General features: G+C 74.1%; 198 protein-coding genes, 5 tRNA genes and 3 pseudogenes (1 of these 206 running past the window's edge). 117 read left to right on the top strand and 89 right to left on the bottom strand.

Annotated elements, in window-relative coordinates:
* The 7 genes from clpB to pyrE form a co-directional block, all read left to right on the top strand.
* Positions 1-2,564, top strand: partial view of an ATP-dependent chaperone ClpB gene (gene clpB / locus ACZ3J7_RS09100; protein ID WP_465618384.1) — the 3' portion only. 40 nt of this gene lie to the left of the window's left edge; only the last 2,564 of its 2,604 coding nucleotides appear in the window; its start codon lies off the left edge, out of view; the stop codon is at positions 2,562-2,564.
* Positions 2,565-2,848: 284 nt separating this feature from the next.
* Positions 2,849-3,391, top strand: coding sequence for a type III secretion system chaperone family protein (locus tag ACZ3J7_RS09095; protein WP_465618382.1), 543 nt, complete (start codon positions 2,849-2,851; stop codon positions 3,389-3,391).
* Positions 3,392-3,528: 137 nt separating this feature from the next.
* A complete protein-coding gene (locus ACZ3J7_RS09090; protein ID WP_465618380.1) occupies positions 3,529-4,698 on the top strand; it encodes a pyridoxal phosphate-dependent aminotransferase in 1,170 nt (389 codons plus the stop codon).
* Between the two features lie 754 nt (positions 4,699-5,452).
* Positions 5,453-6,100, top strand: a complete 648-nt coding sequence (locus ACZ3J7_RS09085; RefSeq protein ID WP_465618378.1) for a DUF2617 family protein — start codon at positions 5,453-5,455, stop codon at positions 6,098-6,100.
* 79 nt (positions 6,101-6,179) lie between these two features.
* Positions 6,180-7,898, top strand: a complete 1,719-nt coding sequence (locus ACZ3J7_RS09080; protein WP_465618376.1) for a spermine/spermidine synthase domain-containing protein — start codon at positions 6,180-6,182, stop codon at positions 7,896-7,898.
* Positions 7,899-8,047: 149 nt separating this feature from the next.
* Entirely contained in the window at positions 8,048-8,923 is an 876-nt protein-coding gene (locus ACZ3J7_RS09075; RefSeq protein WP_465618375.1) for a CoxG family protein, read from the top strand.
* A gap of 34 nt (positions 8,924-8,957) precedes the next feature.
* The gene (pyrE, locus tag ACZ3J7_RS09070) at positions 8,958-9,494 is read left to right on the top strand and encodes an orotate phosphoribosyltransferase (RefSeq protein ID WP_465618373.1); all 537 of its coding nucleotides are present in this window, start codon (positions 8,958-8,960) and stop codon (positions 9,492-9,494) included.
* 112 nt (positions 9,495-9,606) lie between these two features.
* On the opposite strand, the gene ACZ3J7_RS09065 is transcribed toward pyrE, so the two are convergent.
* Complete coding sequence (locus tag ACZ3J7_RS09065) at positions 9,607-10,329, bottom strand: DedA family protein (protein ID WP_465618371.1); 723 nt, start codon at positions 10,327-10,329, stop codon at positions 9,607-9,609.
* 268 nt (positions 10,330-10,597) lie between these two features.
* On the opposite strand from ACZ3J7_RS09065, the gene fbaA reads away from it, so the two are divergent.
* The 4 genes from fbaA (at position 10,598) to ACZ3J7_RS09045 (ending at position 14,132) form a co-directional block, all read left to right on the top strand.
* Positions 10,598-11,620 (top strand): class II fructose-bisphosphate aldolase, encoded by a 1,023-nt coding sequence (gene fbaA / locus ACZ3J7_RS09060; RefSeq protein WP_465618369.1) that lies wholly within the window; start codon positions 10,598-10,600, stop codon positions 11,618-11,620.
* 125 nt (positions 11,621-11,745) lie between these two features.
* Positions 11,746-12,159: a DUF3151 domain-containing protein gene (locus ACZ3J7_RS09055; RefSeq protein WP_465618367.1), complete on the top strand. Its 414-nt coding sequence runs from the start codon at positions 11,746-11,748 to the stop codon at positions 12,157-12,159.
* A 119-nt stretch (positions 12,160-12,278) separates the two neighbouring features.
* A complete protein-coding gene (locus tag ACZ3J7_RS09050) occupies positions 12,279-13,145 on the top strand; it encodes a nucleic acid/nucleotide deaminase domain-containing protein (protein WP_465618365.1) in 867 nt (288 codons plus the stop codon).
* Positions 13,146-13,280: 135 nt separating this feature from the next.
* Positions 13,281-14,132 carry a DUF3152 domain-containing protein gene (locus ACZ3J7_RS09045; protein ID WP_465618363.1) on the top strand — a complete coding sequence of 284 codons (852 nt, stop codon included), beginning with the start codon at positions 13,281-13,283 and terminating at the stop codon, positions 14,130-14,132.
* Between the two features lie 31 nt (positions 14,133-14,163).
* Here the strand turns inward: ACZ3J7_RS09045 and ACZ3J7_RS09040 are convergent, their stop codons facing one another.
* The 4 genes from ACZ3J7_RS09040 to purS all read right to left on the bottom strand — a co-directional run bounded on the left by ACZ3J7_RS09040 (position 14,164) and on the right by purS (position 18,237).
* Entirely contained in the window at positions 14,164-14,976 is an 813-nt protein-coding gene (locus ACZ3J7_RS09040) for a maleylpyruvate isomerase family mycothiol-dependent enzyme (RefSeq protein ID WP_465618361.1), read from the bottom strand.
* A gap of 77 nt (positions 14,977-15,053) precedes the next feature.
* Positions 15,054-17,309: a phosphoribosylformylglycinamidine synthase subunit PurL gene (gene purL / locus ACZ3J7_RS09035; RefSeq protein ID WP_465618359.1), complete on the bottom strand. Its 2,256-nt coding sequence runs from the start codon at positions 17,307-17,309 to the stop codon at positions 15,054-15,056.
* Positions 17,309-17,986, bottom strand: a complete 678-nt coding sequence (gene purQ, locus ACZ3J7_RS09030) for a phosphoribosylformylglycinamidine synthase subunit PurQ (RefSeq protein WP_465618357.1) — start codon at positions 17,984-17,986, stop codon at positions 17,309-17,311. The genes purL and purQ overlap by 1 nt, the downstream gene beginning before the upstream one ends.
* Entirely contained in the window at positions 17,983-18,237 is a 255-nt protein-coding gene (gene purS, locus ACZ3J7_RS09025; RefSeq protein ID WP_176189184.1) for a phosphoribosylformylglycinamidine synthase subunit PurS, read from the bottom strand. Before purS ends, purQ begins: the two co-directional genes overlap by 4 nt.
* A 444-nt stretch (positions 18,238-18,681) precedes the next feature.
* On the opposite strand from purS, the gene ACZ3J7_RS09020 reads away from it, so the two are divergent.
* The 7 genes from ACZ3J7_RS09020 (at position 18,682) to ACZ3J7_RS08990 (ending at position 23,229) form a co-directional block, all read left to right on the top strand.
* A complete protein-coding gene (locus ACZ3J7_RS09020; protein WP_014136949.1) occupies positions 18,682-18,999 on the top strand; it encodes a histone-like nucleoid-structuring protein Lsr2 in 318 nt (105 codons plus the stop codon).
* 154 nt (positions 19,000-19,153) lie between these two features.
* A tRNA-Gly gene (locus tag ACZ3J7_RS09015) sits at positions 19,154-19,226 on the top strand.
* 44 nt (positions 19,227-19,270) lie between these two features.
* Positions 19,271-19,346 (top strand) — tRNA-Gly (locus ACZ3J7_RS09010).
* A 154-nt stretch (positions 19,347-19,500) separates the two neighbouring features.
* Entirely contained in the window at positions 19,501-20,520 is a 1,020-nt protein-coding gene (locus ACZ3J7_RS09005) for an ABC transporter ATP-binding protein (RefSeq protein WP_465618354.1), read from the top strand.
* Positions 20,517-21,335 carry an ABC transporter permease gene (locus tag ACZ3J7_RS09000; protein ID WP_465618353.1) on the top strand — a complete coding sequence of 273 codons (819 nt, stop codon included), beginning with the start codon at positions 20,517-20,519 and terminating at the stop codon, positions 21,333-21,335. Before ACZ3J7_RS09005 ends, ACZ3J7_RS09000 begins: the two co-directional genes overlap by 4 nt.
* 38 nt (positions 21,336-21,373) lie before the next feature.
* Positions 21,374-22,615, top strand: coding sequence for a sensor histidine kinase (locus tag ACZ3J7_RS08995; protein ID WP_465618351.1), 1,242 nt, complete (start codon positions 21,374-21,376; stop codon positions 22,613-22,615).
* Complete coding sequence (locus ACZ3J7_RS08990; RefSeq protein WP_465618349.1) at positions 22,615-23,229, top strand: response regulator; 615 nt, start codon at positions 22,615-22,617, stop codon at positions 23,227-23,229. Before ACZ3J7_RS08995 ends, ACZ3J7_RS08990 begins: the two co-directional genes overlap by 1 nt.
* Before the next feature lie 33 nt (positions 23,230-23,262).
* Here the strand turns inward: ACZ3J7_RS08990 and ACZ3J7_RS08985 are convergent, their stop codons facing one another.
* From ACZ3J7_RS08985 to purD, 4 genes are all read right to left on the bottom strand, one after another.
* Positions 23,263-24,162, bottom strand: coding sequence for a phosphoribosylaminoimidazolesuccinocarboxamide synthase (locus ACZ3J7_RS08985; protein ID WP_465618347.1), 900 nt, complete (start codon positions 24,160-24,162; stop codon positions 23,263-23,265).
* 58 nt (positions 24,163-24,220) lie between these two features.
* Positions 24,221-25,762, bottom strand: a complete 1,542-nt coding sequence (locus ACZ3J7_RS08980; protein ID WP_465618345.1) for a N,N-dimethylformamidase beta subunit family domain-containing protein — start codon at positions 25,760-25,762, stop codon at positions 24,221-24,223.
* Positions 25,763-25,925: 163 nt separating this feature from the next.
* On the bottom strand, positions 25,926-27,416 hold the full coding sequence (locus tag ACZ3J7_RS08975) for a hypothetical protein (protein WP_465618343.1): 1,491 nt from the start codon (positions 27,414-27,416) through the stop codon (positions 25,926-25,928).
* Between the two features lie 451 nt (positions 27,417-27,867).
* Positions 27,868-29,112, bottom strand: a complete 1,245-nt coding sequence (gene purD, locus ACZ3J7_RS08970) for a phosphoribosylamine--glycine ligase (protein WP_465618341.1) — start codon at positions 29,110-29,112, stop codon at positions 27,868-27,870.
* A gap of 484 nt (positions 29,113-29,596) precedes the next feature.
* Here purD and ACZ3J7_RS08965 point away from each other — a divergent pair, with 484 nt between their 5' ends.
* Positions 29,597-30,382: an SLATT domain-containing protein gene (locus tag ACZ3J7_RS08965; RefSeq protein ID WP_465618339.1), complete on the top strand. Its 786-nt coding sequence runs from the start codon at positions 29,597-29,599 to the stop codon at positions 30,380-30,382.
* A 91-nt stretch (positions 30,383-30,473) separates the two neighbouring features.
* Here ACZ3J7_RS08965 and ACZ3J7_RS08960 read toward each other — a convergent pair whose 3' ends face one another.
* The 3 genes from ACZ3J7_RS08960 to ACZ3J7_RS08950 form a co-directional block, all read right to left on the bottom strand.
* A complete protein-coding gene (locus tag ACZ3J7_RS08960; protein ID WP_465618338.1) occupies positions 30,474-31,121 on the bottom strand; it encodes a hypothetical protein in 648 nt (215 codons plus the stop codon).
* Between the two features lie 45 nt (positions 31,122-31,166).
* Positions 31,167-32,093, bottom strand: coding sequence for a GntR family transcriptional regulator (locus ACZ3J7_RS08955; RefSeq protein ID WP_465618336.1), 927 nt, complete (start codon positions 32,091-32,093; stop codon positions 31,167-31,169).
* Positions 32,094-32,274: 181 nt separating this feature from the next.
* Positions 32,275-33,072 (bottom strand): carbon-nitrogen family hydrolase, encoded by a 798-nt coding sequence (locus tag ACZ3J7_RS08950; RefSeq protein WP_465618335.1) that lies wholly within the window; start codon positions 33,070-33,072, stop codon positions 32,275-32,277.
* 158 nt (positions 33,073-33,230) lie between these two features.
* On the opposite strand from ACZ3J7_RS08950, the gene ACZ3J7_RS08945 reads away from it, so the two are divergent.
* Positions 33,231-34,058, top strand: a complete 828-nt coding sequence (locus tag ACZ3J7_RS08945; RefSeq protein WP_465618333.1) for a maleylpyruvate isomerase family mycothiol-dependent enzyme — start codon at positions 33,231-33,233, stop codon at positions 34,056-34,058.
* Positions 34,059-34,062: 4 nt separating this feature from the next.
* Here ACZ3J7_RS08945 and ACZ3J7_RS08940 read toward each other — a convergent pair whose 3' ends face one another.
* Together ACZ3J7_RS08940 and ACZ3J7_RS08935 are read right to left on the bottom strand one after the other, a co-directional pair.
* Positions 34,063-35,403 (bottom strand): MFS transporter, encoded by a 1,341-nt coding sequence (locus ACZ3J7_RS08940; RefSeq protein WP_465618331.1) that lies wholly within the window; start codon positions 35,401-35,403, stop codon positions 34,063-34,065.
* A gap of 65 nt (positions 35,404-35,468) precedes the next feature.
* Positions 35,469-36,692, bottom strand: a complete 1,224-nt coding sequence (locus ACZ3J7_RS08935; protein WP_465618329.1) for a M64 family metallopeptidase — start codon at positions 36,690-36,692, stop codon at positions 35,469-35,471.
* Positions 36,693-36,954: 262 nt separating this feature from the next.
* Between ACZ3J7_RS08935 and ACZ3J7_RS08930 the strand changes: the two genes are divergently transcribed.
* Positions 36,955-37,218, top strand: coding sequence for a helix-turn-helix domain-containing protein (locus ACZ3J7_RS08930; RefSeq protein ID WP_465618327.1), 264 nt, complete (start codon positions 36,955-36,957; stop codon positions 37,216-37,218).
* A 108-nt stretch (positions 37,219-37,326) separates the two neighbouring features.
* Here the strand turns inward: ACZ3J7_RS08930 and ACZ3J7_RS08925 are convergent, their stop codons facing one another.
* Genes ACZ3J7_RS08925 through pdhA (ACZ3J7_RS08915) form a run of 3 tightly spaced genes read right to left on the bottom strand, consistent with a single transcriptional unit; the run spans position 37,327 to position 40,899 of the window.
* Positions 37,327-38,760, bottom strand: coding sequence for a dihydrolipoamide acetyltransferase family protein (locus tag ACZ3J7_RS08925; protein ID WP_465618325.1), 1,434 nt, complete (start codon positions 38,758-38,760; stop codon positions 37,327-37,329).
* 13 nt (positions 38,761-38,773) lie between these two features.
* Positions 38,774-39,748, bottom strand: a complete 975-nt coding sequence (locus tag ACZ3J7_RS08920; protein WP_465618323.1) for an alpha-ketoacid dehydrogenase subunit beta — start codon at positions 39,746-39,748, stop codon at positions 38,774-38,776.
* On the bottom strand, positions 39,748-40,899 hold the full coding sequence (pdhA, locus tag ACZ3J7_RS08915) for a pyruvate dehydrogenase (acetyl-transferring) E1 component subunit alpha (protein WP_465618321.1): 1,152 nt from the start codon (positions 40,897-40,899) through the stop codon (positions 39,748-39,750). Before pdhA (ACZ3J7_RS08915) ends, ACZ3J7_RS08920 begins: the two co-directional genes overlap by 1 nt.
* A gap of 312 nt (positions 40,900-41,211) precedes the next feature.
* Here pdhA (ACZ3J7_RS08915) and ACZ3J7_RS08910 point away from each other — a divergent pair, with 312 nt between their 5' ends.
* Positions 41,212-41,871, top strand: a complete 660-nt coding sequence (locus ACZ3J7_RS08910) for a response regulator (protein ID WP_465618319.1) — start codon at positions 41,212-41,214, stop codon at positions 41,869-41,871.
* 58 nt (positions 41,872-41,929) lie between these two features.
* Positions 41,930-43,015, top strand: a complete 1,086-nt coding sequence (locus tag ACZ3J7_RS08905) for a phosphotransferase enzyme family protein (protein WP_465618317.1) — start codon at positions 41,930-41,932, stop codon at positions 43,013-43,015.
* 27 nt (positions 43,016-43,042) lie between these two features.
* Here the strand turns inward: ACZ3J7_RS08905 and ACZ3J7_RS08900 are convergent, their stop codons facing one another.
* The 5 genes from ACZ3J7_RS08900 to ACZ3J7_RS08880 all read right to left on the bottom strand — a co-directional run bounded on the left by ACZ3J7_RS08900 (position 43,043) and on the right by ACZ3J7_RS08880 (position 49,242).
* Entirely contained in the window at positions 43,043-44,758 is a 1,716-nt protein-coding gene (locus tag ACZ3J7_RS08900) for a protein kinase domain-containing protein (RefSeq protein WP_465618316.1), read from the bottom strand.
* 215 nt (positions 44,759-44,973) lie between these two features.
* Entirely contained in the window at positions 44,974-46,290 is a 1,317-nt protein-coding gene (locus ACZ3J7_RS08895; protein WP_465618314.1) for a protein kinase domain-containing protein, read from the bottom strand.
* Positions 46,291-46,393: 103 nt separating this feature from the next.
* Positions 46,394-47,011, bottom strand: coding sequence for a bacterial proteasome activator family protein (locus ACZ3J7_RS08890; protein ID WP_465618313.1), 618 nt, complete (start codon positions 47,009-47,011; stop codon positions 46,394-46,396).
* Between the two features lie 76 nt (positions 47,012-47,087).
* On the bottom strand, positions 47,088-48,155 hold the full coding sequence (locus tag ACZ3J7_RS08885; RefSeq protein WP_465618311.1) for a hypothetical protein: 1,068 nt from the start codon (positions 48,153-48,155) through the stop codon (positions 47,088-47,090).
* 103 nt (positions 48,156-48,258) lie between these two features.
* Positions 48,259-49,242 carry an NAD(P)H-quinone oxidoreductase gene (locus tag ACZ3J7_RS08880; protein ID WP_465618309.1) on the bottom strand — a complete coding sequence of 328 codons (984 nt, stop codon included), beginning with the start codon at positions 49,240-49,242 and terminating at the stop codon, positions 48,259-48,261.
* Between the two features lie 200 nt (positions 49,243-49,442).
* Between ACZ3J7_RS08880 and ACZ3J7_RS08875 the strand changes: the two genes are divergently transcribed.
* Positions 49,443-50,501, top strand: coding sequence for a potassium channel family protein (locus ACZ3J7_RS08875; protein WP_465618733.1), 1,059 nt, complete (start codon positions 49,443-49,445; stop codon positions 50,499-50,501).
* Positions 50,502-50,563: 62 nt separating this feature from the next.
* Here the strand turns inward: ACZ3J7_RS08875 and ACZ3J7_RS08870 are convergent, their stop codons facing one another.
* The 4 genes and pseudogenes from ACZ3J7_RS08870 to ACZ3J7_RS08855 form a co-directional block, all read right to left on the bottom strand.
* On the bottom strand, positions 50,564-51,793 hold the full coding sequence (locus ACZ3J7_RS08870) for a molybdopterin molybdotransferase MoeA (RefSeq protein WP_465618307.1): 1,230 nt from the start codon (positions 51,791-51,793) through the stop codon (positions 50,564-50,566).
* Positions 51,790-52,080 (bottom strand): annotated as a pseudogene (locus tag ACZ3J7_RS08865) (DUF6457 domain-containing protein); the annotation flags it as partial. The pseudogene ACZ3J7_RS08865 and the gene ACZ3J7_RS08870, both read right to left, overlap by 4 nt.
* Positions 52,081-52,208: 128 nt before the next feature.
* A pseudogene (gene mobA, locus ACZ3J7_RS08860) lies at positions 52,209-52,784 on the bottom strand (molybdenum cofactor guanylyltransferase); the annotation flags it as partial.
* A 10-nt stretch (positions 52,785-52,794) separates the two neighbouring features.
* Positions 52,795-53,721 carry an MBL fold metallo-hydrolase gene (locus tag ACZ3J7_RS08855; protein WP_465618305.1) on the bottom strand — a complete coding sequence of 309 codons (927 nt, stop codon included), beginning with the start codon at positions 53,719-53,721 and terminating at the stop codon, positions 52,795-52,797.
* Positions 53,722-53,922: 201 nt separating this feature from the next.
* Here ACZ3J7_RS08855 and manA point away from each other — a divergent pair, with 201 nt between their 5' ends.
* Positions 53,923-55,134, top strand: a complete 1,212-nt coding sequence (gene manA / locus ACZ3J7_RS08850; protein ID WP_465618303.1) for a mannose-6-phosphate isomerase, class I — start codon at positions 53,923-53,925, stop codon at positions 55,132-55,134.
* On the opposite strand, the gene ACZ3J7_RS08845 is transcribed toward manA, so the two are convergent.
* Positions 55,131-55,682, bottom strand: coding sequence for an HD domain-containing protein (locus ACZ3J7_RS08845; RefSeq protein WP_465618301.1), 552 nt, complete (start codon positions 55,680-55,682; stop codon positions 55,131-55,133). The two genes, manA and ACZ3J7_RS08845, sit on opposite strands and share 4 nt — an antisense overlap.
* 115 nt (positions 55,683-55,797) lie before the next feature.
* On the opposite strand from ACZ3J7_RS08845, the gene ACZ3J7_RS08840 reads away from it, so the two are divergent.
* Positions 55,798-57,012, top strand: coding sequence for a GNAT family N-acetyltransferase (locus ACZ3J7_RS08840; protein WP_465618731.1), 1,215 nt, complete (start codon positions 55,798-55,800; stop codon positions 57,010-57,012).
* Between the two features lie 46 nt (positions 57,013-57,058).
* Here the strand turns inward: ACZ3J7_RS08840 and dnaB are convergent, their stop codons facing one another.
* Complete coding sequence (gene dnaB, locus ACZ3J7_RS08835; RefSeq protein WP_465618729.1) at positions 57,059-58,594, bottom strand: replicative DNA helicase; 1,536 nt, start codon at positions 58,592-58,594, stop codon at positions 57,059-57,061.
* Positions 58,595-59,148: 554 nt separating this feature from the next.
* Between dnaB and ACZ3J7_RS08830 the strand changes: the two genes are divergently transcribed.
* Positions 59,149-60,510, top strand: coding sequence for an MATE family efflux transporter (locus tag ACZ3J7_RS08830; protein WP_465618299.1), 1,362 nt, complete (start codon positions 59,149-59,151; stop codon positions 60,508-60,510).
* Positions 60,511-60,583: 73 nt separating this feature from the next.
* Here the strand turns inward: ACZ3J7_RS08830 and rplI are convergent, their stop codons facing one another.
* From rplI to rpsF, 4 genes are all read right to left on the bottom strand, one after another.
* Positions 60,584-61,030, bottom strand: a complete 447-nt coding sequence (gene rplI / locus ACZ3J7_RS08825) for a 50S ribosomal protein L9 (RefSeq protein WP_014136989.1) — start codon at positions 61,028-61,030, stop codon at positions 60,584-60,586.
* A gap of 17 nt (positions 61,031-61,047) precedes the next feature.
* Positions 61,048-61,284 carry a 30S ribosomal protein S18 gene (rpsR, locus tag ACZ3J7_RS08820; RefSeq protein ID WP_030457605.1) on the bottom strand — a complete coding sequence of 79 codons (237 nt, stop codon included), beginning with the start codon at positions 61,282-61,284 and terminating at the stop codon, positions 61,048-61,050.
* Positions 61,285-61,350: 66 nt separating this feature from the next.
* The gene (locus ACZ3J7_RS08815; RefSeq protein WP_465618297.1) at positions 61,351-61,950 is read right to left on the bottom strand and encodes a single-stranded DNA-binding protein; all 600 of its coding nucleotides are present in this window, start codon (positions 61,948-61,950) and stop codon (positions 61,351-61,353) included.
* Between the two features lie 101 nt (positions 61,951-62,051).
* On the bottom strand, positions 62,052-62,342 hold the full coding sequence (gene rpsF, locus ACZ3J7_RS08810; RefSeq protein ID WP_465618295.1) for a 30S ribosomal protein S6: 291 nt from the start codon (positions 62,340-62,342) through the stop codon (positions 62,052-62,054).
* Positions 62,343-62,575: 233 nt separating this feature from the next.
* Between rpsF and ACZ3J7_RS08805 the strand changes: the two genes are divergently transcribed.
* The 3 genes from ACZ3J7_RS08805 to ACZ3J7_RS08795 all read left to right on the top strand — a co-directional run bounded on the left by ACZ3J7_RS08805 (position 62,576) and on the right by ACZ3J7_RS08795 (position 65,267).
* Positions 62,576-62,893 carry a hypothetical protein gene (locus ACZ3J7_RS08805; RefSeq protein ID WP_465618293.1) on the top strand — a complete coding sequence of 106 codons (318 nt, stop codon included), beginning with the start codon at positions 62,576-62,578 and terminating at the stop codon, positions 62,891-62,893.
* A gap of 189 nt (positions 62,894-63,082) precedes the next feature.
* Positions 63,083-64,201 (top strand): lipid II:glycine glycyltransferase FemX, encoded by a 1,119-nt coding sequence (locus ACZ3J7_RS08800; protein WP_465618291.1) that lies wholly within the window; start codon positions 63,083-63,085, stop codon positions 64,199-64,201.
* 34 nt (positions 64,202-64,235) lie between these two features.
* The gene (locus ACZ3J7_RS08795; protein ID WP_465618289.1) at positions 64,236-65,267 is read left to right on the top strand and encodes an alanine racemase; all 1,032 of its coding nucleotides are present in this window, start codon (positions 64,236-64,238) and stop codon (positions 65,265-65,267) included.
* Positions 65,268-65,371: 104 nt separating this feature from the next.
* On the opposite strand, the gene ACZ3J7_RS08790 is transcribed toward ACZ3J7_RS08795, so the two are convergent.
* Together ACZ3J7_RS08790 and ACZ3J7_RS08785 are read right to left on the bottom strand one after the other, a co-directional pair.
* Entirely contained in the window at positions 65,372-66,937 is a 1,566-nt protein-coding gene (locus ACZ3J7_RS08790) for a glycosyltransferase family 87 protein (RefSeq protein WP_465618287.1), read from the bottom strand.
* A gap of 94 nt (positions 66,938-67,031) precedes the next feature.
* Positions 67,032-69,758 carry a transglycosylase domain-containing protein gene (locus tag ACZ3J7_RS08785; RefSeq protein ID WP_465618285.1) on the bottom strand — a complete coding sequence of 909 codons (2,727 nt, stop codon included), beginning with the start codon at positions 69,756-69,758 and terminating at the stop codon, positions 67,032-67,034.
* A gap of 296 nt (positions 69,759-70,054) precedes the next feature.
* Between ACZ3J7_RS08785 and ACZ3J7_RS08780 the strand changes: the two genes are divergently transcribed.
* The gene (locus ACZ3J7_RS08780; RefSeq protein ID WP_465618284.1) at positions 70,055-70,720 is read left to right on the top strand and encodes a PadR family transcriptional regulator; all 666 of its coding nucleotides are present in this window, start codon (positions 70,055-70,057) and stop codon (positions 70,718-70,720) included.
* 144 nt (positions 70,721-70,864) lie between these two features.
* Complete coding sequence (locus tag ACZ3J7_RS08775; protein ID WP_111555409.1) at positions 70,865-71,947, top strand: inositol-3-phosphate synthase; 1,083 nt, start codon at positions 70,865-70,867, stop codon at positions 71,945-71,947.
* A gap of 158 nt (positions 71,948-72,105) precedes the next feature.
* Here the strand turns inward: ACZ3J7_RS08775 and ACZ3J7_RS08770 are convergent, their stop codons facing one another.
* Complete coding sequence (locus ACZ3J7_RS08770) at positions 72,106-72,876, bottom strand: peptidoglycan-binding domain-containing protein (RefSeq protein WP_465618283.1); 771 nt, start codon at positions 72,874-72,876, stop codon at positions 72,106-72,108.
* A 164-nt stretch (positions 72,877-73,040) separates the two neighbouring features.
* Between ACZ3J7_RS08770 and ACZ3J7_RS08765 the strand changes: the two genes are divergently transcribed.
* Positions 73,041-74,342 carry an MFS transporter gene (locus ACZ3J7_RS08765; RefSeq protein ID WP_465618282.1) on the top strand — a complete coding sequence of 434 codons (1,302 nt, stop codon included), beginning with the start codon at positions 73,041-73,043 and terminating at the stop codon, positions 74,340-74,342.
* 65 nt (positions 74,343-74,407) lie between these two features.
* Entirely contained in the window at positions 74,408-75,109 is a 702-nt protein-coding gene (locus tag ACZ3J7_RS08760; RefSeq protein ID WP_465618280.1) for an LppU/SCO3897 family protein, read from the top strand.
* A gap of 16 nt (positions 75,110-75,125) precedes the next feature.
* Here the strand turns inward: ACZ3J7_RS08760 and ACZ3J7_RS08755 are convergent, their stop codons facing one another.
* Complete coding sequence (locus ACZ3J7_RS08755) at positions 75,126-76,532, bottom strand: CCA tRNA nucleotidyltransferase (RefSeq protein ID WP_465618727.1); 1,407 nt, start codon at positions 76,530-76,532, stop codon at positions 75,126-75,128.
* 311 nt (positions 76,533-76,843) lie between these two features.
* Between ACZ3J7_RS08755 and ACZ3J7_RS08750 the strand changes: the two genes are divergently transcribed.
* The 7 genes from ACZ3J7_RS08750 (at position 76,844) to trxA (ending at position 87,616) form a co-directional block, all read left to right on the top strand.
* Positions 76,844-79,177 carry a DUF6049 family protein gene (locus ACZ3J7_RS08750; protein WP_465618278.1) on the top strand — a complete coding sequence of 778 codons (2,334 nt, stop codon included), beginning with the start codon at positions 76,844-76,846 and terminating at the stop codon, positions 79,175-79,177.
* 49 nt (positions 79,178-79,226) lie between these two features.
* Positions 79,227-81,635, top strand: coding sequence for a murein biosynthesis integral membrane protein MurJ (murJ, locus tag ACZ3J7_RS08745; protein WP_465618276.1), 2,409 nt, complete (start codon positions 79,227-79,229; stop codon positions 81,633-81,635).
* A 288-nt stretch (positions 81,636-81,923) separates the two neighbouring features.
* Complete coding sequence (locus ACZ3J7_RS08740; RefSeq protein WP_465618274.1) at positions 81,924-84,101, top strand: protein kinase family protein; 2,178 nt, start codon at positions 81,924-81,926, stop codon at positions 84,099-84,101.
* 98 nt (positions 84,102-84,199) lie between these two features.
* On the top strand, positions 84,200-85,027 hold the full coding sequence (gene sigM, locus ACZ3J7_RS08735) for an RNA polymerase sigma factor SigM (protein ID WP_465618272.1): 828 nt from the start codon (positions 84,200-84,202) through the stop codon (positions 85,025-85,027).
* On the top strand, positions 85,024-86,001 hold the full coding sequence (locus ACZ3J7_RS08730) for an anti-sigma factor family protein (RefSeq protein WP_465618270.1): 978 nt from the start codon (positions 85,024-85,026) through the stop codon (positions 85,999-86,001). Before sigM ends, ACZ3J7_RS08730 begins: the two co-directional genes overlap by 4 nt.
* A 154-nt stretch (positions 86,002-86,155) precedes the next feature.
* Positions 86,156-87,124, top strand: coding sequence for a thioredoxin-disulfide reductase (gene trxB / locus ACZ3J7_RS08725; protein WP_465618268.1), 969 nt, complete (start codon positions 86,156-86,158; stop codon positions 87,122-87,124).
* Positions 87,125-87,289: 165 nt separating this feature from the next.
* On the top strand, positions 87,290-87,616 hold the full coding sequence (gene trxA / locus ACZ3J7_RS08720; RefSeq protein WP_033254162.1) for a thioredoxin: 327 nt from the start codon (positions 87,290-87,292) through the stop codon (positions 87,614-87,616).
* 221 nt (positions 87,617-87,837) lie between these two features.
* Here trxA and ACZ3J7_RS08715 read toward each other — a convergent pair whose 3' ends face one another.
* The 9 genes from ACZ3J7_RS08715 to rpmH all read right to left on the bottom strand — a co-directional run bounded on the left by ACZ3J7_RS08715 (position 87,838) and on the right by rpmH (position 94,497).
* On the bottom strand, positions 87,838-88,455 hold the full coding sequence (locus ACZ3J7_RS08715; RefSeq protein WP_465618266.1) for a GNAT family N-acetyltransferase: 618 nt from the start codon (positions 88,453-88,455) through the stop codon (positions 87,838-87,840).
* A gap of 134 nt (positions 88,456-88,589) precedes the next feature.
* Entirely contained in the window at positions 88,590-89,663 is a 1,074-nt protein-coding gene (locus ACZ3J7_RS08710; RefSeq protein WP_465618264.1) for a ParB/RepB/Spo0J family partition protein, read from the bottom strand.
* Positions 89,660-90,724 (bottom strand): ParA family protein, encoded by a 1,065-nt coding sequence (locus tag ACZ3J7_RS08705; RefSeq protein WP_465618725.1) that lies wholly within the window; start codon positions 90,722-90,724, stop codon positions 89,660-89,662. Before ACZ3J7_RS08705 ends, ACZ3J7_RS08710 begins: the two co-directional genes overlap by 4 nt.
* 192 nt (positions 90,725-90,916) lie before the next feature.
* The gene (gene rsmG / locus ACZ3J7_RS08700; RefSeq protein WP_465618262.1) at positions 90,917-91,699 is read right to left on the bottom strand and encodes a 16S rRNA (guanine(527)-N(7))-methyltransferase RsmG; all 783 of its coding nucleotides are present in this window, start codon (positions 91,697-91,699) and stop codon (positions 90,917-90,919) included.
* Positions 91,700-91,841: 142 nt separating this feature from the next.
* A complete protein-coding gene (locus ACZ3J7_RS08695) occupies positions 91,842-92,363 on the bottom strand; it encodes a Jag family protein (RefSeq protein ID WP_465618260.1) in 522 nt (173 codons plus the stop codon).
* Between the two features lie 52 nt (positions 92,364-92,415).
* Complete coding sequence (yidC, locus tag ACZ3J7_RS08690; RefSeq protein ID WP_465618258.1) at positions 92,416-93,597, bottom strand: membrane protein insertase YidC; 1,182 nt, start codon at positions 93,595-93,597, stop codon at positions 92,416-92,418.
* 3 nt (positions 93,598-93,600) lie between these two features.
* Positions 93,601-93,915 carry a membrane protein insertion efficiency factor YidD gene (gene yidD, locus ACZ3J7_RS08685; RefSeq protein WP_014137017.1) on the bottom strand — a complete coding sequence of 105 codons (315 nt, stop codon included), beginning with the start codon at positions 93,913-93,915 and terminating at the stop codon, positions 93,601-93,603.
* Positions 93,912-94,340 carry a ribonuclease P protein component gene (rnpA, locus tag ACZ3J7_RS08680; protein WP_465618256.1) on the bottom strand — a complete coding sequence of 143 codons (429 nt, stop codon included), beginning with the start codon at positions 94,338-94,340 and terminating at the stop codon, positions 93,912-93,914. Before rnpA ends, yidD begins: the two co-directional genes overlap by 4 nt.
* A gap of 19 nt (positions 94,341-94,359) precedes the next feature.
* The gene (rpmH, locus tag ACZ3J7_RS08675) at positions 94,360-94,497 is read right to left on the bottom strand and encodes a 50S ribosomal protein L34 (RefSeq protein ID WP_014137019.1); all 138 of its coding nucleotides are present in this window, start codon (positions 94,495-94,497) and stop codon (positions 94,360-94,362) included.
* Between the two features lie 429 nt (positions 94,498-94,926).
* Between rpmH and dnaA the strand changes: the two genes are divergently transcribed.
* The 14 genes from dnaA to ACZ3J7_RS08605 all read left to right on the top strand — a co-directional run bounded on the left by dnaA (position 94,927) and on the right by ACZ3J7_RS08605 (position 111,465).
* Complete coding sequence (gene dnaA, locus ACZ3J7_RS08670) at positions 94,927-96,801, top strand: chromosomal replication initiator protein DnaA (RefSeq protein WP_465618254.1); 1,875 nt, start codon at positions 94,927-94,929, stop codon at positions 96,799-96,801.
* 1,262 nt (positions 96,802-98,063) lie between these two features.
* Positions 98,064-99,194: a DNA polymerase III subunit beta gene (gene dnaN / locus ACZ3J7_RS08665; protein ID WP_465618252.1), complete on the top strand. Its 1,131-nt coding sequence runs from the start codon at positions 98,064-98,066 to the stop codon at positions 99,192-99,194.
* Positions 99,195-99,337: 143 nt separating this feature from the next.
* Positions 99,338-100,213, top strand: a complete 876-nt coding sequence (gnd, locus tag ACZ3J7_RS08660) for a phosphogluconate dehydrogenase (NAD(+)-dependent, decarboxylating) (protein WP_465618250.1) — start codon at positions 99,338-99,340, stop codon at positions 100,211-100,213.
* Between the two features lie 36 nt (positions 100,214-100,249).
* Positions 100,250-101,386 (top strand): DNA replication/repair protein RecF, encoded by a 1,137-nt coding sequence (gene recF / locus ACZ3J7_RS08655; RefSeq protein WP_465618248.1) that lies wholly within the window; start codon positions 100,250-100,252, stop codon positions 101,384-101,386.
* 67 nt (positions 101,387-101,453) lie between these two features.
* Positions 101,454-101,966: a DciA family protein gene (locus tag ACZ3J7_RS08650; protein WP_014137024.1), complete on the top strand. Its 513-nt coding sequence runs from the start codon at positions 101,454-101,456 to the stop codon at positions 101,964-101,966.
* A 274-nt stretch (positions 101,967-102,240) separates the two neighbouring features.
* Positions 102,241-104,232 (top strand): DNA topoisomerase (ATP-hydrolyzing) subunit B, encoded by a 1,992-nt coding sequence (gyrB, locus tag ACZ3J7_RS08645; protein WP_465618246.1) that lies wholly within the window; start codon positions 102,241-102,243, stop codon positions 104,230-104,232.
* A gap of 38 nt (positions 104,233-104,270) precedes the next feature.
* The gene (gene gyrA / locus ACZ3J7_RS08640; protein ID WP_465618244.1) at positions 104,271-106,880 is read left to right on the top strand and encodes a DNA gyrase subunit A; all 2,610 of its coding nucleotides are present in this window, start codon (positions 104,271-104,273) and stop codon (positions 106,878-106,880) included.
* Between the two features lie 147 nt (positions 106,881-107,027).
* Positions 107,028-107,687 carry a DUF3566 domain-containing protein gene (locus tag ACZ3J7_RS08635; RefSeq protein ID WP_465618242.1) on the top strand — a complete coding sequence of 220 codons (660 nt, stop codon included), beginning with the start codon at positions 107,028-107,030 and terminating at the stop codon, positions 107,685-107,687.
* A gap of 231 nt (positions 107,688-107,918) precedes the next feature.
* Complete coding sequence (locus ACZ3J7_RS08630; RefSeq protein ID WP_465618240.1) at positions 107,919-109,298, top strand: class I SAM-dependent methyltransferase; 1,380 nt, start codon at positions 107,919-107,921, stop codon at positions 109,296-109,298.
* A 16-nt stretch (positions 109,299-109,314) separates the two neighbouring features.
* A tRNA-Ile gene (locus ACZ3J7_RS08625) sits at positions 109,315-109,388 on the top strand.
* Positions 109,389-109,670: 282 nt separating this feature from the next.
* Positions 109,671-110,594 carry a hypothetical protein gene (locus ACZ3J7_RS08620; protein WP_465618238.1) on the top strand — a complete coding sequence of 308 codons (924 nt, stop codon included), beginning with the start codon at positions 109,671-109,673 and terminating at the stop codon, positions 110,592-110,594.
* 70 nt (positions 110,595-110,664) lie between these two features.
* Positions 110,665-111,102: a DUF6191 domain-containing protein gene (locus tag ACZ3J7_RS08615; protein WP_465618236.1), complete on the top strand. Its 438-nt coding sequence runs from the start codon at positions 110,665-110,667 to the stop codon at positions 111,100-111,102.
* 52 nt (positions 111,103-111,154) lie between these two features.
* Positions 111,155-111,283, top strand: coding sequence for a DLW-39 family protein (locus ACZ3J7_RS08610; protein ID WP_014137031.1), 129 nt, complete (start codon positions 111,155-111,157; stop codon positions 111,281-111,283).
* Between the two features lie 109 nt (positions 111,284-111,392).
* Positions 111,393-111,465 (top strand) — tRNA-Ala (locus ACZ3J7_RS08605).
* Positions 111,466-111,545: 80 nt separating this feature from the next.
* On the opposite strand, the gene ACZ3J7_RS08600 is transcribed toward ACZ3J7_RS08605, so the two are convergent.
* Positions 111,546-112,463, bottom strand: a complete 918-nt coding sequence (locus ACZ3J7_RS08600) for a DUF5324 family protein (protein ID WP_465618234.1) — start codon at positions 112,461-112,463, stop codon at positions 111,546-111,548.
* Between the two features lie 166 nt (positions 112,464-112,629).
* On the opposite strand from ACZ3J7_RS08600, the gene ACZ3J7_RS08595 reads away from it, so the two are divergent.
* Positions 112,630-113,157, top strand: a complete 528-nt coding sequence (locus ACZ3J7_RS08595; RefSeq protein ID WP_465618232.1) for a peptidylprolyl isomerase — start codon at positions 112,630-112,632, stop codon at positions 113,155-113,157.
* A gap of 171 nt (positions 113,158-113,328) precedes the next feature.
* Positions 113,329-114,246 carry a rhomboid family intramembrane serine protease gene (locus ACZ3J7_RS08590; RefSeq protein ID WP_465618230.1) on the top strand — a complete coding sequence of 306 codons (918 nt, stop codon included), beginning with the start codon at positions 113,329-113,331 and terminating at the stop codon, positions 114,244-114,246.
* Between the two features lie 256 nt (positions 114,247-114,502).
* On the opposite strand, the gene crgA is transcribed toward ACZ3J7_RS08590, so the two are convergent.
* Positions 114,503-114,757, bottom strand: coding sequence for a cell division protein CrgA (gene crgA, locus ACZ3J7_RS08585; RefSeq protein ID WP_465618228.1), 255 nt, complete (start codon positions 114,755-114,757; stop codon positions 114,503-114,505).
* A gap of 154 nt (positions 114,758-114,911) precedes the next feature.
* Between crgA and ACZ3J7_RS08580 the strand changes: the two genes are divergently transcribed.
* The 5 genes from ACZ3J7_RS08580 to ACZ3J7_RS08560 all read left to right on the top strand — a co-directional run bounded on the left by ACZ3J7_RS08580 (position 114,912) and on the right by ACZ3J7_RS08560 (position 118,442).
* Entirely contained in the window at positions 114,912-115,682 is a 771-nt protein-coding gene (locus tag ACZ3J7_RS08580) for a DUF881 domain-containing protein (protein WP_465618226.1), read from the top strand.
* Positions 115,683-115,842: 160 nt separating this feature from the next.
* Entirely contained in the window at positions 115,843-116,013 is a 171-nt protein-coding gene (locus tag ACZ3J7_RS08575; protein ID WP_400948723.1) for a hypothetical protein, read from the top strand.
* Positions 116,014-116,071: 58 nt separating this feature from the next.
* Entirely contained in the window at positions 116,072-116,734 is a 663-nt protein-coding gene (locus ACZ3J7_RS08570; protein ID WP_465618224.1) for an aminodeoxychorismate/anthranilate synthase component II, read from the top strand.
* 13 nt (positions 116,735-116,747) lie between these two features.
* On the top strand, positions 116,748-117,677 hold the full coding sequence (locus ACZ3J7_RS08565; RefSeq protein WP_465618222.1) for a class E sortase: 930 nt from the start codon (positions 116,748-116,750) through the stop codon (positions 117,675-117,677).
* A gap of 27 nt (positions 117,678-117,704) precedes the next feature.
* Positions 117,705-118,442: a class E sortase gene (locus ACZ3J7_RS08560; RefSeq protein WP_465618220.1), complete on the top strand. Its 738-nt coding sequence runs from the start codon at positions 117,705-117,707 to the stop codon at positions 118,440-118,442.
* A 79-nt stretch (positions 118,443-118,521) separates the two neighbouring features.
* Here the strand turns inward: ACZ3J7_RS08560 and pknB are convergent, their stop codons facing one another.
* The 6 genes from pknB to ACZ3J7_RS08530 all read right to left on the bottom strand — a co-directional run bounded on the left by pknB (position 118,522) and on the right by ACZ3J7_RS08530 (position 126,820).
* Complete coding sequence (gene pknB, locus ACZ3J7_RS08555; protein ID WP_465618218.1) at positions 118,522-120,573, bottom strand: Stk1 family PASTA domain-containing Ser/Thr kinase; 2,052 nt, start codon at positions 120,571-120,573, stop codon at positions 118,522-118,524.
* A gap of 280 nt (positions 120,574-120,853) precedes the next feature.
* A complete protein-coding gene (locus ACZ3J7_RS08550) occupies positions 120,854-122,311 on the bottom strand; it encodes a peptidoglycan D,D-transpeptidase FtsI family protein (RefSeq protein ID WP_465618216.1) in 1,458 nt (485 codons plus the stop codon).
* Positions 122,308-123,822: an FtsW/RodA/SpoVE family cell cycle protein gene (locus ACZ3J7_RS08545; RefSeq protein WP_465618214.1), complete on the bottom strand. Its 1,515-nt coding sequence runs from the start codon at positions 123,820-123,822 to the stop codon at positions 122,308-122,310. Before ACZ3J7_RS08545 ends, ACZ3J7_RS08550 begins: the two co-directional genes overlap by 4 nt.
* A gap of 34 nt (positions 123,823-123,856) precedes the next feature.
* Entirely contained in the window at positions 123,857-125,365 is a 1,509-nt protein-coding gene (locus ACZ3J7_RS08540) for a PP2C family protein-serine/threonine phosphatase (RefSeq protein ID WP_465618212.1), read from the bottom strand.
* A gap of 45 nt (positions 125,366-125,410) precedes the next feature.
* Entirely contained in the window at positions 125,411-125,932 is a 522-nt protein-coding gene (locus tag ACZ3J7_RS08535) for an FHA domain-containing protein FhaB/FipA (protein ID WP_465618210.1), read from the bottom strand.
* Positions 125,933-125,944: 12 nt separating this feature from the next.
* Complete coding sequence (locus ACZ3J7_RS08530; protein WP_465618208.1) at positions 125,945-126,820, bottom strand: FhaA domain-containing protein; 876 nt, start codon at positions 126,818-126,820, stop codon at positions 125,945-125,947.
* A gap of 352 nt (positions 126,821-127,172) precedes the next feature.
* On the opposite strand from ACZ3J7_RS08530, the gene ACZ3J7_RS08525 reads away from it, so the two are divergent.
* A tRNA-Leu gene (locus ACZ3J7_RS08525) sits at positions 127,173-127,256 on the top strand.
* A gap of 95 nt (positions 127,257-127,351) precedes the next feature.
* Here ACZ3J7_RS08525 and ACZ3J7_RS08520 read toward each other — a convergent pair.
* Complete coding sequence (locus ACZ3J7_RS08520) at positions 127,352-128,527, bottom strand: sensor histidine kinase (protein WP_465618206.1); 1,176 nt, start codon at positions 128,525-128,527, stop codon at positions 127,352-127,354.
* Positions 128,524-129,192 carry a response regulator gene (locus ACZ3J7_RS08515; protein ID WP_465618204.1) on the bottom strand — a complete coding sequence of 223 codons (669 nt, stop codon included), beginning with the start codon at positions 129,190-129,192 and terminating at the stop codon, positions 128,524-128,526. The genes ACZ3J7_RS08520 and ACZ3J7_RS08515 overlap by 4 nt, the downstream gene beginning before the upstream one ends.
* A 216-nt stretch (positions 129,193-129,408) precedes the next feature.
* Here ACZ3J7_RS08515 and ACZ3J7_RS08510 point away from each other — a divergent pair, with 216 nt between their 5' ends.
* A complete protein-coding gene (locus tag ACZ3J7_RS08510; protein WP_465618202.1) occupies positions 129,409-131,151 on the top strand; it encodes a phosphatidylglycerol lysyltransferase domain-containing protein in 1,743 nt (580 codons plus the stop codon).
* A gap of 313 nt (positions 131,152-131,464) precedes the next feature.
* Complete coding sequence (locus tag ACZ3J7_RS08505) at positions 131,465-132,124, top strand: hypothetical protein (RefSeq protein ID WP_465618200.1); 660 nt, start codon at positions 131,465-131,467, stop codon at positions 132,122-132,124.
* Positions 132,125-132,140: 16 nt separating this feature from the next.
* Here ACZ3J7_RS08505 and ACZ3J7_RS08500 read toward each other — a convergent pair whose 3' ends face one another.
* Positions 132,141-134,780, bottom strand: a complete 2,640-nt coding sequence (locus tag ACZ3J7_RS08500; RefSeq protein WP_465618198.1) for an ATP-binding SpoIIE family protein phosphatase — start codon at positions 134,778-134,780, stop codon at positions 132,141-132,143.
* Positions 134,781-134,995: 215 nt separating this feature from the next.
* On the opposite strand from ACZ3J7_RS08500, the gene ACZ3J7_RS08495 reads away from it, so the two are divergent.
* The 5 genes from ACZ3J7_RS08495 to ACZ3J7_RS08475 all read left to right on the top strand — a co-directional run bounded on the left by ACZ3J7_RS08495 (position 134,996) and on the right by ACZ3J7_RS08475 (position 140,701).
* Positions 134,996-136,117 carry a rhodanese-like domain-containing protein gene (locus ACZ3J7_RS08495; RefSeq protein WP_465618196.1) on the top strand — a complete coding sequence of 374 codons (1,122 nt, stop codon included), beginning with the start codon at positions 134,996-134,998 and terminating at the stop codon, positions 136,115-136,117.
* 63 nt (positions 136,118-136,180) lie between these two features.
* The gene (locus tag ACZ3J7_RS08490; RefSeq protein ID WP_465618194.1) at positions 136,181-136,807 is read left to right on the top strand and encodes a DUF5819 family protein; all 627 of its coding nucleotides are present in this window, start codon (positions 136,181-136,183) and stop codon (positions 136,805-136,807) included.
* Positions 136,804-137,865, top strand: a complete 1,062-nt coding sequence (locus ACZ3J7_RS08485) for an HTTM domain-containing protein (RefSeq protein WP_465618193.1) — start codon at positions 136,804-136,806, stop codon at positions 137,863-137,865. Before ACZ3J7_RS08490 ends, ACZ3J7_RS08485 begins: the two co-directional genes overlap by 4 nt.
* Before the next feature lie 38 nt (positions 137,866-137,903).
* On the top strand, positions 137,904-140,048 hold the full coding sequence (locus ACZ3J7_RS08480) for an FUSC family protein (RefSeq protein WP_465618191.1): 2,145 nt from the start codon (positions 137,904-137,906) through the stop codon (positions 140,046-140,048).
* Positions 140,045-140,701: a TrmH family RNA methyltransferase gene (locus ACZ3J7_RS08475; protein WP_465618189.1), complete on the top strand. Its 657-nt coding sequence runs from the start codon at positions 140,045-140,047 to the stop codon at positions 140,699-140,701. Before ACZ3J7_RS08480 ends, ACZ3J7_RS08475 begins: the two co-directional genes overlap by 4 nt.
* 18 nt (positions 140,702-140,719) lie before the next feature.
* On the opposite strand, the gene ACZ3J7_RS08470 is transcribed toward ACZ3J7_RS08475, so the two are convergent.
* The 4 genes from ACZ3J7_RS08470 to ACZ3J7_RS08455 all read right to left on the bottom strand — a co-directional run bounded on the left by ACZ3J7_RS08470 (position 140,720) and on the right by ACZ3J7_RS08455 (position 147,499).
* The gene (locus ACZ3J7_RS08470) at positions 140,720-142,084 is read right to left on the bottom strand and encodes a peptidoglycan-binding protein (RefSeq protein WP_465618187.1); all 1,365 of its coding nucleotides are present in this window, start codon (positions 142,082-142,084) and stop codon (positions 140,720-140,722) included.
* A 293-nt stretch (positions 142,085-142,377) separates the two neighbouring features.
* Entirely contained in the window at positions 142,378-143,433 is a 1,056-nt protein-coding gene (locus ACZ3J7_RS08465) for an XRE family transcriptional regulator (protein WP_465618185.1), read from the bottom strand.
* A gap of 248 nt (positions 143,434-143,681) precedes the next feature.
* Positions 143,682-145,847, bottom strand: a complete 2,166-nt coding sequence (locus ACZ3J7_RS08460; RefSeq protein WP_465618183.1) for a protease pro-enzyme activation domain-containing protein — start codon at positions 145,845-145,847, stop codon at positions 143,682-143,684.
* Positions 145,848-146,023: 176 nt separating this feature from the next.
* Entirely contained in the window at positions 146,024-147,499 is a 1,476-nt protein-coding gene (locus ACZ3J7_RS08455; RefSeq protein ID WP_465618181.1) for an FAD-dependent monooxygenase, read from the bottom strand.
* A gap of 129 nt (positions 147,500-147,628) precedes the next feature.
* Here ACZ3J7_RS08455 and ACZ3J7_RS08450 point away from each other — a divergent pair, with 129 nt between their 5' ends.
* Complete coding sequence (locus ACZ3J7_RS08450; RefSeq protein ID WP_465618179.1) at positions 147,629-148,864, top strand: glycosyltransferase; 1,236 nt, start codon at positions 147,629-147,631, stop codon at positions 148,862-148,864.
* A gap of 72 nt (positions 148,865-148,936) precedes the next feature.
* On the opposite strand, the gene paaN is transcribed toward ACZ3J7_RS08450, so the two are convergent.
* The 3 genes from paaN to ACZ3J7_RS08435 form a co-directional block, all read right to left on the bottom strand.
* Positions 148,937-150,631, bottom strand: coding sequence for a phenylacetic acid degradation protein PaaN (gene paaN, locus ACZ3J7_RS08445; protein ID WP_465618177.1), 1,695 nt, complete (start codon positions 150,629-150,631; stop codon positions 148,937-148,939).
* Positions 150,632-150,730: 99 nt separating this feature from the next.
* Positions 150,731-151,480: a hypothetical protein gene (locus ACZ3J7_RS08440; protein ID WP_465618175.1), complete on the bottom strand. Its 750-nt coding sequence runs from the start codon at positions 151,478-151,480 to the stop codon at positions 150,731-150,733.
* 107 nt (positions 151,481-151,587) lie between these two features.
* On the bottom strand, positions 151,588-152,853 hold the full coding sequence (locus ACZ3J7_RS08435; RefSeq protein ID WP_465618173.1) for a glycosyltransferase family 39 protein: 1,266 nt from the start codon (positions 152,851-152,853) through the stop codon (positions 151,588-151,590).
* Positions 152,854-153,001: 148 nt separating this feature from the next.
* Between ACZ3J7_RS08435 and ACZ3J7_RS08430 the strand changes: the two genes are divergently transcribed.
* The 3 genes from ACZ3J7_RS08430 to ACZ3J7_RS08420 are packed head-to-tail and all read left to right on the top strand — an operon-like array spanning position 153,002 to position 155,183.
* Positions 153,002-154,024: a glycosyltransferase family 2 protein gene (locus ACZ3J7_RS08430; protein ID WP_465618171.1), complete on the top strand. Its 1,023-nt coding sequence runs from the start codon at positions 153,002-153,004 to the stop codon at positions 154,022-154,024.
* Positions 154,025-154,071: 47 nt separating this feature from the next.
* Entirely contained in the window at positions 154,072-154,656 is a 585-nt protein-coding gene (locus ACZ3J7_RS08425; protein ID WP_465618169.1) for a TetR/AcrR family transcriptional regulator, read from the top strand.
* Positions 154,653-155,183 carry a hypothetical protein gene (locus ACZ3J7_RS08420; RefSeq protein WP_465618167.1) on the top strand — a complete coding sequence of 177 codons (531 nt, stop codon included), beginning with the start codon at positions 154,653-154,655 and terminating at the stop codon, positions 155,181-155,183. The genes ACZ3J7_RS08425 and ACZ3J7_RS08420 overlap by 4 nt, the downstream gene beginning before the upstream one ends.
* Before the next feature lie 12 nt (positions 155,184-155,195).
* Here ACZ3J7_RS08420 and ACZ3J7_RS08415 read toward each other — a convergent pair whose 3' ends face one another.
* Complete coding sequence (locus ACZ3J7_RS08415) at positions 155,196-155,663, bottom strand: Lrp/AsnC family transcriptional regulator (protein ID WP_465618165.1); 468 nt, start codon at positions 155,661-155,663, stop codon at positions 155,196-155,198.
* Between the two features lie 147 nt (positions 155,664-155,810).
* Between ACZ3J7_RS08415 and pdhA (ACZ3J7_RS08410) the strand changes: the two genes are divergently transcribed.
* From pdhA (ACZ3J7_RS08410) to ACZ3J7_RS08395, 4 genes are all read left to right on the top strand, one after another.
* Positions 155,811-156,965: a pyruvate dehydrogenase (acetyl-transferring) E1 component subunit alpha gene (gene pdhA / locus ACZ3J7_RS08410; RefSeq protein ID WP_465618163.1), complete on the top strand. Its 1,155-nt coding sequence runs from the start codon at positions 155,811-155,813 to the stop codon at positions 156,963-156,965.
* Positions 156,966-157,006: 41 nt separating this feature from the next.
* Positions 157,007-157,969, top strand: coding sequence for an alpha-ketoacid dehydrogenase subunit beta (locus ACZ3J7_RS08405; protein WP_465618723.1), 963 nt, complete (start codon positions 157,007-157,009; stop codon positions 157,967-157,969).
* 5 nt (positions 157,970-157,974) lie between these two features.
* The gene (locus tag ACZ3J7_RS08400; RefSeq protein WP_465618721.1) at positions 157,975-159,282 is read left to right on the top strand and encodes a dihydrolipoamide acetyltransferase family protein; all 1,308 of its coding nucleotides are present in this window, start codon (positions 157,975-157,977) and stop codon (positions 159,280-159,282) included.
* 194 nt (positions 159,283-159,476) lie between these two features.
* Positions 159,477-161,099, top strand: a complete 1,623-nt coding sequence (locus ACZ3J7_RS08395) for a globin domain-containing protein (protein WP_465618161.1) — start codon at positions 159,477-159,479, stop codon at positions 161,097-161,099.
* Between the two features lie 7 nt (positions 161,100-161,106).
* Here the strand turns inward: ACZ3J7_RS08395 and ACZ3J7_RS08390 are convergent, their stop codons facing one another.
* The gene (locus tag ACZ3J7_RS08390) at positions 161,107-161,634 is read right to left on the bottom strand and encodes an NUDIX domain-containing protein (protein WP_465618159.1); all 528 of its coding nucleotides are present in this window, start codon (positions 161,632-161,634) and stop codon (positions 161,107-161,109) included.
* Positions 161,635-161,997: 363 nt separating this feature from the next.
* Between ACZ3J7_RS08390 and ACZ3J7_RS08385 the strand changes: the two genes are divergently transcribed.
* Positions 161,998-162,834, top strand: coding sequence for an IclR family transcriptional regulator (locus ACZ3J7_RS08385; RefSeq protein ID WP_465618157.1), 837 nt, complete (start codon positions 161,998-162,000; stop codon positions 162,832-162,834).
* Positions 162,835-163,094: 260 nt separating this feature from the next.
* Entirely contained in the window at positions 163,095-163,523 is a 429-nt protein-coding gene (locus ACZ3J7_RS08380) for an SsgA family sporulation/cell division regulator (protein WP_465618155.1), read from the top strand.
* 76 nt (positions 163,524-163,599) lie between these two features.
* On the opposite strand, the gene ACZ3J7_RS08375 is transcribed toward ACZ3J7_RS08380, so the two are convergent.
* On the bottom strand, positions 163,600-163,974 hold the full coding sequence (locus tag ACZ3J7_RS08375) for a phage holin family protein (protein WP_465618153.1): 375 nt from the start codon (positions 163,972-163,974) through the stop codon (positions 163,600-163,602).
* 117 nt (positions 163,975-164,091) lie between these two features.
* Between ACZ3J7_RS08375 and ACZ3J7_RS08370 the strand changes: the two genes are divergently transcribed.
* From ACZ3J7_RS08370 to ACZ3J7_RS08360, 3 genes are all read left to right on the top strand, one after another.
* On the top strand, positions 164,092-164,409 hold the full coding sequence (locus ACZ3J7_RS08370; RefSeq protein WP_465618151.1) for a cupin domain-containing protein: 318 nt from the start codon (positions 164,092-164,094) through the stop codon (positions 164,407-164,409).
* Positions 164,410-164,455: 46 nt separating this feature from the next.
* Complete coding sequence (tenA, locus tag ACZ3J7_RS08365) at positions 164,456-165,112, top strand: thiaminase II (RefSeq protein ID WP_465618149.1); 657 nt, start codon at positions 164,456-164,458, stop codon at positions 165,110-165,112.
* Between the two features lie 188 nt (positions 165,113-165,300).
* Positions 165,301-165,501, top strand: coding sequence for a hypothetical protein (locus ACZ3J7_RS08360; RefSeq protein ID WP_465618147.1), 201 nt, complete (start codon positions 165,301-165,303; stop codon positions 165,499-165,501).
* Here ACZ3J7_RS08360 and ACZ3J7_RS08355 read toward each other — a convergent pair.
* From ACZ3J7_RS08355 to ACZ3J7_RS08325, 7 genes are all read right to left on the bottom strand, one after another.
* Positions 165,479-166,390, bottom strand: coding sequence for an NAD-dependent epimerase/dehydratase family protein (locus ACZ3J7_RS08355; protein ID WP_465618145.1), 912 nt, complete (start codon positions 166,388-166,390; stop codon positions 165,479-165,481). The two genes, ACZ3J7_RS08360 and ACZ3J7_RS08355, sit on opposite strands and share 23 nt — an antisense overlap.
* A gap of 45 nt (positions 166,391-166,435) precedes the next feature.
* The gene (locus ACZ3J7_RS08350; protein ID WP_465618143.1) at positions 166,436-167,488 is read right to left on the bottom strand and encodes a cytochrome P450; all 1,053 of its coding nucleotides are present in this window, start codon (positions 167,486-167,488) and stop codon (positions 166,436-166,438) included.
* A gap of 25 nt (positions 167,489-167,513) precedes the next feature.
* The gene (locus ACZ3J7_RS08345) at positions 167,514-168,989 is read right to left on the bottom strand and encodes an AMP-binding protein (protein WP_465618141.1); all 1,476 of its coding nucleotides are present in this window, start codon (positions 168,987-168,989) and stop codon (positions 167,514-167,516) included.
* A gap of 51 nt (positions 168,990-169,040) precedes the next feature.
* The gene (locus ACZ3J7_RS08340; RefSeq protein ID WP_465618139.1) at positions 169,041-169,781 is read right to left on the bottom strand and encodes a glycosyltransferase; all 741 of its coding nucleotides are present in this window, start codon (positions 169,779-169,781) and stop codon (positions 169,041-169,043) included.
* A complete protein-coding gene (locus ACZ3J7_RS08335; RefSeq protein WP_465618137.1) occupies positions 169,778-170,785 on the bottom strand; it encodes a 3-oxoacyl-ACP synthase III family protein in 1,008 nt (335 codons plus the stop codon). The genes ACZ3J7_RS08340 and ACZ3J7_RS08335 overlap by 4 nt, the downstream gene beginning before the upstream one ends.
* A 131-nt stretch (positions 170,786-170,916) precedes the next feature.
* Positions 170,917-172,416 (bottom strand): SPFH domain-containing protein, encoded by a 1,500-nt coding sequence (locus tag ACZ3J7_RS08330; RefSeq protein ID WP_465618136.1) that lies wholly within the window; start codon positions 172,414-172,416, stop codon positions 170,917-170,919.
* Positions 172,417-172,613: 197 nt separating this feature from the next.
* Positions 172,614-172,814, bottom strand: coding sequence for a hypothetical protein (locus tag ACZ3J7_RS08325; RefSeq protein ID WP_465618134.1), 201 nt, complete (start codon positions 172,812-172,814; stop codon positions 172,614-172,616).
* A gap of 241 nt (positions 172,815-173,055) precedes the next feature.
* Between ACZ3J7_RS08325 and thiC the strand changes: the two genes are divergently transcribed.
* From thiC to ACZ3J7_RS08310, 3 genes are all read left to right on the top strand, one after another.
* Complete coding sequence (thiC, locus tag ACZ3J7_RS08320; protein ID WP_465618132.1) at positions 173,056-174,846, top strand: phosphomethylpyrimidine synthase ThiC; 1,791 nt, start codon at positions 173,056-173,058, stop codon at positions 174,844-174,846.
* Between the two features lie 188 nt (positions 174,847-175,034).
* Complete coding sequence (locus tag ACZ3J7_RS08315; protein WP_465618130.1) at positions 175,035-175,529, top strand: hypothetical protein; 495 nt, start codon at positions 175,035-175,037, stop codon at positions 175,527-175,529.
* A 116-nt stretch (positions 175,530-175,645) separates the two neighbouring features.
* Entirely contained in the window at positions 175,646-176,191 is a 546-nt protein-coding gene (locus tag ACZ3J7_RS08310) for a hypothetical protein (RefSeq protein WP_465618128.1), read from the top strand.
* A gap of 22 nt (positions 176,192-176,213) precedes the next feature.
* Here ACZ3J7_RS08310 and ACZ3J7_RS08305 read toward each other — a convergent pair whose 3' ends face one another.
* Complete coding sequence (locus ACZ3J7_RS08305; protein WP_465618126.1) at positions 176,214-177,101, bottom strand: SecDF P1 head subdomain-containing protein; 888 nt, start codon at positions 177,099-177,101, stop codon at positions 176,214-176,216.
* A gap of 213 nt (positions 177,102-177,314) precedes the next feature.
* On the opposite strand from ACZ3J7_RS08305, the gene ACZ3J7_RS08300 reads away from it, so the two are divergent.
* Together ACZ3J7_RS08300 and ACZ3J7_RS08295 are read left to right on the top strand one after the other, a co-directional pair.
* Complete coding sequence (locus ACZ3J7_RS08300) at positions 177,315-178,067, top strand: DUF6585 family protein (RefSeq protein WP_465618124.1); 753 nt, start codon at positions 177,315-177,317, stop codon at positions 178,065-178,067.
* Between the two features lie 167 nt (positions 178,068-178,234).
* The gene (locus ACZ3J7_RS08295) at positions 178,235-178,660 is read left to right on the top strand and encodes an LppU/SCO3897 family protein (protein ID WP_465618123.1); all 426 of its coding nucleotides are present in this window, start codon (positions 178,235-178,237) and stop codon (positions 178,658-178,660) included.
* Positions 178,661-178,877: 217 nt separating this feature from the next.
* On the opposite strand, the gene ACZ3J7_RS08290 is transcribed toward ACZ3J7_RS08295, so the two are convergent.
* Together ACZ3J7_RS08290 and ACZ3J7_RS08285 are read right to left on the bottom strand one after the other, a co-directional pair.
* The gene (locus tag ACZ3J7_RS08290) at positions 178,878-179,084 is read right to left on the bottom strand and encodes a hypothetical protein (protein WP_465618121.1); all 207 of its coding nucleotides are present in this window, start codon (positions 179,082-179,084) and stop codon (positions 178,878-178,880) included.
* On the bottom strand, positions 179,081-179,605 hold the full coding sequence (locus ACZ3J7_RS08285) for a carboxymuconolactone decarboxylase family protein (protein WP_465618119.1): 525 nt from the start codon (positions 179,603-179,605) through the stop codon (positions 179,081-179,083). Before ACZ3J7_RS08285 ends, ACZ3J7_RS08290 begins: the two co-directional genes overlap by 4 nt.
* Before the next feature lie 96 nt (positions 179,606-179,701).
* On the opposite strand from ACZ3J7_RS08285, the gene ACZ3J7_RS08280 reads away from it, so the two are divergent.
* Positions 179,702-180,253, top strand: a complete 552-nt coding sequence (locus ACZ3J7_RS08280) for a TetR/AcrR family transcriptional regulator (protein WP_465618117.1) — start codon at positions 179,702-179,704, stop codon at positions 180,251-180,253.
* Between the two features lie 148 nt (positions 180,254-180,401).
* Complete coding sequence (locus ACZ3J7_RS08275; protein ID WP_465618115.1) at positions 180,402-181,661, top strand: M20 metallopeptidase family protein; 1,260 nt, start codon at positions 180,402-180,404, stop codon at positions 181,659-181,661.
* 69 nt (positions 181,662-181,730) lie between these two features.
* Here ACZ3J7_RS08275 and ACZ3J7_RS08270 read toward each other — a convergent pair whose 3' ends face one another.
* On the bottom strand, positions 181,731-182,726 hold the full coding sequence (locus tag ACZ3J7_RS08270; protein WP_465618113.1) for an Lrp/AsnC family transcriptional regulator: 996 nt from the start codon (positions 182,724-182,726) through the stop codon (positions 181,731-181,733).
* 121 nt (positions 182,727-182,847) lie between these two features.
* Here ACZ3J7_RS08270 and ACZ3J7_RS08265 point away from each other — a divergent pair, with 121 nt between their 5' ends.
* Positions 182,848-184,266 (top strand): MFS transporter, encoded by a 1,419-nt coding sequence (locus ACZ3J7_RS08265; protein ID WP_465618111.1) that lies wholly within the window; start codon positions 182,848-182,850, stop codon positions 184,264-184,266.
* Between the two features lie 19 nt (positions 184,267-184,285).
* Here ACZ3J7_RS08265 and ACZ3J7_RS08260 read toward each other — a convergent pair whose 3' ends face one another.
* The 3 genes from ACZ3J7_RS08260 to ACZ3J7_RS08250 form a co-directional block, all read right to left on the bottom strand.
* Positions 184,286-185,152: a hypothetical protein gene (locus ACZ3J7_RS08260; RefSeq protein WP_465618109.1), complete on the bottom strand. Its 867-nt coding sequence runs from the start codon at positions 185,150-185,152 to the stop codon at positions 184,286-184,288.
* 163 nt (positions 185,153-185,315) lie between these two features.
* Complete coding sequence (locus tag ACZ3J7_RS08255) at positions 185,316-186,464, bottom strand: metallophosphoesterase (RefSeq protein ID WP_465618107.1); 1,149 nt, start codon at positions 186,462-186,464, stop codon at positions 185,316-185,318.
* Positions 186,465-186,632: 168 nt separating this feature from the next.
* On the bottom strand, positions 186,633-187,790 hold the full coding sequence (locus tag ACZ3J7_RS08250; RefSeq protein WP_465618106.1) for a LacI family DNA-binding transcriptional regulator: 1,158 nt from the start codon (positions 187,788-187,790) through the stop codon (positions 186,633-186,635).
* 287 nt (positions 187,791-188,077) lie between these two features.
* On the opposite strand from ACZ3J7_RS08250, the gene hisC reads away from it, so the two are divergent.
* The 13 genes from hisC to ACZ3J7_RS08185 all read left to right on the top strand — a co-directional run bounded on the left by hisC (position 188,078) and on the right by ACZ3J7_RS08185 (position 206,266).
* A complete protein-coding gene (hisC, locus tag ACZ3J7_RS08245; protein WP_465618104.1) occupies positions 188,078-189,154 on the top strand; it encodes a histidinol-phosphate transaminase in 1,077 nt (358 codons plus the stop codon).
* A 101-nt stretch (positions 189,155-189,255) separates the two neighbouring features.
* Positions 189,256-190,548, top strand: coding sequence for a TrpB-like pyridoxal phosphate-dependent enzyme (locus ACZ3J7_RS08240; RefSeq protein WP_465618102.1), 1,293 nt, complete (start codon positions 189,256-189,258; stop codon positions 190,546-190,548).
* Positions 190,549-190,756: 208 nt separating this feature from the next.
* Positions 190,757-192,127, top strand: coding sequence for an efflux RND transporter periplasmic adaptor subunit (locus ACZ3J7_RS08235; RefSeq protein WP_465618100.1), 1,371 nt, complete (start codon positions 190,757-190,759; stop codon positions 192,125-192,127).
* Positions 192,127-192,906, top strand: coding sequence for an ABC transporter ATP-binding protein (locus ACZ3J7_RS08230; RefSeq protein WP_465618098.1), 780 nt, complete (start codon positions 192,127-192,129; stop codon positions 192,904-192,906). The genes ACZ3J7_RS08235 and ACZ3J7_RS08230 overlap by 1 nt, the downstream gene beginning before the upstream one ends.
* Positions 192,903-194,105, top strand: coding sequence for an ABC transporter permease (locus ACZ3J7_RS08225; protein WP_465618096.1), 1,203 nt, complete (start codon positions 192,903-192,905; stop codon positions 194,103-194,105). The genes ACZ3J7_RS08230 and ACZ3J7_RS08225 overlap by 4 nt, the downstream gene beginning before the upstream one ends.
* Positions 194,106-194,117: 12 nt before the next feature.
* Entirely contained in the window at positions 194,118-194,753 is a 636-nt protein-coding gene (locus ACZ3J7_RS08220; RefSeq protein WP_465618094.1) for a hypothetical protein, read from the top strand.
* Positions 194,754-194,930: 177 nt separating this feature from the next.
* Positions 194,931-195,692 (top strand): response regulator transcription factor, encoded by a 762-nt coding sequence (locus tag ACZ3J7_RS08215; RefSeq protein WP_465618092.1) that lies wholly within the window; start codon positions 194,931-194,933, stop codon positions 195,690-195,692.
* Position 195,693: 1 nt separating this feature from the next.
* Positions 195,694-197,157: a sensor histidine kinase gene (locus ACZ3J7_RS08210; protein WP_465618090.1), complete on the top strand. Its 1,464-nt coding sequence runs from the start codon at positions 195,694-195,696 to the stop codon at positions 197,155-197,157.
* A 264-nt stretch (positions 197,158-197,421) separates the two neighbouring features.
* Positions 197,422-198,963, top strand: coding sequence for a cytochrome ubiquinol oxidase subunit I (locus ACZ3J7_RS08205; RefSeq protein WP_465618088.1), 1,542 nt, complete (start codon positions 197,422-197,424; stop codon positions 198,961-198,963).
* A gap of 11 nt (positions 198,964-198,974) precedes the next feature.
* Positions 198,975-199,982 carry a cytochrome d ubiquinol oxidase subunit II gene (cydB, locus tag ACZ3J7_RS08200; RefSeq protein WP_465618086.1) on the top strand — a complete coding sequence of 336 codons (1,008 nt, stop codon included), beginning with the start codon at positions 198,975-198,977 and terminating at the stop codon, positions 199,980-199,982.
* 35 nt (positions 199,983-200,017) lie between these two features.
* Positions 200,018-203,461: a thiol reductant ABC exporter subunit CydD gene (gene cydD, locus ACZ3J7_RS08195; protein WP_465618719.1), complete on the top strand. Its 3,444-nt coding sequence runs from the start codon at positions 200,018-200,020 to the stop codon at positions 203,459-203,461.
* 57 nt (positions 203,462-203,518) lie between these two features.
* Entirely contained in the window at positions 203,519-205,303 is a 1,785-nt protein-coding gene (locus tag ACZ3J7_RS08190) for a sensor histidine kinase (protein ID WP_465618084.1), read from the top strand.
* Between the two features lie 81 nt (positions 205,304-205,384).
* A complete protein-coding gene (locus ACZ3J7_RS08185) occupies positions 205,385-206,266 on the top strand; it encodes a DUF72 domain-containing protein (RefSeq protein ID WP_465618082.1) in 882 nt (293 codons plus the stop codon).
* On the opposite strand, the gene ACZ3J7_RS08180 is transcribed toward ACZ3J7_RS08185, so the two are convergent.
* The 5 genes from ACZ3J7_RS08180 to ACZ3J7_RS08160 all read right to left on the bottom strand — a co-directional run bounded on the left by ACZ3J7_RS08180 (position 206,244) and on the right by ACZ3J7_RS08160 (position 210,861).
* Positions 206,244-207,059 carry an HAD family hydrolase gene (locus ACZ3J7_RS08180; protein ID WP_465618080.1) on the bottom strand — a complete coding sequence of 272 codons (816 nt, stop codon included), beginning with the start codon at positions 207,057-207,059 and terminating at the stop codon, positions 206,244-206,246. The genes ACZ3J7_RS08185 and ACZ3J7_RS08180 overlap by 23 nt on opposite strands.
* 115 nt (positions 207,060-207,174) lie before the next feature.
* Positions 207,175-208,101, bottom strand: a complete 927-nt coding sequence (locus ACZ3J7_RS08175) for a hypothetical protein (RefSeq protein WP_465618078.1) — start codon at positions 208,099-208,101, stop codon at positions 207,175-207,177.
* 98 nt (positions 208,102-208,199) lie between these two features.
* Positions 208,200-208,670, bottom strand: coding sequence for a hypothetical protein (locus ACZ3J7_RS08170; protein ID WP_465618076.1), 471 nt, complete (start codon positions 208,668-208,670; stop codon positions 208,200-208,202).
* 73 nt (positions 208,671-208,743) lie between these two features.
* The gene (locus ACZ3J7_RS08165; protein ID WP_465618074.1) at positions 208,744-209,811 is read right to left on the bottom strand and encodes a ParB-like protein; all 1,068 of its coding nucleotides are present in this window, start codon (positions 209,809-209,811) and stop codon (positions 208,744-208,746) included.
* A gap of 162 nt (positions 209,812-209,973) precedes the next feature.
* Entirely contained in the window at positions 209,974-210,861 is an 888-nt protein-coding gene (locus ACZ3J7_RS08160) for an LLM class flavin-dependent oxidoreductase (RefSeq protein ID WP_465618072.1), read from the bottom strand.
* 85 nt (positions 210,862-210,946) lie between these two features.
* Here ACZ3J7_RS08160 and ACZ3J7_RS08155 point away from each other — a divergent pair, with 85 nt between their 5' ends.
* From ACZ3J7_RS08155 to ACZ3J7_RS08145, 3 genes are all read left to right on the top strand, one after another.
* The gene (locus ACZ3J7_RS08155) at positions 210,947-212,125 is read left to right on the top strand and encodes a hypothetical protein (protein WP_465618070.1); all 1,179 of its coding nucleotides are present in this window, start codon (positions 210,947-210,949) and stop codon (positions 212,123-212,125) included.
* 94 nt (positions 212,126-212,219) lie between these two features.
* Positions 212,220-212,501 carry a hypothetical protein gene (locus ACZ3J7_RS08150; RefSeq protein ID WP_465618068.1) on the top strand — a complete coding sequence of 94 codons (282 nt, stop codon included), beginning with the start codon at positions 212,220-212,222 and terminating at the stop codon, positions 212,499-212,501.
* The gene (locus ACZ3J7_RS08145; protein ID WP_465618066.1) at positions 212,498-212,890 is read left to right on the top strand and encodes a type II toxin-antitoxin system VapC family toxin; all 393 of its coding nucleotides are present in this window, start codon (positions 212,498-212,500) and stop codon (positions 212,888-212,890) included. Before ACZ3J7_RS08150 ends, ACZ3J7_RS08145 begins: the two co-directional genes overlap by 4 nt.
* Before the next feature lie 38 nt (positions 212,891-212,928).
* Here ACZ3J7_RS08145 and ACZ3J7_RS08140 read toward each other — a convergent pair.
* Positions 212,929-213,171: pseudogene (locus ACZ3J7_RS08140) on the bottom strand (LLM class flavin-dependent oxidoreductase); the annotation flags it as partial.
* Positions 213,172-213,232: 61 nt separating this feature from the next.
* Between ACZ3J7_RS08140 and ACZ3J7_RS08135 the strand changes: the two are divergent.
* Positions 213,233-213,391 carry a hypothetical protein gene (locus ACZ3J7_RS08135; protein WP_465618064.1) on the top strand — a complete coding sequence of 53 codons (159 nt, stop codon included), beginning with the start codon at positions 213,233-213,235 and terminating at the stop codon, positions 213,389-213,391.
* Positions 213,392-213,469: 78 nt separating this feature from the next.
* On the opposite strand, the gene ACZ3J7_RS08130 is transcribed toward ACZ3J7_RS08135, so the two are convergent.
* The 3 genes from ACZ3J7_RS08130 to ACZ3J7_RS08120 are packed head-to-tail and all read right to left on the bottom strand — an operon-like array spanning position 213,470 to position 218,480.
* On the bottom strand, positions 213,470-213,910 hold the full coding sequence (locus ACZ3J7_RS08130) for an SUKH-3 domain-containing protein (RefSeq protein WP_465618062.1): 441 nt from the start codon (positions 213,908-213,910) through the stop codon (positions 213,470-213,472).
* A 5-nt stretch (positions 213,911-213,915) separates the two neighbouring features.
* Positions 213,916-217,761 (bottom strand): DUF6531 domain-containing protein, encoded by a 3,846-nt coding sequence (locus tag ACZ3J7_RS08125; RefSeq protein WP_465618060.1) that lies wholly within the window; start codon positions 217,759-217,761, stop codon positions 213,916-213,918.
* Positions 217,758-218,480 carry a WXG100-like domain-containing protein gene (locus ACZ3J7_RS08120; protein WP_465618058.1) on the bottom strand — a complete coding sequence of 241 codons (723 nt, stop codon included), beginning with the start codon at positions 218,478-218,480 and terminating at the stop codon, positions 217,758-217,760. The genes ACZ3J7_RS08125 and ACZ3J7_RS08120 overlap by 4 nt, the downstream gene beginning before the upstream one ends.
* A gap of 478 nt (positions 218,481-218,958) precedes the next feature.
* Between ACZ3J7_RS08120 and ACZ3J7_RS08115 the strand changes: the two genes are divergently transcribed.
* The 9 genes from ACZ3J7_RS08115 (at position 218,959) to ACZ3J7_RS08075 (ending at position 227,855) form a co-directional block, all read left to right on the top strand.
* On the top strand, positions 218,959-220,239 hold the full coding sequence (locus ACZ3J7_RS08115; protein WP_465618056.1) for a hypothetical protein: 1,281 nt from the start codon (positions 218,959-218,961) through the stop codon (positions 220,237-220,239).
* Positions 220,240-220,440: 201 nt separating this feature from the next.
* Complete coding sequence (locus ACZ3J7_RS08110; protein WP_465618054.1) at positions 220,441-221,370, top strand: hypothetical protein; 930 nt, start codon at positions 220,441-220,443, stop codon at positions 221,368-221,370.
* A gap of 34 nt (positions 221,371-221,404) precedes the next feature.
* Positions 221,405-222,331: a hypothetical protein gene (locus ACZ3J7_RS08105; protein WP_465618052.1), complete on the top strand. Its 927-nt coding sequence runs from the start codon at positions 221,405-221,407 to the stop codon at positions 222,329-222,331.
* Positions 222,328-223,158, top strand: a complete 831-nt coding sequence (locus ACZ3J7_RS08100; RefSeq protein ID WP_465618051.1) for a hypothetical protein — start codon at positions 222,328-222,330, stop codon at positions 223,156-223,158. Before ACZ3J7_RS08105 ends, ACZ3J7_RS08100 begins: the two co-directional genes overlap by 4 nt.
* Positions 223,155-224,150 carry a hypothetical protein gene (locus ACZ3J7_RS08095; RefSeq protein ID WP_465618049.1) on the top strand — a complete coding sequence of 332 codons (996 nt, stop codon included), beginning with the start codon at positions 223,155-223,157 and terminating at the stop codon, positions 224,148-224,150. Before ACZ3J7_RS08100 ends, ACZ3J7_RS08095 begins: the two co-directional genes overlap by 4 nt.
* Before the next feature lie 147 nt (positions 224,151-224,297).
* Complete coding sequence (locus tag ACZ3J7_RS08090; RefSeq protein ID WP_465618047.1) at positions 224,298-225,308, top strand: ABC transporter ATP-binding protein; 1,011 nt, start codon at positions 224,298-224,300, stop codon at positions 225,306-225,308.
* Positions 225,305-226,201 (top strand): ABC transporter permease, encoded by an 897-nt coding sequence (locus ACZ3J7_RS08085; RefSeq protein WP_465618045.1) that lies wholly within the window; start codon positions 225,305-225,307, stop codon positions 226,199-226,201. The genes ACZ3J7_RS08090 and ACZ3J7_RS08085 overlap by 4 nt, the downstream gene beginning before the upstream one ends.
* Positions 226,202-226,210: 9 nt before the next feature.
* Positions 226,211-227,128 carry an ABC transporter ATP-binding protein gene (locus tag ACZ3J7_RS08080; RefSeq protein WP_465618043.1) on the top strand — a complete coding sequence of 306 codons (918 nt, stop codon included), beginning with the start codon at positions 226,211-226,213 and terminating at the stop codon, positions 227,126-227,128.
* 10 nt (positions 227,129-227,138) lie between these two features.
* On the top strand, positions 227,139-227,855 hold the full coding sequence (locus ACZ3J7_RS08075) for an ABC transporter permease subunit (RefSeq protein WP_465618041.1): 717 nt from the start codon (positions 227,139-227,141) through the stop codon (positions 227,853-227,855).
* Positions 227,856-228,008: the final 153 nt, after the last annotated feature.

The following is a 228,008-nucleotide window of genomic DNA, read 5'->3' as shown; positions in this document are numbered from 1 at the left end:
TGTCCTCCGCCATCCGGCAGGCCAGCGCCGCGGGGAACCCGGACGTCAAGCCGGTGCACATCCTGCTGGCCCTGCTCGACCAGCCGGACGGCCTGGCCCGCCCGCTGCTGGAGGCCGTCGGGGCGGACGCCGCGCGCGTCACCGCCGAGGCCCGCCGACAGGCCGCCGCCCAGCCCGCCGCCCAGGGTTCCACCGTCGCCGCGCCCAACCTCGCCCGGGACACCCTCGCGGTGCTGGAGGAGGCCGGCAAGCGCGCCGCCGACCTGGACGACCAGTACGTCTCCACCGAGCACCTGCTGGTCGGCCTGGCCGCCGAGGGCGGCCCGGTCGCCGACCTGCTGAAGCAGCACGGCGCCACCGCCAAGGCGCTGCTCGCCGCGTTCAAGGAGGTCCGCGGCAGCGGCCGGGTCACCTCGCCGGACCCGGAGGGCACCTACAAGGCGCTGGAGAAGTACGGCTCCGACCTGACCCAGGCCGCGCGGGACGGCAAGCTCGACCCGGTGATCGGCCGCGACCAGGAGATCCGCCGGGTGGTGCAGGTGCTGTCCCGGCGCACCAAGAACAACCCGGTGCTGATCGGCGAGCCCGGCGTCGGCAAGACCGCCGTGGTCGAGGGCCTGGCCCAGCGGATCGTCGCGGGCGACGTGCCGGAGTCGCTGCGCGGCAAGCGCCTGGTCGCGCTCGACCTGGCGGCGATGGTCGCGGGCGCGAAGTTCCGCGGCGAGTTCGAGGAGCGGCTGAAGGCCGTCCTGAACGACATCAAGGCCTCCGACGGCCAGGTGGTCACCTTCATCGACGAGCTGCACACCATGGTGGGCGCGGGCGCCGGCGGCGACTCCGCGATGGACGCGGGCAACATGCTCAAGCCGATGCTGGCCCGCGGCGAGCTGCGCATGGTCGGCGCCACCACGCTGGACGAGTACCGCGAGCGGATCGAGAAGGACCCGGCCCTGGAGCGCCGCTTCCAGCAGGTGATGGTCGGCGAGCCCTCCGTCGAGGACACCATCGCGATCCTGCGCGGCCTCAAGGGCCGCTACGAGGCGCACCACAAGGTGGAGATCACCGACGCCGCCCTGGTCGCCGCCGCCACGCTGTCCAACCGGTACATCACCTCCCGCTTCCTGCCCGACAAGGCGATCGACCTGGTCGACGAGTCCGCCTCCCGGCTCCGGATGGAGATCGACTCCTCCCCGGTCGAGATCGACGAGCTGCAGCGCTCCGTCGACCGGCTGCGGATGGAGGAGCTGGCGCTGGAGAAGGAGTCCGACCCGGCCTCGGTCGAGCGGCTCGGCAGGCTCCGCCGCGACCTCGCCGACAAGCAGGAGCAGCTGAGCACCCTCAACGCCCGCTGGGAGCAGGAGAAGAAGTCGCTCAACCGGGTCGGCGAGCTCAAGGAGCGCCTGGACGACCTGCGCGGCGCCCTGGACCGCGCCCAGCGCGACGGCGACTTCGAGCGCGCCTCCAAGCTGATGTACGCCGAGATCCCGGCCGCCGAGCGCGAGCTCACCGAGGCGCAGGACCGCGCGGCGGACGAGCCGGGCACCACCATGGTCAAGGAGCAGGTCGGCCCGGACGACGTCGCCGACGTGGTCGCGTCCTGGACGGGCATCCCGGCCGGCCGGCTGCTGGAGGGCGAGAGCGCCAAGCTGCTGCGGATGGAGGAGGAGCTCGGCAAGCGCCTGATCGGCCAGCACGAGGCCGTCCGCGCGGTCTCCGACGCGGTCCGCCGCACCCGCTCCGGCATCGCCGACCCGGACCGTCCGACCGGCTCGTTCCTCTTCCTCGGCCCGACCGGCGTCGGCAAGACCGAACTGGCCAAGGCCCTGGCGGACTTCCTCTTCGACGACGAGCGCGCCATGGTCCGGATCGACATGAGCGAGTACGGCGAGAAGCACTCGGTCTCCCGCCTGGTCGGCGCCCCGCCCGGGTACGTCGGCTACGAGGAGGGCGGCCAGCTCACCGAGGCGGTCCGCCGCCGCCCGTACAGCGTCGTCCTGCTGGACGAGGTGGAGAAGGCCCACCCCGAGGTGTTCGACGTGCTGCTCCAGGTGCTGGACGACGGCCGCCTCACCGACGGCCAGGGCCGCACGGTCGACTTCCGCAACGCGATCCTGATCCTCACCTCCAACCTGGGCTCCCAGTACCTGGTGAACCCGGCCACGCCGGAGGAGCGGAAGAAGGAGCTGGTGCTGGAGACCGTCCGGCAGTCCTTCAAGCCGGAGTTCCTGAACCGGCTCGACGACATCGTGGTCTTCGAGCCGCTCGGCACCGAGGAGCTCAGCCGGATCGTCGACCTCCAGGTCGCCGCGCTCTCCCGCCGCCTGCGCGAGCGCCGGCTCACCCTGGACGTCACCCCGGCCGCCCGGGACTGGCTCTCGCTCACCGGCTACGACCCGGCGTACGGCGCCCGTCCGCTGCGCCGGCTGGTGCAGTCCGCGATCGGCGACCAGCTCGCCAAGCAGATCCTCTCCGGCCGGGTGCACGACGGCGAGACGGTGGTGGTCGACCACGAGGTCGGCTCCGACCGGCTGACCGTCGAGCCGCGCACCTCGCTGGAGAAGTGACGCCCCCGGGGGCGGGCGGGACCGGCCGGTCCGGCTCCGCCCGCCCCCGGGTCCGCAACTCCCGCACCCCGCTCGCCTGCTGAGCCGCCGTCCGGCGGAGCGCCGCCCGGAGCCGCCCCGACCGCCCCGGCGGAGGCCGCCCGGAGCGCCCCGGCGGGACTTGCCCGGACACGGTCACGAGCCGGGGTGCACCCTGTGCCACGAGCGCCGGATGAGGCAGGATGGTGCCAGGAGAGGCGGCCCCCCATCGGCAGCCGACCGTGCACCGTGAAAGGGACATCCCCGTGAGCATCGACCCGTCGTCCATCCCGTCCTTCGGCCTGCCGCAGCCGCCGCAGGGGGGCGCTCCGGCCGGTCCGCCGCCGGTGATCGTCCCGAACCAGGACCTGGTCGCCCAGCTGCTCGACCAGATGCAGCTCAAGCACGTGGTGGACGAAGAGGGCGACCTCACCGCTCCCTGGGAGAACTTCCGCGTCTACTACATGTTCCGCGGTGACCAGAAGGAGCTGTTCGCGGTCCGGGCGTTCTACGACCGTCCGTTCACCTCGGAGCAGAAGCCCGAGGTGCTCGCCATGATCGACGAGTGGAACCGCGAGACCCTGTGGCCCAAGGTCTACACCCACACCCACGACGGCGTGATCCGGCTGATCGGTGAGTCGCAGATGATCGTCGGCGGCGGCGTCAACCCGGAGTTCTTCGTCGGCACCACCGCCAACTGGACCGAGGCCGCGGTCGGCTTCGAGCGCTGGATGGCCGAGCGCCTGGACGGCCCCGCCGAGCAGGCCGACGGTGAGTCCGCCGAGCAGGGCCCGGCCGACGAGGCCTGAGCCCCCGCCGCTCCCCGGACGGGCCCGTCCCCCGCGCACGCGGGCGGCGGGCCCGTCCCGCTCCCCCGGCCCGGCTCTTGGCGTCCGCCGCCGCAGCCTGGAGGATGGCCCCGACGACGAACCGCGAGGAGCCACCGATGAGCACGAGGCCGCTGCTGAACCGCAGCCTGGCGGGCATGGGAACGACCGTCTTCGCGGAGATGTCCGCCCTGGCCACCGCCACCGGCGCGATCAACCTCGGACAGGGCTTCCCCGACACCGACGGGCCGGAGTCGGTCCGCGAGGCCGCGGTGCGGGCGCTGCGCGAAGGCCTCGGCAACCAGTACCCGCCGGGGCCCGGCGTCCCCGAACTGCGCGCCGCGATCGCCGAGCACCAGCAGCGCTTCTACGGCCTGACGGTCGACCCCGACACCGAGGTGCTGGTCACCGCCGGCGCCACCGAGGCGATCGCCGCCGCCCTGCTGGCCCTGCTGGAGCCCGGCGACGAGGTGATCGCCTTCGAGCCGTTCTACGACTCGTACGCCGCCTGCATCGCCATGGCCGGCGCCAAGCGCGTCCCGCTCACCCTGCGCGCGCCCGGCTTCCGGCCCGACCTGGACGAACTGCGCTCCCTGGTCACCCCGCGCACCCGGCTGCTGCTGGTCAACACCCCGCACAACCCGACCGGCACCGTCCTCACCCCCGAGGAGCTCGCCGCGATCGCCGAACTCGCCGTCGAACACGACCTGCTGGTCGTCACCGACGAGGTCTACGAACACCTGGTCTTCACCGGCGCCCACCACCCGCTGGCCGCCCTGCCGGGCATGCGCGAGCGCACGGTGTCGATCTCCTCGGCCGGCAAGACCTTCTCCTTCACCGGCTGGAAGGTCGGCTGGGTCACCGCCTCCCCCGCCCTGGTGGCCGCCGTCCGCACCGCCAAGCAGTACCTCACCTACGTCTCGGCCGGCCCCTTCCAGTACGCCGTCGCCGAGGCCCTGCGGCTGCCCGACGCCTACTACGCCGACTTCCGCGCCGACCTGCACCGCAAGCGCGACCTGCTCGCCCGGGGGCTCGCCGAGGCCGGGTTCCAGGTCTTCGAGCCGCAGGGCACGTACTTCATCACCACCGACATCACCCCGCTCGGCGAGAAGGACGGCGTCGAGTTCTGCCGCACCCTGCCCGAGCGCTGCGGGGTGGTCGCCATCCCCAACGCCGTCTTCTACGACGACACCGAGGCCGGCCGCAGCCAGGTCCGGTTCGCCTTCTGCAAGCGGGTCGAACTCCTGGAGGAGGCCGCCGCCCGGCTGCGCACCCTGCGCCCGGTGTGACCCGGCCCGGCCCCGCGCCGGGTCACACCGCGCGCGGGCGCGGTGGAACCTGCGGAGCCGCTCGTTCTCCGGCCGTCCCGGCACCTGCCGGAAGCTCCACCGCGGCGGCGGCCGCGGTCATCTCGGCCGCCATCACGACGAGTTAGGGCGATCACCGCGCCCTCGGCCACCAGCACGCCCTCGGCGGCCACCCCCAGGGCGTCGGTGTCGTCGTGCGACTCCCGCAGCTCGTCCTCGTCCACGTCCGGCCGGTTCAGCCCCATCAGGTCCATGAGCCAGACCAGTTCGGACGGCAGTTCGAGCGACACGTCGCCCCCGGAGTTGGGCACCCCCGTGATGCCCACCGTTCAGGACGCTTCACCGACCGTGACGGTTCCGGACTGACGGACGGACTGACGGACGGACGGACAGAGGGGCGGGACGGGCGGGCCGGGCGCGGGGGCACGGGTGGTGCACCACCGGCGTGCACGGCGCGCGGCACCCGCGCACGGTCGTGCGGCGGGCGGAGTGCAACCCGGGACCGATCACACCCAGTCGGACACAGGCCTCAGAACGGTGAATGAGTGCCAAACATGGGTAAATCCCCGACGGACCCGGAGAATCCGTGCTTCTCTGCTGCTGAATCTCCAGCCGGAATCCCTCCTTCCACGGTCGGCCGCGCCCCGGATCGGACAGTCTCGAACAGCCTCACGGATGATGGGGCGGACTCCGGTCGCAGCGGGGGCGCGCACGGAGCTGAAACGCGGAGCCGAGCATGCTCACCACCCTGCAGACCTCCTACACGGACACCCGCGCCGGCGACCTGGCCTGGCAGCTGGGCGGCGAACCGCTGCCCGCGCTGGCCGTCCGCGACCTCAGACTCGACGAGCCCTCCGGTGCCCCGGACGGCCTCCGCGGCACCCTCCAGCTGCGGCTGCTGGGCGCCTCGCACCAAGTGGTGCTGGCGGCCGGCCCGGGCGACTGCCTGGAGACGGTGGCCTGCCTGCCCGGCCGCCGCACCCCGCTGCCCGCCCGGGTCGCGGAGCAGGTGGCCGGCTGGGAGTACGAGTTCGCCGCCCGGATCGAGGAACTGCCGCCGCACGTGTTCGCGGCCCGCGCCCAGGAGCTGCTGGCCCTGGTCGAGGGCCACCCGCGGGCGCTGGCGGGCGTCTTCCCGGGCGACCCGAGCGCCTTCACCGCGCTGGTCGCGCACTGCGAGGACCGCCGGGTGCACTGGCGGACCTGGCACGCCTACCCGCAGGAGGGCCGGCTGGTGTGCACCCGCTCCTCGCTCTCGCTGCCCGAGTTCGGGCGGACCGCCCCGGAGAGCACCCCGGAGACCGTCCCGGGGACTGCCCCGCAGACCGCCGTGGAGACCGCCCCGGAGGCCGCCCCGGCGGGACCGGCCCGGGCCGACTGGTGAGCGGGCGTCAACCCGGCCCACCGCCCTGTCCCCCGGATGGGTGCAGCCATTCACCCGGGCTCTCGCCTAGCGTTCATTCATGATCAACCCCCCGGTCGGACGGCCCGCGCAGCCGGGCCCGGACCGCGCCGCCGCACCACCGCCAGCACCCCCGCCCGCGGCCGCCCGCCGGCCCACCGCCCCCCGCGCCTCGGGCCCCGGCGGCGCGGTCCGGGCCGGCGGCGCCATACCGCTGGCCCTGGCCCCCCGGCCGGCCCGGGTGCTGGTCCTGCTGGCCGCGTTCGTCTGCGCGGCCTGCGGCCTGGTGTACGAACTCGAACTGGTCGCCCTCGGCAACCACCTGCTGGGCGAGTCGGTCGCCCAGACCTCCGTGGTGCTGTCCGTGATGGTGTTCGCGATGGGCGTCGGCTCGCTGCTCGCCAAGGGCCTCACCCGCCGCCCGGCCACCTCCTTCGCCCTGGTCGAGTACGCGCTGTCGCTGGTCGGCGGCCTGTCCGCGCTCGCCCTGTACTGCGGCTGGGCGTGGCTGCACCAGCCGCGCGCCACCCTGGTCGCGCTGATCGCCGCCACCGTGCTGATCGGCCTGCTGATCGGCGCGGAGATCCCGCTGCTGATGACGCTGATCCAGCGGATCCGGCAGGAGCACGCGGGCCGCGCCGTCGCCGACCTGTTCGCCGCCGACTACGTGGGCGCGCTGGTCGGCGGCCTGGCCTTCCCGTTCGTCCTGCTGCCCACCGTCGGCCAGACCGCCGGGGCGCTGCTGACCGGCGCGGTGAACGCGGTGGCGGGCTCCGTCGTGGTGCTCTGGCTGTTCCGCGCCGAGCCAGCCCCGCGCACCCGGCTGCTGCTGTGGACGGGCTGCGGCCTGGTGCTGGCCCTGCTCGCGCTGGCCGCCGCCTGCACCGGCGCGATCGAGCGCGCCGCCCGGCACGCCCTGTACGGCGGCCCGATCCGGTTCGCCGCCCAGAGCCGCTACCAGGAGATCGTGCTGGCCGGCGGCCCGGACCTGCGGGACGCGGACGCCGGCCGCCCGGCCGCGCCCCGGGTGCCGGTCCAGCGCGCCGCCCCGCCGCTGGAGCTGTACCTGGACGGCCGCCTCGCGGTCTGCGGCCCCGACGAGTACCGCGACCACGAGGCGCTGGTGCGCCCGGCGCTGGCCGCCGGGCCGAGCGGGCGGGTGCTGGTGCTGGGCGGCGACGGCCTGGCGCTGCGCGAGGTGCTGAGCGACCCGGCGGTGCGCGCGGTGCTGGTGGTGGAGCGCGACCCGGAGCTGCCCGCGCTGGCCCGCCGGGACGCCGCGTACGCCGCGCTCACCGGGCACGCCTTCGACGACCCGCGGGTGCGGCTGGTGCGCGCCGAGCCGATGGGCTGGCTGCGGGGGTCCGCCGAGCGCTTCGACGTGATCGTCTCGGACCTGGACGGCGCCGCCGGCGACGGCGCGTACCGCTCGCTGGAGTTCTACGGCCTGGCCGCCCGGCGGCTGGCCCCCCAGGGCCGGCTCGCGGTCCGCGGCGGCGCCCCGGACGGCGGACTGTGGACGGCCGCGGCCGGTCTGGAGGCCGTCGGCCTGGCCGCCGTCGCGTACCAGGGCGGCGGGCCCGCCGCCGAGGACTGCGGGCACCCCGGTCCGCCGTCCGCCTTCCTGCTGGCCGCCCGCACCGCCCCCGCCCTGGGCCTGGCGCCGGACGCCCCGGCCCCGCGCTCGCTGAGCGTGCCCGCGCTGCGGGCCGCCGAACGGCGGCTGGGCACCGCCCGCCCGTCCCCGCTGCCGCCCCCGCACACCCTGCTGGGCCCCTGAACCCGCCCCGCGCGCCCGGCAGTTCGGCCCGCCGGCCGGACCGCGCGGGCGGGCGGCGGCGGGGCGCGGTGCGTCCATTGGCAGGTTGGACACCTCCGCTTCGCGTGGAAGGCTCGGCACGGCGGCGGCCGGTCGGTAGGCTCGCCGGTATGGAGCATGAGGTTGTCGTCCCGGTACCCGCCGAGGTGGTCCGGGAGGCGCTGGTGGACCGCGAGCTGGTGGCCCGCTGCGTCCCCGGGCTGAGCGCGGTCGCGTCGGCGTCCGCGCCCGCCGACGCGGACAGCCGGCTCAGGGTCCGGATCGCCGGGTCCACCATCACCTTCGCCGGCCGGCTGACCGTGGACGGCTGGCGGGACGGCGCGCTCGTCCTGCGCCTGAGCGGGGAGGAGATCCGCGGCGCCGCGCCGGTCACCGCCGACCTGCGGATCACCCTGACCGAGCGCCCCGGCGAGACCGCCGTCCGCTTCGAGACCGGCCTGACCGCCGCCGGCCGGCTGGCCGGCTTCGAGGACGAGGCGCTGGAGAGCACCGGCCGCCGGCTGATCGACCGGGCGGTGGCCGCGCTGGTCGCCGAACTGTCCGAACCCGCCGACCACGAGGACGGCGACGGGGACGGCGAGGACGGCGCCACCGTGGTCTTCCTGGACGACCGCGAGCGCGGCCAGGACCTCGACGACGACCTCTCCGACCTGATCGCCTTCGACGACGCGGACGACCTGCCCGCCCCGCCCCCGGCCGGCCCCCGCCCGGAGCCCGGCTACGACCCGGAGGGCGCCCCGGTCCGGCGCAGCATCGTCGGCCGCTCCGCCGAGGAGGTCGACCACGCCCCGCCGCACGGCCGCTACGCCCCCGCGCCGCCGGCCCACAGCGCCCGGGCCCGGGCCGCGTCCCGCTGGGGCGGCGCCGAGCCCAGCCTGCTGCCCGTCCTGCCGGGCGAGCGCAACGCGCTGCCGTGGATGATCGGCGGCGGGGTCGCGCTGATCGGCGGCGCGGTGGTGCTGGTCCGGGCCCTGCGGCGGCGCTGAGCGGCCCGGCGGGCACCCACTAAGCTGGCTGTCCATGAGCAACGACCGCGACGCCCTGCTGGCGCAGATCAAGGACAAGGCCGTCGTGCACGGCAAGGTCACCCTCTCCTCCGGCCGCGAGGCCGACTACTACGTCGACCTGCGCCGGATCACGCTGGACGCCGAGGCGGCGCCGCTGGTCGGCAGGGTGATGCTGGACGCGGCCGCGGACCTGGAGTTCGACGCGGTGGGCGGCCTGACCCTGGGCGCCGACCCGGTGGCCGCGGCCATGCTGCACGCGGCGGCCGCCCGCGGCCGGAAGCTGGACGCGTTCGTGGTCCGCAAGGCGGGCAAGGCGCACGGCCTGCAGCGCCGGATCGAGGGCCCGGACGTGAAGGGCCGCCGGGTGCTGGCGGTGGAGGACACCTCGACCACCGGCGGCTCGGTGCTGACCGCGGTCGAGGCGCTGCGCGAGGCGGGCGCCGAGGTGGTCGGCGTCGCGGTGATCGTGGAGCGCGGCGCGGCCCCGGCGATCGCCGCGGCGGACCTGCCGTACGTCACCGCGTACACCCTGGACGACCTGGGCCTGTGAGCCCGGGGTGACCGTCCGCGTTCCACGTGGAACCGCGCGCGGGGCGCGGAACGGCGAGGGCCCCGACCACCTTCCGGTGGTCGGGGCCCTCGCCGTTCCGGGCGGTCCGGGATCAGCTCTTGCGGTGGCGGCCGCTGCCGACCGGCTCGCCGTCCTCGGCGGAGCCGCCCGCCGCCGCGGCCTTCTTCTTCTTCCGCTCGCGGACGACCTCGACGAAGATCGGCGAGACCGAGATCAGGATGATCAGGGCCATCGCGGGCAGCAGGTACTTGTCGATCACCGGCGCGAGCTGGTCACCGGTGAAGTAGCCGATCAGCAGCATGGTCTCGGTCCACAGGAAGGCCCCGACCACGTTCCAGACGAAGAAGGTCCTGGCGGGCATCTGCAGGGTGCCGGCGACCGGGTTCAGGAAGGTCCGCACGATCGGGATGAAGCGGGCCATCACGACGGCCTTGGCCGGACCGAACTTCTCGAAGTACTCCTCGGCCTTGGTGACGTACTCGGGCCGGAAGATCTTCGAGTTCGGCTTGTCGAACATCTTCGGGCCGACCTTCCGGCCGAGCACGTGCCCGAGTTGCGCCCCGACGATCGCGCACAGCGGTGCGCCGATCAGCAGGACGGCGATGTTCATCTGGGCGCCGGGGCCGAGGACCTTCTCGGCGGCGCTGGAGGCCGCGACACCGGCCAGGATCAGCAGGGAGTCACCGGGGAAGAAGAACCCGACCAGCAGGCCGGTCTCGGCGAAGATGATCGCCAGGATCCCGATGGCGCCGACGGAGGCGACGAGGGATTTGGCGTCGAGGACGTTGACGGCGAGCTGGAGGTGTTGTTCCACGGGCGCAGGATAGCCCGTACCGCTTTGCGAAGCCTTAACAGAGGCCCCCCGGTCGCCCTCCGGCGGGGTCGGCCGGAGGGGCGCCGTCCCAAGTGGCGGGCCGCTGGGTGTGTCCCGGGAGGGAGTCTGGGAGGATGGCGGAGGTGTCCGGCCCGCGGTCGAGCTGCCACCCTCATCGCTCGTACCGCATCGATGTCGTGAACCACAGGCGTATCGAGCCTTCGGACAGCGTCGTCCGATCGCCCCACACCGACAGGAGCGGATTCGCATGCCCATCGCAACTCCCGAGGCCTACAACGAGATGCTCGACCGGGCCAAGGCGGGCAAGTTCGCCTACCCGGCCATCAACGTCACCTCGACGCAGACCCTGCACGCCGCCCTGCGCGGCTTCGCCGAGGCCGAGAGCGACGGCATCATCCAGATCTCCACGGGTGGTGCGGAGTTCCTGGGTGGCCAGTACAACAAGGACATGGTGACCGGCGCGGTCGCGCTGGCCGAGTTCGCGCACATCGTCGCGGCCAAGTACGACATCACCGTGGCCCTGCACACCGACCACTGCCCGAAGGACAAGCTGGACGGCTACGTCCGCCCGCTGCTGGCGATCTCCGCCGAGCGCGTGGCCCGCGGCGAGAACCCGCTCTTCCAGTCGCACATGTGGGACGGCTCGGCCGAGACCCTGGCCGACAACCTGGCCATCGGCCAGGAGCTGCTGGCCCAGGCCGCCGCCGCCCGGATCATCCTCGAGGTCGAGATCACCCCGACCGGCGGCGAGGAGGACGGCGTCACCCACGAGATCAACGACGAGCTGTACACCACCGTCGCCGACGCGGTGCGCACCGCCGAGGCGCTCGGCCTGGGCGAGAAGGGCCGCTACCTGCTGGCCGCCTCGTTCGGCAACGTGCACGGCGTCTACAAGCCGGGCAACGTCGTGCTCCGCCCGGAGCTGCTCGCCGACCTGCAGGCCGAGATCGGCAAGCAGTACGGCAAGCAGGACCCGTTCGACTTCGTCTTCCACGGCGGCTCCGGCTCCACCGAGCAGGAGATCCTGACCGCGCTGGAGAACGGCGTCGTCAAGATGAACCTCGACACCGACACCCAGTACGCCTTCACCCGCCCCGTCGTGGACCACGTGTTCCGCAACTACGACGGCGTGCTGAAGGTCGACGGCGAGGTCGGCAAGAAGAACACCTACGACCCGCGCACCTGGGGCAAGCTGGCCGAGGCCGGCATGGCCCACCGCGTCACCGAGGCCGCGCAGCAGCTGCGCTCGGCCGGCAAGCGGATGAAGTAGGTCCCGCTCTCCCCCGGTGCCCCCGTCCCGCCCCGGGACGGGGGCACCGGCGCGTCCGGGCCCCGGGGGGCCGGTCCGGGGAGGGCCGGCCCGGAGCCGGGGCCGGAGGTGGTTGACTGGGGGCCATGAGCATTCACGAGAACCTGCTCGGCGGCCCGCCGCCGACCCACCTGCCGGCCGAGACCGGCCCGCTGGAGCTGCTGGCCTCTGGTGCCACCCCCGCCGAGGTCGCGGCCGCGCACCCGACCTCCTCGCTCGCCTGGGCCCAGCTGGCGGACGACGCCTTCGCGGCCGGCCGCACCGTCGAGTCCTACGCGTACGCCCGCACCGGCTACCACCGCGGGCTGGACGCGCTGCGCCGCAACGGCTGGAAGGGCCACGGGCCGGTGCCGTGGGAGCACGAGCCGAACCGCGGCTTCCTGCGGGCGCTGCACGCGCTGGGCCGGGCGGCCGGCGCGATCGGCGAGAAGGACGAGGCGGAGCGCTGCGCGCAGTTCCTGCGCGACTCCTCCCCGACCGCGGCCGACACCCTGAACTGACCCCGCGCGACCCGCGGACCGCACGCCGCCCGGCCCCGCGCCGGGCGGCGTTCCCGTGCCCGCTCCCGGACGGCCCGGGCCGGGCCCGGGCAGGTCCGGACCCCGCCTAGGCTTCCGGCATGACCGCAGAACTCTCCCGGCGCCTGCTCGACCGCTTCGGACCCGACGGCCTGCGCCGCCCCACGGCGGCGGAACTCGCCGCGACCGACCTCCCCGCCGGGGCGGCCGCCCTGCTGGCCGACTGCGGGCTCCCGCTCCGGGTCGGCCCGTACTTCGCCACCGGGGCCGGCGACGCCCCGGCGCTGGCCGACCACGCCGCCCGGCACGGCCTGCCCGCGCCGGGCGGCGGCGAGGGCCGCTGGGCCCGGCTGGGCACCGACCGGGGCGCCGAGCTGTGCGTGGACCCGGCCGGCCGGGTCTGGGCGGTGTACCTCGCCTACCGGGAGCCGTCCGTCCTGGTCAGCACCACCCTCGCGGCCTTCCTCGACTCGCTCGTCGAGCTCGACGACGCGCTGCGCGGCCTGGCCGCCGCCGAACTCCCGCAGGAGGTGTTCGGCCTGTTCGGCTCGGTCGAGAGCCGACTGCGCGGCACCGACCTGCGGGCCTTCGAGAGCGACGAGAACTGGTGGCCCCGGGTGCTGGAGGACGTCCGACACACCCGGGGCGTGCCCGGCTACGCCGCGTTCAAGTACCGCGACGGGCAGGGCGGGGAGCAGGTCCTCACCGCCGACGGCTCGCTCGCCCGGCACCCGGAGGAGGCGCTCTGGGCGCACCTGGCCGGGGCCGGCGTGCGGCCCGCCGACGTGCTGGAGGTCTACACCGAGCTGCAGGCCTGCTTCGCGCCCGGCCACTACTGCGGCGGGTGGATGGCCGCGACCTTCCCGCACGCCGAGTTCACCCACAGCTTCGACTACGGCGACACCGCCGCCGAACGGGAGGCGGGCGTCCGCGAACTCGCCGCCGCGCTCGCCGCCCGGCCGGACTGACCGGACTGACCGGACTGACCGGAGGCGGCCGATTCGGGGCCGACCCGGAACCATTCGGGGCCATACCGCGTATGTTCTCGGTGCGGCCCGTCTCCGGACGGGCCACCCGGACCGCCACGCCCCGAGGGAACCCCGATGCGCTCAGCCCGCAGGACGATCCGCCGCCGGCGCGCCCGCCGCCGGACGGCCTTCGCCGTGGGCGGCCTGGCAGCCCTCACCGTGCTGGGCACCGCCGGGTACGCCGCGCTGCACTCCGGCCCCCGGGGGTCCGCCGGGGACGGCGCCACCGTCCAGGCCCGGGCCGTCCCGCCGCTGGCCGACTCCGCCCCGCCCGCCGCGTCCCCGAGCCCGACGCCGTCGGGCGCGCCGGTGACGACCCCACCCCCGGCGCCGCCCGCCTCCAGCGCTCCGCCGGAGGTCGTGACCCGCGGCAGCGGCTCCTTCACCGTCGCCACCGCCGGCGGCAGCAGGACCGGCACCGGCACGACCCTGCGCCGTTACCGGGTCGAGGTGGAGGACGGCACCGGCATCGACCCGGCGGGCGCCGCGAAGATCGTCCAGGCCGTCCTCGCCGATCCGCGCAGTTGGAGCACCAACAAGCGCGACAGCTTCCAGCTGGTCTCCTCCGGCGGCTACGACTTCACCGTCAAGATCGCCTCGCCCGCCACCACCGACGCGATCTGCGCCACCGGCGGCCTGGACACCCGGGGCGAGGTGAACTGCGACGTCGGCAGCCAGGTCGTGGTCAACTCCAAGCGCTGGCTGACCGGTTCCCCCGAGTTCGACGGCCCGCTGGACGACTACCGGGCCCTGATCATCAACCACGAGGTCGGCCACCGCATCGGCCGCGGCCACGAGACCTGCCCCGGCCAGGGCAGGCCCGCGCCCGCGATGATGCAGCAGATCTACGGTCTCAAGGGCTGCACCGCCAACGCCTGGCCCTACGACGCCAAGGGCCACTACCTGGGCGGCCCGTCCGTCCCGTGACGGCTCCCGCCACGGGACGGACGGGGTCCGCTCAGCCCAGCACCGGCAGGTAACCGGACAGGTCGCTGCGCTCGCCGCTGGCGGTGAGCGCGACGTCCAGGGCGGCGGACCAGGCGAGGCGGCCGGTGGCGAGGCGGATCCAGGTCAGCGGGTCGGTCTCCACCACGTTGGGCGGGGTGCCCCGGGTGTGGCGGGGGCCCTCGACGGCCTGCACGACCGCGTACGGGGGGACCCGCAGTTCGACCGCGCCGCCGGGCACCTGGGTGGCGAAGGCGTCGGCGAGCAGCCGGGTCGCGGAGGCCAGCGCGAAGCGGTCGTGCGGGAAGTCGGAGCGGCCGAGCGCGGCGGCCAGGTCGTCGGCGTGCACCACGGTCTCGACCAGCCGGGTGACCAGGAAGTCCGCCAGCGCCATCGGGCCGAACCGCATCGGGATGACCCGGCCGGGCTCCTGCCCCGCCGGACTGTCCACGGCCTTCCACAACTCGCCGATCTGCCGGTCGAGTTCGCCGGACACCTGGGCGGCGTCCCCGGCGAACTGCTCGGCCACCAGCTCGACGGCAGTGGAGTTGATCGCGGCGGCCGCGGTGCGGGTCTTCGCAGCCCAGTGGAGCGGCGTGATCGGGGCCTGCGGCGGCAGCGGGTCGTGCAGGTGCAGCGGGACCCAGCTGGCCACCATGCCGAGGTGGGCGACGAGTTCGCGGACCCGCCAGTCGCCCAGCCGGGTGGGGAGGGCCAACTGCTCGTCGTCCAGCGCGCGGACGGTGGCGGAGATCGCGTCGAGCTGCCCGGCGAGCGCGGCGCGCACCTTCACCGGGTCGTAGGTTCGGGGCTTCGGGGTGGGCATGCCCGCAGCGTACAAAACCCGGCGGGGCGGGTGGTCCGGAAGCACCGAACCGCCCGCCCCGCCGGGTTGACGAGCCGTCAGGCGAGCAGCGCCTCGATGACGCCGGTGTGGGCGTCGCGCAGCTCGGCCAGGGTGACGGTGAACTGGCCCTGGACCTCCAGCGCCTCGCCGTCCACCACGCCGATCCGGGTGGCGGGCAGGCCGCGGGCGCCGCACATGTCGTTGAACCGGAGCTCCTCGCTGCGCGGCACGGCCACCACGGCCCGGCCGGCGGACTCGGAGAACAGGAACACGAACGGGTCGGTGTCCGCGGGGACGACCACCCGGGCGCCCTTGCCGCCCTTGAGGCAGCTCTCCACCAGGGCCTGCGCGAGGCCGCCGTCGGAGAGGTCGTGCGCGGCGTCGACCATGCCGTCGCGGGAGGCGGCGATCAGGATCTCGCCGAGCAGCCGCTCGCGCTCCAGGTCGACCTTGGGCGGCAGGCCGCCCAGGTGGCCGTGCACGACCTGCGTCCAGGCGGAGCCGCCCAGCTCGTCGGCGGTGTCGCCGAGCAGGTAGAGCAGCTGGCCCTCCTCGGCGAAGCCGACCGGGGTGCGCCGGGTGACGTCGTCGATGACGCCGAGCACCGCGACCACCGGGGTCGGGTGGATGGCGACGTCGCCGGTCTGGTTGTACAGCGAGACGTTGCCGCCGGTGACCGGGGTGCCGAGCACCTGGCAGGCGTCGGCCAGGCCGCGGGTGGCCTCGGCGAACTGCCACATCACGTCCGGGTCCTCGGGGGAGCCGAAGTTGAGGCAGTCGGAGACCGCGAGCGGCTTGGCGCCGCCGGCCGCGACGTTCCGGTAGGCCTCGGCCAGGGCCAGCTGGGCACCGGTGTACGGGTCCAGCTTGGCGTAGCGGCCGTTGCCGTCGGTGGCGACCGAGACGCCGAGGTTGGTCTCCTCGTCGATCCGGATCATGCCGGAGTCCTCGGGGGTGGCGAGCACCGTGTTGCCCAGCACGTAGCGGTCGTACTGGTCGGTGATCCACGCCTTGGAGGCCTGGTTCGGCGAGCCGGCGACCTTGAGCAGCGCGTCCTTCAGCTCGGCGCCGTTCGCCGGGCGGGCCAGCCGCTCGGCGGTCGGGGCGTCGGCCTGCAGGGCGTCCTGCCAGGACGGGCGGGCGTACGGGCGCTGGTAGGTCGGGCCCTCGTGGGCGACGGTGCGCGGCGGCACGTCGACGACCAGCTCACCGTGCCAGAAGATCTCCAGCCGCTCGCCGTCGGTCACCTCGCCGATGACGGTGGCGATGACGTCCCACTTCTCGCAGATCTCCAGGAAGCGGTCGACCTTGCCGGGCTCGACGATCGCGCACATGCGCTCCTGCGACTCGCTCATGAGGATCTCCTCGGGAGAGAGCGTGTGGTCGCGCAGCGGGACGGTGTCGAGCTCGATCCGCATGCCGCCGGTGCCGGCCGAGGCCAGCTCCGAGGTGGCGCAGGACAGGCCGGCTCCGCCGAGGTCCTGGATGCCCGCGACGAGGTCTTCCTTGAAGATCTCCAGGGTGCACTCGATGAGCAGCTTCTCCTGGAACGGGTCGCCGACCTGGACGGCGGGGCGCTTGGCCGGGCCGGTCGCGTCGAAGGTCTCCGAGGCGAGCACCGAGACGCCGCCGATGCCGTCGCCGCCGGTGCGGGCCCCGTACAGGATGACCTTGTTGCCGGGGCCGGACGCCTTCGCGAGGTGGATGTCCTCGTGCTTCATCACGCCCACGCAGAGCGCGTTGACCAGCGGGTTGCCCTGGTAGCAGGAGTCGAAGACGACCTCGCCGCCGATGTTCGGCAGGCCCAGGCAGTTGCCGTAGCCGCCGATGCCCGCGACGATCCCGGGCAGCACGCGCCGGGTGTCCGGGTGGTCGGCCGCGCCGAACCGCAGCGGGTCCATCACGGCGACCGGGCGGGCGCCCATCGCCAGGATGTCGCGCACGATGCCGCCGATGCCGGTGGCCGCGCCCTGGTAGGGCTCGATGTACGACGGGTGGTTGTGCGACTCGACCTTGAAGGTGACCGCGTAGCCCTGGCCGACGTCGACGACGCCGGCGTTCTCGCCGATGCCGACGAGCATGGCGTCGTTCTCCGGGGCCTTCTCGCCGAACTGCTTGAGGTGGACCTTGGAGCTCTTGTACGAGCAGTGCTCCGACCACATCACCGAGTACATCGCCAGCTCGGCGCCGGTCGGGCGGCGGCCCAGGATCTCCCGGATCCGGGCGTACTCGTCCTGCTTGAGGCCGAGTTCGGCCCAGGGCTGGGCGGCGTCCGGGGTCTGCTCGGCGTTCTTGACGGTGTCGAGGCTCATCAGGCGTTCACCAGCTGCTTCAGGACGGAAGTGAAGAAGCCCAGGCCCTCGGTGGTCGGGCCGGTGAGCGGCTCCACGGCGTGCTCCGGGTGCGGCATCAGGCCGACGACATTGCCGGCCGCGTTGGTGATGCCGGCGATGTCGCGGTACGAACCGTTCGGGTTGACGTCGAGGTAGCGGGCCACGATCCGGCCCTCCGCCTCCAGCTCGTCGAGGACGCGCTCGTCGGCGACGAACCGGCCCTCGCCGTTCTTCAGCGGAACGACGATTTCCTGGCCCGCCGAGTAATCCCGGGTCCAGGCGGTCCCGGCGTTCTCGATGCGGAGCTTCTGGTCGCGGCAGATGAAGTGCAGCGAGTCGTTCCGGGTGAGCGCGCCGGGCAGCAGGTGCGATTCGCACAGCACCTGGAAGCCGTTGCAGATACCGAGGACCGGCATTCCGAGCTTCGCCTGCTCGATGACGGTGTCCATCACCGGGGAGAAGCGGGAGATGGCGCCGCAGCGCAGATAGTCGCCGTAAGAGAATCCGCCGGGCAGGACGACGGCGTCGACCTGGTGGAGATCCTTGTCACGGTGCCAGAGGGCGACCGGCTCGGCGCCGGCCAGGCGGACCGCGCGCTGGGCGTCGCGGTCGTCGAGGGAACCGGGGAAAGTGACGACGCCGATACGGGTGGTCACTTCTCCTCCTCCTCGACGCGGACGGTGAAGTCCTCGATCACGGTGTTGGCGAGGAAGGTCTCGGCGGCCTCGCGGATGCGGGCGAGCGCGGCGTCGTCGACCGGCCCCTCCAGCTCCAGCTCGAAACGCTTGCCCTGGCGGACGTCGGCGATCCCGGCGAACCCGAGACGCGGCAGCGCGCGCTGCACCGCCTGGCCCTGGGGGTCGAGGATCTCCGGCTTGAGCATGACGTCGACTACGACGCGTGCCACTGGCACTCCCGGTGGTGATTGCGTGAAGGCGGGGGAACTCCAGACTACCCGGACCGTCGGGCCCCCTTGCGGGCCACCAGCGGTAACGCGCGTAGACCCACACCCCTTACGCCCCAAGGGCCGCAGGCCCCCGACGCACCGGCCGCGCATCCGATTTACCCGCTTTAATCCCGTCTCCGGCGGCGGCTATCCGGACCGTATCGGCCCGGGCTAACCGCCCCGGCTAACCCGCCCGGCCGGAAGCCCGTGAATATCCGGAAAAAAGGAATCCCCAACTCTACGATTTCACCGGCCCTCGGGTGCAGAATAGGGCGACCGGCAGCCGAACGCGCCGCATCTCGGCGCGGGCTCCCTGCCCGCCGGTGGATGCCGCGGTCCGGCCCAACGGACCGGCGGGGCATCCGAGGCCCCCGACGGCCGAATTGCCCGAGAGGATTGACACCCATGGCTCAGCGTGTAGTCGTCACGCTCTCCGACGATCTGGACGGCGGCACTGCCGCGGAAACCGTGCACTTCGGCGTGGACGGGAAGTCCTACGAGATCGACCTGTCCGCCGACAACGCGGAAAAGCTCCGGGAGGCCCTCGCCCCGTTCGTCGCCGCCGGCCGCCGGCAGAGCCGCAGCGGGAAGTCCTTCCGCCGCACCGCGCTCACCCCGGACCCGGCCGCCGTCCGCGCCTGGGCGCAGTCGAACGGGCACGAGCTGCCCGCCCGCGGCCGCATCCCCAAGCACGTCTACGAGGCGTTCGCCGAGAGCAACTGACCTCCCCCACGGGCCCGTTGCGGGTCCGACGCCCTTCCCCGGCACCACCGCCGGGGAAGGGTGGGGCGAGCAGGCCGATTGATGTTGTAGAGTATTTCTCGTCGCCGCAACCGGGGGAACAACCCGAGCGGGGCGGCCGGTGCCCAGGCACCGTGCGGACGTGGCTCAGTTGGTAGAGCATCACCTTGCCAAGGTGAGGGTCGCGAGTTCGAATCTCGTCGTCCGCTCGCAGTCAGCGTGAACAGACTGGTGCAGTACAACTCCATATCCTGCGGACGTGGCTCAGTTGGTAGAGCATCACCTTGCCAAGGTGAGGGTCGCGAGTTCGAATCTCGTCGTCCGCTCCAGTACCGAAGGCCCCCCTCCACCGAGGGGGGCCTTCGGCGTTGTCGCGCCCGGGCGCCGCCGATGACATTTGTCACCGCCGACCCGTGCGGACGCACCGGCGCGCGGTGCGGGAGCGCACTACCGGCGGGCCCGGGCCGCCGGGAGGCTGGAGGCATGACCGACACCAGCCGTCCCCGCCCCGCCGCCGTCGAGGCCCGCGGGCTGCACCGCCGCTACGGGCCGTCCGGCCGGGGCGGCTTCGAGGCCGTCCGCGGCCTGGACCTCGCCGTCGCCCCCGGCGAGCTGTTCGCCCTGCTCGGCACCAACGGCGCGGGCAAGACCTCCACCCTGGAGGTGCTGGAGGGCCTGGCCGCGCCGAGCGCCGGCGAGGTCCGGGTGCTCGGCCTGGACCCGCGCCGGGAGCGCGCCGCGCTGCGCCCGCGGATCGGCATCATGCTCCAGGAGGGCGGCTTCCCCGGCGAGCTGACCCTGGCCGAGACCGGCCGCTGCTGGGCCGGCCTGACCACCGGCGCCCGGGCGGTCGACGAGGCGCTCGACCTGGTCGGCCTGCTGCCCCGGCGCACGGTGCGGGTCAAGCAGCTGTCCGGCGGCGAGCGCCGCCGGCTCGACCTGGCGATGGCCCTGCTCGGCCGTCCCGAGGTGCTGTTCCTGGACGAGCCCTCCACCGGCCTGGACCCGGAGGCCCGGGCCTCGGTCTGGCGGCTGATCCGCGACCTGCGGGCGGCCGGCACCACCGTGGTGCTCACCACGCACTACCTGGAGGAGGCCGAGGAGCTGGCCGACCGGCTGGCGATCATGCACCACGGCCGGGTGGTCACCGGCGGCACGGTCGCCGAGGTGCTGGCCGCCCACCCCGCCCGGATCGGCTTCGAACTCCCCGAGCGGACCGGCCCGCACACCGGCCTCGACCTGCCCCCGCTCCCCGGCACCAGCATCGAGCTGGACGGCCGCCGGGTGCTGCTGCGCACCTCCGACCTGCAGGGCACGCTGACCGAACTGCTCGGCTGGGCCGCCCGCCACCGGGTCGAACTGGCCCGGCTGGACGCCCGCAGCGCCTCGCTGGAGGAGGCCTTCCTGGCCGTCGCCGCGTCCCCGACCGACCCGACCGGCCCGACCGCCTCCCCCTCCTCGCCCGTCTCCCCCGCCCCGTCGCAGATCGGACCCGCCGCATGAGCGCCGCCGCCGCCCCCGCCGCCCTGACCCCGCTCTCCCGGCTGCTGGCCCTGGGCCAGGCCGAGGCGGTGCTGCTGCGCCGCAACCGCACCGCGGTGTTCCTGGCCCTGGTGCTGCCGTTCCTCCTGGTCGGCTCGCTCCGCTCGATCCTGCGCTCCGCCGCCGAGCACACCCCCGGGCTGGACGTGAACGGCAACCTGGTCACCAGCTCGATGGGCATCGTCCTGCTGGTCGTCGTCTACACCAACCTGACCACCGCCTACACCGCCCGCCGCAACGAGCTGGTGCTGAAGCGGCTGCGCACCGGCGAGGCCGCGGACGCCGAGATCCTGCTCGGCACCGCGTTCCCGTCGATCGGCCTGGCGCTGCTCCAGTGCCTGCTGCTGGGCGTCGGCGGCTTCGCGCTGCTCGACCTGCGGGCGCCCGCGAACCCGCTGCTGGTGCTGGCCGGCCTGGCGCTGTCCGCGCTGCTGCTGACCGGTCTGGCCGCGCTGTCCAGCGCGATCACCAGGACCGTGGAGACGGCCGGCATCACCACCCTCCCGCTGATGCTGGCCGCCCAGTTCGGCTCCGGCCTGATGATCCCGCTGGAGTCGATGCCGGACACCGTGGCGGACGTCTGCCGCCTGCTGCCGACCACCCCCGCGCTCCAGCTGCTGCACATCGGCTGGCTCGGCACCGACGGCACCGGCCCGTCCGAGGGCTTCGCCGCGACCTGGGGCCACGCCTGGCTCCCGCTGCTGCTGGCCGCGGCCTGGGCGGGCGCGGCGGCCTGGGGCGCCCGCCGCTGGTTCCGCTGGGAGCCGCGCCGCTAGATTCGACCGACGACCGCCGAGGAACAGGGGACCGAACCGTGCGGGTCCGCAGACCACGACCGATCCACCGCTGGCGGGAGCTGTCCAAACCGCAGCGCACCGAGCTGTACATGCGCTGGTCGCTGTACACGGTGTCGCTGGTCCAGGTGTTCGCGGTGTACGCGCTGCTGGGCACCGCCCACCCGCAGCGCCGAATCCCGGCCTGGGAGCTGCGGGTCGGGGTGCCGGGCACGCTGCTCGCGGCGGCGCTGAACGTGGCGCTGGTCCGCACCGGCCTGCCCGCCTACCTGGGCCGGCGCCCGCACCCGCACGGCTGGGTCGCGGCGTCCGGCGCGGTGTCGGCGGGGCTGGCGCTGGCGGTGCTGCTGCTCGACGGGCGGCCGCTGGACGGGTCGACGGAGTCGGTGCCGGTGGCGACCGTGACGATGGTCTTCTGGCTGGCCACCGCGTCGCTGGCGCTGCCGACGAGGCAGTACCTGCTGGTGCTCGGCGCGGCGGTGGCGCTGCTCGCGGTGCCGCTGCTCGCGGTGGGCACGCCCTCCGGGTTCGTGGTCGGCCTGGTGCTCGGCTGCCTGGTCGGCTCGGCGATCGCCGGGGCGACCACCCGCTGCTCGGCGTGGACCGCGAAGGTGGTGTGGGAGCTGGACGCCGCCCGGGAGACCCAGGCCCGGCTCGCGGTCGCCGAGGAGCGGCTGCGGTTCTCCCGCGACCTGCACGACGTGCTGGGCCGCAACCTGGCCACCATCGCGCTGAAGAGCGAGCTGGCCGTCCAGCTGGCGCGCCGTCAGCGCCCCGAGGCGGTCGACCAGATGACCGAGGTGCAGCGGATCGCGCAGGACTCGCAGCGCGAGGTGCGCGAGGTGGTGCGCGGCTACCGGACCGTCGAGCTGCACACCGAACTGGCCGGCGCCGCCTCGGTGCTGCGCGCCGCGAAGGTCGACTGCCGCACCGAGCTGTCCGGCGCGGACGGCCTGCCCGCCGAGGCGCAGTCGGTGCTCGGCTGGGTGGTGCGGGAGGCCGCGACCAACGTGCTGCGGCACTCGGAGGCCGCGAACTGCCGCTTCCGGCTGCGGGTCTCGGGCGGCACCGCGCTGCTGGAGGTGGAGAACGACGGCGTGCCCGCCGTGCCGCCGCCGCGCGCGGAGGGCTCGGGCAACGGCCTGCGCGGCCTGGGCGAGCGGCTGGCCGCGCACGGCGGCACCCTGAGCACGGCCGGCGGCGGCCCCGGCCGCTTCCGACTGACCGCCGAACTTCCGTTCGACACGAGGGGACTGGCCTGATGACCGACCGGGTGCGGGTACTGCTCGCGGACGACGAGCACCTGATCCGCGGCGCCCTGGCGGCGCTGCTCGCGCTGGAGGACGACCTGGCGGTGGTCGCGGAGGCGGCGACCGGCCCGGAGGCGCTGGCGATGGCCGCCGCGCACCGTCCGGACGTCGCGGTGCTGGACCTGCAGATGCCGGGGCTGGACGGCCTGGAGGTGGCGGCCGAGCTGCGGCACCGGCTGCCGGAGTGCCGGGTGATGATCGTGACCGGGCACGGCCGGCCGGGCTACCTGAAGCGGGCCCTGGAGGTCGGGGTGCGCGGCTTCCTGCCGAAGACCGTCTCCGCCTCCGACCTGGCCGGGATCATCCGCACCGTCCGGGCCGGCGGCCGCTACGTGGACCCGGAGCTGGCCGCGGAGGCGATCAGCGCGGGCGACTCCCCGCTGACCCCGCGCGAGACGGACGTGCTGGAGCTGGCCGCGGACGGCTCCCCGATCGCCGAGATCGCCGAGCGGGCCGCGCTCTCGCCGGGCACGGTCCGCAACTACCTGTCCTCGGCGGCGGGCAAGCTGGGCGCGGAGAACCGGCACGCGGCGGTCCGGATCGCCCGCGAGCACGGCTGGCTGTGAGGCGGGCGCCCCGCAGCCGGCCGTGCGGGGGCGTCACTTCCAGGGGAGGCCGGTGAGCTTCTCGTACGCGTCGATGTAGCGCTGCCGGGTGTGCGCGACCACCTCGTCGGGCAGCTTCGGCGGCGGGTTCTCGCTCTTGCGGTCCCAGCCGGAGGCCGGCGAGGTCAGCCAGTCGCGGATGATCTGCTTGTCGAAGGACGGCTGGTCGTGGCCGGGCTCCCACGCGTCGGCCGGCCAGAAGCGCGAGGAGTCGGGGGTGAGCACCTCGTCGCCGATCACCAGCTCGCCGTCCAGCAGGCCGAACTCGAACTTGGTGTCGGCCAGGATCAGGCCGCGCTCGCGGGCGATGTCCCGGGCCCGGGAGTACACCGCGAGGGTGGTCTGGCGCAGCGTGGCGGCGAGTTCGGCGCCGATCCGGCGGGCGGTCTCCTCGTAGGGGACGTTCTCGTCGTGCTCGCCGACCTCGGCCTTGAGCGCCGGGGTGTAGATCGGGCCGGGCAGCTCGGAGCCGTTGTCCAGGCCCTCGGGCAGCGCGACGCCGCACACCGTGCGGGAGACCCGGTACTCCTCCAGGCCGGAGCCGGCCAGGTAGCCGCGGGCGACGCACTCCACCGGGATCATGTCGAGGCTGCGGCAGACCAGGGTGCGCCCGGCCCAGCCGGCGGGGGCGCCGGCGGGCAGCTCGGTGGAGACGACGTGGTTGGGGACGATGTCGGCGATCCGCTCGAACCACCACAGCGAGAGCTGGGTGAGGATCCGGCCCTTGTCCGGGATCTCGTTGGGCAGCACCCAGTCGTAGGCGGAGGTCCGGTCGCTGGCCACCATCACCAGGTTGCCGGCCGCGTCCCGGTACAGGTCGCGCACCTTGCCGGTGTGCAGGTGGACCAGGCCGGGCACCTGGACCGGCTCGGGCTTGGTGACGAATCCGCTCACGGTCAGTCAGTCCTCACAGCTGGGGGGCTCTGCGACCGAGTCTTTCACGCCCGCCGGGTCAGCCGCCGGAGCGCCCCTCCTTGCAGAGCCGGTCCAGCAGGTTGGCGGTGGCGCGCTGGATCCGCTCGTCGGTGTGGCCGGGCCGGTCCAGCGCGGGCGACCAGGCGAACGTCCCGGCGGCGAACACGTACGCGCCGCTGGGCGCCCGGTAGAGCGAGGTCTCCTGGTGGGTGGCCCGGCCGGCCGCGTCCCGGTACGGGGAGTGCGCGAGCAGCACCCGCTCGGTGTGCGCGGGCAGTTGGACCTTCGGGTAGTAGCGGTCGGCCTCGCCGGCGACCAGGCCGGGCAGCTCCTCGCCGTCCGCCAGGCCGGTCCCCTGCCACAGCCAGTGGCCGGTGTTGCGGGCCACCAGCGGCACCGGCGCGGGCACGCTGCCCGCGTACTGGACGCCCAGCAGGTGCTGCTCGGGCTCCCCGGCGTCCCGCCACAGCGCGGAGGACGCGCCCGGCACGCCGGCGGCGGGGTGGTCGGCGGCGACCCGCTGGCGCTTGCGGCAGTTCAGCAGCCGGGACGGCGCGCCGTCGGCGCCCGCCGACAGCTCGACCCGCCAGTACACGCTGTTCGCGGAGAGGAACACCAGCGAGGTGCCGCCGTCCCGGGCCCGCTCGGCGGCCCGCCGCATCGGCTCGGACCAGTACTCGTCGTGCCCGGGGAAGACCAGTGCCTTGTAGCGGGAGGCGTCCACCAGTCCGGCGTGCAGGTCGGTCGCGGTGGCGTAGCCCAGGTCGTAGCCGTAGCGCTCGGCCCAGCGGATGAAGTCGTAGGCGTGCCCGACGTGCAGCGGCAGCCCGGCCCCGGCGTGCGGCCGGTCGAAGGAGACCGTGACGGCCGCCTCGCCCTCCCCGACCAGGTGCCCGCCCCCGTCCCAGGCGTGGTAGAGGCTGGCGCCCAGCTGCCCGTCCTCGGGGAACAGGTTGTACGCCTGCCAGGTGACGTCCGGCAGCACCAGCAGCAGGTCGGCCGGGTCGAAGTCCCGCACGGTGAACGGGATGTGGCTGCGGTGGCCGCCGTCGGCGGTGGTCAGCACGGCGACGTACGCGCCCGGGCGCCAGTCGGTCGGGACCTGCAGCCGCCAGGACAGCCACCAGTGGTGGCAGGAGACGGTGCGGTCGGCGACCATCGGCGCGGGCTGGGCGAGGCCGGAGATCAGCGGGCTGGAGTACACCTGCCGGGCGCCGTCGCCGCCGTCGTGGCCGATCCGGTAGACGTCGACCTGGAACTCCTGCGGCGGCTCCACCGTCACCCGCAGGTCGACCGCGCCGCCCGGTCGGGCCACGCCGGGCGAGGCGAAGCCCTTGATCTGCCGGCGCACGTCGTCCGCGTTGCGCGGCCCGCTCACCGCCGGCCGCGGCCGGGCCGGGCCGTCCACCGGCCGCTGCCCGGGGGCGTCCACGCTCACGTACCAGGGGACGACGCCCTCGCCCTCCGCCAGGTAGTGGTCCGGGCTGCGCAGCCAGGGCAGCGGGCCCTGCCCGAACGGGTCGCTCACCCCGTGCGCCAACGTGCCGGACTCCCACCGGCGGTTGGACTCCGTCCCCACGCGCCCCTCCCCACCCCTTCGCACGCCCGCCGAGGGTTGGCAATTGCCACGCGGATGTGCGTGCCGAACAGCACACCACAGTTGGACGGCGAAGCGTCACCCCACCGTAGCAATTGCTACGAATGAAACCGGGTTCCCCGGGACGGTCCCGGACCGTCCCGGTTCAGCCCGAAAGGCGCACCGGGCGCTCGACCCTGATCCCGGCCCGTTCCAGCCAGGCCCGCAGCGGGCCGTCCTGCCCGTCCTCGACCGCCATCGCCACCGCGGGGGCCAGCTCGGCCCGGGGCGCGGCGGAGCAGAGCAGCACCGGGCCGTCCAGCCAGTCCAGTCCGGGGGTGGCGGTGCCGGCGTCCACCGCGGCGCAGCAGACCGTGGCGGTGAGGTGCTCGACCAGCAGGTCGCGGCCGCTGCGCACGGGTGGCAGCGGGGGCGCGACCCGGGCGGCGCGCGCCACCTGGCCGGCCAGTGCGGCGGACAGCCGCTCGGCCTCGCCGGCCGCCAGCCGGGCCAGCAGCTTGTCCAGCGCCGGGCCGGTGCCGGGGCGGTCGTCGCCGAGCGCGGCCTGCAGCGCGGCGGCCTGGGCGCGCCAGCCGCGGTCGACCACCAGGCGCGGGTAGTCCTCCCAGTCGAGCGGCTGCCAGCCGTCGGCGGGCTCCTCGTGCAGCAGTTCGGCGGCCAGCCGGGAGATCCGGGTGTCGGCCAGGCCGGGCTCCTCCAGCAGGTCGCAGGCGGGGCGGTCGTCGAGCCGGTTGCCGTAGCCGTCGGCGAGCCGGTCGCGGCGGGACAGCTCGGTCAGCGCGGAGACCACGCCCGCGTTCAGGTGGGCGGGGTGCAGGCCCAGCCGCCAGGCGGGCAGCGCGACCCGGGTGAGCAGCCGATCCCACCCCGCGTAGGCCAGGCCGACCTGGGCCTGAGCGGCGATCCGCGGCCCGTAGTCGACCGACCGGGCCCGCTCGGAGGCCCGGGCGGCGACGGCGTGCTCCAGCTCGGCGGAGTGCTCGCGGCAGGCGCCCAGCAGCCGCCGGTCGACCAGGTCGACCAGCGCGGCGGGGCCCCGGTGCCGGTCGCCGAGCGAGGCGTCCAGGGTGCGCAGCCAGCGGCGGGCGGCGGCGATGTCCGGGTCGGCTGCGCCGGCGGTGCCGGCCACCACGGGGGCCAGCAGGGCGCGCAGTTCGGCGGCCCGCATCCACCACAGGAACGGGGAGCCGATCACCAGCACCGAGCCGGGCGGCCCGGTCCGCCGGGCCGGGCCGGGCGGTTCCTCCAGCCAGCTGTCGCAGTCCGGGGTGAGTGCGATCGCGGCGGGCGCGGGGACGTCGAGCCGCTCGGCCAGCTCCTCGATCAGCCGGTACAGCTCGGGCGCGTCGGCCCGGGCCAGCGGCACCGCCGGGGTGGCGGGCGGGACGGCCCGGCGGTGCGCCCGGACCGCGAGCGCGGCCAGCGCCAGGGTCAGCGCGGCGACCGCGCAGACCGCCCAGCGGACGCCGTCCCAGAGCGGGGCGTCCGGCGCCCCGGGGGCGCCTATGTGCCCGGTGAACCGCCCGGCCAGCAGCACCACCGCGCAGGCGGCGGGCAGCGCGGCGGCGGCCACGGCCCGTCCGCGCAGACGCAGGACGGCCTGGGCTCGTGCGCGTGCGGTGTCCACTGCAGCCATCGCCGCGGCACCCCCTTCGCAGCCGACTCGACTCGATCGTTTCCGGTACGGGAAGCGGCGGATGCCGAACCCGGTGGTACGACTCGCGTGGCGCTCTCCCACGAGTCTCGACGCCGCGGTGCGGGCTGGTGTTCCGGAACTCCGGCGATTCCACCCGTCCTGGTGACACCGCGGCGGGGCGCGCCACCGCTCCCAGCATCCCCCCGGCGCGCCGGGGCGACGAGCCGCGTCCGCGCCCCGACCCCCGCTCCGGCGCGATGCAGCGCACCCTAAGGCCCGCGCTCGCGCCCCGTCAGCAGGATGCGCCGCCCATCACCCGAAGGACTGGTTTTCCGGCCACCGGGCTGACCGCCGCGACCTCGGGAAACGCCGCGGGGCGCTGCGTCCGGACGGGTCGGTCCGGGCACGGCGCCCCGCGGGAGCGTTCTGCTACTGGGCTGCGGCCGGGCCGCTACCGGGCGGCCTTCGCCGCGATGTCGGTGCGGTGCTGGCCGCCCTTGAAGGAGATCCGCGCGACGCCCGCGTAGGCCTTCTCCCGGGCCTCGGCGAGGTCCGCGCCGACGGCGGTGACGGACAGCACCCGGCCGCCCGCGGTCAGCACCCCGCCGTCCGGGCCGGCCTTGGTGCCCGCGTGCAGCACGAACGCGGTGCCGTCGGCCTCCGCCTCGGCCAGGCCCTCGATCGGGTCGCCGGTGCGCGGGTCCGCCGGGTAGCCCTCGGAGGCCATCACCACGGTGACCGCGGCCTCGTCGGACCAGCGCAGCGGCTCCAGCTCGCCGAGCGTGCCGTTCGCGGCGGCCAGCAGCACGCCGGCCAGCGGCGTGCGCAGCCGGGCCAGCACGACCTGGGTCTCCGGGTCGCCGAAGCGGGCGTTGAACTCGATCACCCGGGTGCCGCGCGAGGTCAGCGCCAGGCCCGCGTACAGCAGGCCGGAGAACGGGGTGCCGCGGTGGCGCAGCTCGTCCACGGTCGGCTGCAGGACGGTCTCCAGCACCTCGGCGACCAGGCCCTCGGGGGCCCAGGGCAGCGGCGAGTAGGCGCCCATGCCGCCGGTGTTGGGGCCCCGGTCGCCGTCCAGCGCGCGCTTGAAGTCCTGCGCGGGGACGAGCGGGAGCACCGTGGTGCCGTCGGTGATCGCGAACAGCGACACCTCGGGGCCGTCCAGGTACTCCTCGATGACCACGCGCTCGCAGGCCCCGGCGTGCTCCAGCGCGGCGGCGCGGTCCTCGGTGACCACGACGCCCTTGCCGGCCGCCAGGCCGTCGTCCTTCACCACGTACGGGGCGCCGAACGCGTCCAGCGCCTCGGCGGCCTCCCGCTCGGTGACGCAGACGTAGGAGCGCGCGGTGGGGACGCCGGCCGCGGCCATCACGTCCTTGGCGAAGGCCTTGGAGCCCTCCAGCTGCGCGGCCTCCCGGCCGGGGCCGAAGACCGGGATGCCGGCCGCCCGCAGCGGTTCGGCGACGCCGGCCACCAGCGGGGCCTCCGGGCCGACCACCACCAGGTCGGCACCCAGCTCCCGGGCCAGCGCGGTGACGGCGTCGCCGTCCAGCTGGTCGACCGGGTGCAGGGTGGCGACCCGCGCGATCCCGGCGTTGCCCGGGGCGCAGTGCAGCTCGGTAACGGCAGGGTCTTGGGACAGAGAGCGGCACAGGGCGTGTTCGCGGGCGCCGGTTCCGATGACGAGGACCTTCACGCCTGCCAACCCTAGTCGGTGGCCGGTTCCGCACCGTCGGCGGCTCCGGCGGAACCTCCGAACCACCGGGCCCGCCCGGCGGGCGGGATTCGTAGGAACGCACAGGAACTTCCCCGAACAGCCGTGCCGTCACACCGACGACCCGCGCGACCCTCGCTCGGACGGGTGAAATCCGGCCAGCCGCCGCAACCCTCCCACCTCGGCTTCCGGAGGTGAAATCACATAACGATCACTGCGGAAGCGCCCCCACGGTCAGCCATTTGGCGGTAAGAAGTGCTGTTGGACCCGGATCCGGCCGCACCGCCGGGCACGGCACCATGGGCGGCTGCGACCCGCCCGCGGCGCCACGGGTCCGCACCGCCGTGCCACGAACCGCCAGTTCCACGAACCGGCCGCCCGACCCCCCGGACGGCCGGGCTCCGTACCGATCAGTCCCGGTGCCCGCCGGGCCTCCGCAGTCACCCCGCCACAGGGAGCGCCACAGGTGAGCCAGCCGGAAATGCAGCCCGAGGAGAGCCCCTGGGGCAAGGAGGTCGCCGACGACGACCAGTCCGTCCCGGGCGCCGGCGGACGGACCCCGACCCGCCGCCGCGCCGACCTGAGCGCCCGTCAGTTCCCGCTCGGCGACTGGGGCGAGCCCGCCGAACGGCTGGAGGAGCTCTACCGCTGGTCGGAGGAGCGCGCCGTCGAGGCGATCGACTGGTACCGCCGGGACCGGGTCTGGAAGCGCCGCTGGGCCCGCCTGCTGCGGTTCTCCGCCGCGGTGTTCGGCGTCGGCGGCGTCACCGCCCCGCTGGCCTCGCTGACCGGCGAGCTCCCGCACGCGATGGAGTGGGGCTACACCGGCCTCGCGCTGACCGCCGCCTCGCTGCTCGCCGACCGCGCCTTCGGGCTCACCTCCGGCTGGATGCGCGACGTCTCCACCGCGCAGGCCCTGCAGCGCCGCCTGGAGGCCTTCCAGTTCGACTGGGCCTCCGAGTGCGTCCGCGAGGTCCTCGGCCCCACCGAGGGCACCGCGGGCGAGGCCGCCGAGCGCTGCCTGGGCGTGCTGCGCCGCTTCTGCGAGGACGTCTCCGACATGGTCCGCACCGAGACCTCGGAGTGGATGCTGGAGTTCCGGGCCGGCATGAGCCAGCTCCCCACCCAGGCCCCCGGCACCTGGGGCGGCCGCCACGAGGGCGGCTCCGGCGCCCAGGTCCGCGTCCTGCCCCCGCCCGGCACCCGGCCCACCATGCCGCGCCAGCGGCCCCCGGAGGGCCCGCTGCGCTGAGGGGCGGGCGGAGTCGGCTCCCGGCTCCGCCGCCGCGTCCCCGCACGGGGGCGCGCCCCGACGAGGGCGCTCCGACGTCCGCTCCGCTCCGTCAGGCGAAGACGACCATCGAGCCCTGGGTGACGCTGCGGGTCGCCGCCGTGTAGAGGCCGGACCAGGCGTGCCGCTCGCGCGCGTAGGGGTGGAAGTCGTCGATCGGCGGCCCGAAGGGCTGCTCCAGCTGGGTGGGCCCCAACGGCTTCGTGGGCGGCGGGGGGTTGAGCGGATCGATCCCCAACAGCGGTGCCACCGCCTGGAGTTCGCGCAGCAGCCCGTATGAGGACCCCAACGGGCCGCCCGCGGCCAGGAGTTCGTCACCAACCAGCGGGGTCTGGAAGTCCACCGGCAGGTACGCGCCCGCGTGGTCGAAGTGCCAGACCAGGTGCGACTGTTCGGCGGTGGACTCGAACATCTCCAGCAGCTGCTCGTAGTCGCCGCCGAGCGCGTCCACCGGCGTCACCTCGAACCCGGTGAGGCCCAACAGGTAGGCGCGGCGCAGGAAGTGCAGCGAGTCGTAGTCGAACGCGGCTATCGCCTCGACGTCCCCGGAGAAGCCCGGCACGTACGGGTGCACCGGGACGGGCGGCAGCCCGTGCTGGGCGAGCACCGCGTCGTAGCGGGCGAGGTCCTCGCGGAACGGGTTCTCGGGGCTGTGGGAGAGCACGTCCACGAGCGGGACGAGCCAGAGGTCGCAGGCCATGAGCCGGCTCGTCCTCTCTGCTGGCGGGGGCAACGGGCCCCAACCCTACCGGCCCGCGGCGGGCTCCCCGCTGCCCGGGCGGAACGGCCGGGCGAACCGCCCGGGGGGCACGAAGCGCGGCATCGGCACCCGGCCCAACCCGACGGCGGCGGGGGCCGGTTGGGGGGCGGGGCCGGCCGGCCGCACCACCGTCGGGGCGGCCGGGACGGCCGCCGGGGGCGCCGCCGCGGGCGCGGCCGGCTCGCGCAGCAGCCGGAGCACGGCCACCCCGTCCAGTGACTCGCCGAGCCGCCGGGCCAGCAGCTCGACGGTGAACAGGTTGTACTCGTTGACGACCCGGTGCGCCCCGGTCCGGTCCCGGGCCTCGATCCGGTCGACCAGTTCGCCGTGCCGGTCCCAGCAGACCCCGGCCAGCTCGGGGCCGGCGGCCCGCAGGTGCGGGGCGGCGAACATCCAGGACTGGATCCGCAGCCAGCCCAGGTAGTCGGCGATCCGGTCGTTGCACAGCACCCCGGCGGCCTCCTGCCAGAACCGCAGGTCGCAGCCGACCAGGACGTCCAGCTGCCCGGCCCGGGCGGCCCGGGCCGCGGCGTCGGCCCGGCGGCGCAGCGAGGGCAGCCGGGACCAGTCGTAGGCGAGCTCGCCGCGGGCGGACAGGTGGCGCAGCGCGTTGTCGGTGAGCAGGGTGCGGGCCTCGAAGATCTCCAGGAAGTCGGCCCAGGTGAACTCGGGGACGGTGAAGCCCCGGTGCGGTTCGGTGACCAGCAGGCCCTGGGCGGCGAGGTCGACCAGCGCCTCCCGGGCGGGGGTGGCGGAGACGCCGTAGATGTCGGCGATCTCCTTGACGGTGAAGTTCCGCCCGGCCGGGAGCCGGCCGGCCATCATCTCGTCGCGCAGGGCTTCGGCGATCTGTTCGCGGAGGCTGTTGCGCCGGATCAGGGCGCGCCCGCCCCCGCCTCCCGCAGCGGTCATGGCCGCCCCCTCTCCGTGCCGCGCCCTCGTGCGGCCGGAACCCGGCTCACAAAACGCGCACAGAGTACCCCGGAATGGTCAATCCGGACCAAGGGCACGGAGAATTCCGTGCCCTTGCCGTCTGGCCCCCGGGGTCGGGCGGGTCGGCCTCAGCGCCGCACGGCGCCAGCGCCGCACGGCCTCAGCGCTGCACGGGCGCGGGGATGCCGAGCAGCCGGTCCCGGTGCACCGGGAACTCGGCGCGGCTCTTCGCCACCTCGGCCGGGTCGAACTCCACGGTCAGCACCTGCTCGTCCGGCCCGGCCTCGGCCAGCACCCGGCCCCACGGGTCGACCACGACGCTGCGCCCGGCCTGCTCGACCCCGCCGTGGGTGCCCGCGGTGTTGCAGGCCAGCACGAAGGCCTGCTCCTCGACGGCCCGGGCGCGGGCCAGCAGGCTCCAGTGCTCGCCCCGGCGGGCCGGCCAGGCGGCTGGGACGACCAGCAGCTCGGCCCCGCCGTCCAGCAGCGCCCGGAACAGCTCGGGGAACCGCAGGTCGTAGCAGGTGGCCAGGCCCAGCACGGCGAAGCCCGCGTCCGCGGTGACGATCTCCTGGCCGGCGCCCATCGCGACGGCCTCGCCGCTGTCGAAGCCGAAGCGGTGGATCTTGCGGTAGGTGCGGACCAGCTCGCCGTCGGGCGCGAACAGCAGCGAGGTGTTGTAGATCGGGCCGTCCGGGTCCCGTTCGACGATCGACCCGGCGTGCAGCCAGCAGCCGACCGCCTTCGCGGCGGCCGCCATCGTCTCGGCGGTCGGTCCGTCCAGCGGTTCGGCGCCGGCCGACCAGGCGTCGTACGCGAAGCCGCCGACCGGCCACAGCTCCGGCAGCACCACCAGGTCGGCGCCCTCCTGGGCGCGGACCAGCGCCGCGGTGCGGGCCCGCCGCTCGGCGGGCGGTTCGGCGTCCGACACCGCGAGTTGGATCAATGAAGCGCGCACAGTACCACCGTCCACGGCAAGAGTCCTACGATCGTCACCCGAAAGCGCTGCCCTGCTCTCACCCGGCAGCGTAACGTGCCGTATGCGCGTCCGTGCGAGGTCTCGGCAGCCCGGGCGACGTGGGACGACGCAAGCCGACGGAGGGGCCGGAGATACCAGTGGCGGACAACCAGACCGTGCAGGCGTACACCGACGCGTGGACGCAGTCCATCGAGTCCATATCCGAGCTGCTCGCCCCGTTGCCGACCGACGCCTGGAACCGGGCCACCGAGTGCACCGGCTGGTCCGTGCGGGACGTCGTCTCGCACGTCATCGGCGTCGAGTCGGAGCTGCTCGGCGACCCGCGCCCGATCCACGCCCTCCCGCGCGACCTGCGGCACGTCACCAACGAGTTCACCCGGTACATGGAGCTGCCGGTCGACAAGCGCCGCTGCTGGACGCCGGTGGAGATCACCAGCGAGCTGGAGTACACGGTGATCCGCCGCTCCCGGGCGCTGCGCGCTGCCAAGCACGGCCCGGACGACCTGGTGCGCTTCCCCGCCGGCCCGCTGGCCCGGGACGTCCCGTACGCGACGCTGCTGCGGCTGCGCGCCTTCGACGTGTGGGTGCACGAGCAGGACCTGCGCCGCGCCCTCCAGGTGCCGGGCAACCTGGACTCCCCGGCGGCGGTGGTGACCAGGGACTGGCTGATCGGGACGCTGCCCAAGCAGGTCGCCAAGCACGCGGGCGCGCCGATCGGCTCCACGGTGGCCTTCGACGTCGCGGGCGCGCTGCCGTTCCAGCGCACCGTGCGGGTCGGCGCGGACGGCCTGGGCAGCGTGGACGAGTCGGTGGTGCTGGCCCCCGAGGTGCGGCTGTCGATGGACTGGCAGACCTTCGTCCGGCTGTGCTGCGGCCGGGTCCGTCCGGAGACCGCGCTGGTCAACGTGATCGGCGACCAGGAGCTGGGCGCCCGGGTGCTCACCCACCTGGTGAGCACCCCCTGAGCCGCTAGCGGGGGGCCAGCTTGCGGCGCAGCCGCAGGATCATCGTCGTCCCGAGCAGCAGCGGCAGCAGCTGGAAGCAGAACGCCACCCGGTAGGCGTGCGCGCCGTGGGTGCCGCCGCCCGGGTCGGCCAGCGCGTCCAGCAGCACGCCGACGCCCAGCAGGGTGATCATCGAGCCGATGAAGCCGCCCATGTTGGCGATCCCGGAGGCGGTGCCCATCCGCTCGGCCGGGTTGTACGCGCGGGCGTAGTCGAGGCCGATCAGCGAGGCCGGGCCGTTGCTGCCCATCACCAGCATCAGCACCACCAGCAGCCACAGCGGCGGGTGGCCGTGCGGCCAGGCCAGCACGGCCGTCCAGCAGAGCGCGGTGGCGCCGAGCACGGCGAAGGCGATCGGCAGCCGGGCGGCGGCGGTGCGCGAGACCAGCCGGCCGAACAGCAGGCCGAAGGCCATCCCGCTGAGCACCAGCAGGCTGAGCAGGCCGCCCGCCCCGGCGTGCGACATGCCCTGCCCCTCGACCAGGTAGGGCATGCCCCAGAGCAGGCCGAACGCGGACGCCGGGAACGCGGTGGTGAAGTGCACCCACATGCCGAGCCGGGTGCCGGGCTCGGACCAGGCGGCCCGGATCTGCTGCCCGACCGGCAGCCGGAGGCTCTCGTGCGCGACCTGCCCGGGCGCCCCGGGCGGGGCCTCCCGGAGCAGCCCCAGCACGGCGGCGAAGACCACGGCGCCGGCCAGCGCGATCGCGCCGAAGGTGGTGCTCCACCCGGCGCCGTGCAGCGCCTGCGCGAGCACCACGGTGGTGAACAGGTTGCCGCCGGTGCCGACCAGGCCGGTGAGCTGGGCGACGAACGGGTTGCGGGCGGCCGGGAACCAGCGGGCGGCGATCCGCAGCACGCTGATGAAGGTCATCGCGTCGCCGCAGCCGAGCACCGCGCGGGAGGCCAGCGCGGGCGCGAACGCGGTGGAGAAGGCGAACGCCAGCTGCCCGGCGCTCATCAGCGCCACGCCCAGCAGCAGCACCCGGCGCGGGCCGATCCGGTCGACCAGCAGCCCGACCGGGACCTGCATCGCGGCGTACACCAGGACCTGCAGGATCGAGAAGGTGGACAGCGCGGAGGCGCCGATGCCGAACCGGTCGGCGGCGTCCAGGCCGGCCACGCCGAGGCTGGTGCGGTGCACGACGGCGAGGACGTAGACGCTGACGCCGACCGACCAGGCGAACCAGGCGGCCCGGCCCCCCGGCGGGCGGAACGCGGCCGGGGCGTCGCGCGGGGCGTCGGCGCGGGGACGGGGGGCGGAGGCGGACAGGGACGGTGCGGTGCGGGCGGGGTCCACGCTCATAGTGGAACCAGGCTAGTCATCCCATGACCTGACCTTTGGGCCGGGGTCGTCCCGGACGTCCGCTTTCAGCCGGTCAGCGTCCAGCTCACCGTCCGGGTCATGTACTGGGCCCGGAACGCCTCGTCCCGCACCCAGTCGGTGGTGTCCTGGACGGTCGCGGTGACGGTGTGCCGGCCGCCCGGCTCCAGCGCGAGCTCCCCGGTGTCCAGCCAGGTGCCGTCCGCGCTGGCCGCCTCCACCGGCCGCCCGTCCAGCGCCCAGTCGATCCGCAGCTGCCGCGCCCCGGTCAGCGCCAGCGGCCGGACGTGCAGCTTCGGCCGCCCGGCCACCTCGCCGGGGGCCGGTTCGGGCGCGTCGGTCGGCTTCACCCGGCGGTACAGCTGCTCGACGATCGCCTCCCGGGAGGGCAGGTTGTACGTGCCGCCGAGGGTGCGCATCACCGAGTCCGCGGTCGGCCGGTACAGGCCGTTGGCGCTGCGGTACGCGCCGACCACGCCGCCGCCGTCCGGCGACTCGGCGCCCAGCCAGTGCCACCACTTGGTCCTCTCCCGCAGCATCTGCTCGGCGTCCAGCTCGGACAGGTTCGGGTAGTCCGGGTCGTTCGGGGCCGAGTCGTACTCGTCGCCGAGGGTGCCGACGGTGTGGCCGATCTCGTGCTGGATGATCCGCCCGGCGTCCGGGCTGCCGCCCGCCAGGGTGGTCACCCCGGTGCCGCCCGCCCCGCCGTACTCGGTGGAGTTGGCCAGCGCGATCAGGTACTGCGGGCCCTCGCCCTGGCCGGCCCAGCGGGCGGTGGCCTCCTCGTCCGCGCACAGCAGGCGGGCGGTGCCCTCGCACCAGAAGCGCATGCCGAGCGGGGTGGCGGTGGCCTTCCCGGCGTTCTCGGTCTCCGCGATCCCGGAGACCGGGGAGACCACGTCCACCCGCCGTATGTTGAAGAACCCCTGGTAGGTGCGGAACGGCTCGATCTCCAGCAGCGCCCGCCAGGCCCGGTCCGCCTGCTCCCGGAACAGCGGCTGCTGGGCGGCGGTGTAGCCGTCGCCGAGCAGCACCAGGGTGATCCGGTTGGTCGCGTCGCCGGTCAGCCGCAGGTCCACCGAGGGCGCGCCCGGGGCCCGCAGGTCGGGGCGGACGACCGGCGGCGCGGCCCGGTCCGGGTCGGGCGGCGGCCCTATCGCGGTCGAGGGCGCGGGCGAGGCGAGTTCCACCACGGCGGGCAGCACGGCGGCGGCCACCAGGAGCAGGGCGGCCGCGCAACGCATCACGGGGCCGGGAGCACCAGTCGGCATACGCGGGAGTCCTCCGCTGCGACGGCCGCCCGGCCTGACTGCGCGGGCGGCTTGGTCGCACACACGTACCCATCCCGGCCCCGGCCCCGGCCCGGACGGCGCGAAACTCCCTCGGGCGGCCCAATGCGCGACCCGCCCGCGACTCCCCGCCCGGGCCCGGCCGGAACCCCCAATTCCACGGCACCCCAGCGGAGTTGGTGACCCCCCGGGCCGGATACCCTGCCGGACGGGGAACAGCGGCACCACGAGGGGGAAACGACACATGGAGCACCGGCTCGAAACCGACCCGCGCACGGCCTTCGGACACGCCCTGCGCGCCCACCGGCGCGACGCCCGGCTGACCCAGCGGGAGCTCGCCGCCAAGGCCGGGCTCGGCATCCGCACCCTGTCCGACCTCGAACGCGGCACCGCCGCCCCGCGCCCCGCCACCGCCGCCCTGCTGGTCGCCGCCCTCGGCCTGGCCGACCCGGCCGCGGCGGGCTTCCACGCCCTCGCCCTGGCCGGCTGGCGCTCCGTCCGGGGCTAGGGCCTGTCTTCAAGCCCCCGCCGCAGGGCTGCGGTAGGGGTCGGGCCCCGGAAAAGCCGGCGGGCCCCGCTCCGGTGTCCGGAGCGGGGCCCGCCGGGCCGGGGCCGGTCAGCCCCAGGTGATCAGGCGCTTCGGGTACTCCAGGATCGCGGCGGTGTCCGCCAGCACCTTGGAGCCGAGCTCGCCGTCGACCAGCCGGTGGTCGAAGGACAGCGCCAGCGTGGTGACCTGCCGGGGCACCACCTTGCCCTTGTGCACCCAGGGCAGCTCCCGGACGGCGCCGAAGGCCAGGATGGCCGCCTCGCCCGGGTTCAGGATCGGGGTGCCGGTGTCGACGCCGAACACGCCGACGTTGGTGATGGTGATGCTGCCGCCCGCCATGTCGGCCGGCGAGGTCTTGCCCTGCCGCGCGGTCTCCACCAACTCGCCGAGCGCCACCGCCAGTTGCGAGAGCGTCCGGGAGCCCGCGTCCTTGATGTTCGGGACGATCAGGCCGCGCGGGGTGGCCGCGGCGATGCCGAGGTTGACCGCGCCCCGCAGGACGATCTCCTGGGCCGCCTCGTCCCAGCTGGCGTTGATCTCCGGGTGCCGCTTGACGGCGGTGAGCAGCGCCTTGGCGACCAGCAGCAGCGGGCTGACCCGCACCCCGGCGCCCAGTTCGCCGCTCTCCTTGAGCTTGCGCACCAGCTTCATCGTCCGGGTCACGTCGACCTGGACGAACTCGGTGACGTGCGGCGCGGTGAACGCGGAGGCCACCATCGCCTGCGCGGTCGCCTTGCGCACGCCCTTCACCGGCACCCGGACGTCACCGGCCGCGTTCGGCACCGGCAGCGCCACCGCGGCCGGCTCGGCCGCCGCCGCGGGGGCCGCGGGGGCCGCCACCGGCTCGACGACCGCCTCGGCGGCGGTGCTCGCCGCGGCGTGCACGTCCTCGCGGGTGATCACGCCGTCGGGGCCGGTCGGCACCACGGCGCGCAGGTCGATCCCGAGGTCCTTGGCGAGCTTGCGCACCGGCGGCTTGGCCAGTGGGCGCTCCCCCTCGACGACGGGCGCGGACGCCACGGGCGCCGGGGCGGGCGCGACGGGCGCCGGCGCGGGGGCCGCCACCGGGGCGGGGGCGGGGGCCGCCGCCGTCCCGTTGGTGCGCCGGGCGCGGCGCTGCACCGAGCCGGTGCGCGGACCGTAGCCGACCAGCACCTCGCGGCGCTCCGGCTCCGGTTCGGCCGCCGTCGCCGCCGGGGCGGGAGCGGCGGCAGCGGGCGCGGGCGCGGCCGCCGGGGCGGCGCCGGCGACGGCCACCGCGATGATCGAGGTGCCGACGTCGACGGTGGCGCCCGCCGGGAAGTGCAGCGCCTCGACCACGCCGGTGAACGGGATCGGCAGCTCGACGGCGGCCTTGGCGGTCTCCACCTCGCAGACCACCTGCCCGTCGGTGACGGTGTCGCCCGGCTGCACGTACCAGGTGAGGATCTCGGCCTCGGTGAGGCCCTCGCCCACGTCGGGCATCTTGAACTCGCGGAGCGAGTGAACGTCAGTGGTCATCTCGTCCCCCGGTTCAGAACGCCAGCGCGCGGTCGACGGCGTCGAGCACCCGGTCCAGGTCGGGGAGGTAGGTCTCCTCGACCCGCGACGGCGGGTAGGGCGCGTGGTAGCCGCCGACCCGCAGGATCGGCGCCTCCAGGTGGTAGAAGCAGCGCTCGGTGAGCCGGGCGGCGAGCTCGGCGCCGAGGCCCAGGAAGACCGGGGCCTCGTGGACGACGATGCCGCGGCCGGTGCGCTTGACGGACTCCTCCAGGGTGGCGAAGTCGATCGGCGACAGCGAGCGCAGGTCGACCACCTCCAGCCGGCGGCCGTCCTCCTCGGCGGCCTGCGCGGCCTCCTGGCAGACCTTGACCATCGGGCCGTAGGCGATCAGCGTGGCGTCGGTGCCGGGCCGGACGATCCGCGCCGCGTGCAGCGGCAGCATCGGGTCCTCGCCGACCTCGCCCTTGTCCCAGTAGCGGCGCTTGGGCTCCAGGAAGACCACCGGGTCGTCCGACTCGATGGACTGGCGCAGCATCCAGTGCGCGTCGTGCGCGCTGGACGGGGTGACCACCCGCAGGCCGGCGGTGTGCGCGAAGTACGCCTCGTGCGACTCGCTGTGGTGCTCGACCGCGCCGATGCCGCCGCCGTACGGGATGCGCACGGTGATCGGCATCTTGACGTGGCCGAGCGCGCGGGCGTGCATCTTGGCGAGCTGGGAGACGATCTGGTCGAAGGCCGGGTAGACGAAGCCGTCGAACTGGATCTCCACCACCGGGCGGTAGCCGCGCAGCGCGAGGCCGATCGCGGTGCCGACGATGCCGGACTCGGCGAGCGGGGTGTCGATCACCCGGTCGTCCCCGAAGTCCTTCTGCAGGCCGTCGGTGATCCGGAAGACGCCGCCGAGCTTGCCGATGTCCTCGCCCATCAGGACGGTCTTCGGGTCGCTCTCCAGCGACTTGCGCAGCGCCCCGTTGAGCGCCTTGGCGATGCTGAGCTGGCCTGCCATCAGTGGTGCTCCCCACCCTCGAAGGAGGCGGCGTACGCCTCGTACTCGGCGCGTTCCTCGTCCACCAGGGGGTGCGGCTCGCTGTACACGTGGTCGAAGATCAGGGTCGGGTCGGGGTCCGGCATCGAGCGGACGCCCTCGCGGACCCGCAGGCCCAGCGTCTCGCTCTCGGCCTCGACGGCGGCGAAGAACGCCTCGTCGACGAGGCCCTCCTTCTCCAGGTGGGCCTTCAGCCGCAGGATCGGGTCCTTGGCCTTCCAGGCCTCGGTCTCCTCGGACTGCCGGTAGCGGGTCGGGTCGTCGGAGGTGGTGTGCGCGCCCATCCGGTAGGTGAACGCCTCCACCAGGACCGGGCCCTGGCCGGTGCGGGCGTGGTCGAGCGCCCAGCGGGTGACCGCGAGGACGGCAAGCACGTCGTTGCCGTCGACCCGGACGCCGGGGAAGCCGAAGCCGGAGGCGCGGCGGTACAGCGGGATGCGGGTCTGCAGCGCGGTGGGCTCGGAGATCGCCCACTGGTTGTTCTGGCAGAAGAACACCACGGGCGAGTTGTAGACCGAGGCGAAGGTGAAGGCCTCGTTGACGTCGCCCTGGCTGGAGGCGCCGTCGCCGAAGTAGGCGATCACCGCGTCGTCCGCGCCGTCCTTGGTGATGCCCATCGCGTAGCCGGTGGCGTGCAGGGTCTGCGAGCCGATCACGATGGTGTAGAGGTGGAAGTTCTTCTCGTTCGGGTCCCAGCCGCCGTTGTTCACGCCGCGGAACATGCCGAGCAGGTTCAGCGGGTCGACGTCGCGGCACCAGGCCACGCCGTGCTCGCGGTAGGTGGGGAAGGCGTAGTCGCCGGCCCGCATCGCGCGGCCGGAGCCGACCTGGGCCGCCTCCTGGCCCAACAGCGAGGCCCACAGGCCCAGTTCGCCCTGGCGCTGGAGCGAGGTGGCTTCCGCGTCGAAGCGCCGGACCAGGACCAGGTCCCGGTACAGGGAGCGCAGCTCCTCCGGCGTCACGGTGAGCGGGAATTCCGGGTGCTCGACCCGCTCGCCCTCCGGGGTCAGCAGCTGCACGAGCTCCGGCTCGGCGCCGACGCCGGCCCGGGCGGGATCGGGGACGCCGGGTGCGGCCTTCTTGCGCGCCCTCGACGTGCTCTTGACGGTCACGTTCACTCCTCGGTCTGTCCGGCCCGCCCGGGGTCGCCGGTGGCCGGTCCGGATCGCCCCTCCGGCTCGTGCGCGTGGGTGTGCGCACCAGTGCGGCGGGCGGTGTTCCCTTTCCGACGGCGTCCCTCACGAGAACGTTACCCAGCGACGCCCCTTGGCGCCTTTGCGCTAGGACGTCCTAGTTGTTCTCCGGCGGGAAACCGACGGTGTGGCGCGGCTTGCCCGTTCCGGTCAGGACACCAGCGCACGGTATCCGGGCGGGGCCCGCTGCGAAAGGGGGTAACGGGACTCGATTTGTGCGAGGCTTTGCAAATGACTGATAACGGACATATCAGGGTCTTTCTCCTCGATGATCACGAAGTGGTCCGACGCGGCGTGCACGACCTGCTCTCCATGGAGGGCGACATCGAGGTGGTCGGCGAGGCCGGGACGGCCGCCGAGGCCCTGAACCGCATTCCGGCGGTCCACCCGGACGTGGCGGTGCTCGACGTCCGACTTCCCGACGGGAACGGCGTCGAGGTGTGCCGGGAGATCCGCTCGCAGGACCCGTCCGTGAAATGCCTGATGCTGACGTCCTTCTCGGACGACGAGGCGCTGTTCGACTCGATCATGGCGGGGGCCTCGGGATATGTCCTGAAAGCGATCCGCGGCACCGACCTGCTCTCCGCGGTGCGCGACGTCGCCGCCGGGAAGTCGCTGCTCGACCCGGTGGCCACCAGCCGGGTGCTGGCCCGGCTGCGCGACGGGGGCGAGAAGGAGGACGAGCGGATCGCGCAGTTGACGAAGCAGGAGCGCCGGATCCTCGATCTGATCGGCGAGGGGATGACCAACCGGCAGATCGGCAACGAGCTGCACCTGGCCGAGAAGACCGTGAAGAACTACGTCAGCAGCCTGCTCGCCAAGATGGGCATGGAGCGCCGCACCCAGGCCGCCGCCTACGTCGCCCGCCGGCAGGCCGACCAGCACCGCTGAGAGCAGATTCGCACACGCTGTGTCAAGGCCCCATCACGCCGAGTAATAGGCTCGGTGCGTGACGGACGGACAGACCCTCTCCCTCGCGCCGGCCCGCCCGGACGCCACCGCTCCCCCCGTCGGAACCCTCAGCCCCCCGGTCGCGCACGCCGCCGTGGCCGGGGTCCTGCGCGCCTACCGGATCCCGCCGCCCACCGCGGTCGAACCGGTCGCGGAGGGCCTCCTCAACCGGGGCTACCGGGTCTCCACGGACGACGGCGGGTACTTCCTCAAGTGCTACGTCGACCCGGCCACCGCCGACCGGGCCGCGGTCACCGCCCAGCACCGCGCCACCACCGCGCTGGCCGCCCGCGGCCTGCCGGTGGCCGCCCCGCTCCCGAACCGGGACGGCCGCACCGTCACCGCGCACGGCGGACGGCTGTTCGCGCTCTACCCGTGGGTGGCCGGAAACCACCGGCACGGCACCGCGCTCGACCCCGCCCGGTGCGGCGAACTCGGCGCCCTGCTGGGCACCTTGCACGGCGCGCTGGCCGAAGTCTGCCCGCCGCTGCGGCAGCCCGCCGGGGTGCTCAGCGCCGAGGTGGCGGAGACCGAGCGGATCGTCGCCGAACTCCGCGCGCTGGCCCGCGCGCACCGCCCCTACGACGCCTTCGACCGGCGGGCCGAGCAGCACCTCGCGCAGCGCCTCGACCTGCTCGCCGCCCACCGCCACCGCCGCCCCGGACCGGCGGACGCCCCGCCCACCGGCTGGACCCACGGCGACTTCCACGGCCTGAACGTGCTCTACCTCGGCGACACCGTCAGCGCCGTCCTCGACTGGGACAAGCTCGCCCCGCACCCGGTCGCCGAGGAGGCCGTCCGGGCCGCCACCCTGCTCTTCAACGACCGCGCCACCGGCGTCCTCGACCTGCCCCGGGTCCGCCACTGGGCCCGCGCCTACCGGGCCACCGGCGCCGCCGACGCCGAACAGGTCGCCCGCGCCGTCCACCGGGTCTGGTGGGAGCGGCTGAACGACCTGTGGATGCTGCAGTGGCGCTACCAGCGCCGCGACCACCGCGCCGACCCGCTGTTCCCGGCCGCGGCCGGCCAACTGGCCTGGTGGTGCCAGGAGTACGAGCAGGTCATGGACGCGTTCGCCAACTGACCCGCCCGCACCGGCCCGGCGCCCCGCCTACCGGTGCAGCGACAGGTCGCCGAGGGCCCCCGGCGTGCTGGCGGTCGGCTTCGGGGTGGTCGGCGGCGCGGCCGGGCTGCTGGCCGCCTCGCTGGGCTTCCCGCTCGCGGTGCCGCCGCCGCTGGCCGACGGCGACGGGCTGGTCGAGCGGGTGGCGCTGCTCGTGGCGGACGGCGACGGGCTGGTCGAGCGGGTCGGGGTGGCCGGCGGCGTGCTGGCCGGGGTCTCCGGCTGGTGGCTGGTGTTCTGGCTGCGGGTGGGCGTGGACGGAGTGGGCCGCTCGACCGGGGCGCTCCCGGTCGGCTGGGCGCTGGTGCTCTGCACCGGCGCCGTGGTCTGCTCGTCCTTCGGCGTGGGCTTGTCGTCGCCGGCGGTCAGCGCCAGCGCGACCCCGATGGTGGCGGCCAGCACCAGCGCGACCACGCCCAGCACCCAGCCCCACGGGTTGCGGCGGTGCGGCTTCCCGGGCTCCTCGCCGTCGTCCCCGCCACCACCGCCGCCGCCACCGCCCGGGCCCTGGTAGGGCTTCGCGGGCGTCTGGTAGGCCGAGGTGACCTGGTACGGCATCGCCTCGGTGGGCTCCGACCCGGCGACCGGGTTGACCGGCGCGGTGAGCGAGGCGGAGCCGGTCGACGGGGTGTGCTCCCAGGCCCCGGCCGCGGCGGCCGCCGCCAGGCCCGCGGCGCCCGCCGGGTAGCCCGCGCCGGCCGCGCCGTGCATCTGCCGCAGCGCGTGCTGCACGTGGGCGCGGAACTCGTCGGCGCTCTGGAACCGGTCGTCCGGGTTCTTCTCCAGCGCCCGCAGCACCAGCCCGTCCAGCGGCGGCGGCACCCGGTCGTTGGCCCGGGACGGCGGCACCGGCGCGTCCTGGACGTGCTGGTAGACCACCGACAGCGGCGTCTCGCCGGTGAACGGCGGCCGCAGCGCGAGCAGTTCGTACAGCATGCAGCCGGCCGCGTACAGGTCGGAGCGGTGGTCGACGGCCTTGCCGAGCGCCTGCTCCGGCGACAGGTACTGCGGGGTGCCCATCACCATGCCGGTCTGCGTCATGGTGGTGGCGCCGCCGGCCAGCGCCCGGGCGATGCCGAAGTCCATCACCTTGACCGCGCCGCCGGTGGTGATGATGACGTTGGCGGGCTTGATGTCCCGGTGCACGATGCCGTGCCGGTGGCTGTAGGCCAGCGCCTCCAGCACTCCGGCGGTGATGATCAGCGCCTGGTCGACCGGCGGCGCCTCCTCGTCCACCAGCAGCTCGCGCACGGTCCGGCCCTCGACCAGCTCCATCACGATGTACGGGGTGGACTCGCCGCCGTGCTGCTCCTCGCCGGTGTCGTAGACCGCGACGATCGAGTGGTGGTTGAGCGCCGCGACCGCGTGCGCCTCCCGGGTGAAGCGCAGCCGGGCGGTGTCGTCCTCGGCGAGCTCCGAGCGCAGCAGCTTGACGGCGACGGTCCGGCCCAGCCGGATGTCCTGGGCCGCGAACACCTCGGCCATCCCGCCGCGGCCCAGCCGGCGGGTCAGCCGGTAGCGGCCGTCACCGACGGTGGGGAACGGAACGGCACTGCCGCGTCCGGGAGTTCGGGGTCCGACCGACAGCACCTCGGTGGGGCCGGTGGCCTCCTCCGGACGGCCCGCGCCCTGCCCCGGCGCGTCCGTGCCCGGCACGTCCCGCCGCTGGTCCCCGTCGTCGTCCGGTCGTTCGCTCTGACCCATCGCTCCTCGCCCCGGGCACCCGCTCGGCGCGCGCTCGCCCTGTCGGTTACTTCCTCAGCACGCTACCGTCTCGCGCCCTCCGGCGTGGAACGAGAGGGCGCGCGCGGGGGTCGGTTCGACCGCTGCGGGCCCGGCGGGGGCCCGGCTTCCAGTAGCGTGTCGACCGGCTCTGCCCGCTCGGTCGGGCGGCGGCCCCGGCGCCGGGACCGCCCCGGTCAGCTGTTGCCGCCGCCCGCGGCGGCCACCGCGATCACCACGACGATGAACGCCAGCAGCAGCACGCCCGCGATCACGCAGATCACGATCGCCGCCGTCCCGCACCCGCCGCGGCCGCTCGCCGGGGCCGGCGGCGGGTACGGCATCGGGGCCTGCGCCGGGAACGGCGCCGGGGTCGGCGACTGGAACTGCTGCTGGAAGGCCGGCTGCGGGAACGGCGGCGGGGTCTGCGCGGCCGCCGGGAACGGCTGCGGGGTCTGCGCCGCGTACGGCGGCGGGGTCGACGGACCCGGCACCGGCTGGTACGGCTGCTGCACCGACGGCGGGCCCTGCGGACCGGGCACCGGCGGGAAGTTCGTCAGCGACGGCGCGGCGTGCACCGAGCGCGGGCCCTCGCCGATCACCAGCGGGGTGGACGCCTGCAGCGGCGTGTTGCCGCCGCCCCGCTCGCCCGCCAGGACCCGCTCCAGCTCCTCGCGCATCGCCTCCGCGGTCGGGAACCGGTGCGCCGGGTCCTTCCGCAGCGCCCGCTCCACCAGCGCGTCGATCCCGGGGGTGACCGCCCGGTTCAGCGTGGACGGCGCCGGCGGGGTCTCCTGCACGTGCTTGTACGCGATCGAGAACGCCGAGTCGCCGTCGAACGGCAGCTGCCCGCTGAGCAGTTCGAAGAGCATGCAGCCGACCGAGTACAGGTCGGAGCGGGCGTCCACGCTCTTGCCGAGCGCCTGCTCCGGCGACAGGTACTGCGGGGTGCCGACCACCATGCCGGTCTGCGTCATCGAGGTGACGCCGGACTGCAGGGCGCGCGCGATGCCGAAGTCCATCACCTTGACGACGCCCTTGGTGGACACCATCACGTTGGCCGGCTTGATGTCGCGGTGCACCAACCCCTGGTCGTGCGAGGCCTCCAGGGCGGCCAGCACCGAGGCGGTGATCTTCAGCGCCTGCTCGTTGGGCATCGCCCCGAGCGTGGTCACCTGCTCGTCCAGCACGTCCTTGAGCGAACGGCCCTCGACGAACTCCATCACGATGTACGGCGTGGTCGTCCCGTCCGGCGCGACGTCCTCACCGGAGTCGAACACCGAGACGATGTTGGTGTGCTGGAGCCGCGCCACCGCCTGCGCCTCGCGCCGGAACCGCTCCTTGAACGAGGCCTCCCGGCCCAGCTCGGTGTGGAGCGTCTTCACCGCGACCTGACGGTCGAGCACCGTGTCGTGGGCGAGGTGGACGGACGCCATGCCGCCCTGCCCGAGCAGCCGCTGCAGCACGTACCGGCCGTGCCCGAGCGAATGCCCCTCGGTGGTGCCCTCAGTCATGGTCCCAGCTCCCCCTCGGCGCGCGGTACTTCCGGACACCGGTCAGGGTAGCGGTTCGGGGCCGCGCCGAAGCGCGGCCCCGGCAAGGCCACCGTGGGTAGGGCTACAGGTACGGACCGGAGCGGATCCCGCGCCCCGGACCCTCCTCCGGATCGCCCTCCGCGCCGTGCAGACCGGGCGGCAGCGCCCGCCGCATCTGCTCCAACTGGGCCCGCGCCGCCATCTGCTGGGCGAACAGCGCGGTCTGGATGCCGTGGAACAGGCCCTCCAGCCAGCCCACCAACTGCGCCTGGGCGATCCGCAGTTCGGCCTCGGTCGGGATGCTGTCGTCGGCGAACGGCAGCGACAGCCGCTCCAGCTCCTCGACCAGCTCCGGGGCCAGGCCCATCTCCAGCTCCTTGATCGAGCTGGCGTGGATGTCCTTCAACCGGGCCCGGCTGGCCTCGTCGAGGGGCGCCGCCCGCACCTCCTCCAGCAGCTGCTTGATCATGCTGCCGATCCGCATCACCTTCGCCGGCTGCTCGACCATCTCGGTCACCGGCAGCTCGCGCGGCTCGTCGTCCTCGTCGCCCCGCCCCAGCCCGCCGGCCGGCGCGGTGCCCACCGCCATCCCGTCCGGCCCGACGATCAGCACCTTCGGGGACTCCTCCGGCCTGCCGCCCGACGCCTGTGACGCCTGGTAGGGCTCCTGCTGCGACCGCTCGTTCATCGGGTTGGTCATAGCTCCTTCATATGCTCCGTCCACCGGCGAGGTCAACGAAGCCGGCCTCCGGATCGTCCCGCTCCGGCCCCGTCCGCTAGCGCCTGCGCAGTTTCCAGCCGACCAAACCCAGGCCGACGCCCATCAGCCCCAGACCGACGCCCAGCGGGAGCTGCCGCGCCGACGGGTCGCCCCACAGCGGCGACGGCACCAGCGGCACCACCGGCACCGCCGGACCGGCCGCCAGCTCCCCGCCCGCGACCGCGCTCTCCCCCGCGACCGCACCCGCGTCCGTCCCCGCTTCCGTCCCCGAGTCCGTCCCGGGTCCGACCGCGTCACCGTCCCCGCCCGCTCCCCACCCCGGCGACACCGGCTCCGGCTCCGGCAGCGCCCGTTCCCCGCCCGTTCCACCCGTTCCGCCCGTCCCCCAGCCGCCCTCCGAGGGCCCGGGCTCGCGCGGCAGCGGCGGCACCACCGCCTGCTGGTGCCGTCCGTGCCCCCACCCGGGTGCCGCCGGCCCCTCCACCTCCGCGCCCCGGGACGGCGACGCCGAGGGCTCCGGGACCGGGGACGGAGTCGGGCCCGGCGTCCGGCCGGGTCCAGAGCTCGGGTCCGGGTCCGGGTCCGGGGACGGCGAAGGCGCGGGCGTGGGCGTGGGCGTGGGCGCGGCCGACGGGGTCGGCGAGGGCTCCGGGGCGGACGGCTCCGCCGAGGGCTCGACCGGTGCGGGAACCGTACGGGTGGCGGTGGCCGTGGCCGTGGCGCTCGTGCCGACCGTCGCAGGCGGCGTCAGGACGACGGTGGCCGCCGGGGCGGAGGGCACGGCCGTCCCGGATATCGCGCCGCCCGGCGGCAGCCCCGCTCCGGAGGCCTCCGCTCCCCCCGGCACCGCGGAGGCTCCCGGCGCTGCGGAGGCCCCCGCCACCGGTGGCCCGGCCACCGCGTGCCGGGCCGCGTCCAGCTGAGCCCGAGCCTGCTGCCGGGCGGCGTCCAGCTGCTCCTGGGCCTGCTGCCGGGCCCCGGCCGCCGGGTCGGCGGCCAGCCCGGGGGCGGCCAGCAGCAGCGGGAGCGCCACCCCGGTCAGCGCCGCCCAGCGGCGCAGCGCGGGCGGACGGGCGGCGGCCCGGGTCGGGACGGCGGGCACGGAGCGGCGGCGAGCGAGCATGGAAAGCAGGTCCTCCCGACGGCCGCCCGCAGCAGGCTGCGGACGGAGGCGGAACAGCTTGTGACCAGACTCACATACTCGGACACTCCGGGCATTTCGATGCTCAGCCGGTCGCCCCCGGCACCTCCAGCACGACCTTGCCGACCTGGGCGCCGGCCTCGACCACCCGGTGCGCCTCGGCGGCCTCGGCGATCGGCAGCACCCGGTCGACCACCGGCTTCACCACGCCCGCCTCGACCAGCGGCCAGACGTGCTCGCGGACGGCGGCCACGATCGCGGCCTTCTCGCCGAGCGGGCGGCCGCGCAGGTTGGTGGCGACCAGGGCGGCCCGCTTGGCGAGCAGGGTGGAGAGGTCGACCTCGGCCTTGACCCCGCCCTGCAGGCCGATCACCACCAGGCGGCCGTTGACCGCGAGGGCGTCGATGTTCCGCCGCAGGTACTTGGCGCCGATGATGTCGAGGATGACGTCGGCCCCGCCGAGCTCGGCGAGCTCCGCGACGAAGTCCTGCCGGTGGTAGTCGATCAGCAGGTCGGCGCCGAGCTCGGCGCAGCGGGCCAGCTTCTCGGGGCTGCCGGCGGTGACCGCGACCCGGGCGCCGACGGCCTTGGCCAGCTGGATCGCCATGGTGCCGATGCCGCTGGCGCCGCCGTGCAGCAGCACGGTCTCGCCGGGGCGCAGGTGGGCGACCTGGAACACGTTGGACCACACCGTGCAGGCCACCTCGGGCAGCGCCGCCGCCTGCTGCGGCGTCAACCCCTTGGGCACCGGCAGCAGTTGGCCCACCGGAACGGCCACCCGCTGGGCGTAGCCACCGCCCGCGAGCAGCGCGCACACCTCGTCGCCGACCGCCCAGCCGGCCACGCCGGGGCCGAGCGCGGTGATCCGGCCCGCGCACTCCAGGCCGGGGTAGGGCGGCGTGCCGGGCGGCGGGTCGTAGAAGCCCTGGCGCTGCAGCAAGTCGGCCCGGTTGACCGCGGTGGCGACGACCTCGACCAGCACCTCGCCGGCCGCCGGGACGGGATCGGGGACCTCGGCCCAGACCAGCCGCTCGGGGCCGCCGGGCTCGGGAATCGTGATGGCTCGCATGGCCGCCACGCTACGCCCCCGTCCTCCGTACGCCCCGCGCCCCTCGCCGTCAACGGACAGTCCGTCAGGACCGCCGGGGCCGTCCCGACAAGGTGGTGACACTCCGGCCCCGACGTCACCCGGCGGCGTCGGGACCCCGCATCCTTGTGCCTGTGCCGAAATCCAACCAGCCCGACGACCCGGGTGCCCGGCCGTCCCGTCTGAACCTCAACCGCTTCCGGGACACGGGCGCCGACACCACCGACCCCACCCGCCGGATCGCCCTCCCGTCCCGGCCCGGCCGGCCGCCGCTGCGCCAGGTGGCGCGCCGGCTGCTGCTGGCGCTGGGCGTGCTGGTGGCCACCACGCTGATCGTGTACGCGGACCACACCGGCTACCACGACAACGCCGACCCCTCGGTCAGCCTGCTCGACTCGGCGTACTACGCCACCGTCACCCTCTCCACCACCGGGTACGGCGACATCACCCCGGTGAGCGACACCGCGCGGCTGGTGAACATCTTCGTGATCACCCCGCTGCGCGTGCTCTTCCTGATCATCCTGGTCGGCACGACTCTCGAAGTGCTCACCGAACGCACCCGCCTGCAGTGGCGGATCGAACGCTGGAGGCACACCGTGCGGGACCACACCGTCGTCATCGGCTACGGCACCAAGGGCCGCAGCGCCGTCGACACCCTGCTCGGGCAGGGCGTCCCGAAGGACTCGATCGTGGTGGTCGACCCGCAGGCCAAGGCGATCGACCAGGCCACCCACGACGGGCTGGTCGGCGTGCTCGGCGACGCCACCCGGGCCGCGACCCTGGTCCGGGCCGAACTGCCGCGCGCCGCCCAGGTGGTGGTCGCCCCCGAGCGCGACGACACCGCCGCCCTGATCACCCTGACCGCCCGCCAGCTCAACAAGGGCGCCACCGTGGTCGCCGCCGTCCGCGAGGACGAGAACGCCCCGCTGCTGCGGCAGAGCGGCGCGGACGTGGTGGTCACCTCGTCCAGCTCGGCCGGCCGCCTGCTCGGCATGTCGATGCTCAGCCCCAACGCGGGCGCGGTGATGGAGGACCTGCTGACCTACGGCAACGGCCTGGACGTCACCGAGCGGCCGGTCACCAAGGCCGAGGCCGGTCTCAGCCCGCGCGAGCTGCCCGACCTGGTGGTCGCGGTGGTGCGCGGCCGCCGGGTCCTCAACTACACCGAACCGGAGGCGGCCACCCTGCAGCTCACCGACCGCCTGATCGTCATCAAGCCGGGCTCCCCGGTCACCCACTGATCCGGCCCGCCGGTTCCACGTGGAACACCCCGGAGGCCGGTGTTCCACGTGGAACGTCCCGGTCAGGGCGCGGGCAGCGCCAGCACCTCCGCCCGCTCCCCCGCCGCCAGGCCGCCGGGCGGCACGACCGCCAGGGCGTCGGCCCGGGCCAGGCCGCGCAGCATCGCCGGGCCGTCGTGCGGCAGCGGGGCCAGGCCGGCGGCGGTGCGGCGCACCGGGTGCAGGCGGGTGTCGGACGGGTGGCCGGGGAGCGCGGCGGCCAGCGGCTCGGCCGGTCCGGCGGACGGGACGGTCCGGCCGGACAGCGCGTGCAGCAGCGGGAGGGCCAGGGTGACCGTGCCCGCCACGGCCGCCAGCGGGTTGCCGGGCAGGCCCACCAGGTGGCGGCCGCCGGGGAGCGCCGCCAGCAGCATCGGGTGCCCCGGGCGCACCGCGACCCCGTCCACCAGCGGGTGGCCGCCGGTCGCCTCCAGCGCGGCGTGCAGGAAGTCCACCGGCCCGGCCGCGGTGCCGCCGGTGGTGAGCACCAGGTCGGCGGCCGAGTGCCGGATCGCGTCCCGCAGCAGCCCGAAGTCGTCCCGGACGTGGCGGCCGCCCAGCAGCTCCGCCCCCGCCGCGGCCAGCCAGGGCGGCAGCAGCGGGCCGAGCGCGTCCCGCACCCGGCCCGGACCCGGCAGCCCGGACGTCAGCAACTCGTCGCCCAGCACCAGCAGTTCCACGGTCGGACGGCGGTGCACGGCCAGCCGGTCGTGCCCGGCAGCGGCGGCCAGTCCGAGCACCGCGGGCGTCACCGGCAGTCCCGCGGGCAGCAGCTCCTCGCCCCGGCCGCACTCCTGGCCGCGCGGCCGGACGTCCTGCCCCGGCAGCACCGCGCCGCGCAACTCCGCGCCGCCGTCCGGGCGTTCGGTGCGGGTGCCGTGCTCGCGCCGGAGCACCCCGGTGGCGCCGGGCGGCAGCTGGGCGCCGGTGGCGATCTCCACCGCCGCGCCGTCCGCCAGCGGCGCGCCCGCCTGGCCCGCCAGCACCCGGCCGGCCAGCCGCCACGGGCCCGGCCCGGCCACCGCCCAGCCGTCCATCGCCGAGGTGTCGAAGGCCGGCAGGTCGGTGAGCGCCACCAGCGGCTCGGCCAGCGTCCGCCCGGCCGCCGCCGCCAGCTCCACCCACTCCACCGGCAGCGGGCGCCCGGCCGCCACCGCCGCCCGGCGGGCGGCCGGCCAGGGGGCGCCGCGCAGCGTGGCCGCCGCCGAGGTCACCCGGACGTCCCCGGTCCGCTCCGCCGCCACCCGGCTCACGTCCCCGCCCCGTCCCCGGCCCCGGCGGCCCACCGTTCGGCCAGCGCGGTCACCTCGGCGCTCGCCTCGGCCACCGCCGCCGCGCCGCCGCCGCGCCGGGCCGCCGCGTAGCCGACCAGGAACGCGGTGAGCGGCGCGGCCGGCCGCTCGACGCCGTGCGCGACCACCCGCGTCATGTCCAGCAGGCCGCGGACGTCCACCGTCAGGTCCAGGCCCAACTCGGCGGCGGCCGCGGTCATCCACTCGTCCAATGTGCGCTCCATGGGGCCATGCTGCCCGATCCGCGCGCCTTGACCCACTACCGCCGGGTGAGCGCACCGGGTCGTTTCCCTCACCGCCCCGCCCGTCCCCCGGAGAGCCGCCCGGAGCTGCTCGCCCAGAGAGCTCACCCGGGCGGCCCCGGGCGGCGCTCCGCCCGCTCGCGGGCCTCGGCCAGGTCGGTCCAGGTGTCGCAGTCGAAGGAGGCGTCCGCCGGGTCGGGCAGCCGGGCCAGCCGGAGCCCGGCGAGCAGCCCGCGCAGCGGGCGGCCGACCGGGTCGCCGAGGGCGGTGAGCGCGGTGCGCAGCGCGGCGCTGCGGTAGGCGGCGGCGAGCGGCTGGTCGCGGCCGTCCGCGTCGACCAGCAGGGCCCCGTCGCGGGCGGGGTCGTCGAGCGCGGCGAGCAGCCGCCGCACCGTCGCGGGGTCCAGGAAGGGCAGGTCGGCGGCGAGCAGCAGCACCCGGGGCGCGGTGACCCCGGGCAGCGCGGCGGCCACCGCCGCGACCGGGCCGCCGCCCGGCGGGTCCTCGCGCAGCCAGCGGACCCCGGCCCGCTCGGTGGGCCGCTCGGGGCCGACCACCAGCAGCCGCCGGGCGTCCGGGCAGGCCGCCAGGACCCGGTCCAGCAGCGGGCGCCCGCCGACCGTCAGGGCCGGCTTGTCGACCCCGCCCAGCCGGCGCCCCGCCCCGCCGGCCGCGACCACCACGTCGTACCCGTTCTCCGTCTCCGTCACCCCGGCAGTATCACCGGTCCCCGTCGACGGGCTCCTCCGCCACGGGCTCCTCGGCCGGCTCCTCGACGGGCTCCTCGGTGGGGATCTCCCGGCGGGCGACGTTCGCGGCGGCGCCGTGCTCCAGGATCGCCGGCAGGGTCAGGCCGCCGTAGCGCGCGTTGACCGCCGCGGCCAGCGCCTCCGCGTCCTCGGGGTGGTCGTGCAGCGCCTGGTCGAAGTCGCGCAGGTAGCCGGCGGTGAAGGCGAGCACCCGGTGCGCGTCGTCGTCCGCGCCGGGGGCGCGGTGCCCGGCGATCACCCGGTCGACGCCGAGGTCGGCGATCAGTCCCAGGTTGTGCGACCACTGGTCACGGGCGGCCGGGTCGGTGTCGGCCGTCCAGACGTGGGTGCCGTTGTACGCGAAGTCGCCCGCGATCACGGTGCGCACGCTCGGCAGGTGGACCAGGGTGGAACCGGCGGTGTCGCCCTGGCCGAGCTGCAGGACGCGCAGCAGCTGGCCGTCGATCACCAGCGGCTGCGGGAGCAGCGGCGCGGGCAGCAGCGGCTGGTCCGGGATGTCGTCGCCGTAGACCGGCTTCCACTGCGCGACCTTGGCGGCCGCGGTCCGGCGGATGCCCTCCACCACCGGGGGCGCGGCCAGCAGGCGCGCGGCCGGGAAGAGCCGCAGCACCTCCTCCGCGCCGAAGTAGTGGTCGGGGTGCTGGTGGCTGACCACGATGGCGAGCAGTTCGCGGCCCTTGCCGGCGATCCACTCGGCCAGTTCGCGCCCGGCGCTGCGGGTCAGCTGGGCGTCGACCAGGACCGCCGTGCGCTCGCCCATCACCAGGCTGGAGGTGGCGAAGAACGCGCTCTCCGGGCCGGTGAAGACCTCCACCTCCAGCGGGCGGTGGGCCGGTGCGGGGCCGTGGGCGCTCTCGTCGAACGGTGAAGCGGTCACGGCTGCTCCCCTGGTCGGTGGACGGCGGCGGGACCGAGGCGGTCCCGTACCGTCCAGCCTGGCCGGAAGGGCCCCGGGCCGCCGGGTGGGCACGCCCAGGAGGGTGATCACCGCCAGCCGCCGCCGGGCCGCGGACGTCGACTATTCTCGGTGGTCTCCGGGCACCGGGTACCTCCGCACACACCATTCCGGGAGCACTTGATGGACCGGCTCGACAACACCGTCCGCGACTACGCCTGGGGCTCGGCGACCGCCCTGCCCGAGCTGCTCGGACGGCCCGCCACCGGTGCCCCGCAGGCCGAGCTGTGGATGGGCGCCCACCCCGGCGCGCCGTCCCGGGTCGACCGCGGCGCCGGCCCGGTCGCGCTGGACGAGGTGATCGCCGCCGACCCGGTCGCCGAGCTGGGCGCCGGGTCCGTCGAACGGTTCGGGCCGACGCTGCCGTTCCTGCTCAAGGTGCTCGCCGCCGACGTGCCGCTCTCCCTGCAGGTGCACCCGACCCGCGCGCAGGCCCGGGCCGGGTTCGCCGCCGAGGAGGCCCGCGGCGTCCCGGTCGACGCGCCGCACCGCAACTACCGGGACGACAACCACAAGCCGGAGCTGATCTGCGCGCTCGGCGGCCTGGAGGGGCTGTGCGGGTTCCGGACGCCCGCCGACGCGGCCGACCTGATGGCCTCGCTCGGCGTGCCCGGACTGGAGCCGCTGATCGAGCTGCTGCGCACCAAGCCGGAGGCGGAGGGGCTGGCCGGGGCGCTCGCCGAGGCGCTCGCCCTGACCGGGCCCGCGGGCCGCGCCACCGTGGACGCCGTCGCCCGGGCCGTCACCGCCGGCGCCCCGGACGACCCGACCGGCGCGCTGGCCGGGTACGCCTTCGCCGCCGCCGAGTACCCCGGCGACCCCGGGCTGGTCGCCGGCCTGCTGCTCAACCACGTCCGGCTGGCCGACGGCGAGGCGCTGTACCTCGGCGCCGGCCTGCCGCACGCCTACCTGCGCGGCACCGGCGTCGAGATCATGGCCAACTCCGACAACGTGCTGCGCTGCGGCTTCACGCCCAAGCACGTGGACGTCCCCGAACTGCTGAAGGTGGTCGGCTTCCACGGCGGCCCCCCGCAGGTGCTCCGCCCCGCCCCCGGCCCGGACGGCGAACGGCGCTACCCGGTGCCGATCGACGAGTTCCGGCTCTCCCGCTACGAACTCACCGACCGCCCGGCCGCCCTGCCCGGCGACGCCCCGCAGATCCTGCTCTGCACCGCCGGCACGGCCCGCCTCGCCTCCGGCACCGAGGAGTTGACGCTCCGCCGGGGCGAGTCCGCGTTCCTCCCGGCCACCGGCACCGGGACGCTGCTCAGCGGCCCCGGCGCGACGGTCTTCCGCGGCACCGTCGCGCTCGACGGGCCCTCTCACAAGCCCTAGAGGGGGCAGGCCGCCTGGTAGGCCAGCCGGGCCGGGGCGGCGGCGCCGATCGCGGTCAGCTCCTCGTCCAGCGCCAGGAACCAGGACCAGCGCTCGCCGCCGCCCGCCCGGGTCAGCGCGTCCACCAGCAGGTCCTCCAGCTCCGGCACCCGCCGGTCCTTCCAGACCTTGTCGGCCAGGCTGACCAGCAGGTCCTCGGGCGAGGAGGCCGGGCCCCAGTCGGCGTGCCCGGCCGCGAACCGGGCCAGTCGGGGCGGCACCCCGGCGGCCAGCAGCAGCTCCCGCCCGGCCGGCTCGTGCGCCGAGCCCGGGCCGGACAGCTCCGAGCGGTGCCGGACCTTCCCGATGTCGTGGGTGGCCGCGCCGAACAGCACCTCGGCCCGGTCCACCGCCAGCTCCGGGCAGCGTCCGGCCGTCCAGTCCACCAGCCGGGCCGCCACGTCGTGCACCAGCCGCAGGTGCGCCACCAGCCGCGGCGGAGCCGCCAACTCGCCCAGCAGCACGAGCACTTCGTCCGGCAGCGGGCGCAACTCCAGGCCATCGTCCATGGCGGGCGACCCTACCCGACCGCACGGCTCCGCTTAATCACTTGACCGTGTCCGCGCGAGCCGGTTGCACTGTCCCGGACGACCGAGACGGCCACCCCGGAAGGCGACGGCAGTGATCGACATCAGGCCCACCAGCGAGCAGGACCACCAGCTCTTCGTCGAGACGATGCACGCCGCGTTCGCGCTGTTCGTCGACCCGACCGGCGAGGACGGCACCGGCGCCTGGTGGTCGGCGTTCGAGCCGGAGCGCGGCCTGCTCGCCCGCGACGGGGACGGCCGGGCGATCGGCACCGCCGGCGCGTACACCCTCGAACTCACCCTCCCCGGCGGGCGGATCGTCCCGGTCTCCGGCGTGACGGCCGTCGGCGTGCTGCCCTCGCACCGGCGGCGCGGCGTGCTCACCGCGATGATGCGCCGCCAACTCGCCGACCTGCGGGCCCGCGGCGAGGCGGTGTCCGTGCTGCTCGCCTCCGAGGCGCTGATCTACCGGCGCTTCGGCTACGGCCCCGCCACCTACACCCGCGCGCTGACCGTCCCCCGGCACAGGGCCGCGTTCGCCCCGCCCCGCTCCGGCGCCGCCGAACCCGCCGGAACGGTCGAACTGCTGCACCGGGACCAGGCCGTCGAGCTGCTGGAGCAGGTCTACGACCTCCACCGGCGCACCCGCCCCGGCGCCGTCTCCCGGCCGCACCGCTGGTGGGCCCGCGGCGCCGGCCAGCCCCCGATCGCCCCCAAGCCCCGCTACATCGCCCTGCACCGGGACGCCGACGGCACCCCTGACGGGTACGCCAGCTACGCGATCGAGGACGGGCGCAGCCTGGTCGTCGACGAGACCGTCGCCGCCACCGACGCCGCGTACACCGCGCTCGCCCGCCACCTGCTCGGCCACGACCTCGTCCAGCAGGTGGTGTTCCGGCACGTCCCGCCGGACCACCCGCTGCCCTGGCAGCTCGCCGACTACGGCGCCGCCGAGCCGGGCAAGCACACCGACTGGCTCTGGGCCCGGGTGCTGGACGTGCCCGCCGCGCTCACCGCCCGAGGCTGGAGCACCGACGGCGAACTCGTCCTCGACGTCGACGACCCCTTCCTCGGCGAACACCACCGCCACCTGCTGACCGCCCGCGGCGGCGAGGCCACCTGCGTCCCCACCGACCGCGCCCCCGACCTCTCCCTCGACATCAGCGACCTCGGCTCGATCCTCCTCGGCGGCACCGCCCCCAGCACCCTGGTCCGGGCCGGCCATCTGCGCGCCCACCACCCCGACGCGCCCGCCCGCGCCGACGCCCTGTTCCGCTCCGACCGCGAACCGCACTGCCTGCACTGGTTCTGACCCCCGCCCGCACCACCGAACCGACCCGACGCCGGATCGCCTGACGTCAGGTCACGTCCCGGGTCATGTCGACGAAGCGCGAGTAGTGGCCCTGGAAGGCGACGGTGATGGTCGCGGTCGGGCCGTTGCGGTGCTTGGCCACGATCAGGTCCGCCTCGCCGGCCCGCGGGGACTCCTTCTCGTAGGCGTCCTCGCGGTGCAGCAGGATCACCATGTCGGCGTCCTGCTCGATCGAGCCGGACTCGCGCAGGTCGGAGACCATCGGCTTCTTGTCGGTGCGCTGCTCGGGGCCTCGGTTCAGCTGGGAGAGCGCGATCACCGGGACCTCCAGCTCCTTCGCCAGCAGCTTGAGGTTGCGGGACATGTCCGAGACCTCCTGCTGCCGGCTCTCGGCCCGCCGCGACCCGCCGGACTGCATCAGCTGCAGGTAGTCGATGACCACCAGCCGCAGGTCGTTGCGCTGCTTGAGCCGCCGGCACTTGGCCCGGATCTCCATCATCGACAGGTTCGGCGAGTCGTCGATGTACAGCGGCGCCGCGCTGACGTCCGGCATCCGCCGCGCCACCCGCGTCCAGTCGTCGTCCGTCATGTTCCCCGACCGCATGTGGTGCAGCGCCACCCGCGCCTCCGCCGACAGCAGGCGCATGGCGATCTCGTTGCGGCCCATTTCGAGCGAGAAGATCACGCTCGGCAGGTTGTTGTGGATCGAGCAGGCCCGCGCGAAGTCCAGGGCGAGGGTCGACTTTCCCATGGCCGGGCGGGCCGCGATGACGATCATCTGGCCGGGGTGGAGGCCGTTGGTGAGCTGGTCGAAGTCGGCGAAGCCGGTGGGGACGCCGGACATCTGGCCGGAGCGGGAGCCGATGGCCTCGATCTCGTCGAGGGCGCCCTCCATGATGTCGGCGAGCGGGGCGTAGTCCTCGTTGGTGCGCTGTTCGGTGACGGCGTAGATCTCGGCCTGGGCGGCGTTGACGATGTCGTCGACGTCGCCCTCGGCGGCGTAGCCCATGCCGGCGATGCGGGTGCCGGCCTCGACCAGGCGGCGCAGGACGGCGCGCTCGTGGACGATCTCGGCGTAGTACTCGGCGTTGGCCGCGGTGGGGACGGAGTTGACCAGGGTGTGCAGGTAGGAGGCGCCGCCGACGCGGGCCAGCTCGCCGCGCTTGGTGAGCTCGCCGGCCACGGTGATCGGGTCGGCGGGCTCGCCGCGGGCGTAGAGGTCGAGGATCGCGCCGTGGATCAGCTCGTGGGCGGGGCGGTAGTAGTCGGCGGGCTTGAGCACCTCGACGACGTCCGCGATGGCGTCCTTGGAGAGCAGCATGCCGCCGAGCACGGACTGCTCGGCCGCCAGGTCCTGCGGGGGGACGCGCTCGAAGCCCTCGCCGCCGAAGCCGCCCTCGCGGTCGCCGTCCCGGTCGCGGCGCTCGCCCTTGCCGGGGAAGCGGTCGCCGCCCTTGCCGCCGTCGCGCCGCTGGAAGCCGCCCGAGCCGCCGGAGCCGCCCTCGCGGCCACCGTCACGACCGCCCTCCCGGCCACCGTCACGACCGCCGGCCGGGCTGTTCGCGCGGCGGGTGACCGGCAGGCGGTCGCCCGGGCCGTCGGGGAAGGCGTCCGGCGGGAAGGCGTCGTCGGACGGCTGCCAGTCGTCCTCCGGGGGCGGGGCGTCGTGGTCGTCGTACTGGGGGCCGGTCACGCGTGTTCCCCGTTCAGCGAGCGGTGCGAGTTGGTGCGGGCCTGGCCGGTGGCGTACCGTCTTCGGCGCCTGTCCTTCTTACGGTACCGAGCCGACACCACCCGCCCCGCGCGGGTCGGTCCCTGAACGGCCGCCGGATCCGGCCGGCACCCCGGCGCGCGGTGCCCGTGCGGCGGACGGGTTATCCACAGGGGGTGTGGATAACCGCTCACAGGCTGTGGAGAACCCGGCCCGAGCTGTGCACAACCCTGTGGATAACCATCCTATCCCCTCAATGTCAACCCGCTGACCTGGCACTACTCCCCACCCGGCCTGTGCATGAGAAATTCTTCACACGACCGGACCCGGCGCCGAAGAAGTGTTCGACGGCACAGTCGTCCACCATCTAAGTAAGTGTTGTAAAGCAGGTGCAGCCATTACCTGTGGATGAGTAGGCTGGGCCCATGCCCGTCAGTTCCCCCCTCGCCGCCGAGCAGCGCCGCGAACGCCGCGCCGACCGCCGCCGCCACGACCGGGAGATCCTCGCCCTGGCCGTCCCGGCCTTCGGCGCGCTGGTCGCCGAGCCGCTGTTCCTGATGGCCGACTCCGCGATCGTCGGCCACCTCGGCACCGCCCAGCTGGCCGGGCTGGGCGTCGCCTCCGCCGCGCTGACCACCGTCGTCGGGGTGTTCGCGTTCCTGGCGTACGCCACCACCGCGGCGGTGGCCCGCCGGATCGGGGCGGGCGACCGGCGGGCCGCCGTGCAGCAGGGCATCGACGGGATCTGGCTGGCGCTGCTGCTCTCGGCCGGCCTGGTGCTGCTCACCCTGCTGCTCGCCCCGCAGGCCGCCCGGCTGCTCGGCGCCTCCGCCACCGCCGCCCCGCACGCGGTGACCTACCTGCGGATCAGCGCGCTCGGGGTGCCCGCGATGCTGCTGGTGCTGGCCGCCACCGGCGTGCTGCGCGGCTTCCAGGACACCCGCACCCCGCTGCTGGTCGCGATCGGCGGGTTCGCCGCCAACCTGCTGCTCAACCTGGGCCTGGTGTACGGCGCGGGCCTCGGGGTGGCCGGCTCCGCCTGGGGCACCGTGATCGCGCAGAACGCGATGGCCGCGGTGTACGTCGCCGTGGTGGTCCGCGGCGCCCGCCGGGAGGGCGCGGGCCTGCGGCCGGACCGGGCGGGCATCCGCGCCTCGGCCCGGGCCGGCGGCCCGCTGCTGGTGCGCACGGTGAGCCTGCGCGCCGTGCTGCTGCTGGCCACCGCGGTGGCCGCGAACCTGGGCGACGCCGAGGTGGCGGCCCACCAGATCACCATGACCGTCTGGTCCTTCGTCGCCTTCGCGCTGGACGCGGTGGCGATCGCCGGCCAGGCCATCATCGGCCGCTACCTGGGCGCGGGCGACCTGCCCGGCACCCGGGCGGCGACCCGGCGGATGGTCGAGTGGGGCCTCGGCGCGGGCGTGCTGTTCGGGCTGCTGATGGTGCTGGGCCGGCCGCTGTACGTCCCGCTGTTCAGCTCCGACCCGGGCGTGCGGGCCCAGCTGTCCGCCGCGCTGCTGCTGGCCGCGCTGACCCAGCCGGTGGGCGGGCTGGTGTTCGTGCTGGACGGCGTGCTGATGGGCGCGGGCGACGGCCGCTTCCTGGCCTGGGCGATGCTGGCCACCCTGCTGGCGTTCGTCCCGGCGGCGCTGGCGGTGCCCGCGCTGGGCCTGGGCCTGGCCGGGCTGTGGTGGGCGATGAACCTGTTCATGCTGACCCGGGCGGCCTTCCTGGTCGGCCGGGTCCGCACCGGCCACTGGATGGTCACCGGCGCCGTCCGGGCCTGAACCGGGTGGGGAACGGCCGGAGGGCCGGACCCCGCGAACGGGATCCGGCCCTCCGACTGCGTGACGGCTGCGCTCAGGCGGCGACGACGTTGACGTCGAGGTTGGCCTGGACGTCGGCGTGCAGCTTGACCGAGACCTTGTGGCTGCCCACGGTCTTGATCGGCGAGGCGATCGCGACGGCGCGCTTGTCCACGGCCGGGCCGCTGGCGGCCTTGATGGCCTCCACGACGTCGGCCTGGGTCACCGAGCCGAACAGGCGGCCGGCGTCGCCGGAGCGGACGGCCAGCTTGACCTGCAGGCCCTCCAGCTTGGCCTTGACCTCGTTGGCGGCCTCGAGGGTCTGGATGGCGTGGATCTTCCGGGCGCGACGGATGGCGTCGACGTCCTTCTGACCGCCCTTGGTCCAGCGGATGGCGAAGCCGCGCGGGACCAGGAAGTTGCGGGCGTAGCCGTCCTTGACCTCGACGACCTCACCGGCGCTGCCGAGACCGGGGACCTCGTGAGTGAGGATGATCTTCATTCTTCGGTCACCCTCTCTTAGCGCGTGGTGGAGGTGTAGGGCAGCAGGGCCATCTCACGGCTGTTCTTCACGGCCGTGGCGACGTCACGCTGGTGCTGGGTGCAGTTGCCGGTGACCCGGCGGGCACGGATCTTGCCGCGGTCGGAGATGAACTTCCGCAGCAGGTTCGTGTCCTTGTAGTCCACGTACGTGGCCTTGTCCTTGCAGAAGACGCAAACCTTCTTCTTAGGCTTGCGAGCAGGCGGCTTCGCCATTGTGTGCTCCGTTAAGTACGAGATCTGTCAGCGTTCCCGGGCCCGTGGGGCCCGGCAAAGCACCGCTTAGAACGGGGGCTCTTCCGAGTAGCCGCCGCCGGAGTTCCCACCCCAGCCGCCGCCACCCTGGTTGGACGAGGGGGCGCTGGACGCCCACGGGTCGTCGGACGGGCCCTGGTTGCCGCCGCCGGAGTTTCCACCCCAGCTGCCGCCGCCCTGGTTGCCGCCGCCGCCGAAGCCGCCGCCACCCTGCTGGCCGCCGCCACCGCCGAAGCCGCCGCCACCGCCCGGACCACCGGTCCGGTTGGCGCGGGTGACCTTGGCGGTCGCCGAGCGCAGGCTCGGGCCGACCTCATCGACCTCGACCTCGAAGACCGTCCGCTTCTCGCCTTCCTTGGTCTCGTAAGACCGCTGGCGCAGTCGGCCCTGCACGATCACGCGCATGCCGCGCTGCAGCGATTCGGCGACGTTCTCCGCCGGCTGGCGCCAGACGTTGCACGTGAGGAAGAGGCTCTCGCCGTCCTTCCACTCGTTGGTCTGCCGGTCGAAGGTGCGCGGGGTGGACGCGATACGGAACTTGGCCACCGCGGCACCCGACGGGGTGAAGCGCAGCTCGGGGTCGTCGACGAGGTTGCCGACGAGGGTGATGACGGTCTCGCCTGCCATGTGGTGATGACCTCTCGGAAAGAAGTTCTGCGGTGCTCGTCAGCGGTGTTCCACGTGGAACACCGGACGCGAGCCCTCCGGCGCGGACGCCGGAAGTGGGCTCAGTGGGTGTCCGGGCGCAGGACCTTGGTCCGCAGAACCGACTCGCTCAGGCTGAACTGGCGGTCGAGCTCCTTGACGACCTCGGGCGTGGCCTTGAGGTCGATGACCGAGTAGATGCCCTCGGACTGCTTGTTGATCTCGTACGCCAGGCGACGACGGCCCCAGGTGTCGATCTTCTCAACCTTGCCGCCGCCGGTGCGGACGACGTTGAGGAAGCTCTCGATCAGGGGGGAGACAGCGCGCTCCTCGACCGAGGGGTCGAGGATGACCATCACCTCGTAGTGACGCATGTGTAACCCACCTCCTTTGGACTCAACGGCCACGGCGTTTCCGTGGCAGGAGGGTTGTGCGCGTCGGCACCGGTTCCGGGCATGAAGGCACGCCCCTACACCAGTGCAGAGGGGCCAGCCTACCGGGTGACCCGACCGGCGGACAAAACACTTGGCTGTCGCGGTTGTCACTCCGGCCGGATCGGTCGCAACCTGGACGGAACGAACGTTCCCTCCCCCAGGAGGTGGGTCCCATGGCACAGGCCGCACCCCGGCCGCAGCACCGGCCGAAGTTCACCCTCAACACCGACGGACACCCGCACCCGCGGGAGAACGCCCTGGTCGGCGTGACCGTCCTGCTCGGCACGATCGCCTTCGTCACCTCGTTCTTCCACAGCCTGCACATCCTGACCTCGTGGACCGGGCTGTTCGGCGTGCTCACCGGCCTGGCGGCGCTGTTCGTCTCGGTGACCACCGCCGAACGGTTCGCCGTCGTGATCGGCACCGGCGCCGCCGCGTTCGGCCTGATGCTCGGGGTGGCGCACGGCGGCCTGTTCGGGGGCGTGTGGTGACGCCCGCCGGGCGCGGGAGGGGGTGAACCCGCCCCGGCGCCCGCAACCTCCGATGCCCTCCCGGCGTAGTACCTGTACCAGCAGGTGCGGTCGGGGGGGCATCATCATGTCGGGTCGGTTCCCGGTCGAATCGGACCATTCGGGCGATAGGGTCACCATGGGTAGATCCGACGAGGAGGAGCACCGAGCATGAGCCTGCGGCTGCGGACCATCACGCGTGAGGAACACCTGGCCTTCGTCCAGGGCCGGCCCTCGGCCAGCCACATGCAGGTGCCCTCCTGGGCGGACGTGAAGGCGGAGTGGCGCGCCGAGAGCCTGGGCTGGTTCGAGCCGTCCGGCGAGCTGGTCGGCGCCGGCCTGGTGCTCTACCGCCAGCTGCCCAAGGTGAAGCGGTACCTGGCCTACCTGCCGGAGGGCCCGGTGATCGACTGGTTCGACCAGGACCTCGACCGCTGGATGAAGCCGATGCTGGCGCACCTGAAGGCGCAGGGGGCGTTCACGGTGAAGATGGGCCCGCCGGTGGTGGTCCGCCGCTGGGAGGCGGGCACCATCAAGGACGCGATCGCCGGCAAGCAGGCCAAGCGCCTGCGCGACGTCGACCCCGACTTCTGCGAGCCCCGCGCCCTGGAGACCGCCGAGCGGCTGCGCCGGGCCGGCTGGCTGCAGGGCGAGGACGGCGGCGCGGGCTTCGGCGACGTCCAGCCCCGGTACGTGTTCCAGGTGCCGCTGGGCGGCCGCTCGCTGGACGACGTGCAGCGCGGCTTCAACCAGCTGTGGCGGCGCAACATCAAGAAGGCCGAGAAGAGCGGCGTCGAGGTGGTCCAGGGCGGCTACGAGGACCTCGCGGTCTTCCACAAGCTGTACGTGGTCACCGCCGAGCGCGACCACTTCACCCCCCGGCCGCTGGCCTACTTCCAGCGGATGTGGAAGGCCCTCACCGCCGAGGACCCGAACCGGATGCGGCTCTACATCGCCTACCACGACGGCGAGCCGCTGGCCGCGACCACGATGCTGGTCGTCGGCGAGCACGTCTGGTACTCCTACGGCGCCTCCGCCAACCACAAGCGCGAGGTCAAGCCGTCCAACGCGGTCCAGTGGCGGATGATCCGCGACTCCTACGCGCTCGGCGCGAGCGTCTACGACCTGCGCGGGATCAGCGACACCCTGGACGAGGACGACCACCTCTTCGGGCTGATCCAGTTCAAGGTCGGCACCGGCGGCCAGGCCGCGGAGTACCTGGGCGAGTGGGATTTCCCGCTCAACAAGCTGCTGCACAAGGCGCTCGACCTCTACATGTCGCGCCGTTGAGCCACACCTGAGGAAGAGACACGGGGAGCACGCCATGACCTTGACGATGTACGTGGACACCGACCGCTGGCGGGCGCACCAGCGCGGGCTGCTGGCCGAGTTCGGCGGGCTGGTCCCGGTCGCCAAGGGCAACGGCTACGGCTTCGGCAACGGCCGGCTGGCCGCCGAGGCGGCCCGGCTGGGCGTCCCGGTGCTGGCGGTCGGCACCGCGGCCGAGGCGGAGGCGGTGGCCGGCGACTTCCCCGGCGACCTGCTGGTGCTCACCCCCTACCGGCCCGGCGAGCCCGGGGCCGAACTGCCCGCGGACCGGGTGGTGCGCACCGTCGCGCACGCCGAGGTGCTGGCCGCGCTGCCCGCGGGCAGCCGGGTGGTGGTCGAGTGCATGACCTCGATGCGCCGGCACGGCGTCACGCTCGGCGAGCTGTCCCGGCTGTCGGTGCGGCACCTGACCGTCGAGGGCTTCGCGCTGCACCTGCCGCTGGACCGGCCGGACGGGTCCGACCCGGTGGACGAGGTGGCCGCGCTGGTCCGGGCGATCGGCGAGGCCGGGCTGCCCACCGGCACCGTCTACCTCAGCCACCTGTCCGCCGAGGACGGGCTGCGGCTGGCCGAGCGCTTCCCCGACACGGAGTTCCGCTCCCGGATCGGCACCCGGCTCTGGCTCGGCGAGGTGGAGGCGCTGTCCTCCCGCGCCGGCGTCCTGGACGTCACCCCGGTGACCCGCGGCGAGCGCTACGGCTACCGGCAGCACAAGGCGCCCTCCGACGGCCACCTGCTGGTCGCCACCGGCGGCACCGCGCACGGCGTCGGTCTGGAGGCCCCCAAGTACGTGCACGGGGTGCTGACGCGCGCCAAGGGCCTGGCCCGGGCCGGGCTGGCCACCGTCAACCGGACGCTCTCGCCGTACTCCTGGCAGGGCAAGCAGCTGTGGTTCGCCGAGCCGCCGCACATGCAGGTGTCGATCCTGTTCCTGCCCGGCGAGCTCAAGCCGCCCGCGATCGGCGACGAGCTGTCGCTGACCGTCCGCCACACCACCACCCACTTCGACCGGGTGGTCGAGCGGTAGGACCACGCACGGCCCGGAGCCCGCACGACACGGAGCCCGCACGGCACGGAGCCCGCCCGCCGACGGTTCGGCGGGCGGGCTCCGGCGTTCGGCTCCCCGGGGGGCTACTTCGCGGGTTCGGGACCGGGCCCGGGGCCGGCGTCGGCCGGCTCCTTGTCCAGCCAGTCCACCGAGGGCGCGTAGGCCGCGTACGTCTCCTCCTCGCGCAGGCCGCGGGCGGAGCCGAGCACGAACCGGTCCGGCGCCCCGTCCAGCACGCCGCCGGACGGGTCGTCGCTGCCGTCCCAGCGGACCGGGTCGTACTCCGGGCGGAGGACGTCGCGGACCACCATGTAGCAGAGGTACAGGGTGCCGACCAGGTGCAGCGCGATCGCGAAGTGGTACCACTCCTGGTCGATGCCGTGGTGCTTGCCGTCGCCGTTGTAGGCCAGGTACGACCAGACGCCGAGGAAGTACAGCACCTCGCAGGCCTGCCAGATCAGGAAGTCCCGCCAGCGCGGCCGGGCCAGCGCCGCCAGCGGGATCAGCCACAGCACGTACTGCGGCGAGTAGACCTTGTTGGTCAGCACGAAGGCCGCCACCACCAGGAAGGCCAGCTGGGCGAAGCGCGGGCGGCGCGGGGCGCTGACCGCCAGCCAGCCGATCGCCAGGCAGCTGAGGACCAGCAGGACGGCGATCCAGGTGTTGAGGGTCTCCAGGTTCTTGTTCCGGACGGCCTGCATGAGGATCAGCCAGAACGAGCCGTAGTCCTCCTTGCGGGTCTGGCTGAAGCTGTAGAAGGTCAGCCAGCCCTTCCAGTTGGCCATCATGATCGGCAGGTTGACCACCAGCCAGGCGCCGGCCGCGCCGCCGAAGGCCTGGCCGAACTCCTTCCACTTGCCGGAGCGCAGGCAGAGCACCAGCAGCGGTCCGAGCAGCAGCGCCGGGTAGAGCTTCGCCGCGGTCGCCAGGCCGATGAACACACCGGCCCAGACCGGCTTGGAGCCTGACCAGTAGGCCATCGCGACGGCGGCCAGGGCCACCGCCAGCAGGTCCCAGTTGATGGTGGCGTTCAACGCCAGCGCCGGGGCCAGCGCGAACAGCAGCGCGTCCCACGGACGGCGGCGCTGGGCGCGGGAGGTGGCGACCACCGCGACCACCGCGCAGATCATCAGCATCCCGGCGTTGACCATCCAGAACCACTGCTCGCGGCTCATCAGGTCGCCGCTCTTGGTGGTCAGCCACGCCGCGACCTGCATGAACAGGCCGGTCAGCACCGGGTACTCCAGGTACTGCATGTCCGGCGAACCCTGCGGGATCGGGTCCAGGTACGGGTGCAGCCCGGTGGCGAAGCCGCGGCCCGAGAACAGGTGCGGGATGTCGCTGTAACAGGCCTTCGTGTACTGGGTGGTGGCGCCGTGGAACCAGCCGTCGTTGTAGCACGGCGCCTTCTGGACCAGCCCCAGCAGGTAGACCGCGATCACCGCCAGCGCGAGGAACTTGGCCGGCGTCCACCAGGACACCCCCAGCAGCGCCCGGCGGCCCGGCGGCCCGCCGAACAGCTCGCTGCCGGCCTCCGCGACCGGATCCTCGTCCGCGGGCACCACCACGGTGTTGGGCAGCGGACCGTCGGCCGGCGCGGGGCCGGGCGGCGCGGTCTCGTCACGAAGGCTGGAGGTCATGGCGCACATACTGCCGCACCCTTCCGCGCAATCGAAGAGGGGCACGGGATCGCCCTGGCGATCCGTGCCCCTCTGCGGTGTTTGCGTCGGCTTCCGGCGGCGGTTACCCGGTGGTATTGGTCGTGGTGGTGCCGCCGTTCCGGCCGCTGGTGGTGCCGCCGTTGGTGGTGCCGGTGGTGGTGCCACCGGTGGTGGTGCCGGCGTTGGCACCGCCGGCGGCGCCGCCGTTGGTACCGCTGCTCGGCGAGGAGGTCGGGTTGCAGAGCACCGGCAGGCAGGGCGACGACGACGAGGTCGGGGAGCCCGAGGGCTTCCCGGACGGCTTGCCGGTCGGGCCGGTCGGCTGCTCGGTCGGCACGGTCGGCTGCTCGGTCGGGACGGTCGGCTGCTCGGTCGGGACGACCGGTGCGGACTCGGTCGGCGAGGCCGACGGCGAGGCGGTGACCGGGGCGCCGGAGGAGTCGACCTCCTGGCCCCAGGGGGTCGCCGGGGTGAAGTTCTTCGGGTTGCCCGGGCCGACGATCTTCATGTAGCGGGTGAAGATCTCGGTCGGGAAGTCACCACCGTGGACCTCGTTCTTGCCGCCGGTGCCGTCCAGCGACTCCAGGCCGGTCTGCTTGGTCGCGTCCTCGCGCCACATGCTGACCGAGGTGGTCAGGGACGGCGTGTAACCGATCCACCAGGCCGACTTGCTCTTGTCGGTGGTGCCGGTCTTGCCGGCGACCGGGAAGCCCAGCTCGTTGGTCTTGTTGCCGGTGCCGTTCTTCGCCACGTTCTGCAGCACGTCGGTGATGTTGTCGGCCACCGCCGGGTCGAGCACCGTCTTCGGCGTCGGCTTGGCGAAGTTCGGCAGGTCCTTGCCGCGGAACTTGACCGAGGTCACCGAGTACGGGTCGGTCTGCTGGCCGTGCGCCGCGAACACCGAGTAGGCCGAGGCCATCCGGATCGCGCTGGGGGTCGAGGTGCCCAGCGGCAGGGTCAGCGTGCTGGCGCCCGCCAGGGTGTCGTCGTGCAGGCCCAGGCTCTGCGCCATCGCCCGGACCTTGTCACCGCCGACGTCCTGGCCGAGCTGCACGAACGGCACGTTGTACGACCACTGCATGGCCGTCCGCAGCGTCACGTAGCCCTTCTTGCCGGGATCGCTGTTGCGCTGGCGGTACGGCTGGCCGTTCTCCAGCGCCTTGCTGCCGTCGGCCCGGTAGATCTGCGCCATGTCGTCGGCCAGGTAGCGCGAGTCCGGGTTGATCTGGGCCGGCTTGCCGTCCTCGCCGTTCTTGGTGAGGACGCCGTCCTGCATCGCGGCGGCCAGCACGATCGGCTTGAAGGTCGAGCCGACCGGGACGCCCTTGGCGTCGGCGTTGTTGGTGTAGTGGTTGTTCTCGAAGCCCGGGCCGCCGTAGATGGCCACGATCGCCCCGTCGCCGGGCACCACCGAGGCCGCGCCGATCTGGACGTTCCGGTCCAGCTCCTTCTTCTCCGGGTCCAGCCGGGCCGCCTCGAAGTCGTCCACGGCCTTCTTCAGGGCGTCGACCTTGTCCTTCTGGAAGGTCGTGTGGATCTGGTAGCCGCCGCGGTCCAGCGCCGCCGCCGTGATCGACGGGTCCTTCAGGGTCACGTACTGCTTGGCGGTCTCGATCAGGTAGGAGACCTCGCCGGTGGTCTTGGTGACCTTCTGGGTCTGGATCGGCTCGGGGAAGTCCTTGCACTTGGCCCGGTCCTCGGCGGACAGCGCCTTGGTGGTGACCATCCGGTCCAGGATCCAGTTCCAGCGGCTGACCATCCGCTCGTGGTTGGCCGGGCTCAGGCTCGGGTCGTACAGGCCCGCGCCCTTCAGCAGACCGGCCAGCATGGCGCCCTGGCAGACGTCGATCTTGCTGGCGTCCACGCCGTAGTACGCCTGCGCGGCGGCCTGGATGCCGGTCGCGCCGCGGCCGAACCAGCTGGTGTTCAGGTAGCCCTCGAGGATCTGCTCCTTGGTCTTCTCCCCGTTGACCTTGAGGGTGATGAAGAACTCCTTGGCCTTCCGCGAGAGCGTCTGGTCCTGCGAGAGGTAGACGTTCTTCACGTACTGCTGGGTGATGGTCGAACCGCCCTGGGTCTCGCCGCCGGTCGCCATCTTGTAGACGGCGCGGGCGATGCCCTTCGGGTCGATGCCGGAGTCGGTGCGGAAGGTGTCGTTCTCCGCCGCTATGACCGCGTCCTGCGCCTGGCGGCTGATCTGCGAGAGCTCGACCAGCTGCTGGTTCTCGGTGCCGGTGCGGGCCATCTCGGTGCCGTCGGCCCAGTAGTAGACGTTGCTCTGGATCTGCAGCGGGGTCTTCTCGTTCGGCACCTGGACCACCGCGTAGGCGACGCCGACCGCGGCCACGCAGCCGCCGAAGAAGACCAGGAACAGGCTCAGCACCTGCTTCCAGGACGGCATCCAGCGCCGGAAGCCGTCCTTGCCGAACCTCGGGTAGTCGATGAAGCGCTTCTTGCCCGGCCGGCCGCCGCGCCCGGCGGCGCGGCCGTTCGACGGCCCGCCGCCGTCACCGCCCCCGTCGCCGCCGCCCCGGCGGGACTGCTTGCGCATCTCCGCCCGGGTCAGCCGGGGCTGCTCGGCGGTCTCGCGCGCGGCGCGCCGACCACCGGGGCCCGGGCCCTGGCCGGGCACCTGGCCGGGCCGACCGGCCCGGTTCAAGCCGGGGGTCCCGCCCGCCGGAGTGCCGCGGCCGTACTCGGGCGCACCCTCGACCGGGTTTCCGTACGCGTACGGCTGTCCGGGGGCTGGCCGCCGCGGCGGCTGCTGCTCGCCGCCGGGGTTCGCCGACCTGCGCCGGTGTTCGCTCATCTCTCCGCAGCTCCTCGGTCAGGGTGCACAGGCGAAAGAGTACGGCTCCCAGAAAGGCCCCTATTCCGGCATTGGAAGCCAACCAGGACGAACCGACCGCGATTCATTACACGCCCGTTGCCCAGAAGCCTTGTGATCGCAGTTACGCGTGCCCCTCTTGCTCCTTCCGTGACCCAGGGTTACTGTTGCCGATATATCGAGCCGATACATCGGCGCGACACATCGGTTCGGCATACACTGCCGGACCGGGGCCCGCACCCGGCGAGCAGGAACCCTCACGGAAGGAGGAAGGCGACATGAGCCGACGCTCAGGCGTCCTCGAATTCGCCGTCCTCGGCCTGCTCCACGACGCGCCCATGCACGGGTACGAGCTGCGCAAGCGGCTGAACGTGCTGCTGGGCTCGTTCCGGGCCTTCTCGTACGGAACGCTCTACCCCTGCCTGAAGAGCCTGGTCGCCCAGGGCTTCCTGGTGGAGGACAACCCGGACGTCGAGTACGTCCCGGCCACCGCCCTGAACGGCAAGCGGTCGAAGATCACCTACCGGCTCTCCCCGGAGGGCAAGCAGCGCTTCGAGGAGCTGCTCGCCGACTCCGGCCCGGAGGCCTGGGAGGACGAGCACTTCGGCGTCCGCTTCGCCTTCTTCGGCCAGACCGACCGGGCGGTCCGGATGCGCGTGCTGGAAGGCCGCCGCAGCCGGCTGGAGGAGCGGCTGGAGCGGATGCGCAGCTCCGTCGCCCGCACCCGCGAGCGCTTCGACGACTACACCCTCGAACTCCAGCGCCACGGCCTGGAGTCGGTGGAGCGCGAGGTCCGCTGGCTCAACGAGCTGATCGAGACCGAACGGGCCACCAGAACCGGACGCGGCACCGCGTCCCCGCACACTTCGGACGGCCGTGGTCCGGCCGCCGGGTCCTCCGACCCGCCCGGGCCACCGTACGACCGCCCGGGGCGCTCCTCCTAGCGGAGCGCTGCAGCACCGCGCCGGCCCCGCCGCCCGCGGCGAGGCGTGGGCGCCCCGCGCGCCCGACCAGACAGTCAGAACAGTTGTGGAACGAGGCCGCCGCGACAGCACGGCGGACCTCATGAGATTCAGGGAGCAACCGGAATGGGTTCGGTTCGCGTAGCCATCGTCGGCGTGGGCAACTGCGCCGCCTCGCTGGTGCAGGGTGTCGAGTACTACAAGGACGCCGACCCGGCCGGTAAGGTCCCCGGCCTGATGCACGTCCAGTTCGGCGACTACCACGTCAAGGACGTCGACTTCGTCGCCGCGTTCGACGTGGACGCCAAGAAGGTCGGCTTCGACCTGGCCGACGCCATCGGCAACAGCGAGAACAACACCATCAAGATCTGCGACGTGCCGCCGACCGGCGTCACCGTGCAGCGCGGCCACACCCTCGACGGCCTCGGCAAGTACTACCGCGAGACCATCGAGGAGTCCGACGAGGCTCCGGTCGACGTCGTGCAGATCCTCAAGGACCGCCAGGTCGACGTCCTGGTCTGCTACCTGCCGGTCGGCTCCGAGGACGCCGCCAAGTTCTACGCCCAGTGCGCCATCGACGCCAAGGTCGCCTTCGTGAACGCCCTCCCGGTGTTCATCGCCGGCACCAAGGAGTGGGCCGACAAGTTCACCGAGGCCGGTGTCCCGATCGTCGGCGACGACATCAAGTCGCAGGTCGGCGCCACCATCACGCACCGCGTGATGGCGAAGCTCTTCGAGGACCGCGGCGTCGTCCTCGAGCGCACCATGCAGCTGAACGTCGGCGGCAACATGGACTTCAAGAACATGCTGGAGCGCGAGCGCCTGGAGTCCAAGAAGATCTCCAAGACCCAGGCCGTCACCTCGCAGATCCGCGACCGCGAGCTGGGCGCCAAGAACGTCCACATCGGCCCGTCCGACTACGTCGCGTGGCTCGACGACCGCAAGTGGGCGTACGTCCGCCTTGAGGGCCGCGCGTTCGGCGACGTCCCGCTGAACCTGGAGTACAAGCTCGAGGTCTGGGACTCCCCGAACTCGGCCGGTGTCATCATCGACGCCGTGCGCGCCGCGAAGATCGCCAAGGACCGCGGCATCGGCGGCCCGATCCTCTCCGCGTCCTCGTACTTCATGAAGTCCCCGCCGGTGCAGTACTTCGACGACGAGGCCAAGGAGAACGTCGAGAAGTTCATCCGCGGCGAGGTCGAGCGCTGAGCGCAGCGAAGCCTGCTCGCTGTCGCAGCTGGGCGCTGAGCGCAGCGAAGCCTGCTCGCTGTCTCGGCCGAGCGCTGAGCACCGAGCGCTGACCGACTCGTGGTCAGGGCTCGTCCGGAGGGCCGTCCCGCTTCGCGCGGGGCGGCCCTCCGGCGCGTTCAGGACCAGGCGGCGTCCCAGGTGGCCGGGCCGACGACGCCGTCCGCGGCCAGTCGGTGGCGCTGCTGGAAGGCCCGGCAGACCTGGGCGGAAGCGGGTCCGTACCAGCCGTCGGCGGTGATCGACCAGCCGCGGTCCGCCATCCGCCGCTGCCACATCAGCACGTCGTCGCCGTGCAGCATCGGGGTGCGGACCCGCAGGTAGCGGCCGGGCCAGCGCGGCGGACCGGCGGCCGGGGTGGTGGCCTGCGCCGACGTCCGGGCGGCGGGCACGCCGCCGAGCGCGGGGTCGGCCGAGACGGTGCCCTCCGGGAAGGCCGGCACCCCGTAGCCGTACGGCGAGCCGGGGCCCCGACGCGGACGGGACTTGAGGTAGACGCCGTCTCCCTCGGCGGAGCCGGTGTCGTTGGTGTTGGCCTCCACGGTCCGGATGGTGTCGGCGTCGTAGGCGACGACCACGCCGGTGTGGGTGCCGCCGTCGGGGCCGAGGTAGAAGGGGCCGCCGAGGACCGGGTAGTCGGTCCAGCGGCCGTGGTCCCGCCACCAGGCGACCGCGGCGAGGCAGGAGGCGGTCATCGGCCAGAGGGCGTCCATCCCGGTGCGGTGGGCGGCCCAGGCCTCGAAGGTGGCGCACCAGGGCTGGCCGTCGGACCACTCCAGGCCCGGGGTCTCGGTGCTGTAGCGCTGGCGGTTGTTCCAGGTGCCGTCGGGGTCGCGACCTTCGTGGCGGCCGACCTGGCTGAGCAGAAGGGCGGTGAACTCGTCCCGCATGGGAGCCTCCCGTTGTCCGAGCTGGTTCTTCCCTCCCTGCGGGGTCAACGAGCCCGAAACGCCCGGGTCATCGGTGGTGCGGAAGCACGCGGGGGGCGTTCGTCCACCGGAATTCGGCGGTTGTTTCACGTGAAACGGGATCGACCGCGTGGCACCCTTGGCGGGTGATCACCGAACGCCCTCCTCGGGAGGCCTCCCTGTTCGGGCTGCTGCTCGGACTGCTGCGCGGCCCGGGGTTCCGGCGGCTGCTGACGGTCCGACTGCTCTCGCAGTTCTCGGACGGGGTGTTCCAGGCCTCGCTGGCCGCCTTCGCCCTGTTCTCGCCGGACAAGCAGTCCTCGCCCGGCGAGATCGCCGCCGCGCTGGCGGTGGTGACGCTGCCGTTCTCGGTGGTCGGCCCGTTCACCGGCGTGATGCTGGACCGCTGGCGGCGGCGGCAGGTGCTGCTGACGGGCAATCTGGTCCGCTGCGGGCTCTGCCTGCTGACCGCCCTGCTGCTGCTCGGCGGGGTGCCCCGGTGGGGGTTCTACGCGGCGGCGCTGCTGGTGATCGGGATCAACCGGTTCATCCTGTCCGGCCTGTCGGCCTCGCTGCCCCGGGTGGTGGAGCCCTCCGCGCTGGTCACCGCGAACGCGGTCTCGCCGACCCTGGGCACGGTCGCGGCGACGGCCGGCGGCTTCCTCGGCCTGGGGATGGGCCTGGTGGCGACCGGCTCGGCCGGGGGCGCGCTGACGGTGGGGCTCTCCGCGCTGCTGTACCTGGTCGCCGCGCTGGCCGTGCGGCCGATCGGGCCGGACGAGCTGGGCCCCGACCTCCCGCTCGAACTCCCGCCGCTGCGACAGGCGTTGGTGACCGCCTGGCGCGACCTGCGGGCCGGCCTGGGGCACCTGCTGCGGGAGTGCCGCCCGGCGGTGCGGGCGCTGGCCGCGGTGAGCCTGGCCCGGTTCTGCTACGGCGTGCTGACCGTGGTGGTGCTGATGCTGTGCCGCTACACCTTCAACCGGGCCGAGGACGTCGACAGCGGCCTGGCCACCCTGGGACTCGCGGTCGGGATGTCCGCGGTGGGCTTCTTCCTGGCCGCGGTGGTCAGCCCGTGGGCCACCCGCCGACTCGGCCTGCACGGCTGGATGACGTTCTGCCTGGCCGCCGCCGCGGTCTTCGTCCCGGCGCTCGGCCTGGCCTTCCGGACGGTCCCGACCATGGTGGCGGCGCTGCTGCTGGGCGTGGTCACCCAGGGCACCAAGATCTGCGCCGACACCCTGGTGCAGGAGTCGGTCGAGGACGAGTACCGCGGCCGGGTCTTCGCGATCTACGACGTCCTGATGAACGTCTCGTACGTCGCCGCGGCCGCCGCCACCGCGCTGGTGCTGCCGCTGGACGGCCGCTCGGCACCGGTGGTGCTGGCGCTGTCCGCGCTGTACGCGCTCGGTGCGCTGCTCTACTTCCGGGCCTCGCGCCGAGGTTGAGCCCGGGCGGCCGCTAGGGTACGTGGGCGCACGGCAGCGCGAAAGCCGCACAGGGGGAAGATCAGATGAGCACACCGCCGCCGCCCGGGCCCTACGGCCAGCCCGACCCGTACGGCCCGCCGGGCCAGCAGCCGCCACCGCCCTCCGGCTACGCTCAGCCGCCCGCGTACGGCCAGCCCCCGGCGTACGCCCAGCCGCCCGCGTACGGCCAGCCCCCGGCCTACGGCCAGCCGCCCGCGTACGGACAGCCCCCGGCGTACGGGCAGCCGCCCGCCGCCCCCGGCTACCCGCAGCCGGCCCCCGGCTACGACCAGCAGCCCGCCTGGGGCCAGCAGCCCCCGGCGTACGGCCAGCCGCCCGGGGGCGGGCAGGCGCCGGGCTGGGGGCAGGCGCCGCCGGTGGCGCCCGCGAAGACGGTCGGCACCGGCGCCCGGCTGCGCGGCGGGGCCATCGGCGTGGGCCTGATCGTGGTGGTGGTCGGCGGCCTGTGGGGGCTGGCCACGCTGTTCGGCGCCGGGGACAAGGGCCCGGTGGTCGGCGACTGCCTGACCGCCGGGCACAAGAAGGTGTCCTGCGGCGCCTCGGACGCCAACTGGAAGGTGGCCGGCCGCAAGACCGGCCTGATCAGCTCGTACAACTGCGCCCAGGAGTACCCGGGCAGCACGCCCTACGACGGCCAGTACCGGTCGAAGAAGCACACCACCCGGTACCGGCTGTGCCTGAGCCCGCTGAAGGGCGCGCCGACCCCGAGCACCAGCAAGCACTGAGGGGCCGGCCGGGCCCTCAGCCCTGCGGCGGCTGCTCCGCCCACCAGGCGCGGAGCGCCGCCACCGCGGCCTCGTGCTCCATCGGGCCGTGCTCCAGGCGCAGTTCGAGCAGGTGCTTGTAGGCCCGGCCGACCTCGGGGCCGGGGCGCAGGCCGAGCAGTTCCATGATCTGGTTGCCGTCCAGCGCGGGGCGGATCGCGTCCAGCTCCTCCTGCGCCTGGAGGGCGGTGATCCGCTCCTCCAGCGAGTCGTAGGTGCGGGCCAGCGCGGCGGCCTTGCGCTTGTTGCGGGTGGTGCAGTCGGAGCGGGTCAGCTTGTGCAGCCGGCTCAGCAGCGGGCCGGCGTCGGTGACGTAGCGGCGCACCGCCGAGTCGGTCCACTCGCCGCCGCCGTAGCCGTGGAAGCGCAGGTGCAGCTCGACCAGCCGGGAGACCTCGTTGACCAGCTCGTTGGAGTACTTGAGCTCGCGCATCCGCTTGCGGGTCATCTTGGCGCCGACCACCTCGTGGTGGTGGAAGGAGACCCGGCCGTCCGACTCGAAGCGGCGGGTGCGCGGCTTGCCGATGTCGTGCAGCAGCGCGGCCAGCCGCAGCACCAGGTCGGGGCCCTCGGTCTCCAGCGCGATCGCCTGCTCCAGCACCGTCAGCGAGTGCTCGTAGACGTCCTTGTGCCGGTGGTGCTCGTCGCTCTCCAGCCGCAGCGCGGGCAGTTCGGGCAGCACGTGGTCGGCCAGGCCGGTGTCCACCAGCAGCCGCAGGCCCTTGACCGGGTGCTCGGCGAGCAGCAGCTTGTTCAGTTCGGCCTGGACGCGCTCGGCGGAGACGATGCCGATCCGGTCGGCCATCGCGGTCATCGCGGCGACCACCTCGGGCGCCGGGTCGAAGTCCAGCTGGGCGGCGAACCGGGCGGCGCGCATCATCCGCAGCGGGTCGTCGGAGAAGGACTCCTCGGGCGTCGCGGGCGTGCGCAGCACCCGGGCCTCCAGGTCGTCCAGGCCGCGGTGCGGGTCGACGAAGCCGCGCCCGGGCAGGTCGACGGCCATCGCGTTGACGGTGAAGTCGCGGCGCACCAGGTCCTGCTCGATCGAGTCGCCGTAGCTCACCTCGGGCTTGCGCGAGCTGCGGTCGTACGCCTCGCTGCGGTACGTGGTGATCTCGATCAGGAACGAGCCCTCGGCCGTGTCCTTGCGGGCACCGACGGTACCGAACGCGATGCCCACGTCCCAGACCGCGTCCGCCCAGCCCTTGACCAGCTTGAGGATCTGCTGCGGGCGGGCGTCGGTGGTGAAGTCGAGGTCGTTGCCGAGCCGGCCGAGCAGGGCGTCCCGGACCGAACCGCCGACCAGCGACAGCCGGTGGCCGGCCTCCTGGAAGCGGCGGGCGATCTCGTCGGCGACCGGGGAGACCCGCAGCAGCTCCTGCAGGCCGAGGGTCTGCGCCTCGGTCAGCCCCGGCAGGGCGACCCGGTCGACGGAGCTGGAATGATTGGCGCTGGACGCATTGGCAGTGGACACGACTCACAAGGGTACGTGCCCCGCCTGCCCCACCGCCCGCCCGTTTCGCCCGCCCGCCCGTTCCACCCCCCGCTCCGCCCGGCAGCACCCGGCCCGCGACACCGCGGTCCGGGCGGCGTCGTTACCATGCCGGGTGGACGCTCCTGGTCGGAGGACCGCCGGTCGGGTCGGCCGCGGCGGTGCGTGGAGTGATCGAGACCAGCGGAACGGCGAGGGCGCGCGTGGACGAGCGGACCGGGCGGAGCGCGGCGGTGGCGGCGCGCCGCGGACGGCGGACGGGCCGACTGGCCAGGGCCGCGGCCTCCCTGCTGACGGGCGGACTGCTCGGGGCCGTGTGCGCCGCCCCCGCGGCCGCCTCGCCCGAACTGGCGCCGGCCGCGACGGCCGACTACCCGGCGGTGGTCCGGATCGACACCGTGACGCCGAAGACCGCGCACGAGAACGAGACCATCACGATCACCGGGCAGGTCACCAACTCCGGCGGCACGAAGCTCAAGTCGCCGACCGTGAAGGTCCGGCTGCCGCAGGCCAGGCCGATGCGCACCCGCAGCGAACTCGCCATGGCCGACTCCCGGACCACCCCGAGCACCCTGGACGGCACCGCGCTGGCCAGCCCCGTGCAGGACGTCGGCGACCTGGAGCCCGGGCAGAGCCACGAGTTCACCATCGCCCAGCTGCCGGTCTCCGCGCTGAAGGTCAAGGACACCGGCACCTACGAACTCGCGGTGGACGTCTGGGGCAGCACCGGCAACGAGCAGGCCCACCCGCTGGGCATCGGCCGGACGTACCTGCCCTACCAGGGCCGGGACAACGCCCAGCCGTCCCAGCTCGCCGTGGTCTGGCCGCTCACCCACGCGCCGGTGCTGGTCGCCCAGACCATGGCCGACACCGACCAGACGCCGGTGCTGCGCGACGACGGCCTGGCCGCCGAGCTGACCGGCGACGGGCGGCTCAACCAGCTGGTCGAGATCGGCTCCACGATGCACGGGCTGACCTGGGCGGTCGACCCGAACCTGCTGGACACCGTGTACGCGATGACCAAGCCGTACCGGGTGCAGAAGCCGGGCACCTCCGGCGACTCGGCGAGCGAGGAGAACACCGTCCCCGGCACCGGGCGGGACGCGGCGACGGCCTGGCTGGCGAAGCTGCGCACCGCGCTGACCAGCCCGGACGCCCAGGTGCTGTCGCTGCCGTACGCCGACCCGGACCTCACCTCGATCGCGCACAACGGCGCGGGGCTCGGCGGGATGGACACCGCGCTGCGCAAGGCGGTGACGGCCGGTCAGATCACCACCGAGGCCCGGCTCTCGGTCGACGCCTCCTCCGACGTGGCCTGGCCGTACCTGGGCCTGCTGGACCAGCGCACCGCCGCGGTGGCGGGCGCGGCGGGCGGGCGGATCCTGCTGGTCGACGGCAAGGTGCTGCCGGAGTCCGACAAGCTGTCGCACACCCCGAACGCGGCCCGGCCGATCGGCAACGGGCAGACCGCGGTGGTGTCGGACGCCGTGCTGGCCTCGCTCTTCCAGCGCGACCTGGCCTCGGAGAGCGACCGCACGCTGGCCGAGCAGCGCTTCCTGGGCGAGACGCTGACCATCGCCCACCAGGAGCCGGAGCACCCGGGCGGCCTGCTGGTGCTGCCGCCCCGCTCGCTGAGCGTCGGCACCGCGCGGGCGCTGCACGACTCGGTGCGGGACGCGGCGGCCGGCGGCTGGCTGGCGCCCGCGACGCTGCAGAAGGTCGTCGAGATGAAGGCGGACCCGGCCGCGAACACCGCCGTGCCCGAGTCGTACCCGAAGGAGGCGACCGGCAACGAGCTGTCCGCCGACGAGCTGGCCGCCACCATGCAGCTCCAGGACGGCGTGGACCAGCTGATGATGATCCTCACCGAGCCGGAGCGGGTGCGCGGCCCGTTCAGCGCGGCGATGGTGCGTTCGATGTCCACCGAGTGGCGCGACCAGCCGAAGGCCGGCACCGAGTACCGGCGCGGGGTGCGCACCTACCTGGACAACCTCAAGGCCGCGGTCCGGGTGCCGAAGAAGACCGTGGTGACGCTGCCCGGCGACAACGCGACGCTGCTGGTCAGCGTCCGCAACGGGCTGACCCAGTCGGTCGGCAACCTGGAGCTGAAGATCAGCTCCGCCCAGCCGAACCGGCTGCGGGTCGACTACCCGATCCAGCCGGTGGTGCTGGACGCGGCCACCAGCCGCACCTACCGGTTCCCGGCCGAGGCCCAGGTCAACGGTCCGGTCCAGGTCACCGCCCAGCTGTGGACGACCGGCCCGAACGCCCGGCCCTACGGCGAGGCGGTCGAGTTCACCGTCGACGTCACCTCGGTGGCCAGCGGCGTGACGTACGTGATCGCCGGCGGCACCGTGCTGATGATCCTCGCCGGGGTGCGGTTCTCCCTGCAGCGCAAGAAGCGCCGGGCGGCCGGCGAGGTCGACGAGGACCCGGAGCGGCTGGCCGGGGACGGTGCGGCGCCCTCCGACGCGGACCCGGCTGGCACCTCGGGTGACACGGATCGGGTCGCCGGTGATGAGAAGGTGGATCACTAGGCCCCACCACCCGGGCGCCCATCCCCCCTCTCTGACGTGGATTGGTGGCATGAACGAGCGGAGCGAGCGAGCAACCAAGGACCAGGGCGGCGGCCGGTCCCGAGACCGGGCGGGCGGCCCCCGCTCCGCCGCCCCCGCGGAGCCGGCCGCCGACTGGTACGTCGCCGACACCTACGCCAACGACCCGTACGCACCCGAGGCGTTCGGGAGCACGGATCCGTACGGCCCGATCGACCTGCCGGGCGCCGGACCGGACGAGACCGACACTCCGGAGGGCTCGGCCGCGGTGCCCGGCCAGCCGGAGGGCCCCGCCACCGAACCCACCCTGCGACTGACCGCCCCGGCCCCGCGCTGGGCGTCGATCGCCGCCGAGGTCGCGGCCGGCGCCCCCGCCCGGGAGGACCGGGAGGACCGGAAGCCCCGGGAGCTCGACGCCGAGGCCCCCGCCGAGACCCCGGCCGAGGCCCCGGCCCCGGCCGGGAGCCCGGAGCGGGACGCCGGGGCCCCCCGCTGGGAGGTCGAGGCCGCCGAGGACGACACCGACTACGTCGGGGTGGACTCGCTGCTCTCCGAGCAGCCCGACCCCGGCACCGGCCCCGACCCCGGCACCGAGCCGGACGGCGAGCGGGCGGCGGCGCACCCGTACGTGCCGCCGATCGAGTTCGACCCGCCGCTGTCCGAGGAGGAGGCGGTGCTGCGGGCCGACGCTGCCGTGCTGGAGGCGAACGCCGCCGCGGCCGAGCCCGTCCCGGCCGAGCCGCCCGCCCTCACCCCCGCCCCGGCCGCCACCGACGGCGACCACGGCGGCGGCGCGGGCCGGGTCGCCGGGCTGCTGAACTCCAGCGCCGTGATGGCGGCCGGCACCCTGGTCTCCCGCGGCACCGGCTTCCTGCGCACCATGGTGATCGCCGCCGCGATCGGCGTCGCCTCGATGGGCGACTCGTACAACGCCGCCAACACGCTGCCCACCCTGCTGTACATCCTGATCGGCGGCGGCGCGCTGAACGCGGTGTTCGTGCCGCAGCTGGTGCGCAGCATGAAGAACGACGAGGACGGCGGCACCGCGTACGCCAACCGGCTGCTCACCCTGGTGGTGACCGGCCTGGCGGGCGTGGTGTTCGTGGCGGTGCTGGCCGCGCCGGTGCTGGTGCAGCTGGTCTCGCACGCGCTGATGCGCGACCAGGCCAGCGCCGACACCACCGTGGCGCTGGCCCGCTACTGCCTGCCGACCATCTTCTTCATGGGCGTGCACGTGGTGATGGGCCAGATCCTCAACGCCCGCGGCCGGTTCGGCGCGATGATGTGGACGCCGGTCCTGAACAACGTCGTGGTGATCTTCACCTTCGTGATGTACATCGCGGTGTACGGCACCTTCCAGCACACCGAGGTCACCCCGCAGTCGATCTCCCCCGAGGGCGTCCGGCTGCTCGGCATCGGCACCATGCTCGGCCTGGCCGTGCAGGCGCTGTCGATGATCCCGTACCTGCGGGCGGCGGGCTTCTCGTTCCGGCCCCGGTTCGACTGGCGCGGGCACGGCCTGGGCAAGGCCGCCCGGCTCGCCAAGTGGACCTTCCTGTTCGTGCTGGCCAACCAGGCCGGCTTCCTGGTGGTCACCCAGCTGGCCACCGCCGCCGGCCAGGACGCCGAAGCCGACGGCCACCTCGGCGTCGGCCTGGCCGCGTACTCCAACGCGCTGCTGATCTGGCAGCTGCCGATGGCCGTCGTCACCGTCTCGGTGATGAGCGCGGTGCTCCCCCGGCTCTCCCGGGCCGCCGCCGACCACGACGCCGGCGCGGTCCGCGACGACCTCTCGTACGGCCTGCGCACCTCGGCGGTGGCGATCGTCCCCGCCGCGTTCCTGTTCCTGTCGCTCGGCCCGGTGATCGGCTCCTCGATCTACGGCCTGGGCAACGGCGGAGCGGTCGCCCACGGCACCACCGCGGTCGGCTACATGCTCTCCGCGTTCGCCCTCGGCCTGGTCCCGTACTCGGTGCAGTACGTGCTGCTGCGCGGCTTCTACGCGTACGAGGACACCCGCACGCCGTTCTCCAACACCGTCTGGGTGGCGCTCACCCAGGCCGTCACCGCCGTCCTGTGCTGGCTGCTGCTGCCCGCGCAGTGGGCGGTGACCGGCATGGCGCTGGGCTACGGCCTGTCCTACGCGGTCGGGGTGTTCGTCGCGGTGCCCCGGCTCAAGGCCAAGGTCGGCGACCTGGACACCGCCCGGATCACCAAGACGTACGTCCGGCTGGCGATCGCCTCGCTGCCCGCCGCGGTGGTCGGCCTGGCGCTGGAACTGCTCGCCCTCCAGGTGCTGGACGGGTGGATCGGCAACGTACTGACCCTGCTGGTCGCGGGCGGCGCCCAGCTCGCGGTCTTCCTGGTGCTGGCCCGGAAGATGCGCATCGAGGAGCTGAGCGCCCTCACCGGAATGGTCCGCAGGCGGCTCGGTCGCTGAACCGCCCCCGGGCGTCCGGGTTGACGAGCCGTCAACCCGGGCGCGAACGGACCGCCGGAACCTCAGTACGCTTTCTCTGGGCCGGAGTCGGGGCACACCCCCGGTTCCGGCCCATTCGTCTGCTGTTCCACCGGAAGTGGGCAATCGGGCAACCTCCCGCCACCCTCAGAGGTCGTACCTGACGTCCGGTAGTGGGCACAATTGACCCTGCACGGCCGACCCCTCCGGCAACGAGGCGTCGACCGTCCAGGAATGGACCGGGGCGACACAAGGGGAGGCAGGACCACGGTGGCTGACGGCACCAAGGCGATCGTCGACACGTCCGAGGCGGACGGGGCGGCGACCGAGGCCGCACAGGCCGCACCCACGGACGCGGAGCGCGGGGCCGGCTCCGAACGGCCCGCCACGGGCACCCCGGGCGGTGCGGTGCGGGCCGCCGCCGCCGACGGACCGGCACCGGCACCGGCCAAGGCCGCCGGGAAGAACGGAGCGAAGGCCGCCGGGAAGAACGGCGCCCGCAGCAACGCCGCCCGGAGCAACGGCAAGGGCACCGCCAAGGCGGACCCGAAGACCACCCCGCTGCGCGCCGCGAACGCGAAGGGCGCGGCCGCCGCCGCTGCCGCGGACGCCGCCGCCGAAGCCCCCGCGGGCACGCCCGAGGCCCCCGGGACGCCCGGATCCCCCGAGGCCGTCGAGTCCCCTGCGGCCGCCGTCCCGGCCGAGGCCACCGCCCCGCTCTCCGCCAAGGAGATCGACGCCGAGCTCGCCGCCCAGGGCGCCCGCCCCGAACGCCCCTCCCGCACCCGCGGGGTGCGCCGCCCGCTGCCCCCGGTCGAGCCCTCCGAGCCCGCCCCGCCCACCAGCACCGAGACCCTGGACGCCGACACCGCCACGCTGCCCGCCGTGCTGCCCGCCCCGCAGCGGCGCAGCGGCGACAAGATCGGCGCCCGCTACCGGCTGGAGGAGTGCATCTCCGAGTCGGAGACCTTCAGCAGCTGGCGCGCCGTCGACGAGAAGCTCCGCCGCGCCGTCGGCGTCCACCTGCTCTCGGCCGGCCACCGCCGCGCCAAGTCGGTCCTCACCGCCGCCCGCAGCGCCGCCCTGCTCGGCGACCCGCGCTTCGTCCAGGTGCTGGACGCGGTGCAGGAGGGCGAGCTGGTCTACGTCATCCGCGAGTGGCTGCCCGGCGCCCGCGACCTCGGCGAGCTGCTGGTCGGCGGCCCGATGGAGCCGTACGACGCGTACCAGATGGTCCGGCAGGTCACCGACGCGATCGCCGCCGCCCACGAGCGCGGCCAGGCGCACCTGCGGCTCACCCCCAAGTCCGTGCTGCGCACCGACGGCGGCCAGTACCGGATCAACGGCATCGCGGTGGACGCCGCGCTGCGCGGCCTGCCCGCCGAGGACGCCGAACTGACCGACGTCCGGGCGATCGGCGCACTGCTGTACGCGGCGCTCACCCACCGCTGGCCCTACCCCGAGGACCGCTACGACCTCCAGGGCCTGCCCAAGGACCTCGGCTGCGTCCCCCCGGACCAGGTCCGGGCCGGCGTCCACAAGGGCCTCGCCGAGCTCGCCGCGCGCATCCTGTGCGAGCAGCCCCCGCACCACAAGGAGCCGATCACCAGCCCCGCCGAGCTGGCCGCGGCGATCGACCGGATGCCGAAGATCCGGCAGCCCGAGCAGCCCGTCCCGCCCGCGCTGCGCGCCCTGCCCGCCGCCCCCCGGCCGCGGTACGCCAGCAACGCGCAGACCCAGGCGCTCCCCCGCACCGAACCCCGGCCGCCCGCCCCCGCGGCCGCCCCGGCCCCCGCCGCGCGCCCCCGTCGGGGGCTGCGCCGCCTGCTCAAGTGGACCGCCTCGCTGCTCGCGCTCTCCGCGGTGGCGATCGGCTCCTGGCAGCTGGCCCAGTACGTGAACGACCGGGAGGAGACCACCGGCACCCACGCCGCGCCCGCTCCCACCCCGTCCGGCTCGGCGCCCGTCGTCACCGGCGAGAAGTTGACCGTCTCCTCGGTCGGCCCGTTCAACGCCTTCGGCGAGACCAAGGAGGAGCACGTCTCCGAACTGCCGAACGCCACCGACGGCAACCCGGCCACCGCCTGGACCACCCAGCGCTACAACGACCAGTTCGGCGGCGCCTACCGGCCCGGCACCGGCCTGCTGATCGACCTGGGCTCGGCCCGCCGGGTCGGCTCGGTGGACGTCCAGTTCATCGGCGACACCAAGGCCGAGCTGAAGGCCGCGCCGGCCGGCACCACCACCCCGCCGTCCCCCGACGACGCCGGTTTCCGCAGCTTCGGCGCCCCGGTCGCGACCGGCTCCGGCACCAAGGTCACCCTCAAGCCCGACGGCCCGGTCACCACCCGGTACCTGCTGCTCTGGCTCACCAACGTCCCGGCCAACACCGACGACGGCAGCGGCGGCTTCCGCGGCAAGGTCGCCGAGGTCCAGGTCAACGGTTAGTCCCACTCCGTCGCACACCCTTGATCCGCTCCGGCGCATCCCCAACGATGTGAACCACGGCCGCCGGAGCGGACGGCCGAACCGCAAGGAGGGGGCGGATGGCCGAGGAGCCCACCGACGCCGAACTGCTCGCCCGGCACACGGCGGGTGACCCGGACGCCTTCGGGCTGCTGGTGCACCGTCACCGCGACCGCCTGTGGGCGGTCGCGGTGCGCACCCTCGGCGACCGCGAGGAGGCCGCCGACGCCCTGCAGGACGCCATGGTCTCCGCGTTCCGGGCCGCCGCCGGGTTCCAGGGCCGCTCGGCGGTCACCACCTGGCTGCACCGGATCGTGGTCAACGCCTGCCTGGACCGGGCCCGGCGCGGCGCGGTCCGCCGGGCCGAGTCGCTGGAGCAGCGGCCGGAGGGCACCGTCGAACGCGCGCTCGGCACCACTGAGGGCGCGGAGAGCCACGCGGTGCGCGCCGAGACCCGCCGCGAGGTGGCCGACGCGCTGGCCGAGCTGCCCGCCGACCAGCGGGCCGCGCTGGTGCTGGTCGACATGCAGGGTTACCCGGTGGCCGAGGCCGCCGAAGTGCTCGGCGTCCCGGTCGGCACCGTGAAGAGCCGCTGCGCCCGCGGCCGGGCCCGCCTGCTCCCGCTGCTGCGCCACCTCGGCCCCGGCGCGCGGACCGACGGTGTTCCACGTGGAACACCGACCCCCGACCACCCCGTCGGCGTTCCACGTGGAACGGTTCCGACCGGACGTCCCGCCGCCGTTCCACGTGGAACGGCCCCGGGCACCGGGCCCGCCACCGTTCCACGTGGAACACCGCCCGATGGCGCCGCTCCGCCCTCGCCCCGGAGCGGGAACCCGAACCGCCCCTCCCCCGTCCCACCCACGGATCCCTCGCCCGCGCTGGAAGGAGATGCGACCCCGCGATGACGCCGCACCCGCCTTCCGACCGCCCCGAACCGGACGACCTCACGGATCCGACCGACCCCGCCGAGCCCGACGGCCACCACGGCTCGGACGCCCACCACGACCCCGACGGCCACCCCGGCCTGGACGACCTCGCCGACCTCGCCGAGGAGCTGCTGTCGCCCGAGCGGGCCGCCGCCGTGCGCGCGCACCTGGCCGACTGCCCGGTCTGCGCGGCGGACTTCGCCGCCCTGTGCGGCCTCCCGGAGCTGCTCGCCGACGCCCCCGCTCCCGCCCTGCCGGACGACGTCGCGGACCGGCTGACGGCCGCCCTGGCCGCCGAGTCCGCCGCCCGCGCGGAGACCCGGCCGACCGCCCCTCCGACGCCGGCGGCCGTTCCCGCGCGGCCCGCCGTCGCCCCCTCCCGCACCGCGCCGCCCGGCGGGCCGGCCGCCGCCACCGGCCCCGGCCGGCCACCCCGGCGGCGCCGGGCCCGGCTGCTGCTGGCCACCGCGGCCGTCGCGGCGGTGGCGCTCGCCGCCGGTCTGGCCGGCACCCTGCTCCCCCTCGGTGGCGATCCGGAGGGCACCGCCGCCGGCCGCCCGATGGACGCCCGGGACCAGCACGCCGCCGCCTCCGGCGGTGGCGCCTCGGCGCCCCGGCAGGTCGCGCCGGACGGCCGGGCCGACGGCCCGGGCCCGGACTTCACCGCCGAGTCGCTGCCGGTCCAGGTCAGGCAGCTGCTGGCGGAGAGGGCCCCGCACCAGCTCGGCCAGGCCAGCCCCGCCGACCCGACGGCCCCGGCCTGCGCGCTGGCCGCCGCCGGACGCCCGGACGAGCCCCCGGCCGCCACCGGCCCCGGCCGCTACCTGGGCCGACCGGTGCTGGCCCTGGTGTTCCGCCCGCCGGGCGGCAGCGGGCCGCTGGACGTCTACCTGGCCACCCCGGACTGCCCCGGTTCGACGATCCTGCTGCACAGCACCGTCCCGTCCCCCTGATTCCTCGCCCGGCCCCGCGCAGCGCGCCCGAAGTGCGGGCGCGTGGTGCGGCCCGGCCTGGGAATGCGGAAGACTGGTCAGTCGTTGTCCGGGGCGGCGGAGCAGACCGCCCTCCCCCCGCACCAGCGGGACGCCAGGCGAACCAGGAGAAGCAGTGAGCGACGTCCGTAACGTGATCATCATCGGTTCCGGCCCGTCCGGGTACACCGCTGCGCTGTACACCGCGCGCGCTTCCCTGAAGCCGCTGGTCTTCGAGGGCGCGGTCACGGCCGGCGGCGCCCTGATGAACACCACCGAGGTGGAGAACTTCCCCGGCTACCGCGACGGCATCATGGGCCCCGAGCTGATGGACAACATGCGCGCCCAGGCCGAGCGCTTCGGCGCCGAGCTGGTGCCGGACGACGTGGTCGCCGTCGACCTCACGGGCGACGTCAAGACCGTCACCGACTCCGAGGGCACCGTGCACCGCGCCCGCGCGGTGATCGTCGCCACCGGCTCGCAGCACCGCAAGCTCGGCCTCCCGAACGAGGACAAGCTCTCCGGCCGCGGCGTCTCCTGGTGCGCGACCTGCGACGGCTTCTTCTTCCGCGACCAGGACATCGCGGTGGTCGGCGGCGGCGACACCGCCCTGGAGGAGGCCACCTTCCTGTCCCGCTTCGCCAAGAGCGTCACGGTCGTCCACCGCCGCAACTCGCTGCGCGCCTCCAAGGCGATGCAGGAGCGCGCCTTCGCCGACCCGAAGATCACCTTCGCCTGGGACAGCGCGGTCGAGGAGATCCACGGCGACCCGAAGCTCTCCGGTCTGACCCTGCGCGACACCAACACCGGCGACCTGCGCGAGCTGCCCGTCACCGGCCTGTTCATCGCGATCGGCCACGACCCGCGCACCGACCTGTTCAAGGGCCAGCTCGACCTGGACGCCGAGGGCTACCTCAAGGTCGAGGCTCCCTCCACCCGCACCAACGTCCCCGGCGTCTTCGCCGCCGGCGATGTGGTCGACCACACCTACCGCCAGGCCATCACCGCCGCCGGCACCGGCTGCTCCGCCGCGCTGGACGCCGAGCGCTACCTGGCCGCGCTGTCGGACGCCGACGAGGCCCCGGCCGCCGCCCTCGCGGTCTGACGCGCCCCACCACGGCGCGCACCACCCGCACCGCACCACCCCGCAGCACCCGGCGGTCGTGGCGGGCCTGACGCAGCGACAGGTCCGCCCGGCGGAGGAAGAAACAGATCCGCCCCCGCCGTTGTTATCACTGACGCACCTCCCCTCCGACCCCAAGGAGTCCCCGTGGCCGGCGCCACCAAGGAAGTAACCGACGCGACCTTCGACGCCGAGGTCCTCAAGAGCGACAAGCCCGTCCTCGTCGACTTCTGGGCCACCTGGTGCGGCCCGTGCCGCCAGGTCGCCCCGGTCCTGGAGGACATCGCGGCCGAGCACGGCGACAAGCTCAGCGTCGTCAAGCTCGACGTGGACGCGAACCAGGAGACCGCCGCGGCGTACAACGTGATCTCCATCCCGACGCTCAACGTCTACAAGGGCGGTGAGCTGGTGAAGACCATCACCGGCGCCCGCCCGAAGGCCGCGCTGCTGCGCGAGCTCGCCGAGTACCTGTAGGTCTCGGATCCCGGGCGGCCCGGACGGATTCTTCCGTCCGGGCCGCTTCGCGTTTCCGTTCCCTCCCCCGCCGGCGCCGCCCGGGGCTTCGCCAGGAAGCCCGGAGAGCGCGGCACCCGCCGTCCGGCCGCGGCCGCCGAGGCACGGGGGCTTCGCTGAGAAGCTCTCAGCGCTCCGGCCGCCACCCGGGCCGGGCCACCGCCGGGCGGAGGAACGCTCCCTCAGAACGGCCGCAGCGCCGGTTCCTTGCGCCGGCCGCCGAGCAGCCGCTCCAGCGCGCCCTCCACGTCCTCCTTCCAGGAGAGCGTGGTGCGCGCCTCCAACCGCAGCCGCGGGTACCGGTGGTGCGGGCGGACGGTCTTGAAGCCCACCGCCAGCAGGTGCTCGGCGGGCAGCAGGCAGCTCGGCACCTCCCGCCCCTGCGCGCCGAACGCCTCGATCGCCCGGAAGCCGCGCCGGACCAGGTCCTTGGCCACCGACTGCACCAGCACCCGTCCCAGCCCCTGCCCCTGGAACTCCGGCAGCACCCGGGACACCATCAGCTGCACCGCGTCCGGCGCGATCGGACTGGTCGGGAAGGACTGCCCGCGCGGCACGTAGGCGGGTGGCGCGTAGAGCACGAACCCGGCCGGGCGGTCGTCCACGTAGGCGACCCGCCCGCAGGAGCCCCACTCCAGCAGCACCGCGGAGATCCAGCCCTCCTTCTCCAACTCCCCCTTGCCGGCGTCCTGCGCGTCCCGCCCGCTGACCGGGTCGAGCTCCCAGAAGACGCAGGAGCGGCAGGTGTTCGGCAGATCCGAGAGGTTGTCCAGCGTCAGCGGAACGACCCTCCGTCCCACGCCCGCACCTCCTCCTCCGGACTCGAACGGCCCGGACCTCCAGTCTGCTCCGGGTAGCGGAACGGGTGCACGTTTCACGTGAAACATGCACCCGCAGATTCGCCTCCCGCGTCCCCGGTCCCCGGGTCCCCGGGTCAGGACAGCGGCAGACCCCGCTCGCCCGGAGCCAGGCTGTCCAGGATCCGGTTCAGGTCCTCGACCGAACCGAACTCCAGCACCACCTTGCCCCGGCCGAACTTGCCGCCGCTCCGGGCGACCTCGACCTTGACCCGGGTCTCGAAGCGGTCCGAGAGTCGACCCGCCAGCTCGTCGAAGGCCGGGGTGGGCAGCGGTTCCGCGCGCGGGGCCCGCTTCCGCTTCGGCTCCTCGCCGGACAGCAGCTTGGCGACCTCCTCGGTGGAACGCACCGACAGGCCCTCGGCCACCACCCGGGCGGCCAGCTTCTCCTGCTGCTCGGCGTCCGCCACCATCAGGATCGCCTTGGCGTGCCCGGCGCTGACCTCCCCGGCCGACACCTTCAGCTGCACCGACACCGGCAGGGTCATCAGCCGCAGCGTGTTGGACACGTGCGGCCGGGACTTGCCGACCCGCTTCGCCAACTGCTCGTGCGTGCAGCCGAAGTCGCGCAGCAGCTGGTCGTACGCGGCCGCCTCCTCCAGCGCGTTCAGCTCGGCCCGGTGCAGGTTCTCCAGCAGCGCGTCCAGCAGCAGCTTGTCGTCGTCGGTGGCCCGGACGATCGTCGGGATGACGTCGAGACCGGCCTCCCGGGAGGCCCGCCAACGCCGCTCGCCCATGATCAGCTCGTACCGGTCGGGACCGGTCTGCCGGACCACCACGGGCTGCAGCAGGCCGACCTCCTTGATCGAGGCGACCAGTTCGGCGAGCTTCTCCTCGTCGAACACCTCGCGCGGCTGGCGCGGGTTGGGACGGATCGACTCCAGCGGCAGCTCGGCGAACCGAGCGCCGTCCACCGGGGCCAGCGCCGCCTCCAGCACGCTGCGGCGCTGGTCGCCGGCCAGCTCGCGCAGGCTCTCCGCGGCGGCCTTCGCCGCCACCGTGCCCCGGTCGGTCGGCACCACCGGCACCACCGCGACCTGGCCGGCCCCGGCGGGTTCGGCGGCCGGAGCCGCCACCTCGGCGGCCACCGGCTGGGTCGCCGGGATCAGCGCCCCCAGTCCCCTGCCCAGACCCCTGCGCGTGCCACTCACCGCTTGCCCTCCATCGAACTGTGCTCTGCCGTCGGCGCGGACGTCTCCCCGCCGCTGCGCGGCGGAACGACCGCCGCGCCCGCCCGGTGCCGCCCGACCGTCGTCTTGGCGACCTCGGCCCGCAGCGCCAGCTCGCGGGCCGCCTCCAGGTAGGAGAGCGCACCGCTGGAGCCCGGGTCGTAGCTCAGCACGGTCTGCCCGTAGCTGGGGGCCTCCGAAATGCGCACCGACCGCGGGATGGCGGTGGACAGCACCTCCTTCTCGAAGTGCGTCCGCACCTCCTCGGCGACCTGCGCGGCCAGCCTGGTCCGGGCGTCGTACATGGTGAGCAGGATGGTCGACACGTGCAGCGACGGGTTCAGGTGCGCCCGCACCAGCTCCACGTTGCGCAGCAGCTGGCCCAGGCCCTCCAGCGCGTAGTACTCGCACTGGATCGGGATCAGCACCTCCTGGCCGGCCACCATCGCGTTGACGGTCAGCAGCCCCAGCGAGGGCGGGCAGTCGATCAGCACGTAGTCCAGCGGCTGCTCGTACGCGGCGATGGCGCGCTGCAGCCGGCTCTCCCGGGCGACCAGCGAGACCAGCTCGATCTCGGCGCCGGCCAGGTCGATGGTCGCCGGGCAGCAGAACAGGCCCTCGACGTCCACCACCGGCTGCACCACGTCGGCCAGCGGCTTGCCCTCGACCAGGACGTCGTAGATCGACGGCACCTCGGCGTGGTGGTCGATGCCGAGCGCGGTCGAGGCGTTGCCCTGCGGGTCGAGGTCGATGACCAGCACCCGGAGCCCGTGCATGGCCAGCCCGGCCGCCAGGTTGACGGTGGTGGTGGTCTTGCCCACCCCGCCCTTCTGGTTGGCGACCACCATCACCCGGGTCGCGGCGGGCCGGGGCAGCGCCTCCCCGGGGTGCCCGAGGGCCGGGACGGCGGTGTGCGCGGCCCGTGCGACGGGGGTGTCATCCACCTGATCGACGATCTCCGACTCCTGCATGGGGGTCAGTGTTTCACGTGAAACCTGGCCCGCGACAGTCACCTCCGGGTGACGATCCCGGGCCCGGTTCAGGTCTTGATCAAGTACGCCGGTGAGCAGGAAGCGACGTTTCACGTGGAACACCATGCCCGGAATGTCGGGATCAACCGGCCCGACACTCCGGACCCGACCGGAAGGAGAGTCGGAGGAGGACCGAGGAGGGCCGGTACGGCAGGGGGCGGGCGGCCCACCGGCCACCCGCCCCGAACTCCCGTGCGAACCGGCTCAGCGCCGACCGCGACCGCCGCCGCCACCGCGCCGGCCCGCGCCCTCGCCGCCCTTGCCGCCGCGCCCGGCCCGGGCCGCCCTGGCCCGGCGGGTGGCCGCCTTGACGCCGCCGGGGCTCTCCCCCGCCTCCACCCGGACCACCCGGGTCGGGGTCACCAGCACGCCCTCGCCGACCCCGATCACCGACCACTTCACCGCGCCCAGCCGGGTCAGCGCCGCCCGCGAGTCGGTCAGTTCCTGCTCCGCGGTGTCGCCCTTGAGCGCCAGCATCTGCCCGTACGGGCGCAGCAGCGGCATGCCCCAGCCGGCCAGCCGGTCCAGCGGCGCGACCGCGCGGGCGGTCACCACGTCCACCGCCAGCTTGCCGACGGTCTCCTCGGCCCGGCCGCGCAGCACCGTGACGTTGTCCAGGCCGAGCTCGCGGACCACCTCCTCCAGGAAGGTGGTGCGCCGCAGCAGCGGCTCCAGCAGGGTCACCGAGACGTCGGGCCGGGCCAGCGCCACCGGGATGCCCGGCAGACCGGCGCCCGAGCCGACGTCGCAGAGCGAGACCCCGGCGGGCAGCAGCTCGGCCAGCACCGCGCAGTTGAGCACGTGCCGGTCCCACAGCCGGGGCACCTCGCGCGGGCCGATCAGCCCGCGCTGCACCCCGGCGGTCGCCAGCAGCTCGGTGTAGCGCACGGCCTGCGGCAGCCGGTCGCCGAAGATCCGTCCCGCTGCCTCCGGCGCCTGTCCCGGCCCCTCCAGCGGCGCCTCGGACGCCGTGCCGTCCCTGTCCATCTCTGCTGCCTCTCCGCTCACCGTCGAATCCACCCGCCCTACCAGCACTGTTCCACGTGAAACGCCACTCCGCCGCAGAGCCGACGACCCCGCCCGCGCGAGGCGGGCGGGGTCGGAAGCCGGAACGGCAGCACCACCGGCATCAGGCCGGCAGCACGACCACGCAGCGCTGGGGCTCCTCGCCCTCCGACTCGCTGCGCAGGCCGGCGGCGGCCACCGCGTCGTGCACCACCTTGCGCTCGAACGGGGTCATCGGCCGCAGCTTGACCTGCTCGCCGGTGCTCTTCACCCGCCCGGCCGCCTCCGCGCCCAGCTCCGCCAGTTCGGTCCGCTTGCGCGCCCGGAAGCCCGCGACGTCCAGCATCAGCCGGCTGCGCTCACCGGTCTCCCGGTGCACGGCCAGCCGGGTCAGCTCCTGGAGCGCCTCCAGCACCTCGCCGTCCTGGCCCACCAGCCGCTGCAGCGTCCGGTCGTCGCCCTCGCTGACGATGGAGACCAGGGCCCGGTCCCCCTCGACGTCCATGTCGATGTCGCCGTCCAGGTCCGCGATGTCCAGCAGACCCTCCAGGTAGTCGGCGGCGATGTCACCCTCGTGCTCCAGACGCGAGAGGACGCTCTCACCGGCCGGGGCGGTGTCGACGGCGGAGGTGGTGCCATCCGTCACAGGTGGACTCCTTCGGAAACGAGGCCCTCGGGTGGGGCCGAAGGGTGGGGGACTACTTCTTCTTCGGCCGCTGGCCGGGCTGGCCGCCGCGTCGCGGCTGCTGGCGCTGGCCCTGGCCCGACTGGCCGCCCGGCTTCGCCCCGCCCGCCTTCGCGCCGGGCTTTCCGGCGCCGGCACCGGCCGACGCGGCCCGGGTCTCGTCCGCCTGGGCGGCGGCGTCCGTCGCGTCCTGCGGCTCCGCGGGCTCGGCGGTGGGCGCCTGGTGCGAGGCGGTCGCCTGGCGCTGCGCCTTGCTCTGCTTGCGCGGCTGCTGCCGACGGACCTGCACGCTCTCCTCGACCGCCGCCTGGGCGTCGGCCGCCGCGCCGCCCTTGCTGCCGCCCTTGACCAGCGATAGCACGCCGGCCTTCTGGATCGAGCCGTCCGGGTTGATCCGGCCGGCCTTCTTCAGGCGGGCCTGGCGCTCGTCCCACGCCCGGCTGCCCGGCGTCGGGTTGTTGCGGATGACGACCAGCTGCTGGGCCATCGACCAGACGTTGGTGGTGAGCCAGTAGACCAGCACACCGACCGGGAAGTTGATGCCCATCACCGCGAACATGATCGGGAAGACGTACATCAGCATCTTCTGCTGCTGCATGAACGGCGTCTTGACCGACAGGTCGACGTTCTTGGTCATCAGCTGGCGCTGGGTGACGAACTGCGACAGAGACATCAGCACGATCATGACCGCGCAGACGATCTGGATGTGGACGCTGTCCGCGCCGACGAACTTGGCCGACAGGGGGGCGCCGAAGATGTGCGCCTGCTTGGCGCTCTCCAGCAGCGGCTGGTCGATGACGCCGATCGTCTTGTCGTTGGCGATCGAGGCGAGCACGCCGTAGAGGGCGGTGAAGAACGGCGCCTGCACGAGGATCGGAAGGCACGAGGAGAACGGGTTGGTGCCCGCCTCCTTGTACAGCTTCATCATCTCTTCGGACTGGCGCTGCTTGTCGTTCTTGTAGCGCTCCTGGATGGCCTTCATCTTCGGCTGGATCGCCTGCATGGCCCGGGTCGCCTTGATCTGCTTCACGAAGAGCGGGATCAGGCAGATCCGGATGACGACCACCATCATGACGATGGACAGACCCCACGCCAGGCCGCCGTCGGGGTCGAAGACGTGGCTGAACAGCGAGTGGAACTGGACGATGATCCAGGACACCGCTGTGTAGAGGGGACTCAGAAAACCGAAGGTCACCGGTCAGACTCCTTGGGCATCGGGCTTCGCCACCGGCTCCGGCTCGGCGGTCCCGCTCGTGGGGCTCAGCAGATTGCGCAGCCGGCGGTGCCACACCGGGTGCTTTCGCGGCGGAACATGGTCGACCCCACCGGGAGACCAAGGATTGCAGCGCAGGATGCGCCAGACCGTCAGCCACCCGCCCTTGATCGCGCCGTGGACGCGGACCGCCTCGTACCCGTAGCGGGAGCACGAGGGGTAATAACGGCACACCGGACCGAGCAGCGGACTGATGGTCCACTGGTAGAGCCTGATCAGGCCCATCAGCAGGTACTTCATCGCCCTGTTCCCGTCGGGGCACCACCGGCCGGTTCCGACCTGAGCACGCGGCGCAGTGCCGCGTCCAGGTCGTGCGCGAGGTCCGGGTACGGAGCCGTCGCCGCGGTCGGCAGGGCCCGTACCACTATCAGGCTACCTGCGGGCAACCGGGACAGGCGCTCGCCGACCAGGTGACGCAACCGGCGCTTCACCGCGTTGCGGACCACCGCCGGACCCACGGCCTTGCTCACGACGAAACCCGCACGCGCCGGAGGAAGCCCCTCGGCGACGTGCGGGCGTGAGTCGCTGTTCCGGTCGGACCCCGCCTCGGGCACCGCCTCTCTGTGGAGGTGGACCACCAGCAGGGGCCGGCCGGCGCGGCGACCGCGTTTCACCGCGGCCGCGAAGTCCTGGCGCCGCCGCAGCCGATTCTCGGTGGGCAGCACTGCAGACCCTCTACGCGGTTCAGGCGGACAGTTCGGTGCGGCCCTTGGCACGGCGGTTCGCCAGGATGGCGCGGCCGGCGCGGGTACGCATACGCAGCCGGAAGCCGTGGGTCTTGGCGCGGCGACGGTTGTTCGGCTGGAAGGTGCGCTTGCTCACTCGGGGGCTCCTGGGGTGAATCGTAGGATGACGGGGAATCGCTTGGCCGTCACCGTGCGTCCGCGCGACCTCCCCTTGACTTGGGAAATCCGACTCCCGGGCCCAGATCTGCTGGGCCGAGGAGCACCACGGCGCCCGTGCTGCGCGCGTCATGGAAGCGGGCGGACCCGCGGACATGCGGCAGCGGCCATCGACAACTCGACCTGGTTACGGTACGCGGGAGCGGGTCCGAGGGTCAAACCAGGTGGCCGCCGCGCCCTTGCCCACAGCCTGTGGACAGGAACTTGAATCAGCTCTGCGCGCTGACTACCGTTGCAGGACTTGTCTCTTTTGTTCTGTGCCCGCGGCCGCACCGCCGCCGCGCCACCCGAACCCTCCCCCGTGACCTTGCCTGGCTCCCCCGTCCGGGGAACGAGAAAGCGTGTACCAGTGGCTGATGTCAACAGCGATCTCGTCCTGATGTGGTCGAGGGTCGTCGAGCGACTGGTGAGCGACAGCGATGTCGTGGAGAAGGACAAGAACTGGGTCCGTCGGACCCAGCCGATGTGGATGATGCACGACACCGCCCTGCTCGCGGCTCCCAACGAGTTCGCCAAGCAGGTGCTGGAGGGCCGGCTGCTGCCGCAGCTGACCGAGGCCATCTCGCACGAGTTCGGCCGGCAGGTCCGGATCGCGGTGATGGTGGACGCCAACGCCGCCCCGGTCTCCGAGCCGGACCAGGACCAGGACCCAGAGCTCGACCACGAGCCCGTCCCGGAGTGGCCGCACCCGCGGCCCGAGCAGGCGTACCCGGCACGCACCGAGCAGCCCTATCCCGTCCGGGCCGAGCAGCCGTACCCGGCGGGGCCCGGCTACCAGCAGCAGGGCCCGCCGCCCGGGAGCTGGCCGGGCCGGGGCGGGGACGACTACCAGCGCCCGTCCTACCCGGCCGCGTACCCGGCGGGCGAGCCCTACCGCCCGCCCGTCCAGGCCCCGTACCGCGAGCACCAGCCCGGTGCGGAGGCCGGCGGCTGGGGCGAGCCCGCCCCGATGCCCGAGCGGCGGCCCGACCCGGCGCCGAGGCGCTCGCACCGGCCCGGCCCGGACTCGGCGCAGGGCGACCTGTTCGGCGGGGCGCTCGGCTCCCCGGACGAGGACCGGCCGCGCCAGGGCGGCGCCCGCCGTGCGGCCGCGCGGCCCTCCGCGCAGCCGCACGGCCAGGTCGAGCGCCAGCCGGGCGTCCCGGCGCCGCCCGGCGCTCCCCCGGCCGGCGGCCCGCGCAAGGACGAGCCGAACGCCCGGCTGAACCCCAAGTACCTGTTCGACACCTTCGTGATCGGCGCCTCCAACCGCTTCGCGCACGCCGCGGCGGTGGCGGTGGCCGAGGCGCCGGCCAAGGCTTACAACCCGCTCTTCGTCTACGGCGAGTCCGGGCTCGGCAAGACCCACCTGCTGCACGCCATCGGGCACTACTCGCGCAGCCTGTTCCCGGGCACCCGGGTGCGGTACGTGAGCTCGGAGGAGTTCACCAACGAGTTCATCAACTCGATCCGGGACGGCAAGGCGGACGCGTTCCGCAAGCGCTACCGGGACATCGACATCCTGCTGGTCGACGACATCCAGTTCCTGGCCAGCAAGGAGTCGACGCAGGAGGAGTTCTTCCACACCTTCAACACCCTGCACAACGCGAACAAGCAGATCGTCCTCTCCTCGGACCGGCCGCCCAAGCAGCTGATCACCCTGGAGGACCGGCTGCGCAACCGCTTCGAGTGGGGCCTGATCACCGACGTCACCCCGCCGGAGCTGGAGACCCGGATCGCGATCCTGCGCAAGAAGGCGATCCAGGAGCAGCTGAACGCCCCCGCCGACGTGCTGGAGTTCATCGCCTCCCGGATCACCCGGAACATCCGGGAGCTGGAGGGCGCGCTGATCCGGGTCACCGCGTTCGCCAACCTGAACCGGGCCCCGGTCGACCTGGAGCTGGCCGGCATCGTCCTCAAGGACCTGATCCCGGGCGGGGACGAGGACGCCGGGCCGGAGATCACCGCACAGGTGATCATGCAGCAGACCGCGGCGTACTTCGGCCTCGGCGTCGAGGACCTGTGCGGCTCCTCGCGCAGCCGGGTGCTGGTGACGGCCCGGCAGATCGCGATGTACCTCTGCCGGGAGCTGACCGACCTGTCGCTGCCGAAGATCGGCGCCCAGTTCGGCGGCCGGGACCACACCACGGTGATGCACGCCGACCGCAAGATCCGCTCGCTGATGGCCGAGCGCCGGTCCATCTACAACCAGGTCACCGAGTTGACCAACCGCATCAAGAGCTAGCTAACAAAACCACCGGAGGGTCGGGGACGCCCTCGGCAGGTATCGGAGCAGGCGTCAAAAACCTTTCCCACGTGGGGAGTTGACGAGACGAAGGGGAGTCGGGCCGAAGCGGCCCGGCTCCCCTTCCGCATGCCGGGGGATTACCCGGACGAGTGGCGGGCCGTCGGCGCCGTGCACTCGTCCGAGTGCACGCGAGGGCCTTCCGCGGGCCCGCGCGGGCGGTCTGTAGTAGGGACCCGACAAGTCGGGGCGTTCGAACGCGGGGTGGATCCGAACAGCGGCCGACGGGGCCGTTCGGATGGTGTCGGAGTGGCGTCCGGGTGGTGGCCGGATCGGATCGGTCGGCCGGCCGGGCGCTCCGCGGGGGGTGTGGAGGGGCCCTCGACGGGGCAGGAGTCGCCGGAAGGACCGCCGAGACGGCCGGTCGGCGTTGCGAACACGTGCGCAACGAATCGAACGGTTCGGGCGCGCACCCCTGTTTTCCACAGGAACGGGTGGGTTTTCCCCGTCCACAGGGTGCGCGGGGGCGAGTTATCCAGAGGTTCCTCCACAGGTGGATCGCCGCTACGCTCTTCCGCGCAGGTCAACCCCCTGTGGACTTGTGCACAACAGTTATCCACAGGCTGTGGAGAACTGAGGCCCCGTCAGGCGGTCCACGGAGTTATCCACCGGCTGTCCACAGGATCGGGTGGGTTATCCCCAGGTTGTCCACAGCCTTGTCCACAGTTCGGCAACATCAACTCCCCTGTCAGCCCTGGGTGTGAAAGGCGTCACGTGATGTTGATCGGCGGCGGTGGATAACCCTGGGGATTTCTGTGGATACAGCTGTGGATAACCTGTGGATACTCAGCGTGCCCTGTGGATTACTCTCCGTCGTCCACAGGAGGGCCTGGTTGTCCACAGGCGCCGTCCACAGGACCTGTGGACAAAATCTGGCCGCTGACCTGCGCAAACGGAGTTATCCACGGTATCCACAGGCCCTACTACTACTGCTACACATAGAGAGATCGGAGCTTGATCAACAGTGGGTGCGGCCCGAATCTGTGGACAACCGGGCCCCGACATTTGTTCGGTCGGCTTGAGCCCATCTGCCCCGGCTGTCAGCCGAGTGCGTCAGACTGTCCTTCGGCAACCGGAAGCAGGACGGGGCGGAGCTGATCCGCCCGGAGCCGCTCGGGGGCCGAAGAGGGTCAGACGATCAACAGCACGGGCCGGCGGTACCGGCCGGCCGTGCGGCGACAGCAGCCAGGAGGCGGTTACCGGTGAAGTTCCGGGTGGAGCGTGATGTCCTCGCGGAGGCGGTGGCCTGGGCTGCCCGCAGCCTCCCCGCGCGGCCGCCGGTGCCGGTGCTGGCCGGCCTGCTGCTGACCGCGCAGGAGGGCACCCTGGCGCTCTCCGGCTTCGACTACGAGGTGTCGGCGCGGGTCGAGCTGGAGGCGGACGTCGAGGAGGCCGGCACCGTCCTGGTCTCCGGCCGCCTGCTCAACGACATCTCGCGCAACCTGCCGAACCGCCCGGTGGAGATCTCCACCGACGGCGCCCGGGTCAGCGTGGTCTGCGGCAGCTCGCGCTTCACGCTGCCGACCCTCCCGGTCGACGAGTACCCGGCCCTGCCGCAGATGCCGACCGCCACCGGCACCGTCCCGGGCGACGTGTTCGCCTCGGCGGTCAGCCAGGCCGCGGTGGCCGCCGGCCGCGACGACACCCTGCCGGTGCTCACCGGGGTCCGGGTCGAGATCAACGGCAGCGGGATCACCCTGGCCGCCACCGACCGGTACCGGTTCGCCGTCCGCGAGCTGCTCTGGAAGCCCGAGCAGGACGACATCAACGCCGTCGCGCTGGTCCCCGCCAAGACCCTGCAGGACATCGCCAAGTCGCTCGGCAGCGGCGACCAGGTCAGCATCGCGCTCTCCACCGGCGGCGCCGGCGAGGGCCTGATCGGCTTCGAGGGGGCCGGCCGGCGGACCACCACCCGCCTGCTGGAGGGCGAGTTCCCCAAGTTCCGGTCGATCTTCCCGACCGAGTTCTCGGCGGTCGCCGCGGTGCAGACCCAGCCCTTCCTGGAGGCGCTCAAGCGCGTCTCGCTGGTGGCCGAGCGCAACACCCCGGTCCGGCTGAACTTCGAGCAGGGCGTGCTCACCCTGGAGGCCGGCTCCGGCGACGACGCGCAGGCCACCGAGCGGATCGACGCCGACCTGGAGGGCGACGACATCTCGATCGCCTTCAACCCCGGCTACCTGGAGGAGGGGCTCAAGGCGATCGACGCCGCGTACGCGCAGCTGAGCTTCACCACCCCGACCAAGCCGGCCCTGCTGACCGGCAAGCCCGCGGTCGACGCGGAGCCGGACGAGGCCTACCAGTACCTGATCATGCCGGTCCGCCTCTCCGGCTGACCGCACGGCACCACCAGGGGCGCGAGGGGCGGGCAGCCTCCGCGCCCCTGTGGCTGCCCGGCGTCCCCTCAGCGTCGGCGTAGGCTCAGTGAGTGCGGCAACGGCGCCGTCATCAGGCACGACACCACAGTGAAGGACTTGTCATGGAGCTCGGCCTCATCGGTCTCGGCAAGATGGGCGGCAACATGCGCGAGCGCATCCGCCGCGCCGGCCACACCGTCATCGGCTACGACCGCAACCCGGACCTCGCCGACGTCGACAGCGTCGAGCAGCTGGTCGCCAAGCTGGAGGCCCCCCGCGTGGTGTGGGTGATGGTCCCGGCCGGCGGCCCGACCCAGGAGACCGTCGAGCGCCTGGCCGAGCTGCTCTCCCCCGGCGACGTGGTGGTCGACGGCGGCAACTCGCGCTGGACCGACGACGTCAAGCACGCCGAGCTGCTGGCCGCCAAGGGCATCGGCTTCGTCGACTGCGGCGTCTCCGGCGGCGTCTGGGGCCTGGAGAACGGCTACGCGCTGATGTACGGCGGCGACGCCGGGGACGTCGCGAAGGTCCAGCCGGTCTTCGACGCGCTCAAGCCCGAGGGCGACTTCGGCTCGGTGCACGCCGGCAAGGTCGGCGCCGGCCACTTCGCCAAGATGGTCCACAACGGCATCGAGTACGCGATGATGCAGGCCTTCGCCGAGGGCTGGGAGCTGCTGGAGGCCGCCCCCGAGGTGACCGACGTGCGCGAGGTCTTCCGCAGCTGGCAGGAGGGCACCGTGATCCGCTCCTGGCTGCTCGACCTGGCCGTCCGGGCACTGGACGACGACGAGCACCTGGCCAAGCTCAAGGGCTGGGCCGCCGACTCCGGCGAGGGCCGCTGGACGGTCGAGGCCGCGATCGACCACGCGGTGCCGCTGCCCGCGATCACCGCCTCGCTGTTCGCCCGCTTCGCCTCCCGCCAGGAGGACTCGCCGCAGATGAAGATGATCGCCGCGCTGCGCAACCAGTTCGGCGGCCACGCGGTCGAGTCCAAGTAAGCCCCCACGGCCAGAAGGCGAGCGCAGTCCACCGTCATGCACGTCGCGCACCTGTCGCTCGCCGACTTCCGTTCCTACGCCCGGGTCGAGGTCCCGCTCGACCCGGGCGTCACCGCGTTCGTCGGCCCCAACGGCCAGGGCAAGACCAACCTGGTCGAGGCGGTCGGCTACGTCGCCACCCTGGGCAGCCACCGGGTGGCCACCGACGCACCGCTGATCCGGCTCGGCGCCGAGCGGGCGGTGATCCGGGCCAGCGTGGTCTCCCAGGGCGGCCGCTCCACCCTGGTCGAGCTGGAGCTCACCGCCGGGAAGGCCAACCGGGCCCGGCTGAACCGCTCCGACAACGTCCGCCCGCGGGACGTGCTGGGCGTGCTGCGCACCGTGCTGTTCGCCCCCGAGGACCTCGCCCTGGTCAAGGGCGACCCGGGCGAGCGCCGGCGCTTCCTGGACGAGCTGCTGACCGCCCGCACCCCCCGGCTGGCCGGGGTGCGCTCCGACTACGAGCGGGTGCTCAAGCAGCGCAACGCCCTGCTGAAGACCGCCGCGACGGCCCGTCGGGCGGGCGGCGGCAAGTCCGCCGACCTGGCCACCCTGGAGGTCTGGGACGGCCACCTGGCCCGGGCCGGCGCCGAACTGACCGCCTTCCGGATCCAGCTGGTGGCCGCCCTGCAGCCGCTGGTCGCCGAGGCCTACCGGCAGCTCGCCCCCGGCGCCGGCGACACCGTCCTGGAGTACCGCTCCTCCTTCGAGGGCGAGCTGCCGACCAGCCGCGAGCAGGCCGAGCGGCAGCTGCTGGAGGCCCTCCAGGGGATGCGGCGGCAGGAGATCGAGCGCGGCCTGACCCTGGTCGGCCCGCACCGCGACGAGCTGCTGCTGCGGCTGGGCCCCCTGCCCGCCAAGGGCTACGCCAGCCACGGCGAGTCCTGGTCGTACGCGCTGGCGCTGCGGCTGGCCTCGTACGAGCTGCTGCGGGCCGAGGGCGGCGAGCCGGTGCTGGTGCTGGACGACGTGTTCGCCGAGCTGGACGCCCGCCGCCGGGACCGGCTGGCCGAGCTGGTGGCCGGCGGCGAGCAGGTGCTGGTCACCGCCGCGGTCGCCGAGGACGTGCCGAAGGCGCTGCACGGCGCCCGCTACGGCGTCTCGGACGGCACGGTGGACCGGCTGACCCCGTGAGCCCGGGGAACCACGTAGCCTGGGCGGCTCGTCCGAGCAGTCGTCCACAGCCTGGGGATGGAGCGTGATGGCGCAGGAACCCGAGCTCTCCGGCGTGGACCTGGCCCGGGTCGCGCTGCGCGCCGCCAAGGAGCAGGCCAGGCAGCGCGGCGAGCAGGTCCGCGAGCGGCGGGAGGCCAAGCGGACCGGCCTGCGCAGCGGCGCCCGGGCGGACGGCCGGGACCCGGTGCCGCTGGGGGCCGCGCTGAACCGGCTGATCACCGAGCGGGGCTGGGAGGCGCCGGCCGCGGTCGGCGGGGTGATGGGCCGCTGGTCGCAGATCGTCGGTCCGGACATCGCCGCGCACTGCGAGCCCAAGTCGTACGCGGAGGCCGAGGCGGTGCTCACCGTGCAGTGCGACTCCACCGCGTGGGCCACTCAACTCCGCTTGTTGGCACGTCAGTTGGTGGCCCGGCTGAACCACGAGCTGGGGCACGGCACGGTCCGGGTGATCAAGGTCCTGGGGCCGGACGCCCCGGTGCGCGGCTACGGGCGGCTGCGGGCGCCGGGGAGCAAGGGCCCGGGCGACACCTGGGGCTGACCCGGCGCGAGCGGACCGGCGGGCTCCGGAATCGCTGGCGGCCCTGCCAGGCGCTCTGAGCCCCCCTGCCGAGTATCGGGACACGTCCCGAGGGGATTCAGGGCGGCACATCTGCCTTCAGAGGCTGCCAAACGCCCCTCACTGTCGGTCGTACCGGTAGACTGGAGAGCAAACACCGTCGTGTGCAGCAACTCGAGTCGAAACGCCGTGGTCGCACACCTGCCCGGACAACCGGGCGGGAGCGCGGCCCGCGCTGTGCCAGAGAGGGCGCTTCGTGGCCGATTCCGGCAACCCCAGCCAGACCCCAGACCCGTCCGACCAGAAGGCCTACGACGCCAGCGCGATCCAGGTGCTGGAAGGCCTCGACGCCGTCCGCAAGCGCCCGGGCATGTACATCGGCTCGACCGGTGAGCGCGGCCTGCACCACCTCGTCTACGAGATCGTCGACAACTCCGTCGACGAGGCGCTGGCCGGCCACGCCGACACCATCGGCGTCACGATCCTGGCCGACGGCGGCGTGCGGGTGGTGGACAACGGACGAGGCATCCCGGTCGGCATCATGCCCGGCCAGGACCGGCCGGCCGTCGAGGTCGTGCTGACCGTGCTGCACGCGGGCGGCAAGTTCGGCGGCGGCGGCTACGCGGTCTCCGGCGGCCTGCACGGCGTCGGCATCTCGGTGGTGAACGCGCTCTCCACCCGCCTCGCGGTGGACATCAGCACCGACGGCGCGCGCTGGACGCAGGAGTACAAGTCCGGCGCCCCGACCGCCCCGCTGGCCCGGCACGAGGAGACCGGGGAGACCGGCACCACGGTCACCTTCTGGGCCGACCCGGACATCTTCGAGACCACCGTCTACTCGTTCGAGACGCTCTCCCGGCGCTTCCAGGAGATGGCCTTCCTCAACAAGGGCCTCACCATCGCGCTGACCGACGAGCGCCCCGAGCACGTGGACGACGAGGGCAAGCCGCTCTCGGTCACCTACCGGTACGACGGCGGCATCGCCGACTTCGTGGCCCACCTCAACTCCCGCAAGGGCGAGGTGGTCCACCCCTCGGTGATCGACTTCGAGGCCGAGGACAAGGACAAGACGATCTCGGCCGAGATCGCCATGCAGTGGAACTCGTCCTACACCGAGGGCGTGTACTCGTTCGCCAACACCATCCACACCCACGGCGGCGGCACCCACGAGGAGGGCTTCCGGGCCGCGCTCACCGGTCTGGTGAACCGGTACGCGCGCGACAAGAAGCTGCTCCGCGACAAGGACGACAACCTCTCCGGCGAGGACATCCGCGAGGGCCTGACCGCGATCATCTCGGTCAAGCTCGGCGAGCCGCAGTTCGAGGGCCAGACCAAGGACAAGCTCGGCAACACCGAGGCCAAGACCTTCGTCCAGAAGGTGGTCAACGAGCACCTCGCCGACTGGCTGGACCGCAACCCCAACGAGGCCGCGGACATCATCCGCAAGTCCATCCAGGCCGCCAGCGCCCGGGTCGCCGCCCGCAAGGCCCGCGACCTGACCCGGCGCAAGGGCCTGCTGGAGTCCGCCTCGCTGCCCGGCAAGCTCTCGGACTGCCAGTCCAAGGACCCGGCCGAGTGCGAGATCTTCATCGTCGAGGGCGACTCGGCCGGCGGCTCCGCCAAGCAGGGTCGCGACCCGCGCACCCAGGCGATCCTCCCGATCCGCGGCAAGATCCTGAACGTCGAGAAGGCCCGGATCGACAAGGTGCTGCAGAACACCGAGGTCCAGGCGCTGATCTCGGCCTTCGGCTGCGGCATCCAGGAGGACTACGACGCCGAGAAGCTGCGGTACCACAAGATCGTGCTGATGGCCGACGCCGACGTCGACGGACAGCACATCCGCACCCTGCTGCTGACCCTGCTGTTCCGCTTCATGCGCCCGCTGGTCGAGGCCGGGTACGTGTACCTCGCGATGCCCCCGCTCTACAAGATCAAGTGGGGCCGGGACGAGTTCGAGTACGCCTACTCCGACCGCGAGCGCGACGCGCTGATCGCGGCCGGCGTCGAGGCCGGCCGCCGGCTCCCCAAGGACGACGCGATCCAGCGCTTCAAGGGCCTCGGCGAGATGAACGCCGAGGAGCTGCGCGTCACCACCATGGACGCCGCGCACCGCCTGCTGCTCCAGGTCACCCTGGAGGACGCCGCCCGCGCCGACGACCTGTTCTCCGTCCTGATGGGCGAGGACGTCGAGGCCCGCCGCTCCTTCATCCAGCGCAACGCCAAGGACGTCCGCTTCCTGGACGTCTGACGTCCCGCCAAGGATCGTTGAAAGGAAACTGACCACCAGTGGTCGACGACAACCGTCCCGACGGCGGCGAACAGCCCGAGGACAGCACCATCCCCGCCCAGAGCGGCAACCGGGTCGAGCTCATCGAGCTCGAGACCGAGATGCAGCGCTCCTACCTCGACTACGCGATGAGCGTCATCGTCTCGCGCGCCCTGCCCGAGGTCCGCGACGGCCTCAAGCCGGTGCACCGCCGGGTGCTCTACGCGATGTACGACGGCGGCTACCGGCCCGAGAAGGGCTACTACAAGTGCGCCCGCGTGGTCGGCGACGTGATGGGCAACTACCACCCGCACGGCGACACCTCGATCTACGACACCCTGGTCCGCCTCGCCCAGCCCTGGTCGATGCGGATGCCGCTGGTCGACGGCAACGGCAACTTCGGCTCCCCGGGCAACGACCCGGCCGCGGCGATGCGCTACACCGAGTGCAAGATGATGCCGCTGGCGATGGAGATGATGCGCGACATCGACGAGGAGACCGTCGACTTCGCCGCCAACTACGACGGCCGGCAGCAGGAGCCGACCGTCCTGCCCGCCCGGATCCCCAACCTGCTGATCAACGGCGCCACCGGCATCGCGGTCGGCATGGCCACCAACATCCCGCCGCACAACCTCCGCGAGGTCGCCTCCGGCGCGCTCTGGGCGCTGGAGCACCCCGAGGCCTCCAACGAGGAGCTGCTGGAGGCCCTGGTCGAGCGGATCAAGGGCCCCGACTTCCCGACCGGCGCGCTGATCGTCGGCCGCCGGGGCATCGAGGACGCCTACCGCACCGGCCGCGGCTCGATCACCATGCGCGCCGTGGTCGAGGTCGAGGAGATCCAGGGCCGCCAGTGCCTGGTGATCACCGAGCTGCCCTACCAGGTCAACCCGGACAACCTCGCCCTCAAGATCGCCGACCTGGTCAAGGACGGCCGGATCGCCGGCATCGCCGACGTCCGCGACGAGTCCTCCTCGCGCACCGGCCAGCGCCTGGTCATCGTCCTCAAGCGGGACGCGGTCGCCAAGGTCGTCCTCAACAACCTGTACAAGCACACCGACCTGCAGACCAACTTCGGCGCCAACATGCTGGCCCTGGTCGACGGCGTGCCGCGCACCCTCTCGCTGGACGCCTTCATCCGCCACTGGGTCGCCCACCAGATCGAGGTCATCGTCCGCCGGACCACCTTCCGGCTGCGCAAGGCCGAGGAGCGCGCGCACATCCTGCGCGCCCTGCTCAAGGCGCTCGACCAGATCGACGCCGTGATCGCCCTGATCCGCGCCTCCGAGAGCGCCGAGGCCGCCCGCACCGGCCTGATGCAGCTGCTCGCCATCGACGAGCTGCAGGCCAACGCCATCCTGGAGATGCAGCTGCGCCGGCTGGCCGCCCTGGAGAGCGCCCGCATCCTCAGCGAGCACGACGAGCTCCAGGCCAAGATCAACGAGTACAACGCGATCCTCGCCTCGCCCCCCCGGCAGCGCGGCATCGTCTCCGAGGAGCTCACCGCGATCGTCGAGAAGTACGGCGACGAGCGGCGCTCCACCCTGATCCCCTCCGACGGCGACCTCTCCATCGAGGACCTCATCGCCGAGGAGGACATCGTCGTCACCATCACCCGCGGCGGCTACGTCAAGCGCACCCGCTCCGACCTCTACCGCTCGCAGAAGCGCGGCGGCAAGGGCGTGCGCGGCGCGCAGCTGAAGCAGGACGACATCGTCGACCACTTCTTCGTGACCACCACCCACAACTGGATCCTGTTCTTCACCAACAAGGGCCGGGTCTACCGCGCCAAGGGCTACGAGCTCCCCGACGCCGGCCGCGACGCCCGCGGCCAGCACGTCGCCAACCTGCTGGCCTTCCAGCCGGAGGAGCACATCACCCAGGTGATGGCCGTCCGCACCTACGAGGACAAGCCCTACCTGGTCCTCGCCACCCGCGGCGGCCTGGTCAAGAAGACCCCGCTCAAGGACTACGACTCCCCGCGCTCCGGCGGCCTGATCGCGATCAACCTCCGCCAGGACGAGGAGGGCCGGGACGACGAGCTGATCGGCGCCGAGCTGGTCTCCGCCGAGGACGACCTGCTGCTGATCTCCAGGAAGGCCCAGTCGATCCGCTTCAAGGCCACCGACGAGGCGCTGCGCCCGATGAGCCGGGCCACCTCCGGGGTGAAGGGCATGGCCTTCCGCGAGGACGACGAACTGCTCTCGATGAACGTGGTGCGGGCCGGCACCTACGTCTTCACCGCCACCGACGGCGGTTACGCGAAGCGGACCTCGGTTGACGAGTACCGTGTCCAAGGACGCGGTGGTTTCGGTATCAAGGCGGCGAAGATCGTCGAGGGCCGGGGCTCGCTGGTCGGCGCGCTGGTGGTCGAGGAGAGCGACGAGATCATGGCCATCACGCTCTCCGGCGGCGTGATCCGGACCAGGGTTTCCGGGGTACGTGAAACCGGACGTGACACCATGGGCGTCCAACTGATCAACCTCGGTAAGCGCGACGCGGTGGTGGGCATGGCCCGCAACGCGGAGGCCGACGAGGAGGAGGGCGCGGAGGACGCCGTCGACGCCGTCGACGGGACGGAGTCCGCGACCGCCACCGAGCAGGACGCGGCCGGCACGCCCGACCAGGGCTGACGCACGGACGCGCACCGTGGTGCCCGCCCCGCCACCGGCGGGGCGGGCACCACGGGCTGACCGCGGGCCACCCGGGCCCGCGGTGCACGAGCACAACACGGTCCAGGACGGTGCGATCGCCCTGGCGGACGGTTCGGGAGGACCACGGTGAGCGGAGCCACGGGTGCTGGAGGTGCCACGGGCGGCCTGGCGGGCGGGCAGCAGGCCTACGGAGGCCCGACCCCGCCGCCGCCGCCGAGCACTCCGCCCGCGGGCGGCTTCTCGCAGCCGACCACCTACGCCAAGGGCCAGCCCACCCCGCCGCGCGGCACCCGCGTCCCCGGCGCCCCGGGCGCGCCCGGCGGCGGCCCGGGTGGTTCCGGCGGTCCGAGCGGCCCCGGCAGCCCGGCCCGCCGCCCCGGCCCGGCCCCGGCCGCCGGCGCCCCCGGCCGGACCCGCCGGGCCCGGCTGCGGGTCACCAAGGTCGACCCCTGGTCGGTGATGAAGGTCAGCTTCCTGCTGTCGCTGGCCCTCGGCGTGATCATCATCGTGGCCGCCGCGGTGCTCTGGATGACCCTCGACGGCCTCGGCGTCTTCTCCTCGCTGACCGGCACCCTGAAGGACGTCACCGGCAGCGGCGCCGACGGCTCCGGCGCCTTCGACCTGATGGACTACATCGGGTTCGGCAAGGTCATGCTCTTCACCGTGCTGATCGCCCTGGTCGACATCGTCCTGATGACCGCCCTGGCCACCCTCGCCGCGTTCATCTACAACTCGGCGGCGGGCTTCACCGGCGGCGTCGAGCTGACCCTCGCCGAGGAGGACTGACCCCCGGTCAGAACCACCTTCCCCGCGGAATTACCCGGGCCCCGGAGGCTGTTGAAGCCTCCGGGGCCCTTCGCCGTCCCGGAGCGATCGGGTGAACCACCCGGCGCGCCGGGGTTGCCGCACCGGCCCGACGTGCACAGATGGAACAACGGGAACGGCCAGCGGGCCGCCCGGCCGCGCGCGGCGGCCACCGGGCGTCCCGGAGGGGTACGACGGCTCGGGAGGTCCGCCATGGCACAGCAAGCCCAGCAACTCGTCGGCGCGGTCGAGGACTTGATCGGACGCCCGCTCCCCCTGCGGGTGCGCGCCCGGGACGGCTCCACGGCCGGCCCGCCCGGAGCCCCCACCGTCGTGCTGCGCAACCGCCGCGCCCTGCGCCGCCTGCTCTGGTCCCCCGGCGAGCTCGGCCTGGCCCGCGCCTACGTCGCCGGCGACCTCGAAGTCGCCCCCGACAGCGACCTGTACGAGGTGCTGGCCGCCGTCGCCGCCTTCGCCGAGGACCCGGACGCCCCCCGCCCCCGGCCCGGGCACTACCTGGGCGCCCCCGGCCGCCGCCTGCTCGCCACCGCCCTGCGCCAGGGCGCCCTCGGCCCGAACCCGGCGCCCCCGCCCGAGGAGGTCCGCCACCGCCGGGGCCGGGCCCACAGCCGCCGCCGGGACCGCGCCGCGATCAGCCACCACTACGACGTCGGCAACGACTTCTACCGGCTCGTCCTGGGTCCCAGCCTGGTCTACTCCTGCGCCTACTGGGAGCCCGCCGCCAAGAGCCTGGAGGACGCCCAGACCGCCAAGCTCGACCTGATCTGCCGCAAGCTCGGCCTGCGCCCCGGCATGCGCCTGCTGGACGTCGGCTGCGGCTGGGGCTCCCTGGTCCTGCACGCGGCCCGCCACTACGGCGTGGAGGCGGTCGGCGTCTCCATCTCCACCGAGCAGGTCGCCCTGGCCCGCCGGCGGGTCGCCGAGGCCGGCCTCGCCGACCGGGTCGACATCCGGCTCCAGGACTACCGGGAGATCCCCGACGGCCCCTTCGACGCCATCTCCAGCGTCGGCATGGCCGAACACGTCGGCTCCGCCCAGTACCTCGTCTACGCCCGCCACCTGCACGACCTGCTCGCCCCCGGCGGCCGCCTGCTCAACCACCAGATCGCCCGCCGCCCGCTGCGCCCCGGCGAGACCTACCGGCTCTCCCCCTTCATCGACCGCTACGTCTTCCCCGACGGCGAGCTCTCCCCCGTCGGCACCACCGTCTCCCGGCTGGAGCAGGCCGGCCTGGAGGTCCGCGACGTCGAGGCGCTGCGCGAGCACTACGGCCGCACCCTGCGCGAGTGGGTCGCCAACCTGGAGGCGCACTGGCCCGAGGCCGTCGCCCTGGTCGGCCGCGGCCGGGCCCGGGTCTGGCGGCTCTACATGGCCGCCTCCGCCGTCTCCTTCGAGCAGAACCACATCGGCGTCAACCAGGTCCTGGCCGTCCGCCCCACCCCCGCGGGCGCCTCCGGCCTCCCCCCGACCCGCCCCGAGTGGCTCGCCGGGGCCGCTGAGCAGCACCGCGAGCAGGGCCGTCCGGAGGGCCCCCGGGATATGGATTTGGGAGATCGGCCGTCGGTCCGCTAATCTTTCAGTGCGGCAAGGGCCTATAGCTCAGACGGTTAGAGCGCTTCCCTGATAAGGAAGAGGCCACAGGTTCAAGTCCTGTTAGGCCCACCGGCGCGAAGGCCCCGATCACCTGGTGATCGGGGCCTTCGACGTGTTGTCCCGTAACCCCGCCGCCCGCCCGCTCGTTGGGCCCGGTGCGCAGAGGCAACACAGGGTGAGCTGACTCGAAACTGATGTGAAGTCGGGGATAGCCGGGCGACAGAACCGGCCATCGGGTGACGTGGGACGTAGCGCGACCTCTGCTCCGGCCGGCGGATGATCCGGCCCCGCCCGCCCCGGGCTCCCGGGCGGTTCCCACGTCATGTCTTCATTCACCCTGTGAGGCAACCCATGTCCATGGAAGCCGCGCTGCTCGAATCCAGGACGCTCCGCAGCGGCCTGTGCGAGCGCACCGAAGTCCTCGACGAGGTCAAGGCCCTCGTCCTGCTGCCCGACGGGCTGTACGCCACCACGCGGATGGTGGCGGACTACTTCGAGGTCGGCGAACCCACCGTCCACAGCCTGCTCCGCCGCCACCGGCAGGAGTTGGAGGGCAACGGGTTCACCGTTCTCACGCCTGTGGACAACCCCGGGAACCAGACATTCAAAACGAATGGCTGGCAGGTCAGCGGCACGGCAGGGGGTGGCGGGACCCCCTCCGCCCCCACCCCGCCCGCGGACAGCCCCTACGGCCGTCCGCAGGGCGGCGGCAACGGCGTGGCCCTCTACCCCCGGCGGGCCGTCCTGAACGTCGCGATGCTGCTGCGGGACAGCGAGGTGGCCCGGCGGGTGCGCGGGCGGCTGCTGGACGCGGTGGAGGAGGCGGCGCGGCCGGTGGTGGAGCCGCCGGTGGTGCACGCGTTCCGGGCCCGGCCGTGGCGGCGGTGGAGCGAGTTGCGCTGGGACGAGTACGAGGCGGGGCGGCGGGACCCGGCGGTGGAGGCCTGGCGGCGGCGGATCGACGGACTGGAGCCGTTCGGGGCGCACCTGCCGGAGGAGGACGAGCCGGTGGTGCCGCCGTACGCGCAGGAGCCGGTGTACGCGTTCACGCTGGAGGACCTGCCGGCGGTGGTCTCGGGGCTGGTGGTGTCGGTCGGGGCGGTCGAGCGGCGGCTCGACGCGCAGGGCGTGCTGATCACCGCGATCGGTGAGCGGATCGCCCGGCAGGAGACCCGGATCGACGTCGTGGACGCCCGGCTGGACGGCCTGGCCGACGACGTGCGGGCGATCCGCCGGGACGTGGCCCACCTGCGGGGGAGGCGGCGCCGGAGGTAGCCGGTGGCGGGGGGGGGTGGGCGTGCCGCCGGGCGGGAACGGCGGCGCGCCCGGGCGCGTTGTCGGGGGCGTGGGCGTCTTCTGGGCGATGAGCCTGCCGGGCCTGGTCTGCGCGCTGGTGGTGCTGGCGTTCGTGGACCAGGTCGCGCTGCGGGCGCGCCGCAGCCGCTGGGTCCCCTGGCGCGGGACGGGCCGGGAAGGGCAGGTCTCGGCGACCGGCTTCGAGCAGCTGCACGCCCAGTTCGCGGCCGGCAAGCAGGCCGAGCTGGAGCAGCGCAGGACCACCCTGATGCTCCGGGACGAGGAGGGCGAGGGCGCGCCGCCGCGTTCCCGGGTGGACCTGGAGGGCGGGGTGGCGGTGATCCGCACGGGCGATTCGCGGTCGGACGATCCTACTGTCGCCGGTGTGTCAAAGCCGGTGGCGGATCGGTCGGTTGACGGTGGCGGGGGCCGCTCTCGAACCGGTTACCGGTGTGTATCATCGGCCCCAGGGCGGTCTGCACCCTGACCGCTGGTTCGTGCTCCCCCATCCAAGCAAGCAAGAAGGACGAGGTCCCGCGGTGAAGAAGCTCCTCCTGGTCGCCCTGGTCGCCCTCGGCGGCTTCTTTGTCTACCGTCAGGTCCAGGCGGACCGCGCCGAGCAGGACCTGTGGACCGAGGCGACCGACCCGGTCCCCGCCGGCCGCTGAGCGCCGACTGACGAAGTCTTCTGGACCGGTCCGCGGGGCACGGGCCGCGGCCGGTCCGTAACCCGCGTGGGCGGTTGCCCGCGAGCGGGTAGGCTATCCCCCGTTGCTCGGGGCCTTAGCTCAGTTGGTAGAGCGCTGTCTTTGCATGGCAGATGTCAGGGGTTCGACTCCCCTAGGCTCCACAGGTCGAAGAACGGCCCCCGACCCGGTTTCCTCCCGGGTCGGGGGCCGTTCGCGTGCCCGCGGGGCCGCCGGTACGGCGTCAGTGCGGCTTGCGCGGGTCGTGCGGCTTGGGGCGGTCCTCGTCGGCGGGCCTGGCTTCCGGCCGGGCGTCGTCCGCGGGCTCCTCGCGCGGGACGGAGCCGTTGAGCACCGTCTTGCCGAGCGGGGTGCCGTCCGCGCCGTCGGCGCCGCCGGGCGCGGGGGGCGTCGGCGCGGCGGGGGAGGGGGCGACCGTGGTGACGGAGGAGGCGCCGGCCGGGTCGGTGACGGACGCCGGGGTGGCCGGGGCCGGGGTGGCCGGGGCCGGGGGCTCGGTCAGCCACTCGGGGTTGTTCTGCTTGCGGTACCACTGCCAGGCCAGCACGCCGGTGCCGATGGCCAGGGTGCCGGCCACCGCGAGGCCGGTGGCCCAGCCGTTGCGGTGCTGCTTCTTGGCGTTCTTCGCGGCCAGCGCGCTGATCTCGGCGGCGGTGACGTGGCCGTGCAGCGCGGTGACCGCCGCGGCGCCGCGGGTCTGTGCCTCCTGGGCGATCGGGGTGACGCTGTCCCGGGCGGCCTGGAAGGTCTCGGCGACCTTGGGCACCACGGTGGTGCGGGCCTGTCCGGCGGCCTGCCCGGCCGACAGCTTGGCGGCGAGGGCGGCCTCCTGGGCCCGGTGGACGGCCCGGAGCGCGGCCTTCTGGGTGTCCGGGGGAAGGCTGGTGAAGGCGTGTTCGAGGTGCGGGGCGAGGTGCTTGGCGTACTGCACCCGGGCGGCGTGCGCGGCCTGCCCGGCCCCGGCCCTGGCCTGCGCGCCGGCGGCCGCGGCCTTCGGGCCGAGCGTCTCCAGCCGGGGGCCGAGCACCTGCTTGGCCTCCTCCGCGTAGTGCAGGGCGGCCTCCTTGGCGGAGACGGCGTAGGGCGCCACGGCGTCCTTCGCCCGTCCGGCGGTCTCGCGCGCGGTGTCCGTACGGCTCACGGGCTTCTCCTTCTCGGCGGGTGTCCGGTGTGGTCCGGTATGCACTTGTCCACCTGTTAGGAGATCATGCATGCTGCCTGTCCGCCGAGCACCTTCGACTGAGCCGTCCGCGACCCACGTGGGATGATTCATCGGATAGTCAGGCAAGCGATAGGAAGGTATGTCCGTGGCTGAGGAACTCACCGCCACCCTGAAGACGAACCGCGGCGACATCGTGGTCAAGCTCTTCCCGAACCACGCGCCGAAGACCGTCGCCAACTTCGTGGAGCTGGCCGAGGGCACCCGCGAGTGGCGGAACCCGGAGACCGGCGAGCTGGCCGCCAAGCCGCTGTACGACGGCACGGTCTTCCACCGGGTCATCGAGGGCTTCATGATCCAGGGCGGCGACCCGCTGGGCAACGGCACCGGCGGCCCGGGCTACAAGTTCGCCGACGAGTTCCACCCGGACCTCTCGTTCGACCGCCCGTACCTGCTGGCCATGGCCAACGCCGGCCCGGGCACCAACGGCTCGCAGTTCTTCATCACGGTTGGTGCGACCACCTGGCTGAACCGCAAGCACAGCATCTTCGGCGAGGTCACCGACCCGGCCAGCCGGAAGGTCGTCGACGCGATCGCCACCACCGCCACCACCAAGCCGTACGACCGCCCGGTCGAGGACGTGGTGATCGAGCAGGTCGTCGTCTCGCGCGGCTGAGAACGGCCGAGAACGGCCGGCCCCGGTCGGAGCCGGCCGCGTCCGGCCCGGGGTCGGACGAGTCCGCCGCCCCGGGCGGGCGGCGGGCAGTAGCCTGGGCGGTCCCGGTGGTGCCCCGTCGTCGCGACGGGGGCGGCGCCGGGACCGTCTCGTTGAGGAGGGACAGCGGCGATGCATCCGGAGGAGCCCGTGCGGTCGACGCCGGTGGACGGCCAGGGCGAGGGGCGGGGGAGCGGCCTGCCCGGCTGCCACCGGCACCCCGAGCGGGAGACCGGCGTGGGCTGCACCAGGTGCGGGCGGCCGATCTGCCCGGAGTGCATGGTGCCCGCCGCGGTGGGCTTCCAGTGCCCGGAGTGCGTGCACGGCGCCGAGGCCCGGCAGGAGCGGGCCGCCCGGCAGCCGAGGAACGCGGCCGGCGGGCTGCTGGCGCTCGGTGACGGGGCGCTGGTCACCAAGGTGCTGATCGGGATCAACCTGCTGGTCTTCCTGCTCACCGAGTACGTCGACAGGTCCTGGCAGCGCACCCTGGGCATGTACAGCTGGGCGCCGGTGCCCGGGCTGCGGGACGGCGTGGCCGAGGGCCCGCTGGAGTGGTACCGGCTGGTCAGCGCGCAGTTCGTGCACGGCGGCCTGATGCACGTCGCGGCGAACATGTTCTCGCTCTGGGTGCTCGGACCGCAGTTGGAGCGGGCCCTGGGCCGCTCCCGCTTCCTGGCGCTCTACCTGCTGGCGGGGATCGCGGGCAACGCCTTCGGCTACCTGCTGACCGGCTCCGAGATGTTCGCGGTCGGCGCCTCGGGCGCGATCTTCGGCCTGCTGGGCGCGACCGGCGTGCTGTTCCGGGTCAACCGGATCCCGCTGCAGCCGGTGATCGCGCTGCTGGTGGTGAACCTGGTGCTGACCTTCTCGATGGACGGCATCGACTGGCGGGCCCACCTCGGCGGCCTGGCGGCCGGCGTCGCCCTCGCCGTCGGGATGATGTACCCCGGACGGGAGAACCGGCGGCTGGTACAGGGGTTGACGGTGGCCGGGGTGCTGGCGGTGAGCCTGCTGATGCTGCTGGTCGGCACGGCCCGGCTGCCGGGCTGAGGTCTGTCCACAGCCGGGGCGGGCCGGTCGATTGGATTTCCGGTCTCTACGCGCGTTATCCTGCTGCGTTGCGAGTTATCCACAGGCTCGGGCGAGTTTTCCCCACTGTGGACAACCCTGTGGATAAACGTTCGGACGCTGCGTCACGGCCTCCGCCGGGGCAGCCCGCGCACCGCTCCGGAGCGGGCGTCCGGAGCGGTGCGGGGGTGCTACGGGAGCGGTCGGGCCGGGGCCCGCCGGGCGGTTCGGCCCGGCGTCACTTCCACTGGGTGGAGACGCCGAAGCCCGCCGCGATGAAGCCGAAGCCGGCCAGGATGTTCCAGTTGCCCCAGCTACCGACCGGCCAGTCGCCGCTGGTCACGTAGTAGGTGACGATCCAGACCAGGCCGACCAGGAAGAACACCAGCATGAGCGGTGCCACCCAGCTCCGGCCGGAACTGATCTTCACGGCCGTCGCGGTGCTCGGAGGCGGCGTGTAGTCGGCCTTCTTGCGGAGTCGAGACTTCGGCACGAGGGGTTCTCCTGTCGATGCGCTGTGACCGCGCGGGTGGGTCAGCGTGGGCGGGCGGCAAAGGGTGGGCCGGTCCGTACGGTCGGTCCTCCGCACATGCCACCGGCGTCCGTTAGCGTAGTGGCTCGCCGGGTCATAAGGAGATAAGGGTACGGTGCCTGATTCCACGATTTCTTCGCCGTCCCCGGCTCCGCGCCCCCGTCGCGGGCGAATTGTCGGACGTGCCCTGACCTGCACCGTCTTCGCGCTCGCCGGTCTGCTGTTCTACGTCAGCGCGCGGACCGCGCACGGCACCGATCTGCGCACCGACAACTCGCTCCTCAAGCTGAGCGACGTCATACAGCAGCGCTCCACCCAGAACCAGCAGCTCTCCGAGCAGGTCTCCGCGGACCGGGACCGGGCCGACCGGCTCGCCCGGCAGCAGGGGCAGAGCCCGGACGACGCCGCCAGGCTGGCCGAGCTGGAGCGGGCCGCGGGCCTCGACCCGCTGCGCGGCCCCGGGCTGACCGTCACCCTGGACGATGCCCCGCCGGACGCCACCGCGCGGATCCCGGGCGTCCCCGAGCCCGGCGTCAACGACCTGGTGATCCACCAGCAGGACATCCAGGCCGTGGTGAACGCCCTGTGGCGGGGCGGCGCCGAGGGGATCCAGGTGATGGACCAGCGGCTGATCTCCACCAGTGCGGTGCGCTGCGTCGGCAACACCCTGCTGCTGCAGGGCCGGGTCTACTCGCCGCCGTACGTGATCCGCGCGGTCGGCAGGACCGACGCGCTGCGCGCCGCGGTGGACGCCGACCCGACCATCCGCAACTACCTGGGCTACGTGGCCGCCTACGGCCTGGGCTGGAAGGTCCAGGAGAGCGGCGAGCTGACCCTGCCCGGCTACACCGGCTCCGCCGACCTCCGCTCCGCCGGCACCCCCTGAGCCCGGCCCCGGGAGAAGCCCCCGCCGGACCCGCCGGACCCCCGCCGGACCCCGTCCACGACCGGCCCGGCCGCCGTGAACGGCCTGTTGCGCGGATACCTTCCTGGGCCGGGCCGGCGGGCGTCTACGCTTGTGCAGACCCGAAACACCGAGGAGCACCATGTACGGCTGGATCTGGCGGCATCTCCCGGGCCCCGCGCCGGTCCGCGCGCTGGTCGCGCTGCTGCTCGTCCTCGGGGTGGTCTACGTCCTGTTCCAGTACGTCTTCCCGTGGGCCGAGCCGCTGCTCCCCTTCGGGAACGTGACGGTGGACCAGGGCGCCGGCGGCTGAGCCCGGCACCGCTCCGCCCCCGTCCGATCCCCGACGCACCCGTACCCCAGGAGTAGCGATGACCTCCGCCGGCAGACCGCCCCGGATCCTCGTGGTCGACAACTACGACAGCTTCGTCTTCAACATCGTCCAGTACCTGTACCAGCTGGGCGCGGTCTGCGAAGTGATCCGCAACGACGAGCTGACCGTGGCCGACGCCCGGCCGCGGGCGGGCGGGGAGGGCTACGACGGGGTGCTGCTCTCCCCCGGGCCCGGGACGCCCGAGGAGGCCGGGGTGTGCGTGGAGATGGTGCGGCACTGCGCGGAGACCGGGCTGCCGCTGTTCGGGGTGTGCCTGGGCCTGCAGTCGATCGCGGTGGCGCACGGCGCGGTGGTCGGGCGGGCGCCCGAGCTGCTGCACGGCAAGACCTCGCCGGTGCTGCACGAGGACGGCGGCGTCTTCGCCGGCCTGCCCTCGCCGCTGACCGCGACCCGCTACCACTCGCTGGCGGTCGACCCGGCCACCGTGCCGGCCGAGCTGGTGGTGACCTCGCGCACCGACAGCGGCGTGATCATGGGCCTGCGCCACCGCGAGCTGCCGATCGAGGGCGTCCAGTTCCACCCGGAGTCGGTGCTCACCGAGGGCGGCCACCGGATGCTCGCCAACTGGCTCGCCGAGTGCGGCTTCCCGGAAGCGGTGGGCCGCTCGGCGGGCCTCGCCCCGGTCATCGGCCGGGGCTGACGCGGTGACCGCCGTGCGCCCGGAAGGGGGCGTTCCCGAGGAGCTGGGGGAGCCGGACGACTGGGGCGTGTACGAGGAGGCCCCGGCCGAACGGACCCTGAAGCTGCGCCTCTCCGACACCGCCGCCGCCGGGCCGGTACCCCGGCCGTCCGCGCCGGTCGACCGGCGGCGCGGCGCGGGCACCGGCCGCCGCCGGGCCACCGGGAAGCGCACCGGGCCGCGGCCGCCGCGCCCCAAGGAGCGCAAGCGGGTGGTGCTCGCCCGCCTGGTGGGCGAGCTGTTCATCACCCTCGGCGCCCTGATGCTGCTGTTCGTCTCGTACCAGCTGTGGTGGACCAACGTGCTGGCCGACCGGGACGCCGGCGCCGCCAGCGACAAGCTGGAGCAGCAGTGGGCGCAGCAGCCGGTGCCGTCCGGGGGTGGCGGCGGTGGCGGCGGTGCCGCGCCCGTCCCGCAGACGACGTTCGCGCCCGGGCAGGGCTTCGCCATCATCCACATCCCGAAGCTGGGCCTGGACTACCCGATCGCCGAGGGCACCGACAAGCAGAAGGTGCTCGACCACGGCCTGGTGGGCCACTACGCGGGCACCGCGATGCCCTCCGACCCGGAGGGCAACTTCTCGGTCGCCGCGCACCGCACCACGCACGGCCAGCCGTTCCGGAAGATCGGTCAGCTGGTGCCGGGCGACAGGATCGTGGTGGAGACCGCGACGTCGTACTACACGTACGAGGTGGCGGGCGGCATCCCGGAGACGCCGCCGACCAACGTGACGGTGCTGCAGAAGGTCCCGAAGGGCTCGCCGTTCACCGGGCCGGGCCGCTACCTGACCATGACGACATGCACGCCGGAGTTCAGTGCCCGGGGAAGGCTGATCGTCTTTGGCAAGATGGTCGAGGAACGGCCGAGGAGCCAGGGCCAGCCGGAGGCGCTGACCCGGCGATGAGCTGATGAGCTAGCGAGGCGCGGCACCATGGGCACAGCCATTCGGGGCGGGCGGGGACGACGGCGCGGACGGCTGGCGGTGGCCCTGGGGCTGGCGGGGGAGCTGCTGATCACCCTGGGGCTGGTGCTGGCGCTGTTCGTCGGGTACTCGCTGTGGTGGACCGACGTGGTGGCCGACCGGGCCGCCGGCCGGGCCGGGGACCGGCTGCGGCAGGCCTGGACCGTCCCGGCCGCGCCGCCCGGCGAACCGGCCGCCGCCGCGCCGGTGCCGCAGTACGCGGCGGGGGACGGCGTGGGCTTCCTGCACGTGCCGGCCCTCGGCCGGGGCGACCAGACGCTGATCCGGATGGGCACCACCGCCGAGGTGCTGAACGAGGGCGTGGCCGGGGTCTACGAGGAGCCGTACCGCTCCGCGATGCCCTGGGACGCCGAGGGAAACTTCGCGCTGGCGGCGCACCGGGACGGGCACGGCGCGAAGTTCCACGACCTGGACCGGCTGGTGCCGGGCGACCCGGTGGTGGTGGAGACCCGGGACTCCTGGTACGTCTACCGGGTCGCCGGGACGCTGCCGCAGACCTCCAAGTACGACGTGGGCGTGGTCGCGCCGGTCCCCGAGGGCTCGCCGTTCACCGGCCCGGGCCGCTACCTGACGCTGACCACCTGCACGCCGGTGTACACCTCGCGCTACCGGATGGCGGTCTGGGCCGAGCTGGTCCGGGTCGACCCGGTGGACGCGGGGCGCACCCCGCCGCCCGAGCTGCGCTGAGCGGCGGGCCGGGGGACGGCCGAGGGGCCGTACCGTCCGCGGACGGTACGGCCCCTCGGCCGTCGTGCTGCTCCCGGCGTCAGTTGTTGGTGCCGGGGCTGGTCGGCTGCTTGTCGCCCGGCCGGGTCCAGAGCCGGACCACGGTGTTCGGTTCGACCTGGCCGGAGCCCGGGTCGCTGTTGACGACGATCGCGTTGTCGTCCTGCGGGCCGGACACCACCTGCGGGATCAGGCCGGCCTTCTGCAGGTCGGTGAAGGCCTGCTTGTAGGTGTGCCCGGCGGTGATCGGCACCAGCACCTTGTCGGCCTGCTTGCCGATCACCAGGGTGATCTGGCTGCCCTGCTTGGCCTGGCCGGTCTTCGGGTTCTGGTCGAGGACCTGGCCGACCTGGGAGCTGTCGGTGACGGACCGGTTGGTGGTCGTGACCGAGAAGCCGGCGTCGCTGAGCGTCTGGTTGGCCACGTCCAGCGGCTTGCCCACCACGTTCGGCACCGCGACCTTCTGCTGGCCGGAGGAGACGGTCAGGGTCACCGTGGCGCCCGGCGCGGCCTTGCCCTTGACGTCCTGCGAGACGACCTTGTCCTGTTCGACCTTGTCGTCGTTGGCGTAGGTGATCTTGACGTCGAAGCCCTTGTCCTTGAGGGCCTTGGACGCGGCGTCCTTGGACTGCGAGGTCACGTCGGGCACGTCGACCTGGGCCGCCGCGGCGGCCAGGTGCACGGTGATGGTGCCGTCGTCGGCCATCTGCCCGCCGACCACCGGCGTCTGGGTGCAGACCTGGTCCTTCTGGACCTTGGTGTCGGGGCAGCTGGCGACCGGGTCGCCGACCTGCACCTTGAGGTTGGGGCTCTGCGCCTTCGCCGCGTTGGTGGCGTCGGCCAGGCTCAGCCCGCTCAGGCTCGGGACGCTGGTCTTCCCGGCGCCCTTGTTGGTCTTCATCATCGACTGGACCACGAAGAACGCGCCGACCAGGACCAGCACCGCCGCGACCGCGAGCACGATCCAGGAGGTGTTGTTCTTCTTCGGCGGCTCCTCGCGCCGGCGCCCGGCCCGACCTTCGTAGCCGTTGTCGTAGCCGTCCCCGCCGCCGCCGTTGTAGCCGTTGTCCTGGTAGCCGCCGTAAGGGGCCGGCTGCTGGTTGCCGAGCGGCGGCAGCATGGTGGTCGGGCCGCCGCCCTGCTGGGGCAGCACGTTGGTCTGGCCGTACGGGTCGTACTGGTTGCCGCCCTGGTCGTAGCCGTAGCCGGCCGCGCCCATGCCGTAGGCCGCCTGCTGGGCGGCGTTGACCGGGAGGCCGTCGAGGAAGCGCTCGATGTCGTCGCGCATCTCGTCGGCGGACTGGTAGCGGTAGTCGCGCTCCTTGGCCAGCGCCTTGAGCACGATCGCGTCGATCTCGGGGCGCACCTCGGGGTCGTACGAGGACGGCGGCGCGGGCTCCTCGCGGACGTGCTGGTAGGCCACCGCGACGGGCGAGTCGCCGACGAACGGCGGCCGGACGGTGAGCAGTTCGTACAGCAGGCAGCCGGTGGAGTACAGGTCGGAGCGGGCGTCGACGGTCTCGCCCTTGGCCTGCTCGGGGGAGAGGTACTGGGCGGTGCCGATGACCGCGGAGGTCTGGGTCATCGTCATGCCGGCGTCGCCCATCGCGCGCGCGATGCCGAAGTCCATCACCTTGACGTTGCCCTGCCGGGTCAGCATCACGTTGGCCGGCTTGATGTCGCGGTGCACGATGCCGGCCCGGTGCGAGTACTCCAGGGCCTGCAGGATGCCGATGGTCATCTCCAGCGCCCGCTCGGGCAGCAGCCGCCGCCCGGTGTGCAGCAGTTCGCGCAGGGTGGAGCCCTCGACGTACTCCATGACGATGTACGGGATGGAGATCCCGTCGATGTAGTCCTCGCCGGTGTCGTAGACCGCGACGATGGCCGGGTGGTTGAGCGAGGCCGCGGACTGCGCCTCGCGGCGGAACCGGGCCTGGAAGGACGGGTCGCGGGCCATGTCGGTGCGGAGGGTCTTCACGGCGACCGTGCGGCCGAGCCGGGTGTCGTGGCCGAGGTACACCTCGGCCATGCCACCGCGTCCCAGGACGCCGCCGAGCTCGTACCTGCCGCCTAGGCGACGAGGCTCTTCCATATCTCCGACCCTCTCCCCCACCGGCCGGTGAGGATGTGACGTAGGTGTCCCCGCACGCTCTCTTCGGACGCGCCGCCCGCCGCCGCGGTTTCACGGTCGGGCCACGGAATCCGGCTGCGGGTACACCCGCTGCTGGCGGATACGCTACCGGGCGAACCTGAGCGGCCCCGGGCAGGCCGTCAGCTGAGACCAGACCGGTACCGACCGGGACCGTCCCATTGTGACAACTCCGGCCGCCGATCGATGACCGGCGGCCGGAATGTGACGCATGCGACCGGCCCTACTTTCCCAGCGCCGCCTGCATCATCGACTTGGCGATCGGCGCGGCGAGCGAGCCGCCGGAGATCTCCGAGCTCTCCGCGGCGCCGTCCTCGACCACCACCGCGACCGCGACCTGCTTGCCCGCCGCGTCCTTGGCGTAGGAGACGAACCAGGCGAACGGCAGGCCCGAGTTGTCCTGGCCGTGCTGCGCGGTGCCGGTCTTGCCGCCGACGGTCAGGCCCGGGATGGCCGCCTTCTTGCCGGTGCCGTTCTGCACCACCGACTCCATCAGCTGCTGCAGCTTCTGCGCGGTGGCCGGCGAGACGGCCTGGCTCAGCTGGTGCTCGGAGTGGGTGGAGATGGCGTTGCCCGCCGCGCCCTCCTGGGCGACCAGGTACGGCTGCATCAGCGAGCCGTTGTTGGCGATCGCCGCCGCGACCATGGCCATCTGCAGCGGGGTGGCCCGGGTGTCGTGCTGGCCGATGGCGTCCATCGCGGTGCCGTCGGGGGAGGAGCCGCTCGGGTAGTAGCTGGCGGTGGCCCGGATCGGGATGTCCACCTTGTCGTTGTTGAAGCCGAACTTCTCGGCCTGCGCGCGCAGCTGGTCGCGGCCCAGCTCGGCGCCCATCTTGCCGAACACCGTGTTGCAGGAGTAGTCCATCGCCACCATCACGGTGGCGTCCTCGCAGGGCTCGGTGGCGCTGGCGTTGCGCAGCGGCGTGTTGGTGCCGGGCAGCACGTACGGGTTCGGGGTCTCGGTGGTGTCGTTCGGGCCCTGGTACTTGCCGGTCTCGAACGCGGTCGCCGCGGTGATCAGCTTGAACGTCGAGCCGGGCGGGTAGGTCTCGCGCAGCGCGCGGTTCACCAGCGGGCGGTTCGGGTCGTCCTGCAGCGCCTTGTAGGCGGCGGAGTCGGCGTCGGTGCCGCCGGAGAAGGTGCCCGGGTCGTAGGACGGGGTGGAGACCAGCGCCAGGATCGCCCCGGTGCGCGGGTCGATCGCCACCGCGGCGCCCTTGCGGTTGCCCAGGCCCTCGAAGCCCGCCTTCTGCACCTTCGGGTCGATGGTGGTGACCACGTCGCCGCCCTGCTTGGGCTTGCCGGTCAGCATGTCCAGGGTGTTGCGGAAGAACAGCCGGGAGTCGGTGCCGGAGAGCACGCCGTCCTCCAGCTTCTCCAGCTGGCTGGCGTCGAAGATCTGCGAGGAGTAGCCGGTCACCGGGGCGTACACCGGCCCGTCCACCCAGGACCGCTTGTACTTGTAGCGCAGGCCGTTGACGAAGTCGGACTTGGTGACGGGCTGCCCGCCGACGATGATGTTGCCGCGCGGGTAGGCGTACCGGTCGTACTTCACCCGCTCGTTGTGGCTGTTGTTCGCCCAGGCCGAGGCCTGCACGCCCTGCACCCAGTTGACCCGGACCATCAGCGCCAGGATCAGCACCAGGCAGAAGATCGAGACCCGGCGGATCGGCTTGTTCACGAGGACGCTCCCCTGCTCTGGTCCGGCCGCCCCTGGCCCGGGTGCCCGTACCGGTCGGGGCCGGCCGGCTCCGGGATGGCCGGGGCGGGTTCGGCGGCCGGTTCGGCGGCCGGGCGGCGGGCGGTGTCGCTGATCTTCATCAGGACGGCGATCAGCGCCCAGTTCGCGACCACCGAGGAACCGCCCTGGGCCAGGAACGGCATCGTCATGCCGGTCAGCGGGATCAGGCCGGTCACGCCGCCCGCGACCACGAAGACCTGCAGCGCGAACGCCGAGCTCAGGCCGACCGCGAGCAGCTTGCCGAACGGGTCGCGGGCCGCCAGCGCGGTGCGCAGGCCGCGCTGCACCACCAGGCCGTACACCAGGAAGATCGCCATCAGGCCGGTCAGGCCCAGCTCCTCGCCGAACGAGCCGAGGATGAAGTCGCTCTTCGCGGCGAACTGGATCAGCCAGCTGCGGCCCTGACCGAGGCCGGTGCCGACGGTGCCGCCGGAGCCCAGCGACATCAGGGTCTGGCCGATCTGCTCCGAGGAGTCCTGGGAGTGGTTCGGCCCGAACGCCGCCATCGGGTCCAGCCAGGCGTTGATCCGGGTCTTCACGTGCGACTCGGTGCTGGCCACCACCGCGGCGCCGCCGAAGGACATCAGCAGACCGAAGACGATCCAGCTGGTCCGCTCGGTGGCGACGTACAGCATCACCACGAACAGGCCGAAGAACAGGAAGGACGTGCCGAGGTCGGTCTCGAACACCAGGATCAGGATCGACAGCAGCCAGACCACCACGATCGGGCCGAGGTCGCGGCCGCGCGGCAGGTACAGGCCCATGAACTTGCGGCTGGCCAGCGCCAGGGCGTCCTTCTTCACCATCAGGAAGCCGGCGAAGAAGATGGTCAGGATGATCTTGGCGAACTCGCCGGGCTGGATCGAGAAGGACCCGAAGCGGATCCAGATCTTCGCGCCGAAGTCCTCCTTCCGGGACGGGAAGAAGGCCGGCGCGGCCAGCAGCACCAGCGCCACCACCATCGAGATGTAGGTGTAGCGCTGCAGGATCCGGTGGTCCTTGAGCAGCCACATCACGCCGATGAACAGGCCGATCCCGAGCCCCGACCACATCAGCTGGTTGGTGGTCGCCGGGAAGTTGTTCTTCAGCAGCTTCCCGGCCTTGTCGAGCCGCCAGATCATCACCAGGCCGAGCCCGTTCAGCAGCGTCGCCAGCGGCAGCAGCAGCGGGTCGGCGTACGGCGCGAACCGGCGCACCGCCAGGTGCGCGAGGGCGGCCAGCACGGCCAGGCCCAGGCCGTACGCCAGGATGTTGGCGGGCAGCGTGCCGTCCATCGCCAGGCCCACGTTGGCGTACCCGAGGACCGGCACGGCCACCGCGAAGAGCAGCATCAGCAGCTCGGTGTTGCGCCGGTTCGGGACGGCCTCCGGGCCGGCCGGCCGGGCGGCGGCGGCGCGCCGCCGCCGCCCGGTGGCGGGCGGGCGGTCGCCGCTCACGTCGAAGGTGCTCATGCCTGTGTGAAACCCCCCGGGTTCGCCCGCTGCCCTACTGGGCCGGGCAGGACGCGGCGAGCTGCTGCTCCTGCTCGGTCAGCGGCGGCGCGGACGGCTGGGTGCCCTCCCCGGTGGCCGGGGCGGTCTTGGACTCGGCGACCTTCTTGCAGACGGCGGCCTGCGCGCGCAGCGCCTCCACCTGCCGCCGGGCGTCGGCCAGGCCGTCGGCCTGGATGTTCTTGGCCACCTGGTCGCGCTGGTAGGCGGGCAGGTACTTGAGCTCGACGTCGTCGTACGGCTGGTAGACCGAGCTGAGGTCGAGGCCGGCCAGGTTCTGGTCCAGGCCGCGGTAGACCGCGACGTGGCCGTCCTGGGCGCCGACGTAGTACTGGTCCTGGTTCCACCGCCAGGCGAAGAACCCGCCGGCGCCGAGCACCGCGAGCACCAGCACGCCGATCAGGGTCAGCTTCAGGCCGCGCTTCTTCTTCCGGCGGTCGACCGGGGCGTCCTGGCCGTACTCCTCGCCGGTCCCGCCGTAGCCGTCCTCGCCGTGGCCCTCGGCGGGCGGGAAGCCGCCCTCCGGGGCGCCGTAGCCCTCGGCGGGGCCGAAGTCGCCCCCGGGGGCGGTGTAGCCGGGCTGCTGGTCGTAGCCGCCCTGGTAGCCCTGGGCGGGCCCGAAGGCGCCCTGCGGGGGCTGCGGGCCGCGGCCGAGGCCGGCCGCCCGCCCGGCCGGGGTGTCCAGCAGCTGCGGGTCGTTGTAGTGGAGCGGCTGGCTGTCGGCGACCGCGCCGACCACGACCGGCGCCTCGGCGGCCCGGCCGCTGAGCGGGTCGGTGGCGCCGACGTCGATCACGTCGGCGACGATGCAGGTGATGTTGTCCGGGCCGCCGCCGCGCAGCGCCAGCTGGATCAGCTCCTGGACGGTCTGCTCGGGCGCGTAGTAGCTGCCGAGCGTCTCCTCCAGGGTCTGGTGGCTGACCGGGCCGGACAGGCCGTCGGAGCAGATCAGGTACCGGTCGCCGGCCCGGACCTCGCGGATCGACAGGTCGGGCTCGACCTGGCCGCGGCCGTCCAGGGCGCGCATCAGCAGCGAGCGCTGCGGGTGGGTCTCGGCCTCCTCGGCGGTGATCCGGCCCTCGTCGACCAGCCGCTGCACCCAGGTGTGGTCCTGGGTGATCTGGTCGAGCCGGCCGTCCCGCAGCAGGTAGGCGCGGGAGTCGCCGATGTGCACCTGGCCCATCCGCTGGCCGTCCCAGAGCAGCGCGGTCAGGGTGCAGCCCATGCCCTCCAGCTGCGGGTCCTGCTCGACCATCTGCCGCAGCCGGTCGTTGGCGGTCTGCACCGCGTCGTTGAGCAGGGTCAGCAGGTCGGCGCCGGGGTGCGGCTCGTCGAGCCGGACGATCGAACCGAGGACCTCGGAGGAGGCGACCTCGCCGGCCGCCGCCCCGCCCATGCCGTCGGCCACCGCGAGCAGGCGGGATCCGGCGTAGCCGGAGTCCTCGTTCCCCTCGCGGATCAGGCCCTTGTGCGAGCCGGCGGCGAAGCGCAGCACGAGACTCATGCTGTCCGGGCCCTCCTTCGGGTGGAGCTGGTCCTCATGCGCTGACTACTTCCGCAGCTCGATGACGGTCCTGCCGATTCGGATCGGCGTGCCGATCTGGAGCGGCGTCGGCGTGGTGAGCCGCTGCCGGTCCAGATAGGTGCCGTTGGTGGAGCCTAGATCCTCCACCGTCCACTGCCCAGCCTGATCCGGGTAGATCCTGGCATGGCGCGAGGACGCGTAGTCGTCGTCGAGCACGATGGTCGAGTCGTGCGCCCGGCCCAGCGTGATGGTCTGGCCCTGCAGCGCGACCGTGGTGCCGGCCAGCGAGCCCTGGGTCACCACCAGGTGGGTGGGCTGGCCCCGGCGCTGCCGGGCCTGGGCCTGCTGGGCGGCCGCGGGGGCGGGTTGCCCCTGCGGCGGTCGGCCCGCCCCGGCCGGGGCGGGGGCGGTGGGGCGCTGGGCGGTGCGCGCCGCGCCCTTGGTCGTGAACAGGTCGCTGCGGATCACCTGCACCGCGACGATGACGAACAGCCACAGGACGGCGAGGAACCCCAGCCGCATGACCGTCAGGGTCAGATCAGACATACCGGCCCGCTTCTACCCTTCGACCTGTCGGTAGACGATGGTGGTCGACCCCAGGACGATCCGGGAGCCGTCGCGGAGCGTAGCGCGCTGGGTGTGCTGCCCGTCCACCACGATGCCGTTGGTGGAGCCCAGGTCCAGGACCATCGCGGGCGTACCGGGGCGGATCTCCGCGTGCTTGCGGGACACTCCGGGATCGTCGATCCGGATGTCCGCCTCGGTGGATCGGCCCAGCACCACCGCGTTCTGGCTGATCTGGTGCCGGGCGCCGTTCACCTCGATCCAGCGCCGGGTGCCGGCGCCGCCGTGGCCCGCGCCGGGGAAGGGCCGCACGTTCCCGGCGGGCGCGGCGGCGGGCGGGGCGGACGGCATCGCGGGCGGGGCGGCCGGCGGCGGCGGGGCGCCGTACGGGGCGGCGGCGCCCTGGTGCCAGGGCGCGCCGGGCGCGGGCGGGGTCGGCGGGCGGCCGTAGCCGGGCGGGGCGGCCGGCGGCTGCGCGGACGCGCGCTGCGGCTCCTCGGCGGCCAGCGTGCGGCTGCGCACCCGGTAGAGGCCGGTGTCCAGGTCGTCGGCCTTCTCCAGGGCGACGTTCAGCGGGCCCATGAAGGTGTACCGCTGGGCCTCGGCGTACTCGCGCACCATCCCGGCGAGCTCGGTGCCGAGCTGGGAGGCGTAGGGGCTGAGCCGCTCGTGGTCGTGCGGGCTGAGTTCGACGATGAAGTCGTTCGGTACGACCGTGCGGTCCCGGTTCCAGATGGTGGCGTTGTTGTCGCACTCGCGCTGGAGGGCGCCGGCGATCTCCACCGGCTGGACCTCCGACTTGAACACCTTCGCGAAGGTGCCGTTCACGAGACCCTCGAGTCGCTGCTCGAACTTCTTCAGGACTCCCACGGGGCACCCCCTCTCAGGGCGTCGGACGGGCCGGCTCGTCGGCTGGAAAGCGGTACTTCCGTACTGATCGTATCCACGCCCGGCCCTTCCGTACGGTTCCCCGCCTAGGTCGCGCCCGGAGGGGTACCCGCCGGACGGCCCGCTCACTCGTTCGCCCCGCCTCCGGTTGCGGGCCACCGGGGGTCGTGCGGGGGGCCGGTGGGAATGGATTCGCAGGTACGGCTCGGGGCGTGCTAATGTTTTCCATGTCGGAAGGGGCGCCCGCAAGGGAGCCGAACGGAAGACCCCGAGAGATGCGGTAAGCTTCTCGACAGGTCGGAAGAAGCGGTAAGCAACTGAAGACAACACCCATGCGCGGGTGGCGGAATAGGCAGACGCGCTGGATTCAGGTTCCAGTGCCCGAAAGGGCGTGGGGGTTCAACTCCCCCCTCGCGCACAGCGAAGCCCCCCAGATCTCCGGATCTGGGGGGCTTTCTCGTTCTCCCGGGGCTTTTCGGTCGGCAGGTGGGCGATCGGACCGGCGGGGCCCGGTCAGGGCGTGGCGGGCAGCACCGCGTGCAGCAGGAAGCCGCCGTCGGGGGTGGGGGCGGCGGTGAAGGTGCCGCCGAGCAGGGCGGCGCGTTCGCGCAGGCCGATCAGGCCGTGGCCGCCGCCGGGCAGGGGGGTGCCGGGGTGGTCGGCGGCGGGGTCGGCCGCGGAGCGGGCGGCCGGCGGGGGGCCGTTGCGGACCTCGACGTGGAGCCGGCCGCCGCGCGCGGTGACCCGGACGGTGACGGGGGCGCCGGGGGCGTGCTTGCTGATGTTGGTCAGGCCCTCCTGGACGGTGCGGTAGGCGGCCCGCTCGACGGCTTCGGGCCAGGCGCGGCGGCCGGGGTCGAGGCGGCTGGTGACGTCCAGGCCGCTGCCCTCGATCAGCCGGGGCAGGTCGGCCAGGGTGGGCTGCGGGGCGAGCGGGGTGCCGGGGCCGCCGGCGGCGCGCAGCACGCCGACCATCTGGCGCAGCTCGTCCAGGGTGCGGACGGAGAGTTCGCGGATGGTGCGGGCGCCGTCCCGGGCGGCGGGGTCGGTGCTGGCGACCTGGATCGCCCCGGCCTGGATCGAGATCAGGCTGACCTGGTGGGAGACCACGTCGTGCATCTCGCGGGCCAGCCGGGCGCGCTCGGCGGCGAGCACCTTCTCGGCGAGCAGCCGGCTCTCGCGTCGGCGGCCGGCGGTGAGTTCGGTGACGCGCTCGGCGAGTTCGCGCCGGGTGCGGGCGAGCATGCCGAGGGCGGCCGGTCCGGCGCCGAGCATCACCGACTGGATGGCGTACAGGGCGTTGTCCCGGCTGAGTTCGAACAGGTCGGGGGCGAGCGGCCAGTGGAAGAACTCGACCAGGGCGAAGGCGGTGGCGCAGGCGACCGGGACGGGCGGCCGGGGGTAGACGGCGGCGACCGAGTAGACGGCGGTGAGCGGGGCCAGCCAGATCTCGTTGAAGAACGCCCCGGGGAGGGTGAGCAGGGCGACCACCAGCGGGCAGCGGCGGCGCCAGAGCAGGGCGAGGACGGAGAGCGCGGAGAGGGCCAGCTGCCAGGGCTCGGAGCCCTTGGCGACCAGCGCGGAGTCCATCGCGGCGAGCAGCACCGGGGCGAGCAGGGCGGTGCGCGGGGAGCGCAGCCAGGCGAGGTGGCGCGGGGCGGCGGGTTCCGCGGGCTCCTCGGGGGTCACTCCCCGTCCTGCCGGTCGCGGACCAGGCCGGCGCGGTGCGCGATGACGGCGGCCTGGACCCGGTTGGCGGCGCCGAGCTTGCCCAGGATGGCGCTGATGTGGTCCTTGACGGTGCCGGTGCCGAGGAACAGCCGGTCGGCTATCTCGGCGTTGGACAGGCCCTCGCCGAGCAGTGCCAGGACGTCCAGTTCGCGTCCGGTGAGCCGGCCGGTGAGGGTGGCGGCGGCGGTGTCGGGGCCGCCGCCCTCGACGTAGCCGCTGATCACGGTGCGGGCGACGGTGGGGGAGAGCACGCTGCCGCCGGCCGCGAGCACCCGGACGGCGTGCACCAGCTGCTCGGGGGCGGTGTCCTTGAGTAGGAACCCGGCGGCTCCGGCCCGCAGCGCGGTGCCGATGTGCTCGTCGGTGTCGAAGGTGGTGAGCATCGCGACGGCGGGCGGTTCGGGCAGCGCGCGCAGTCGGCGCAGCACGCTGATGCCGTCCAGGTCGGGCATCCGGACGTCGAGCAGGACGACCTGCGGGGCGAGTTCGCGGACCATCCGCTCGGCCTGGCCGCCGGAGCAGCCGCCGACCACCTCCAGGTCGGGCGCGGTGCCGACGATCAGGCCGAGTCCGGAACGGACCAGTACCTCGTCGTCCACGATCAGGACCCGGGTCGGCGGCATGTCTCTCCCTGGTGGGGCGGGTTCGGTCCCGGTGCGGCCCCGGACCCCCGCCGATCGGCGGGGGTGGGAATCCGCTACCGGATTCACGCAATTCTCATCTCCGCTGGGCAACCATGGAAATCGGGGTCGAGTGCGCCGAACCGCGAGCGGATGCGCCCCTGTGATCGATCGTCTGGAATGGTTGCTGTGTCCACTGTGAAGACGGATTCCCCGGCCGTGTCCCCGACCCGGGGCGAGGGCCCCGGTCCGCTGGCACGGTGGCGGCCGCGGGCCGCCGCGTCGACCGTCTGGTACCTGCGGCTGATGGCGCTGCTGAACCTGGTGGCGGTGCTGTCGGTGCCGTTCCGGGACCAGGTCGAGCGGCACAACACGGGGGAGTACTTCACCCCGTACCTGATGACCGCCGGCCTGGTCTCCATGGTGCTGGCGCTGTTCCTGGCGGTGGCGATGCGCCGCCGCAAGCGGGCGGCGTGGATCTTCAACACCGGGCTGGCCGGGGTGACGTTCCTCGGCTACCTGGCGTGGATGGCCTGGGGCGAGCGGTACCGGGACCACCCGTGGAACTACTTCTCGATCGTGCTGACCGGGCTGTTCCTGGTGGCGCTGCTGGTCTCGCGCAAGGAGTTCACCTCCAAGGGCGACCGCTCCAACCCGAAGACCGCGGTGGCCGCCGGGGTGGGCGGGCTGGTGCTGGGCGGGCTGGTCGGCTCGGTGCTGGTGCAGCTGACCAACGAGGCCTCCGGCGCGGGCTTCGGCACCCGGTTCAGCTACGCGGTGCACCGGATGATCACGCTGGAGCCCGCGGAACGGATCCGCGACGTGGTGGCGGTGCCGACCTGGGCGAACGCGGCGATCAACGCGATGGGCGCGCTGCTGTTCCTGCTGGTGCTGTGGGTGGCGTTCCGTTCGCCGCGCGGCGAGGAGCTGCAGAGCGACGAGGACCAGGAGCGGCTGCGCGGGCTGCTGGAGCGGCAGGGCGAGCGGGACTCGCTGGGCTACTTCGCGCTGCGCCGGGACAAGGCGGTGGTGTTCTCGCCGTCCGGGAAGGCGGCGGTGGCGTACCGGGTGGTCGGCGGCGTGACGCTGGCCTCGGGCGACCCGATCGGTGACCCGGAGGCCTGGCCGGGGGCGATCGAGGCCTGGCTGGCGGAGGCCCGCGAGCACGCCTGGGTGCCGGCCGTGATGGGCGCCTCCGAGGAGGCCGGGGTGATCTACGCCCGGCACGGCCTGGACGCGCTGGAGCTGGGCGACGAGGCGATCGTCGAGCTGGACGAGTTCTCGCTGGACGGCCGGGCGATGCGGGTGGTCCGGCAGGCCTACAACCGGGTCAAGCGGGCCGGGTACACGGTGCGGATCCGCCGCCACGGCGACATCCCCGAGTGCGAGATGGCCGAGCTGGTGGCCAAGGCCGACCAGTGGCGCGACGGCGCGACCGAGCGCGGCTTCTCGATGGCGCTGGGCCGGCTCGGCGACGCGGGCGACGGGCGCTGCGTGATGCTGGAGTGCTTCGACGGGGAGGGCGAGCTGCGGGCGCTGCTCAGCTTCGTCCCGTGGGGGGCGCGCGGCCTGTCGCTGGACCTGATGCGCCGCGACCGGGACAGCGAGAACGGCCTGATGGAGTTCATGGTGATCGAGCTCCTGCAGCGCGCGAAGGAGGTCGAACTGGAACGGGTCTCGCTGAACTTCGCGATGTTCCGGTCGGTTTTCGAGCGCGGTTCGAAGCTGGGTGCCGGGCCGGTCCTGCGGTTGTGGCGTTCGGTGCTGGGTTTCTTCTCGCGTTGGTGGCAGATCGAGTCGCTGTACCGGGCGAACGCGAAATACCGGCCGATCTGGGAACCGCGTTACCTGCTCTTCGAGAAGAGCAGCGAGATTCCCCGGATCGGTATCGCCTCGGCCCGCGCGGAGGGATTCATCACGGCCCCCAGCATGCCCGCGCTGTTCCGCCGCCGGCACCGCTGAACCAAGGCTTCCCGGCCGTACGGCACGGGATGGGGGGCGGCCCCTCCGCCGGGGGGCGGAGCGGGCCCGACGTCATTCTCCGGGATGACGGGGAACGGCCTTCGAGCTGATGCCCGGGGCCCGGCCGGTGCGTAGGGTCGGGTACGAGGCGTGGTAATCGACGGCGAAGGTCGGCGGATAAACCGGACGGGAGAAGCGGGACGTGGAGAAGATCACCCGCGCGGGGGGCGCGCGGTCGACGTGGTGGGCGGTATTCCGCCGGGCCGCGGCCGCGGAGTGGGGCGAGCTTTTCGCTTCCGTGAGGGAACGGCTGGTGCGGCGGAAATTCGCCGCCGTGCCGCTGGCGACCGCGGCGACCGCGCTGGTGCTGCTGTTCTCGGTCGTGCAGCACCTGCCGGGCGGTGACCGGATCGTCGCCGACATCGGGGTGGTGAAGGCGGCGCTGCCGCTGGACGTGTCGCTGCTGCGCACCCCGCTGTCGCTGTACGTGCCGGCCCTGGACCTGCCGGTGTGGGGGGCGCTGGCGCAGGTGTTCCTGGTGTTCGGGGTGGCCGAGATCGTGCTGGGCCGCCGGCTGACCCTGGTGGTGGCGTACACCTGCACCCTGGCGGGCACGCTGTTCGCCCGGATCGGGGTGGCGCTCGGGCCGCAGCACGCGCTGGGCTTCCCGCGGTGGGTGGCGCACGTCCGGGACACCGGGCCCTCGGCGGCGGTGGTGGCGCTGGCCGTGGTGGTGGCGTTCCGCTGCCGGGCGTGGTGGACCGGCGGCGCGGTGGTGGTGTCGATGGCGGTGGAGGCGGTGCTGCTGCCGAACCTGGCCGGGATGGAGCACCTGGTGGCGATCAGCGCGGCGGTGCTGATCGCGATCTGGGTGGAGGTGTTCGGCGACTACTGGCCGCGGGTGCTGACCGGGGTCGGCGCGGCCGCCTCGGTGGCCGCCCAGGGCCGGACCAGGGCCGTCATCACGCCCTGACCCGGCCCGCAACCCCTCAGCCGCGCGGCAGCGGCATCTCGAAGTAGACGACCTTGCCGACCGCCTTGCGGGAGGTGCCCCACTTCTTGGCCAGCTTGCTGACCAGGTTGAGGCCGCGGCCGTGCTCGGCGTCGGCGTCGGCGGGCTCCAGCGAGGGCAGGTTGTGGTTGTCGTCGCTGACCTCGACCAGCAGTTTGTCGACCCGGATCAGCTGCAGCTGCACCTCGGCGCGGGCCACCCGGACGGCGTTGGTGACCAGCTCGGAGACCAGCAGTTCGACCGTCTCGGTGAGCGCGGTCAACTGCCAGGCGACGAGCTGGTCGCGGACCAGCCGGCGGGCCCGGCCGACCTCCAGTTCGGTGACGCCGAGCTGCCAGGTGGCGACCTCGGTCGGCGGGACGCCGTCGAAGCGGGCCACCAGCAGCGCGATGTCGTCCTGCCGGTCCTCGGAGTGCAGGGTGTTCAGCACGGTGTCGCAGGCCTCGTCCGGGGTCTGCTTGGGGTCGATCAGGTTCCCGCAGAGCGCCGCCAGGCCCTCTCCTATGTCGCCGCCGCGGACCTCGACCAGGCCGTCGGTGCACATCACCAGCATCGAGCCGTCCGAGACGTCGATCTTCTTGGTCTGGAACGGCACCCCGCCGACGCCGATCGGCGCGCCCGAGGGCAGTTCCAGCAGTTCGCCGCGGCCGTCGGGGTGGACCAGGACGGGCGGGACGTGGCCGGCCGAGGCGAGTTCGCAGCTGCGGTTGATCGGGTCGTAGACGGCGTACAGGCAGGTCGCCAGGTGGTCGTCGCCGAGCTTGTGGGCCAGGTTGTCGAGGTGGCGCAGCAGCTGGCCGGGCGGCAGGTCGAGGGCGGCCAGGGTCTGCATGGCGGTGCGGAAGCGGCCCATCGCGGCGGCGGAGTGCAGGCCGTGGCCCATCACGTCGCCGACCACCAGGGCGACCCGGCTGCCGGGCAGCTGGATGGCGTCGAACCAGTCGCCGCCGACCTCGGCCTTGCGGTCGCCCGGCATGTAGCGGTGGGCGATCTGGACGCCGGGGATCCGCGGCGGGCGGGTCGGGATCATCGAGCGCTGGAGCGTGGTGGCGACCTTGGACTCGGCCCGGTGCAGCCGGGCGTTGTCCAGCGAGAGCGCGGCCCGGGCGGCGATCTCCTTGAAGGTGTCGGCGTCGGAGCGGGTGAACGGCGTCCGGTCGGAGAGCCGCAGCAGCTTGAGGATGCCGAGCACGGCGCCGCGGGCGGACAGCGGCAGCACCAGCATCGACCGGCCGACCACGGCCGGCTCCAGCTCGGGGCCGCCGAGCGAGGCCGCGTAGTCGACCGCGACGTCCGCCGAGATCAGCGGCACCAGTACCGGCTGGTTCTCCTGCAGGGCCAGCCCGGGCGGGGTGGAGCGCGGCATGGCGAGCAGCGCGCCCTCGTCCAGGACGTGGTTCCAGCGCTGCGGGGACGGGTTGAAGGTGCGGGCGACCCGGCGCAGCATCGTCGTGTCGCCCGGGGAGTCGGCGGGCAGTTCGCCGTCCGAGATCAGGCTGTCGAGCAGGTCGACGCAGGCGAAGTCGGCGACCCGGGGGACCAGCACCTCGCACAGTTCGCGGGCGGTGGTGTCCAGGTCGAGGGTGGTGCCGACCTGGCTGCCGACCGAGGCGAGCAGCGCGAGGTCGCCGTCGTCGGGCAGCCCGCGGACCACCTCCACGCCGGTGCCGGGGTCGGCCGCCCGGCTCGGCGGGACGGCGGCGGCGGGGGCGGAGGTCGGTTCGGGGACGGCGGCTGCGGCGGGGTCGATGGCGGGACCTCCCGGGTTCGGGCCGTGGGCGGCGGCTTCGCGTGGTCCAGGGACGGTGCTTCCGGGCCGTCGGCTGTCCGGCCCGGCCGGCGGTATCCGTACCCCGGCGGTGCCCGCGGCACCCGTGCCCGGCGGCTGGCCCTCCGCGCGGCGGGCGGCCCGCTGCTGGGCGGTCGGGTAGCGGCGGCCGATCCCGGCGGCGACCCGGGCGGTGCCGGCGCCCTCGGGGGAGGCCTGGTAGGGCACCACCGGCAGCCTGGTCGCGCCGTCCACCCGCAGGGCGGGCGGGCCGGCCTGGGCGAGCGCCTCCACCACCCGGCGGCGGCGCTCCTCGGCGCCCGGCGGCAGCAGCGCGGCCAGCGCCCCGGCGGCGGCCGGACCGGGCGGCGCGAACGCGGCGGTGACCTGCTGCGGCCGGGCCGCGGCGGGGGCGGCGGCGTACGGGACGAGGCGCTCGCCGAGGGCGATCCGCGGCCCGGCCGAGCGCAGCGGGCGGGCGTCGGCGGCCAGCACCAGCAGCGAGCGGCCGGCCGGTTCGACCAGCGGGTAGGCCCACCACAGCACGTCGCGCGGCCGCTCCTCGCGGTCCTGCACGGTCATCGGGCCGGCCCAGGGGCCGTCCAGGACGAGGTCGTCGAGGGTGTCGAAGGCGTCGCGCTGGTGGGCGGGACCGTCCGGCCGGGCGTCGACGGCGGGCAGCAGGCCGTGCGCGGCGCGGCCGAGGGCGACCTCGGCGCGGTGGCCGAACAGCTCCTCCGCGGTGCGGTTCCACAGGGCGATCCGGCCGTCGGGGTCGACCAGCACGGCGGCGACCCGGAGCAGGGCGACCACTCCGGCGGGGGGTGTGGAATCGGGCTGGTCCACCATGGGTATCGGTCTGCCCCTTTGTTGTGCTTGCTGCTCCTCCTGGCCGGTGCGCGCGTCCTTGCGTGCGCCCTCCAATGAAGCACGGAGATGCCGACGTGAGGTAGTTAATCGGGCAGATTCGTCCGTATCAGTTGCGTGTCGTCGACCGCGCGCCCCCGGGGTGCTCCGGCGCCACCCGATCGGCGGTGTGCCGGACCCCCGGTAGGGTGGCCAGGGTGAGCGTACCGAGCGTCGAGGTGTGGGCGGACCCGGAGCGGCGGGACCTGGAGGAGCGGGTCGCGGCGGCCGAGTTGGCCTGGCTGACCCTGGACGTCGACGTGGCCACCCTGCGGGTGGAGGTCGACAACTTCGCGCTGGCCCACCACCAGCTGCTCGGCCCGCTCTACGCCGAGCTGGACGAGCTGGACGCGCTGATCGCCGAGTCGGTGGCGGCGCTCAGCGGCGACCCGGAGGACCTGCGGCGGGCCCGCGAGGCCCGGGAGCGGGTCGAGCCCCCCGAGGAGCGCGGACCGCGCGCGGGCGAGCCGGAGGCCCGCCGGGTGCGGCCCGCCAAGGAGGCCCAGCGGGTCTACCGCGAGCTGGCCCGCCGGGCGCACCCCGACCTGACCACCGACCCGGAGGAGCGGGAGCGCCGCTCGGCGTTCATCGCCCGCGTCAACGAGGCGTACGCGCTGGCCGACGCCGAAGGGCTGGAGCGGCTGGCCGAGGAGTGGTCCTCCTCGCCGGACTCGGCGCCCGCCCCCGACTCCCCCGACCGGCTGGCCTGGCTGCGCCAGCGCCTGGAGTGGCTGTCCGGCCGGATCACCGCGCTGGCCGTGGAGCGGGTCCGGCTGGAGCGCACCCCGATGGGCGAGCTCCTGCTGCTGCGCCCGGACGAGCCGGAGCGGACGCTGGAGGACCTCGCCGAGCGGCTGCTGGCCACCGCCGCCGAGCGGCAGGCCGCGCTCGCCGCGCTGCTGCCCGACAATGGCGCGAAAGAACCGTACGGAACCCCTCAGGAGACGCCCCAGATGTTCGCTCAGCTGCCCACCGCCGACGCCGCCTCGGTGCCCGCCGACGCCGTCCTGCTCGACGTCCGCGAGCAGGACGAGTGGGACGCCGGGCACGTGGAGGGCGCGCTGCACATCCCGATCGGCCAGGTGGTGGCCCGCCTCGACGAGCTGCCCGACGGGCGGCTGTACGTGATGTGCCGGGTCGGCGGCCGGTCCGCGCAGGTCGTGCAGTACCTGGTCGGGAACGGCCGGGACGCGGTCAACGTGGACGGCGGGATGTTCGCCTGGGAGGCGGCCGGCCGGCCGATGGTCAGCGGCACCGGGCAGCAGCCCTTCGTCCTGTAGCGGAGGCCGACAAGGGGCCGGACCCCTGTTCGAGGGCCCGGTCGGTGCGGCAGGATGTCCGCCGTGCGCGTCTGGTCCAAGCCCGCCCGGGTGGTGCTGGTGCTCGCCGGGGTGGGACTGGGGTCCGTCGTCCTGGCGTTCCTCGGCGCGCTCTTCCTGCACGTGGCGCCCGCCAACTCGGTCTCCGAGGAGTACCGGACCCAGGTCGACTGGGTGGTGTACCCCGAGTTCGAGCAGAACTGGAAGCTGTTCGCGCCGGACCCGCTGCAGCGCAACGTCGCCGTCGACGCCCGGGTGCAGACCATCGGCGCGGACGGGGCGGTCGCCACCGGCGACTGGCACGGCCTGACCGCCGAGGACTGGGCGGCGATCCGGCACGACCCGGCGCCCAGCCACCTCGACCAGAACCTGCTGCGCCGGGCCTGGGACTTCTACGAGTCCACCCACGGCGAGAACGACGCCAGGGCCGCGGCCGGCTCGCGCGGGCAGCTGGCCGAGCGCTACCTGGAGCGGATCGCGCTGCAGCGGATCGGCCTCGGCGGCGACCGGGTGATCCAGGTCCAGCTGAGGGTCACCGTCACCGCCGTCGCCCCGCCGCCGTGGAGCCGGCAGCAGGTCGACACCGCCCCGCACAGCCGCGAGCTGCCCTGGTGGCCGGTGCAGGAAGCGGACCGGGAGGGCCTGTCGTGATACCCGCCGTGTCCCGGGCGGCCGCCGCCGCGAAGGCCGCGCTGCCCCGGCTGCTGACCACCCTCGCCCCGTACCAGGCCGCCGTGCTGCGGATCGGCGTGGCCGGCACCTGGGGCGCCTTCCTGCTCCGCGAGTGGCCCAACCGGCGGGTGCTGTACGGGGACCGCTCGCCCTGGTCGGCCGAGCTGAACGACCGGCTGCTGGCCGACACCCACGCCTTCACCGCGCTCGCCTGGAACGACGGCCGCTGGTGGTTCGAGGCGGTCTACCTGCTGGCGCTGCTGGCCGCGGGCGCGCTGGCGCTGGGCTGGCGGACCAGGGCCTCCTCGGTGCTGTTCGCGCTGACCGTGCTGTCGCTGCAGAACCGGAACGTCTTCCTGGGCGACGGCGGCGACAACCTGGTCCACCTGATGGCGATCTACCTGGTGTTCACCCGCTGCGGCACGGTCTGGTCGCTGGACGCCCGCCGCCGGGCCCGCCGGCCGGGGAGGGACCCGGCCGAGTGGGGCGAGCCGCGGGCGCTGGCCGACGCGCTGGCCGCGATGCTGCACAACTGCGCGATGCTGGTGGTCGCCGTCCAGGTGGTGCTGGTGTACGCCACGGCCGGCTGGTACAAGGTCCAGGGCACCCGCTGGCAGGACGGCACCGCCGTCTTCTACCCGCTCAAGCTCGGCTACTTCGCGCCCTGGCCGGAGCTGTCCGGGCTGCTCGGCGGCAGCCTGCTGGTCACCTTCGCGCTCACCTACGGCACCGTGGTCATGCAGGTCGGCTTCCCGTTCTCGCTGGCCGCGCGCCGGCTGAAGAACGTGCTGCTGGCGGTGATGGTGTGCGAGCACCTGGCGATCGCCCTGCTGCTCGGGCTGCCGTTCTTCTCGCTGGCGATGGTCGCGGCGGACGCGGTGTTCCTGCCGACCGCCTTCCTGCTGGCGGTGCAGGCGCGGCTCACCGGGCGGCGCGGGCCGGTCAGGGAGCCCGCCGGGCAGGAGTCCGCCGCCGCCGCGGAGCCCGCCGCGCGGGGGCCCGTCGCCGCGGAGCCGGTGGGCGAGCTGCGCGACTGACGACGAGCCGGTGGGCGAAAAGTCGTTAAGCTCGCGGTATGTCCTGGTTCACGGCCCTGCGCGACACCGCGAAGGCCGGGCTGACCGTGGACCGCTCGCTGACCAACCCGCGGCGGGCGCTGCGCGGGGCGGTGGCCGCCGCGCTGGTGGTGTTCCCGGCGCTGTTCCTCTACGGGCCCGCGCAGGCCACCTCGGCGGCGATGGGCGCGTTCATCGCGGGCACCGCGACCTTCCAGCGCTCGTTCCGGCCGCGCGCCTCGCTGGCCCTGGTGGCCGCCGCCGGGCTCGGCCTGTCGACGTTCCTGGGCTACGTCGCGGTCGGCATCCCCGGGGCGTTCCCGGTGCTGTTGGCGCTGTGGGCGTTCGGCGCGGGGCTGGCCTGGGCGATCGGGCCGACCGCCGGCGTGGTCGCCGCGAACACGCTGGCCGTGATGATGGTGGTGGTGCAGCTGCCGGTGTCGGTGCCGACCGCGGTCGAGCACGGGCTGCTCTGCTCGGTCGGCGGCGCCGTGCAGGCCCTGGTGGTCACCCTCTGGCCGATCGACAGCTGGCGGGCCCAGCGCGACGCGCTCGCCGACATCTACGCCGGTCTCGGCGACTACGCCCGGCGGCTGCGGCACGACCCGGTCGCGCAGGTCGACCCGGAGCCGTTCGTCGTCGGCCGGCAGGCCGCCAAGCTGACCGCCTGGCAGGCCAAGCGCCGCCCGCCCGAACTGCGCGGCCTGCGCACCATCGCCGAGCGGATCCGCCCGGCGCTGGCCGCGCTGGCCGACCCGCGGGTCGGCGCCGCCGAGGAGGGCGCCGAGCGGGACCGGGCCCGCGAGGTGCTGGCCGCCGCCGCCGACGTGCTGGACGCGCTGGCCCGGGCGATCCGCAGCGGCGACCCGGTCCGGCTGCCGAAGGACACCCCGGCGCTGGCGCTGGCCCGCCCCGGCACCGGCGAGGATCTGCTGCGCGGCGGCGCCCGCCGCTCGGCCCGCCGGCTCTCCGGCCTGCTGGGCCGGGCCGCCGACCGGCTCGACCGGCAGGACCGCACCACCGTGCCGACCCGCACCGCGCCGCCCGCCACCGGGCTGCGCCGTCCGCCGCTGGTGAAGGTGGCGCCCGCCGCGCTGGCCACCGTCGGGCGGCAGCTGCACCGGCACTCGGCGATCTTCCACCACGCGGTGCGGATGGCCGTGGTGGTGACCTCCGCGTACCTGGCGGCCCGGCTGCTGCGGATCGAGCACGGCTACTGGGCGCCGATGACCTCGGCGATGGTGATGCGCCCGGACTTCGCGCAGACCTTCAGCCGCGGCGTGGCCCGGGTGGCGGGCACCTCGGCCGGGGTGCTGCTCTCCACCGCCGTGGTGCAGCTCTTCGACCCGGGCGACTGGGTGCTGGCCGTGCTGGCGGTGTCCTGCATGGGCCTGGCCTACCTGACCATGCGCACCGGCTACGCGGTGATGACGGTGGCGATCTCCTCGTACGTGGTGTTCCTGCTCGGCCTGCAGCCCGGCGACCCGGTGAAGCTGGCGCTGGACCGGGTCTCGATGACGCTGCTCGGCGGTTTCGTCGCGCTCGCCGCGTACGCGCTGTTCCCGACCTGGCAGACCGCCCGGCTGCCGGAGCGGCTGGCCGAGTGGCTGGCCTCGGCGGGGCGGTACGCGGCGGCGGTGTTCACCGCGTACGGGGACCCGGCGGGCGGGCACGCGGAGCGGGACGTCCGGCCGGCGCTGCTGGACGTGCGGGAGGCCCGCGGCGAGATGCTGGCGGCGCTGGACCGGGCCGAGGTGGAGCCGGTGCGGCACTCCGACCAGGTGCCGGAGCTGAGCCGCAAGCAGTTCGACAAGGCCCGCTCGGCGGTCGGCATGCTGGACCGCTGCACCGTCCTGCTGGAGGCCCACCTGCCCGGCGAGGACTCCCCGCCGGTGCCGGGCGCCGCCGCGTTCGGCGAGGAGCTGCGGGACGCCACCGCGCTGGCCGCCGCCGCGATCCTGCTCGGCCAGGACGTCGACTTCACGCCGCTCCGGGACGCCCACCGGACCTGGGACCACCAGCTCGCCAAGCTGCCGCCGGACGACCGGACCGACGTCACCCGGGCCGGTGCCCGGCTCGCCGTGCAGGCCCTCACCGAGCTGGAGCGCGCGGTCCGGACGCGGCCGCAGCACGCCAGGTCCGAGCCCGTACCGTTGGGGGCGTGAGCGACACCTCGGTGCCCCAGCTGGGCGAGCAGTACGACCACCTCGCCGACGACCGCGAGATCGGCGTCGGCCCGCACCCCGAGCCGTGGCCGGACGACCCCCGGTACGACCCGGAGCTGCTCGCCGCGGGCGACCGGCGCAACGTGGTGGACGGCTACCGGTACTGGCGGCACGAGGCGATCGTCGCGGACCTGGACACCCGGCGGCACGGCTTCCACGTCGCCGTGGAGAACTGGCAGCACGACTTCAACATCGGCTCGGTGGTGCGCACCGCGAACGCCTTCCTGGCCGGCGAGGTGCACATCGTCGGGCGGCGGCGCTGGAACCGGCGCGGCGCCATGGTCACCGACCGCTACCAGCACGTGCGCCACCACGACTCGGTGGCCTCGCTGGCGGCCTACGCGGCGGAGCGCGGGCTGCCGGTGATCGGGATCGACAACCTGCCGGGCGCGGTCCCGCTGGAGACCTTCCGGCTGCCGGAGCGCTGCGTGCTGCTGTTCGGGCAGGAGGGGCCCGGGCTGACCGAGGAGGCGTGGCGGCACGCGACGGCGGTCTGCTCGATCGCCCAGTTCGGCTCGACCCGGTCGATCAACGCGGGCGCGGCCGCCGCGATCGCCATGCACGCCTGGGTGCGGGAGCACGCCGCGTCCTGAGCGGGCTCCCGCCGGACGTCAGGAGAACAGCAGCTTCCAGGTGTGCGGGCCCGGGTAGCCGTCCGCCTCGGCGCCGGACCAGCCCAGGGCGAGCTGGAAGGCCCGGACGTTGGCCCGGTCGGCCTCGCCCCAGTCCCGGCTCGGGCCCTCCCGGTAGGCGGCGCCGTAGCCCTTCTCGACCAGCCGCCGTCCGAGCCGCAGCACGTCGTCGTTGACCCGCCCCGGACCGAACCGGTCGGCGCCCGGGAAGGCCGGGGCGGTCGCGGGCGGCGGGGGCTCGGGAGTCGGCGGCGCGGGCGTTCCCGGCGGTGTCGTCGTCGGTGTCGTCGGCGTCGTCGGCGTCGTCGGCGTCGTCGTGGGTGTGGTGGGCGTCGTGGGCGCGGCGGGTGCGGGCGGGATGTCCTTGCCCTTGTGGTGGACCAGGAAGTCCCAGGTGTCCTTGCCCGGGTAGCCGTCCGCCTCGGCGCCGCGCCAGCCCTGGGCCAGCTGGAACGCCTCGGTGGCCCGGCGGTCGGCCTCGCCCCAGTCCGGGCTGGGCCCCTCCCGGTAGAACCGCCCGCCGCCCCGCTCGACCAGCATCTTCCCCAGCCGGGTCACGTACGGGTTGACCTTGCCCGGACCGAACGCGTCCGCCCCCGGGAAGGCGTCGGCGTCCGCGGGCGCCGGCATCGGCTGGCTCAGCCCCTTGTAGCGGTACGGCACGTAGGTGTTCGCGTTGCTCCAGTACGCGTACGGGGTGCTGCGCTTGGTGGTGCCCGGGCGGGTCTGCTCCAGGGCGGTGTAGCGGGTGCGCGCGGCGTCCAGCCAGCCGCCGAACAGGACGGTGTGCGAGCCGCCCTCCGGGTCCTTCGGGTTGTTGTAGACCAGCGCGTCGCCGGGCTGCAGGTCGTCCTTGGCGATCCGCTCCGCGAAGTCCGGCAGCGTCCAGGTGGTCTGGCTGCTGCCCAGGCCCCAGGCCATCGAGACGAAGCCCGAGCAGTCCTGGCGGTACCCGTCCGACCAGTACCGGCTCATGCTGTACGGCACCTTCTGGTCCACCCAGCCCTGCGCCCGCCGCATGATCTCGGCCCGGGTGGTGGCGGGCTGCGCGGCTATCGAGCGGCGGGCGGCGTCCGCGCCGTACGGGCCGGCGACCTCGCCCTGCGGCGTGTCGGGTATCAGCGGGCTGCTGTCGGTGCGCGGCGCGGCCGCGGCGGCCGGCCAGGCCGCGGAGCCGCCCAGCACGCTGCCGGCGGCGGCCAGCAGGACGGCCGCCCGGCGCGCCCCGCGCGGGGCGGTGCGCGGGCCGGAGCGGGCGGCGAGCAGCCGGGAGCGGCGGCGGTCGGCGCAGCCGCCGCAGGCGCAGGAGTCGTCCGGTTCGACGTCGCTGAACTCCATCAGCACGGGTGGTCCCGCCTTTCCTCGGTGGGCGCGGTGAGCGCGGTGAGTGGGACTCACGTTCCTCGGCGGGGGCGGCGCGGACCAGCCGGTCGGCGTTCGGGCAGGGCGGTTCGGGTGAACGCGCGCACCTCGGGGTCGGGCGTGGCGCGGACGGGCTGACGGGGTGACAAAGCGGGCCAATGGTGCGAAACGTGACGAAGTGGAAGGAAAGGGAGCAAAAGGGAAGGAATGGTCAGGAAAGGGAAGGATGGGGAAGAATCGGGAGGGAAGCGGAGGCCGTCCGGGCCGGTCCGGGGCTACTCCCACTGCCAGCGGATGCCCACCTGGCCCGGCTGCTGGTCGGCGGTGAGCACGTGCGCGCTGGCGGAGGCGCCGATCCACAGCGGCTCGCGGTGGCGGTCGACCTCGGTGCCGGGGGCGCGGTCGAAGCGCTCGCACTGGACGGGGACGGTGCCGGGGTCGAAGTGGACCTGGAGGACGTACTCCCGCACCGGCGCGGGGAAGAACCGCCCGTAGTCGATGGTGGGGCCGGAGTCGGGGATGTGCACCTCGTACTCCAGGACGGTGGTGTCCCCGAGGGCCAGCGGCCGGTCCAGCAGCAGTTCGGCGACCAGCAGGCCGCTCAGCGGGCGGCGGCGGACCCGGCCGAGGCGGGCGTGCCGGACGGCGGTGACCTCGGGGCAGCTCTCGACGCCCTCGTCCGCCTTGTGCACGACCACGTGCCGGGTGACGCCGTCGACGGTGGCCCGGACCACCTGGCGCATCCGCAGCAGGTAGCCGCGGCGGGAGGCGTCGACGTAGTAGGCGTCGTGGATGGACTGGCGCTCCAGCTGGCCGGCCGGCGGGGCGTCGAGCTCGGCGAAGACCTCGACCAGCTCGTCCTGGCCCGGCCAGACCTGCTCCAGCCGCAGGCCGTCGGGGGCCGGGCCCTGGGTGACCCAGCGGCCGCGCGGGCGGGGCGGGCCGAGCAGCGCGGTGAGCGCGCTGTGGCGCAGGCCCAGCAGTTCCTCCAGCAGGTGGACGGCGCGCAGCGAGGTGGCCCGCTCGGGCTGGCTGCGGCCGCGCCGCCAGTAGCTGAGGGTGGTGACGCTGACCCGGACGCCCTGCTTGGCGAGCGCCGCGCGGATCCGGTCCAGGCTCAGGCCGCTGTTCTCGATCGCGGCGTTCAGCACTTCGGCGAAGCCGCCCTGGACGGCCGCCGGTGCGGCCGTCGGAGCGGACGCGGGGGCCGGGCCGACGGGCGGGCCCCCGGGTATGTCGGCGGGTATGTCGGACGGCGGCTGCTCGCCGCCCTGCTCGCGCTGGCCGACCAGTCGGAGCCGGCCGGAGTGCTGCGGTTGTTGTGAACCCATGCGACACCTTTCCCACCCGGCGGGTTCGGCGGGACCGCCCCCCGGCTCCACGGTGCGTGACGGGGCTTCGGTGGTGCGCCGCCGAGCGTGTGGGAACCCTATTGAGGGTTGAGAGGCTACGTCATCAATCAGGACATATGACAGTGGTCACGACAACTATTTCGCGCGCGGATCGAACAGGAAACACTCCGGACACACCGGCGCCGGAAGCCCCTCCGGGGGCCTCCGGCACCGGCCCGGACGGGCGGTCAGGACACGGTGAGCGAGGTGTCGTCGACCACGAACGAGGTCTGCAGCGAGGCGTCCTCGACGCCGGTGAACTTCACCGTGACGGTCTGCCCGGCGTAGCCGGACAGGTCGACCGTCCTCTGCGCGTAGCCGGTGCCCCGGTCCAGGTTGGAGTAGGTCGCGACGGCGGTGCCGTTGACCGAGACGGTCAGCTTGTCGTACGCGGTGGTGGTGCTGGTCTCCGCGGTGTCGACGTGCAGCCAGAAGCCGAGCTTGGCGGTGCAGCCGGCCGGCACCGCCACCGACTGGGCGAGGGTGTCGGTGCGGGCCGAGCCGTAGCCGTTCAGCCAGGCCTTCCAGGAGCCGGTGCGCGCGGCCTCGGAGGCGGAGCTGTCGACCACGCCGCTGGAGGAGGTCCACGGTGCGGCGGTGCCGGTCTCGAAGCCCGGGTTGCCGAGCAGCTGGGCGGCGGTGCAGCCGGTGGGCGGCGGGGTGGTGCCGCCGGAGCCGAGCAGCGCGTTGGCCAGCCCGTCGGCGACCGGGGAGCCCCAGCCGGTGACCTGGTCGTAGCCGGTCCTGGTGCCGAAGTCCTGGTTGGCGCCGCTGGTGACGTCGTGGAAGGCGCCGCCGTACGCGGCGGAGTTGGTGACGGCGTAGATCTTCGGGTTGGCCTCGCCGAGCACCGGCTTGGCGGCGGCCCGCGCCTTCTGGTCGTACAGCGCGGCGAAGCCGGACCACAGCGGGGCGGCCGCCGAGGTGCCGCCGTAGACCTGCCAGCCGGCGCCGGTGCTGCCCTGGGTGTAGATCGCGAAGCCGCTGTTCGGGTCGGCGTTGGAGGAGACGTCCGGGACGGTGCGCATGGTGCCGGTGACGTTGGTGCCGGTCTGCCAGCTCGGCTTGGCGAACTGGGTGGAGACGCCGCCGCCCGCCGTCGACCAGGCGCTCTCCGAGCCGTAGGCGGTGCCGGAGACCTTCAGGTCGGTGCCGCCGACGCCGGTGTTGTACGGGCTGGAGGCGGGGAAGTCCACGGCCTTCACGGTGGAGCCGGAGGTCGACCGGGTGCAGTCCCGGGAGCCGTCGTCGCCGGAGGCCGAGAAGATCGAGATGCCCTGGGCGGCGGCCTGCTTGAAGGAGTTGTTCACCGCGGTCATCGAGGCGGCGGTGGTGTCCGGCTCGCAGGAGCCCCAGGAGATGGAGATGACCGAGACCCGGTTGTCCGAGACGATCCTGGCGGCCATGTCGATCTCGCCCTGGTCGCTGTTGGGCGCCTCGTACACCAGCTGGGTGGCCTTCGGGGCGACGCCGCGGACGATCTCGGAGTCCAGCTCCACCTCGCCCTGGCCGTCGCCCGGCTTCGCGTCGTAGGTGGCGCCGTCCACCGACACGGTGGTCACCGCCGGGCCGGACAGGCCGTACTGGCTGTCGTAGGCGGCCAGGTTCGCGGACTTGTAGCCGTCGAACTCCCAGAGCGCGACGGTGCTGCCGGTGCCGTCCGCGCCCAGCTGGTTCAGCCGGTACGCGCCGTCGTAGGAGGCCGGGCCGAAGCCGGACGGGGTGGCCCGCGGGGCGGCCGCGCCGGGCTTGGCGATCCGGGTGGTGCGCACGGTGTGGTCGTTCAGGCCGCTGACGCCCTCGACCAGGCCGGCCAGCGCGGCCGGGACCGAGGCGGCGGCGTCGTTGGCGAAGAACGTCCGGCCGCCCTGCTGCGGGTCGGTGTACGTCGACTCGTGGGTGCCGAACGCGGCGGACAGCCGGGCGCTGGTGCCGGTGGCGTTCACCACCTGGCGGTTGGCGCTGACCGAGTCGACGCGCAGGCCCTGGGCGGTGAGGAACGCCCGGACCTGCTCGACGTCGGCCGCGGTCGGGCCGAAGCGCTCGGTGAATTGCGCGGGCGTCAGGTAGTGCCCGTACTCGGCGGTGCCCGGGGTGGCGACCGCGGTGAGGAACCGGTCCAGCTCGGCGGTGTTCCGCAATTTCAGCGAGACCGCGACGGATATCTCGCGGTCGGCCGGGACGTCGCCCCGCTTCTGCGAGCGGGCGACGGCCGGGGTGACGGTCTGCGGCAGGGCCACCCGGGCGGTGGCGTTGGGGGACGGTGCGGCCTGGGCGGGGACGGTTCCCAGGCTGACCGCGGCGAGGGGAAGGACCGCGAGGGCGGCGGCAAGGGCGAGCGAGCGGGGTCGCACGGGCTCCTCCGGAAATCTGGCGGCGTTCCGGTTTTCGAAAACGCTCGCCAGAATCTCTCAGAGGGCTCCCAGGAATGGGCCCATGCCTGGGCAATTGCTTATTAAAAAACAGTCAACTGTGAACGGAGGGGCAATTCAGTGAATGGCTTCAATTCCGGCCGGGGGAGAACTGAACGTCAGGGGCGGCCCAGCCACCGGCTCATCGCCGCCCGCAGCTCGCCCCGGGTCGGGTCGGCGCAGGCCCAGGCCGCGTACCCGTCCGGACGGACCAGCAGCACGGTGTCGCGCAGCTTGCCGTGCGGGTCGGCGGGGGCCGCGGTGACCACCCGCTCCGCCCAGGAGTCGGCCACCGACAGCTCGTCGTTGCTGATCAGCACCGCCTTGCCGGCGCGCAGCGCCTCGTGCAGCCGGGCCGGGCCGCCCGGCACGTCCACCGCCAGGCGCAGGTCCGGGACCCGGCGGCCGGCCAGCGGGTGGGCGCCCTTCTCGGCCGGGTAGGCGTGGCCGATGCCGGAGACCTGCTTGGCGCCCAGCTCGGCCAGCGGGCCGAGGCGGTCGCCGGCCGCGCCCAGCGCCGAGCGCAGCGCCCGGGTCGGGGCGTGCCGGCCCAGGGCGAGCCGGACCAGCGCGCCGGAGGAGCGCAGCACGGCCCGGCCGACCGGGTGGCGCTCGGTCTGGTAGGTGTCCAGCAGGGCGTCCGGGGCCCAGCCGCGGACGGCGGCGACCAGCTTCCAGCTCAGGTTGGCGGCGTCCTGCAGGCCGGTGTTCATGCCCTGGCCGCCGGCCGGGGAGTGGCAGTGCGCGGCGTCGCCGGCCAGGAAGACCCGGCCGGAGCGGTAGCTGGGGGCCTGCCGCTCGTCGCTGTGGAAGCGCGAGGTCCAGCGGGCCTCGCCCACGCCCAGGTCACGGCCGGTCACCTCGCGCAGCAGGTCGGCGAGTTCGTCCAGCACCACCGGCTCGGAGTCCGGCGCCTGGTGCGCGCGGCTCCAGCCGATCGCCCGGTACCAGCCGTCGCCGAACGGTGCCAGGAAGGCGAACCCGGCCTCGCCCGCGCCCGCCGTCAGCGGCTCCGCGGGCTCGTCCGCCAGCCGGACGTCGGCCAGCATCACCGAGCGCACCACGGACTCGCCGGGGAACGGGATCCCCAGCAGGTCGCGCACCGCCGAGCGCACGCCGTCCGCGCCGACCGCGTACCGGGCCCGGAACGTCCGCTCGCCGTCGGCGGTGCGGGCGGTCAGGGTGACGCCGCCGGCGTCCTGCCGCAGGCCGGTCACCTCGGTGCCGCGGCGCAGGTCGGCGCCGGCCTTCACGGCCCGGTCGCGCAGCACCCGTTCGGTGTTCGACTGCGGGGTGACCAGCACGAACGGGAAGCGGGTGGGCAGGTTCGCCAGGTCGATCCGGATCCGGCCGAACAGCCGCAGCGAGGGCACCGACCGGCCGGTGGCGATCAGTTCGTCGGCCAGGCCGCGGGCGTCCAGCAGCTCCAGGGTGCGGGCGTGCACGGCGAACGCCCTGGTCAGGTTGGACTCCTCGGCCCGCTTCTCCAGCACCGTCACGCGCAGCCCGGCCGCGGCCAGGTCGCCGGCCAGCAGCAGGCCGGTCGGGCCGGCGCCGACCACCAGCACGTCGGCGGTGAACTCCGTCTCGGACATCCGTCACTCCCGTTCGTCTTGCCGCACGGACCGGTGGGCACCGGACCGTCGTCCCACGGCGCCGGGTTCTCAGCGGGCTCTCAGACTGCCATCATCGCGGGCCCATCAGGGGCTGTGAACCTCCTACGCATGACACAGCCAGCGATGCGCCGGGCCCTCCGTCCCGTCCCGGCGGCCGACGGCCGCGGCCGGGCCGACGCCGTGGTGAGGACCAAGCTCGTGGAGATCGTCGTACCCGTCTACAACGAGCAGCACTCGCTGGAGCGCTGCGTCCGTGAGCTGTACGCCTACCTGTCCGAGACCTTCCCGTACGACTACCTGATCACCGTGGCGGACAACGCCTCGGTGGACGCCACCTGGGAGGTCGCCACCGCGCTCGCCGCCGAACTCGGGCCGGTGCGCGCCGTGCACCTCGACCTCAAGGGCCGGGGCCGGGCGCTGCGCCAGGTGTGGGGCGACAGCGAGGCCGACGTGGTCGCCTACATGGACGTCGACCTGTCGACCGGCCTGGAGGCCTTCCTGCCGCTGGTCGCGCCGCTGCTGTCGGGCCACAGCGACCTGGCGATCGGCAGCCGGCTGCACCGGGGCTCGGCGGTGGTGCGCGGCCCCAAGCGGGAGTTCATCTCGCGGACCTACAACTTCCTGCTGCGGGCCACCATGGCGGCCAAGTTCTCCGACGCGCAGTGCGGGTTCAAGGCCGGCCGCACCGAGGTGGTCAAGCGGCTGCTGGACCGGGTCGAGGACGACGCCTGGTTCTTCGACACCGAGCTGCTGCTCCTCGCCGAGGCCTCCGGGCTGCGGATCCACGAGGTGCCGGTGGACTGGGTGGACGACCCGGACAGCCGGGTCGACATCGTCCGCACCGTCCTCGACGACCTCCGGGGCATGGCCCGGGTGGCCCGGCGCACGCTGGCCGGCCAGGGGAGCGTCGACCTGCCCGAGCGGGTCCGGCGGGCCCGGGTGCCGGCGGGCCTCGGCTGGCAGTCCGTCAGCTTCGCGGTGATCGGCGGCCTGTGCACGCTCGCCTACCTGCTGCTCTACCTGGGGCTGCGGCAACTGGTGCCCGCGCTGGCCGCCAACGCGCTGGCGCTGGCCGTCACCGCCGTGTTCAACACCGCCGCGAACCGGCGGTTCACCTTCGGCGTGACCGGCCGCCGGGACGCCCTCAAGCACCAACTGGAGGGCGGCATCGCCTTCCTGGTCGGCCTGGCGCTGACCAGCGGCGGCGTCGCCGTGCTGCACGCGGCCTCGCCCGGCGCCGGGCACGGCGTGGAGCTGGCGGTGCTGGTCGCGGCCAACGCGGCGGCGACGGTGGTGCGGTTCCTGCTGCTGCGGGTGTGGGTGTTCAACCCCCGGCGCGCCTAGGGCCCGCTCAGGAACGGGTGCGGGCCCGGGCGCCGTGGTGGGACGGTGTCCGGGCCCGCGCGTCCGGCCGTGCTACTTGCGGACCTCGACGACGCGGAACCGGTCGGCGACGAAGGCGGCGTCGCAGTACGCCGAGTTCGCGGCCGGGTTGGCGCCGGTGCCGTGCAGGTCGGAGAAGGCGGCGGTCTGGTTGACGTAGACGCCGCCGGTCAGGTTGAGCGAGAGCGAGACGCCGGCCTCCAGGCAGGCCTCGACCAGGGCGTCCTCGACGGCCGGGTCGGTGGTGTACGCGCCGGCGGTCATCGCGCCCTGCTCGGCGGTGGTGCGGCGGAGCAGGTCGACGGCGGCGGCGGTGGACTCCACGGCGACCGCGAAGGCGACCGGGCCGAAGCACTCGGTGAGGAAGCGGGCCCGGTCGTCCGGCTTGTCGGCGTCGGCCTTCAGCAGGGCGGGGGTGCGGATGGTCGCGCCGGGGAACTCGGCGGAGGCCACCACCCGGGGGGCGAGCGCGAGTTCGCCCAGCTCGCCGCCGGCCGCGGCGGCGCTGCGGGCCAGCACGGCCGGGTTGACCACGGCGCCGAGGACGGCGGCGGCCCGGGCGTCGTCGCCGAGCAGCCGGTCGACGGCGGCGGCGAGGTCGGCGACCACCTGCTCGTAGGAGCGCTCGCCGTCCTCGGTGCGGATGCCGGTGCGCGGGATCAGCAGGTTCTGCGGGGTGGTGCACATCTGGCCGCTGTACAGGCTGAGCGCGAAGGCCAGGTTGTCCAGCATGCCGCGGTAGTCGTCGGTGGAGTCGAGGACGACGGTGTTGACGCCGGCCTTCTCGGTGTACACCCGGGCCTGCCGGGCGTTGTCCTCCAGCCAGTCGCCGAAGCCGGTGGAGCCGGTGTAGTCGATCAGCTTCACCTCCGGGCGGACGGCCAGCGCCTTGGCGATCCCGGCGCCCTCGTGCTCGGCGGCCAGGCAGACCAGGTTCGGGTCGAAGCCGGTCTCGGCCAGCACCTCGCGGGCGATCCGCACGGTCAGCGCCAGCGGCAGCACCGCGCGCGGGTGCGGCTTGACCAGCACGCCGTTGCCGGTGGCCAGCGAGGCGAACAGGCCCGGGTAGCCGTTCCAGGTCGGGAAGGTGTTGCAGCCGACCAGCAGCGCGGTGCCGCGCGGGACGACGGTGAACTCCTTCGTCAGCACCAGCGGTTCGCGCTTGCCCTGCGGCTTCGTCCAGCGCGCCGAGCGGGGCAGCCGGGTCTGCTCGGCGTACGCGTACGCCACCGCCTCCAGGCCGCGGTCCTGCGCGTGCGGGCCGCCGGCCTGGAAGGCCATGCCGTACGCCTGGCCGGTGGTGTGCATCACCGTCTGCGCGAACTCGTGCGAGCGGGCGTTGATCCGGGCCAGCACCTCCAGGCAGACCGCGGCCCGCTCGGCCGGCGTCGCCCGCGCCCAGCCGGGCCGGGCCGCCGCCAGGGCGGCCAGCAGCGCGTCCGGCTCGGCGTGCGGGTAGGACACGCCCAGGGGGAGGCCGTACGGGGAGGCCTCGCCGGTCACCGGCGTGCCGTCGCCGGGGTGCCCGGGCAGGTCGAACTCCCGCCCCAGCAGCGCCTCGAAGGCGGCCTTGCCGTCGGCGGCGGCGCTCTCGCCGTACGCCTTGGGGAACTCCGGGTACGGGGACCAGTAGTCGCGTTCGGCGATCGCGGTCAGCGCGCGGTCCAGGGTGTCCTGGTGGCGGGCGAGCAGTTCGGCGACCGGCAGGGCGGGGGTCGCAGCGGCCATGGTGCGCTCCTCACGGGGGCGGGGCGGGACGCTCCTCAGCGTAACCGAACGATCGGTCGGTGCAAGAGCCCCCGGCCCGCTTTCCGGACGGGCGCCGGGTCAGCCCTGGAAGACCTGGTCGTCGGCGGGCGGCGCGGCCTGCGGGGAGCGCCCGAAGTCGCCCAGCCGGAGGACCATCCCGTCCCCGTCGCTCTCCGTCGCCAGCAGGTAGGGCCGCCCCTCGGCGGCGATGTGGTACCGGACGGGGTGGCCGTCCTCGTCGGTCATCGTGACGGTGACCGCGGCGGCCCCGTCCACCGGTTCGGTGCCGGCGACGGCGAGGTCCTTGGCGGGGCTGCCGTCGGTGTTCAGGCCGGTGCGCCGCTCGATCTGCACGGCCAGGTCGCAGAAGGAGGCCATCGTCCTGGACCCGCCGCCGACGGCGACCCACCTGCCGACCGCCCCGCCGGCCGCGCCCTCGGAGCGCGCGTAGCCGGCGTCCGGCTTCATCCAGGTCCGGGTGCCGACCCGCAGCAGCTCCGCCGAGCCCTTGCCGGCGAAGGTGAACCTGCCGGTGCAGTTGCCGGTGGCGTCCGCCGTGAAGGTGCCTTCGAGCGGCCCGTCCGGGTGCCGGGGCATCGTGACGGCCATGGTGACGCCGGTCAGCGTCTCGCCCGCGGCCCGGGACAGCGCCACGACGTCCGCCGCGGACCGCTCCGCCAGCGGTGTGACCGACGGGGACGGGGCCGCGGCGGCGGAGGAGGCGGGCGCGGCGGCGGGGGCCGCGGCGTCCTTCGAGTCGCAGGCCGCCAGCCCGCCGAGGGCGAGGACGGACAGGACGGTGACGACCGGGAGCCGGTTCGTGCGCATCGCGAGGATCCTTGGGGGAAAAGGGAGTTCGGACGCGCGAGTGTGGCAGTGCGCGGGGTCGCCCCCGCGCACCGGATACCGCTTCTTTGCCTCGGCTTGACCGGACTTTACGGAATTCCCAGCTCGAACAGGACGTACCCGGCGTACCAGCCGGAGGCCGCCGCGACCGTGCCCAGGGTCACGGCCAGCGAGGTGCGGGAGAGGCGCTTGAGGCCGACCGCGATCGGGAGGAAGAGCGGGAAGCAGGGCAGCAGGTAGCGCGAGGTGTTGCCGAAGATCTGCTGGCTGCCGAGGACCAGGACGATGGTGATGCCGGTGTAGACGAGCAGGAAGACCGGCGGGCGCATCCGGACCAGCAGGAAGATCAGGACCGGCAGGCTGAACACCAGGGACAGCGCGATCAGGTCCTCGGTGGGGTAGCCGAAGATGTAGTCGTGGTGGCCGAACAGCAGGTTCTCGATCACGTTGCCGGTGTGCTTGCCCCAGTCGAAGTAGTGCAGCCAGGCACCGCGCTGCAACTCGAAGTAGGCGCTCCAACTGCCCATCCGCCAGCTGGCCCAGGCGATGTAGCCGACGAACCCGAGCGGGGCGATCACCAGCGCGGACAGCGGGCCGAGGACCCCGTCCCGGCGCTTCCACAGCGCGATCAGCGCGGCCACGCCGACCGCGGCGGCCAGCGCGGCCGAGGTCGGGCGGTTCAGGCCGGCCACGAAGGAGGTGACGCCCGCGGCCAGCCAGTTGCGGGTCAGCACGAAGTAGCAGGCCCAGGCGGCCAGCGCGACGAACAGCGAGTCCGAGTAGACCGCCCACTCCACGCCCGAGCCCGGGAACACGCCCCACACGCCGGCCGCGATCACCGCCGCCCGGCGCCCCGCGAGCAGCTTGGCCACCGCGTAGATCCCGGCCGCCGCGACGAACGAGGACAGCACCGAGACCACGATTCCCGCGCCCTGGGAGCCCAGGCCGGTCACCGCCGAGACCATCTTGATCATGCCGGGGTAGAGCGGGAAGAACGCGACCGAGTTCTGCTCCAGCGTCCACGGACCCGAGGTGGACGGCACCAGCTTCGGGTCGTAGCCGTTCAGCGCGACCTGCTGGTACCACCAGCCGTCCCAGCCGCCGAGCACGTCCCAGACGTGCTTGCCGCCGCCGAACCGCGGGTTCTTGGTCAGGTACTCGCCCGACCAGGAGAGCAGCCACATGAAGGTGGTGAAGGCGATCAGCCGGACCGCCGCGAACACCGCCAGGGCCGGCCCGTACTCGGCGGCCGTCCGCCGCAGCCAGGCGCGCGGACCGGCCTCGGCCGCACCGGCGTCCGCGGGCGGATCGGGTCGCTCGACCACTTCGGTGTCGGGGCTCGCTGCCATCGCCATCAGGTCCTGTCTGGGTCTCGGGCCCCGCCGGGCCGCCCGGATGCTCGGGCGAGCCTACGGCACGCACCTCTGGTCTGTACCTGGTAGGAGGGCACGTGGCTACACTCCCCACCATCGGACGGACGTCACCCACCGGCGGGAGAGACAGATGAGCGCGGCGGCGCGAGCGGGCACCCTGCTGTCAGTGGTCGTCCCCATGTACAACGAGGAGGACGCGCTGCCCTCCTTCGCGGCCCGGATGCGCCCCGTCCTGGACGGCCTCGGCGTCCGCTACGAGGTGGTCGCGGTGGACGACGGCAGCGCCGACAAGACCGCCGCCCTGCTGCGCGACCTGGCCGCCGACTGGCCCGAGCTGCGGATGGTCCGGCTGCGCCGCAACAGCGGCCACCAGGCCGCGCTCACCGCCGGCCTCGACCACGCCGTCGGCGACTACGTGGCCAGCATCGACGCCGACCTGCAGGACCCGCCGGAGAAGATCCCCGAGATGCTGGAACTCGCCCGGGGCGAGGGCCTGGACATCGTCTACGGGGTGCGCGAGGACCGCTCCACCGACACCGGCTTCAAGCGCTGGACGGCCGGCGGCTACTACTGGCTGATGCGCCGCCTGGTCGGCCGCCAGGTGCCGGCCAACGCGGGCGACTTCCGGCTGCTCAGCCGGGAGGCCGTCGAGGCGCTGAAGGAGCTCCCCGACCAGCAGCGGGTCTACCGGCTGCTGGTGCCCTGGCTGGGCTTCCCCAGCGGCGAGGTGCGCTACGTCCGCGAGGAGCGGGTGGCCGGCAGCACGAAGTACCCGCTGACCAAGATGGTCCGGCTCGCCCTGGACAGCGTCACCGGCTTCTCCGCCGCCCCGCTGCGGCTGGCCACCTGGCTCGGCACCATCGCCTTCTTCACCTGCCTGCTGCTGCTCGGCTTCTCCCTCGCCGTCTACCTGTTCGGCGCCACCGTGCCCGGCTGGACCTCGCTCTTCGTCGGCCTGCTGTTCATCGGCGGCGTCCAGCTGATCTGCGTCGGCCTGCTCGGCGAGTACGTGGCCCGGATCTATACCTCGGTGCAGCGCCGCCCCGCCTACTTCGTCGCCGAGGACACCGCCCGGGCCGCCGCCGCCTCCGGCACCGCCGCCGCCTCCGGCACTGACACCGACACCGCCGACCACCGGCGGGCCCGGGCCTGAGGCCACCCCCCGGGGCGCCGCGCGCCCGCCCCGGGGATACTCGTCGCATGGCCGACCACTCCACGCGCGCCGCCTACACCGTCGACTCGCTGCTCGCCGTCACCGTGCGGGTCTTCAACGAACGCGGCTACGACGGCACTTCGATGGAGGACCTGTCCAGGGCCGCCGGGATCTCCAAGTCCTCGATCTACCACCACGTGCGCGGCAAGGAGGAGCTGCTGCGCCTCGCCGTCGGCCGGGCACTGGACGCGCTGTTCGCGATCCTCGACGAGCCGGCCGCCGCCGGGGGCCGCCCGGTGGACCGGCTGGAGCACGTGGTGCGCCGCACCGCCGAGGTGCTGCTCGCCGAACTGCCGTACGTGACGCTGCTGCTGCGGGTGCGCGGCAACACCGCCACCGAGCTGTGGGCGCTGGAGCGGCGCCGCGACTTCGACCACCGGGTCGCCGAACTCGTCCAGGCCGCCGTCGACGCCGGACAGCTGCGCGCCGACGTCGAGCCCCGGCTGGCCACCCGGCTGCTGTTCGGCACGGTCAACTCGCTGGTGGAGTGGTACCGGCCCGGCCAACGCGGCGCCGAGGGCCTGCCCGACGCGGTCGCCCGGTTCGCCTTCGAGGGCCTGCGCGCCCGGTGAACCCGCACCTCCCCGGCGAGCTGGAGGCGCTGCGCGAGCTGCTGGACGACTGGACCTCCCACCAGAACTTCGACATGGTCGTGGCGATCGGCGAGGACCGCGGCCTCGACCACGGCCGGCTCTGCTGGGACGCCCTGGAGCGGCGGCCGGAACCGCTGGTGCACGCCCCCGGGGCCTGCCGCTGCCGCCGGGGGCACAGCGGCCCGCGGCACGTCCAGGGGATGCGCGAGGCGCTGGCCGTGCGCGTCCCGGCGGCGGACGCGGCCGAGTGGATGGCGCTCATCCTCGGGACGTCCCTGCTGTCCGGCTCGTACGCGGGCGTCCCGCAGGCCCGGGTGCTGGCCGCGCCGCTGGTCGCCCTGCTCGGCCCGGACGCCGACTGGCGGGCCAACGGCCGCGCCGCGCACCGCCCGCCCGCCGGCGGCAGCCGCGGCTGGCGACCGGTCAGCGTGATGCTGGTCGACGCCGCGCTGGTCGGCGTCGGCGCCGGCCGCACCGTGGTGGCCGTCGCCACCGCGGACGACTGAGCGGCGCCGCTCCTACGGCTCGTCCGCCGGGATCTGGTCGGTCTCCTCGAAGACCAGCATGGTGCGGGTGCCCAGCACCTCCGGGATGGACTGGATGCTGCCCAGCACCAGCTCGCGCAGCGCCCGGTTGTCCGCCGTGTGGACCAGCATCAGCACGTCGTAGTCGCCGCCGACCAGCGCGATGTGCGCCACCCCCGGCAGCCGCAGCAGCTGCTCGCGCACCGTCCGCCAGGAGTTCTGCACGATCCGCAGGGTGACGTACGCGGACGCCGCCTGTCCGGCCTTCTCGTGGTCGACCCGGGCGGTGAAGCCGCGGATCACGCCGTCCTCGACCATCCTGGAGATCCGGGCGTACGCGTTCGCCCGGGAGACGTGCACCCGCTCGGCCACCGAGCGGATCGAAGCCCGGCCGTCCTGCCGCAGCAGCCGCAGGATCGAGCGGTCGACCCGGTCGAGTCTGGACACCTGTTCAGCCGACATGGCCCCCCACCCCTCGCGATTGGACGTGCTGGCCCCAGCAGACCCTCCTTTCGGCCGACTGTCCACCGTCCTGACGGGGATATGGTCAAGATGAACAGACGACCGAACAATCGGTAGGGAGCCCCCACCACCCCGGAGGTGCCCGAGATGACCGTCCTGGACCACAGGAACCAGCCCGCCGAGGCCGACCCCGTCCCCGGCTGGCGGCCCGGCGCCACCGCGCCCCGCACCGACCCCGGCCCGTTGCTGCCCGACGCCGAGCCGTACCGGGTGCTGGGCACCCCCGCGGCCGCCGACGCCGACCCCGAGCTGCTGCGCGAGCTGTACCGGCGGCTGGTCGCCGGCCGCCGCTACAACCAGCAGGCCACCACCCTCACCAAGCAGGGCCGGCTCGCCGTCTACCCGGCGTCCACCGGCCAGGAGGCCTGCCAGGTCGCCGCCGCGCTCGCGCTGCGCCCCGCCGACTGGCTGTTCCCCTCCTACCGGGACACCCTCGCCGTGGTCGCCCGCGGCGTCGACCCGCTGCAGGCGCTCACCCTGCTGCGCGGCGACGCGCACACCGGCTACGACCCGCGCGCCACCCGCACCGCCCCGCTGTGCACCCCGCTGGCCACCCAGGTCCCGCACGCCGTCGGCCTGGCGCACGCCGCCCGGCTGGCCGGCGACGACACGGTGGCGCTGGCCCTGCTCGGCGACGGCGGCACCAGCGAGGGCGACTTCCACGAGGGCCTGAACTTCGCGGCCGTGCTGCACGCCCCCGTGGTGTTCCTGGTGCAGAACAACGGCTACGCGATCTCCGTCCCGCTGACCCGGCAGTCCGCCGCGCCGACCCTCGCCCACAAGGCGGTCGGCTACGGCATGCCCGGCCGGCTGGTCGACGGCAACGACGCGCTCGCCGTGCACGCGGCGCTCACCGAGGCCGTCGAGCGGGCCCGCACCGGCGGCGGCCCCACCCTGGTCGAGGCGCTCACCTACCGGATCGAGGCGCATACCAACGCCGACGACGCCACCCGCTACCGGCGGCCCGAGGAGGTCGACGCCTGGCGGGCGCACGACCCCGTCCGGCTGCTGGAGGACGCGCTGCGCGACCGCGGCCTGCTGGACGAGCGGCTGGTCGCCGACGCCGCCGAACAGGCCGAGCGACTGGCCGCCCGGATGCGCGCCGAGTTCCACACCGACCCCGAGCTCGACCCGATGTCGCTGTTCGCCCACGTCTACGCCGAACCCACCCAGCAGCTGCGCGAACAGGCCGAACGGCTGGCCGCCGAACTCGCCGCGGAGGCCGAGGTGCAGGGCCGGTGAGCACCGTGGTCAGCGAACAGCACGGCCTGCGCACCGGCACCATGGCGCAGGCCCTCAACCTCGCGCTGCGCGACGCGATGCGCGCCGACAAGACCGTGCACGTCCTCGGCGAGGACGTCGGCGCGCTCGGCGGCGTCTTCCGGATCACCGACGGCCTGACCGCCGAGTTCGGCCCCGAGCGCTGCCTGGACACCCCGCTGGCCGAGGCCGGCATCCTCGGCACCGCCGTCGGCATGGCCATGTACGGGCTGCGCCCCGTGGTCGAGATGCAGTTCGACGCCTTCGCCTACCCGGCGCTGGAGCAGCTGTTCTCGCACGTCGCCAAGATGCGCAACCGCACCGCCGGGAAGCTCCCGCTGCCGATCACCGTCCGGATCCCGTACGGCGGCGGCATCGGCGGCGTCGAGCACCACAGCGACGCCTCCGAGGCGTACTACGCGCACACCCCCGGCCTGCACGTGGTCACCCCCGCCACCGTCGCCGACGCGTACGGGCTGCTCCGGGAGTCGATCGCCTCCGACGACCCGGTGGTGTTCCTGGAGCCCAAGCGCCTCTACTGGGGCAAGGACGGCTGGGACCCGGCGGCGGGCGTCGAACCGGTCGGCAGGGCCGTGCTGCGCCGACCCGGCAGCTCGGCCGTGCTGGTCACCTACGGGCCCTCGCTGCCGGTCTGCCTGGAGGCCGCCGAGGCCGCCCGGGCCGAGGGCTGGGACCTCGCCGTGCTCGACCTGCGCTCGCTGGTGCCGTTCGACGAGGAGACCGCCTGCGCGGTGGTCCGCTCGCTGGGCCGGGCCGTGGTGGTGCACGAGTCGGCGGGCTTCGGCGGCGCCGGGGCGGAGATCGCCGCCCGGCTGACCGAGAAGTGCTTCCACCACCTGGCCGCGCCGGTGCTGCGGGTCACCGGCTTCGACATCCCGTACCCGCCGCCGATGCTGGAGCACCACCACCTGCCCGGGGTGGACCGGATCCTGGACGCCGTCGCCCGGCTCCAATGGGAGGAGTGATGGCGATGCCGGTGGTCCGCGAGTTCACGCTGCCCGACCTCGGTGAGGGACTCACCGGGGCGGAGGTGGTGCGCTGGATGGTCGAGGTCGGCGAGGTGATCGCCGTTGACCAGCCGGTGGTGGAGGTGGAGACCGCCAAGGCGGTGGTCGAGGTGCCCTGCCCGTACGGCGGGGTGGTCACCGCCCGGTACGGCGAGGTCGGGCAGGAGGTGCCGGTCGGCGCGCCGCTGGTGACCGTCGCCGTCGCGCCCGGGCCGGGCGGTCCCGAGGCCGGGGACGAGCCGGCGGTGGAGCGGCCGCTGGTCGGTTACGGCGTCGCCGAGACCCGGCGGGCCGGACGGCGGCGGGTGCTGCCCGGCGACCCGACCGCGCCGGTCGAGGCCCCGGCGGCTCCGGCTCCGGCCCCGGCGGCCCCGGCGGTGGTCGCGGTGATCTCGCCGCTGGTGCGCCGACTGGCCCGCGAGCACGGCCTGGACCTGGCCGAGGTGGCCGGCAGCGGGCCGGAAGGGCTGGTCACCCGGCGCGACGTGGAGCGCGCGGTCCTGGCGACCGCCGTGCCCGAGCGGACCGCTGTTCCACGTGGAACCGGACCGGACGGCGCGGCCGCGACCGGGGCCGCGACCGGAGCGGACGGCGAGCTGGTGCCGCTGCGCGGGCTGCGCCGGGCGGTGGCCGAGAAGCTCACCCGCAGCCACCGGGAGATCCCCGCCGCGACCTGCTGGGTGGACGCCGACGCGACCGGACTGATGGCGCTGCGGGCCGAGTTGAACCGGGTGCCGGGCCCGAAGGTGAGCGTGCTGGCGCTGCTGGCCCGGATCTGCCTGGCCGGCCTGGAGCGCTTCCCCGAGCTGAACGCCAGCGTCGAGGGCGAGGCGCTGCGCCGCCACCCGGCCGTGCACCTGGGCTTCGCCGCGCAGGGCCCGCGCGGCCTGCTGGTGCCGGTGCTCCGGGACGCCGGGCGGCTGGGCACCGAGCGGCTCTCCGCGGAGCTGGCCCGGCTGACCGAGGGGGCCCGGGCGGGCAGCCTCGGCCCGGCCGAGCTGACCGGCGGGACGTTCACCCTGAACAACTACGGCGTCTTCGGGGTGGACGGGTCGACGCCGATCCTGAACCACCCGGAGGCGGCGATGCTCGGGGTCGGCCGGATCACCCCCAAGCCCTGGGTGCACGAGGGGGAGCTGGCGGTCCGCCAGGTCGTCCAGCTGTCCTTCACCTTCGACCACCGGGTGTGCGACGGCGGCACGGCGGGCGGGTTCCTGCGGTTCGTCGCGGACTGCGTGGAGCGGCCGGGGCTGCTGCTGCGGGCGCTCTGAGGCCGGGCCGGGGCCGCTGCTGCGGGCGCTCTGAGGCCGTGCCGGGGCGGCTGCCGCGGGCGGTGCGGCCGGGGAGGGTAGCGGGTGGACGGGCCGGGTGTCCGGGGTTCGCCGGATTCTTCGGATGAACTGTGCGGTCGGTGCCAGTGTGCTGGGGCGTCAGCAGACAGGTCGACCGGAGGCGGAACGAACCCTTGAGCACTCGTCAACTCGTCCTGGGGAGCAGGTCGTCGCAGGCCGGGGCCGGTCGGGGCACCACGCCCGGCCCCGTGGCCCCCGGTGCCGAGCCCGCGCCCGACCCCGCTCCGGCCGACCCGGCCGGGGAGCCCCCGACCGCCGGGGAGCGGCCGGCGCCGACCGCGCCGGCCCCCGGTGCCCCGCCCGCCCCGCCGGTGCCGCTCGGGCTGACCCCGGTGCCGGCCGTCCCGGCGAAGCCGACCTGGGCGCCGGCGGTGCCCTCGGCGGTGCCGGTGCCGCCGCTGCCCGCCTTCCGGCCCGCGGTGGGACCGGTCGCCCCGGCCGCCCCGGCGGGGTTCGTGCCGCTGTTCGGGCGGGCGCCGGCGCTGAACTGGGTCGGCCCGGGCGACCGGTGGAGCCGGGCCTGGGGCGTGCAGCCGGCGGTCGAGCCGCCGCCCGCGCCGGAGCAGCCCGCGCCGGAGCCGTCCGGCGCGGTGGAGGCCGGGCCGCCGAGCGCCGAGGAGCTGGTGCTGGTGCGGGCGAGCCTGGCCGCCGTGGCGCCGGACGCGGACCGGGCGATGGCGCACTTCCACGCGCTGGTGTTCCTGCGCCACCCGGAGCTGCGGGCGATGTTCCCGGCCGCGATGGACGGGCAGCGGGCCCGGCTGTTCCGGGCGCTGCGGCTGTGCGCGGCCCGGGCGGGCGACCCGGCGGAGCTGCGCGACCACCTGGGCCCGCTGGGGCGGCGGCACCGCAAGTACGGGGTGGGGTCCCGGCACTACGCCTCGGTGGTGGACTGCCTGGTGGCGGCGCTGGCCCGGTACGGCGGCAGCGGTTGGGACGGGCGCACCGAGGCGGCCTGGCGGCGGCTGCTGGCGCTGGTGTCCGCGCTGATGGCGGCGGGCGCGGACGAGGAGGCGGGGTCGACCCCGCCGTGGTGGCAGGCCGAGGTGGTCGGGCACCGCCAGGCGGCCCGGGACGTCGCGGTGCTGACGCTCCGTCCCGACCAGGCGTACCCGTTCCGGGCCGGGCAGTGGGCGGCGGTGGAGACGCCGTGGTGGCCCCGGGTGTGGCGGCCGTACTCGTTCGGGTCGGCGCCCCGGCCGGACGGACTGCTGACGCTGCACGTGAAGGCGGTGCAGGCGGGCTGGGTGAGCAACGCGCTGGTGCACCGGGCCCGGCCGGGCGACGTGCTGCGCCTGGGCGGGGCGGAGGGCGCGATGACGGTGGACCACGCGGCGGGGGAGGACCTGCTGTGCGTGGGCGGCGGCACCGGGATCGGGCCTCTCGCGGCGCTGGTCGAGGAGGTCGCCGAGCGAGGCGCGGCCGGCCGCCGGGTGGAGGTGTTCTACGGGGCGCGCCGGGCGGAGGGGCTGTACCGGTTGGAGGAGCTGCGCGAACTGGCGTCCCGGCACGACTGGCTGACCGTCCGTCCGGTGGTCTCGGAGTCGGCCGGGGCGCCGGCCGGGGCGCTGGTCGGCGACCTGCCGGAGGTGGTGGCCCGGTACGCGCCGTGGCACGGTTTCGCGGCGTACCTGAGCGGCCCGGCGGCGATGGTGCGCTCCGGGGCGGCGGCGCTGCGGCGCTGCGGGGTGCCGGCCGGGAGGGTCCGGCACGATCCGGTGGAGCGGGCGGACTGACGGGGGCTCAGGCCAGGTCGGGCGCGAGCAGGGCGCGGACGCCCTCGATGTTGGCGGCGAGGTAGGCGCGGAGGCTGGGAGGGACGACGTTGACCGAGGTGACGCCCTCGCGGGTGAACGGGACCCGGACGATCGCGTACTCGCCGTTGGGCCGCTCGACCTCGGGGCCGTGCCGGCGGGTCTCGTCCAGCGCGGCGAGCCGGCAGACGAAGAAGTGCTGCACCTTGACGCCGTGCGGGTGCGCGGGAGTGCCGTCCTCGTGGTGGGAGTGCGCGACGGTGTCGACGAAGGCGGGCACCACGTCGGTCACCTTGCCGCCCAACTCCTCGTCGACCTCCCGGTGCAGGGCGGCGACCACCGTCCGGTCGGTGGGTTCGACGCCGCCGCCGGGGGTGATCCAGTACGGGTGCGGGGAGCCGGGGCGGACCCGGCGGATCAGCACCAGCGAGGCGGGCGCGTGCGGGTCGTCCGGGTCGACCTCCAGCAGGATCGCGCGGGCGGTGCGTTTGACGACTGGACGGACCGGGCCCGACATGGCTGCCACCTCCGGGGCGCGAGCGTTGTGCGGGAGTCTCCCGCGCGGCGGGGGGCGCGAAACTCGCACAAGGGGGCGAATGGGCGGAACCTGTTGCGCCGTACGGGGGGAGCGGCATGCCCGGGGGTGTCAGGCCGTGGCGATGGACACATCCCCTATGGATCTTCGATTCGCCCGGCGGGGCGAGCTGACGCCTCGTAATCTTCGGGGCGGTTTGGCGCAAAACCTTGGCATTGAAGGTGAATTGCCCCATGTGTACGCCATTGTCATTGCGGGGATGCCCGCCCTGTGCTCAAATGTCCGCCTGCCGGGCGGATTCGGAGCAGCCTCCTCCGAGTGTCATTCGATACCCGGGGGATGGGGATGAGCATGCACCGGATCGGGCAACCCGCGGGCCCGGGGACGGCCACGGCCGCCGACGGCGCGATACGCGCGCCGCGGGCGCCCACCCTGATCACCTCGGTGCAGCGCGCCCTGCGCCTGCTGGAGGCGGTCGGGGCGCACGTCCACGGCGCCACCGCCAAGCAGCTCGCCCGCTCCGCCGGGCTCCCCCTCGGCACCACCTACCACCTGCTGCGCACCCTCACCCACGAGGGCTACCTGCGACGGGAGGGCGGCCGGTTCTACTACGGCGCCTCGGTCGACGGGATCAGCCGCGCCGACACCCGGCAGGCCGAGCACGTCGACCTGCGCGGCCGGATGGAGGAGCTGCGCGACGAGCTCGGGGCCGCCGTCTACTACGCGGTCTACGAGGAGGGCGAGGTCCGGCTGGTCGACGTGGTCTCCGGCTCCGCGCAGCCCCAGGTCGAGGAGTGGGCCGACTTCCGGGCCACCGCGCACGCGCACGCCATCGGCCTGTGCCTGCTCTCCCAGCTGGGCACCGAGGAGCGGCTCGACCACCTCTCCCGGCACCGCCCCGCCGCCCTGACCCCGTCCACCTCGGGCGACGTCCGCGCGGTGCTGCGCCGGCTGGACCGGGTCCGGCCCACCATGCCGGTGCTGGAGCGCCAGGAGTACGCGCTCGGCACGGTCTGCGCGGCCGTCCCGATCACCGTCGGCTCGGTGGTCGCCACCATGGCCATCTCGCTGCCGCTGGAGCACGGCGAGCGGCTCGGCCCCGCCGCGGCCCGGCTGCGCTCGCTGGTCGGCGCGATGTTCCCGGCGTTCGTCCGCGGGGACGGTGGTGGGCTGGTGAGGTGATTCCGTGAGGTGTTCGTTCACCATTTGAAAAAGCGAACCTTGTCGGCATCGCCGCCAAACGGGGACGATGGGGCTCGAACGGGGAGACAGGGGACAAAGGGCCCACAGACGCAGCCACCCGTCCGCAGGTACCCGCACGACCTGACGGACCAGCCCCACCAGGGCGCCGTTCCAGCACAGCGAACAAGATCGAACCGATATGCCGCACCCACCGCGCGCACCACGGCGCACCGGGCGGGCAGAACGAGAGGTACTGGCGCATGCACAGCACGGTCCAAGCCCAGATGGCGATGCACCTCGTGGTGTCGAGCGAGCTGTCCTTCCGCATCGTGGTCGACCTGGACTACGACGGCGACGACCCGTTCGCCGTCCGCTTCACCTTCCACCTGCCCGGGGACGAGCCCGTCACCTGGGTCTTCGCCCGCGAACTGCTCGTCGACGGCCTCAGCCGCCCCACCGGCGAGGGCGACGTGCACATCCACCCGGTCGGCGACGAGCTCGCCGAGGTCTGCATCGTGCTGCGCTCCCCGGAGGGCGACGCGCTGATGCGGGCGGCGGCCCCGCCGCTGCTGGCCTTCCTGGCCCGCACCGACCGGCTGGTCCCGCTGGGCCAGGAGCTGGCCGGCGGGGAGCTGGACGAGGAGCTCGCCTCGATCCTCTCCACCACCGGGCACGAGAACGCGGGCTGACCCCGGGTGCGTTCCGGGGCCGGCCCGCGCGGCTGACCGGTCGTCAGGCGGCGGGGCACCGCCGTCCGCCGACCGGTCAGTCGTCCTTCAGCGCCAGGCTGAGGCCCCAGGAGACCAGGCTGATGATCAGCGCGCCGAGCAGCGCCGACCAGAAGCCGTCCACGTGGAAGTCCAGGCTGAGCTTGTCCGAGGCCCAGGAGGTCAGCCAGAGCATCAGGGCGTTGATCACGAAGGTGATCAACCCCAGGGTGAGGACGAACAGCGGCAGCGAGAACAGCTTCACCAGCGGCTTGATCAGGAAGTTGATCACCCCGAAGACCAGCGCGACGCCGAGCACGGTGAGCGTCTTGTGCTGCCAGTCGTCGCCGGTGAGCGTGATCCCGGTGACGATCCAGGCGGCGACCCAGATCGCCGCCGCGTTGATGAGCGTTTTGATCACGAAATTCTTCATGCTGCGGATGGTGGCAGGCCCGGGCGCCCAGGTGGAAGCTCTCCGGTGGGTGTTCTCGCGGCGCCGCCGGGACGGTGCGGTTGAATGGGGCCCGACCAGGGAGAGGAGCCGGGCCCGATGAAGCTGTTCCGCTTGGACCAACTCGACGCCGAGCGCGCCGCGGGCGACGGCGCGTACCTGCGCTTCCTGAAGCAGCCGACGATGTCCGCCGGCCTGTACGCGCTCTCCCCCGGCGACACCGACCCGCAGACCCCGCACGCCCAGGACGAGATCTACCTGGTGGTCAGCGGCCGGGCCGAGCTCACCGTCGGCCGGGAGACCGCCACGGTCGGGCGCGGCAGCGTGGTGTTCGTCCCCGCCGGAACGGAGCACCGCTTCCACCACGTCACCGAGGAACTGCGGGTGCTCGTGGTCTTCTCCCCGCCGGAGGACTGACCCCGTGCCCGCCACCAGGCCCGCGCCCGCACCGGAGGACCGACCCGTGAAGCTCACCGACGAACTGTGGGCGGCCGCCGAGCCGACCTACCGCCGGATCCTCGACCACCCCTTCCTGCTCGGCCTCGCCGACGGCACCCTGCCGCGCGCCGCGTTCCGGCACTTCGTCGTCCAGGACTCGCACTACCTGCGCGACTACGCCCGCGCGCTGGCCGTCTGCGCCGCCAAGGCCCCCGGCGAGGACGACGTGCTGGCCTTCGCCAACGACGCGGTCGGCGCGATCGCCGCCGAGCAGCAGATGCACGGCGAGTTCACGGCCGCGCTCGGCGGCCCCGCCGACGGCGACGACACCGTGCTGCCCACCACCCGCGCCTACACCGCGTACCTGCTGGCCACCGCGTACGGCGGCTCGTTCGCCGAGGCGCTCGGCGCCGTCCTGCCCTGCTACTGGATCTACGCCCGGGTCGGCGAGGAGCTGGCCCGCCGCTCCTCCCCCGATCCGCTCTACGCCAAGTGGATCGCCGCGTACGGCGACGAGGGGTTCCAGAGCGTGGTGCGCCGCGTCCTGGAGCTCACCGACCGGGTCGGCGCGGAGCTCTCCGCCGCCGAACGGCGGCGCGTGGTCGAGCACTTCACCACCACCTCGCGCTACGAGTGGATGTTCTGGGACGCCGCCTGGCGCGGCGAGCGGTGGCCGGTCTGAGCCCTCCCCGGAGGGTTCTCCCCAGGTCGGACCGGCTCCCGTCTCAGGGGAGGATCTCCGGGTTCTCTCGGGGCCGTCCCCCCTCGATTTCGCCTCCCGGCCCCGCCTACGATCGACGTGTCGAGATCGAGGGAGCGGGAACGCAGCCGGAAACACCGGCACCGACCCCGAGGGGAGAAGGTACGGACATGACCGAGCTCTGGAAGTCGCTGCCCTCGTGGGTGCGCACCATCGTGGTCCCGATCCTGCTGCTGATCGTCGCCTGGAAGGTCTTCTGGACCATCGTGGGCGTGGTGGCCGGCATCGTCGGCTTCGCGATCAACGTGCTGGTGCTGGTCGGCATCGCGGCGGTCGTGGTGATCCTGCTCAAGAAGGCCGCGAAGAGCTGACGGCCCGCGTCCGCGCCAGGTAGTCGTCGAGGTCCCGGCCCGGGGTGAAGCCCCGGGACCGGGACTTCCGCGTGTCCAGCACCACCCGGTGCGCGAGCTGGTCCAGCGCGTACGCGGTGACCTGCGGCCGGCGGCCGACCGCGAGCGCCGCCAGCCGGGGCGGCACGTGCAGCAGCCGGGCCCGGCGGCGGTGCGCGGCGAGCACGGCACGCAGCGCGGCGTCCCGGGCGTACGGGGCGCGGTCGGCGATGTTGTACGCCCCCGGCGGCCAGTCGGCCGCCCGCAGGCACGCCTCGGCGAGGTTCTCCACCGCCGTCAGGCTGAGCGCCACGTCGCCGCCCGGCAGCGGCAGCACCCCGTACCGGACCGACGCCAGCAGCCGGGGCACCAGGTGCGGGTCGCCCGGCCCGTACACCGCGCGCGGGCGCAGCACCACGGCGCCGGCGGCGAGCGCGAGCGCGTCCGCGAGCGCCTTCGTCCGGCCGTACGCGTTCAGGTGGCCGGACGCGGTCGGGTGCTCCTCGCCGACCAGCGAGCGGTCCGGGCGCGGGTCGTAGACGCTGGCGCTGCTCACGAACACGAACGGGCGGCCGGCCGCCGCCGCCAGCAGCCGCCCGGTCGCGCCGACGTTCACCGCGTACTGCTCCCGTTCGGCGGGCGACCCCGGCGGGTGGTCGCCGACCGCCGCCGCGCAGTGCACCACCAGGTCCGCCGCCCGCACCCGCGGCGGGACGGCCCCGGTCGCCGCGTCCCACGGCAGGTGCGTCCCGTGCCGGGCCGGACGGCGGCCGAGCGCGAGCACCCGGTGGCCCCGGGCGGTCGCCAGGGCGGCGAGGTGCGCGCCGCAGAAGCCGGTGGCGCCGGTCAGCGCGATGGTCAACGGGGGCACGGGCGTGGGCCTTTCGGGTGGGCCGCAGGCGCGGTCGCGGCCGGATCAGTGGCCGGGCCCCGCCGTGGAGCGCAGCAGGCAGGAGCGGTAGGACGGCAGCGCGCTGGTCGGGTGCGGGACGGTGCGCACGGCCCGCGGCCGGTGCGGGGCCAGCGAGCCGAGCAGCAGGGCGAGTTGGGCGCGGGCGAGGGCGGCGCCCGGGCAGCTGTGCGGGCCGAGGCCGAAGGGGGCGCGGGTGGCGTGCGGGTGGGCGGGGGCGTCGTGCTGGGCCTCGGCGGCGTGCCGGGCGACCAGCAGCAGCCGGTCGCCGCGGCGGATCCGGTGGCCTAGGACGGTCGCGTCGGCGGCCGCGGCGCGCGGCAGGACGGGGGAGGCGGCGGTGCGGCGGAGCAGTTCGGCGGCGAGCGCGGGCGCGTCCTCGCGGGCGCGGTCCCAGAGCCGCTCGCGGGCGCACCAGGCGGCGGCGCGGGGCAGCGCGGCGAGGGTGGTGTTGACGGCGGCGGTGGCGAGCATCGCGTCGCGCGGGTCGGGCAGCAGCTCCCGCAGCCGCAGCGCGGCCTCCCGGGCGCGGCGCTCGCCGCCCGGGCGGGGCAGCAGCGCGGGCAGGTGGGCGCGGGCGGTGGCGGCGGCGGCCCGTTCCGCGGCCAGCGCGAGGCGGACCGGGTCGGCGTCGCTGCCGGTGAGCGCGGCGGCGGTCGCGCCGGCCAGCTCGCGGACGGCCGGGACGAGGTCGACCGGCGCGCGGAGGTCGCCGAGGTGCCGGTCGAGGATCCGCTGCCACCCGGGCCGCAGCGCGGCCACCCCCGCCGGGCCCAGCAGCCGCGCCAACGCGCTGCGGGCGTCCCGGTGTTCGGCGCCCTGCTGGTCGAAGAGCAGTCCGCCGCCGGTGAGCGCGGCGGCGGTGCCGCCGGTGGTGCGCTCGGCGGTCCGGTCGAGCGGGACGCGGGTCAGCACCTCGCGGTAGGCGTCCGGGTGGTGGACCAGCACGGTCCGGCCGAGCCGGAGCACCGGCCGGTGCCGGGTCGCGCCGAGCAGGGCGAACAGCAGCGGGTGGCTGAACAGGTAGACGGTGCGGTCGGCGCGCCGGGCTGGGGTCAACGGGGGCTCCGGGGTGGGCGGGGGCTCAACGGGCCCGGTGGGGGGACGACCCGGCGAGCCGGGCGGCGCAGTAGCGGGCCGCCGCCGGGCGGTCGGGCTTGCGGGAGCGGCCGGTCAGCGGAACGGGGCCGAGCAGGACGGCGTCCGGCCGGGCGGTGCCCATCCGGGCCAGCGGGGCGTGCAGCGCGGCGCGCAGCCGGCGGTGGTCGGCCCCGGGCCGGGGCTGCACCAGGGCGACCAGCCGCTCGTCGCCGTCCGGGTCGGGCACGCCCACCAGGACGGCGAGTTCGACGTCCGGCAGGTGCAGGGACGGCTCGTACAGGCCCGGGTAGATGTTCTCGGCGCGGCGCAGCACCATGTCCTTGAGCCGTCCGGCCAGCACGATCCGCCCGTCCGGGTCGAGCCGGGCCCGGTCGCCGGTGCGCACCCACGGGTCCGGGTCCTCGCCGAGGTAGCGGTCGCGGGCGGCCGGGGCGGCGAGCAGCAGTTCGCCGTCGGCCGCGAGCCGGGTGCGGACGCCCGGCAGCGGGTGGCCGAGCAGGTCGCCCGGGCCGTCGTGGGCGCTCTTGTCGCGCTCCTCGACGGCCGCGGCCGGGAACAGCTCGGTCAGCGCGTACACCCCCCAGGCCTCCCGGGCGCCGGCCTGCTTCGCCCGGCGCAGCAGGCCGGCGTCGGCGGGCGCGGAGCCGGTCCAGACCCGGCCGGTCAGCCGGGTCAGCGGGCGCAGCCGGGGCGGCGTCAGGTAGGTCTCGTCCGGGGCGAGCCGGTCGACCTGCTGCTGCAGGACGGCGGAGCGGACGGCCGGCAGCGCGGCGACCGCGCCCGCGGCCAGCGCCGGGACCAGCACGAACGTCGTCCCGCCCAGCACCGTCCGCCCCGGGCGCGGGCGCACCAGCGCGTCGACCGCCCGCATCCCGGCCGCCAGCGAGGCCCGCGAGTGCACCACCGCGCGCGGCGCCGACGTCGTGCCGGAGGTGAACACGATCACCGCGTCCCCGTCGCCCTCGTACCGGGCCGGGGCCGGTCCGGCGGGCTCGGTCAGCGACCGCGCGCACCACGGGCCGCGCGGGCCGACGGTCGCCACCGGCGCGAGGGCCCCCAGCGGCGGCAGCTCCAGCCGCAGGCGCCGGGCCAGCGGGCGGGCCCACCCGGCGACGGCCTGCGCGGCGGCGTCCGCCAGGACCAGCGCGGGCGGGGCCAGCGCCAGCCGCGCCCGCAGCACCTCGGGGCCCGCGCCCGGGTCGAGCACCGCGCTGCGCAGGCCCAGCCGGTGCGCGGCCAGCAGCACCGCGAGGGCCTTCGGCCCCGGCCGCACCGCCACCCCCAGGGTGTCCCCGGCCCGCAGCCCGTGGCCGTGGTGCAGGGCGGCGGCGTAGCGGTCGGCGAGGTCGGCGAGGTCACCGCAGCGGGCCAGCACCCGGGGGGCGCCGGAGCGGGTGGCGGTGAGCAGCGCCGGACGCGAGGCGCCTTCGCGCAGGGTGCGGGCGAGCCGGTCGAGCACGGCGGTGGTCCCTTCGGTGGACGGAGCGGGGGGAGCCGGGGCCCTCCGGGGCTACCTGACGTCGACGTCGCGGCCGCCCGCGCCGCGTTCGAGGTACCAGCGGGCGGTGCCGCGCAGGCCGTAGGCGCGGATGCGGCGGGTGGAGTTCTGGACGACCATGTCGCGGCGGTGGACGATCGCGGTGGTGCGGCGGCGGACCAGGTTGATGAAGGCGCGGTCGGTGGGGGAGGGGCGGCGGGGCATGCCGTCGGTGGCGAGGTAGAGGGCGGCGGTGATCGCCATGTTGTTGCCGGCGTGCATGCGGTACGGGGTGAGGTAGCCGTGGCGGCGGTGGTGGGCGGGGCGGATCCGGCCGAAGAACGCGCCGAGGCCGACCAGGGTGCGGAAGACGGCGCGGCCGAGGGGTCCGTGCTCGTCGCGGCGGGCGGTGACGCGTCCGCAGACCAGCCCGCCGCAGGCGCGCATCGCGGCGCGGGCGGCGCCGGCCCAGCCGGGTTCGGGCAGGCAGTCGGCGTCGGTGCGGGCGAGCAGGGTCGCCCCGAAGTCGATGGCGTACCGGAAGCCGGTGTCGACGGCGCAGCCGACGCCCTTCTCGGGTTCGGTGATCAGGTGGATGGGGAACGGCGCGGTGCGGGCGAAGGCGAGGACCTGTTCGCCGGTGGTGTCGGTGGAGCCGTTGTCGACGACCAGCAGGGTGAAGTCGCGGTCGTGCTGGGCGGCGAGGGCGCGCAGGGTGCCGCCGATCCGGTCGGCCTCCTGGTAGGCGGGCACGATCACCCACAGCTCGGTCACGACTTCTCCCAGACCATCGTCATCAGGCTGACGCCGCCGCCGAGGCCGACCATCAGGACACGGTCGCCGGTCTCCAACTCGTCCATGACGCGGTCCAGTTGGACGCCGATGGTGGCGGAGGCGAGGTTGCCGAGCTCGGGGACGGTGACGACCAGCTTCCCGGCGGGGACGCCGGTCAGCTCCACGAAGCGCTCCAGGTACGGCAGGGTGACCTGGTGGACCAGGACGCGGGCGTAGGCGTCCCAGTCGAGGCCGGTGCGGGCGGCGACCCGGGTCAGGATGTCGGCGCCGATCCGTTCGAAGACGCCGCGCAGCTCCTTGCCGCCGCCGCGGAAGTAGCTCCACTCGTCGCCGCGCGGGTGGCGCGAGCCGCCGCCGGGGATGCCGCCGACCTCCCAGTGCTCGGAGGCGGTCTGGGTCTCGACGTCCAGGATGCCGCCGCGCTCGACCCGTTCGACCAGGACGGCGGCGGCGCCGTCGCCGAAGGTGTAGCCGGCGAAGCCCGCCCGGAACTCGGCCAGGCCGGAGGGGTCGCGGCGCATCGCCCGGCTGGGCGTCTCGCCGGTGACCACCAGGGCGCGCCGGGCCCGGCCGGCCAGGATCATCGCGCGGGCGGTGTCGATGCCGTTGAGGAAGCTGTTGCAGGCGTTGGAGACGTCCAACGCGTGTGCGCGGGACCCGAGTTCGGCTTGGACGAGGTGGGCGGTGGCGGGTTCGCAGACGTCCCGGGAGGCGGAGGCGAACAGCAGCAGGTCGAGGTCGGCGGGCTCCAGGCCGCGCCGGGCCAGGGCGCGGCGGGCCGCGCCGAGGGCGAGCGTGGAGGGGTGTTCGTCCGGCCCGGCGAAGCGGCGGGTGCGGATGCCGGTGGCCTTCTCGAACATGCCGTCGGGCAGCGGGAGACGGGCGCCGGCGGCCACCTCGTCCTGCAACTGCCGTGAACTGACGGTCTGTCGCGGGAGGTGGGAGCCGACGGCGGTGATTCCGACGCGGGGCAGCGGGTCCATGCCCCGATGCTCGCGCCGGGGCGGTCGCAGCGGCGTGAGTACGGGTACTCAGCTGCGGCCGGGGATGCGGAGACGGCCCGCCCGGCGGGGGCGCCGTCGGGGCGGGCCGTCGAGTGGGCCGTCGGGGCGGGTCAGTGGCCCGCGTCGACCTGCACCGGGATGACCGGCGTGGCCGGGGCCGGGGCCGGTGCCTCGGCGGGAGCGGGGGCGGGGGTCGGGGCCGGGGCGTTCATCGAGTTGAGCAGCTGCCGGGCCAGGCCGAGGCCGGTGCCGCCCATGGTGAGCGCCTTGGCGAACAGCTCGGACATGCCCTCGGCGCCGTTCAGCAGCACCATGTGCTCGACGTTGCCGAAGGCGTCCGCGCCGGCCCGGACGATGGCGGGCCAGTTCTCGGCCAACTGCTGGGCGACCACGGCCTCCTGGTTCTCGGCCAGGGCCGCGGCCCGGGCCTTGATGCCCTCCGCCTCGGCCAGCCCCTGGGCCCGGGTGGCCTCCGCCTCGGCGAGGCCCTTGGCGCGGGCGGCCTCGGCCTCGGCCAGGCCCTTGGCGGCCTCGGCGGCGGCCTGCGCCTCGCCGGTGGCCCGGGTGGCCTCGGCGGCGGCCAGGCCGCGGGCCCGGGTGGCCTCGGCCTCGGCGGCCGCGGCGACCTTGACCCGGTTGGCCTCGGCGGCGGTCTTCAGCTCGGTCTCCCGGGACAGCGCCTCGGCGGCGGAGATCCGGGCGTCGCGGTCGGCCTCGGCCTTGGTGCGAGTCTCGTACGCGCGGGCGTCGGCCGGCTTGCGGACGTCGGCCTGCAGCTGCTGCTCCTTGCGGTGCGCCTCCAGCTCGGCGACCTTGGTCTCCTGGACGACGACCTCCTGCCGGGCGGCGGCCTGGGCGAGCGGTCCGGCCTGCAGCGCGCGGGCCGCCGCGGTGTCCATCTCCGCCTGGTAACCGGCTTGCTGGATGCCCGAGTTGCGCGTCGCCTCGGCCTTGCGGGCGAACGCCTCCTGCTCGGCCTCGGTGGCCCGGCGGTCGGCCTCGGCGGCCGCGATCCGGGCGTCGCGCTGGACGGCGGCGGCGTGCGGCGCGGCCAGGTTGGTGATGTACCCGGTCGGGTCCAGGATCTCCTGGATCTGTAGCGAGTCGATGATCAGGCCGAGCTTCTCCATCTCGATGCCCGAGGCGGAGCGGGTCTCCCCGGTGAGCCGCTCGCGGTCGCGGATCATGTCCTCGACGGTCAGCCCGCCGACGATGGAGCGCAGGTGGCCGGCGAACACGTTGTGCACCCGCTGGCCCATCATCTTCTGCTGGTCCAGGAAGCGGCGCGCGGCGTTCGCGATCGACGCCGGGTCGTCGCCGACCTTGAAGATGACGACGCCCTTGACGTGCACCGGAATGCCCTGCGAGGTCACGCACTCGACGTCCAGCGCGGCCTCGTTGAGGTCCAGCGACAGCCGCCGGACCACCTGGACGCCGGGCACCACGAAGGTGCCCCGTCCGGTGACCACGCGGAAGCCGAGGCCCTCGCCGTGCTTGGAACCCGAGATGACGAGCGCCTCGTTGGGTTCGGCGACCCGCCACATCATTCTGAAGAGCAGGACCAGCAGGACCAGGCCTGCCGCGACCGCTCCGACGATGCCGATCAGCATCGCGATCTCCCCCTTCGTGGCACACCGGTCCGTGGCTGCGCTGAGTGGTGCAGTAGTGGGCGCGGAAGCCGGTGGCAGCCGCATTCTCCGCCGCCGCACGCCGGGGAGGAAGGGGGTGGACGGGTGGGAAAGCGCACTGGCGCGAAAGAGCCGCCGGAGGTTTGCGGAGGCCGCCCGGAGCCCAGGGGGGAGCGGGTTCAGAAGGGTTCGACGTACACCGTGCGCGGTGGCTGGTAGTCGACCACGACCACCACGGTGCCGGGCTCCAGCGTCTCGCCGGGCACCGCCCGGTAGGCCAGGAACGCCTCGGTGCCCAGGCGTTCGGGGACGTGCACCATCACCTCGCCGACCAGGCCCGCGCCGATCCGCCCCGACACCCGTCCCACCAGTCCGATCACCCCGGGATTCTCCCCCGTCCGGCGGTGGCCTGAACAGCGTCCGCCGTCGGGGCGTGCTGGACCAGCCGTGCCCGGTGCCCTACGGTGAACGGCGAACGCAGGCGGCGAACGCCCCTGCGCGGAACGGGAGCTCGGAGCACCGGGCTGAGAGGGCGCTGACGGCACGCGGCACGCGTGCCACCCGCTGCGCCGACCGCAGGAACCTGACCGGGTAATGCCGGCGTAGGGAGTGGAAGACCGCATGACCGCATTCGTCGAAGACCAGTCCGCCCACCAGCCGTCCACCACCGGGTACCCGACCCCGGCCTGGCACAAGGCGTACCGCCAGGGCAGCCGCCCCGACCTGCGGGTCCCCTACCGGGAGGTGCGGCTGACCGACGGGCGCACCGTCCCGCTGTACGACACCTCCGGCCCGTACACCGACCCAGAGCAGCCCACCGACGTCCGCCGGGGCCTGTCCCCGCTGCGCGACGGCTGGATCCGCCAGCGCGGCGACGTCGAGGAGTACGAGGGCCGCCAGGCCCGGCCGGAGGACGACGGCATCCGGCACACCGCCCCGCGCGGCGGCGACCTGCGCAACCTGGACGCCGTCTTCCCGGGCCGGCCGCGCCGCCCGCTGCGCGCCCGCGACGGCGTCGCCGTCACCCAACTCGCCTACGCCAAGCGCGGATCGATCACCCCCGAGATGGAGTTCGTGGCCCTCCGGGAGGGCCTGGACCCGGAGTTCGTCCGCGAGCAGGTGGCGCGCGGCCGGGCCGTCATCCCGGTCAACGTGAACCACCCCGAGGTCGAACCCGCCATCATCGGCACCGACTTCCTGGTGAAGATCAACGCCAACATCGGCAACTCGGCGGTCACCTCCTCGATCGAGGAGGAGGTGGAGAAGATGACCTGGGCCACCCGCTGGGGCGCCGACACCGTCATGGACCTCTCCACCGGCCGCAACATCCACACCACCCGCGAGTGGATCCTGCGCAACTCCCCCGTCCCGATCGGCACCGTCCCGCTCTACCAGGCGCTGGAGAAGGTCGACGGCCGGGCCGAGGAACTCAGCTGGGAGGTCTACCGGGACACCGTCGTCGAGCAGTGCGAGCAGGGCGTCGACTACATGACCGTGCACGCCGGAGTGCTGCTGCGGTACGTCCCGATGACCGCCCGCCGCAAGACCGGCATCGTCTCGCGCGGCGGCTCGATCATGGCCGCCTGGTGCCTGGCGCACCACCAGGAGAACTTCCTCTACACGCACTTCGAGGAACTCTGCGACCTGCTGCGCGCCTACGACGTCACCTTCTCGCTCGGCGACGGCCTGCGCCCCGGCTCGATCGCCGACGCCAACGACGAGGCCCAGTTCGCCGAACTCACCACCCTCGGCGAACTCGGCCGGATCGCCCGGGCCAAGGACGTCCAGGTGATGATCGAGGGCCCCGGGCACGTCCCGATGCACAAGATCCGCGAGAACATGGACCTGCAGAAGGAGATCTGCGACGAGGCCCCGTTCTACACCCTCGGCCCGCTGACCACCGACGTCGCGCCCGGCTACGACCACATCACCTCCGGCATCGGCGCCGCGATGATCGCCTGGTGGGGCACCGCGATGCTCTGCTACGTCACCCCCAAGGAACACCTCGGCCTCCCCGACCGCGACGACGTCAAGACCGGCGTCATCACCTACAAGATCGCCGCGCACGCCGCCGACCTCGCCAAGGGCCACCCCGGCGCCCAGGCCTGGGACGACGCCCTCTCCGACGCCCGCTTCGAGTTCCGCTGGGAGGACCAGTTCAACCTGGCCCTCGATCCGGAGACCGCCCGCGCCTTCCACGACGAGACCCTCCCCGCCGAACCCGCCAAGACCGCGCACTTCTGCTCCATGTGCGGACCGAAGTTCTGCTCCATGAAGATCAGCCGCCAGATCCGCGACGAGCACGGCGGCGAGGCCGAGCAGGCCGAGCGCGTCGCCCTGGCCGGCATGGCCGAGAAGTCCGCCGAGTTCGCCGCCCAGGGCAACAAGGTCTACCTCCCGCTGGCCGACTGACCCCGCCCGCGCCACGCCGCACCGGGAGGCGGAGGGGGCTTCCCGGCGCGGTGCTCCGGCCGCTGTTCCGGCCGGTGCCGGTGTCGGTGCCGGTGTCGGTGCTGGTCTCGGTGTCGGTGTCGGTACCGGTGTCGGTCGTGCCTGGTTCACTGCCGATCGACGGATGACCGGGTGGTGAGGGGAGAACCATGGGCGTGCTGACCGACTACTTCCGCGCGGCCGACGCGGCTACGGTCGTCCGGGTGCTGCGGGGGCCGGACGACCGGCTGCTCGTCGGCGGCGAGTCCCCGCACTTCGACGGGGTCGAGGCCAAGCGCCTGGACCCGGACCTCGTGCTGGGGGAGCTGGTCGCCGCCATCCGCCAGGTCCCCCGGGGGGCGGGGCTGGTGAGCGAGCGGCCCGTGTGGCCGACCACCCCGGTGCCCGGGCCGGACGGCCCGCAGGCCGAGGACGACCCCTGGGCGACGGGTCCGTGGGTGGTCGAACTCGCCACCTCGGTCCGGGACACGCTGGCAGGGGTGGCCGACGCGGAGGTGCCGGCGGCCGTCGCCAGGTGGGTGCGGGCGGAGGAGCTCCGACCGGCCCGCGTCGAGGACATGCAGCCGTTGGCCGAGGAGCTGATCCGACTGGCCAGGCGCGCCCGCAGCGCCGACGAGCAGCTCTACTGCTGGATCTGCCTGTAGGCGGCCCGGCGGCCCGGGCGGTCCGGCGGTTCGGGCGGAGGGCCGGGGAACACCTGTCCGAGGGCGTCCGGCCGTGGCATCGTGGGCTCCACTGCCATGGACGTGGAGGGGGACCGATGGCGTTGGGGGAGCAGTTACCGGCCCTCGTGGGTGTGGTGGTCGGAGCCTTCGGCTCGTACGTCGCGACCACCCTCACCGAGCGGAGCCGATGGCGACGGGCGAGAGCCGAACGGTGGGACGAGAAGCGGTTCCACACCTACATGACCTATGCGAACGTCCTGAAGGCCCAGATACGGATCGTGCAGCGCATCGGGGCGGCCAGGGGCTTCCAGAACGTCGTGGACCCGCTGGAGCCGGACGAGGGGCTGGTCCTGCTGGCCGAGGCCGAGTCGCGGCGGGCGTCCGAGTGGGAGGCGGTCCTGCTGGTGGGGGACGCGGGAACCATCGCGTCGGCGCGGGCGTGGCACGAGGCGGTGTGGAACCTCGAGTTGTACGCGCGCGGACTCAGGGCGGACCCCGCCGGATGGACACGGGCGGAGGGCCAGATCAGCCAGGCGCGGGACGCCTTCTACGCCTGCGCGCGACGTGATCTCGGGATCACCGGCCCGCCGCCGCCGTCCGGCCGCTGGCCCCGGGTGTGGCAGCAGCCGGACCTCGGCTGACCGGTGCCGTCCGGCCGCGGGGTCAGGGGGCGGTGGCCGTCGGGCGGAGTCCGGCGGGGAGGGCGGGGGTGGCGAGTTGGGCGGCGAGGGCGCGGGCCTGGGCCTCGGTGAAGGAGCCGGAGATGACGGCCCGTCCGCCGGTGATGGACTGCATCACGTAGGGGTGGGAGACGACGGCGCCGTCCACGACGACGGCGAGTTGGTTGGCCGGCGCGGGGAGGGCGGAGATCCGGCCGGTCAGGTCGGCGAAGGCCGCGGTGCCGGCCGGGGTGAAGGCCAGCTGGACCTGCCAGCCGGTGCCGTTCTGGTCGTAGGCGGAGGTGCTGTCGGCGATGTCGGCGCCCCGGAGGGCGGCCGGGCCCAGGGCGAACTTCCAGAGGCCCTGCGACGGTTGGGCGGTGTCGCAGGCCAGGGTCTCCGTCGCGGGCGACGCGGCGGTGTCGGTGGCCGGGGGCGCGGTGCAGTCCAGCGCCGCGAAGCGGTCCTTCAGTGCGGCGGGGACCTCGCCCTGCGCGGGCTCGGCGGGGGCGGCGCCGGTCTGCGCGGCGGCGAGCACCGGTCGGAGCTCCAGCGCGGGGCGGTGGGTGAGCGCGGCGAGCCGGTCGCCGACCGGTTCGACGAGGGAGAGCGCGAGCCGGCCCGCGTCGACGGTCACCTTCGGGTCCGTGAAACCCATCAACTCGGCCCGGTGGCGCAGCTGTTCGGCCGCCTTGGCGAGCGCGTCGCCGCTCAGTGACGGATCGGTGGTGAAGGTCGTCACCGTCCGGTCCCGGTCGTCGGCACCGGCCCGGGTGCTCGGCGCGGTCGGGGCCGCCGGGCCGGAGTCGCAGGCGGCGGCGCCGAGGGCGCAGGCGAGCAGCAGCAGGGCGGCGGCACCGGTGCGGCCGGCGGTTCGGCGCGGATGCGTCATGACGGTCATGGTGGCAGCCGGACGGCGGACGCGGGCGGGGTCGGGCGAGGCGGGCCGGAAATGGATCCGAGGGACGGGTGAATGGCGTGATCCGGGTGGTGGTGAATTCCCCGGAGGAGGGGCCTGTTCGGGGGCGGGGACTGCCAGTAGCATCCGGTGCCGCCCTTGACCTGCGGCATTTCCGTTGGCGAAGCGCGACGAAGAGAGATTTCCGTGCACGACGTACAGGCCCCGCCGATTCCGCAGGCGCTCCCCGACGGGGTGGCCGCGCTGGCCGCGGCCGAGGGGCTGGGCGGGCTCCGCGCCTCGTTCGGACCGAAGCACCGGAGCTTCTGGAGCCTGTTCGGGCTCTGGGTGTTCGCCCTGTTCGGGCTGCTGCTCTTCGTCCTGCCCGGCCTGTTCTTCCTCTGGCAGCTCCGGCAGGCCCCCAACCTGAACCGCGGGCAGGCCGCCCGGCGGATCCACTGCTTCGAGCACGGGCTGGTGCTGGACGAGCCCGGCGGCCCGCTCGCCTTCCGCTGGGACGCCCTCTCGGTGCTGCAACGGATCACCCGCCGCTACGTGAACGGGATCCACATCGGCACCGCGTACGACTACCAGCTGTTCCGCCCGGACGGGACGCAGGCCCGGCTGACCGGTTTCTACGCCGACCCGGAGGTCTGGGGCGCGGCCGTGCAGCACGAGATCACCCGGGCCCAGCTCCCGGGTGTCGTGGAGCTGTTGAAGGGCGGCGGGACGGTGCACTTCGGCGACATGGTGGTGAACGCCGGCGGGGTGGCGACGGCCAAGCGCGCCGGTCTGCCGTGGAGCGAGATCGAGCGGGTCGAGGTCCGCAACGGCACGGTGGCGATGCGGCGGGCCGGGAAGTGGATGCCGTGGTCGCACACCCCGGTCCACAGCATCCCGAACTTCTTCCTGTTCCTCCGCGTGGTCGACGAACTCCGGAGCCGGAGCGCGGAATTGTAAATAGCTGACCCGACATCAGAATGATGACCGGAATTCCTTTGCTGATTCTTTGCATATCGCTTGGGTCACGCCCGATCGATATCGAGACGAATGCCGGGAAGGCCCGATTCGAGCGTGGATAGGGTGCGCGCACAACGTCGCAGGGCGACCCAGACCTAGAGGAACCCATGTCCACTCCGCAGTCCCCCCAGCCCGAGTCCCCGGCCGTGCCCGAGGCGCCCGCCGCCGCTCCCTTCGAGTACGCCGCCGCGCAGGCCGCCGCCGCCCAGGCTCCGAAGAAGGGGAAGGCCAAGAAGGTGCTCGGCATCATCGCGGTGCTGGTCATCGGCGTGGTGGTCAAGGTCGGCGTCGGCTCGCTGTTCGACGGCCCCGACCCCGTCTACGCCAAGGTCGGCGACTGCGTCGTGGTGGCCGGCACCGACAAGGAGCCGGACGTCAAGACGGTGGACTGCGGCGACGCCAAGGCCAACGCCACGGTCACCCGGATCATCGAGAACAGCTTCGACCTGGACGCGTGCGGCGAAGGCTTCATGGCCCTCGCGCAGAAGAAGGGCACCGAGCGGTTCGTGATGTGCATGACCCCGAAGGAGTAGCGCCGGTGAGGCGTCATCGATGCGGTGTCACTGATGTCGCGGCATTGATGTCGCAGCATTGATGACGCGTAACCGATGTGCCGTCATGGATGACGCGTCATGGATGTTCCGTCATCGATGCGTTGTCATTGATGCCGTGTCATCGAGCCCCGGCTCGCGCTCCGTCGGACGGACGGATCGCGGGCCGTGGCTTCGCCGTTCCCGCCCCGCCTGCTGGTCACCACCGGTGGGTGAGGCGGTGGACGGCGGGGGCGGAGACCGTCTGGACGGTCCCGGTGCCGGGTAGGCGCAGGTGGGCGAAGCCGCCTTCGAGGGTGAACTCGACGTCGTCGGCGCGGTCGACGGGGGTGCCGGTGGCGTCCAGGACGGTGTAGCCGGGGCGGAGCTCGACGCTGCCGTGCCGGGTCTGGGGCTGGGGGGTCATGCCGGTACCTCCGGGAAGTCGAGCTCGGGCCGGGCCAGGTGGTTGAAGTAGTTCGACAGCGTGTTGAGCGCGATGTGGGCGGTGATCTCGGCGAGTTCGGCGTCGGTGACGCCGGCCGCGCGGGCGGTGGCGAGGTCCTCGTCGTCGACCCGGCCGCGGGTGTGCAGCACGCGGTCGGCCAGGCGCAGGACGGCGTCGGCGTGCGGATCGGTGTCGTCGGCGGCCTGGCGGGTGCGGGCGAGCTGCCGGTCGGTGAGGCCGAGCAGGCGGCGGCCGCGCAGGGTGTGGGCGCTGACGCAGTAGGTGGACTCGTTGTGCTGGGCGGTCAGCAGGGCGAGCTGTTCGCGCAGCACGGGGGTGAGCGCGCCGTTGCCGAGGTGTTCGTGCAGGGCGAGGTAACCAGCCAGTGCGGCGGGCGAGTTGGCGAGGGTGGCGTACAGGTTGGGGACCCGGCCGAGGCGGGTCCGGGTGCGTTCGAGCAGGCCGTCCCGGTCCTCGGTGAGCAGTGGCAGGCGTGGCATCGTCTTCTCCAGATGGTACCGATCGGTTCCGTTCTGCTGGGCAAGACGGTACCGATCGGTACCGAAATCCGTCAATCACCCGCTAGCCTTGGGGACATGGCCACCCACGCACGCGCCCGCCTGCTCGACACCGCCGAGGCGCTGTTCTACGCCGAAGGCATCCGCGCGGTCGGAGTCGAGCGGATCCTCGCCGAGTCCGGCGTCGGCCGCGCCTCCTTCTACCGGCACTTCACCGGCAAGGACGAGCTGGTCGTCGCCGTCCTCACCCGCCGCGACCTGAACTGGCGCGACTGGCTGGCGGGCCGGGTCGCCGACCTCGGCGGCCACCCGCTGGCGGTGTTCGACGCCCTCGCCGAGCGCTTCGCCCGCGCCGACTTCCGCGGCTGCGCCTTCATCAACACCATGGTCGAGAGCGCCGACCCCGACAGCCCCGCCCACCGGGTCGCCGCCGACCACAAGCGGCGGGTCGTCGAGTACGTCGCCGGGCTGCTCGTCGCCCAGGGCCACCCGCCGGAGCGGGCCGCCGAGCCGGCCCGGCGGCTGGTCCTGCTGATGGACGGCGCGATCGTCACCGCCCTGCGCGAGGGCACCCCCGCTCCCGCCGCCGAGGCCCGAGCGGTCGCCGCCGCGCTGCTGGGCACGGCCTAGCGAAGGGGCCGCGGCGGGTCGGACGTGGAAGATCCGTGCGCGGCGCCCGCCGCTCGCGGGCGTTCCGTGCGCCCGGGGTCCGGCGGCGCGGGCGGGGGTGAGGATGCGGGAGAACCGTCCGCTCCCCGTCCACCCAGGAGGCGCACCCATGTCGGCCGACGTTCACCCCCCGCTCGCCGAACCGCTCGCCGAACCGCTCGCCGAACCGCTCGCCGAACCGCTCGACGGACTCCGCCGCGCCGCCGCCGCGCTCCAGCCCGGACTCGTCGAACTGCGCCGCGCCCTGCACCGCGAGCCCGAGATCGGGCTCGACCTGCCGCGCACCCGTGCCAAGGTCCTCGCCGCGCTCGACGGCCTCCCGCTGGAGATCACCCTCGGCGAGCGCCTCTCCTCCGTCACCGCCGTGCTGCGCGGCGCACGCCCCGGCCCGAACGTCCTGCTCCGCGCCGACCTCGACGCGCTGCCCGTCCGGGAGAACACCGGCCTCCCGTACGCCTCCGAGCTCCCCGACGCGATGCACGCCTGCGGGCACGACCTGCACACCGCCGCGCTGGTCGGCGCCGCGCGGCTGCTCGCCGCCCGGCGGGAGGAGCTGGCCGGCAGCGTGGTGTTCATGTTCCAGCCCGGCGAGGAGGGCGGCGGCGGCGCGGCCCTGATGGTCGAGGACGGCGTCCTGGACGCGGCCGGCGAACGGGTCGCCGCCGCGTACGCCCTGCACGTCGGCGCCGCGCTGCTGCCCGCCGGGTACGTGGCCGGGCGCCCCGGGCCGATCATGGCCGCCTCCGACACCCTCCGGGTCGTCGTCCGCGGACGGGGCGGCCACGGCTCCAGCCCGCACCTGGCCGCCGACCCCGTCCCGGCGGCCTGCGCGGCGGTGCTGGCCCTGCAGACCATGGTGACCCGGCGCTTCGACGCCTTCGACCCGGTGGTGCTGACGGTCGGCACCTTCCACGCGGGCACCGCCGAGAACGTCATCCCCGACGAGGCCGCCTTCGGCGCGACGATCCGCTCCTTCTCCCCGGCGGCCCGCGCCCTGGTCCTCGCCGAGGCGGTGCGGGTGGTCCGCGGCATCGGCGAGGCGCACGGCTGCGAGGTCGACGCGGTGGTCGAGCACGGCTACCCGGTGACGGTCAACGACCCCGCCGAGGCCGCGCACGCCGAGCGGACGGTGCGCCGGCTGCTCGGGGCCGACCGCTACGTCGAGATGCCGAGGCCGCTGGCCGGCTCCGAGGACTTCGGCGTCCTGGCCGAGCACGTCCCCGGCGCGTACGTGATGCTCGGCGCCTGCCCGGCGGACGCCGACCCGTTCACCGCCCCGTACAACCACTCCGCGGAGGCCCGCTTCGACGACGGGGTGCTGGGGGACGCGGCGGCGCTGCTGGCCGCGCTGGCCCTCGGACGGGGCTGAGGCGGGCCCCGGGGCCGCCGCACCGCACGAACCCGCCGTCACCGGGCCCCCGAGCGGGCCGCGCCGTGCTCAGGGCTCGATGGGGACGTAGTCGGTGCGGCGGCCGTCCGGGGTGAGGAGGTGGCCGACGAGCTTGAGGGTGCGCAGGGTGACGTGCCGGTCGCGGACGCGGATCGCGGGGTGGTGGTGGGTGAGGTCCTGCTCGATCCGGCGGAGGTCGGCGAGCTGCGGGGCGACCAGGTAGAGGGCGAGGTTGGCGGAACCGACGGTGACGGCGCACATCCGGGTCTGCGGGAGGGCGGCGAGGCGGCGGGCGGCGTCGGGGAGGACCGCGGGCGGGACGTCCAGCCAGAGCATCGCGCCGACGGGGTGGCCGGTGACCCGGGGGGAGGCGTCGCAGCGGAGCACCGCCCGGCCGTCGGCGCGCAGTTCGGCGAGGCGGCGGCGGACGGTGCTGGCGGGCAGGCCGGTGCGGGCGGAGAGTTCGGCGTAGGGCATCCGGCCGTCCGCGCCGAGGGCCCGGAGGAGGGCGAGGTCCTCCTCGACCCGCCGGTCGGCGACCGGCCGGGCGGCGCCGGGCGGGGGCGCGGCGATGGCGCGGCGCTGTTCGGCGTCGAGCGCGCCGTTGGAGAACCGGCTGCCCTCGACGAGGGTGCGTTCGACCGGTGTGGTGCGGGTGCGCAGCACGCCGGGGACGGTGCCGAGCCGGTCGACCAGGTAGCCGGTGAGGGCGGCGCGGTCGTACGCGGCGACGGTCAGCAGCAGGTCGGCGTCGCCGGTGACGAGTTCGATGCTGGCGGTCTGCGGGTGCCGGGCCAGGTCCGCGGCGACGGCGGTGACCCGGTCGGCGGGGCAGTCGACCTGGACGAGGGCGGTCAGGCCGCGGCCGATCCGGTCGGCGGAGGGGTAGCAGGTCACCCAGGCGTCGCCGTCCGCGGTGAGGCGGGCCCAGCGGCGGGAGAGGGTGGCGGGGTCGACGCCGAGCGGGGCGGCCAGCCGCGACCAGGGGGCGCGCGGGTCGACCCGGAGGGCGTCGACGAGCGCCAGGTCGAGTTCGTCGATCATGGCTGATCCTTGCGCGGGGTCGGCCGCAGGAACGGATTCGTGCGCGGGCGGTGCGGTGGCCTCCAGGTTAGCCATCCTTGCCGCCACCCCCACCACCCTCCGCACCCCCACGGAACCGCCGATGACCGTCACCACCGCCTCCCGCCCGTCCCGCCTCCCCGGGGCGGCCGGGTCCGCCGTGCCGCTGCTGGCGCTGGTGGAGTTCGCCAGCGGGGTGCTGCAGGGCGGGTTCCCGATCCTGCTGCCCCGGCTGGGCGACCACCTGGACCTGCGGGCGTCCGACCTGAGCCTGGCGCTGGGCGTGGAGTTCCTGGTGTCGGGCGTCGCGGTGCCGCTGACCTCCCGGCTGGGCGACCTGTACGGGCACCGCCGGCTGCTGCGGGCGACCGTGCTGCTGACCCTGCTGGGCTTCGTGGTGACGGCGCTGGCGCCGGACCTGCCGGTGCTGCTGTCCGGGCGGGCGCTGTCCGGGTTCCTGGCGTGCTGGCTGCCGCTGGAGTTCGCGATCCTGCGCGACCGCCTCGGCGGGGAGCGCGGCGGCCGGGCGGTCGGCCCGCTGGTCGGCGCGCTGACCGTCGGCTCGACGCTGGGCGCGCTCGCGGTCGGCGCGCTGGGCGCGGACCCGGCGGCGACCCGTCCGCTGCTGTGGGCGCTGGCCGCGCTGCCGGTGCTGGTGCTGCCGGTGGTGTGGCGGCTGGTCCCGGAGTCGGCGACCCGGGCGGCCGGACGGATCGACTGGGCCGGCGCGGGCCTGCTCTCGCTGGGCCTGACCCTGCTGCTGTCCGGCCTGGGCGCGAGCGGGGTGCTGCCGGTCGCGGCGACCCTGCCGCTGCTGGGCGCCGGGGCGCTGCTGCTGGCGCTGTTCGTCCGGCAGGAACTGCGCGCCGCCGAACCGATGGTGGACGTCCGCCTGCTGGCCCGCCGGGCCACCGCGCCGGTGTTCGGCCTGAGCTTCCTGCTCGGTTGCGCGCTGTACGGGGCGCAGGGCCCGACGCTGGCCTTCGAGGCGGCCGATCCCGCCGCGACCGGCTACGGCCTCGACGCGGTGCCGCTGACGCTGGGCCTGCTGGTGCTCCCGCAGACGGCGGCGGCCACCCTGGGCGCGCTCACCGCGCACCGCCTGACCCGCCGTCACGACGCCTCCGCCGTCCTCGCCGCGGGCTTCGCGCTGTGCGCCGCGGGCTACGGCGCGATCGCCCTCGGGCACGCCGCCGCCTGGCAGTTCGTCCTGGGCGGCGCGCTGGCCGGCTACGGCGCGGGCCTCGGCCTGAGCCTGCTCCCGGCCCTGCTGATGCGGCGCCTGCCCGCCGACCAGACCGGCGTCGGGACGGGCGTCTACAACACCCTGAAGTCGCTGGCCGGCGCGGCGGCGGGCGTGCTCGCGGCCGCTGTCCTGGACCACCTGCTGCTGCGCCCTGGCACCCCCGCCGAGGGGGCCTACACCCTGGTCTGGGCGGGCTGCGCGGTGCTCTGCGGGCTGGGCGTGCCGGTGGCGCTGGCGCTCCGGGCGGCCCGTTCCCCCCGGTCCGGGGCGGCGTGAACCGGGCCCGGGAGGGCGCTCAGACCTCGTTGGGCCCGGTGAAGCCGGGGCCTTCGGGCCGTAGCCGGCCGTGGTCGTCGGTGAGGCCTTCGGGGCCGGGGCTGGTGAAGTCGGGGGAGGAGTAGCCGGGGCCGGTGAACTCGGCGGAGTGTTCGCGGGGGCGGCCGCGGTCGTCGGTGAGTCCTTCGACGCCGGGGCTGGTGAAGCCGGGGCTGGTGTAGGCGGCGGGGCTGTAGCCGGGGCTGTGCAGGTCGGGCGGGGCGGTGCGGGGCTGGGGGAGCGGGTCGGCGGCGGGGGCGGCCAGGTTGGCGTGCAGCCAGGGGAGCAGGGCGCGGTCGCGCAGTGCCAGGCGCCAGGCGGCGCGGGCTTCGGCGAGGTCGGCGTGCTGCTGGGGGTCGGCGTGGCCGGGGGCGGTGGAGCCGTCGCGCAGCGCGGTGAGGACGAGTCCGGCGCCGCCGATCAGCAGGGCGGCGGCGGCGAGGGCGAGGGCGAGGACGCCGGCGGTGACGGTGGAGCGGCCGAGCGCGAGGGTGGGGTTGGCGGCCCGCAGCAGCCAGCCGACCAGCAGCAGGACGAGTCCGGCGGCGCCGGCCAGCACGGGGGTGAGCACGGTGAGGACGGGGAACAGCCCGGCGCCGGCGGGCGGCGCGCTGCCGGGGTGTTCGGCGAGCGCGGTGCGCAGCGCGAGGTAGTGCGCGTACTCGGGGGCGGCGGGGGCGGCGACGGTGTCGGCGTCGGCGAGCGCCTTGGTGTGCAGCTGTTCGGCGGTGAGGTGGCGTCCGGGGGCGGCGAGGGCCTGTCGGACGCCGGTGTCGCGCAGTGCTTCGTCGAGCAGCCGCGCGAAGTCCGCGCGGTCCTCGGCGAGCAGGCGCGGGGGGTTGCTCATGGGTACCCCGTTCCGCGAGGTCGACGGAGGTCAGTGGCCTCGATGGTAGGGGCGCGCGGGAGCGGGCCGACAGCCTCTTTCCGGAACTTCCGTGTGCTCAGTTCCCTGGTGCGGCAGGTCGGTTGCCGTTCAGTTGTTCAGTTCCGCGGGGCCGCGGCGGGGGTCAGTTCAGTGGCAGCCGGGCGACCAGCAGGCGTCCGTCCATGGTGACGCCGCCGTCCATCGCGATGGCCAGCTCGTCGGCGTAGATGTAGGGGCCGGGGACGTGCGGCGGGGTGCCGTCCTCGGGCTGGTCGCCGGTGAGGTACGGGATCGGGCTGTGGCCGTGGACGACCCGGTAGCCGCCGTAGACGGCGAGCAGCTCCTGGGCGGCCATGGTGCCGGCCTGGCCGCGGAAGGCGAAGCGCTTGGTGAACTTGCGGAAGGCGTCCCACCACTCGTCGATGCCCTCGTCGGCGAGCAGGGCGTGCACGGCGTCGTTGACGTCGGCGATGGTCTCGCCGTACTCCAGGTACGCGGTGGTGTCGGAGTGCAGCAGCAGGTGGCCGTCCTCCAGGGCCATCGCGGGCAGCCGGGAGAGCCAGCTGATGTGGTGCGGCTGGAGGCGCTCCAGGTCGTGCTGCTGGCCGCCGTTGAGCCGCCAGGCGGCGAGGAAGGAGGCGGTGCCGGCGGTGGACTGGACGGCCTCGTCGCCGTAGCGGGAGGCGCCGAGGAAGAGCAGTTCGTGGTTGCCCATCAGGGCCCGGCAGTAGCCGCCGGCGGCGGCGGCCTCGGCGGCGAGCTGCATGACCAGGTCGATGACGCCGATGCCGTCGGGGCCCCGGTCGGTGAAGTCGCCGAGGAACCAGACCCGGGAGCGGCCGGCCGACCAGTGGCCCTCGGCGTCGATCAGGCCCTGCTGGTGGAGGGCGGCGAGCAGCTCGTCGAGGTAGCCGTGGACGTCGCCGATGACGAACAGCGGTCCGGGGCCCTCGCCGGGCTCGGGCTGCGGGTACGGGAAGTGCACCTCGACCGGCGGGGTGTCGATCGGCGGGCCGAGCTCGATGGTCGGCGGGTCCTCGTGCGGGGCCTGCCCGGTGGGCGCGTAGTGGCCGGGGACGGGCTGCGCGCCGGTGTCGAACTGGCTTGCGGGGGCCCAGTGCTGCTCCAGGTAGCGGGCGCCGCCGAAGGTGCTGTACGTCTCCTCGTACGGGTGGCCGGCGGGTGCGGCCGGCTCGAAGTAGGAGCCCTGCGGGAGCACGTCGAGGTCCTGGCGGGGGCGGGGTCCCGAGTGCGGGTGCTCGGGCTCGCGGAAAAGGTCCTCGGGTGTCATTCGCCCATCATAGGAAGCGCACTCTCCCGTCGTCCTCACCTGGTCGGTATCCGATTTCTGTCGGCCGGCCCGCCCGGCCCCGCGCGGGCCCTCCCGCCGCCCGGTCCGTACCGGTCTGCGGTGGTCTGGACCGGGTGGCCGGGACCGGCGGTCGGGCGGGGCCCGCCGCTACCCCTCGCCGGGGGCCCGGGGCGGGCTGACGGTGGTGCGCGGGGTGCGGCGCTGCGAGGACGCCCGGACGATCAGCTCGGTGGGCATCAGGGTGCCGGGCGGCGGCCCGGTGCCGGCGGTGCGGTAGCGCGGCGGGAAGAGCCGGCCGGTGGCGGTGCCGGTGCCCGCGTCGACGCCCTCGATCGCGTCGATCAGCAGGTTGACCACGGTGGTGCCGATCCGACGGGGTTTCAGCGACAGCGTGGTGATGGGCGGTTCGGTGTTGGCGTACACGTCGGACTCGCTGCAGCACACCAGCAGCAGGTCGTCCGGCACCCGCAGCCCGTAGCGGCGGGCGGCGGCCAGCAGGTCGGTGCCGTTCGGGTCGAACAGGCCGTACACCGCGTCCGGCCGGTCCGGGCGGGCCAGCAACCGGTCGGCGGCGACCGCGCCGGCCGCCGGGTCGTGGGCCGGGTAGGCCTCGTACACCGGCTCCTGGCCGACCCGGTCGCACCAGGCGAGGTACGCCTCGGTGGAGAGCCGGGTGTACGTGTCGGTGGAGGTGCCGGTGAGCAGGCCGATCCGGCGGGCGCCGGCCTCGCTCAGGTGCTCCAGGATGCCCAGCACGGCGGCCTCGTGGTCGTTGTCGACCCAGGCGGTGACCGGGCAGTTGCCGGGCTTGCCGTCGGAGACCACCGGGACGCCGGACCGGTACAGCTCGGTGACCAGCGGGTCCTGGTCGGGCGGGTCGATCACCACCGTGCCGTCCAGCGCGATGTTGCTCCACACGTCGTGCCGGGACGAGGCGGGCAGCACCACCAGGGCGTAGCCGCGCCCGAGCGCGGCGCTGGTGGCGGCCCGGGCCATCTCCGCGAAGTAGGCGAACTCGGTGAAGGTGAACGGCTCTTCGCCGTACGTGGTGACGGTCAGGCCGATCAGCCCCGACCGCCCGGTGCGCAGGGTGCGGGCGGCCGCGGACGGCCGGTACCCGAGTCGCTCGGCGACCTCGCGGACCCGGCTGCGGGTCTCGTCCGGGAGGCGTCCCTTGCCGTTCAGGGCGTCCGAGACGGTGGTGATGGACACGCCGGCGGCCGCCGCGACGTCCCGGATGCCGGCCCGCTCCAGGCGCCGGGACGCGGTGGCCCGTCGACCGTTCTGGTTGGCTGCTGCTGTCATGGCGGACCGATCGTATGGCTCGTGACGGCGGTCCGTTACCGGTTCGCTACAGGACGTCGGAGATACGTTTCCCTTCGGGCGCCGACGACGCGGGCCCTTCGATCACGGTGTTTTTCCGGCCCGGATACCTCTGACATGTGCCAAAGGAACCCGGCAGAATGGCTGAACTGCACCCGTAACCCGGACGAGCATCTCACCCGCACGGGTGAGGGCGGTCGGTATCGTTCACGGCACCCGACCGGGGGCGGAACGGCGCCACCGCCGAGTAACGAGAAACGGAGAACCCCGTGGTCCAGCCCGAACCCGGCCCCCGCCTGCGCCCCAGCCTCGGCGGCATCCCCAGCTACAAGCCGGGCAAGCCCGCCGGAGCCGACGCCTTCAAGCTCTCCTCCAACGAGAACCCCTACCCGCCGCTGCCCGGCGTGCTGGAGGCCGCGGTCGCCGCCGCCGGCTCCTTCAACCGCTACCCGGACATGGCGGTCGGCGGCCTGGTCACCGAGCTCGCCGAGCGCTTCGGGGTCCCCGCCGAGCACGTCGCCACCGGCACCGGCTCGGTCGGCGTCGCCCAGTCGCTGGTGCTCTCCGCGGCCGGCCCCGGCGACGAGGTGGTCTTCGCCTGGCGCTCCTTCGAGGCGTACCCGATCATCACCCAGGTGGCCGGCGCCACCCCCGTGCCCGTCCCGCTGACCGCCGACGAGGCGCACGACCTGGACGCGATGCTCGCCGCGATCACCGACCGCACCCGGCTGGTCTTCGTCTGCAACCCGAACAACCCGACCGGCGCGGCCATCCACCGCGAGGAGCTGGTCCGCTTCCTGGACGCCGTCCCCGCCGACGTCCTGGTGGTGCTGGACGAGGCCTACCGCGAGTTCATCCGCGACGCCGACGTCCCCGACGGCATCGAGCTCTACCGCGACCGCCCCAACGTCTGCGTGCTGCGCACCTTCTCCAAGGCGTACGGCCTGGCCGGCCTGCGGGTCGGCTTCGCGGTCGCGCACGAGCCGGTCGCCGACGCGCTGCGCAAGACCGCCGTCCCGTTCGGCGTCAGCCAGCTCGCCCAGGACGCCGCGGTCGCCTCGCTGCGCGCCGAGGACGCCCTGCTGGAGCGGGTCGAGGCGCTGGTCGCCGAGCGCGCCCGGGTCACCGCCGCGCTGCGCGCCCAGGGCTGGACGGTCGTCGACTCCGAGGCCAACTTCGTCTGGCTGCGCCTGGGCGAGCGCACCCTCGACTTCGCCGCCGCCTGCGCCGAGGCCGGCGTGGTGGTCCGCCCGTTCGCCGGCGAGGGCGTCCGGGTCTCGATCGGCGAGGTCAAGGGCAACGACCTGTTCCTGGGCGCCGCGGAGGCGTTCCGCAAGGAGCTCTGAGCCGCCGTCACCGGACGGGGCGGGCGGCGCGGTTGCCCGCCCCGCCCGGGTGGGAAGGACTCCCTGCGGAAAGCGCACGACGCACCGCAGGGAGAGCCCGGATGAGCCAGCACGACGCCGACCCGATCCCCACCGCCTGGTACAACATCCTGCCGGACCTGCCCGAGCCGGTCCCGCCGATGCTGCACCCCGGCACCAAGGAGCCGGTCACCGCCGACGACCTCGCCCCGCTGTTCCCCGCCGAGCTGGTCGCCCAGGAGCTCGGCGGCCCGCGCGAGGTCGACATCCCCGGCGCCGTCCTCGACCTGTACCGCCGCTTCCGCCCCGCGCCCCTGGTGCGCGCCGAGCGCCTGGAGCGCGCGCTGCGCACCCCCGCCCGGATCTACTACAAGTACGAGGGCGGCAACCCGACCGGCTCGCACAAGCTCAACACCGCGCTGGCGCAGGCGTACTACAACAAGGCGGCCGGGGTGACCAGCCTGGTCACCGAGACCGGCGCCGGGCAGTGGGGCAGCGCGCTCGGCCTGGCCTGCTCCTTCCTGGAGCTGGACTGCGAGGTCTTCATGGTCCGGGTCTCCTACGACCAGAAGCCCTACCGGCGGGCCCTGATGGAGACCTACGGCGCCTCGGTGCACGCCTCGCCCTCCGGGCTGACCGCCGCCGGGCGGGCCGCGCTGGCGGCCGACCCGGCGGCCACCGGCAGCCTCGGCCTGGCGATCTCCGAGGCGGTGGAGCGGGTCGCGGCGGCCGGCGGCCGGGCCAAGTACGCGCTCGGCTCGGTGCTGAACCACGTGCTGCTGCACCAGACGGTGATCGGCCGGGAGGCGCTGGCCCAGTTCGCCCGGATCGACGACTACCCGGACGTGGTGATCGGCGCGGCCGGCGGCGGCTCCAACTTCGGCGGCCTGGCCTTCCCGTTCCTGGGCGAGCAGCTGGCGGGCCGCCGCGCGGTGCGGGCGGTCGCGGTCGAGCCCGCCTCCTGCCCCTCGCTGACCCGGGGCCGGTACGACTACGACTTCGGCGACAGCGCCGGCACCACCCCGCTGATGCGGATGCACACCCTCGGGCACGGCTTCACCCCGCCCGCGATCCACGCCGGCGGGCTGCGCTACCACGGCATGTCGCCGATCGTCAGCCACCTCAAGGAGCTGGGCCTGGTCGAGGCCGTCGCGGTGCCGCAGACCGCCTGCTTCGAGGCGGGCGTGGCCTTCGCCCGGGCCGAGGGGATCGTGCCCGCGCCGGAGTCCACCCACGCGGTGCGGGTGGCGGTCGACGAGGCGCTGGCCTGCCGGGAGTCCGGCGAGTCGAAGGCGATCGTGTTCGCGCTCTCCGGCCACGGGCACTTCGACATGCAGGCCTACCTCGACCACTTCGCGGGGAGGCTCACCGACTGACCGGCACCGTCCGCGGGACGCCCGCGTGAAGCACGGACGGGACTTTGCTGGGAGGTGCCTGGGAGGGAGGTCAAGGGCTGGTGGTCGGCCGGTCGCGCACCGGCCCCCGCGCGACCGGTGCGCGGTGATTTGCCCGGATCACCGGTCCCAGCGGGCGTCCAGGATCCGCACAGAGCGGCGCAAGAGCGCCCGACGATGCTTCTGCGCCATGAAGGTGCTTCCGCGACGGCGTGGGGCCGTCCTCGTCAACTCCGCGCTCGGCGTGGCCCTGATCGGCGGGGCCGCGCTGGCGTACACCACCCTGGACACCGGCACCGGCAAGGCCGCCGCCGGTTCCAGGGTCAGGACCGCCACGGTGGCCAAGGGAACGGTCCAGGCCACCGTGTCCGGATCGGGCACGCTGTTCTCACCGTCCGACGCCGGGCAGGACTTCACCACCGGGGGCCGGCTCACCTCGGTGAAGGTCGCGGTCGGCGACGCGGTGAAGAAGGGCCAGGTGCTCGCCACCGTCGACACCGCCGCCGCCCGGCAGCAGGTCGACCAGGCGCAGGCCGCGCTGAACACCGCCGAGGCCAACCTGACCAAGGCCGAGGCCGGCGAGACCGTCACCACCACGGTGCCCGGCACGTCGGGCTCCGGCTCGTCCGGCCGCACGGGCGCGGGTGGAACGGGCGCGGGCGGCACGGGCAGCACCCCGCAGCCGGCCACCACGACCACCGTCAAGGTCGACCAGGCCCAGGTGGCCGCCGCCCAGCAGCAGGTCGACAACGCCGAGGCGACGCTCGCCAACGCCAAGGACGCGCTGGCCGGCACCACCCTCACCGCGACCACCGACGGCACCGTCGCCTCGATCTCCGGCAAGGTCGGCGAGAGCGTCTCCGGCAACGGCTCCACCGGCAGCGGCTCCACCGGCTCCTCCGGCTCCTCCTCCGGCGCCAAGACCACGACCACCGGCGGGGGCGCGAGCACCACCCCGTCCGGCTTCATCGTGCTGACCAACCCGTCCGGGATGGAGGTCACCGCGAACTTCTCCGAGCTGGACTCGCTCAAGCTGAAGAAGGGCCAGGCGGCGACCGTCACCCTGAACGCGCAGTCCGACACCAAGCTGGAGGCCACCGTACTGTCGGTCTCCTCGTTGCCCTCCAGCTCCACCAACGGGGCCGTGCAGTACGGCGCGACGCTGCAGATCAGCTCCGACACCTCGGCGCTGCGCACCGGCCTGAGCGCCACCGTCTCGGTCACCACCGGCTCCGCCGAGAACGCCCTGTCGGTGCCCACCTCGGCCCTCCAGGGCACCGGCGCCACCCGCACCGCGACCGTCGTGCACGACGACGGCAGCACCGAGCGGGTGCAGGTCGCCGTCGGCATCGAGGGCGACAGCACCGTGCAGGTCACCGAGGGCCTGACCGAGGGCGAGAAGGTCGAGCTGACCTCCACCACCGCGGGCACCGGCAACGGCTTCCCGTCCGGCCAGTTCCCGGGCGCGGGCGGCGCCGCGGGCGGTCTCGGCGGCGCGGCCGGCGGCTTCGGCGGCGGGACCGGCGGCGGCACCCGCGGCGGCGGCGGAGGCACCCGCTGATGCGCACCGCCAAGCCCCCGGTGATCCGGATCCGGAAGGTCACCAAGTCCTACGGCCACGGCGACGCCGTCGTGCACGCCCTGCGCGGGCCGCTGACCGGCGGCGGCGAACCGCTCGGCGTCGACCTGGACGTCGAGGAGGGCGACTACGTCGCGGTGATGGGCTCCTCCGGCTCCGGCAAGTCCACCCTGATGAACATCCTCGGCTGCCTGGACGTGCCCAGCACCGGCCGCTACCTGCTGGACGGCACCGACGTCGGCCACCTGGACGAGGGCCGGCTCGCGCTGGTCCGCAACCGCAGGATCGGCTTCGTGTTCCAGTCCTTCAACCTGGTGCCCCGCACCACCGCGCTGGCCCAGGTCGAACTGCCGCTCGCCTACGCGGGCGTCCGGGCCGCCGAGCGGCGCCGCCGGGCGATGGCCGCGCTGGGCCTGGTCGGCCTGGCCGACCGGGCCGGGCACAAGCCCAACCAGCTCTCCGGCGGCCAGCAGCAGCGCGTCGCGGTGGCCCGGGCGCTGGTCACCGCGCCCGCGATGCTGCTCGCCGACGAGCCCACCGGCAACCTCGACAGCCGTTCCACCGAGGAGGTGCTGGGCATCATCGACGGACTCAACGCGCGCGGCCGCACCGTGGTGGTGATCACCCACGAGGACGAGGTCGCGCGCCACGCCAAGCGGGTCCTCCGGCTGGTCGACGGCGCGATCGTCTCGGACGTCCGGCAGGCCCCGGTCGAAGGGCCGCCGCCGGCCCTGGCCGCGGCCCCGGGGGTGGTCGCGTGATCGCCTGGCAGATGCTCCGCTTCGCGGTCGGCGGCCTGGCCGCCAACAAGGTCCGCTCCGCGCTGACCATGCTCGGCGTGCTGATCGGCGTCGCCTCGGTGATCCTGCTGCTCGCGGTCGGCAACGGCTCCTCGGTGGCGGTCAAGGAGTCGATCACCTCCCTCGGCACCAACGCGCTGACCGTCTCCTCCGCCGCCTCGCGCGGCTCGGCCACCGCCGCCAAGAAGCTCACCGTGGAGGACGCCAAGGCGCTCGCCACCGCCGCCGACACCCCGTCCATCAAGTCGGTCGCCCCGGTGGTCACCACCAGCGGCACCGCGCTGTACGGAAACGTCTCGTACCAGCCCGGGCAGGTCGTCGGCACCTACCCCGCCTACTTCGAGACCGCCAACCTGAAGGTCGACAAGGGCGACTACTTCTCCGCCGACGACGTGCTGAACTCCCGCAAGGTCGCGGTGCTCGGCTCGACCACCGCCAGGGAGCTGTTCGCCGCCGAGGACCCGGTCGGCAAGGGGATCACCCTCGGCGGCACCCCGTTCACCGTGGTCGGCGTGCTGAAGGCCAAGGGCTCCACCGGCTTCAACGACCCCGACGACGTGGTGGTCGCCCCGCTGCCGACCGTGCAGAACGCGTTCACCGGCTTCGGCTCGGTCAACCAGATCCTGGTGCAGGCCTCCTCCGCCGACGCCACCACCGAGGCGCAGGCCGACATCACCCGGATCCTGCTGGGCACCCACGCCGTCAAGGACGCCACCAAGGCCGACTTCCGGATCAGCAACCAGGCCTCGCTGCTGACCGCCCGCGAGTCCACCACCAGGACCTTCACCGTCCTGCTCGGCGCGGTCGCCGCGATCTCGCTGCTGGTCGGCGGCATCGGCATCACCAACATCATGCTGGTGACGGTCACCGAGCGGACCAAGGAGATCGGCATCCGCAAGGCGCTCGGCGCGCCCCGCGCGGTCATCCTCGGCCAGTTCCTCGCCGAGTCCACCCTGCTGTCGGTGGTCGGCGCCGGCCTCGGCGTGCTCGCCGGGGTCGTCGGCTCGCACTTCCCGGTGGTCGGCATCAAGCCCGTGGTGATCCCCGAGTCGGTGCTCGGCGCGTTCGCCATCGCCGTCGCCATCGGCCTGTTCTTCGGCAGCTACCCCGCCAACCGGGCCGCCTCGCTGCGCCCGATCGACGCCCTCCGGCACGAGTAGAAGGAGACCCCCGTGTCTGACGACCAGGAGCTGCTGGCCACCGCGCCGGACGCCCGCGACATCACCGCCGAGCTGTCCGCGCCACCGCGCCGCGGGCTCCCCTGGCCCACCCTGGCCCTGGCCGGCTGCGTCATCGCCGTGCTCTCCTTCGCGGGCGGCGTCTGGTACCAGAAGGACAGCGGCACCACCGGGGGCGCCAACCGGGCGGGCGCCGCCGGCGACCGCTTCCCCGGCGGCGGCACCGGCCGCGGCGGGTACGGCGGCTTCGGCGGCGGCCAGGCCGCGGGCGGCGCCGGCACCGGCCAGGCCCCCGGCGGCGCCGCGGGCGGCTTCACCCGGGGCACCGTGAAGTCGGTGGACGGCGACACCGTCTACCTGACCACGGCCGACGGCAGCACCGTCAAGGTCACCACCGGCGACTCCACCAGGGTCACCACCACCAAGGAGGGCAAGGTCGGCGACCTGCAGCCCGGCCAGACCGTCACCGTCGCGGGCAGCAAGGCCGAGGACGGCTCCTACCGCGCCACCCAGCTCACCGAGGGCGGCGCCCCGGGCGGCTTCGGCGGCAACCGGGGCGGCGCCGGCGGCAACGGCGGCGGGACCACCGGCGGCAACGGCGGCACCACCGGCAGTGGCGGGAACGGCTGATTCCGGTACCGGTTCGGGCACGAGCGGATGACTAATCCAATCTTCATCCGCTTTGCGTAGCCTGGCCGGGCTAGGGTCTGTCCGACGGCGTCCGGTCGGGTGAACCCCGGCGGCGCCGCGGACAGACCCCGTGGTGTCCGGGGTGGCCCATTCGTCCGGCCGGGAGGCGGAGCAATCGTGTCAGGCGCAGTGCAGTCGAACCCGGTCCCGACGGCCCAGGCCGGGGGCGAGCCCTTCCTGCTGGTGGTCGACGACGAGCCGAACATCCGCGAACTGCTCTCGGCCAGCCTGCGCTTCTCCGGCTTCCGGGTGGCCTCCGCCGCCACCGGCCAGGAGGCGCTGGACGCGGTCGCCGCCGAGCGCCCCGACCTGGTGGTGCTGGACGTGATGCTGCCCGACCTGGACGGCTTCACCGTGGTGCGCCGACTGCGCGACCAGGCCCAGTGGCCGCAGAGCCCCGAGCACGTCCCGGTGCTGTTCCTGACCGCCAAGGACGGCACCGGCGACAAGGTGCAGGGCCTGGCGGTCGGCGCCGACGACTACGTCACCAAGCCGTTCAGCCTGGAGGAGCTGATCGCCCGGATCCGGGCGATCCTGCGCCGGGCCGGCGGCCCCGCCGACGACGGCCGCCTGGTGGTCGCCGACCTCACCCTGGACCCGACCGCGCACGAGGTCACCCGCGGCGGCGTCCCGGTCTCGCTCTCCCCCACCGAGTTCAAGCTGCTGCACTACCTGATGGCCAACGTCGGCCGGGTGGTCTCCAAGGCGCAGATCCTCGACCACGTGTGGGCCTACGACTTCGGCGGCGACCTCTCCATCGTCGAGTCGTACATCTCCTACCTGCGCCGCAAGCTGGACTCCGGCCCGGCGCACGGCCCCAAGCTGATCCACACGGTCCGCGGCATCGGCTACGCGCTGCGCCGCCCGCCCAACGGCTGACGTGGCCCGCTTCTCGCTGCGGGTGCGCCTGCTGGTGCTCGCGCTGCTGCTGGTGACCACCGGCCTGGTGGTGAGCGACACCCTGGTGCTGGGCACCGTCCGCGGCCAGCTGGTGGACCGGGTCGACGAGCAGCTCGACCGGTTCGCCGAACCGCTCTCCCGCCGCGCGCCGTCCAAGCAGGCCACCGGCTCGGTGTTCAGCAGCACCCAGGGCGCCACCCGCCGGGCCGGGCAGAGCCTGCCCAGCGAGTACGTGGTGCGCTACCTGGGCGAGGACGGCTCGGTGCTGTCGGTGATCCGGCAGCCGCTGAGCGACTCCGACCCGCCGCCGCAGCTGCCCGCGCTGGACCGCAAGGGGCTGACCGAGCGGCTGGCCGACCCGTTCACCGCCTCCGGGCCGCGCTCCAGCGAGTGGCGCTCGATGGTGCTGCCGTTGCAGCGGGCCGGCGCCGCGGACCCGGCCGGGCCGAAGTACGTGCAGGTCGCGGTGCCGCTGGCGGAGGTCCAGTCGACCATCTCGCACCTGCGCACCACCTTCCTGACCATCGGCGCCGCGGTGCTGGCCGGCCTGGCCTGCCTGGGCGCGGTCGCGGTCCGGGCCGGGCTGCGGCCGCTGCGCCAGCTGGAGGCGGGCGCCCAGCGGATCGCCGACGGCGACCTGTCGTACCGGATGCCCGAGCTGCCCGTCCGCACCGAGGCGGGCCGGCTGTCCGCCGCGCTGAACGGGATGCTCACCCACATCGAGACCGCGTTCGCCGCCCGGGCCGCCTCCGAGGAGCGGATGCGCCGCTTCGTCGCGGACGCCTCGCACGAGCTGCGCACCCCGCTGGCGGGCATCCGCGGCTTCGCCGAGCTGCACCGGATGGGCGCGCTGCAGGACGTCGACCGGGCGATGGACCGGATCGAGTCGGAGGCGGTCCGGCTCGGCGCGCTGGTCGAGGACCTGCTGATGCTGGCCCGGCTCGACGAGGAGCGCCCGCTCGACCTGGCCCCGATGGACCTGCGCACGCTGGCCGCCGACGCCCTGCACGACCTGACCGCGCTCGACCCCGGCCGCCCGGTCGCGCTGACCGGCCCGGACGGCGAGGGCGCCCCGCAGCCCGCCCCGGTGCTGGGCGACGAGGCCCGGCTGCGCCAGGTGGTGACCAACCTGGTCGGCAACGCGGTCAAGCACACCCCGCCCGGCACCGCGGTGCGGATCGGCGTCGGCCGGGCGGACGGCGGCTGCCTGCTGGAGGTCGCCGACCGGGGGCCCGGGCTGACCGACGAGCAGGCCGCCCTGGTGTTCGAGCGCTTCTACCGGGCGGACGCCTCGCGCAGCCGCCGGGCCGGCGAGTCCGGGGGGTCGGGCCTGGGCCTGGCGATCGCCAGCGCCCTGGTCTCGGCGCACGGCGGCGAGCTGACCCTGCGCACCGCGCCGGGCGACGGCGCGGCCTTCCGGCTCTCGCTGCCCCACCAGCGCTGACGCCCCGTCAGTCCGGTCGGCGTCAAGCGCCGTTCGGTACACCCGGCCTGCCCGGCCGCTGCTTGTGGCGGGCCGGGCGGGCGGCGGATCATCTGCGTGTCCGAAAACACCCACCCCCCGTGCATCCGCACCGATAAGCATCATGGATACTGCCTTTGTGAACGTGTTCACGTTCACAAGCGGACAGGTTTGGACGGGTACGTCACGCCTGGATGCTAGATGTGCCTGATATCCGTTATGCGCACAACTGTGAGAGAGGGCGCAGTGGACCTAGCAGTCGCTCACGAGACCATCTCGCGATGGCAGTTCGGCATCACCACCGTCTACCACTTCCTCTTCGTCCCGCTCACCATCAGCCTGGCCTCGATCGTGGCCGGCCTACAGACGGCCTGGGTGCGCACGGGCAAGGAGAAGTACTTCCACGCCACCAAGTTCTGGGGCAAGCTCTTCCTGATCAACATCGCGATGGGCGTGGTCACCGGCATCGTCCAGGAGTTCCAGTTCGGCATGAACTGGTCCGACTACTCCCGCTTCGTCGGCGACGTGTTCGGCGCCCCGCTGGCGATGGAGGCGCTGATCGCCTTCTTCTTCGAGTCCACCTTCATCGGCCTGTGGATCTTCGGCTGGGACCGGCTCCCGAAGAAGGTCCACCTGGCCTGCATCTGGCTGGTGGCGATCGGCACCGCGCTGTCCGCGTACTTCATCCTGGCCGCCAACTCCTGGATGCAGCACCCCGTCGGCTACCGGATCGACCCGGCCACCGGCAAGGCCCAGCTCACCGACATCGTCGCGGTGCTGACCCAGAACACCACCGTCGTCCAGGTCTTCCACACCCTCACCGCCGCCTTCCTCACCGGCGCCGCCTTCGTGGTCGGCATCGCCAGCCACCACCTGTGGCGGGCCAAGCGGGGCAAGGAGACCGACCGGCGGAAGACCGCCGCGATGCGCACCTCGCTGCGGGTCGGCCTGGCCATCGCCGTGGTGGCCGGCCTGGGCACCGCGATCAGCGGCGACACCCTCGGCAAGGTGATGTTCGAGCAGCAGCCGATGAAGATGGCCGCCGCCGAGGCGCTCTGGGACACCCAGGCGCCCGCCCCGTTCTCGGTGTTCGCGATCGGCGACGTCACCGAGGGCCACAACTCGGTCGAGCTGGAGATCCCCGGGATACTGTCCTTCCTCGCCCACAACGACTTCTCCTCCTCGGTGCCCGGCATCAACGACACCGCCGCCGCCGAGGCCGCGAAGTACGGCGGCCAGCCCGAGGACTACATCCCCAACATCTTCGTCACCTACTGGGGCTTCCGGCTGATGATCGGCTTCGGCATGACGTCCTTCGTCGCCGCGCTGATCGGCCTGTGGACCACCCGCCGGAAGTTCTGGCTCGCCCCCGCCCACCGCACCGGCGAGGACGAGCCGCCGAAGCTGATGCTCACCCGGAACCGCGAGATGAGCGTCTTCTTCACCCGGTGGAGCTGGCGGATCGGCATCCTCACCATGGGCTTCCCGCTGGTCGCCAACAGCTTCGGCTGGATCTTCACCGAGATGGGCCGCCAGCCCTGGGTGGTGTTCGGCCTGATGCGCACCCGCGACGCGGTCTCCCCCAACGTCACCGTCGGCACCCAGGTGGTCGGCCTGACCACGCTGACCGTGCTCTACGCGGTCCTCGCCGTGATCGAGGTCAGGCTGCTCGCCAAGTACGCCGCCGCCGGCCCCGACACCTCCGAGCGGCCGCCCGCGAAGGACCCGACCCTGCGCGGACCCTCCGACGACGAGGACGCCGACCAGCCCCTCGCCTTCGCGTACTGAGGACGGACGCCATGCACCTGCACGACTTCTGGTTCATCCTGATCGCCGTCCTGTGGACCGGCTACTTCTTCCTGGAGGGCTTCGACTTCGGGATCGGCATCCTGACCCGGACGCTGGCCCGGGACACCACCGAGCGCCGCGTCCTGATCAACACCATCGGCCCGGTCTGGGACGGCAACGAGGTGTGGCTGCTGACCGCCGGCGGCGCCACCTTCGCGGCCTTCCCCGACTGGTACGCCACCCTGTTCAGCGGCTTCTTCGTCCCGCTGCTGCTGATCCTGGTCTGCCTGATCGTCCGCGGCGTCTCCTTCGAGTACCGCCACCAGCGCAGCGGCGAGCGCTGGCAGCGCAACTGGGAACTGGCGATCTTCTGGACCTCGCTGCTGCCCGCCTTCCTGTGGGGCGTCGCCTTCGGCAACATCGTCCACGGCGTCGACATCGACGCCGACAAGAACTACGTCGGCACGCTCTGGGACCTGCTCAACCCGTACGCGCTGCTCGGCGGCCTCACCACCCTGGTGCTGTTCACCTTCCACGGCGCGGTGTTCGCCTCGCTCAAGACCTCCGGCGAGATCCGGCTCCGGGCCCGCGCCCAGGCCACCGGCCTCGGCCTGGCCACCGCCGTGCTCGCCCTGGTCTTCCTGGTCTGGACGCAGGCGCACTCCGGCAACGGCTGGAGCCTGGCCGCCCTGGTGGTCGCCGTCCTCGCCCTGCTCGGCGCGCTCGGCGCCAACCGGCTGGCCCGCGAGGGCTGGGCGTTCGCGCTCAGCGGCCTGACCATCGTGGCCGCCGTCGGGATGCTCTTCCTGTCGCTGTTCCCCGACGTGATGCCCTCCACGCTCGACCCCGCCTGGTCGCTGACCGTCACCAACGCCTCGTCCTCCGGCTACACGCTCAAGGTGATGACCGTCGTCGCGGTGGTCTTCACCCCGCTCGTGCTGCTCTACCAGGGCTGGACGTACTGGGTCTTCCGCCGCCGGATCGGCGTCCAGCACATCCCCGCCGCCGCTCACCACTGACGCAGGAGCAGAACCCGATGGAACGCCAGCAGCGGATGCGTCCGATCGACCCCCGGCTGCTGGCGCACGCCCGCACCACCCGCGCCTTCCTCGCCGGCACCGTCGTGCTCGGCGGGGCGGGTGCGCTCCTGCTGGTGGCCCAGGCCGCGCTGATCGCCTCGCTGGTGGTCGGCGCCTTCCAGGACGGGCGCTCCGGCCCGTGGGGGCAGCTGCTCGGCCTGGCCGCGGTCACCCTCGGCCGGGCCTTGGTCGCCTGGCTCACCGAACTGACCGCCCACCGCTCGGTCGCCACCGTGAAGTCCGCGCTGCGCCGCCGACTGCTCGACCACGCCACCGCCCTCGGCCCCGGCTACCTCACCGGCCGCCGCACCGGCGACCTCGCCACCCTCGCCACCCGGGGCGTCGACGCCCTCGACGACTACTTCGCCCGCTACCTGCCGCAGCTCGCCCTCGCCGTGGTCGTCCCGGTGGTCGTGCTGGTCCGGATCCTCGGCGCGGACTGGGAGTCCGCCGCGATCGTCTGCGTCACGCTGCCGCTGGTCCCGCTGTTCATGATCCTGATCGGGTACGCCACCCAGGCCCGCACCGACCGCCAGTTCGCCGGACTCTCCCGGCTCTCCCACCACTTCCTCGACGTGGTCGCCGGACTGCCCACCCTCAAGGTCTTCGGCCGGGCCCGCGCCCAGGCCCGGGCGATCGGCCGGATCACCGAGGACTACCGGCGCGCCACCCTGCGCACCCTGCGGCTCGCCTTCGTCTCCTCCTTCGCGCTGGAACTGCTCTCCACCCTGTCGGTCGCCCTGGTCGCCGTCTCGATCGGCTTCCGGCTAGTGCGCGGCACCCTCGACCTGGAGACCGGCCTGCTGGTGCTCGTCCTCGCCCCCGAGGTCTACCTGCCGATCCGCCAGGTCGGCGCGCTCTACCACTCCAGCGCGGAGGGCCTGGCCGCCGCCGGGCGGATCTTCGAGGTGCTGGAGACCCCGCTCCCGGCCGGCGGCACCCGGCCCGCGCCCGCCGGCGGCGGCACCGGCACCGGCATCCGGGTCGAGCACCTGACGGTCCGCCGCCCCGGCCGCGGCGGCGACACCCTCACCGACCTCTCGCTGGAGGTCCCCGCCGGACGCACCACCGTCCTCACCGGCCCGAGCGGCGCCGGCAAGACCACCCTGGTCGACGCCCTGCTCGGCTTCGTCCGCCCCGACGGCGGCCGGATCCTGCTCGACGGGCAGGACCTCGCCGAGACCGACCCGGCGAGCTGGCACGCCCGGGTCGCCTGGGTCCCGCAGCACCCCCACCTGTTCGCCGGGACGGTCGCCGAGAACGTCCGCCTCGCCCGCCCGGACGCCACCGACGCCGAGCTCGCCGCCGCCCTCGCCGCCGCGCACGTCGACTTCACCACTCCCGACACCCGCCTCGCCGAGAACGGCCACGGCCTCTCCGCCGGCCAGCGCCAGCGCCTCGCCCTGGCCCGCGCCCTGCTCGCCGACCGCCCCGTCCTGATCCTCGACGAACCCACCGCCCACCTCGACCCGGTCACCGAGGCCGCCCTCCTCACCACCCTGCGCGCCCTCGACCGCACCGTCCTGCTGATCACCCACCGCCCGGCCCTCACCGCCCTCGCCGACCACCACGTCCACCTGCCGGGGCCGGCGGCACCCGAGCGGGTGCGCACCCGGGGGAGCGGGGAACCGCGCCGAGCGGGAGGAGCCGTCCCGCCGCCCCGGCCCGAGGAGGAGCCGCTCCCCGCGGGCGACCTGGAGCAGCGCGTCCCCCGGTTCCGGCTCGCCGTTCTGCTGGGCGCCCTCGCGCTGGGCTGCGCCGTCGCGCTGATGGGCACCTCCGGCTGGCTGATCTCGCGGGCCTCGCAGATGCCGCCGGTGCTGTACCTGATGGTCGCGGTGACTTCGGTGCGGGCGTTCGGGATCGGGCGGAGCGTGTTCCGGTACGCGGAGCGGCTGGTCTCGCACGACGCGGTGCTGAAGGCGCTGGGCGGGGTCCGGACGGCGGTCTACCAGCGGCTGGAGCGGCTGGCCCCGGCCGGGCTGCCGCAGTTCCGGCGCGGCGACCTGCTGTCCCGGCTGGTCGCGGACGTGGACGCGGTGCAGGACCACCACCTGCGCTGGCGGCTGCCGGCCGCCGTCGCCGCCGTGGTCTCGCTGGGCGCGGCCGGGGCGCTGGCCGCGTTCCTGCCGGCGGCGGGCCTGGTGCTGGCGCTGGGGCTGCTGCTGGCGGGCGCGGGCGTCCCGGCGCTGGAGCGGTGGGTCTCCGGCCGGACGGAGCGCCGGCACGCGCCCGCCCGCGGCGAGCTGGCGACCGCGGTGGTGGACACGCTGACCGGCACCGCCGAGCTGACGGTGGCGGGCGCGCTGCCGGACCGGCTGGGCGCGGCGGCGGCCGCGGACCGGGCGCTGACCCGGCTGGCGGCCCGCTCGGCCGCCGCAGGCGGCCTCTCGGCGGGACTGGTGGCGCTGGTGTCGGGCCTGACGGTGGTCGCGGCGGCGGCGGTCGGGGTGCGCGCGGTGGCGTCGGGGGCGCTGCCGGGGGTGTGCCTGGCGGTGGTGGTGCTGACGCCGCTGGCGGCGTTCGAGGCGGTGGCCGGGATGCCGCTCGCCTTCCGGCACCGGACGCGGGCCCTGGCCGCCCGGGAACGGCTGGAGCAGGTGCTGGCGGCCCCGCTGCCGGTCCGCGAGCCGACCGCCCCGAAGCCGCTGCCCGACGTCCGACTGCCGATCAGCGTGCGGGAGTTGAGGGTGCGCTGGCCGGGCGCCGACCGGGACGCGCTGCACGGGGTCGACCTGGAGCTGACGGCCGGGCGGCGGGTCGCGGTGGTCGGCGCCTCCGGCTCGGGCAAGAGCACGCTGGCGCAGGCGCTGCTGCGGTTCGTCGAGCCGGCGGCCGGGGCGGTGCGGCTGGCGGACGGCACGGACACCCGGGAGCTGGCGGGCGAGGACGTCCGCCGGGTGGTCGGGCTGTGCGCGCAGGACGCGCACGTCTTCGACAGCTCGCTGCGGGAGAACCTGCGGCTGGCCCGCCCGGACGCCGACGAGGCCGCGCTGCGGGCGGCGCTGGAGCGGGCCCGGCTGCTGGCGTGGGTGGACGGCCTGCCGGCCGGCCTGGACACCATGGTCGGCGAGCACGGCGCCCGGCTCTCCGGCGGCCAGCGCCAGCGCCTCGCGCTGGCCCGGGCGCTGCTCGCGGACTTCCCGGTGCTGGTGCTGGACGAGCCGGCCGAGCACCTGGACGTGCCGACCGCCGACGCGCTGACCGCCGACCTGCTGGCGGCCACCGAGGGCCGCACCACGCTGCTGATCACCCACCGGCTGGCCGGACTGGACGACGACGCGGTGGACGAGGTGCTGGTGCTGGACGCCGGCCGGGTGGTCGAGCGCGGCCGCTGGTCCGAGCTGGCGGCGCGGCCGGGCGGGCGGCTGGCGGCGATGGTCGAGCGGGAACGGGCGGGCGAGCGGGTGGCGGCCTGATCGGGCCCGGCCGCCCCGGGGAATGGGCAAACCATGACAGACGTGCACACTGGTGACATGCAGACGCCGGACGAGCCGGACGCCGAGGGCGGCCGGCCGCGCATCCCCGAGATCTCCTCGCTCGGCCTGGACACCCTGGTCACCGAGGTCTCCGAGCGGCTCCAGTCGGCCGCCGCCGTCACCGACCGGATGCAGCGCCTGCTGGAGGCGGTGGTCTCGGTCGGCGCGGGCCTGGACCTGCACGTCACGCTGCAGCGGATCGCGGCGGGCGCCGCCGAACTGGTGGACGCCGACTACGCCGCGATGGGCGTGGTGAACCCGAACGGCAGCGGCCTGTCCGACTTCATCCACATCGGCGTCGACGACGCGACGGCCGCCGAGATCGGCCACCTGCCGACCGGCCGGGGCATCCTGGGAGCGCTGATCGACGACCCGCGCCCGCTGCGGCTCACCGACCTGTCCACCGACCCGCGCTCGGTCGGCTTCCCGCCCCACCACCCGCCGATGGTGTCCTTCCTGGGAGTGCCGATCCGGGTCCGCGGCGAGGTGTTCGGCAACCTGTACCTGACCGGGAAGAAGGGCGGCGGCGCGTTCACGCCCGAGGACGAGCAGGTGGTGCTGGCGCTCGGCGCGGCGGCGGGCGTGGCGATCGAGAACTCCCGGCTGTACGAGCAGGGCCGCCGCCGTGAGCGCTGGATCACCGGCGCGGCCGCCGTGACCACCTCGCTGCTCTCCACCGACGAGGCGCGGGTCGCGCTCACCGTCGCCGCCGAGCAGGTCCGCGAACTCGCCGACGGCGCCCTCGGCATGATCCTGCTGCCGGCCGGCGAGGACCGGATGCGGGTCGCCCACGCCTCCGGCGAGCAGGCCGGCCACCTGACCGGCGAACTGCTGCCCGAGCACGGCTTCGTCCCCGAGCTGCTGGCCGGCCAGGCGGTCTACCTGGACGACCCGGCGACCGCCCCGGAGACCGCGTCCGACGCCCAGTTCGACCGGCTGGCGCGGGAGTTCGGCCCGGCGATGGCGGTGCCGATGGTCTCCGCCGGCCGGGTGCTGGGCGCGCTGTGCGTGTGGCGCCGGGCCGGGACGGCGCCGTTCACCGAGACCGAGCGGCAGCTCTCGCAGACCTTCGCCTCGCAGGCGGCGCTCGCCCTGCGGCTGGCCGAGTACCAGCGCGACCAGCAGCGCCTGGCGGTCTTCCAGGACCGCGACCGGATCGCCCGCGACCTGCACGACCTGGTCATCCAGCGGCTGTTCGCCACCGGCATGATGCTGGAGTCGGCCGCCCGCCGGGCCGTCGTCCCCGAGGTGCGGGAGCGGATCGGGCAGGCCGTGGACGAGCTGGACGCCACCATCCAGGAGGTCCGCACCACCATCTACGCCCTCCAGCACGGCGACTCCGACGACCGGCCGGACACCCTGCGCACCCGGGTGCTGCGCGAGGGCAGCCAGGCCGCCGCCGCGCTCGGCTTCAAGCCCACCATCACCTTCACCGGTCCGGTGGAGAGCCTGGTCGGCGAGAAGACCTCCCGCCAACTGCTGGCCGCGCTCCGCGAGATGCTCTCCAACACGGCCCGGCACGCGCGCGCCTCCCGGGTCGCCGTCGAGGTGGACGCCACCGTCCACCTCGGCCCGGACGGCCGCCCGCTCTCCCCCTCCCGCACCGGCCCGCCCGGCGTGCTGCTCACCGTCACCGACGACGGCGTCGGCATCCCGCCCGGCGGCCGCCGCTCCGGCCTGCGCAACCTCACCCGCCGCGCCGAGGCGCTCGGCGGCGACGCCTGGCACGAGCCCGGGCCGCGCGACAAGGGCACCCGGGTCCGCTGGACCGCCCGGCTCTGAGGCCCCGGCAGGCAGACAGGCAGGAAAACAAGCAGACAGGCAGGCAGGCATCGATCCGTCCGGACCGGGAAGGCGCGGCGCATGGGAGAGATCCGGGTCGGTGCCTGCTCCTGGACGGACAAGGAGCTGGTCGCCAGCGGCTGGTACCCGCCGGGGCGGCGGGACGCCGAGGGCAGGCTGCGCCACTACGCGACCAGGTTCCCGCTGGTCGAGGTCGACGCCACCTACTACGCGCTGCCCAGCACCCGCAACAGCCTCCTGTGGGCCGAGCGCACCCCCGCCGACTTCCGCTTCGACGTGAAGGCGTTCTCCCTGCTCACCGGCCATCCCACCCGGACCGCCGCGCTGCCCGCCGACCTGCGCGCGGCCCGGCGGGACGACCCGGGGCTGCTGGACGAGGTGTGGGCCCGGTTCAGCGGCGCGCTCGAACCGCTGCGCGCGGCCGGCCGGCTCGGCACCCTGCTCTTCCAGTTCCCGCCCGGGCTGGCCCCGGGCGGCCCGGCCCGGTCGGTGCTGCGCGCCTGCCGGGAGCGCACCGCCGGGTGGCCGCTGGCGGTCGAGTTCCGCCACCCCGACTGGTGGCGGCCGGAGCAGGCCGACGCCACCCGGGCCCTGCTGGCCGAGCTGGGGGCGGCCGCGGTGGCGGTGGACACCGCGCAGGGCCTGCCCGGCTCCGTCCCGCCGGTCGCCCCGGTCACCTCCCCGGAGCTCGCGGTGGTCCGCTTCCACGGCCGCAACCCGGCCTGGGGCACCGGCTCCAAGGAGGACCGCTACCGGCACGACTACCGGCCGGCCGAGCTCGCCCCCTGGGCGGAGCGGATCCGGGAGATGGCCGACCGGGCCCGGGAGACGCACGTCCTGTTCAACAACTGCTGCGGCGACGCCGCCGTCCGGGCCGCGGAGACGATGGCCGACCTGCTGGCGCCGCCGGGGACGGCGGTCAGCCCAGCAGCGACTCGATGACCGCCGCCACGCCGTCCTGCTCGTTGCTGACGGTGTGCCGGGCGACGGCGGCCAGCACCAGCGGGTGGGCGTTGGCCACGGCGTAGGACTGGCCGGCCCAGGCCAGCATCTCCAGGTCGTTGGGCATGTCGCCGAAGGCCACCACCTCGGCGGCGTCGATGCCCTGCTGGGCGCACCAGCGGGCCAGGCTGCTGGCCTTGGTGACGCCGGGGGCGCTGATCTCGATCAGCGCGATCGGGCTGGAGCGGGTCACCTCGGCGCGCGGGCCGACCACCGCTCGGGCCCGGTCCAGGAAGGCGTCGGGGGAGAGGTCCGGGTGCTTGCCCAGCACCTTGAACAGGCCGGCCACCCGCCCGTCGGAGAGCAGTTCGGCGGCGGTGGCGACCGCGTGCTCCTTGTCGGACTCCCACATCGCCACGTTGTACTCCGGCTCCCGGGCGAAACCGCCCGGGAACTCGAACGCGAAGGCGGTGCCCGGAAGTTCGGCCCGCAGCAGCTCCACCACGGCGAGCGCCCCGGCCGGGTCGAGCGGACAGGTCTCCAGCAGCTCGCCGCGCCGGACGTCGACCACCGCGCCGCCGTTGGAGCAGATCGCCACGCCGTGGCCGCCGATGTGCGGGCCGAGGTGCCGCATCCAGCGCGGCGGCCGCCCGGTGACGAACACCACCTGCACCCCGGCGGCCTCGGCGGCGGCCAGCGCGGCGGCCGTCCGGGCGGTCACCGTGCCGCCGGAGCACAGCAGGGTGCCGTCGAGGTCGGTGGCGATCAGGCGGGGGCGCGGGGAGGCGGTCATCCGTCCATCTTCGCGCACTCCCCGGGCAACCGGGCCCGCCCGTGCGGGCGGACCCGGTCACCCGGTCACCCGGTCACCCCGGCGCGGTCCGGCCGCGACGCCCGGGGCGCGGGGTTCAGGCCGCGACGTTCAGGGTCAGCGCGGCGGTGTGCAGCGTGCCGCCGGTCCGGAACTGCAGGAACAGCCGCCAGTCGCCGGGCTTCGGCAGCTCGGCGTGGAAGGCCAGGGTCGGGCCGCCGCCCGCGCCCTCGACGGCCTTCGCCTCCGGGTGCAGGTGCGCGAACGCCCGGTCGCCGGCGTGGAAGGCGGTCAGGTGCGCGTACGACTCCAGGTACGGCTGCAGGTCGGTGACCGGCTGCCCGTCCTTGCTGACGGTGACGGTCAGCTCCCCGGCCGCCCCGGCCCTCGGCGTGCCCGCGACGGTCACCGTGTAGCCGTCCGCGGTGGTGCTGCCGGCGGGCGCGGGCAGCGGCACCGCCTCGGCCTGCCCGGGCACCGTCGCGGTCCGGCTGAGCACCAGCCCGGTGCCCGCGCCGCCGCCCGAGCCCGGGACGAACGAGGCGTACATCCGCCAGTCGCCGGGCGCCAGGGCGTCCAGCGGGGCGCTCCAGCTGCCGTCCGCCGCCCGCACCGGGTGCAGGTGCCGGAAGCCGGACAGGTCGGCGCGGATCGCGTAGAAGTGCATCTCCTCGGTGTTCTCCGGCCGGTACGAGGTGAGCACCCGGCCGTCCGGCCCGGTCACGGTGAACCGGTACTCGGTGCCGGACAGCGCGCCGTCCAGCCGGTAGCCGCCCTGCTCGGCGGCCAGGCCGTCGGCGGCGGCGCCGCCGCCCGTCGTGCCGTCCGGGCCGTGGCTCATGCCGGCCATGTCGTGGCCGGCGGAGGCGGTGGCGGGTGCGGTGGTGGACGCGGCGCCGTGGTCCATGCCGGCCATGCCGTCGCTGCCGCAGGCGGCCAGGCCGAGGACGAGGGCGCCGGCCGCGGCGGCGGTGAGCAGGGCGCGGCGGGGGGTGGTGGTCGTGCGGGCGGGGGTACGGGTCATCGGGGGTTCGCTCCAGGGTGCGCGCGCGGGTGCGCGGTCGCGGACGGGACGCGGCGCCCGGCCGGCCGCGGGCACGCGGATCCGGCCGGGTGGCGCCCTCACCTGCGGGCGACGCAGACCCGGAGCAGTACGTCCCGGCCGCCGTCCGGCGGGGCCCGCCCGCCCCGCTCCGCCCCGGCCGGGCCGGGCCCGGTGAGTGGCGGCAGCGGCGGGTGCGGCGGCAGGGCCGCGCCCGGGGCGGGCACCGGCGACCGGTCGCGGGCCTGGGTGGAGACGCAGGCGGCCGTCGCGCTCCCGTGCCGCTCCGGCCCGGTGGCGTTCGGCGGGTCGGCCGCGTGCCGGGCGTGCCCGGCCGTCGGCCCGGACCGGTGCGCGGTGGCGGCCGGAGCCGGGACCGGGGCCGAGGCCGGAGCCGAGGGGCCGGCCGGGTCGGCGGGGTGGCAGCCGGTGGCGCTCGCCGGGCTGCCGTGCATCAGGAACAGCCCGAGCAGCAGGGCGCACAGCACCGCCCACCGGGCGGCCGTCCGGCCACCCGGTGCGGGGCCGGTGGTCCGCGCTGTCCGCTCCATCCCGCCCACCATACCCCTGCTGGGTATGCGAGAGGGTGGACTTCCGGCCGCCGCCGCGGCGTCAACCGGCCGGTCAGCCCAGGCCGTTGACCTTCTTGTACTCCAGTGCGTAGGCCAGCTTGCCCGGCTTGGCGTCGGTGTACGGCTTGCCCAGCTTGTCGAACTCGCCCTTGTTGGCGGCCTTCCCGGCGTTCCACTGGTCCAGCGCGGACAGGTCGCCGGCGGTGAAGCCGTTGCTGACCTCGGCGGTCTTCGGCAGCGCGGTCATCGCCTGGGTGGTGCCCTTCACGGCGGCCAGGTAGCCGGCCAGGTCGTTGCGGTCCCAGCCCGACAGGTCGACCGGCGCGGCGTCGCGGATCCAGCTGCCCCAGTAGAACTCCTGGAACGGCACCGCGTTCTGGGTGTAGCCGATGTCCCGGCCGAAGTAGAGCAGGCTGCGGTACGGGTCGTCCTGGAAGTTCGCCAGGCCGACCGAGGTCGGCAGCTTGTTGACCTTGACGGGGTCGCCCTGGGGGTCGCTCAGGTACACCCACTTCTCGGCCCGCATCCGCGCCCAGAAGTCCTTCTGGGTCAGCGTGCTCAGGTTGGCCAGCACCCGCAGCCGCACGTGCAGGTCCGCGCCGCCGTCCGGGGTCTCGTAGAACGAGGTCAGCGTGTGGTGCCCGTCGGTCAGGAACGGCTCGCCGCCGGGGCCGATCACCACGGTCTTCATCGCGGCGGTGCTGTCCGCGGTCTCGGCGCCCACCGGCAGCGAGCAGGTGAACGAGGACGGGTCGTCCAGCCGCGCGTCCGGCCGGGCGGCGACCGCCTCGACCCGGCCGTCGGCCTCGCACCAGTCGCTGAACTTCTTGTTGATCGCGTCCTTGCCCAGCGTGTAGCGGCCGAGCTTGTAGTAGACCTCGTCGTAGCCGAGCGAGGGCTGGGTCGGGTGCACGTCGCCGATCCGGACGTCCAGCAGCTGGCCCGGCCGGGCGCACAGGTACCCGGCGAACGGCGTCCTGCGGTTGTCGTGCCCGCAGAACGAGGGGCGCTCACCCGGCGCGCCGGGCGCGGCGAACGCGGCCGGTGCGGTGGTGGCGACGGCGGCCAGGGCCGCGCCGACCGCCAGCAGCGGGACGGCGGACGGGACTCGAAGACGCATGACACTCCCTGCGAAACGGCTTGATCCGGCCCGTGAGCGTCCCAGCGACCGGCCAACGCCCGGGGGAGCCGCCATGGAATCCCGGAGAACGCGGATGAACGATCACCCGATCCGTCCGCAGTCCCGTCCGCAGTCCCGTCCGCCGTCCCGTCCGCCGCCGGTTCAGCCCAGCTGGGCCAGGCCCTCGGTGGCGATCCGCTCGAAGACGTCCAGGTCATTGGCGAAGATCGAGTCCGGCACCGGCCAGTGGATCACCAGCTCGGTGATGCCCAGCTCCCGGTACCGGCCGGCCCAGTCGACGAAGGCGTCCACCGACCGCAGCGGCCGCTCCGCCGTCGACCCCTGCAGCAGCACCTTCTCCAACTCGCCGACGTCCCGGCCCGCCGCCTCGCAGGCCGCCGCCAGCTTCGCGATCTGCCCGGCGATCACCTCGGGCGCCTGCTCCACCGGCACGTCCGCCGGCCCGCGCGGGTCGCCGTACGTCACCCAGCCCTGCCCGTGCTCCGCCGCCAGCCGCAGCCCGCGCGGCCCGGTCGCCGCCACGTAGAACGGCACCCGCGGCACCTGCACGCAGCCGGGGATGTTCCGGGCCTCCACCGCCGAGTAGTACTGCCCCTCCCGGGTCACCGCGTCGTGGCGCAGCAACTCGTCCAGCAGCCCCACGAACTCCCCGAACCGCGCCGCCCGCTCCTTCGCCGACCACGCCTCCTGTCCCAGCGCCGTCGCGTCGAACCCGACCCCGCCGGCCCCGATCCCCAGCGTCAGCCGCCCGCCCGACACGTCGTCCAGCGTCACCAGCTCCTTCGCCAGCGTCACCGGGTGCCGGAAGTTCGGCGAGGTCACCAGCGTCCCCAGCCGGATCCGCTCGGTCGCGCACGCCGCCGCCGTCAGCGTCGGCACCGACCCGAACCACGGCTCGTCCCGGAAGCTCCGCCAACTCAGGTGGTCGTACGTGTAGGCCGCGTGGAAGCCGAGTTCCTCGGCCCGCCGCCACACCTGCTGCCCCTCGCTCCACCGGTGGATGGGGAGGATCACCGTGCTCAGTCGCATGGCCCCGACCCTACGCGCGAGCTGCTGCGGGTGAGGTTCTGGCAAGGCCGAGGGACGGTGTGCGTACGCCCGCTAGCGTGGTGCCGTGGACACGGACGCACGCTTGCTCGCTGATCTCGTCGAGCGCAGTGCCGAGTTGAAGGGCGCGTTGGTTGCCTTCGGGCAGAGCGCGCGCTTCGACCGGTGGCTGACGCCGCTGCTGCTGGAGGCTGCCGGCCCGGAGCGGACGTTGGACGAGACCGAGGCGATCCGGATCATCGACCACTTCCTCCTGCGGTACCGCCTGCCGGACGGTGCGACCGTGGTGGACCGGTTCGTCGCCGGACGGCGGGACCTGACCGGGGCCGACCGGGAGCTGCTGCTCGGCTGGCGCGAGCCGGTCGAAGGGATCTTCGAGGTGCGGCGCAAGGACGGCGACGCCGTCGTCCTGCTGAACCTGGTCGACGACCTGGAGTACCGCGCGTACTCGAACGTCGGGCGGGCCGCGTTCCGCGGCGTGTCCAAGGGAGGGTTCCTCCTCACCTGCCTGGTGCCCCTCGTCCCGGCCGACGGGGCCTGGCTGGTCTCGGGCGCCATGGAGCACTACCCCAGGACCGGCGCCGCCGAAATCGCCGAGGCCGCGCTCCACCTGGCAGTCGGTCGGCCCGAACTGGTCTTCCGCAACCCCGAGAAGATCGAACAGGGCTGGCAGCAGATGCGGGAGGACCGAGCCGCCTTCGTCGAGTTCTGCGGCGCCGACGAACTCGTCCTACCCCCGAGCCACGCCGAGGAACTGCTGAACTCCTACTACCGGCACCGGCGGGAAACCACCGCAACCGCACACCCCGGCCGCGTACGGGGAAAGCGGCTGCCCGATCCGGACTTCCCGGCCTTCGAGCTGCCGCCCGACCTCGCGGACGCGGACACTGTCGGCGTCATCTACGACGAGATCGACGGACTGAACTTCTACCCGGACTACGGGATGCTGCTGGACCTGTTCGCCGACCCGGACCTGACGGGCCGCCGGAAGCACCAGGACCTGCTGCGCAGCTACCTGCGCGAGGACTCGATCACGCCGCTGCCGATCCGCCGCCTCGCCGCCGCCCACCCGGAGACCGCCGACACGATCTTCCGGAAACTGCTGCGACAACCCGGATTCGGCTGGGCCGAGCACGGCGAGGAACTGCTGCGCCGACGCAAGCCCTGGTACTACGAGAACGAGCCCCTCCCCGGTGTCTCCGTGATCGGCGAGCGCCTCGGCGAACTCGCCGCCGGTCGACGGTAGTACCGGGCGGCGCGCTGCCGTCGGAAGCACCCGAACCTCCGGACTCCAGAGCGTCGGCGCACAGGGTTCACAAGTGACGTACTACACTTTTCGCATGGATACTCCTCGCGCCGGCAAGACCCGGGTCACCAGTGTCTCCTTGCGCGCCGAGACGCTGGAGGCGATCCGCGCGCGCGCCGGGAAGCAGGGCGTCTCCTCGTACATCGAGGAGGCCGTGCAGCGGCAACTCCAGCGCGAAGCCATCGACGAGTACATCGCCACCGCCGAAGCGGAGCACGGCCCTGTTGATCCGGCCGAGGTGGCGGCCAGGGCCGAACGCATCCGCGCCCACCACGCCGCCCACCGCGACGACTCGGCTCCGGCGGACGCGGCGTGAGCGGCACGCTCGTTCTCGACGGCGAAGCACTCTCCGAGCTCTCCCGCCGCCACCGTGACATGACGGTCTGGCTGGACGTCGCGCGCAACCTCGACCTCCTGGTCGTCACCAGCGCGGCGACGCTGGTGGAGGCCCGCGACCCGAAAGTGCCGCAAGCCGCGTTCGACCACGCCGTCTCGCTGGCCAAGGTGCGACCCGTCACGGAGGAGATCGCACGCGCCGCGAGCAAGCTCCTCGCGACCGAAGGGCTGCACGGCCACAAGTACGCCATCGACGCGATGCTCGCGGCCACGGCCCACCTCGAACGCGGTGACGTCACCGTGGTCACGAGCGACACCGACGATCTCCGCCGGCTCTGCCACCCGCGGGTGGCAGTCGAGCCGATCTGAGCGGCCCACCCGACGACCTGCCGCGCCCTCGCAGGTCAGACCGTGATGGGTGAACGAGGCTCGACCGACGTCACCAGCGTCCCCAGCCTGATCCGCTCGGTCGCGCAGGCCGCCGCCGTCAGCGTCGGCACCGACCCGAGCCACGGGCCGTCCCGGAAGCTCCGCCAGCGCAGGTGGTCGTCCGTGTAGGCCGCGTGGAAGCCGAGTACCTCGGCCCGCCGCCACACCTGCTGCCCCTCGCTCCACCGGTGAACGGGGAGGATCACCGTGCTCGGTCGCACGGCCTGACGCCATGCCGCCGAAGACCGGCCGGGACGTGCGTACCAGCGGCGTGCTTGCTTCATGGCGGCCACCACGCGCGTCACGGTCACCCTGCCCACGGAGCAGGTGGCCGAGCTGAAGAAGTTCACGGACGACGTCTCCGGCTACGTCGCGGAAGAACTCCGCCAGTACGAGGAACAACACGGCGCGTTCACGGAAGAGGAGCCTGCCACCGCGTGAGTGTGCGGATCGAGACCGTCGTGCTGGACTCCCAGGGAATGTCCGCCTGGTTCTCGCAGGACCGGGGCGGGCTGTCGGTCACTCCTCGATGACGTCGGGCGCGATGCCGCGGATCAGCCGCTCCAGGGCCTCGTCGCCGGTGCCGAACGAGGCGAGCCAGTCGGAGACCAGGTAGACCTCGCCCGATTCCGACATGCCGAGGAAGAAGCGGCCGTGGTCCAGTTCGCCGAGCGGGAAGATCGTCGTGCCGATGTCCTCGCCCCATTCGGAGAACCGGTCGTCCTCTCCGAGGGCGAAGGTGGGGTCGAACGCGAAGGGCGCCCGGGCGACCGAGACCCCCGGCCCGCTGACGTCCACTTGCAGTCCGCCGAATTCGGAGAGGAAGCGGTCGGCGGCGTCGTTCGGGCGGAAGCCGGATTCTTCGAGGCTGCGACGCCACGGTCGGGTGTCGATCCGGCGTTCCGGCTGCCATCCGGCGGCCCGGAGGGCGTGTTCGGCCTCGTCGGAGAACCTCGTCATTCCGCTCACCTTCGTCCGGTCATTCCGTCGTCCGTGATGAAGTCAAGATCATACTTATCGGAGAGCACCCGGCAACTGTCGCACGGGCCGATGTGCTTGCCGTGGTTGTCGTTCTTGGAGATCAGCATGGCCGCCGCCGACGATCCGGTCGGGTCCTTGCCTGCGGTCAACGCGTCGGAGAGGAGGCGGGGTATGCCGCACTTCCCGTGGCCGTTTCCGCGGCCCTCCGCCGGTATGTCCTCCAGGGCGTTGTGGATGTCGGGGTGCAGCGGTGGCGGGTCGCCCTTGACGCTGGTGTTCGTGGTGATGGTCCCGTCCGGCAGTTTGAGGCCCTCCGCCACGCCGGGGCGCTTCTTCCCCGACAGGCCGAGGGCGCCGTCCGCCTCGGTCTTCACCGCGTCGAGGAGGTCCTGGTGGTGGGGGTGGGGCGAGAGTCCCAGCGGGTCGGACCAGGTGTGGGGGTTGTGGACGTAGGTGTCGGCGTTCGGGGCCGGGGTCAGGCCGAGCGGGTCGGGGCTGGTGTAGCGGGCGGTCTCGGGGTCGTAGAAGCGGCTGACGTTGTAGTGGAGGCGGGTCTCGGGGTCGTAGTACTGGCCGGGGAAGCGCAGCGGTGTGTGGGTGGTGCTGGCGGCGGGCCAGGTCGTGTTGCCCCACAGCGTGGTGGTGGCCCGCCAGACGATCGTGTCGGTCGTGGTGTCGACGAGTTCGGTCGGGGTGCCGATGAGGTCGGTGACGATGGCGAAGAACCGGCGGTCGATCCGGCCCTGGTCGGTGTCGGTGACGGTCTCGGTCTGGGCGAGCGGGCGCCGGTCCCGGTAGTCCCAGCTCACGGTGTGCGGGCCGGGGAGGTAGGGGGCGTGGGTGGTCTGTTCGGCCAGGGACGTCCCGTCCCAGGCGAATTCGGTCTGCTCCACGACCGTGGCGCCGTCGTCGGCCAGCCGTTGTTTGGCGATGCGCCGTCCGAACGGGTCGTAGAGGTAGCGCCAGCGGGTGCCGTCCGGGGTGGTGACGTGGGTGAGGCGGTCCTCGGCGTCCCAGGTGTAGCGCCAGGTGTCCGGCTTCTTCGACAGCCGGGCCTTCTGCCGCAGGGTGACCCGCCCGGCCGCGTCGTACTCGTAGCGGACGCGGCCCGCGGTGGCCAGCTGGGTGCCCTCGTAGCTGCGCGGGCCGAGGGCGGCCCGGCCGGAGCCGGTGGCGGGCCAGTCGGCGTCGGTGAGGTTGCCCGCGAGGTCGTAGGCGTAGCTCTCGGTCCAGTTCTCCGCCCGTACGCCGGTGACCCGGCCGGCCTCGTCGAGGTCGAAGGAGCGCCGGCCGGCCAGCAGGTCGTCGACCGAGGTCAGGCCGCCGCGGCCGTAGGTGTAGTCGCGCTGCTGGAGGACGCCGGGGCCGGCGTGCGAGGCCGATGCCAGGCGCTGTCCGGTGAGGCGGCTCAGGGCGTCCCAGGTGCTCTCCACGGACAGGTGCCCGTCGTACGTCCGCCGCAGCTCGCGCCCGGCCGCGTCGTGGCTGAACGCGAGGTTCCCGCCGGTGCCGGTGAGGGCGGCGGGCCGGCCGGCCGCGTCGTAGGTCCAGGTGCTGGTGTGTCCGCCGGGCGTGGTCCGGCGGACCCGCCGTCCGAGGCGGTCGAGGGTGTGGGTGAGGACGCGTCCGTTGGTGGACTCGGAGAGCAGGTGGCCCAGCGCGTCGACGGTGCGGACCACGTCGGCGTCCGGGTTGGTGGCCCGCACCAGGTACCCGGCGCGGTCGTAGGAGTACCGGGTGACGCGGCCCTCCGCGTCCTTGGCCGTGACGCGGCCGGGCAGGTCGTAGGTGTAGCGGGTCCGCTGGCCGGTCGGACCGGTCCGGCAGACGACCTGGCCCGCCGCGTCCAGGTCGTAGCTGGTCGTCCGCCCGTGGAAGTCGTTCTCCGAGACGAGCCGGCCGGCCGCGTCGTAGGTGTAGTTCCAGGTCTGGCCCACCGCGTTGACGACGGCCACCAGCAGCATGTCCGCGTCGTGGACGTGGGTGTAGCGGGCGCCGTCGGGGCCGGTGGCCGCCGCGAGGGTCTCGAAGTGGGTGTACTCGAAGGTGCTGGTCCGGCCGAGGGCGTCGGTGTGGGTCCGGGCGTTCCCCTCGCCGTCGTAGGTCCACGACTCCGTGCCGCCGTCGACGCCGGTGCGGGTCGCCGGCCGCCCCTCGGTCGTCCAGGTCAGCCGGACCGTCCCGCCGGCCGGGTCGGTGGCCTCGACGACGCGGCCGAACGCGTCGCGCCGGATGCGCACCGCCGCGCCGGTCGCGTCGGTGATCTCCACCGGGAGGCCGGCGGGGTCGCAGCGCACGCTGGTGGTGCGGCCCGTCGCGTCGGTGACCGCCGCGACGTGACCGAGGTCGTCGTAGCCGTACGAGGTGACCGCGCCGGTCGGGTCGGTCAGGGTGGTGCGCAGGCCGGCCGCGTCGTAGGTGTGCCGCCAGGTGGCGCCGCCGGGGTAGACCACCGTCTCCGGGAGGCTGAGCCGCCCGGCGTACGTGGTGGTGATCCGTTCGCCGTCGGGGCGGGTGACGGAGACCAGGTCGCCGGCGCCGTCGTAGGTGAAGCGGGTGGTGCGGCCGAGGGGGTCGGTCTCGGCGAGGAGGCGGTCGTACGCGTCGCGTTCGTAGCGGGTGGTGTGGCCGAGGGGGTCGGTGACGGCGGTGACCTGGGCGTGTTCGTTGATCAGGTAGGTGGTGGTGTGGCCGAGGGCGTTGGTCTCGGTGTGGGTGGCGAGGCCGGTTCCGGGGTCGGGGTCGGAGTAGGTGAAGCGGAAGGCGAGGGTGCCGGTGGTGCCGCCCTCGTCGGTGACGCGGTCGAGGTGGTCGTAGGCGTAGCGGTACCGGGAGTCGTTGCGGTCGGTCCAGGAGGTGAGGCGGCCGTGCGCGTCGTTGGTGAAGCGCATGGGTTTCCCGCTGGAGTTGTAGACGGCGGTGAGGTGGCCGTCGGTGTAGCCGTAGCGGGTGAGCAGGGCGTCGCCGCCGGTGTCGCCGGCGCCGGCCAGGCGCAGGGCGGTGATCCGGTCGGCGTCGACGGTGACCAGGAGCCGGTAGCCGCCGGAGTGGGTGATGGAGAGGGGGACGCCGTCTTCGTCGTAGGCGAGGGTGTAGTGGCGGCCGTGACGGTCGCGGACCTCGGTGAGCGGGGCCTCGTCGCCTTCGGGGACGGGGGTGAAGGTGCGGACGAGGCCGGTGGCGGGGTCGGTGACCGTGTAGTGGCCGTCCGCGCGGAGGTCGAGCTCGTGGCGGGAGCCGGCCGAGGGGTGGACGGGGTCGCCGGGTTCGGGGTGGGGGTAGGCCTGGGTGATGCGGTCGGGGCGGATGTGGACGACGCCGTGCTCGTCGATCTCCAGGCGTTCGTCGAAGGTGCAGATCCACTTCGGGCCCATCCAGCGGCCGGTGTGCAGGCCGGACTCGAAGTTGCGGGTGAACAGCAGCGGGAGGGAACCGGGCAGGGAGGCGTCGACCTGGTCGATGAACATCCGGCCGGTGGCGATGTCCACGGGCTCGCCGGGGCACTCGCGGGAGGCGTGGTCGCGGCCCTCGACCCGGGGCCTGCCGACCTGGTCGCGCCCCTTGCCCCTGGGGTGCGAGCCGCCGCCCCGGCCCGGCCGCCCGCCGCCCGCGCGCGGGTGCGCGACGCCGTCCCGTCCCTCGCCCTTGAGGATCTTCGCGAGGTCCTTGGCGTGCTTCTCCTCGATCTCCCGGGTGTTCTTCGCGACGGTCTTCAGGTTGTCGCCGGCCTTGCGGTAGAACGACTTCAAGGCCTTCCCGGCGTCCTCCGCCAACGTCTTGCCGAGCTTCTGCGCACCGTGTTCGAGGGCCCTGACGATCTGGTTGCTCATTCGAAGCTGACCCCTTCGACCTTCGCCCGGAACGCCTGCGCGTGGCCGGCCACCGTCTCGGCGTGCTCGTGCATCATCCGGGCGTGGTCGTCCAGGGCGTCCGGGTCGATCCGGAACCCGGAGCCGCCCCCGCCGCCGGAGACCCCGAGGGCGCCCTCCACGGCCTGGAACACCAGCCCGTTCACCGCGTTGGCGACGGTGTCCACCAGCGGGCCGATCGCCGCCTCCACCACCTGGGCGATGATGTACTGCTCCAACTGCTGTTCCAGGTAGTTGATCAGGCGCTTGGCGGCCTCCTCGATCGCAATCAGGGCCGCCTCCGCGAGGCCGAAGGTGGCCACCGCCGCCGCCTGGTCGGCCACGAACGCCACGGCCAGCGCGACGAGTTCGGCGATCGTCTCGACCTTCATCGCCACGATCACCCCCGCCGCGACGTCCAGTGCCTCGGCCACCACGTGGCAGGCCTGGACGAGCTGGTCGAGGTGGCCGTCGGACACCGAGGCCCACTTCGCCAGCAGCGCCTCGTACGAGGCGCCCTCGTACGCCTCGCCCAGCCGCTGGACGGTGGCCGTCGACTGCTGGTGCGAGCTCTCCACGTTCTCGGCGAACTCCCGTACGTGCGCGGCGAACTCGCGCACCTTGTCCTCGTTCACGGTCGGCCAGTTGATGCCGAAGAACGACAGCAGCTGCACCACCTCGTCGGGCAGTTCGATCGCCACGGCAAGCCCTCCCCGACCACGAACGGACGTCCGGGCGACCGTAGCCGCGGACCCGCGCCCGGGCGAGGGGGCTTTCCCAAAGTTTGACCGTGGACGGACGGCGTCCGCTTCCCTCCGGAGCCTCGCCGGACGGGCCGGGGCGGGGGGGCGGAAGCCGCCTCCGGCCTTGCCGCGCAAGGGAAATACGCTCCAGGAACGGCGGCACCGGCGGCGCCCTGGCCAGCACCGGCGCGGACGGCCTGGCCCCGATGCTGGGCGGCGGCCTCGTCCTGCTGGGCGGCGGCGCCGCGACCCTGCTGGGGCTCCGCCGCGGACGCGCCGCGCGGAGCTGACCCGCACCGGCGGGCCCCGCGCGGCCGGACCGTCCGGCCGCGGGGCCCGGACCGGCCAGGGGGCGCTTCGGCGGTGGTCGGGACCGGGCCCTAGGCTCGACGCGAGCCCGAACGACGGGCCGGGAAGGCCTCTTGGAGGGGTACGGATGAGCTGGGACGGCGGCAGCCCGGGGCAGCAGCGGTACGGAAGCGGGCAGCCGCAGGGGCCGGGTGGATGGCCGGGCTACGGGCCGCCCGGCGGCGGCACCGGCGGCTGGGGGCAGGGCCCCTGGGGCGCCGCCCCGATCGCGCCGAGGCCGGGCGTGCTGCCGCTGCGCCCGCTCTCCTTCGGCGAGATGTTCAGCGCCGTCTTCGAGACCCTGCGCCGCTACACCGCCGCGCTCTACCTGCCGCTGCTGGTGGTCGTCGGCGTCCTCGCGGTGCCGCTGGTGGCGGCCTGCCTCCTGCTGGCCGGCCCGCTCGCCGACGCGTTCCACGACCTGGCGGTGCTCGGTGACGAGGCCGGCCCCGACCAGGCGTGGGCCCTGCTCCGGCCGCTGATGCTGCTCACGGGCATGCTCCTGCTGCTGTCGTTCGCGCTGTACGCGACCGCCGGGCCGCTGGTCACGGTGGTGCTGCGGGCCGCGACGCTCGGCCGGCCGATGAAGGCCGCCCAGGCCTGGAAGGAGGCCCGCCCCCGGCTCGCCACGACCTTCGCCGTGCTGGGGATGACCCTCGGCTCGCTGGTGCTGGCGTTCGTCGTGCTGATCGGGCTGATGTTCCTGCTCGCCGGGACGGACGCCCCGGGGGCGGTCTGGCTGCTGCTCGTGCTGCTGGGCATGGCGCTGTCGGTGGCCGGCGTCCACACCATGGTCCGGCTGTCGCTGCAGGTCCCGGCCGCGGTGCTGGAGGAGGGCACCGCCGGGGCGGCGATCCGCCGGGCCTGGCAGCTCAACCGGGGCAACTGGTGGCGCACCTTCGGCCTCACGGCGCTGGTCTCGGTCCTCGGCACGGTCGCGACCAGCTTCGTCAGCCTCCCGTTCCGGATCATCATGTCGATCGCGATGCCGGCCGGCGCGGACCTCACGGGGAGCACCGCGGACCTGGGCGGCGTCGACCACGGCGCGGTGACCTTCCTGGTGCTGGCCTCGGCGCTGATGGGACTGCTCGGCACGACGGCGACCGCCCCGCTGGTGCCGCTGGCCAACGGCGTCCTCTACATCGACCGCCGGATCCGCAAGGAGCGCCTGGACGTCGCCCTGGCCGAGGCGGCGGGCATCCACTTCGCCGAGTCCTACGGCTACCCGCAGCCGGGCCGGCCCGCTCAGCCCGCGACGCCGCCCGCCGCGCCGGTTCCGCCGCAGCCCGCCGCACCGGCCGGGCCGGGGCCGGAGGCCGCCCGGCCCGGGGCCGGACCGTCCGACGGGGAGCGCCCGGAGGGGAGCTGACGGCAGCGGGTTGCGGTTGCATCACGGGCTGTCCGTTTGGCCGTGGATTACGGCAAATCGCCCGTGGAACCGTGTTGTTGAGGGGCGCACGGGTCTCACATAATTCGTGCACCGCGTGATGACGACGACCGCGTTCGAGCCGGCCGGGGGGACGGCTCGCGCGGCTGCGCGGACAACCATGTGAACCCTGGGGGGAGACCCTTGTCCGTTCCCGAACCGTCCGCTGAGCCGGCACCGGCTCCGGCCGCTCCGGAAGCCCCGCCCGCCGTCCCCGCTCCGGACGCTCCGGACGCTCCGGACGCTCCGGATGCTCCGGAGGCCGGGACCGAACCCGTACCGATCCCGGACGCTCCGGACGCCCCGGACGTTCCGGGAGCGCGTCGGCTGCCCCGGGCGGTCGGCGTCGCCCTGGCGGTGGCCGGCCTGCTCGCGGTGACCGCCGTCAGCGCGGTCGTCACCGTCGCGGTGGGCAAGCCCGACCGCGTCGGCCACCCGGTGGCCGGCGCGGCCCCGCCGAGCGCCGCGCCCTCCCCCTCGGGCTCGCCGAGCCCCAGCCCCAGCCCGAGCCCGACGCCCACCCCGAGCCCGACGCCGCCGCCCCCGGCCCCGCGCCCGTCCAGCACCCTGCAGGGCAGCGTCTCGGGCGGCAAGCACAGCGGCGACCTGCGGTACTTCCTGCTGCCGGTGCCCGACAACGCGGACCCGTACGGCTCCCCGGACGGCGCGATGATGAGCATGGACGACCTCCAGGCGCAGTACAGCAAGGACGTCGACATCAGGAGCGTCCTCGACTCCTGGAACTTCAAGGACGCGGCCACCCGCACCTACCGCACCCGGGACGGGAAGAGCGAGGTGCGGATCGAGCTCAAGCGGTTCAGCCGGACCGACCGCGCCCAGGGCTTCGCCGACAACAGCAGCTTCGACCAGGACTCGTTCGGCATCGACGGGGTGTCCAACGCCAAGGGCTACATCTTCAAGCCCGAGCAGCAGGCGTACACCGGCCACCTGATCGGCATCGGCGTGGTCGGCGACGTGGTCTACGAGGTCACCGTCGACGTGCAGGGCGACCCCGACAAGGCGCTGCTCGCCGACGCGATGAAGCGTGCCCGCGACCGCCTCGCCAACGGCTGACGGCCGTCCCGAACCCTCTTCCCAGGAGCATCAGTTGAGCACCGAACCCGCGGAGCCCGGGCAGCCCGGGACGGCCGCCGCGCCGCCGCCCGCCGCACCCGCCGGGCCGCCCGCCGCGCCCCCGAACCCGTTCGCCCCGCCGCCCCCGCTCGTCCCGCTGACCCCGTCGGGCGCTGCCGAGCTGCCGGGCGCCGCCGAGCCGTCGGACGGCGGCGCGCCGCTCGGCGCCACCGAGCTGTTGGAGGCCGGGGGCGAACCCGCCCGGAAGAGGCGCCGGATCGGCACCGGCGCGCTGTTCCTGACGGCGGTGCTGGCCGGACCGGTGATCGGCGCCGCGGTCGGCTACGCGATCCAGTCCTCCCGCCCGCCGACGCCGCTGCCGGCCATCACCGCGCCCAAGCCCTCGTACCCCGCCGAGCGGGTCGACCCCAAGCTGCTGGCCGCGGCCGGCCCGCAGCCCCTGAACATCGACGGCGACCTGCGCAAGCTGCTGGTCGAGCGCCCGGCGGGCAGCCAGGACCGCACCGACGGCGACGGGGACGGCTGGCTGTCCCCGGCCGACCGGGCGGAGACCTTCGGCAACAGCCAGCGCATGTTCACCCAGATGCTCAGCAACGGCTTCCGCCGTGCCGCCACGGTGCGCTGGGAGACCGACGGGGACGTCTACCGGGTGATGCTGGTGCAGTACGCGCCGGACTCCGCACTGGAGGCGATCACCGGGCTGACGCCGGACACCACCGTCGACATGGACGTCTCGAAGATCCCGGGCAACGACGAGAGCTTCCTGCTGATCTCGAAGAAGACCTTCAACTACGCGCGCAGCACCGAGAAGTACTACTACGGCGAGGCGAGCGCCCGGAAGGGCACCGTGCTGATGACCGTCCAGGTGTACGCCAAGAACCCGGTGGACCGCGCGCGCCTAGAGGACATCGCCAAGCGGCAGTGGGAGCGACTCGCGTGACCGACATCGAACCCACCACCGTCCCGGAGAACGCACCGGCCGCCCTGCCGGACGCCCTGCCGGTCGTCGAGCCGAAGCCGTCCCGGCGCGCTCCGCGGCGGGCCCCGAAGGCGGTCGCCGCGGTCCTCGCGGCGGCGCTGCTCGGCGTCGGCATCGGCGAGCTGGTCATCAAGGTGCACTACGACGACGGCCCGGCGCCGTCGGCCGCGGCCGCCCCCGCGGCACCCGCGCCGTCGGCGAGCACGCCCGCGCCGTGGGGCGCCAAGTCGAACGGCAACCACTTCGGCAGCCTGCGCGACCTGCTGCTGCCGGTGCCCGCCGGGTACCGGCTCGGGCCGGACTACAAGGACCTCGGCAACGACGACGAGTTCGTCGGCGAGGACCTGGCCCGGGTGCAGGAGGAGCTGGTCGCCGAGGTCCCGGAGAAGTACCGGGGCGAGCTGAAGGACGCGCTCGCCAGCCTGCACTTCACCGGCGTCGGGGTGCGCAGCCTGGTGCAGTCCGACAGCCGGCTGATGGCGGTGCTGAAGCTCAGCCAGTTCAACCAGCAGACGGTGTCGCAGCAGAACGCGCTGTTCGGCGCGCTGGTCGACGACAGCGACCTGTTCCGGCGCGGCCCGGAGGTGCCGGGCCACCCGGACGCCCGCTGCGGGCTGCCCACGCTGGAGGCCGGCGACCAGCTCGACTACGTCACCTGCTACTCGGCCGAGGGCGATCTGCTGGTGCAGATGCGGGTCTCGGGGGTGGCACCCCTCGACCAGAACAAGGTCGTGGACCTGTTCCGTCAGCAACTGGACCGACTGGCCCGACCGGGAGCCTCCGCATGAGCAGCGACACCCCTTCCACCCCGCCGGAGCCGACCGCCCAGGCCACCCCGGACACCAAGGCCGCCCCGGCCGACGGGTCGGAGCAGCCGCTGTTCCCGCCCCCGCCGCCCGCGCCGCCCGCGCCGGAGCGGACGCCGGAGGAGCGGGCGGCGCGCCGCCGCCGCTGGCAGCTCGGCGCGGCGGCGCTGCTGACGGTGGTGACCGGGGTGGCGGCGGCGGTCCTGGTGACGCTGCCGGAGCGCACCGACATCCCGGGCCTGGCCACGCCGAACGACGGCCGGTACGAGTTCCCGGAGTTGGCGCTCCCGCCGCTGCCCGCGGATGCCTCGCCGCCGTCCGAGTACAAGTCGCGGACGCACGCGGCGGACCTGCGGGGCCTGCTACTGCCGCTGCCGAAGGGCGCGGTGGCCACCGGGCCGTCCGCGTCCCCGTCGGCGTCCGCCTCGTCCACGGCCGCGCCCTCCGCGACCGCGTCCCCGTCCGCCCCGGGCTCCGCGTCCGGCTCCGCGTCCGGGTCCGCCTCGCCGACCCCGGCCCCGGGCCTGCCGCCGGTGCCGGGCCGCTGGATCCCGTGCGACCGGGACGCGATGCTGGCCAAGGACGACGCGCACACGCTGCGGCTGACCACGGACGCCTGCCGGGGCGCCGCCGCCCAGGGCTGGACGGCGGCCGACGGGACGCGCACCGAGCTGCGGCTGTTCCGGTTCGGGTCGAAGGACGAGGCCGCGGACTTCTTCGCCGGCGCCTACCAGCAGACCTCGACGAAGGACGTCGGGGCGACCCACCTGGACGCCGAGAGCAAGTACCCGGTCGCGCTGGGGGAGACCGACGTCCGGGTGTCGGACGAGCAGGTGGCCGGTCTGGCGACCGGCCGGATCGGCTGGCTGCAGAGCGGCGACGTGGTCGCGCTGGTCCAGCTGACCAACCCGAAGGGCGTCCCGACGCAGGCCTTCCGGCAGGTGTTCGCGCTGCAGAGCGGCATGCTGTACTGACCGCGCGCCGGGCCGCCCCGGCGGCGGCGCGGCCGTCCGGTCCGCTCCTCCCCTAGGGGGCGGGCCGGGCGGGTCATCCCGTGGGGTGAGGGAAGCCGGGCTTCCCAGCGCATTCCGCCGGGCGGGGCGCACGGCTACGTTGATGCCGTGTCCACAGTCATCAAGACGGACGGCCTCACCAAGAGGTTCCCCCGGGTCACCGCGCTCGACCGGCTCACCGTTGAGGTGCAGCCGGGCGTGGTCGGCCTGGTGGGGGCGAACGGCGCGGGCAAGTCCACCCTCATCAAGATCCTCCTCGGGCTGTCCCCGGCCACCGAGGGCACCGGTCAGGTGCTCGGCCTGGACATCGCCACCCAGGGCCCGGAGATCCGCGAGCAGGTCGGCTACATGCCGGAGCACGACTGCCTGCCGCCGGACGTGTCCGCCACCGAGTTCGTGGTGCACATGGCCCGGATGTCCGGCCTGCCCGCCTCCGCGGCCCGCGAGCGCACCGCCGACACCCTGCGCCACGTCGGCCTGTACGAGGAGCGCTACCGCCCGATGGGCGGCTACTCGACCGGCATGAAGCAGCGGGTGAAACTGGCCCAGGCCCTCGTCCACGACCCGAAGCTGGTGCTGCTGGACGAGCCGACCAACGGCCTCGACCCGGTCGGCCGGGACGAGATGCTGGCGCTGATCCGCCGGGTGCACGCCGACTTCGGCATCTCGGTGCTGGTCACCACCCACCTGCTGGGCGAGCTGGAGCGGACCTGCGACCACCTGGTGGTGATCGACGGCGGCAAGCTGCTGCGCTCCTCCTCCACCGCCTCGTTCACCGGCAGCACCCGGCTGCTCGCCGTCGAGGTCACCGACCACCCGACGGACCGCGCCTTCGACGCCGACGCGGCGCTGACCGAGCGGCTGACCTCGGCGGGCCTGACGGTCCGTCCGGACGGCAGCCGGATCCTGCTGGTGGAGATCGCCGGCGAGGAGACGTACGACACCGTCCGCGACACCGTGGACGACCTCGGCCTCGGCCTGGTGCGGCTGGAGCAGCGCCGCCACCGGGTCGCCGAGATCTTCAGCACCCGCTCCGACGAGCCCGGCGCGGACGACCACGACGGCCACCACGACCACGACGCCCTCCAGGACGCGTCCGCAGGAGGCGAGCAGGCATGACCACTCCCGCCGACGCCCACGGCGGCGTCATCCACGACATCGGCTACCGCCCCTACACGGGACCCCGGTTGGGCCGCCGGTACGCCACCCGCTCGCTGTACGTGCAGAGCCTGCGGGCCGCGTTCGGCCTGGGCCGCTCCGGCAAGTCCAAGGTGCTGCCGTTCCTGCTCTTCGGCGCGATGACCGCGCCCGCGCTGGCGATGCTGGCGATCGCGCTGTTCGTCGGCATGGACAAGATGCCGCTGGACTACGCCGCCTACCTGGCCGCGCTCGCGGTGCTGCCGCAGATCTTCCTGGCCGCGCAGGCACCGGTGCTGATGTCGCGCGACCTGCGGCACCACGTCGTCCCGCTGTACTTCTCCCGCCCGGCGACCCGCGGCGACTACGTGGCGGCCAAGTTCGCCGCGATGTTCAGCGCCCTGATGATCGTGCTGTCCGCGCCGCTGCTGCTGCTGTTCGTCGGCGCGCTGCTGGCGAAGTTCCCGTTCGGCGACAACCTGGTCCACCTGCTGTACGGCCTGGTCGCCGCGGTGCTGTACGCGCTGGTGTACTCCGCGCTGGGCCTGCTGATCGCCGCCGCCACCCCCCGCCGGGGCTTCGGCGTGGCCGCGATCATGGGCGTGCTGATGATCACCCAGGCGCTGGCCTCGATCGTCTACGCGATCAACGGCGGCTTCGACGCGCTGCGCCAGGAGTCCGCGTCCTGGGCGTACCTGATCTCCCCGTCGAAGCTGGTCGAGGCCCTGGTCAACCAGGTCTTCGCCCTGCAGAAGGACGAGCCGTTCGTGCTGCACGCCCCGGGCGCCGCGGGCGTGGCGCTGTTCGCCCTCGTCCTCGTCGCACTCACGGCCGGCGGCTACGCGCTGATGCTGCGCCGCTACCGGAACGTCTGAGAGGCAGCCATGGCCGTCATCACCATCGACAAGGTCTCCCGCTGGTTCGGGAACGTGGTCGCCGTCAACGACGTCACGATGACCATCGGGCCGGGCATCACCGGCCTGCTCGGCCCGAACGGCGCCGGGAAGTCCACCCTCATCCACATGATGAGCGGCTTCCTCGCGCCCTCCTCCGGCACCGTCGCGCTGGACGGCGCGACGATCTGGCGCAACCAGGAGGTGTACCGGAAGATCGGCCTGGTCCCCGAGAAGGAGTCGATGTACGACTACCTGACCGGCTGGGAGTTCGTCCTCGCCAACGCCGAACTGCACGGCCTGGCCGACCCGGGCGCCGCCGCCGAGCGGGCGCTGGCCCTGGTCGAGATGGAGTACGCCCAGGAACGGCAGACCGGCACCTACTCCAAGGGCATGAAGCAGCGGGTCAAGATGGCCTCCGCGCTGGTCCACGACCCCTCGGTGCTGCTGCTCGACGAGCCGTTCAACGGCATGGACCCGCGCCAGCGCCTGCACCTGATGGAGCTGCTGCGCCGGTTCGGCGCCGACGGGCGGACCGTGCTGTTCTCCTCGCACATCCTGGAGGAGGTCGAGCAGCTCGCCCGCCACATCGAGGTGGTGGTGGCCGGCCGGCACGCCGCGTCCGGCGACTTCCGGGAGATCCGCCGCCTGATGACCGACCGCCCGCACCGCTACCTGGTGCGCTCCAGCGACGACCGCAGGCTCGCCGCGGCCCTGATCGCGGACGGCTCCACCTCCGGCATCGAGTTCGACGCCGCCGAGAAGGCCCTGAGCGTCCAGGCGGTCGACTTCCAGGGCTTCACCACCCTGCTGCCCAAGGTCGCCAGGGCGGCCGGCATCCGCCTGTACACCGTCTCCCCGGCCGACGAGTCGCTGGAAAGCGTCTTCTCGTACCTGGTCTCGTCCTGAAGGGCCCCCGATGAACACCACCGTCGCCCGGCTCACCGCGCGCGGCCTGTTCGGCCGCCGCCGGGTCCTGATCCTGCTGGCCGTCCCGGTCCTGCTGCTGGTGATCTCCGTGATCGCCCGCAACAGCGGCCTGGACCGGCTGGACCTCGCGCACAACGTCCTGGGCAACCTCGCCCTCGGCACCCTGGTGCCGATCACCGGCCTGATCGTCGGCACCGGCGTGATCGCCACCGAGATCGAGGACGGCTCGATCGTCTACCTGCTCGCCAAGCCGCTGCCCCGCTGGAAGATCGTCACCACCAAGCTGGTCGTCGCGATCGGCAGCACCTGGCTGCTGGCCGCCGTCCCCACCTTCGTCGCCGGCCTGGTGCTGTACGGCGGCGGCGACCGGGTGGCGCTCGGCTACGGGGTCGGCGCGCTCGCCGCCGGCGCCGCGTACAGCGCGCTGTTCCTGCTGCTGGGCGTGGTCACCCGGCACGCGGTGATCGCCGGCCTGGCGTACGCGCTGATCTGGGAGAGCCTGATCGGCAACTACGTCGAGGGCGCCCGCACCTTCTCGATCCAGCAGTGGGGCCTGTCGCTGACCGAGGCGGTCGCCGCCGACGGCACCGTGGTCGCCCCGGTCGGCCTGCCCACCGCCGTCTGGCTGCTGGCGGTCGTCGGGATCGGCGCCACCGCGCTCGCCTCGGTCAAGCTCTCCGGGCTCACCCTCGGCGGCGAGGAGTAGCCCCGGCCGGACGCGGGGGGGGGGGGGCGGGCCCCCCCCCCCCCCCCCCCCCCCCCCCCCCCCCCCGGCCCCCCCCCCCCGGGCCCCCCCCCCCCCCCCCCCCCCCCCGCCCCCCCCCCCCCCCCCCGGGCGCAGCGGCCCCCCCCAAACCCG

Source organism: Kitasatospora sp. NPDC015121, from assembly GCF_055562955.1.
The sequence above is the reverse complement of the archived record's forward strand: the minus strand, read 5'-3'. Positions and strand labels throughout refer to the sequence as shown.

Bases quoted from the DNA above. Each gene is read 5' to 3' on its own strand.
- ACZ3J7_RS08540 (WP_465618212.1), bottom strand. From the start codon at position 125,365: ATGAGTCTCGTGCTGCGCTTCGCCGCCGGCTCGCACAAGGGCCTGATC.
- ACZ3J7_RS08285 (WP_465618119.1), bottom strand. From the start codon at position 179,605: ATGCCACGCCTGCCACTGCTCACCGAGGACCGGGACGGCCTGCTCGAA.
- ACZ3J7_RS09050 (WP_465618365.1), top strand. From the start codon at position 12,279: ATGACCGCAGAACTCTCCCGGCGCCTGCTCGACCGCTTCGGACCCGAC.
- ACZ3J7_RS08135 (WP_465618064.1), top strand. From the start codon at position 213,233: ATGGCGGCCACCACGCGCGTCACGGTCACCCTGCCCACGGAGCAGGTG.
- ACZ3J7_RS08790 (WP_465618287.1), bottom strand. From the start codon at position 66,937: ATGTGCGCCATGACCTCCAGCCTTCGTGACGAGACCGCGCCGCCCGGC.
- rpsF (WP_465618295.1), bottom strand. From the start codon at position 62,342: ATGCGTCACTACGAGGTGATGGTCATCCTCGACCCCTCGGTCGAGGAG.
- ACZ3J7_RS08570 (WP_465618224.1), top strand. From the start codon at position 116,072: ATGACCTCCGCCGGCAGACCGCCCCGGATCCTCGTGGTCGACAACTAC.
- ACZ3J7_RS08255 (WP_465618107.1), bottom strand. From the start codon at position 186,464: ATGACACCCGAGGACCTTTTCCGCGAGCCCGAGCACCCGCACTCGGGA.
- ACZ3J7_RS08450 (WP_465618179.1), top strand. From the start codon at position 147,629: ATGACACAGCCAGCGATGCGCCGGGCCCTCCGTCCCGTCCCGGCGGCC.
- ACZ3J7_RS08900 (WP_465618316.1), bottom strand. From the start codon at position 44,758: ATGGGTCAGAGCGAACGACCGGACGACGACGGGGACCAGCGGCGGGAC.
- ACZ3J7_RS08815 (WP_465618297.1), bottom strand. From the start codon at position 61,950: ATGGCAGGCGAGACCGTCATCACCCTCGTCGGCAACCTCGTCGACGAC.
- ACZ3J7_RS08275 (WP_465618115.1), top strand. From the start codon at position 180,402: ATGTCGGCCGACGTTCACCCCCCGCTCGCCGAACCGCTCGCCGAACCG.
- ACZ3J7_RS08800 (WP_465618291.1), top strand. From the start codon at position 63,083: ATGAGCCTGCGGCTGCGGACCATCACGCGTGAGGAACACCTGGCCTTC.
- ACZ3J7_RS08895 (WP_465618314.1), bottom strand. From the start codon at position 46,290: ATGACTGAGGGCACCACCGAGGGGCATTCGCTCGGGCACGGCCGGTAC.
- ACZ3J7_RS08795 (WP_465618289.1), top strand. From the start codon at position 64,236: ATGACCTTGACGATGTACGTGGACACCGACCGCTGGCGGGCGCACCAG.
- ACZ3J7_RS08885 (WP_465618311.1), bottom strand. From the start codon at position 48,155: ATGCTCGCTCGCCGCCGCTCCGTGCCCGCCGTCCCGACCCGGGCCGCC.
- pdhA (WP_465618163.1), top strand. From the start codon at position 155,811: ATGACCGTCCTGGACCACAGGAACCAGCCCGCCGAGGCCGACCCCGTC.
- ACZ3J7_RS08960 (WP_465618338.1), bottom strand. From the start codon at position 31,121: ATGGCCTGCGACCTCTGGCTCGTCCCGCTCGTGGACGTGCTCTCCCAC.
- ACZ3J7_RS08315 (WP_465618130.1), top strand. From the start codon at position 175,035: ATGGGCGTGCTGACCGACTACTTCCGCGCGGCCGACGCGGCTACGGTC.
- ACZ3J7_RS09000 (WP_465618353.1), top strand. From the start codon at position 20,517: ATGAGCGCCGCCGCCGCCCCCGCCGCCCTGACCCCGCTCTCCCGGCTG.
- murJ (WP_465618276.1), top strand. From the start codon at position 79,227: ATGAACGAGCGGAGCGAGCGAGCAACCAAGGACCAGGGCGGCGGCCGG.
- ACZ3J7_RS08955 (WP_465618336.1), bottom strand. From the start codon at position 32,093: ATGACCGCTGCGGGAGGCGGGGGCGGGCGCGCCCTGATCCGGCGCAAC.
- ACZ3J7_RS09045 (WP_465618363.1), top strand. From the start codon at position 13,281: ATGCGCTCAGCCCGCAGGACGATCCGCCGCCGGCGCGCCCGCCGCCGG.
- ACZ3J7_RS08500 (WP_465618198.1), bottom strand. From the start codon at position 134,780: ATGGTGGACCAGCCCGATTCCACACCCCCCGCCGGAGTGGTCGCCCTG.
- ACZ3J7_RS08935 (WP_465618329.1), bottom strand. From the start codon at position 36,692: ATGCCGACTGGTGCTCCCGGCCCCGTGATGCGTTGCGCGGCCGCCCTG.
- cydD (WP_465618719.1), top strand. From the start codon at position 200,018: ATGCGTCCGATCGACCCCCGGCTGCTGGCGCACGCCCGCACCACCCGC.
- ACZ3J7_RS08455 (WP_465618181.1), bottom strand. From the start codon at position 147,499: ATGTCCGAGACGGAGTTCACCGCCGACGTGCTGGTGGTCGGCGCCGGC.
- ACZ3J7_RS08180 (WP_465618080.1), bottom strand. From the start codon at position 207,059: ATGACCGCCTCCCCGCGCCCCCGCCTGATCGCCACCGACCTCGACGGC.
- ACZ3J7_RS08250 (WP_465618106.1), bottom strand. From the start codon at position 187,790: ATGACAGCAGCAGCCAACCAGAACGGTCGACGGGCCACCGCGTCCCGG.
- ACZ3J7_RS08305 (WP_465618126.1), bottom strand. From the start codon at position 177,101: ATGACGCATCCGCGCCGAACCGCCGGCCGCACCGGTGCCGCCGCCCTG.
- ACZ3J7_RS08150 (WP_465618068.1), top strand. From the start codon at position 212,220: ATGGATACTCCTCGCGCCGGCAAGACCCGGGTCACCAGTGTCTCCTTG.
- ACZ3J7_RS08430 (WP_465618171.1), top strand. From the start codon at position 153,002: ATGAGCGCGGCGGCGCGAGCGGGCACCCTGCTGTCAGTGGTCGTCCCC.
- ACZ3J7_RS09075 (WP_465618375.1), top strand. From the start codon at position 8,048: ATGGAGCATGAGGTTGTCGTCCCGGTACCCGCCGAGGTGGTCCGGGAG.
- ACZ3J7_RS08075 (WP_465618041.1), top strand. From the start codon at position 227,139: ATGAACACCACCGTCGCCCGGCTCACCGCGCGCGGCCTGTTCGGCCGC.
- ACZ3J7_RS08270 (WP_465618113.1), bottom strand. From the start codon at position 182,726: ATGATCGACGAACTCGACCTGGCGCTCGTCGACGCCCTCCGGGTCGAC.
- ACZ3J7_RS09005 (WP_465618354.1), top strand. From the start codon at position 19,501: ATGACCGACACCAGCCGTCCCCGCCCCGCCGCCGTCGAGGCCCGCGGG.
- ACZ3J7_RS08890 (WP_465618313.1), bottom strand. From the start codon at position 47,011: ATGACCAACCCGATGAACGAGCGGTCGCAGCAGGAGCCCTACCAGGCG.
- recF (WP_465618248.1), top strand. From the start codon at position 100,250: ATGCACGTCGCGCACCTGTCGCTCGCCGACTTCCGTTCCTACGCCCGG.
- ACZ3J7_RS09090 (WP_465618380.1), top strand. From the start codon at position 3,529: ATGAGCACGAGGCCGCTGCTGAACCGCAGCCTGGCGGGCATGGGAACG.
- ACZ3J7_RS08230 (WP_465618098.1), top strand. From the start codon at position 192,127: ATGCGCACCGCCAAGCCCCCGGTGATCCGGATCCGGAAGGTCACCAAG.
- ACZ3J7_RS08730 (WP_465618270.1), top strand. From the start codon at position 85,024: ATGACGCCGCACCCGCCTTCCGACCGCCCCGAACCGGACGACCTCACG.
- ACZ3J7_RS08925 (WP_465618325.1), bottom strand. From the start codon at position 38,760: ATGACCACTGACGTTCACTCGCTCCGCGAGTTCAAGATGCCCGACGTG.
- ACZ3J7_RS08480 (WP_465618191.1), top strand. From the start codon at position 137,904: ATGTCCTGGTTCACGGCCCTGCGCGACACCGCGAAGGCCGGGCTGACC.
- ACZ3J7_RS09040 (WP_465618361.1), bottom strand. From the start codon at position 14,976: ATGCCCACCCCGAAGCCCCGAACCTACGACCCGGTGAAGGTGCGCGCC.
- ACZ3J7_RS08185 (WP_465618082.1), top strand. From the start codon at position 205,385: ATGGGAGAGATCCGGGTCGGTGCCTGCTCCTGGACGGACAAGGAGCTG.
- ACZ3J7_RS08975 (WP_465618343.1), bottom strand. From the start codon at position 27,416: ATGGCTGCAGTGGACACCGCACGCGCACGAGCCCAGGCCGTCCTGCGT.
- ACZ3J7_RS08780 (WP_465618284.1), top strand. From the start codon at position 70,055: ATGAGCCGACGCTCAGGCGTCCTCGAATTCGCCGTCCTCGGCCTGCTC.
- ACZ3J7_RS08760 (WP_465618280.1), top strand. From the start codon at position 74,408: ATGAGCACACCGCCGCCGCCCGGGCCCTACGGCCAGCCCGACCCGTAC.
- ACZ3J7_RS08160 (WP_465618072.1), bottom strand. From the start codon at position 210,861: ATGCGACTGAGCACGGTGATCCTCCCCATCCACCGGTGGAGCGAGGGG.
- ACZ3J7_RS08265 (WP_465618111.1), top strand. From the start codon at position 182,848: ATGACCGTCACCACCGCCTCCCGCCCGTCCCGCCTCCCCGGGGCGGCC.
- ACZ3J7_RS08385 (WP_465618157.1), top strand. From the start codon at position 161,998: ATGAGCATGCACCGGATCGGGCAACCCGCGGGCCCGGGGACGGCCACG.
- ACZ3J7_RS08650 (WP_014137024.1), top strand. From the start codon at position 101,454: ATGGCGCAGGAACCCGAGCTCTCCGGCGTGGACCTGGCCCGGGTCGCG.
- ACZ3J7_RS08240 (WP_465618102.1), top strand. From the start codon at position 189,256: ATGAGCCAGCACGACGCCGACCCGATCCCCACCGCCTGGTACAACATC.
- pyrE (WP_465618373.1), top strand. From the start codon at position 8,958: ATGAGCAACGACCGCGACGCCCTGCTGGCGCAGATCAAGGACAAGGCC.
- ACZ3J7_RS08930 (WP_465618327.1), top strand. From the start codon at position 36,955: ATGGAGCACCGGCTCGAAACCGACCCGCGCACGGCCTTCGGACACGCC.
- ACZ3J7_RS08370 (WP_465618151.1), top strand. From the start codon at position 164,092: ATGAAGCTGTTCCGCTTGGACCAACTCGACGCCGAGCGCGCCGCGGGC.
- pknB (WP_465618218.1), bottom strand. From the start codon at position 120,573: ATGGAAGAGCCTCGTCGCCTAGGCGGCAGGTACGAGCTCGGCGGCGTC.
- ACZ3J7_RS08830 (WP_465618299.1), top strand. From the start codon at position 59,149: ATGCCCGTCAGTTCCCCCCTCGCCGCCGAGCAGCGCCGCGAACGCCGC.
- ACZ3J7_RS08190 (WP_465618084.1), top strand. From the start codon at position 203,519: ATGCAGACGCCGGACGAGCCGGACGCCGAGGGCGGCCGGCCGCGCATC.
- yidD (WP_014137017.1), bottom strand. From the start codon at position 93,915: ATGAAGTACCTGCTGATGGGCCTGATCAGGCTCTACCAGTGGACCATC.
- ACZ3J7_RS08330 (WP_465618136.1), bottom strand. From the start codon at position 172,416: ATGCTGATCGGCATCGTCGGAGCGGTCGCGGCAGGCCTGGTCCTGCTG.
- ACZ3J7_RS08440 (WP_465618175.1), bottom strand. From the start codon at position 151,480: ATGCGCACGAACCGGCTCCCGGTCGTCACCGTCCTGTCCGTCCTCGCC.
- ACZ3J7_RS08375 (WP_465618153.1), bottom strand. From the start codon at position 163,974: ATGAAGAATTTCGTGATCAAAACGCTCATCAACGCGGCGGCGATCTGG.
- ACZ3J7_RS08535 (WP_465618210.1), bottom strand. From the start codon at position 125,932: ATGTCTGATCTGACCCTGACGGTCATGCGGCTGGGGTTCCTCGCCGTC.
- ACZ3J7_RS08295 (WP_465618123.1), top strand. From the start codon at position 178,235: ATGTCCACTCCGCAGTCCCCCCAGCCCGAGTCCCCGGCCGTGCCCGAG.
- gnd (WP_465618250.1), top strand. From the start codon at position 99,338: ATGGAGCTCGGCCTCATCGGTCTCGGCAAGATGGGCGGCAACATGCGC.
- ACZ3J7_RS08380 (WP_465618155.1), top strand. From the start codon at position 163,095: ATGCACAGCACGGTCCAAGCCCAGATGGCGATGCACCTCGTGGTGTCG.
- ACZ3J7_RS08990 (WP_465618349.1), top strand. From the start codon at position 22,615: ATGACCGACCGGGTGCGGGTACTGCTCGCGGACGACGAGCACCTGATC.
- ACZ3J7_RS08335 (WP_465618137.1), bottom strand. From the start codon at position 170,785: ATGGACCCGCTGCCCCGCGTCGGAATCACCGCCGTCGGCTCCCACCTC.
- rplI (WP_014136989.1), bottom strand. From the start codon at position 61,030: ATGAAGATCATCCTCACTCACGAGGTCCCCGGTCTCGGCAGCGCCGGT.
- ACZ3J7_RS08560 (WP_465618220.1), top strand. From the start codon at position 117,705: ATGGGCACAGCCATTCGGGGCGGGCGGGGACGACGGCGCGGACGGCTG.
- ACZ3J7_RS08085 (WP_465618045.1), top strand. From the start codon at position 225,305: ATGACCACTCCCGCCGACGCCCACGGCGGCGTCATCCACGACATCGGC.
- ACZ3J7_RS08170 (WP_465618076.1), bottom strand. From the start codon at position 208,670: ATGGAGCGGACAGCGCGGACCACCGGCCCCGCACCGGGTGGCCGGACG.
- ACZ3J7_RS08785 (WP_465618285.1), bottom strand. From the start codon at position 69,758: ATGAGCGAACACCGGCGCAGGTCGGCGAACCCCGGCGGCGAGCAGCAG.
- ACZ3J7_RS08620 (WP_465618238.1), top strand. From the start codon at position 109,671: ATGTCCATGGAAGCCGCGCTGCTCGAATCCAGGACGCTCCGCAGCGGC.
- ACZ3J7_RS09055 (WP_465618367.1), top strand. From the start codon at position 11,746: ATGAGCATTCACGAGAACCTGCTCGGCGGCCCGCCGCCGACCCACCTG.
- manA (WP_465618303.1), top strand. From the start codon at position 53,923: ATGGACCGGCTCGACAACACCGTCCGCGACTACGCCTGGGGCTCGGCG.
- ACZ3J7_RS08545 (WP_465618214.1), bottom strand. From the start codon at position 123,822: ATGAGCACCTTCGACGTGAGCGGCGACCGCCCGCCCGCCACCGGGCGG.
- ACZ3J7_RS08260 (WP_465618109.1), bottom strand. From the start codon at position 185,152: ATGAGCAACCCCCCGCGCCTGCTCGCCGAGGACCGCGCGGACTTCGCG.
- ACZ3J7_RS08310 (WP_465618128.1), top strand. From the start codon at position 175,646: ATGGCGTTGGGGGAGCAGTTACCGGCCCTCGTGGGTGTGGTGGTCGGA.
- ACZ3J7_RS08405 (WP_465618723.1), top strand. From the start codon at position 157,007: ATGGCGCAGGCCCTCAACCTCGCGCTGCGCGACGCGATGCGCGCCGAC.
- ACZ3J7_RS08845 (WP_465618301.1), bottom strand. From the start codon at position 55,682: ATGGACGATGGCCTGGAGTTGCGCCCGCTGCCGGACGAAGTGCTCGTG.
- ACZ3J7_RS08280 (WP_465618117.1), top strand. From the start codon at position 179,702: ATGGCCACCCACGCACGCGCCCGCCTGCTCGACACCGCCGAGGCGCTG.
- ACZ3J7_RS08175 (WP_465618078.1), bottom strand. From the start codon at position 208,101: ATGACCCGTACCCCCGCCCGCACGACCACCACCCCCCGCCGCGCCCTG.
- ACZ3J7_RS08095 (WP_465618049.1), top strand. From the start codon at position 223,155: ATGAGCAGCGACACCCCTTCCACCCCGCCGGAGCCGACCGCCCAGGCC.
- ACZ3J7_RS08910 (WP_465618319.1), top strand. From the start codon at position 41,212: ATGACTGATAACGGACATATCAGGGTCTTTCTCCTCGATGATCACGAA.
- ACZ3J7_RS08465 (WP_465618185.1), bottom strand. From the start codon at position 143,433: ATGGGTTCACAACAACCGCAGCACTCCGGCCGGCTCCGACTGGTCGGC.
- ACZ3J7_RS08290 (WP_465618121.1), bottom strand. From the start codon at position 179,084: ATGACCCCCCAGCCCCAGACCCGGCACGGCAGCGTCGAGCTCCGCCCC.
- cydB (WP_465618086.1), top strand. From the start codon at position 198,975: ATGCACCTGCACGACTTCTGGTTCATCCTGATCGCCGTCCTGTGGACC.
- thiC (WP_465618132.1), top strand. From the start codon at position 173,056: ATGACCGCATTCGTCGAAGACCAGTCCGCCCACCAGCCGTCCACCACC.
- ACZ3J7_RS08415 (WP_465618165.1), bottom strand. From the start codon at position 155,663: ATGTCGGCTGAACAGGTGTCCAGACTCGACCGGGTCGACCGCTCGATC.
- sigM (WP_465618272.1), top strand. From the start codon at position 84,200: ATGGCCGAGGAGCCCACCGACGCCGAACTGCTCGCCCGGCACACGGCG.
- ACZ3J7_RS08880 (WP_465618309.1), bottom strand. From the start codon at position 49,242: ATGCGAGCCATCACGATTCCCGAGCCCGGCGGCCCCGAGCGGCTGGTC.
- ACZ3J7_RS08590 (WP_465618230.1), top strand. From the start codon at position 113,329: ATGCATCCGGAGGAGCCCGTGCGGTCGACGCCGGTGGACGGCCAGGGC.
- ACZ3J7_RS08770 (WP_465618283.1), bottom strand. From the start codon at position 72,876: ATGCGGGACGAGTTCACCGCCCTTCTGCTCAGCCAGGTCGGCCGCCAC.
- rsmG (WP_465618262.1), bottom strand. From the start codon at position 91,699: ATGGACAGGGACGGCACGGCGTCCGAGGCGCCGCTGGAGGGGCCGGGA.
- ACZ3J7_RS08575 (WP_400948723.1), top strand. From the start codon at position 115,843: ATGTACGGCTGGATCTGGCGGCATCTCCCGGGCCCCGCGCCGGTCCGC.
- ACZ3J7_RS08425 (WP_465618169.1), top strand. From the start codon at position 154,072: ATGGCCGACCACTCCACGCGCGCCGCCTACACCGTCGACTCGCTGCTC.
- ACZ3J7_RS08165 (WP_465618074.1), bottom strand. From the start codon at position 209,811: ATGCGTCTTCGAGTCCCGTCCGCCGTCCCGCTGCTGGCGGTCGGCGCG.
- ACZ3J7_RS08920 (WP_465618323.1), bottom strand. From the start codon at position 39,748: ATGGCAGGCCAGCTCAGCATCGCCAAGGCGCTCAACGGGGCGCTGCGC.
- ACZ3J7_RS08125 (WP_465618060.1), bottom strand. From the start codon at position 217,761: ATGAGCAACCAGATCGTCAGGGCCCTCGAACACGGTGCGCAGAAGCTC.
- ACZ3J7_RS08235 (WP_465618100.1), top strand. From the start codon at position 190,757: ATGAAGGTGCTTCCGCGACGGCGTGGGGCCGTCCTCGTCAACTCCGCG.
- ACZ3J7_RS08360 (WP_465618147.1), top strand. From the start codon at position 165,301: ATGACCGAGCTCTGGAAGTCGCTGCCCTCGTGGGTGCGCACCATCGTG.
- paaN (WP_465618177.1), bottom strand. From the start codon at position 150,631: ATGGCCGCTGCGACCCCCGCCCTGCCGGTCGCCGAACTGCTCGCCCGC.
- ACZ3J7_RS08390 (WP_465618159.1), bottom strand. From the start codon at position 161,634: ATGTCGGGCCCGGTCCGTCCAGTCGTCAAACGCACCGCCCGCGCGATC.
- ACZ3J7_RS08775 (WP_111555409.1), top strand. From the start codon at position 70,865: ATGGGTTCGGTTCGCGTAGCCATCGTCGGCGTGGGCAACTGCGCCGCC.
- ACZ3J7_RS08400 (WP_465618721.1), top strand. From the start codon at position 157,975: ATGCCGGTGGTCCGCGAGTTCACGCTGCCCGACCTCGGTGAGGGACTC.
- ACZ3J7_RS08515 (WP_465618204.1), bottom strand. From the start codon at position 129,192: ATGCCGCCGACCCGGGTCCTGATCGTGGACGACGAGGTACTGGTCCGT.
- ACZ3J7_RS08130 (WP_465618062.1), bottom strand. From the start codon at position 213,910: ATGACGAGGTTCTCCGACGAGGCCGAACACGCCCTCCGGGCCGCCGGA.
- ACZ3J7_RS08115 (WP_465618056.1), top strand. From the start codon at position 218,959: ATGAGCTGGGACGGCGGCAGCCCGGGGCAGCAGCGGTACGGAAGCGGG.
- fbaA (WP_465618369.1), top strand. From the start codon at position 10,598: ATGCCCATCGCAACTCCCGAGGCCTACAACGAGATGCTCGACCGGGCC.
- ACZ3J7_RS08630 (WP_465618240.1), top strand. From the start codon at position 107,919: ATGGCACAGCAAGCCCAGCAACTCGTCGGCGCGGTCGAGGACTTGATC.
- ACZ3J7_RS08080 (WP_465618043.1), top strand. From the start codon at position 226,211: ATGGCCGTCATCACCATCGACAAGGTCTCCCGCTGGTTCGGGAACGTG.
- ACZ3J7_RS08940 (WP_465618331.1), bottom strand. From the start codon at position 35,403: ATGAGCGTGGACCCCGCCCGCACCGCACCGTCCCTGTCCGCCTCCGCC.
- ACZ3J7_RS08805 (WP_465618293.1), top strand. From the start codon at position 62,576: ATGGCACAGGCCGCACCCCGGCCGCAGCACCGGCCGAAGTTCACCCTC.
- ACZ3J7_RS08435 (WP_465618173.1), bottom strand. From the start codon at position 152,853: ATGGCGATGGCAGCGAGCCCCGACACCGAAGTGGTCGAGCGACCCGAT.
- ACZ3J7_RS09080 (WP_465618376.1), top strand. From the start codon at position 6,180: ATGATCAACCCCCCGGTCGGACGGCCCGCGCAGCCGGGCCCGGACCGC.
- ACZ3J7_RS09020 (WP_014136949.1), top strand. From the start codon at position 18,682: ATGGCTCAGCGTGTAGTCGTCACGCTCTCCGACGATCTGGACGGCGGC.
- purL (WP_465618359.1), bottom strand. From the start codon at position 17,309: ATGAGCCTCGACACCGTCAAGAACGCCGAGCAGACCCCGGACGCCGCC.
- ACZ3J7_RS09085 (WP_465618378.1), top strand. From the start codon at position 5,453: ATGCTCACCACCCTGCAGACCTCCTACACGGACACCCGCGCCGGCGAC.
- rpsR (WP_030457605.1), bottom strand. From the start codon at position 61,284: ATGGCGAAGCCGCCTGCTCGCAAGCCTAAGAAGAAGGTTTGCGTCTTC.